Source organism: Corallibacter sp. (genome assembly GCF_048381695.1).
GTDB classification, from domain to species: domain Bacteria; phylum Bacteroidota; class Bacteroidia; order Flavobacteriales; family Flavobacteriaceae; genus Corallibacter; species Corallibacter vietnamensis.
This window is the reverse complement of the sequence record NZ_JBLXHI010000003.1, coordinates 1-230,686: the sequence shown is the minus strand read 5'-3', so window position 1 is coordinate 230,686 and position 230,686 is coordinate 1. Positions and strand designations below refer to the sequence as shown.

Genomic DNA, 230,686 nt, shown 5'->3' with positions numbered 1-230,686 from the left:
TTACAGCTTCATAAGGGTTTTGCTCCATTAAAGGCACATGTTTATAAGCTGCTGCGTGAAATATGATGTCGGGTTTATAAGTGTCAAAAATGTTTTCGCATCTTATATGGTTTCTAACATCAGCTATTATAGGAGTGATTTTTGCTTCTTTATTGTTTTGAGATAATTCCTGCTGTAGATCGTAAAGAGCAGATTCAGCATTATCTATCAATATTAGTTTTTTGTAGTTGAAATTAGTTAGCTTTCTTACTAATTCGCTACCTATAGATCCTGCTGCGCCAGTAACAAGAATTACTTTATCGTTATATTCGTCAAAAAGCACAGGGTTGTCAATGTTTATAGGTTCTCTACCAAGCAAATCTTCAATTCTAACGTCTTTTATTTGTCCAATACTTAAGTCGCCATCAATCCAGTTTTGAACTGCCGGAACAATTTTCACTTTAAGGTTTAAAGCAAAAAACTCACTGGTAATTTGTAGCAGCCTGTTTGAGTCTATGTTTTGTATGGCGATTATAATCTCATCAATGCCGTGTTTGTCTATGAACTCCTTTGTAATATTTTTAGGGCTGTAAACATTTAGAAGGTTTATTTTTTTTCCAATTTTTCGCTCGTTATCATCAATAAAACCAAATACTTCGATGTTGTTTTTTGCATCGTTGTTTAACGCATCATATGTAATAGTTCCTGAATCTCCTGCGCCATAGATTAATACGTTGCTTTTTATTTTGACATCAGAAACAATGCTTCTGTACACAGATTTAATAAAAAATTTAGCGCCTATTAGAAAAAAGAAGTTTAATAGTAAGTGTATGTATATGATAGAGCCAGGAATATCAAAAACATTATTGAAATTATATTTTCTACTTAAAAATGTGGTAATTATAAGTATGGTAGCTAGTATGTTTACTCCAATAATGAGGTTGACAACATCTTTAAATCCAGTAAAACGTACAACACCTTTATGCGAACTAACAGAAATAAAGCTTATTACAGCACCTGCCAAAACAAAAGGGATTTGTTTGACAAGCATTGAGAAATCAAAATCTATTTGAAAATTGAAGCGAATTAAATAAGCCAAAAAGAATGTGAATGCTACAATACATAAATCAAAAATTAAGACAAGCCATTTAGATGCATATCTGTGGGAAAACCTTCTTAATATGTCATAAAGTTTATCCAAAATAATCAGCTATTATTTTTATAACTCTGTTGAGTTCGTTTTCAGTTAAATTTGATCCACTAGGTAGGCAAAGTCCTTTATTATATAAATCTTCAGAAACACCGTTTAGGTATTTAGGGTGTGATTTAAAAACAGGTTGTAGATGCATGGGTTTCCATGATGGTCTGGCTTCTATATTGTCTTGATTTAGAAGCAACATAATATCATTTCTTATACTTGATGTTTTAAACACAACACAGGTTAACCATCTGTTTGAAAAAAAACCTTCAGGCTCTTGTAAAAAAGTAATCTCTTTTATGTTGCCTAAATGCTTTTGGTAGTATTCATAGTTGTATCGTCTTGCTTTAATACGTTCATCTATAACTTTCATTTGACCACGACCAATACCAGCTAAAATGTTTGACATTCTATAATTATGTCCTATAACTGTGTGTGAGTATTCAATGCCAGCGTCTTTTGCTTGGGTAGCAAGATAAATAGCTTTGTCTTTAGTGGTTTTGTTTTTAGTGATCAAAGCGCCACCACCAGAAGTTGTTATTATTTTATTACCGTTAAAGGAGATAATACTTAAGTCACCAAAAGTTCCGCATTTTTTATTAAAGTAGGAGCTACCTAATGCTTCTGCGCTATCTTCTACAACAGGAATATTATACTTTATTGATATGTTTTGTATGTCTTCAACTTTGTATGGCATGCCATATAAATTAATTGCAACAATTGCTTTTGGTTTTTTTCCATTTTTAATACAATCGTTTATAGCTTTTTCAAGCATTTCAGGACACATGTTCCAGGTGTCTTTTTCACTATCTATAAAAATGGGTGTAGCGCCTAAATATATTACAGGGTTTACAGATGCTACAAATGTTTTTGTTTGACAAAGAACAATATCTCCCTGTTTTATGTTTAATAGTTTTAATGCTAAATGAATTGCTGCTGTTCCGGAGCTTAATGCGGCTGCGTGAACATTTTCATTGAGGTAATTTTCTATGTCTTTCTCAAATCCGTTTACATTAGGACCTAATGGTGCAATCCAATTAGTATCAAAGGCTTCATTAATGAATTCTTGTTCATGGCCACTCATGTGTGGTGCTGATAACCATATTTTTGAATTCAATTTTGAGGCTTTTTTTGTCATAGTAAATATCTCTGTTTTAATAACATTGGTCAAATAAAAACGATAAAAAACTCTTTTCTACGTTTTGCGATTTTATATAAAATAAAGGTAATGGTTTCATCTTAATTTTTATGCATTTTATCGTGTTGCTTTCTTGTAAACATTTGGTTTGTTTTTGTGAAAACAGTAAAATTATGCAGTTTATATTCTATTTTATTTAATACGTCTAAAATATGATGTGTTCTTGCTTTAAAATTTTATAAAATGCTAATTTAGAGGCGCTGAATATAATTTTAAATAATGGTAAGCAATCCATTTACTTCTGAAACCTTTACCCGTGTTTGGTCTAAACACTTTAATGACTCTGAAAAAGGCTTGTCTTTTAAGTTTATTGAAGGTGTTACTTTTATTAAGCACTCCAAACTTCCTTATTATAAAAATGTTGGTGAAAAGCTAACCAATGGTATTGCTTTTAAAATATCAAATGTAAATGCTAATGACTTTAAAGGAAAAGTGTTTTTAGTTCGTGATATTCCGTCGTATTTAAATGTTGATGATGATATTGAAAAACTGCCAGGATTGCAGTTGAAAAAAATATTTCAATACGAAGGGTATATTACTAGAGTTTCAGATTTTGATTCATTAGATGTGTATTTGAAAGCAATATATAAATCTAATACACGATCTAAATTACGAAGAAATGTAAATAGGTTAGAAGCCTGTTTTGATGTAGAATATATCATGTATTACGGTTGTATTTCAAAAACAGATTTCGATGTTGTTTTTGATAAATTTTATAAGCTTTTTGAGAAACGTTATACTGATAAAAATGAACCTTGCGGGGAGTTAGAGCCTAAACTTTGGGGGTTTTATTCAGAGTTGGTGTATGAAATGATAAATAAAAAACAAGCGTCATTGTTTGTTATTTATTGTGATAAACAACCTGTTGGAATAACGTTTAGTTATCATTTTCCAGATAAGCTGGTTGAGGCCTTAACGGTTTTTGATATTGACTATTATAGGTATAATATAGGTCATACAACTATTTTAAAAATGTTAGAATGGAGCTTTAATAACAATGTTGAGATTTTTGACTACACACAAGGCGATTTTGACTACAAAAAACGATGGAGTAACGATACCTACAAAACACATTATTATCTGTTTTATGATTCTAAATCTATTATTAGTCAGGTTGTTGCGTTAGGTGTTGTTTCTTATTTTAATTTAAAACGTTATTTGCGAGATAAAAATTTCAATAGTACTTATCATAAACTAAAGCATAGACTTTTTAAGTCGTCTGTAATTAAAGAATCTTTTGTAGAGCCTTTTACTGTTGAGATTATAGTTGAAGATGATGTTGAAATTTCTCATTTGAAAGAGATAGATATCTATAGTTCAGGTTTTATGTCGCCGCGTAGAGCTTTGTTTGATTTTTTATATATGAATCCGCAATCTGTAAAAAATCTAAAAATCTTTAAGTCTAATAAAGATGTTGATACATATTTTGTGTTTGGAGATGCCAATGTTTTAAAAATCAGTAAAGATGTCGCATAATCCGTTTACTTCAAAAATATACCAAGACAATTGGTTGAAGCATTTTGTAGGTGGAAAAACATCTAAATCTTTTTCTTTCATAAAGGGGTTAAGTTTTTATAAGCACGCCTATTTACCTTATTATATAAATGTAGGTAAGAATTCTACTAATGGTATTACGTATCAAATAGACGCTGGATTTGAAGATTATAAAGGCAAAACATTTCTTATATATGATGTTCCTGAATATTGTATGCCTGATAATTCTATCAATTTAAAAAAGCTAAAAAACTATAAAGTTAGACAGTACAAAGGTTTTTTAGCAGATTTAAAAGGATATGATAATTTAGAAAGTTATATGCTTGATGCATTTAGCTCAAAAAGTAGAAACAAGCACAGAAGCTCTATAAAAAAACTGGAAGCTTGTTTTGATGTTTCATACCATATCTATGATAAAACAATATCAAAAAAAGATTATGATCAAGTAATACAAGGGTTTAGGGATTTAGTTTTAAAACGTTATGATTCGCTACAGTTAGATACAAACTTGGTAGGAGAGTGGTCATTTTATGAAGAAGTTATTTATCCGATGCTAAAAAATGGGCAGGCATTAATGATAAATGTGTGTGTAGAAGGAAAGCCGGAAGCTATGTCTTTAGTTTTTGTTGAAGGCTCAAAAATTATAGGTGCAATTAAAGCATTTAATCCTGATTTTTATAAATTTAATATTGGTCATATTGAGTTAAGTAAACTAATCGAGTGGTGTTTTGAAAATGGTATAAATACATTAGATTTTTCAAAAGGGGAATATGAATATAAAACAAAATGGACAAACTATGAATACCTGTACCATTGTCATGTAGTTTATGATAGTTCAAGTTTTTCTTCAAGTATTACAGCGTTTTTTTTAGCAAAATATTTTCAACTTAAACAGTACTTACGCGATAAACGATTTAACTATTTTGTAGTTAAAATGAAGTATAAATTCAAAAATTTAAGAGGTTCATCAGGTGTGCCAATATTTAAAATTTCTTCGCTGTCAGAAGCTCTTGATTTTGATTCTTTTCAAGTTGTTGATTTAGAAAATGATTCGCAAATAAATCTCAAGCGAATAGTTTATGATATGCTATACAGAAAACAGGAGTCTATTAAAAATATCGTTATCTATAAGCAAGTATCTAACTCTAAAATATATTATATAATAGGGCGTAAAAGTCAGTTAAAAGTAGAAATTATTTAGCTGGTAATTAAATTAGCTAAATTAGACATTGTTATACTTTGATAATTGTGCGTGCTGTTTAGTTTTTTATAGTGTATAAAAATATCTTCTAAAAGCTTAAAATTCTCTTCTGTATTTTCTCCAAAGTTATGTGGGTGCCACCAAATATGATATAGTTCATTGTTTTGAGCAGCTTTAGAAAGTCCCTTTTTTATCCTGTTTACTCTTATTTTTTCAAGAAATTTTAAACTTTTGCTGTATGGTCTTAAAAATTTACTTGATGGTATATTTACCATTCCAAGGCTGTCTTTTAGGTTTTCAATGTTATAAGTGTTGTACCCTGAAATATTTAAGTAGGCGTCCATAAGCCTAAACGCTTTGTAGAATGGTTTTTCTAACTGGTTGGTGTCATAAGTGTTAAACATCCAATGATTTTCTGTGCCTCTATAGCATGTAATACCATGCTTTTTACATATTTTTAAGTAGTTTTTATTGATCTGGTTTCTAGGAAAAACAATACTTTTTATAGGGATGCTTTTTTTGTTAGCAATACGTATTGTTGCTAATAAATCTTCTTCAAAATCTTGAACTGTTTGTCCAGCTTCGTTGCAATAATAGTGGCTAAATGTGTGAGATCCTATTTCGTGTTGTGGATTGTTTTTAATTGTTTCAATTAATGTTGATGCGTAATGATAAGGATCTGTTTTTTCACAATCACCTATATTTTTTATGTATTCGTAAGGATTGAATTTTGAGTTTTTGTAATTTGGTGTTATATCAGGGCAGGACTCTAGTAGTTCTTCTTTTGTTTCGTTAAATAAAAAACCAACAGTGGCAAAAGTTAAAGCAATATTGTAGCTGTTAGCTAGCTCTATAAGTCTAGGAACTACAGCTCTAACGTTATCTATATTAGAACGGTAGTTGTTTAGTTCGCGGACGTCAAAAACACCCCAAAACAACTCAAAATCAAGCGATATGACTAAATATCCATTTTTTTTCTGCATTACTTCACAATAGCTTCAATAGTTTTTACTATAATTTTAAAGTCATTAAAAATTGACACATCATTTATATATTTTTTATTTAGTATGATTTTTTGAGGCATTATGGTTTCAAGGTACAATTTTTCTGGATTGTCTGTTGTTTTTAAAAGTTCTGCTTCATCTCTAAACTCAATAGATGCGTAATCAGTTATGCCTGGTTTTACAGATAAAATTTCTTTATCAGAGTTTGAGTAATAATCAACATACTTTCTTACTTCAGGTCTCGGACCAACAAAACTCATATTGCCAATAAAAACATTAATTAGTTGCGGGAGCTCGTCAAGCTTGTATTTTCTTAAAAAATAACCAACATTAGTAACTCTAGGATCTTTGTCTCCAACAGTTAAAAGGCCTTTTTTATCAGATCCGACATACATGGTTCTAAATTTAAAAATCTTAAAATCGGTATTGTTTTTACCAACTCTAGATTGTAGGTAAAAAACAGGTCCTTTAGACTCTATTTTAAGAACAAGCGCTATTATGAGTAATAAAGGTAGGAATAAAATTAATCCTATTAAAGAAAAAATAATATCAAACAAACGTTTTATCATAAGTTTTCTTCTACGGCTTTAGCTATGGTATTTACAATGTAATGTAGTTCGTTATCATTGAGTTGTGGGTAAATAGGTAATGATATTTCAGCTTTGTAATTATTGTAAGCAACAGGGTAATTATTGATGTTATAACCCATTTCTTTAAACAGTGTTAATAGAGGTAGTGGCTGAAAATGAACATTCACCGCAACGCCTTCTTTAGATATAGCGTCAATTATTTTGTCTCTTTTTTCTTCAGAGATATCATGGACTCTTAAAGCATATAAATGGCAAGAAGAAAGCTTTTTGTTGTCTTTGTATGGAGGCAAAATAGCCCAAGGTTTATCTTTAAAAAATGATTGATAAAACTCATAAATAGTTCTACGTTTACTTAATACAGAAGAAAAATAATCTGGTAATTGAGCAACGCCAATTGCGGCCAAAACATCAGGCATGTTAATTTTTAAACCAGGATAAATAATATCATAACGCCAACCACCAGCTTTAGATTTTGTAAAAGCATCTTTGGTTTGCCCGTTTAAAGAAAAACAGCGTAAGTAGTTGTACTCGTTGTCATTATTAAATGGAGAAGGCAAGTTCAAGCAAATAGCACCGCCTTCAGCGGTTGTAACATTTTTTACAGCATGAAAAGAAAATACAGCTATATCTGTAACGCTACCTAAAAACTGATTGTTATAAGTGGCACCGATAGAATGCGCTGAATCTGAAATAATTAAAAGTCTTCCTAGTTTCCTTTGATTGTCATTTTGAGCATTAAACAATGCTTTTTTGTTATTTGCTATTTCTAAAATCTCATCATAATCACAAGGCCATCCTGCAATATCAACAGGGATTATTGCTTTTGTGTTTTTTGTAATGGCTTTTTCAATGGCAGGAAGTGCTATGTTAAAATCTGACTCCACATCAACCATAATAGGTGTCGCGCCAATATGCATTACAGCTAGTGCAGTTGCGCTATATGTGTAAGCAGGAATAATAACTTCATCTCCGCTACCAACTCCAAACCACTTTAAAGCTAGCATTAATCCTGAAGTGGCTGAATTTACACAGAGTGTATTGGGTGCTTTTGTGTGTTCTGATACTAAACTTTCAAGGCGTTTTACTTTTGGTCCAGTAGTTATCCATCCAGATTCTAAAGCATCTGTAACTTCCTGTATAACAGTATTGTTTATAAAAGGTGGAGAAAATGGAATTTTCATTTTATATAGATCGATTAATAGCTGCGTTAAAGATAGTTATATATTGTTTAGCAACATTTTGTAAACTAAACTTTTCAACGTGTTTTAAGGCGTTTTTAGCTAATTTATCAGCGAGCTCTTTGTTGGTTGCAATTTTTATCATCATATCAGCAAGCTCTTGAGAGTTTTTTGGTTCAACAAGAAGTCCTTCTTTTTCGTGCCTTGCAAACTCTCTTACACCTGTAACATTTGTTGATACGATAGGTAAACCTACGGCGCCAGCTTCTAATAAAACTCTAGAAAAACCTTCGCGGAAAGTAGGTAGGACAAAGCAATCAGATTGTAGTAATAGTTCAGGTATATCGTGTCTTGGCCCTAAAATATCTACAATGTCTTTGTAGGATTCTAAAATGCTTTTATTTAGTCTTTTAGAGTTTTCTTCTAGAGGACCTACAAGCAGGTATTTAAATTGGTAGCCTTTATCATGACAAATTCGTGCAGCTTCAAGTAAGTTAACAATACCTTTTTCATACACTAATCGTGCTACGCAAATAAATGTATAAGAGTTGTTGTTGCGTTTTGCGATTGATTTATAATGATCAAGTTCTATACCGCTACTGTAAATTAAAGCGTGATTTTCTTTATTTATAAGGTTGTTTTTTAGGTATAAATTTTTGTCATCTTCATTTTGAAAAACAGTTTTTATAACACGATTTTTTACACGTTTATGAAGAATTATATAAACGTTCCTTAAAAGCATACTTTTAAAAGAATTCGACATAAAAATAGTGCCTAAACCTGTGATTGTTCTTGAAATAGGTGTTTTTGTTTTAAGTAATGCTATAGGAACTAAAAACGCGGGTTTCGTATCAAAAGTGTGGATGATATCAAAGTGATTGTTTTTAAAAAAATCTCGTAGCCAGGTTATTGTTTTGTAATCTGCAGAAAAAGAAAAGTGACGTTTTAGGTTATAATGTATATATGTGACATTATCTGGAAATTGTTTAGAACTTGTGCCGACTATGGTGACATCAAAATCTGCAGAGATTAGATATTTTGACAAAGGAATTCTTTTGTCTACATCTTCGCCGCCAACTAAACAAATCTTTTTTTTCATTAATAAATTTTGCACTAAAATAACATAAGTTTTGCGTTTAAGTTACATACTGATAGTAATTTAGTTTGATTATTCAACTGGAATTTATGTTTTTTTAAAATGAAACAGTTTCTATCTAAACTTTATTACAATTCTTCATTTATTCATCATGTGATGCAACCTTTTGCTCATGGTTTTGAGTATATGCGTTATGGTTTTACTCCAGACAGAGTAAAGATAAAACGAGAATTTAAAAAAAACCTAGGTTATAAGTTAAATTTAAGTAAACCAGAAACACTTAATGAAAAAATACAGTGGCTTAAATTGCATGATCGTACAGCGTTGCACACACAATGCGCTGATAAATTTTCTGTAAGAGCTTATGTTTTTGATAAAGTAGGAGATAAATACTTGATACCGTTAGTTTATCAAACCAAAAAAGTAAAAAATATTACTTCTGAAAACATTCCTGATTACCCTGTAATTATTAAAACAAATCACGATAGTTCCGGAGGAATTATAGTTCGTGATAAATCACATGTAAGCTGGGATTTTGTCCAGAAGAAACTCAATAAAAATTTAAGTGTAAACTATTATTATAGATTTAAAGAATGGCAATACAAGCATATTAAAAAACGCATTATAGTTGAAAAATTACTAACTGATAATCAAGGAGCTGTGCCATTTGACTATAAATTCCATTGTTTCCACGGAAAAGTTGTGTTTATTCAAGTAGATATTGATAGATTTACAAGTCACAAGCGCAATATGTATGACAGAAACTGGAAATTACTACCGTTTAATTGGTGTAATTTTGTTGATGGAAAGCCAAAATTAAAAAATGGTAAATTGCTAAAAAAGCCTGAAAATATTGACGAAATGATTACTGTTTCAGAAAAACTTTCAGAACCATTTAAGTATGTTCGTATTGATCTTTATGATTTAGAAGGCGATATTTATTTTGGAGAAGTGACTTTTCATCCGTGTAGCGGCGCAAAAGTGATACATCCAGTTGAATGGGATTACAAATTGGGTGCTATGATTGATTTACAAAAAGAATGATTTTTACACAATGACAAGCCTACTTTCAAAACTTTATTTTGATACGGTTTTGGGACATAAAATGATACAACCATTTGCTAAATGGTATGAATACTTAAGATTTGGATTAATACCTGATAAGGTGAAAATGAAACGAGAATTCGTTAAAAACCTTGGTTATGAACCTGATTTTGAAAACCCAAAAACGCTTAATGAAAAAATTCAATGGTTAAAACTAAATGATAGAACTCCATTGCATACTCAATGTGCTGATAAATATGCTGTAAGAGCCTATGTAAAAGAGCGTATTGGGGAAGAGTATTTGGTTCCATTGGCATTTGAAACTCAAAATGTAAGAGACATTATCCCAGAAAATTTACCAGATTACCCTTTTATAATAAAAACCAATCATGATAGTTCTGGTGGTATTATTGTAAAAGATAAAACTGCGGTCAATTGGATTCAGGTTCAAAATACACTTGATAAAAACAGAACAGTAAATTACTACTACAGGTTCAAAGAATGGCAATATAAGAATATTGAAACACGAGTTATTGTAGAGAAACTATTGCAGGATAGTGATGGCAATATTCCTATGGATTATAAAATGTATTTCTTCAATGGAAAACTAAAATTTACTCAAGTAGATATGGGAAGATTTGATGGAGAGCGTGGAAGAAACTTGTATTCAAAAAAATGGAAACCATTAAAGTTTATCATAAAGCGCCCTAACGGTAAGCCTATACAAAAACCAGAACGATATAAAGATATGGTTAAGCTAGGAGAGAAACTATCAAAACCCTTTTGTTTTGTAAGAGTAGATTTTTATTGCTTTGATGGTAAAATATATTTTGGAGAATTAACATTTCATCCGTCGTCTGGACATTGTAAATTCAATCCGAAAAAATACGATAAAAAACTAGGAAAGAAGCTTAAGCTTCACGTGGCAAAAGTTTAATCTGTATAAATATTGCAGTACCATTTTTGAAAGGTGTAATACGTCCAGACTTTATAGCTATTATCTTCTTTTCCAGATAAATGATTGTTGACTAGTGTTTTTATGAAGTCTATATTAAAAATATCTTGCTTTTCTAAAAACCTTGTTTCTATATAGCTTTCAAGTTCCTTTTTTAGTCCAGCTCGTAGCCAATCGCCAACAGGAACAACAAATCCTTTTTTTGACTTATCTAAAAAGCCTTCAGGAAACTCGTGTTTAAAAGCTTCTTTTAAAATATGTTTTTTGTCCCAGCCTTTTAGTAAATAGCTTTCAGGTAAGCTGTTAGAAAACTCCCAAAGTGTTTTGTTTAAAAAAGGTGCTCTGCACTCTAAAGAGTTAAGCATGCTTGTTCTGTCTACCTTCACAAGCATATCACCTTCAAGACTCATGTGTCTATCAATCTCTCGATAGTCAGTTAGTGAATTGGGTTTTTCAACAAATGTTTTATAGTAACTAAAGGTGTTTGTGTTGATGTATTCAGGCTTTAATAGGTTGTTGGTTTCATTTTCAAAGCCCAAAGAGATAATATTCCAATAGTTGTCACCTTGATAATTTACTGCATTTATAAGTTTTTTCAGCTTAAAACGCATTCCTCTATTATCATCTTTTGTAGCTAGTAGCGATGTTAGAATACCTTTGGTGTTTTTATGTATAAACTCTGGGATAATGCGCGTGTATTTTGTGTTTAGTTTTCCCATGTAGTACTTGTTGTAACCACCAAAAACCTCATCGCCGCCATCTCCAGTTAACGCTACTTTTACAAAGTCTCGGGTTTTTTTAGAAACTAAATACGTTGGTAATGCAGAAGAGTCTGCAAATGGTTCGTCAAAATTTAAAAGTATTTCATCTATATGAGATTTAATATCGTCTTCAGATAAAATAAACTCATGATGATTGCTGTTTATTAATTTTGCAACTAATTTTGATTTATCAGTTTCATTAAACGAGGCTTTTTCAAATCCAATAGAAAAGGTGTCTATTTTATTTGAAACAATTTTAGAAAGTCCTAAACTCACTATAGAAGAATCAACACCTCCTGAAAGGAACGTGCCTAAAGGTACATCACTAACAGAGCGACTTTCTATGCTTTCCATAACCAGACTATTAAGTGTAGATTTAGCTTCGTTAAATGGTAAAGAGCTTTTTTCTTTACTTAATGTGTTGTTTATTTTATGAGTGCTGTAAGTGTGAGTTGCTAAATCAAAATCTATATAATGATTAGCTTCAAGTTTAAAAACAGAATCATAAATAGTAAACGGAGCTGGAATGTAAGTGAGTTTAAAAAACAAGTTTAAACCGTTTTTTGAAATATGAGGTTTGTCAGGAAGGCATTTTATAATTGACTTTAACTCTGAAGCCCAATAAAATTCAGAATTTGTTTGGGTGAAATAAAGTGGTTTCTCTCCAAAAAAATCACGTGCAATAAATACTTTATTTTTGTTTTTATCATGAATGCTAAACGCAAACATACCGTCAAGCAGCTTGAAACTATTTTCGCCTTTTGTCTCGTAAAGTTTTAAGATTACTTCTGTGTCACTTTGGGTTTTAAAAGTGATGCCTTCGGCTTCTAGTTTTTTTCGTAGTTTTTGGTAATTATAAATTTCTCCATTGAAAACAATAGTTATTGTATTGTTTTGATTTGAAATAGGTTGCTTTCCTGTGCTTAAATCAATAATTGAAAGGCGTCTCATAGCCATTCCAATACTATGAGTTTCGGAAATATCTGTATAAAAACCGTCTTCGTCTGGACCACGATGATAAATCATCTGATTCATTTTTGACAATGTATCAGTGAGATTATTGGTGCTGCTTTTTGATATCAATCCGTTTATTCCACACATATTATAAACTGTCAATTAAATTTTTAACATGTATTCCAATATTAGATACATCATAAGTTTTAGCGCGCTCAAAGCTCAATTGGCTGTACATATCTCTAACATCGGCATTCTTCTGAAGATATTTTATTGCTTGCGATAGTCCAACAGCATCATCAACATTTACTAATAATCCGTATTTAGCTTTTACAAACGAACCAGAAAGAATTTTTACTTTTTCGTTATCATTTAGTAACTCTAAAGGTCCAGACATACAATTTGTGCTTATCACTGGCAAGCCAACAGACATAGCTTCGAGTAACACGTTTGGAAATCCTTCAGTTAGTGAGCTTAAAATAAAGCAATGATTATTGATAATATGTGTTTTTATGCCTGTAACGTTACCGTGAAACGTAATGCGTTTTTCAACGTTTAATGTTTTTGATTGGTTTTTTAGACTCTCATCAAGCGGACCATCTCCGTAAATATCTAAATAAAAGTTGCTTGATAATAGACTGATACTTTCTATAATACTTTTTTGGTTTTTTACTTCAATAAGTCTTCCTACTGTTACAACTTTAAAAATATCATCTAAATCTGTATACGGTTTAAGGTTAGGTTTTTTGCTTTCGGTTAAAATGGGATTATAAATTACTGATGTATCTATTTTAACGTTGTAATTGGTAATTAAGTCGTTATTAATATAAATTGAATTTGAAAAAAGCTTATCATTCTTATTGTAAAAATATGGTATTAAAAGCTTTGTAAGAATAGAAGTGGCGCCATGATTGTACATAATAGAAGGGAAGCATCGCTCACTAATAATTGTTTTTATCCTTGGGTTTATCATTTTGGCAATGCCGTTCATAATATTTTGGCGCACTAAAAACGAAACGGACACTTCTATACCTTCTTTTTTAAGCACTCTAGGATATTTAAATAGAAATTTAAAATTATCTAAAAGTCTTAAGAAACGAGAGGTTTTAAAAGTTTCTCCATCTTTAGAAAGGATAATAATTTTAGCATTTTTATTTATAGGAAGTTTAATCTCATTATACAGCAAAATAAGAGTTACATCAAAGTATTTTGTAAGCTCATCAAGCAATAAGCTAACAACTTTTTCTGCACCGCCAAAGCCAATAGCAGAAACAAAAAGGGCTATTTTTCTTTTTTCTTTCATGGCTTTTTGTGTATTAAACTTTTAAACAAAAGTTCATATTCTGTTATTATTTTAGACTTATTGAATCTAGATTTTACTATGTTACTTACAGTTTCTGGTGTAAATGTAAAATCTGTATTTAAAGCATTTAGCTTTTCAACGTAAGCATCTAGGGTATTTGCAATGTAACCATTTTTTCCGTTTTCAATGATTTCATCTAGACCTCCAGGTGCATTAAAAGCCAGAATAGGTGTTCCAACAACGCAACTCTCAATAAGTACATTAGGGAATCCTTCAACATAAGAACCTTGTAAAAACAAATCACTTTCTGCTAGGTAGGTTTCTACGTGCTTTGTGAATGACACATAGTTTACTTTGCTTGTTAGTCCTTTATTTTCAATATCGTTAAAAATAGTTTCTTTCTCTACGCCATTTCCTATAATGGTATATTTAAATGGGAAATCAACTTGAGATAAAGCTTCAAGAATCCTGTCATGCCCTTTTTCTTTACTCAACCTGCCAATGGTTATAAAATGTATAGGTTTTGTAAAATCTCTTGCAATTGGTTTTGTTTGAAATGTATTGGTAATAGGATTATTTATAAGGGTTGTTTTTTCTTTTTTAACACCATAATATGTTGTCATATCGTTTTGCATGTCTTTTGATTGACAAATGATTTTATCAACAAGTTTATAGCCGGTTGTTACCATCCATTTAGGGAAAATAGATTTAGTATATGGATTATGCTTTGCTAGCACAGACAATACATTGGCTTCTCTAGAAACAAATTTAGTGCGTCTAAAAAAGGGAGACATAAATGCTATAAGTGTATTTAGATGCACAATAGAGCTTACAACAATATCAGGTTTGTTTTTTCTGAAATAGTGAAATAAACTAAAGAATGATTTTAAAACACGTGGTTTATTTAAATAAATAACATGAAGATCTTTTGTGTCGTAAACAGTGTCTTTTTCGTAGCCAACAACTAGCAGCGTTGCATTAAATTTTGACCTATCTAGATGAAGCGCAACAAAAGACAAAATACGTTCTGCACCACCAGGAATAAGTGATGGGAGCACAAAAGTTATATTTATTTTTTTCTCCATAATTAAACGATGTTATAGCTTTTATTAGCGTTTAGCCATTGTTTTAAAACCAATAATTTCCAAATTAGCGGGTATCTGTTCCAGTTGCCATTCATGTGTTGCTTTATGCGAATAGAAACTTCCTTGTGATTAATATTTGGAATTTTTTTAAGCTCATCATCATTAAGCTCACTTAAAACATAGTCTTTTAAATCATTTTTAAACCATTCAGAAAAAGGCATTGTAAACCCAGCTTTGGGTCTATCAAAAATATGTTTAGGCACGTGTTTGTAAAGAACATCTTTTAGTATACGCTTTTGATTAGTTCCTTGATACTTAAAATCTGTAGGTAATGATCTAGCAAACTCTACAATGCGGTAATCCATTAAAGGAGCTCGTGCTTCAAGTGAATAGGCCATTGTTGCGCGATCTACTTTGGTGTTTATATCCCAGTTTAGATATGTTTTTAAATCAAAATCTGAAATGCGTTCTAATAAGTTTTTACTATGATGCTCTAGATATTCCTTTTCTGAAATATTTAAAAAATTGTCTTGAGTGTTTAGCCAAGAAAAATCAACATCTGTAGCAGTTGCAACATATAAGTCTTCTAACGATGCGTGTTTGAGTCCGTTGGCAATCATTTTTAATCGGTAATGCGGCATGGCTCCAGCAATACTGGAAGATAATTTTCTAACAGCATTAGGTAGTTTGTATAGTGATGAAACCTGTTTCATCCATTTGTAACGATGATACCCAATAAAACTTTCGTCACCACCATCTCCAGAAAGAGCTACGGTAACTTTTTCTCTTGTGTATTTTGCTAAAAGCATAGATGGTATGGCAGAAGCATCAGCAAACGGTTCATCATAATAAGTGTTGAAGTTTTCAATTAAATCTAAACCTTCACTATAGTTACACTGAATAACATGATGATCTGTGTTTAAATGGTTGGCTACTTGTTGCGCGTATGTACTTTCGTCAAATCCTTTTTCATTAAACTTAACAGAGAATGTCTTTACTTTGCTTGTTGTCGTTTGTGTTGCAAGTGCCGAAATTACTGAAGAATCTATACCGCCAGATAAAAATACACCTACAGGAACATCGGCAAATAATCGAAGGGACACAGCGTCTTTTATCAAGTCGTTTAAAGTCTCTTTAGCATCATTATAGTTTCCGGTAAATTTGCTAGGCTCTTTATTAATATCCCAATACGGCTCTTGTTTTAAGGTCTTGGTTTGTAAATCAAACTCTATAGTATGTCCTGCTTTTAGTTTATTTACTTCATTAAAAATTGAAAACGGATCAGGAATAAATCCCCATGCTAAATAATAACTAATAGATTTGCTAGAAATGGTTAGGTGTTTGTTAAATAACTGAATAGATGATATTTGACTAGCAAACTCAAAATCATGACCATTAAAATAGTAGTAAAATGGTTTTTGGCCCATTCGATCTCTGGCTCCAAAAAGTTTTTGCTTATGCTCATCATATATAACAAACGCAAACATACCGTTAAGTTTGCTTACAAAGCTATTTCCGTATTCTAGATATGCTGCACAAATTACTTCGGTATCGCTCGTTGTTTTAAATTGATAGCCATTTTTAACTAATTCTTTTTTGATACTTTGGAAATTATAAATTTCACCATTAAAAACAATATGAATTTTTTCTTGATATGTAAATGGCTGATTAGACCTTGCATCTAAATCTATTATGGCAAGTCGGTTGTGACCAAAAATCACGTTTTTGTCATTACCAAAATACCCAAAACCTAATTTGTCTGGTCCTCGAAAACTGGTGCGTACAAGCTTTTGTTTTACTTGAATTTCATTATATTTTATGGTTGTTCCGTAAATTCCGCACATACTTAATACGCTAATATTTGAGAAACATCTTCTTTATGTTGGTCACGAACTTTATTATATAGCCATAACGACACAAAAAGGACATCGTATTTATCAAAATAATTATGAGCTACCATAAGATATCCTATGAGTGCCATAGATAAATAGGTAAACTCTTGATTTGTAGAAAATGACTTCAAGCTTCTTACAAATAGGGCTAAATATATTATCACAATTAATAGAAAGGCTAATATACCTGCTTCACCTAAAACCATTAAAAAAGTGTTGTGAACACCATATTCAACACCTGCTAATCCTGAATCACCTCGCATGGCCTTATAGCCAGCTCCAATAACAGCATTATTGAATATAACGTTTGAATACATAGCCCAAGTTTCGTCTCTGGAGCCTTCAGTGATGGTTTGTGTATCTACTTCTTCATTACTACTGAAAATGCTGTTTAATGCAGAAAAGCGTTCTTTATTAAGTTGAAGTGTAGATGCTGTTAAAATCACTATCATAGCTGCGCTACCAACCACAAATGTTTGTATGTTTCTTTTGTCAGCAAAAAGTGATGCTAGATTAATTAGTACTAGCATTAATATAAATGATCTTGATAACGTGAAAATTCCGCAAATAATGAATGCAAATTGAATCACTAATCTCAATTTGTATGAATTAATAATATAGGATACGGCAAAGCCAAACAAGCATATAAATCCAGCTTTATTCGGGTTTATATAAAAACCACTATATCTACCAAATACGTTAGAAAAGAACAAAGCATTTACGGTGATGCTTAAAGCGCCTATAAGCAGAAATATTAATAATTCTTTGTCTGTTGTGTCTTTAGAAACTTGATTAAAACAAATAATAAAAATAAAAAACCTAATAACATCTTTAAAAAACTCATCAGTGATTCCCGAGTAGTTCAGGCCAGCAAAGGAGAAAAAGCAAAGTCCTAATATGATAAACGGAAACGCTGGTTTTGATTTTTTTGAAATGAAAAAATATAATAATGATCCAGCTAATAAAAGCATACTTGTTAGTGCTCCCAATGAGGGACTAATATACTCCAAACTAAATGTAGGTACATTTAGAAGAGCAATAGCTAACAATATGTATTTTATTATTTTCATTGTTAGCTTGTTAGTAAATGTTTTTGCTTATTAGTGTATCCATAAAAAACAAATATCTTGATTACTTGAATAATAGTTGTGCAAAGTGCAATACCAATTAGTCCTAGCCAGTTCATAAAAGCAAAATCTAATATGATATTTAGCAACATAGCTCCAAAAGATACGTAAGCCATAAAAGCGTTTTTGTTGATACTGGTTAAAAACTTCACAAATAAATTTCCGCAAATAGCAAAAGGAACACCTATTAAATAAATCACCTGAATTTTAGAAACAATACTTGTGTCTTCAGATGTAAAGTTATCTCTTTCAAATAACAATGTAACAATTTCGGTAGAGAAGAAGCTGGCTAGTAATACAATTCCTAGAATGCCTAAAAAAGTCCATTTTATTACCCAATATAAAGTTTTGAATGCCTTTTTAGGTTCATCAAGAGTCATTTTTGAAAAATAAGGTAACAGCACATTGCCTAAAGCAAGTATGAGAATTGTTGTAAAAAAAGCTGGAATTTTCATACCATAATTAAGTGCTGCAATAGAACCAACAAGAAGTTGTGCTGCAAAATACTGATCGGTTACAGGGATTAAACCTGTTAAAAAACCAGAAGACACTTTAGCTGGCACTTGTCTAAACATTGTTATGGCATTGGTACTTTTAAAATCCGGTTTTGCGAATTTTAAAATATGCTTTTTTAATGCAACCAAAGCAAGAAACACTAACTGTATTGTGCTTCCTATTAGCATGCCTATCGCTAGTACAGCTTCTCCAAAAACATCTTTGTAAAAAACAATGCAAATAATCATTACAACCGATGTGATTATTGGGTAAATAGAAGAATAGGCAAACTCATCATATACATTGAGTAAGCCACTTACTAGAGATGTTAATCCCCAAAGTAGGATGCATGGTAATAAATAATAAAACTGAAGTTTAATTAAACGATAATAGTTGTCAGTATGCCCAGAATAGAAAAGCTCTAAAAAAACATCAGTAAACAAGTAAGCAATAAGCATAAATACCACCGATGTGATTAAGGTTATGGTAAAACTTGTTGATTGAAAAGCAGCAATATTACTACTGTTAGCCTTTTTTTCAGCAATATAATTAGGAATAAAAACAGATTTAAAAGCGCTTAAAAACACCTGATTAACAAATCCAGGAATTAAAAGTGCTATAAAAAAGGTATCTAAAATTTCAGATAAGCCAAATTCCCCAGCAATAACAACTTCTTTGTAAAAACCAAAAACTTTAACAATAACAGATACAACACCAACGATTATAATGTTTGTTGCTGTTGAGTTGTTTTTTATTCTATTGAATAGGTTTTTTATGTATTCAGTAATTTTCAAATGTTGTTATGTGTTTTTAAATAAACTTTTAAATGGCCATCCTAATAAAAAAAGTGTTTTAAGTCGTTTAGAATCTATAGCTTTCCAATAGTCGGTAAAATTAAAATCTAAAAAATGAGCAGCTCTCAATAAGGTAAAAACGCGTTTTAAAAATAATTTCGGGTACTTACCTATATAATCTTTATAAAACCAATTCATAATACTTAACGAGTAAATAGCCATTCCGTATGCGTCTTTTTCATGGTTTTGAATAGAAATAGCATTTTCACTATCTAAATAGTATATGCGTAAAACATCATTAATGTATTTTGTTTCAAAACCTTGTTTAGCAATTAGTTCCCAGATAATCCCTTCTGGAATGTATCCTTTTGAGAATATATCATCATTAACACAAATACGTTTTAAAACACTTGTTTTAGTAAAACCCCATTTTTCGGTAGCTTCAAGATGTTCTAATTGTTTTATAAAAGTATTGCTGTAATATGGTTGTGTTTTAAATGGTTTGCCAACCAGATTTCCATTTTGATCCTTACATAAACAAGTAACGCCACTAATTTTTTCTTTTTTGTTTTCAGGAATGCTTTTGTAAGCATTGTAAAATGTTTCTAAAGCGTCAGGTGTGCATGCGTCGTCAGAATCAAAAGGAAGTATAAACTGACCTCTTGCTTCTTGTATGGCTTGAATAAAACAAGCCATTTTATGACGGTTTTTTGTGTTGTTTATATAATTTACTGGAAAGTCAGCTGTTTTAATAAGATCAGACGCTACTTGATGTGAATTGTCTTTAGAACCATCATTAATCATAACAAGCTCAAAGTTTTTAAAAGTTTGAGCTTTTAATGAGTCAAAAACTCGATGCAGAGTTTCTGCGCGATTATAAATAGGAGTGAAGATCGTGAAAACATAGTCGTAATCTGTTTCTTCTTTATTGGTGTATGTTGGTAATAGTGCTTTTAGTGACATATTATTTAGGTAATAAAGAAGTTATTAGTTTTTTCCACTCATTGGTTATATAATCTACTTCAAAACTCGAAGTACTTTTTCTTGCTTTCTCACCAATATCAAAGCGTTTTTCTGGGTTTTCTATAAGTAATTTTAATATATCTTCTAAAGCATTATCATCATCAACAGGAATTAAAAAACCATTTACATTGTTTTCAATTAATTCTGATGGTCCTGAAGGACAATCTGCAGAAATACAAGGTAAACCAAAAGCCATAGCTTCAGTAAGTGCATTAGGAAATCCTTCATATCTAGAAGGAAAAGCAAAAATACTAGCTTTATTGTAATGGTCGAAAACGTTATTTATGTTTCCTAGCAACGTAACGCTGTTCTGTAAATTTAGTTCGGTAATTAATGCTTTATATTTTTTTTCATTTTTACCAGATCCTATTAGTTGAAGTTTCCAATCTTTTGGCTGTATTTTATGAAAAGCTTTAATAAGAGCTTCTTGATTTTTTTGATTTGTTAATCGACCAACATTTAAAATGATTTTTTCTTTTTTAACTGAAGAGTCTCTCTTTTTTAAAAGTTCTGGCGCTAACGGATTTCTAATGATTGTAATTTTTTCAGGTTTAAGAAAACTTTCAAAATATACTTTTATATCATGAGTTTGAACCACTAGTTTATTTGAAAGCGGATAAATAAATCGTCTTACTTTACACCAAAAATTATTAAGACTACTATATTCAGGATGAATACGTTCGCTAACAATGCATGGAATATTTAATAGCTTTGAGCTAATTATAGTGTAGATATTTGTAGTAGACATAAACCCAATAGCAATATCAATTTTATGTGTTTTTAGGAGTTTTAAAATTGTATATATAAATCCAAAAAGATTTTTAACAGACAGAAAAATACTAGCATTACCACTATAAGAATTTTTACAAGAAACAACGTTTACAGAGTCGTTTAAAGAGTAAAAGGGCTTGCACTTGTAGAGCGTAATTATAGTAATATCAAATTGCTCTGAAAGGCTATTTGCTAGGGTTGATACAACACGTTCAGCTCCTCCAGAGGTTAAGCTTGAAATAATGAATGCAACTTTTTTTCTTTCCAAATTTTAGAAATTATCTTAATGTAATGATGATTAAACAGTTGTCTTAAACAATAGCAATTTATATTTAGTCTAAAAGTATATATTTTCCCATGACAACTATAATTAATTAGATTAAGTTACTAAATACCGTTATGAAGTGCATTTATAAAACTTGTAGGTATTTACTTAAACATTTTATAATGTTTGTAAGTTGTTGATAACGTGTTTATTATTTTTTTGTGATACATGAAATCCAAAACGTAAATTTGCAACGTATATAGATAGCTTTCCTTTTTTCAATTACAAGTTCTCTCACAAAGATTTTATCGATTAAAAGTATAAAAAATACTACAAATTACATTTTTTGTAGGTAAATTTTCGCAAAAACAATGCATTTCATCGAAAAGTATTATTCAGAATAATCAAATAAATGTTTGATTCAATAGTTTAGCATTGATTAATAGCAATTTAACCCAAATATGAACGATATATGTAATGGTAAATTTCTTGAAAAAAGAAATTTGATGAAAATTCTATTTTATATAACTATTGTATTTTACATTAATGCAAACGGACAAAATTATCCGCCACAAGAGCAAATTTCTGATGTAAATTATCAAGACTACAATCCGCCAAGTGGTGATTTTCCAGAATACCTTGAGCCATTTACTGAATCTCTTTCAGGTAGTACAGTAACACGAATAAGTGATAGAAACGAATTTGGCGTTTCTGGTCAACGATTACGTCATAATTACAGTAAAGATCAAACCTGGAATAGTGATGGTACTCTTATAAAGTTAGCTGGTTATCCTTCAGCAATCTTAGATGGAGAAACTTTTGACTTTCTTTATTGGAGTGACATACCTAGTTATGGTCGTTGGAGTAACACACAGCCTAATATTATTTATGGAACTTCAGGTAGAAGTTTTGTAAGTCATAATGTTAATACAAATCAGCGTACAACACTGCGTACTTTTAATGAATATAATAGTATTGATTTTGGTTATGGTGAAGGTAACCAAGATAAATATGATAGATACGTAGGATTAATTGGAAAACGTGGTGGGTCAGATATCACATTAATAGTTTATGATATACAAAATGATGTTATCACAGGAACGAAAGATATTGATAATGCTGGTGATTTAGATTGGTTTTCGGTATCACAATTAGGTGGTTTTGCAGTTGCGCAATGGCATGCTAACGGACTTGGAGATAAACAGGGTATTAAATCTTACAATATTAATCTTGAAAATGAAATTGATGTTTATGCCACAACACAACATGGTGATTTGGGTGTAGATGCGTTTGGTAATGAGGTTATTGTTGAGTATGGAAATGAACCTGAATGGGATGAAGACCATAGTTTATATATGGCGCGATTAGATGGAGGTGGTTCTACATTACTTTTTCCTTATATCAATGGTAGAGGAATTTGGGGAGGACATATATCAACAAGAAATTTAGATAGACCAGGTTGGGCTTATATAAGTGAGCAATGTTGTCCTAATAATCCAGTAGCGCCAGCTGAAATGTTTGCTATTAAGTTAGATGGTTCTGGAACAATAGAGCGCTATGGAAAGCACAATTCTGAACCATCAACTTATTTACATGAAACTCAAAATGTACCTAATAGAAATGGAACAAAAATATTGTTTGCTAGTAACTGGTTTAACGATTCTGTGTCAAATCAAGATGCACCGCCTGCTTTTGTTTTAGAGTATCCTCAAAATGCTATTGGTTTAAGTGTAAATGCCGGAGATGATGTTGTTATTTGTCAAGGTGAAAGCATTACATTAACAGCTACAGGCGCAGGAGGAACCATGTATTCTTGGAGTAATGGAAGTAGTTCTCAAAGCATTAATGTGTCTCCAAATGAGAGTACAACATATACAGTTACATTAAGTAGTTCTTCAGGAGCTCAAGTAACAGATGATATAACAGTTACTGTAAATCCATTGCCAAATGCTAACGCTGGAGATGATGTAACAATAAACGAGGGTGAGAGCGTTCAGCTTACAGCTTCTGGTGGTGATATGTATGAATGGAGTACAGGAGAAACAACGCAAAGTATAGAAGTTTCTCCTAATGAGACTACGTCATATTCTGTGTTAGTTACAAGAAATGATTGTTCTAGTTCAGATGCTGTAACTGTTACAGTTGATCAAAATGTAATTCCAGTTGTAGCTAATGCTGGAGAAGATACAGCTATATGTCAAGGTGAGTCAGTTGTTTTATTGGCATCAGGAGGAAATTCTTATGTATGGAGTACAGGAGAAACTTCGCAGAGTATTTCTGTAAACCCTAACAGCACTACAACTTATACAGTGACAGTTTCTAATGGAGAAACTTCAGATTCAGATGATGTAACGGTTACTGTAAATCCGTTACCAAATGCAAATGCAGGAGACAATGTAACTATATATTCAGGGGAATCAACAACGTTGACTGCTTCTGGAGGAAATACTTATGAATGGAGTACTGGAGCAACAACTCAAAGTATTGAGGTTAGTCCAGAAAGTACAACATCATATACAGTTATTGTTTATCAAAATGATTGCTCGAGTTCTGATGAAGTTACTGTTTTTGTTGAAGATTCTGTTGTTGTTAATGCAGATGCCGGTGATGATATTGCTATTTGTCAAGGTGATATGGTAACTCTTACAGCTTCAGGTGGTGAGACTTATTTGTGGAGCACAGGAGAAACAACACAAAGTATTGATGTTTATCCTAGTAGCACATCAACTTATTCGGTTACAGCTTATATTGGAGAATCATCTGATACAGATGATGTTTTGGTGACTGTAAATCCATTACCTGTTGCAACTATTAGTGATGATATAACTATTGAAGAAGGGCAAAGTGTTACGCTTTCTGTATCTGGAGGTAATAATTATTCTTGGAATACAGGAAGTACAAATCAATCTATCACTGTGAGTCCTTCTCAAACAACGATATATAGTGCAACTGTTTATTTAAACGGTTGTTATGATACTGAAACTGTTACAGTAACTGTCGTTCCATTAGTTAATGCGGATGCAGGTGAAGATGTAGAAATATGTTCTGAAGTAGAAACAGGTGAATCTTCTGCTACGCTTGTGGCTACTGGAGGTTTATATTATGAGTGGAGCACAGGAGAAACAACACAAAGTATCGTGGTTAGCCCAAGTGTTACAACAGAGTATCAAGTTGTAGTTTCTAACGGATTTTCACAAGAAATGGATGCTGTAAATGTTCTTGTAACAGACTGTTTGTCAGTTGAAGAAAATGAAGCTCAAGTAGTAGGACTATTTGTTTATCCAAACCCGGCAAGTGATATGATAAATATTAAACTATCTGGTGTTGTTTTAACTCAAACTACATTTAGTATTTATGATTTAGTGGGTAGACAAGTATTATCAGGAGGAATAGGAAATACAACTAATAATGCAACAGAACAAATAAAGACACTCAATGTTTCTAGTTTACCAAGAGGCGTTTATTTGATGAATATAAACTTTAATGGTCGTACTGAAACAAAACGAATTATTCTGAACTAATTAAACTGTTTAATTAAAGAAGAAAGTCAGCTATTCAAATTTAGAATAACTGACTTTTTTTATTCCCAAGTTATTTTTTGAATTGTAACAATGCTATCACAGTTTTCAACTGTTATAGACACATTTTGATTTTCAATATCCTTTTCAATAGCATATAAACCGCAAGGTTCATGTCTAGTATCACTATTAGAAAAATTCACATCACCTTTCTTTAATATGGTGTGTAAAGTTGTAGAGTCTATTTTTTTATTAAGGATATCTTGTTGAACGATTTTGCTGTAAACAAAACGTTTAGAGTTTATGTTTTTAATTACACGAGCTTCAGGACCATAATCGCATGATACATCTTTGCCATTAAGAAAGAAGGCTAAAATAACCAAGCCTATTGAAAAACCTCCAAGATAAAAACCTATACGGTGTATTAATTTCATGAATTAGAAAATAAGTAAATTGATATCACTATGCTTTAAATCGAACCATTCACCAACAGATTTATTGGTTAAAATTCCGTGATAAAAATACAACCCATTTTTTAAACCTTTGTCAAAACGTAGAGAATTTTCTAATCCACCATCATCAGCAATTTTTAATAAATAAGGCGTAAATATATTACTTATTGATATAGAGGCAGATCTAGAGTATCTAGCAGGTATATTAGGTACGCAATAATGTGTAACGCCATGCTTTATAAATGTAGGATGCTTGTGAGTTGTTACTTCACTTGTTTCAAAGCAACCTCCCATATCAATACTTACATCTATAACAACTGCACCTTTTTTCATGTTGCTCACCATACTGTCGCTTACTAAAATAGGAGCTCTGTTTTTGCCTCGAACAGCACCAATTGCAACATCACAGCGCTTTAATGCTTTTGATAAATTTTTAGGTTGTAATGTTGACGTAAAGATTGTACGTCCTAAATTGGTTTGTATACAACGCAATTTTGTTATAGAGTTATCAAAAACTTTGACATTAGCACCAAGCCCAATAGCACTTCTGGCTGCAAATTCTCCAACGGTACCAGCTCCTAAAATAACAACTTCAACAGGAGGTACACCACTAATATTTCCAAACATTAATCCGTTACCGTTATTTACGTTACTTAACAACTCTGAAGCAATTAGAACAGAGGCAGTCCCTGCTATTTCACTTAATGATCTAACAGCTGGATATGTACCATCTTCGTCTCTAATAAACTCAAAAGCCAGTGCTGTAATACGTTTTGCAGCAAGTGTTTCAAAGTATTTCTTACTTTGAGTTTTAAGTTGCAATGCCGAAATAAGAATGGTTTGCGGATTAATAAGTTGAATTTGATCTAGAGTAGGAGGTTCTACCTTTAAAATCATGGGACAAGCATAAACTTTTGCAGTATCTTTTGTTATTTCAGCTCCAGCTTCACTATAATCTTTATCGCTAAAATTAGCGCCCTTTCCTGCTTCAGATTCCATAAGTACGCGATGCCCGTTACCTACTAATGCCGAAACGGCATCGGGAGTTAGGCAAACTCGCTTTTCTTGAAAAGCAGTTTCTTTAGGAATTCCTATAAATAATGAACTTTTATGTTTTAAAATTTCAAGTGTTTCCTCTTGTGGAATAAGCTGTTGCTTGGTGAAAGGAGATAAAGGTTTAGACATTTTTTTGACTGGTTAATTCAATGAGTCAAATTACGAATAAATTTTTGAATGATTTGTAAACCTTTTTAAAAATACTGTTTGATTTTTCCCCATAATGACGTGGGTTTAATTTTGAACTCATCCTCAAGCTCTTCCATAGACTTATCAACTGTGTTTAATCTATCAAACATACGAGCTCTTAATAGGTATATTGAAGGTATAACTATAGCCATAATAGGTAATAAGTGCATTAATTGAAATTGATCAACATATGATAAATCATCATTAAAAATGCTAATCATTTGATAGAGGTACATTGCAATTGGAACCAATAAGACATGATACCACCAGTGACGACAAGTGAAAAACCAGATAAATAATAAAAATAGAGGTATTGCTTTTCCTGTGACTAGCCACATCACAGTATTCGCATCATTGTATCCTTTACTATTATATGTAAATAAAAAAGTGCTCCAAACTTTAGAAGAAGGAACACTTTCATATAAGTAAAATAAATATGGGGTAATTGCTATCAATGTAGCGAAAATACTCCCATATAAGATGCTTTTTTTATCCGTTCGTTGGAACTCGGATTTTAGACTTCTCGATTTGTGTTGTTTGTTGTCCATCTAGGTCAATTAGGTTTGTTGCTTGAGCTGTGAAGAACATACCACCAAAAATTGCTATTGCAATTACATACTTTTTAGTTTTCATAATTATAAGGGATTAATTAATTTATACCCCAAAAGTATATGAGAAGTATGTATGTTAAAAGACCGAAATGTTAAAAAAATGTTAAAACAAGCTGTTTTCGGTTTTTTAGTTACGGTTTTTCCGTAATCAGGTGTTCTTTTTTATAATTAGCTCTTAATTAATTGTTTATTAATGGTTCAATCTAATGTTTCTATAATTATTTTTAGAAGCTGATATACTTATTTTTTCAGAATCATCAGGAATTATACTCTCTATAATTTCAGGCCATTCTATAATAACCCAGCTTCCGGAATATAAATATTCTTCTATTCCAAAATTATATGCTTCTTCAAGACTTTCAACACGGTACAAATCAAAATGATAAATTTTATCATTTTTTAAAATATACTCATTTACAATAGAATAGGTCGGGCTTTGTACTTCGTCTTCACAACCTAGTTGTTTAGCTAGCGATCTAATTAGCGTTGTTTTTCCAACACCCATTTCTCCATAAAGCAAAATAACCTTGCTTTTAAAATTAGCTAATAATGCTTGAGCTATAGCTTCTATATCTTGAAGATTGTAATCTCTTTGCATTTTGTTCATTAATATCATGCAATTATAATGATTTATATTTAAAATTACTAACTAAAAATGTATTTCATCGGATTTATTTGCATTACACGGAATTATTTGGGACTCAATACTATAAAAGGAATAATCATCTCTTCTAGAGATACGCCTCCATGCTGATATGTGTTTCTGTAATAACTAACATAGTGATTGTAGTTATTTGGGTAAGCAAAAAACAAATCGTTTTTAGCAAAAATGAATGAACTACTCATGGTCAATGCTGGTAAATGAATACTTTTTGGATTTTTAGCAACTAAAACATCTTTGTCTTCATATGTTAAGCTTCTACCTGTTTTATAACGCAGGTTTAGACTTGTGTCTTTATCTCCTATAACTTTTGAAGGATTCTTTACATTAATGGTTCCGTGGTCTGTAGTAAGAATGAGTTTAAAGCCAAGTTGTTGTGCTTGCTGTATCATTTCTAAAAGTGGCGAGTTTTTAAACCAACTTAAAGTGAGAGATCGATAAGCTTTGTCGTTTGATGCTAACTCTTTTACAACATCCATTTCTGTTTTGGAGTGTGAGAGCATATCTACAAAGTTGTAAACAACTACGGTAAGATCGTTTTCTTTTAGCCCTTTAAAACTATCTACGAGTTTTTTTCCGTTTTTTAAGTTTGTTACTTTGTAGTATTCATGTTTTAAATGTGATAAACCTAAACGTTTCATTTGTGCTTCAAGAAACTCTGCTTCATGCAAATTTTTACCACCTTCATCAGTGTCATTTTTCCACAAGTCTGGATGCATTTGCTCCATATCGCTTGGCATTAAACCAGAGAAAATAGCGTTTCTAGCGTATTGTGTAGCAGTTGGTAAAATGCTGAAAAAAGGTTCTTCAAGGTCTTTTTTATAATAGTTATTTACAATGGGTTCAAAAGCTTTCCATTGATCATAACGTAAATTATCAATAACTACTAAAAGTGTTGGCTGCTCTTTACTTAATTCAGGAACAATTTTATCCTTAAAAAGCGTATGTGACATTATTGGAGCTGTTGTATGAGGCTCAAACCAAGTAGGGTAGTTTTTATCTATAAATTTACCAAACTGGGTGTTTGCTTCGGTTTTTTGAGATTCTAAAATTTCAAACATTCCAGAGTCTTCTATGTCTTCTAATTGCATTTCCCAATAAATAAGTTTTTGGTATAATGAAGCCCACTCTTCAAAAGAATTTACCATAGATAAATCCATAGCTATTTTTCTAAATTCTTGTTGATAATTTGAGGTTGTTTTTTCTGATACTAAACGCGAATTGTCTAAATTCTTTTTTAAACTTAAAAGAATTTGATTCGGATTTACAGGCTTTATAAGGTAATCGGCTATTTTATTACCGATAGCTTCCTCCATAATATATTCTTCTTCACTTTTGGTAATCATTACAACAGGAAGTGTGTCTCGCTTTGCTTTTATTTCATTAAGTGTTTCTAAACCTGTAAGCCCAGGCATGTTTTCATCAAGAAACACAATATCAAACGTTTTCTCATCAAGAGCTTCAATAGCTTCAGTACCGCTTTTGCAGGTTGTTACTTGATAATTTTTTTTCTCTAGAAAGAGTATATGGGGTTTTAATAAATCAATTTCATCATCAACCCAAAGAATATTTATATTGTTCATGTATATTTGTTTATAATTAATGTAATATAATTAAGCTTGCAGACAAAAAACAAACTTAAAATATTTAACGACCCAATTTACGGATTTATTACCATTCCTAATTCGTTAATTTTTGATTTAATAGAGCACAAATACTTTCAGCGTTTAAGGCGGATTTCTCAAATGGGAATGTCTTATTTAGTTTATCCAGGAGCTCATCACACTAGATTTCATCATGCTATAGGTTGTATGCATCTTATGCAAAAGGCAGTTCAAGTACTTCGTTTTAAAGGTGTTGATGTGTCTTCTGAAGAAGAAAACGCTTTATATGTTGCTATTCTTTTACATGATATAGGGCATGGACCTTTTTCTCATGCTATGGAACACAGTATTGTAAATGGTGTTTCACATGAGGAAATTTCAATGCTTTTTATGGAGGCTTTGAATAAAGAATTTAACGGAAGTTTAACGCTTGCTATCAATATATTTAAAGGTGAATATCACAGACCTTTTTTATGTTCGTTGATTTCTAGTCAGTTTGACATGGATCGAGCAGATTATTTAAAACGCGATAGTTTTTATACAGGAGTAGCAGAAGGAAACATTAACAGTGAGCGTTTAATAACTATGCTAAATGTTGTAAATGATGAGCTGGTTGTTGAAGAAAAAGGTATTTATAGTGTAGAAAAGTTTTTGCTTGCTAGGCGCTTAATGTACTGGCAAGTATACTTGCATAAAACAAGTTTGGTTGCAGAACAGTTACTTACAAGAGTCCTGCAAAGAGCTAAAGAATTAACCAGTCAAGGATATACATTAGAAGCTAGTAAATCGCTTCAGTTCTTTTTAGAAAACGATATTTCTATTTCAAATTTTGATGAGTCTGTTTTAAAAACATTTTCTATGCTTGATGATTATGATATTGTATCCGCAATGAAATCTTGGCAAACTCATGAAGATTTTGTGCTTCGCAATTTATGTGATATGATAATTAATAGGCAGCTTTTAAAAATTAAAATCAAAAACAAACCTATTAAAGAAAAGCTGAAGGAAAAACATCTAGAAAAGTTAATAAACACCTATGGTATAACCAGTGGAGAAGCTAAATATTTTGTTTTTACAGGTTCTATATTTAACCAAGCTTATCAGTTAGAATCAAAGCAAATAAATATGTTGCACAAATCTGGAAAAATAGAAAATATAGTTAAGGCTTCAGATCAGCTAAATTTAAAAGCGCTATCAAAACCTGTGCTTAAATATTTTATATGTTATCCAAAAGTTAAAATGTGATACATTTTTTCTATTTTTGCCATTAATGAATTTTACAGCAAAACAAATAGCAGGAATTTTAGAAGGCGACATTGTTGGTGATCCAGATGTTGAAGTTTCTAAACTATCTAAAATAGAGGAAGGTACAAAAGGATCTTTAACCTTTTTAGCCAATCCAAAATATACATCTTACATTTATACAACTGAAGCTTCTATTACAATCGTTAATAAGAGTTTTATACCAGACAATACTTTAAATAATACAACATTAATTAAAGTAGAAGATGCCTATAAATCTTTTTCAAAACTGTTAGAGTATTACAACCAAGTAAAGCTTAACAAAGTTGGTATAGATAACGTAACTTCCATATCAGATTCAGCAACATTAGGAGAAAATATTTATGTAGGTGCTTTCACTTACATTGGAGACAATGTTGTTATAGGAAATAATGTTAAAATATTTCCAAATACATATATAGGTGATAATGTAGTAATAGGAGATAATACCATTGTTTTTTCTGGAGCAAAAATTTATTCAGAATGTACTATTGGTAATTACTGTGTTATTAATTCAGGTGCTATTATAGGGGCTGACGGTTTTGGTTTTGCACCTAATGAGAGTGGAGAATATAGTAAAGTGCCTCAAATAGGTAATGTTATTATTGAAGACTATGTTGATATTGGAGCAGCCACAACAATAGACAGAGCTACATTGGGTTCAACTATTATAAGAAAGGGTGTTAAGCTTGACAACCAAATACAAATAGCTCACAATGTTGAGATAGGTAAAAACACCGTTATTGCTGCTCAAACAGGAATTGCAGGATCTACCAAAATAGGTGAAAATTGCCAAATTGGAGGTCAAGTAGGTATTGTAGGGCACTTAACCATAGGTAATAATGTAAAAATACAAGCACAATCAGGAATAGGTAGAAATATAAAAGATAATGAAGTGCTTCAAGGTTCACCAGCATTAAGTTATGGTGATTACAACAAATCTTATGTGTATTTCAAAAACTTACCTAAGATTGTGAAAAATTTAAATGATTTAGAAAAAAAAGTAAATGGGAATAATTAGTACGGATACAAAACAAAAAACCATAAAAAGCGAAATATCGTTAAATGGTGTTGGTTTACATACAGGTAACGAAGTAACACTTACATTCAAGCCTGCTCCTGAAAACTTTGGTTTTGCTTTTAGACGAGTAGATCTAGAAGGTAATCCAGTAATAGAAGCAGACGCTACATATGTTACTAATACACAAAGAGGTACATGTTTAGAAAAAAATGGAGTAACCATTCAAACATGCGAGCATGTTTTAGCAGCATTAGTAGGTTTAGATATAGATAATGCCATATTAGAACTAGATGCTTCAGAGCCTCCAATTATGGATGGCTCATCTAAATTTTTTGTTGAAGCTCTTGAAAAAGCAGGTATCGTAGAGCAAGATGCTTTTAGGGAAGTTTACGAAGTTACTGATGTTATCTCATATACAGATGAAGAAACAGGTAGCGAAATTTTAGTAATGCCTTCAAAAGAGTACCAAATCACTACTATGGTAGATTTTGGTACAAAAGTATTAGGAACTCAAAATGCAACGCTTAATCATATTCTTGATTTTAAATCAGAAATATCTGATTCTAGAACATTTAGTTTTCTACATGAAATAGAAACTTTACTAGAACACGGACTAATAAAAGGAGGAGATTTAAATAATGCCATTGTATACGTAGACAAAGAACTGTCTCAAGAAACAATGGAAAAACTTAAAATCGCTTTTAATAAAGAAGAAATTACTGTTAAGCCTAATGGAATTTTAGATAACTTAACACTGCATCACCCAAACGAAGCAGCAAGGCACAAGCTTCTAGATGTTATAGGAGATTTAGCTTTAATTAGAACACCTTTAAAAGGAAAAATTATAGCTAATAAACCAGGACATTTTGTAAATACACAATTTGCAAAAAAGATGTCTAAATTAATTAAGAACGAACGCCGAAATAATGTGCCTATCGTAGATTTGAACAAAGAGCCTTTAATGGATGTAAATCAAATCATGAACATGTTACCACACAGGCAGCCTTTTTTATTAATTGATAAAATTTTTGAACTTACTGATACAGGTGTAATAGGTATGAAAAATGTCACTATGAATGAGCCATTTTTCGCAGGTCATTTTCCTGGAGCTCCAGTAATGCCGGGTGTTTTAATTGTTGAAGCTATGGCTCAAACAGGAGGAATACTTGTGTTAAGTACAGTTCCAGATCCTGAAAACTACCTAACATTTTTTATGAAGATAGATAATGTCAAGTTCAAACAAAAAGTAGTGCCAGGTGACACTTTAATTTTTAAGTGTGATTTAATCACACCAATACGTCGTGGTATATGTCACATGCAAGGATATGCCTATGCAAATGGTAAACTTTGTGCTGAAGCAGAGCTTATGGCTCAAATTTCAAAAGTAAAATAACAATAATAAAATGAGTCAAGCTATTGTTTAACTTGAATTATACATCAAGAACAACATCTAGCTTATGCATTTTTACTGATATCTTAAAAAAAAATAAAATGAATCAACCATTAGCATACGTTCACCCAGGAGCAAAAATTGCAAAAAATGTAGTTATTGATCCTTTTACAACAATACACAACAATGTGGTTATAGGAGAAGGAACTTGGATAGGGAGTAACGTAACCATTATGGAAGGTGCTAGAATAGGCAAAAACTGTAATATATTTCCAGGAGCTGTTATTTCTGCAGTACCTCAAGATTTAAAATATAATGACGAAGACACACTTACTATTATAGGAGACAATGTTACTATAAGAGAATGTGTTACAATAAACAGAGGAACTACAGACAAAATGAAAACCGTTATTGGAAATAACTGTTTAATTATGGCATATTGCCATATTGCTCATGATTGTATTGTAGGTAATAATTGTATTTTTTCAAACAATAGTACATTAGCAGGTCATATTACAGTAGGAGATTACGTTGTTTTAGCAGGTATGACAGCTGTTCATCAATTTTGCTCAATAGGAAACCATGCGTTTGTAACAGGTGGATCATTAGTAAGAAAAGACGTCCCTCCATTTGTAAAAGCAGCTAGAGAGCCGCTTTCTTATGTAGGTATAAATTCTGTAGGTTTAAGACGTAGAGGATTTTCAACAGAAAAAATAAGAGAAATACAAGATATTTTCAGAATATTATATCAAAAGAATTATAATAATACTCAAGCTGCTGAAATTATAGAAGCAGAAATGGAAGCAACTCCTGAAAGAGATGAGATTCTTCAATTTATCAAAGATTCTCAAAGAGGTATTATGAAAGGATATTTTAAATCAAACTAACATTATGGCAAATACATCAGATATTAGAAACGGATTGTGTATCAGATTCAATCACGACATTTATAAAATTATAGAGTTTTTACACGTAAAACCAGGAAAAGGTCCTGCCTTTGTAAGAACAAAATTAAAGAGTGTTACTACCGGGAAAGTTGTAGATAACACATTCTCTGCAGGTCATAAAATAGAAGACGTTCGTGTTGAAACTCATAAATTTCAATACTTATACAATGATGGAGAGTTTTATCATTTTATGAACGAAGCAGATTACACACAAATACGTTTATCAGAAGCAGCATTAGATCGTCCTGATTTAATGAAAGAAGGAGAAGTTGTAACAATTCTTATTAATACAGAAGATAATATGCCGCTTTCAGTTGAAATGCCTGCAAGTGTAATACTTGAAGTAACACATACTGAACCAGGAGTAAAAGGAAATACAGCTACTAATGCAACAAAACCAGCCACTGTAGAAACTGGAGCAGAAGTAAATGTACCTCTTTTTATTAATGAAGGTGATAAAATAAAAATAGAAACCGAAAAAGGAACTTACAAAGAGCGTATTAAAGAATAATTCTAGTGAAGTTTCCAAAACCAAATACATTATCTCAAATAGCAAATTTAATACAATGTAAATTTGTTGGAGATTCTGATTTTCAGGTTCTAGGCATGAATGAAATTCATGTTGTTGAACCAGGTGATATTGTTTTTGTTGACCACCCTAAATATTATGACAAAGCTTTAGAATCAGCTGCTACAATAATATTAATCAACAAAGAAGTTTCTTGTCCTGAAGGAAAAGCATTATTAATAAGTGATGATCCTTTTAGAGATTTTAATAAGCTTACGCAGTATTTTAAGCCTTTCAAGCCTTCATCAGTTACAATTTCTGAAACAGCTTCACTAGGAAAAAATACCATAATACAACCTAATACTTTTATTGGTAATAATGTTATTATAGGTGATAATTGTGTTATCCATTCAAATGTAAGTATATATGATGACACGGTTATAGGTGATAATGTGACTATACATGCAGGTACAGTAATAGGAGCTAATGCTTTTTATTATAAAAATAGACCAAGCGGATATGATCAATTACTTTCTGGAGGAAGAGTTGTTATAAAAGATAATGTAGATATAGGAGCTTTATGTTCAATTGATAAAGGAGTAACAGGAGATACTATAATAGGTCGTGGTTCAAAGTTAGATAACCACATTCAAGTTGGTCATGATACAGTCATAGGTGAAAAATGCTTAATTGCATCTCACGTTGGTATTGCTGGTTGTTGTGTTATTGAAGATGAAGTAACCATTTGGGGGCAAGTAGGTACAACTAGTGGAATACGCATAGGTAAAAAGGCCATTGTTTTAGGGCAAACCGGTGTAACCAAATCTATAAAAGGTAATACCACATATTTTGGTACACCTGTAGAAGAAGCTAGAGTAAAACTAAAAGAGTTAGCTTCAATAAAGCGAATACCTGAAATTATCAAAAAACTGAAAAACTTATAAAAAATGAATTCTAAAAGCGTTGTTCAAAACTATTATAATTCTAACATAGAAGAAATTACAGGTAATTTGAACACGTTTTTTCATGAAGATTGTTGCTTACACTGGAATAGTAGTAAAGGTTTTTTAGTGTTAGGGTTTAAAGAGCTAGAAACGTTTTTTAATGACTTATCAAGTTCATATAAGCAAATAAGAACAGAAATAAGTCACTTACTTCAAGAAGATAATTTTGTAACAACACGTTACACAACCTATGGTAACACTATAGAGAACGAAGATGAAGAAATTGCCTTAGCTCATTACATGAGTATATGGGAAGTAAAAGAAGGAAAACTTTATAAAGGATACGAGATAAGTCAACTTGCAGATGACTATGCTTTAAAAATAAACTCTTTTGCAGAAATAAAAATCTAAAAACACTTTATAAATAGCTGTCAAAAATGTACTTTTGACATGTTTAATAAAACAATAAAAATTAATAACAAAAAATGAGCGTTTTAGTTAATAAAGATTCAAAAATAATTGTTCAAGGATTTACAGGAAGTGAAGGTACATTTCACGCAAGTCAAATGATTGAATACGGAACCAACGTTGTTGGTGGTGTTACTCCAGGAAAAGGAGGACAAACACATTTAGACAAACCAGTTTTTAATACAGTACAAGATGCTGTTGACCAAGTTGGAGCTGATACAACTATTATTTTTGTACCACCAGCATTTGCTGCTGATGCCATTATGGAAGCAGCTAATGCAGGAATTAAAGTAATTATTACAATTACAGAAGGTATTCCTGTTGCTGATATGATTAAAGCTGCTGATTACATTAAAGATAAAGATTGTCGTTTAATTGGGCCAAACTGTCCAGGAGTTATAACGCCAGGTGAAGCTAAAGTTGGTATTATGCCAGGTTTTGTATTCAAGCAAGGTAAAGTAGGTATCGTTTCAAAATCAGGTACTTTAACTTACGAAGCTGCTGACCAAGTAGTAAAACAAGGTCTTGGAATTACAACTGCTATTGGTATTGGTGGAGACCCTATTATAGGAACAACAACTAAAGAAGCTGTTGAATTACTAATTAACGATCCAGAAACTGAAGCTGTTGTTATGATTGGTGAAATAGGAGGTCAGTTAGAAGCTGATGCTGCTAAATGGTACAAAGAAAGCGGAAGTAAAAAACCAGTTGTAGGATTTATTGCTGGTGAAACAGCACCTGCTGGACGTACAATGGGACATGCTGGAGCCATAGTAGGTGGTAGCGATGATACAGCTCAAGCCAAAAAAGCTATCATGAGAGACTGCGGAATTCACGTAGTAGATTCTCCTGCTGAAATTGGTAAGAAAGTAGCTGAAGTTATTGGCTAATAATCTTAAAATATAGACTGAAACAAATTCAGTGTAACTGTTAAAAACCTTACAAAATCTTGTAAGGTTTTTTTATTTGATGCAACTTGTATTTATTATCTTTGGTTTATCATATCAATAGATATAAAAAACATTTGAACTAATCGTATTTTTTATAAAATGAAATTATTACAAGGAAAAACCGCTATAATAACAGGAGCAAGTCGTGGTATAGGAAAAGGTATTGCAGAAGTTTTTGCACAACAAGGTGCAAACATTGCTTTTACTTATAGCTCTTCAGTTGAAGCTGCTAATGCATTAGAAAAAGAATTAAATGATTTAGGTGTAAAAGCTAAAGGGTATCAGAGCAATGCCGCTGATTTTGCTCAAGCTCAAGAATTAGCTGATGCCGTAGTACAAGAGTTTGGTAGTATAGATGTTTTAATAAACAATGCAGGAATTACTAAAGACAACCTTTTAATGCGTATTAGTGAAGAGGATTTTGATAAAGTTATAGAAGTAAACTTAAAATCTGTTTTTAATATGACCAAAGCTGTTCAACGTACTATGCTTAAACAGCGTCAAGGCTCAATCATTAATATGAGTTCTGTTGTAGGTGTCAAAGGAAATGCTGGACAGACTAATTATGCAGCTTCAAAAGCAGGTATTATAGGTTTTTCAAAATCTGTAGCATTAGAATTAGGCTCAAGAAATATAAGAAGCAACGTGATTGCACCTGGTTTTATTGAAACCGAAATGACAGCAAAGCTAGATGAAAATACTGTAAAAGGTTGGAGAGATGCTATTCCTTTAAAGCGTGGTGGTACTCCTGAAGATATCGCAAATGTATGCGTGTTTTTAGCAAGTGATATGAGTGCTTACGTTACAGGACAAACTATTAATGTTGACGGAGGAATGCTAACGTAATTTATGGCAACAACCGTTTTAATATATATCATATTATCTGGAATCATAGCGCTATCATTAGCGCTATTTCAGTATTATAAAAAACGGAAATCAAAGCCTTATCCTGTTTTAATTTTATTAAGGTTTATTACTGTTTTTTCAATTCTATTATTAATTATTAATCCTAAAGTTGAAAAAACTAATATATTTAATCAAAAACCTAACTTGGTTTTAGCGGTTGATAATTCTTCTTCAATGCGCTATTTAAACCAGAGTGAAAAATTATCGCAGTTTGTAAGTGAATTAAAAGCAAATAAGGAGCTTACTGATAAGTTTCAAGTAGATGTTTTTTCATTTGGAAAAGAACTAAATGCTATAGATTCTTTTAGTTTTAATGAAAAACAAACCAATATAGATAAGGTTTTTACAGGTTTATCTCAAGTATATAAACATACAGTAGCTCCAGTTGTATTACTAACAGATGGTAACCAAACCTATGGTGCTGATTATACGTTTTCAGCAAATAAATTAAAACAACCTATTTATCCTGTAATTTTAGGAGATACTACAAAGTATGCTGATCTAAAAATTCAGCAGCTTAATGTGAATAAATACGCCTATTTAAAAAATAAGTTTCCAGTTGAGACTATTTTGGTGTACAATGGAGAAAAAGCAATCACAGCAGATTTTAAAATAACTAGCGGAACTGCTACAATCGTAAAGGAGACTATTCATTTATCAAAAGATAACAACTCTAAAGTTGTATCACATAATTTACCAGCAAATCAAGTAGGCGTATTTTCTTACCAAGCCTCAATCTCGGTATTAGAAAATGAAAAAAACACCACTAACAATGTCAAAAATTTTGCAATAGAAGTTATAGATGAAAAAACAAAAGTAGCTTTAATTAGTGATTTTTCTCATCCAGATATTGGTGTTTTAAAACGAAGCATAGAACGTAACGAGCAACGTGAAGTTATAATTTTAAAACCTGATTATTTTGAAAATCAAATAAATGATTTTCAATTACTTATATTGTATCAACCTAATAATAAGTTTAAGTCTGTTTTTGAGTTGATTAATAGTGAAAATTTAAGCTCATTTATAGTCACTGGACCAAAAACTGATTGGAATTTTTTAAATAGTGTCAGCAATAACTATAAGCATGATATTACAACACAAACTGAAAACTATCAAGGTGTATCTAATGTAAATTATAGTGCGTTTGTTTTACCAGATTTAGATTTTGAGTCGTTTCCACCGTTACTTTCTACTTTTGGTGACGTAACATTCTCAACGCCTTATCAAACAATATTGTATAAAAAATTAGGAAACATCACAACAGAGAAGCCTTTGATGGTTACTTTAGATGTTAACAATAGGCGAGAAGCTGTGCTTTTGGGAGAAAATATTTGGAAATGGCGCTCTCAAAGTTACTTGAATACAAAATCATTTCAAGAGTTTGATAATTTAATAGGAAAACTAGTACTTTATTTAGCGTCAAAAAAACGTAGAGATAGATTGAATCTTGATTATGAGTCGTTTTACGAAGGCAGTAATCAAGTTATCATTAAAGCACAGTATTTCAATAAAAATTACGAATTTGATACCAGAGAAACATTAAATATTTCTGTAAAAAACAAACTTACAGAAGCTGTTACAACGTTTCCACTTATCTTAAAAAATAATAATTATCAAGCAGATTTAAGTAATTTACCATCTGGAGACTATAACTTTACGGTAAAAGCCACAAACGAGAATATATCAAAATCAGGAAGTTTTAAGATTATAAACTATGATATAGAAAAGCAATTTGTAAACGCAAATGTAACAAACCTACAAGCTTTAGCTACTAATAGTCAAGGAAAAGCTTTTTTTACAGATAATACAGATGCTTTAATAACAGATTTATTATCAGACTCAAGATATACAACCATTCAAAAGAGTAATAAAAGTACAGTACCACTGATAGATTGGATTTACTTGTTAGGTCTAATATTATTAAGCTTAACCCAAGAATGGTTCATAAGAAAATATAACGGATTAACTTAAATAAAAACTATGGAAAGATTACCAAAAATAGGATTGCCTATAATTATAGGTTTAGTCATACTAGTAATAGCAATTTCAAAATCAGCAGTAACCATTGGTTCTGGTGAAGCAGGTGTGCTTTATAAAACATTTGGAGGTGGTGTTGTTACTGATGAACCACCATTAGGAGAAGGCTTTCATATTGTTGCTCCTTGGAATAAAGTGCATGTATATGAAGTAAGACGTCAAGAGATTTTTGAAAAAATGAAGGTTTTATCTTCAAACGGATTAGATATTCAATTAGATGCTTCAGCTTGGTATAAACCAGATGTAAAGGATTTAGGTAAATTACACCAAGAAATTGGTGATGATTATTTACAACGTATTATTTTACCTACCATTCGTTCTGCAGCAAGAAGTGTTGTAGGACGCTATACACCAGAGCAATTATATTCTTCTAAAAGAGATGCGATACAGAAAGAAATTTTTGAGGAGACAAAAAAAATCGTTGATGATCAATATATTGTTTTAGATGAAATTTTAGTGCGTGATGTGACATTGCCTCCAACTATTAAGCAAGCTATTGAGCGTAAATTAAAACAAGAACAAGAGTCTTTAGAGTATGAGTTTAGATTAGTAACAGCTCAAAAAGAAGCTGAACGCCAACGAATAGAAGCTCAAGGTAAAGCTGATGCAAACAAGATTTTAAGTGCATCACTTACCGACAAAATACTTCAAGACAAAGGAATTGAAGCTACTGTAAAGCTTTCAGAATCAAGTAATAGCAAAGTAATTGTAATTGGTTCTGGAGACAGCGGAATGCCAATTATTTTGGGCAATCAATAATGATTAAATAAAAATTAACAAAGCAATATTTGGATTTTAAAAAATAATTTTAAAATCTTTGTACTCACAAAACAAAAACATGACATTTATTCAATTACATCATAATCATTTTCATACTTGCACTCAAGCGAGCTGAAAATGTATTGAATAAATCTAAATATATTTTAAACCCGTTTGAGTAAATCAAGCGGGTTTCTTTTTTTTAATTAAAAACACTCCATAAGGTTTACTCAAGCACAAACAAAAGCTTCCCGCTTTCTCGGGATACAGTATGAGTAAATTAAAAATAGCGGTTCAAAAATCAGGAAGACTTCACGAGGATTCAATGAAAATCCTAAAAGATGTAGGTATTTCAATAGATAATGGTAAAGATCAACTCAAAGCTTCAGCCAGGAATTTCCCTTTAGAAGTTTTTTATTTACGTAATGGAGATATTCCGCAATACTTGCGTGATGGTGTTGTAGATGCAGCAATAATTGGTGAAAATGTGCTTATTGAAAAAGGACAAGATATAGCTATTATTGAAAAGCTAGGTTTCTCAACTTGTAAAGTATCAGTTGCTGTTCCTAAATCTTTTAAATACGAAAGCATTAGCAACTTACAAGGAAAGCGCATTGCTACATCTTACCCTAATACAGTTAATCAATTTTTAAAGTCAAATAAGGTAGAAGCCAATCTTCATATCATAAACGGCTCTGTTGAAATAGCTCCTAATATCGGACTTGCCGATGCTATTGTAGATATTGTTTCTAGTGGTAGCACGCTTTTTAAGAACAACTTAAAAGAAGTTGAAGTCATTTTAAAATCTGAAGCTGTTTTGGCTGCTTCACCATTAATTTCTGAAGAAAATCAAGCTATTCTAGACAGATTACAATTTCGATTTCAATCGGTTTTAAAAGGGAGACAATCAAAGTATGTGTTACTAAATGCGCCTGATGAAAAACTTAATGATATAATAAAAATATTACCAGGTATGAAAAGCCCAACGGTTTTACCTTTAGCAGAAAAGGGCTGGAGCTCGATACACTCGGTAATTAATAAAAATGAATTTTGGGAGATTATAGATGAGCTTAAGGCTAACGGAGCTCAAGGAATTCTTGTTTGTCCAATTGATAATATGGTAATTTAATATGAAAACACTTATAAACCCTAAAAGAGAAAATTGGTCAGACATATTACAAAGACCAGCTCAAACAGTTGAAAACATTGAAAATACTGTAAATCAAATTTTTATTGATGTTAAGCGAAATGGTGACAAAGCTATATCAAAATATACAGCGCTATTTGATGGTGTTAAGCTAACTAATAGTGTGGTTACTACAGATGAAATTAATGCAGCTGGCAGTCAAATTTCAAACGAACTAAAGTTAGCTATTTCAACTGCAAAACAGAATATTGAAAGCTTTCACGCTGCTCAAAAAACAAGAAAAATTCAAATAGAAACAACACCAGGTGTTAGTTGTTGGCAAGAAAAACGCCCAATTCAAAAAGTTGGTTTGTACATTCCAGGCGGAACAGCTCCTTTGTTTTCAACCGTATTAATGCTTGCTGTTCCTGCTCAAATTGCAGGTTGTAAAGACATTGTTTTATGTTCGCCGCCAAATAAAGAAGGTCAGATTGCTAACGAAATATTATATGCCGCACAACTTTGTGGAGTCACAAAAATTATAAAGGTTGGTGGTATTCAAGCCATAGCAGGTTTAACCTTTGGGACAGAAACCATTCCTAAAGTATATAAAATTTTCGGTCCTGGAAATCAGTTTGTAACCGTTGCAAAGCAGCTAGCAACCAAATTTGATGTCGCTATTGATATGCCTGCCGGACCAAGCGAACTTTTAGTTTTTGCGGATGACTCTGCCAATGCAAGTTATGTAGCTTCTGATTTATTAAGCCAAGCAGAGCATGGTACAGATAGCCAAGTTGTTTTAGTTTCTACATCAAAAATGCTTATTACAAATGTTGAAACCGAAATAGAAAAACAAATACGTGAATTACCAAGACTAGACATAGCCAAGCAAGCCATTGCTAACTCTAAATTAATTTATGTTGAGTCAGATGCTGTTGCTCTTGATTTAATTAATGATTATGCTCCTGAACATTTTATTATTTGTTCTAAAAACGAAACATATATTATTGATGGTATTCAAAATGCAGGTTCTGTTTTTATAGGGAATTACACACCAGAAAGCGCGGGCGATTATGCTTCAGGAACCAATCACACATTACCTACAAACGGCTTTAGTAAAGCCTATTCTGGTGTCAATTTAGATAGTTTTACAAAGAGTATTACTTTTCAAAAAATAACCTCTGAAGGCTTAAAAAACATAGGAAATACTATTGAACTTATGGCTGAAGCAGAAGGGCTTCAGGCACACAAAAATGCTGTATCAATTAGATTAAAAGATTTGAAATAATATGAATGCACTTTTTGATATAAACAAGTTGGTAAGATCTAATATTAAAACCATTAAGCCATATGCTTCAGCTAGAGATGAATACAAAGATTTACGTTCTGATATGATGTTTCTAGATGCCAATGAAAACCCATTTGAAAATGGTGTAAATAGATATCCAGATCCGCAACAAACAACTTTAAAACAGCGTTTGGCAGACATAAAGAAAATACCACAGTCGCAAATTCTGTTAGGTAATGGAAGCGATGAAGTGTTAGATTTAACTTTTAGAGCATTTTGTGAACCCAATTGTGATAAAATTATCACATTGCCACCAACGTACGGAATGTATAGTGTTTTAGCAGATATTAATGCTGTTGAAAATATAGAAGTGCCTCTAAACACACTTGATTTTCAACCAAAAGTTGATGACGTTTTACGAGCGTCAAATGAGCAAACCAAACTATTGTTTTTATGTTCTCCTAACAATCCGACTGCTAATAGTTTTGAATCTTCTAAAATTGAAAAACTAATAAGTAATTTCAAAGGCATTGTTGTAATTGATGAAGCATATATTGATTTTTCAAAAAATGAAAGTTGGTTGAATAGAATAAATGAATTCCCAAATTTAATAGTAACACAAACACTCTCAAAAGCTTACGGTTTAGCTGGGATTAGGCTAGGCGTTTGCTATGCTTCAGTTGAGATTATTTCGGTTTTAAATAAAATTAAGCCACCTTATAATGTTAATGAACTAACACAAGAGTGCGCTTTAAAACACCTCAATAATTTAAAAACTGTTAATGAACAAGTTCAAACGTTATTAGAATCAAGAGTGCGAATAATAGAAGCATTAAAATCGATTAGTTTTATTGATAAAATCTATCCATCTGATGCTAATTTCATCTTAATCAAGGTAGATAATGCAACAACGCGTTATAATCAATTAATAAAAACAGGAATTGTTGTTCGTAACAGAACAAATCAATTAGGATGTGAAAACTGCTTACGAATTACAGTTGGCACAAAAGAAGAAAACAACAAGCTTATACAAGCACTAAAATACATAGCATGAGCAAAAAAGTATTATTTATAGACCGCGATGGCACACTTATAAAAGAACCTGCTGATGAGCAAATAGATGCATTTAGCAAACTTATTTTTTACCCTAAAGTGTTTCAGTTTTTAAGCAAAATCGCCAAAGAGTTAGATTATGAAATCGTCATGATTACAAATCAAGATGGTTTAGGAACTGCTGTTTTTCCTGAAGAAACTTTTTGGCCTGTTCATAATTTCATCATTGAAACATTTAAAAACGAAGGCATAACGTTTGATGAACAGCTTATTGATAAAACGTTTGCTAAAGATAATGCGCCTACAAGAAAGCCAAATACAGGTTTGCTGACCAAGTATTTCTCTAAAGATTATGATTTAGAAAACTCTTTTGTTATAGGTGATCGCTTAACTGATGTAGAATTAGCGAAAAATTTAGGAGCAAAAGGCATTTACATAAATGATAATACGTTTTTAGGAACAGATGAAGTTACTATAAATCAAAACGATTTAAATAGTTTCATTGCGTTAGAAACTAACGATTGGGAAAAAATATACACATTCTTAAAAGCCGAAGATAGAACAGCGAGCATAGAAAGAAACACTAATGAAACTCAAATAAAAATTGCTCTTAATCTAGATGGTACTGGGAATAGCAAAATAAAGACAGGTATTGCATTTTTTGACCATATGCTTGATCAAATAGCACGTCATGGTCAACTTGATTTAGATATTCATGTAAAAGGCGATTTAGAAGTTGATGAACACCACACTATAGAAGACACAGCCATAGCTTTAGGCGAAGTTTTTAATAAGGCATTAGCAAATAAATTAGGGATAGAACGCTACGGGTTTTGCTTACCAATGGATGACTGCTATGCTCAAGCGGCTATTGACTTTGGAGGAAGAAATTGGCTTGTTTGGGAAGCTGATTTTAAGCGCGAAATGATAGGGAAGATGCCTACAGAAATGTTCTATCACTTTTTTAAATCATTTACTGATGGCGCCAAATGCAACTTAAACATTAAAGCAGAAGGAACCAATGAGCATCACAAAATTGAAGCGATATTCAAGGCTTTTGCAAAAGCAATTAAAATGGCTATAAAACGCGATGTTGAGAAAATGATTTTACCATCAACAAAAGGAATGCTTTAAAAACAATTTTTATGAAAGTAGTAATAATAGATTATGGCGCAGGAAACATAAAGAGTGTTCAGTTTGCTTTCAAACGAATTGGTTTAGATGCTGTGTTATCAAAAGATTCAGAAGCTATACAGCAAGCAGATAAGGTTGTTTTTCCTGGAGTTGGTGAAGCTAGCAGTGCTATGAAAAAATTAAAAGAATCTCAACTTGATTTGATAATTCCCAAGTTAAAACAACCTGTATTAGGTATTTGTTTGGGAATGCAACTTATGTGTCATGAAACAGAAGAGGGTAACACCAAAGGTTTAGGGATTTTTGATGTTTCTGTAAAAAAGTTTTCAAATCAATTTAAAGTTCCTCAAATGGGTTGGAATACAATTTACAATATGAAAACAAATTTATTTCATAATATAAAGAACCAAGAATATATGTACCTTGTTCATAGTTATTATGCTCCAAAAAGCGAGATGACTATAGCAACCACTAATTATGGTTTTGAGTACGCAACGGCATTACAAAAAGATAATTTTTATGGAGTACAATTTCACCCAGAAAAATCATCACATGCAGGCGAACAAATTTTAAAAAACTTTTTAGACTTGTAATTATGAGAATTATACCCGCAATAGATATTATAGGTGGAAAATGTGTGCGCTTAACAAAAGGTGATTACAACACAAAAAAAATATATAATGAAAACCCTGTAGAAGTTGCCAAACAGTTTGAAGGTGCTGGCATTGAATATTTACATTTGGTAGATTTAGATGGAGCAAAAGCAAAGCATATAGTAAATTATAGAGTGCTAGAGCAAATAGCGTCTAAAACTAGTTTAAAAATTGATTTTGGAGGAGGCTTAAAGTCTAATGAAGATTTGCATATAGCTTTTAATTCTGGTGCAAGACAAATTACAGGAGGAAGCATTGCTGTTAATGATGTTGAAACTTTTCAGGGTTGGCTAGATAAATACGGTGGCTCTAAAATTATTTTAGGAGCTGACTGCGAGGATAGAAAAATAGCCATCAGTGGTTGGCAAGTAAGTAGTAATATAGAGGTTGTATCGTTTATAAAGAATAACCAAAAAAAAGGGGTTCGCTATGTTGTTTGTACAGATATAGCTAAAGACGGTATGCTAGAAGGACCAGCTTTTGATTTGTATAAAGAAATTATTCAAAGTTGTTCTAGTAGCGATGTGCAATCAATAAAACTCATAGCTTCTGGAGGCGTAACATCTATAGATGATATAAATAAACTTGAGGATTTAGGTTGTGAAGCAGTTATTATTGGTAAAGCACTTTATGAAGGCCGAATAAACTTAAAAGATTTAGAAAAATAATAAGTAGAAGTATATGTTAACCAAACGTATTATTCCATGTTTAGATATAAAAAACGGACGCACAGTAAAAGGTGTAAATTTTGTTAATTTACGCGATGCTGGAGATCCAGTGGTTTTGGCAAAACAATATGCTCTTAATGGTGCTGATGAATTGGTCTTTTTAGACATATCTGCTACGCAAGAAGCCAGAAAAACTACAAGAGATATGGTTTTAAAAATAGCAGAACAAGTCAATATACCATTTACAGTTGGTGGTGGCATTTCTTCAGTAGAAGATGTTGATATATTGCTTAAAAATGGTGCAGATAAAATATCAGTAAATTCTTCAGCAATAAAACGTCCGGAGTTAATAAACGAATTGGCAAATAAATTCGGAAGCCAATGTGTTGTCGTGGCTATTGATGCAAAGCAAATTGATGGTACATGGAAAGTGCATTTAGCAGGAGGAACTATTCCTACAAATCTCGATTTATTTGTTTGGGCAAAAGAAGTAGAACAACGAGGAGCAGGAGAGATTTTATTTACCTCAATGGATCATGATGGCACAAAAAACGGATTTGCTAATGAAGCGCTTTCAGCGTTGTCACAAGAATTATGCATTCCAATAATTGCTTCTGGTGGCGCAGGCTCTAAACAGCACTTTATAGATGCGTTTAAAAAAGGTAAGGCAGACGCTGCTTTAGCCGCTAGTGTATTTCATTTTGGAGATATTCCAATTATAGATTTAAAGCAAGAATTAAAAAACAATAATATAGAAGTTAGATTGTAATGACTATTAATTTTGATAAAAACAAAGACGGACTTGTTCCAGCCATTATACAAGATGTTGAAACAAAAACAGTATTAATGTTAGGCTACATGAATGATGAAGCCTATAAAAAAACACTAAAAACTGGATTGGTAACATTTTATAGCAGAACAAAACAACGATTATGGACAAAAGGAGAAGAAAGTGGTAATGTGTTACAATTAGAAAACATTAAAATAGATTGTGATAATGACACCTTGTTGGTTCAAGTAAAACCATCTGGACCAACATGTCATACAGGAAGCGATACCTGTTGGAATGAAGAAAACACATCATCATTTGGTTTTATTTCAAAGTTAGAAGCAACTATAAAAGACCGAAAGGAAAATTTTAAACCTAATGAATCTTATGTAGCTTCATTATTTGAAAAAGGTATTAATAAAATTGCTCAAAAAGTAGGAGAGGAAGCCGTAGAAGTTGTTATTGAAGCAAAAGACAATAATGATGCATTGTTTTTAAACGAAAGCGCAGACTTGCTATTTCACTATTTGATTTTGCTACAAGCAAAAGGCTTTTCTTTATCAGATGTGGTAAAAGAGTTAAAAAAAAGGCATTAGATTTCTAATGCCTTTTTTATTTTTTAATAACACTACTTAAGAAATCCAATTTTTATAAATAGATTTATTTGTATACCAAATTAAAAACACAGCTATAATCAATATCATAATTGGCATAATAGCGCCACCAGGACCATAAACCTCTATAGCTTTGCTAATAAAAAGATTGTAAACCATTTGCACAATAATACCTACAAAAGATAGAAAAAAGAGATTTTTAGCCCATTTTTTTCTTAAAATTAAAAATAAACAACCTAGAGTTCCAGCAAATACGCCAACAGCAAATGCAGCTGTTGCCCAAGCAGGAACGTTAGTGTATAAAGCTTGTTCTGCTTCAGGCAAAACAGCTAAATCCTCTTCTGTCATATAAGCTTGTCCTATGTAAGCTAATACACCCATAATATTCCAAATAAAGGCTAGAATACTTATAATCCAAAAAGAAATTGGGGGCTTGTTTGTTGAGATTTCTTTCATAATAATTAAAATGTTTGTTAGTTAACTACATACAATTTATGAAAAATTTGCCACATCTATTATTTTAAATTAATTTTCAACTCTTAAAAAAACACCCCTTTTTTTGAATACTAAAAAATACTTTTACGTTATAACCATACAATATTTAGGCTATCGTTTTCATGGTTGGCAAAAACAACCAAATTTAAAAACGGTTCATTTAATGCTTGATAAAACTCTAAATTACATTCTTGAAGGAAGGCGCTTTAAAACATTAGGCTCTGGTAGGACAGATGCCATGGTTTCTGCTCAAGAAGCAGCTTTTGAACTATTTTTATTTGATGAACCTATTGATGATTTCACAGCGTTTTTAAAATTGTTTAATTACAATTTACCTCAAGACATTCGCGCGTTATCAATTAAAGAAGTTGATAGTTCTTTCAATATTATTCAACATTCAAAAGTAAAAGAATACTTGTATTTGTTTACCCATGCACAAAAGCAGCATCCATTTTGTGCGCCTATTATGACAACCATACTAGATGAGTTAAATATAGACTTAATGATGCAAGGTGCTAAACTATTTGAAGGCACACATAACTTCAAACCATACTGCTTTAGAGCTACTGATAACGGTATTTATACAAGAGAAGTACTTACTTGTGAAATTGTAGAAAACACAATATTTAAGGCAAATTTTTTTCCAGAAAAGTCTTATATACTACGTGTAAAAGGACAAGGATTTATGAGAAATCAAATTCGCTTAATGATGGGTGTATTAATAAAACTTGGTAAAGGTGAAGTCTCATTAAACTATATTGAAAATAGCCTTAAAGCAGACAGTAAAGAGGTTATGGATTATATAGCACCAGCATCAGGATTGATGCTAAATAGTATTACTTTTAAACAACCTTAATTGTTAAATGCCTTAACAATTAGCCTGTTCACTTAACATAATTTATGTTAATCAATTCTTAATTCCGTTAAAGCTTGTTAAATCGCTTGACAAATGTCATCTAGACCATAAGTTATACTCGTAAATAAGTTAAACCAATAAAAATTTAATTATGAGTTATTTGAATATGAAAGATGAGAAATTATTACCGGTTGTAGTAGCACTAAATAAGCTATTAGCAGATTACCATATTTACTACCAAAAATTACGAAGCAATCATTGGAATGTATTAGGTAAAAACTTTTTTGATTTGCACATTAAATTTGAAGAGTTGTACACCGACGCACAAGTTAAAATAGATGAAATTGCAGAACGTATTTTAACCTTAAGATATCATCCTATGAGTACATTAAGTGATTATCTTCAAACATCTTCAATTACTGAAAAGGATAACCTTAAAACAGATGTTGATATGGTTAATGAAACTTTAAATGACCACAAAATCTTATTAGAACAAATGAATAAGGTTATAGAAGTTTCAGATAGCATATCAGATGAAGGAACTATAGATCTTATAGGTGCTTACATTCGAGAATTAGAAAAAGCAAGCTGGATGTTGAATGCTTGGACGAAAAGTACAAACGGATCATTAAAACGATCTACCCAAGAAATTTAATTCACACATTCAGAACAAACATAAAACCTCTAATAATTAGAGTGGGTTATAATATCACATTAACCTTTTTACCAATTTAAAAAACTTGAAACTATGTTACGTTGGACAATCACATTTATCATTATTGCATTAATAGCTGGGATTTTAGGATTCGGTGGTATAGCCGGAGCTTCAGCTGGAATAGCAAAAATATGTTTTTACATATTTATAGTACTTTTTGTAATCTCTCTATTAAGAGGATTAATGAAAAAAAGTTAAAAAATCACAAACCACAATTATTAAATATTAACCATTAAAAATTACATTATGAAACGTATTATATTAACATTCGCATTATTATTTACAATAACCACAGTATTTACAAGCTGTAGAGACGAAAAAACAACAAAAGAAAAAGTAGAAGATACATTTGAAGAAGCAGGTGATGAAATTGAAGATGCTGCTGAAGACACCAAAGACGCTGTAAAAGACGCATCTGAAGATGTTAAAGATGCAGCAAAAGAGGCTAAAGAAAATGTAGAAGACAAGCTTGATGGTGACGAATAGTTTTAAGCTATTATTACTATTAAAAACTTGTTTAATCACAAAAAATAACAACAATGAAAACCCTATTATATATAACAGCTTTTATGTTCATGGTATCAGTCCATGCTCAAGAAAAGCCCAAGAATGTTTCTGAAGAAACAAACATAAAAACCGTAAAAATTAATGACGGTAAAAAAATTACCGAGAAAAAAGTAAAGCTTACTACTAGAGAAGAACAACAAGTAGAGCTTGCTGAAGAAGATAAAAATAAAGTAAACCAAACCATGGTTGACTCTCCTTCAAAAGTAACAAAAACACTAGAGGTTGATAACGATGGCGATGCATATTATGACTCAAAGTTTGAAACAGCACACTATGAGTTTAATGACAAGGTTTATAACTTTAAAAAGAATTCAGAAGGCTTTTTAGTGTCTACTAAATCTAAATCAGATATGTCACCGTTAGGTAATATTATAAAGTCTAGTAAGGAAAATCATTATTTCTTTAAAACTAATGATTATTCAGGTATTGGTTACTTTACAGACAGTGGTAATTTTACGATAGAGTATTATGACACAAATACTAATAAATTAGTCAAACAAGATTTTATTTTAATAAAAAAATAATAATCAAAAAGCAATAGTAAAAAGTCCCGTTTATCGCGGGACTTTTTTGTATTTTTAAAATCGCAAAAACAACAGCATTAATGAGTTTATTGATACCTAAAGAGGCTTTCACTTTTTTTAAAGCATTACAAGAAAATAATAACAGAGATTGGTTTAACGAGCATAAATCAGAATATAAAACCATAGAGAAAAGCGTTAAAGTTTTTTATAATGAACTCCTAGAACAAATGAAAGTTCATGATGATATTGATAAACTAAAAATGTTTAGAATATACAGAGATGTACGTTTTTCTAAAAACAAGCTGCCTTATAAAACACATTTTGGAGGTTCGTTTCACAGACGAAAACCAGAGTTGCGAGGTGGTTATTATTTACATATTGCGCCAGAAAACAAATCATTTATTGCAACAGGTTTTTGGGAACCTAATAAAGATGACCTTTTAAGAATTAGAAAAGAATTAGAAATGGATTCTTCAGAAATGCGTACCATTCTAAACAATAAAACCTTAAAAAACACTTGGGGAGATTTAGTAGGTGACGAACTAAAAACAGCACCTAGAAATTTTGACAAAAATCACCCAGATATAGATCTAATAAAAAAGAAGCAATACATCTTTACAAAAACATTTACAGATAAGGAGGTACTTGCATCAACGTTTATAAATGAGGTAGATGATGCCTTTAAAGCAATTCGTCCATACTTTGATTATATGAGCGATGTGCTTACTACAAACCTAAACGGCGAGTCTATTATATAGCCTTTAAAACCTCGGGTTTTTGTAGTACTTGTATGTTGTCAAACAAGCGCTCTTTTACAATATTCATCATACGCTTATTTAGTGCTGATGAGTTCGTTATATAAAAGGCATATTCTTCAACAGTAAATTGACCAATAACCATTCCTTTTAATGAATTTCTAAACTTCATATCCTTATGAATGGCATTGTCTATATAATCCATCTGTTTTTCAATAGATAAATCATAAAAAACATTTTTATGCTTATTTACGTAGTTTCTAAATACAGCAACAAATAGGTCGTTTTGTAGTTTAATTACTGGTCGTAAAGTCGCATTTTGAAAACGTTCGTCGTTACTCATAGAGTCAAAAAAAAGAGCAGAAGTAATTTCTGGTCGACATTTTAATAGGTCTAAAGATCTGTTCATGTCAAAAAGTTTTCTTTAAATTTAAAAATTATGTATCCTCATAATGAGTGCCTTAAAATTTGATGTTAACATGGTTATCAACAAATAGAAATTATGTATTAAAGCATTGAACCAAACTATGTATTTCTACATAAAAAATGATACTTATAAACTATCTTTGAGAAAAATAGCTACACAATGAAATTTGGAAGTGTAAACAACCCACAAGATATAGACTTTACGTTGCCTCAAGATCATATTGATACAGCTAGAGTTTTAAATAATGTAAAAGATGATAACGTACCAGAAATTTATGTAGGTTGCGCCAAATGGAATAGGGCAGATTTAAAAGGATTTTATCCTCGTGGCACTAAAGATGAGTTAGCATATTATTCCAGACAGTTTAATGCCATTGAGCTTAATGCTACATTCTACAGAATTTTTCCAGCAGAACAATTTGCTACTTGGTATGAGAAAACACCTAATGACTTTAAGTTTTTCCCAAAATTAAATCAAGAAATAAGTCACTGGAAACGACTAAATGAGGTGCAAGCAGTTGTAGAAAATTACTTGTATAATGCTTCAAATTTGCATGAAAAGTTAGGAACCATATTTTTACAAATGCATAACAATTTTGCGCCTAAAGATTTTGACAGAGTTGTTCATTTTGTTGAAAACTGGCCAAAAGAAGTGCCTCTTGCAATAGAGTTTAGGCATACCAATTGGTATAATGACGATGTAGTTTCAAATCAGTTATACGATTTATTAGAAAAAAACAACATATCCAATGTCATCGTTGATACAGCAGGAAGACGTGATTTAATGCACATGCGACTTACTAATGCAACCGCATTTGTTAGATATGTAGGAGCAAATCACGAAAGCGACTACACAAGACTTGAGGATTGGGTAAAAAGACTTAATTCATGGCAAGAGCAAGGTATTAAAGAGATAGATTTCTTTATTCATCAAAACATAGAAAAAGAATCCCCTTTATTATCAGCTTATTTTATAAAACAATTGAATAGCACATTAGGATGTAACCTTAAAATTCCTAATGATAATCAACAACAAACTTTATTATAACATATGAGATTTCACACAAGAAAATGGGTAAAACCAGAAGATTTAAACCCTAATGAAACATTATTTGGAGGACAATTACTTGCCTGGATAGATGAAGAGGCGGCATTATATACTATTATACAACTAGAAAACTCTAAAGTTGTTACCAAATATATTTCTGAAATTAATTTTATGAGCTCTGCAAAGCAAGGTGATATTATTGAACTTGGTATTGAGGTAGTAAAATTTGGTAAAACATCTTTAACATTAAAGTGTGAAGCGCGTAACAAAATGACTAGAGAAACTATTCTTACCGTAGACAATATTATTATGGTAAATCTAGGTAATGATGGAAAACCAGCTGCTCATGGTAAAACAGAAGTAGAGTTTGTTAAAGATAGATTGTAGAATTAACAATCGTTAACATCTACAGCTGTAAGCTATTTCGTATATTATAGTAAATGCCTTATAAAACCAAATAAGGCTATTATTAATAATTATTAAACTATCAACTATGAGAAATAAGCTTATGCTGTTTATTGTTGCCGTTGCGTTAGTTGCATGCGGATCAACAAAAACTCAAACTACAAATTTGTCCAAGCGTATCATGAAAGGGTACTGGGCACTTAACACGATTACTTACAGCCAATCAGGCGAATTCAATGTAACACTCTTTAACGATGCCACTGCAGATTGCTTTAAAGGAAGTACCTGGCGTTTTATTCCTAATAATAATACAGGAATTTACACTTTATCAGGGTTAGATTGTGATGCTACAGAAAAACACTTTGTATCTACATTTGACAAAATAGACAAAGATTCTGGCTTGTATGATTTTCTTTTAAAGCCAACAAATGAGAAGCATAAGTCTGAAACTAATAACGGTTTTAGAGTTAGCTTAACACACCTTGATGATACTACAATGCAATGGCAACAAACGGTTTCTTTAGAAGGAAAACCATTTACAATTTATATGAACTTTACTAAAATTAACGAATAATGACAACTTACATTAAGAAAATAACAGGAATAACATTAGCTATGTTACTTACTATAAGTATTAGTAGCTGTGAAGCAACAAAAAATGCAAATAACAAACAAAAAGGCGCTGTAATTGGTGCTGCTGGTGGAGCCATTCTAGGTGCTATCATTGGAAACAATGTTGGTAAAGGTGGCAACGGAGAATTAGGAGCTGCTATTGGTGGTGTTATTGGTGGTGGAGCCGGAGTCCTTATTGGTAATAGAATGGATAAACAAGCGCAACGTATAGAAAACGAACTACCAGGAGCTCAAGTAGAACGTATAGACAATGGTATTGTCGTTACTTTTGATGAGAATAGTGGCGTTTTCTTTGATACAAATAAGTATAATATCAACGCGCAATCTCAAGCTACATTAGATAAATTATCTAATGTATTAGCTGATTACCCTGATACTAATGTGCTTGTTGTAGGTCATACAGATAGTACTGGAGATGATGCTTATAATATGACGTTATCAAAAAACAGAGCTTATGCTGTAACTAATTATTTTACAGGAAGAGGATTAAGCGCTTCTAGATTTACAACACACTGGTTTGGTGAAGAAAAACCAATTGCTGATAACACTACAGCTGATGGTAGATCTAAAAATAGACGTGTAAACCTAGCTATTTTACCAAATGACAAAATGATTAAAGATGCTCAAAATGAAGCAGGAAATTAATCAATAAAAATATCCCTCACAAAAAAAGCAGTTCATTATTTTGAACTGCTTTTTTTATGCTTTAAACTTAAAATCGTATTCAAATATTTCTAAATCAAAATACGGAATAGCAGCAAGCATATGATCAAAAATATCAGAGATTATATACTCATAATTTTCCCATCGTTTATCACTACTAAAGGCATAAATCTCAAGCGGAATACCTTCAGGAGATGGCGCTAATTGCCTAGTCATAATTGTCATATCTTTATTGATAGCAGAATGGTTCTCTATATATGCTTGTATATATTTTCTAAAAACACCTAAATTCGTTAGGTTTCTACCATTTATCAATACAGATTTATCAATGTTATGCGAGCTGTTAAACGATTCTATATCACTTTGTCGCTTATTTACATAATCGGTGATCAATTGAATATCTTTCAGTTTTTCAATATCATCAGATGTAAGATACTTTACTGAAGTTGCTCTTATGATAAGTGCGCGTTTTATACGTCTTCCTCCAGAATCACTCATACCGCGCCAGTTTTTAAATGCATCAGATATAAGAGCATAAGTAGGAATGTTAGTAATAGTTTTATCAAAATTCTGAACCTGAACTGTAGATAGATTTATTTCTATAACATCACCATCGGCACCATATTTTTCCATAGTAATCCAATCACCAATACGAATGGTATCATTTACTGCCACTTGAATACTCGCAACAAAACCAAGTATCGTATCTTTAAAAATAAGTAATAGTATGGCAGAAGCAGCACCAAGTGTTGTAAAAAACTTAATAATAGATATATCGGTGATGACAACAAAACTTACTGCTACACCAATAATCCATACAAAAAGCATTACAACTTGTATGTAGCTATCAATAGGCTTGTCCTTTAGTCTTGGTATGGTTTTAAAATAAGATTCAAACGTTTTTAAAACACTTCTTAAAATCCAGATAAATAGTACAACACCGTAAATTTTAATAAGCTTTTCTATAGGTGCTTCAAAACTCGGAAAATCATAAAACACTATAGGAAATAACTTTAAAGTAATAACTAGTGGTACTAGGTGTGCTATATTTCTAGGAGCTTTATGAGTTATTAATAAATCATCAAAATTGGTTTTAGACTTTCCTGCAAAATTGCTAAATGCCTGAAGTAAAATTTTTCGGGTTATAAAATCTGAAAGAAATATAAAAAACACCAATATGCTCAATAAAACCAGCATATTGAGATATGTAGCTGAACTTTCAGAAAAGTCTAATGAAATAAAATAATCGTAAAAGTAATGTCTTAAATTTTCAAACATTTATACGGTAGTTTTTAAATATTTTTTTTCAATGTAAAACGTTCCAAACGGAATTATTGAAGCTAGTAAAACAATACCAGTAGTTGAGTTTTTCCATTGTAATTTTCTAGCTATAAATAGCGCCAGAATAACATAGGCTATAAATAAAATACCGTGAGGCATTCCTAGCATTTTTACATATTGTGGATCGCCACTTAAATACTTTATAGGAGTTGCTATCGCTAGCAAAATATACGAAACTCCTTCTAAAAATGCGATAATTCTAAATACGTTTATAAGTTTTGTCATAGTTGTTGTTTTACTTTGCAAAGGTACTGCTCATTTCATAAAAACATCCTAGATTTAACAACTTTTTTAGACGATATCATTGTAGGAAATAGCCCGTTTTTGGGTTGTTTTTAAGTAAGTTAACGAAAAAAAACACGTACTATCGAATATAATCTTTCTGTGGTTAGATATACTATACATTTATCTACGAATTTGTTATTAATCTATATTATACAATGAAATTTGTTCTGTCCCAGCAGGTTATTAAAGTTCAAAATGTACTAGCATTATTCGTGTTTTGTATGCTATACACGCATGCTTTCTCTCAATCTACAGCAATTGCTGACTCTAACTTTGAGCAAGCACTTGTTTATATGAATATTGATACCAATGGTATGACAGGTGATATTTTGAATTGTGATGCCGAAAACGTTTTGTCTTTAAACTTATACAATAAAGATATTAGTGATTTAACGGGTATTGAAGCTTTTGTAGATTTAAAAACCCTTAATGCAGATTATAACAACCTTACTAACATTAATTTAAGCCAAAATCGTGATTTAGAATATATTGATGTTGATAATAATGCATTAACAACTATTGATGTATCAAGTAATTTAGATTTACATGAGCTACATGTTAGTTCAAACTACTTATCAAGTATTGATGTTAGTCATAACAGTGAGCTTAAAAGTCTTACATGTAGTATAAACAACATAAGCACCATAGATGTATCACATAATTCTGAACTTGAAGTTTTATGGTGCTACTCAAACAATTTAAACACATTAACGGTTTCTAACAACGCTTCATTATCATCATTGATTTGTGGTCAGAATAATTTAAGCGTACTTAACATAACCAATAACTCAAACTTAAAAACCATCTCTTGTGCTTCAACAGGGATATCAGAATTAAATATTGTAAACAATCCAGAGCTAGAATATTTAGATTGTAGTAATAATAGCATTAGTAATTTAAATTTAAACACTAACACACAACTTAAAAGAGTATTAGCTAGTAATAACAACTTGACTGCTATTGATGTATCTAATTTAGAAGATCTTTTTCTTTTTTATATCGCTAATAATAATTTAGAGCATATAGATCTCTCTAATAATACAGATTTAAGATACTTTAATGCCGAAAACAACAACCTTCAAGAGGTAGACATTCGTAATAATAATGGAAATCGCATAAGAGAGTTCAACACAACTCAAAACCCAAGCTTAACGTGTTTAATGGTAAACGATGCTTCTCAAAGCTACTTAAACACTTGGGAAATAGATGCACATACTAGCTTTGTTAATAATGAAAATGAATGTCAGCTATTAAGTACTGATAGTGTTTCACAATTAGATACTTTAAGTGTATATCCTAATCCTGCATCAGAATTTCTTTACGTAACCTTAAATACTAATAATGAGTCTAGTCTTGAGTTATTTACAATAAGTGGTCAGCGTATTAAAAAGCAAACACTACACGCAGGGAAAAACCAAATAGATATTTCACAAATCAATGCTGGAATTTACCTTACAAAAATTGTATCTAATGGTTTTTCACATAGCTCTAAACTTATAATTAAGTAAGTAAAAGCGTTTACTGCTTAACTATTTTCTTAACAATTACACCAGCGTTATTAGCACTATATAGTTTAGCGAAATAAACACCGGTTGATAATGTAGGTAGCTGCATTGTTGCGGTTTTATGTGTTGTATTAGTGATGTATTCTTGATAAACTTGCTTGCCATCAATACCATATAACTCAAATGTAAAAGCCGTATCAAAATCGTGTTTCACATGCAATTCATTATTAAAAGGTACAGGATATAAAGTAACAGAGTCTTCATAAGCGACATTTTCGGTACTTAATAAACCATCATAAAACGTTTCAGCATAATTAAAAGCTTGAATTCCTACATCTTTTCCTATAATTCTACCACGGATATCATCAATAGGAGGGTGGATACCACCCCAAATTCTAGATAAACTGCATTGATCTGATGCATCTCTGTAGGTAGCCCATTCTAATGAGAATGTTTCTGATGGACCTTCCTCAAAAACTAAAAACTCATTTTGTGGTGCTTCAAAAGTTCCCATACCTCCAGGAAAAAACGGATCTCCTGTTAATAAGGTTAATACTTCAGCTGCTGCTCTAGAAAATGTAGAGTGTCCAGAAACATAACCTGCAAAGGGTGGTGTTACAAATGTTGGGCGTTGATAAGGCCACCAATGCGAACCTAATATCCAATCAACACCAGCCACATCTGTATCTGGGTCACTTATATAGTCTGGTCCTTTCCAAGCATAAATCTTAATTTTACCAACGTTTTCATTATTGGTGCCAGCAAGCGGATCTCCAGCTTCTATCAGTGCTATTCTATTTGGTATTAATGGTAATCCATGAGGATCATAACTTGGTAATGACATATCACTACTTTGTCCTTTTCCAGCCATGTATCTTATAGCAGAAATCGGTCTTATGTAATCATAATATCCTTTTACACCCCAAGTAGCTACAGCCGAATCATGCATGGCGCCTCCTAAAGCTAAATAGCATTTCACATCCCATTCTAAATCACTTAAAATAGGACCTTCGCCTTTAAAACGCTTTTCTAACATTGGGTGATCACTTACATAATTCATAATTGTAAACCAATGTCCTGGTGGTGTTTCAGAATCTGGTCCATCAGCCCAAAACTCTGCTAAAACACGCGCATAATCTGCACGTTTTATTATTTGTGGTTCATAAGGTAATCCTGTTGTTGGATTTGTATCATATCCTGTACCTGGATCGCCACCTTCCATAAAATCATAAAACGTAGTATAATCTTCATAGGAGGTCGGAAAATCTTCAAAAGCAACATTACCAATGCTATTAGGAGAGGCATCTATAGTAGTTGGATCATTAGGGTCTAAATGTGATGACCATGATGCTACCAGTGCAAATGTCCATTTATAAGGATCATCAAAACCATTTTCATTAGAGTTTTGAATATGTGGCGGAGCAGTTGGGTCATGATAAATATAGCAATCAAAACCACTATTAGCATTCAGTACTTGCAAATCAGCATCTGTAAAACTAAACGGCGTTACTTCACCCCATTCAGGACTTAAAAAGCCTGGCGTATTCAAAGGGTATACGTTACCACTTTGGTCTATATAAACATCAAAAGCTAGTGGTTGCCATCTATTTGGGTTAATATCATTGGTATCGGTATAAATATCTAATATTAAAGGGGCATTCACTGGCGAATAGTGTTGATTACTATAGCCATTGGCTTCATTTGAGCCGTCTTGTAAACCAAACGCAATCATCTCATTAGCTAAATAGTTACCAAGTGCTGCGTAAGAACCTGAACTATAATCTAATGATGTAAATGACGCATCATAGCCATACGAACTAAACAAATCATTAAAAGCTTGTAATGTTTGTCCTGCTCCAGGTGAGTTTGCAAATCTGTGATTTAATAATCTAAACATTGCATAACTCATCATTTCGTGTCTTGCTGATGCTACATCAGACGGACTTTCTATACCAGTAAAGTTACAATGGTATGAACCAAAATCTTTTCCTAAAAATACCGTTTCTGCTTGACCGTCAAACAAAGCCCAAGAGTCATACATTATTACGGATGTATGAAACAAGTTTCTAGCATGTACTGTTGGTCTAGCAAAATCTACGCGTATAGCGCTCAATAAAGCCTCATTCCAATCTCTGGCTACAGAGTGTTGAGAAAATGTTGGGAGTAATGAAAAGATTGTAAGAATAATAGTTAGTGTAGTTTTTTTCATAATGATGATAGTTAGGTTGTTAAATGTAATAAAAACATTGAATAGTAACTATTAAATTTTAACGAAACATTAAAACATCATTCGTTATTTATACAAACCATAATATAAGGTAGGTTAGCATGAATTGTTAGATTACCTTTTTTACTTTCAAAATATTCTATTTTACATAATATTAATTATAGTACAATTATTATAATATTAGAATATGCGTATATCTGTGTTATTTTAGATTAATATCAGATATAATGTCTTTAGAGATATATTAGCATCTATATTATGTAAAAGCAAACTGTGAAAGCTATAATTTCCATAAGGATAACAATCAACGTTTTATGAAGATGTGTTTTGTAATAACAAGTCATCAATAGTTTAAATTGCTATTCATGTTATGTGATAAATTATATATTCTCAAATTTTCCATATTCTGGATAATCCATTAGGTTTTTTTAAATACGCGATTCTCACGGATTACAAAAAGCACATATTAAATACATATCCATAGAATCAAAATATGTACTTTATAAAAAAAGCTGCACATTGTACGCGCAGCTTTTTATTTAGAATATTTGTTTATCGTTTTAAAGCATTAGTTTTTTATGATTTTCTCATAATACTGTTTGCCATTATTTAAAGTTACATTTCTTAAAGCGTTTTTTTGTTGTGCCATAATGCTCACAATTTTGTGTTGATTTTGTATAAAAATTGCTGTATTTGACCCGAACTCACCCGACTTGACCCGACTTTGACCCGAAGTTAACCCGAAGTAAACCCGAAGGAAACCCGAACTAGACCCGAACTAGCTATGGCGAAATTTGCTGATATTCAGGAGGTGGTATTGGCGATGGAGTGATTTTTATGAATTTAATAATTGGTATTCAGGTAGTTAGGATAATTGTTTTGATTTTTTGTGTGTTTTTTGAAAATTTAATAAAAAATGGCTTAAAAACGGCTTTGTTTTTGTAAAATATTCATTTTCAGTTGTTTGTGTGTTAAAAAATATTTTATATGTTTGGATTGACGAACAAACGTTTTGAGCGATTCGCGAGGCTTGATATGGCTGTTTGTTAATATCGATATTTAGAATTTCTCCTTTAGTACTTTTTAATAGCCAATTAATTAGCGTGGTTATAGATCCCAAATCTATACCCTATTATTAACCAAACTTGGTGGTATGATTTATTGCCTATATCATTGAGTTACAAATTATATTATTATGGCAAGAAATAATTCATTTATAAAACTGGATGGAACCCTTGATGGGTTGACGTTTTATAGAAAAAACGGAGAAAGCTTGGTGAAAACCCAAAGTAGAATAAGTAAGAATAGAATCATGAAGGATCCTTCGTTTAAGCGAACGCGAGAAAACATGATAGAGTTTGCAGGCGCGAGTAAAGCTGGAAAGGCTTTTAGGGATGGTTTTGCAAGTATGGTAAAGCTTATGGGCGATACTTATATAAGTGCGCGATTGAGCGGTGTTATGAAACTGATAAACAGTATTGGTGAAGGTAAGCGTGGTGAGCGTGATATTGATATTGTTGCGGAGCATGCGATGTTGCGTGGTTTTGAGTTTAACAAAAATTTGCCATTGAAAAGCATTTTTTATGCGCCTTACCCTATGCCTGAGATTGACGAATCTCGCCGTATTGTGACTTGGACTGTTACAGATTTTGATACGGATGCTTTTGTAAGTGCGCCAGAGAATGCCACGCATTTTAAATTGGTACTTGCTGCGGGCTATGTGAGCAATTATCTTTTTAATAAAAACACTAGAGAGTTTGATCCTGAAAATGAGCTTGTAAATGGTACAGGTGGTCAGGATTATAGTGATGCGATACCGCTAGGTGGTATGGTGGGTTCTGATATAAGCTTGGAGGTTGATATGACCGCTATTGCTAGTGTACCTGCTACTTCTGCCCTATTTGCTGGTATTGGCATTTTGTTTTTCCAGGAGATAAATGGTGAGTTTTATGAGTTTGCGCAAGGCAATACGATGAAGGTAGCTGTTTCTGGATAGACATTTTTTTTCAACTGACGTTTAAGTTGATAAGACTTGGTAATGAAAACCCACTCTGTATTATTGGAGTGGGTTTTTTGGGTTTAAAGTTTTATAATAAACTTTATGCTTAACCGTCTTGCTTCAGAAACCCTTTTCTTTTTAGATATTTATTATAAATATTCCCTAATTTATCTAGTGATTTCTGTTTTGATAGCCATTCTAACGGTTGTGATTGTTCTTCTTCAGGAATCAAAGGGTAAACCTTAATTGCAACCGATCTTGAAAGACCTTTAGAAATGAGTAGTAATACAACAGCATTATACGTTCCAAGTTCTAACATAGTAGGTATTGAAAGGCTTAATTTATATTTTTCCTTTTCTTCTTCATTAAAAAAAGTTTCTAAAATATCAGCTAATAGTTTAAGGTACTTTACTAAAACAAAACTAATTATAGATGAGTAAACCTTAATTACTTCGTTGATTTTTTTATTAATATCTTCTTTATTGTTTTTATTAATTAATTTTCTAATGTTAGCATAAAAGTTTATTTCTTGGTTTATTAATTCTTTCATGCTTTTATTATCAAGCCATTGCACTGCATAATATACCATATGAGGTACCGTTCTTGAAATATTATGCTTAAAGTAAGCTTCTGCATTAAAATCAAAAATTTCATCCAATTTGAACAATATATTCTCTAATTGTCCAAAAAAATTGTTTTCATAATGAGATTTTTTTCGCCTTTCAATCTTTCCCCATCTACGATTAAAATTCTTGTTGTCATGAAAAACCCACTTATTTACTCCTTTCTTCTTTATTTTTACATATAATTCATTTTGTAATTCAGGATCAATACTTGGATTTAATCTTAAAAGATTTGGTGGTATCTTTAACTTATCTAACCTTTCTGATAAAGAATCTAAAATTGCATAAATATTTTCTTCTTTTAAGTTCTTCTTTTTTAAATAGTTTTCCAGAACCTCTTCTCCCTGCAAATATTTGTGCTTTAAAAAACAAGTAGCATAATCTAGGTTTCTAGCACTATCATCCAAAGGCTGCTTTATTGCATTAATAATTTCATCAATAGGATGATTTAAAAGTTTATTTATCGCAGGAACAATTTCCATTTCTGGATTATCAGTGAACTGTTCTTCTGCCCAATTATCTTCCTCATTTTCTAAACATAAAACGGTTCCAATCAATGAATCTTTTATTCTTCCTGCTCTACCAACAATATTACCTAATTCGAAGGGATTTAACTTAATATTATCTTTTTTTGCGTGAGCAATAAAAACTTTTTCAGCAGGCAAGTTTATTCCTTCCATCAAAGTTGATGTGCAAACAATATTATCTAGTTTACCATTTGCAAATAAATATTCTAGCTCGCCTCTAATTATTTCTGGTAACTTTCCATGATGAAATGCTGTTTTGGTATTTAAACCATCAATTAAAAAGTATTCAGGATGAACTTCTTCTTTTATTAAATCTATCAAATCATTTATATCTTCATCATTATTTACTTTATCAACACCTAACTCCTTGACTATAGCTTTCGATAAATCAGTTGAAAATCCTTCGGCCCAATCAGGTCGAGGAAAATAAATGATATTCTTACTTTTCTGACCAAAAAGCATTACAATTTTAATCAGTGTCTTTTTCTTGTTTGAAATAAGTTTCTTAAAATTAAAATCTACATCAATGGCTATTTCATTAATCTGCATTCCTTGAAAAAATAGCTTTACAATTATCTTCTTATTTTTATTTCTATCTGGACGAAGACATGCTTTTAATTGGAATACTGGCGAAAATATGGTTTGTAAATTTTCACTTTCTTCACTAAAGATTAGTTTAAATAGAATATGGGGTTTATCAAGGAAAGGTCCAGCAATTATTTTTCGAGATTGAGGCCATTGATTTTCAATTTCATTTAACAGAAATTCAAATAAAAATCCTCTACTATCTTCATTTTCTATATTTTGAACTTCATCAATAAAAATTAGGTCAGGAAATATTGGGTTATTATACGATTCTTGAATTAGTTTTAGAGTTCTCTCGGGTGTAAGTATATATAATTCTTTAGGTCGAAATTGAGGTATTTCATTGTCCTCATTCTCTATATATGCAGTATTAATTGAGACATCATCTCCCAACACGTTTTTAAAATCTTCAGAGACTTGTGCTATTAGAGCTCTAGTAGGGACGATATATACAGCGAAAAAACTTTCTGCTTTTGTAAAAGTCTCTAAAATATAATTTTGAATAATAAATGATTTTCCAGCAGAAGTTGGTGCAGAAATAGCAAGATTCTCATTACTATTTATTAAAGAATTCCATAGTTTTTTTTGATAATCAGATCCTATTATAGATTTACCTCCTATTACATTAATTTCATTGATTGATAGTTTAGCTCCAATTTCATAATCTAAAGCTGTACCAAATCTTTCATTGAATTGTAAGAAATTAGATTCATTAACAGTTTGGAAATTAATCAATTTCGTGAAAAATTTGGAGGAGATTAAGTTACCTGACCGCGAAAGTATAATGAAGGCTACTTTGTTGTAATCTATATTATCATACTCTAAAAATAATAAAATACCAAAAACTGAAGCAATATATTTATCATTTTCAACACTACTTGTCGCTATTATTGTTGCTAACCATATTGCATGTTCAATTTCTTCTTCATCTATTTTCTCTTTGTTTCTTTGTAAATTAACCTCCGAATAAAAACGGTTAGTAATTAAAGAACTTAATACTTTAACAAAGATTGGATGTTCTTTAGCTGAATTTATAGTTTTATTGGACATACAACCTTTTATGCTTTAGTTTCATGAAAAATATCATAACATAATTTTCTAAAGTCATTTACATTTTTAACAGGCATCATAAAAAACTCTATAGTAACATCTGTTATATTTGGTAAGTTTTTGGTAATATATTTGACTCTTTTCTTTTTTAGTGAAGCCAAGAAAGTATTTATTTCTTTTTCAATATTTGGTAGTTTTTCAGATAACATTTCACTAATCTTACTTTCTTTATACATTAAAAAAGCAGGGTAACACAACTCATATTCATTAAATTCAGGTTGTTTTGTTCTAAAACTTTTATAAATTAAATCTAAAGCTCCTTTGTCTAAATCATCTAAATCTCTACTCAAATGTTTTTTAGCTACAGCTAATTCTCTTTCTATTGCTATTGGAGTATTTATATATCTTGATAATGACTCAAGAGCATCCTTAACACATTTGTTAAAATCATTCCTCATCTTTGATTCTCCAATAAGTAAAGTTGCTTTATTATTTATATTACCAATAAAAATCCCGTCAGAGCCTTTTACTTGATCATTATCATTATATGTTTGGCTAACTTTGTGAACGACTAACGGAGCTTCTAGAATTGCCTCTACAAAAAGATATAAAATTAGTTCACCATAACTACCATCCGTTATTGGGTTAATATCTCCGAAATAGCTCAAGGCCTTTTCTTGTGGATTATCACCATCTTCTTTAATTTCTTTAATCTCTATATCTTCAAACACATAACTTTCTACTTGCTCATATAAGTATCTAATAAAGCCTTCATAATCTGGTTCATCTTTATTAAATTTTAGGCTATAAAATTTAACGTTTAGTTCATTAACCTTTTTCTCTTCTAAAAGATTAAACCATATCTTAAATTTAGTTGAATCTACTTTAAGAAGTTTCAACCAATCAATTTCATTAAGTTTTTTTGTCATACTATTTTTTAATTAGGATACAATTAATTTTGATAGCTATTAAAAAATAAGTTTATAATAGGGAGAGTTTAAATATAGTGTTTAATAAAAAAGAAAATTTCAAATAAATATCTAGTTCTCAACAAAGTTATTTACATTTCTATTTTATAGTGTATATAACAAATCTCAATCCTCTTCATTATTATCCGGTTTATTGTTTGAGGTGTTGAAGATGTTGTACCCAAGCCCAACGCCAAACCAGGGTTTGCCTTGGTAAATCCAGTTTTCGCCTACTTTACCGGCAAGGCGATCCCAACCTGTAATGAGTGCTATTTGAAATTTGTCATACTCCCCTATTATGCCCATAAAGGGTGTTAGTGATGATGCGTTTGTTTTTGTGGTAATGACGCCATTGCGTACGGTGTTTTCGTCTATGCTTACGGAGCTTAAGTTGAGACCTGCCGAGGGAATGAGAAAGCCTTTTCCTGATTTGTCTAGACGTATGCGTAGCCCTATGGATAGGCCTATGTTGATATCGCCTGTAAAATCTGACGGACGTAGTTTGTTGCCATTGCTATCTTTTTTACTGCCTGCAGGCCTGATTTTGATAGGCACGGTGATGGCTCCTGTTACGAAGCCAAATTTTGGGTTGTCTTGAACGTACTTTTTTGTGAAGTCTTCAAAGTCTTGTTTTGTGATGTGGTAAAAGTTTATGGTTTCTTGTGAGACTTGTTGTGTGTTGCCTTTTCTATCAAGCATTGCTACTGTGTTTACGGTTGCATAAACGGTTTGGTTGTTTGGGTTATTGTCGTTTTCCCATTTGAGGAACTTAATGACATAGCCTGTATTGTCTGGTTGGTCTACAACAAAGCGCCACCCTTTTTGTGCAATTATGGTTGTACTGCTTGGAGCTGGTGGATTTGTATTGAAATTGTATTGCTTAAGACTCATAGTGCGTGTTAGGTAATACACTGCATCATTGTTGTTTTGTGCAAAAGCCCCTATGTAAAGCGATGCGATTGCGTATAGTATAAACTTTTTCATTGTGATTGGTTTTTAGTAGGTTTATTTGATAGGTAAAAATTAGGTGGTTTTATTTTGTGATGCCATACCTAATGTTGGGTAGTTTTTGGATTGCAGGGTTATGTAGGAGTTACCAATGTTAAACTTTGGTTAATATTGGTATGTAGAGGTTCATGCTAATAGTATTACTATTATTTTTGCGTGGAATATATTTGATTATGGAAAATTTACTTTTAAATATAAAAATAGATGTCCCTGCTGGTTGTTATTTAAAGCATCCAGAATCGTCAGCATTGGGTAAAAAAATATTAACCCACAGTATTATTCTTATAAATGAGATAGGGTTTGAAAACTTTAATTTCAAAAAGTTAGGCGCGCTAATACACTCAAACGAGAGCTCTATATACCGCTACTTTGAAAGCAAACACAAGCTTCTTATTTACCTAACATCTTGGTATTGGGGCTGGCTAGAATACCAAATGGTTATAGAGACTCACAGCCTAAATAATGACGAAGACAGGCTTAAAAAAGCCATAGATGTACTTACAAGAGAAACCAAAGAGGTAAATATATATACCCATATAAACAAGATACTATTGACTAATATTGTTATAAACGAAAACTCTAAATCTTTCTTAACCAAAGATGTAGACACTGCCAATAAAGAAGGTGTTTTTATGCCCTACAAGCGGGTTATAAAACGATTTTCTAGCATGATAGCCGCCTACTGCCCTACTTACGAATATCCGTTAAGTTTGGCTAGTACCGTAGTACAAGGCGCTTTGCACCAACAGTTTGTAAAGGCACATTTTAAAACCATTACAAACTTTGACAAAACCCACACACCTTCACAATTTTTTACTGATATTATTATAAAAACCCTACAACATGGCAAATAACTCCTTAACACCTTGGCAACGCTTTCTTGGTTTGCTAGAGCTAGAGAAAAAAGACATTTTTCAAATAGCGTATTATGCCATTTTTGAAGGTCTTGTAGCCTTATCATTACCCTTGGGTATACAGATTATTATCAATTTGTTGCAAGGCGCACAAGTATCAGCATCATGGGTGGTACTTATTATTTTAGTAACTACAGGTGTGGCGTTTTCTGGTATTTTAAAGTTGATGCAATTGCGTATTATTGAAACCATACAGCAACGTATCTTTACAAGAGCCTCGCTAGAGTTAAGCTTTAGGTTTCCTAAAATAAAAATGAATGAATTAAGAAACTATTACTTACCAGAACTTGCTAATAGGTTTTTTGATACCATTACCATACAAAAGGAATTATCTAAAATATTGATAGATGTACCATCGGCCCTATTACAAATCGTTTTTGCGTTGGTATTGCTATCATTTTACCATCCGTTTTTTATTGTGTTTGGTATGCTGCTTATTCTGTTGGTGTATATTGTTTTTAAATATACCGCACGAAAAGGCCTAGAAACCAGCCTAGAAGAATCTAAATATAAGTACAAGGTTGCCCATTGGCTACAGGAAATATCTAGAGCTGTAACAAGTTTTAAGCTTTCAGGAAGTACCAGTCTGGCCTTGCAAAAAAGTGATGATCTGGTAGAAGATTATTTAAAATCGCGCGAAAGTCACTTTAGAATTCTGGTATTACAATTTATACAAATGATAGGTTTTAAGGTACTTGTAACGGCAGGTTTACTGCTTATAGGAGGTGTTTTGGTACTAGATCAGCGTATGAATATTGGGCAGTTTGTTGCCGCAGAGATCATTATTATATTAGTAATAAACTCGGTAGAAAAGCTTATTTTAGGATTAGGCTCGTTTTATGATGTACTAACCAGTATAGAGAAATTAGGACAAGTAACCGATAAGCCTATAGAGTCGCAAACAGGAGAAGTTGTGCATAATGGTAGCCCATTGCGCATTATGCTAAAGAACGTTAACTACGAAGTAAAAGAGCGCAACACACCGATACTAAAAGATATAAACCTAACCATAGAACCACAAGATAAGATACTTGTAAAAGGAGAAAGTGGCGCCGGAAAGTCTAGTTTACTACACCTAATAACAGGCGTTATACTGCCTACATCAGGCTATATTTATGTAAACGATTTATCTATTGAGAGTTTGCATGTTAACAAATTTAGAGCGCAGTTGGGTTTGTCATTATCAACCGAAACGCCTTTTGAAGGTACCATACGAGAGAATGTCACCTTTGGAAATAAAGACATAAGTGATGATGCTATATATGAGGTATTTAAGCACATAGGACTTTCAGAGTTTTTGCAACAACAACCTAAAGGCTTAAATACCATATTAAAACCAGAAGGAAAGCAAATGGCTTATACCATTGCCAAGAAAATAATATTGGCTCGTGCTATAGTTAAGAAACCAAAGGTGTTGATACTTGAAGATCCGTTAGATCAGTTTAAGAAAAACGAATCAGAACAAATCATTGATTTCTTAATAGATAAAAAGCATACTTGGAGTCTGGTTGTTGTGAGTAATAATGATTACTGGGACTTGAAATGCAACAAACACATCATATTAAACAAAGGAGAAATAGTACACTAAAACATCGTTTATGCTAAACATATCAAAAAATAGTGTTTCACAATATGTTGATTTAAGTACGTTTAAATCAGGTAAAGATATTTTTAATAAAGAATACCATAAGCGGTTTAAAAGTTTTTTATTGGTGTTTTCGGTTATTATGATCATCATATTATTTTTACCATGGACACAAAATATAACAAGCTCTGGTAGCGTAACGACGCTAAAACCTAACCAGCGACCACAAACCTTACAGTCTCAAATACCAGGACGTATTGAGCAGTGGTTTGTACAAGAAGGCGATTTTGTAAAAGAAGGTGATACCATTTTACGTATTTCTGAAGTAAAAAGTGAGTACTTTGATGCAGAACTAGCCCAACGAACCAATGTACAGCTAGATGCAAAATCATCATCAGTAAGTGCCTATAAGAATAAAATACAAGCCTTAAACAACCAAATAAGCGCGTTGCATAATGAGCGTACCCTAAAGCTAGAACAAGCAAAAAACAAGCTGAAACAGGCGCACCTAAAAGTAAAAACCGATAGTATAGACCTTGAAGCCCTAAAAATAAAGGCTGACATAGCCAATACCCAATACAACAGAACGGTAGACTTACAAACCGAAGGCTTGAAAGCTGTAAAAGATGTAGAAGACTCTAGAAACAAATTGCAAGAAGCTAATGCCAAGCTTGTATCGGCAGAAAATAAGTTTTTGGTAGCCAAAAACGAGGTTATAAATAGTGAATTGGCCATATCTACCCTACAAGCTACGTATGCCGATAAGATTTCGAAAGCACAAAGTGATCTATACGCAACACAGTCTAACGCCTTTGATACCGAAGTACAAGTATCTAAACTAGAAACCGATTTGGCTAACTATACCAAGCGTAACAGCTTACTATATGTTACAGCGCCACAAGATGGTTTTATAAATAAAGCAATAAAGTCTGGTATAGGAGAAACCTTTAAAGAAGGTGAGCAATTGGTAAGCATTATGCCCTCAAACTATGAGTTGGCCGTAGAGATGTTTGTAAGACCTATAGACTTACCATTGATACATAAAGGAGAAGACGTGCGAGTACAGTTTGACGGATGGCCAGCTATTGTATTTAGCGGATGGCCAAATGTTTCATACGGAACCTATGCAGCAAAAGTAGTTGCCATAGAAAACTTTATAAGCCCTAACGGTATGTATCGTGTATTGCTAACACCCAATGAAGAAGACGCAAAATGGCCAGACGCTATACGCGTAGGATCAGGTGCAAAAACCATTGCTTTACTAGATAATGTCCCTATATGGTTTGAGATATGGAGGCAAATAAACAGCTTCCCTCCTAACTTTTATCAACCAAAAGTAGAACCAACAAAAAAGTAACAACCGCACACAGGCATCATTTTATGAAACAAGCATTTAGCTATATATTACTATTTTTCTTTATAAGTGGTTTTTCACAAGATATAACCAATACCATATCTCTAGAAGAGTATTTGGGTTATGTAAAAAAATATCACCCTATAGTCAAGCAAACGCACTTAATAACAAGCGAAGGCGAAGCAAAACTATTGAAGTCTCGTGGTGCTTTTGACCCAAAAGTAGATGTTGATTACAGTAGAAAAAAGTTTGATGATAGTAAATACTACAACAAGCTAAATACAGCCTTTAAGATACCAACATGGTATGGCGTTGAGCTAAAAGCCACCTATGAAAACAATGATGGCAAATACTTAAATCCAGAACTAAACACTCCTGACGATGGTTTGTATAGCGCAGGCGTATCAGTATCATTAGCCAAAGGGTTGTTTATGAACGAGCGCATGGCTACTTTAAAACAAGCAAAACTGTTTACACAACAAGCCCAAGCCAAGCAACAGTTGGTTGTAAATGACGTTATTTATAATGCGTTATCCTCTTACTTTAATTGGTTAAAAAACTATCAATCTCTAAAAACCTATGAAGCGTTTACCGAAAATGCTGAAACCAGACTAGAGATTGTAAAGAAAAGTTACTTTGCAGGCGACAAACCCGCTATAGATACGCTTGAGGCAGGTATTAATTTGAAAAACAGATTGGTAGATTTAGAAAAAGCTAAAATAGGTTATATAAAATCTAAACTAGAGTTATCAAATTATTTATGGATAGAAAACAATATTCCGTTAGAGCTTGAAGATGCTGTTATACCAGATTTGAATACCATATATGTTGTAGATCAGGTTTTAAATAGTTCGATTTTAAATGTAGATGCCATAGATATAACGAATCACCCTAAAATAAGAGAATTACAAGTAAAAAGAGATATACTGACTATTGATAAGAAATTGAAAACAAACAATTTACTACCAACAATAGATTTGCAATATAATTTTTTAACAACAGGTTTTGATCCTTTGAGTTCTTTAAACACAGCCAACTATAAAAGTGGCTTGCAGGTTAACTTTCCGTTGTTTTTAAGAAAAGAACGTGGGGATTTGAAATTGGCAAAAATAAAGCTACAAGATGTCACTTTAGATTTAGTAGCCACAGAGGTTTCGTTGAAAAATAAAATACAATCAAACATACAAGAAATAACCTCTTACACCAATCAGCATACCATATTATTAGACCTTGTAGAAGACTCAAAAAAGCTTGTACAGGGCGAAGACAGAAAGTTTGAAATAGGTGAAGGTTCTCTGTTTTTGGTAAACTACCGAGAAGTTAAGCTGATAGAAAGTCAGCTAAAACGTATAGATGCTGAATATCAATTACTGAATAGCAAGACAAGTTTGTTAAGAACCATAAGCAGTCTATACTAACAGGGTTTAAGTAGCCCAACCACCATATTATATATTAAAACAAAGTACCAAAGCTTGATTGTGATAATCAAGCTTTTTTTATGTACCCTTAACTTTCATAACACACAAGAAACTTTATCTTAACGGTAAAGCCTTTAAATTAACCCAGTCATAATATTATGTTTCTAGTAGATTAATACTGCAAGGTTACTTTCACGTTTTAATCTTAACTAAACATTATGTACAAAAAATTTACACTTTTAAGTGCCCTATTTTTAACCTACCTAATAAGCTACTCTCAAGTATCGCTTCAGATTACAGAAATCTGGCCAGGCAATGGTGAAGGCGATAATTTGACTGCCGATTGGTTTGAAATAACCAACACAGGTACCGTAGCTTGGACACCAACTATGGGAGATTTATATTTTGATGATGAATCTCAAGATCCGTTAGATGCTGCATTAATAAGCGGTATCACAAGTATACAACCCGGAGAAGCCGTTATAGCTATTGATGACAATGATACTGCCGAGTTTGTTGCTGTTTGGGGAAGTTATTACAACTTAACTAATGTACAAATAGGCACATATAGTGGCGCTGGATTAGGCGGTGGCGGTGATGCTGTAACACTATTTATGAGTATAGGTGCACCAACAGATGCTAGTAGTATCGTAGATGTAGAAGCCTATCCAGATACCGATGCTAACCCAGGACAATCTTATGATGTAACCAATGCTGCATTTAGCGTTATTGGTTCTATGCCATTTCAGCCTGTTGCAACTGCTGTAAACGACATGAATGAATCGGCTGTAGGATCTCCAGGAAATCAAGGTCCTTTAGCGCCTTCAACATTAACTATTACTGTTGATGTTACTAATTTGACATCTTACCTAAACTTGCCAGAAGATAATGCAGGTTATGTAAGTGGTGTTGTGAATGACCCAACAGATCCAGCAAGTACTATAGGAATTCCTTTTCAAGTATCAGATGTAGAAACACCGTTAGCAGATTTAGTAGTAACTGCAACTAGTAGCGATGAAGCTATAGTACCTAATACAAACCTTGTTTTGACAGGAACTGATGGTGATAGAACACTAACAATAACACCTATTGCTACAGGTTTTACAACAATTTCTGTTGTTGTAGAAGATGCTGATATGAATACAGCAAGCTATACTATTAATTATGCAGCATCAGATGCTTCAGTAACACCAAGTACTAGTTGGTTTCATACAGGAGCTTCAGATGGTTCAACCGGAATCGCTATAGAAGACAACTATATCTGGATTGGAGATGATGAAGATCAAACATTACGTTTATATAACGGAGAACATTCAGGATTACCAATTAAAGAATTAGATTTTAATGGCGCTTTAGGTAGTACTGAAGAAGCCGATTTAGAAGGTTCATTTAGAGTAGGAAATGCAATTTATTGGATAGGTTCAACATCAGAAACCGATAGATCTGTGATATTTTCAACACTAATATCAGGTTCAGGAGCCGCTTCTACCCTTACCTACAATTATAAATACACAAGCTTATACGCTGACTTAATTGCTTGGGATACAAACAACGTACACGGTTTAGGTGCCAACTATTTTGGGTTAAGCACCGCTATAGAAATAGAAGCATTAGCACTAGCACCAAATAGTTCAACAACAGCATATTTAGGATTGCGTAGTACTACATCTCAAAATAAAGCTATAGTCATACCAGTAACAAACTTTACAAGCTTACCAGGTATGGCGTCAGGATCAGCAAATTTTGATACACCTATACTTATCGATTTAAAAGGACGTAGCTTACGTAGTATGGAATGTAATGATAATGGATGTATATTAATAGGCGGTCCATTTGGTACACAAACGGATTTTAAGCTTTATACATGGACTGGAGATGCCGCAGATACACCAGAGCTTCGTGCAGCTGATTTAACAGCACTAAATACATATGGTTCTTTTGAAGGTTTAGTAGCTTTACCAAACTCGACTTTTATGGGATCAGATGGCGATACATATACCGTAAAGCTTCTTGTAGATTTAGGAGCAACTGTAATTTATAATGACGGTACAGAAAATAAAGACCACCGTGCAACGTGGAAAAAATTTAGAAGTGATCTAGTTACTTTAGGAGCTGTTACAGAACCGCTTATAAAAACTCCAGTAATTAATGAATTTGTTGTTGACCATTCAGGAGCAGATACCGCAGAATTTATAGAAATATATGGCGATCCTTATACAGACTATTCAGCTTACACCCTAGTAGAAATAGAAGGAGACAACAGTTCTCCAGGCTTGATTGATGACGGCGTATTTACTTTAGGAACAACCGATGAAAACGGATTTTGGACTACACCATTTCAATCTAACGTTATAGAAAATGGTACTATGACATTATTATTAGTAGAAGGTTACTCAGGCATTGTAGGTGATGATATAGATACGAATGATGATGGTGTTATTGATATGCCATATTGGACCAATATAGTAGATGGTATAGCAAGTTCAGATGGTGATGAAAACGATCTTGTTTATGCATTAGATTTAACTCCAGATTTTGATGGTAGTAGCTTTCAAGTAGGTGGTGCATCACGTATCCCAAACGGATTAGATACAGATAGCACTTCTGACTGGGTAAGAAATGACTATGATGGTGAAGGACTTTCTGGTTTTGGGTTTACAGGAACACCAGAAGAAGGCGAAGCTATCAACACTCCAAATGCTTATAATACATTAGTAGGTCCGACACTGAACATTACAGAAATATGGCCAGGAAATGGCGATGGAGATAACTTAACAGCAGACTGGTTTGAGATTACAAATAATGGTCCGATAGCTTGGACACCTGCATCAGGTGGTTTATACTTTGACGATGATTCTCAAGACCCTGCATCGGCTGTACTAATAAGTGGTATTAGTTCTATAGCACCAGGAGAATCTGTTGTAGCTATTGATGCAGCAGACACCGCTAATTTTATTGCTGTTTGGGGTGGCGTTTATAATCTTACAGATGTAGAAATAGGAACTTATGCTGGTGCTGGTTTATCTGGCGGAGGCGATATGGTAACGCTTTGGATAGGAGATCCATTAACTGTTGGAACTATTGTAGATGCTGAAGCATATCCTGATACAGCTTCATATCCAGGACAATCATATGATGTTGAAAAAGGTGGTTTTAGTGTTGTAGATGAAGCGCCATATATGCCAGCAGCAACAGCAGGTAATGATATGGGAGAATCTGCTGTAGGATCACCAGGAAATCAAGGTCCGTTATTAAGCGTAGTAGAATTCAACACTGGTATAAACACCTTAAAAGCTTACCCAATTCCTTTTGATGATGTATTATACATACAGGTTGATTTACAAACTACAAAAACCACAACGATTCAAATAGTTGATATATTAGGCTCTGTAGTTTATAATAATCAAATAGTTTTATCAGGCGAGAAAACAGTGATAAAAAACCTGTCTAACTTATCATCAGGAGTTTATGTATTACAAATACCTGAATTGAAAATAACTAAAAAGCTTGTTAAAAAGTAATCTATTACTTCCCCTTTTTTATAAAAAGCCAGTAACTTAATAATTACTGGCTTTTTAATTTTTTAACCTATATAAATTTCTAAATAGTTATTAAATAATAAATAATTTATTTAACTTAATAAGCTGAATATAAAGACACAACACCAGTGATTTTATGACAAAGCAACTACTCAATATTTATGGAAAACTATTATTTGTAGATGTTGTTTTTTACTTACTCTTTGTTATTTCTGTTTTGATGAGTGCTCTTTTAGAAAAAGCGCATTTATCATATATTATACCTCCTATAATAATTGTTATAGGTATAAAGCACCTAGTAATTTGTAAAAAACATTCTTCAAAAGTTAATAAAACATTTTTGATGGCTTTACTAATCATATTGGTATCTGATATGATGTCTTTTAATTGTTATACAGAATGCTATTTGGGTATTTTGATTTGTATTACTTTGTATTTTATACTTAACATAATTATTGTAAAACCTTATTTGTCTAAATGGCAAACTAAAAAGTTGTTTACAGTTTCGGTGTTCTTAAGTTTTTTATTCTTTGGATATTTAGTTTACGCCGTACTTGATTTGCTTATAGATTTTATACCAGAAGGGCAATTGATTTTCACATTAACAACCACATTAAGTCTTTTAATTTACACCCTTATTTTTGCACTTATTTACATAAATGATCAGTATGATAGTGCTGTGGTGCTATTGATATCTGGCGTTCTTAACTTTTTTCAAGCTGTCCTCTCTCCTATTAATGAGTTTTTTCATTTTACAACTACATTCACCATTTTAATTATCATTTGTCATATACTATCATTATATCTTTTTATGACGTTTATTAGTCATACAGATCCTATAAAAGATAGAAGTAAATCCACCAAATATGTCTAATACAAAAGCGCCACATTATTTTTGTGACGCTTTATATAGAAAATCACCTATGTATTACATGCTTTAATGAGCATGCTCTGCTTCAGATTTATTTTTTTCAGCTAATAAATAGTATGCGTTGTTTGTAGCAAATAATGTATTAGGCGCTATAGGTTCTAAAAAATTGATAGCAATCCAACCGTTGTTGGTTGTTCCTGTTATAACAGGTATTTGGTTAAAATGCCACGATTCACCTTCTTGCGTTGCTTCAAATACATAAAATGAATCCCCTTCTTTTACTAAAGCGCTTTCAGGTAAAGCCCATTGTTTTTTTGCTGATGTTTCTATTTGTCCTTGAATATACATTCCTGGAATTAAGTTTCCTGATTTATTTTCAATTTCAGCATGCACATGAACAGCTTTAGGGCCATCTTCAAATGTTTTTCCTATAGAATAAATAGTGGCTTTAATATCTTTATCAGGTTGTGTTTGAATTTGAAAACGAACCGTTTGTCCTTTCTTTACCAAGGCCACATCTTTTTCAAAAACCATTAAATCTGCATGCACATGATGTGTATCTACAATTTCAAAAAGCTCTGTTTGGGGATCAACAAACTGTCCTGTTTTTACTTCTACTTTTTGAACATATCCGTCAATCGGGCTTTTTAACGCTACTTTTTGATAGATAGTTCCTTTTTGAATGCCTTTCGCACTTAAATTAAGTAGCTGTAATTGAGATTCTAAACCTGCTGCTAATGTTTTAGCACTTGTGTACTTTGCTTCTGCTTCTTGAAAACTCATTCCAGAGGCAACGCCTTCATTGTAAAGTTTTTTCTGTCTTAAATAGTCTTTTTCTAAAAATACCATATCATTATAAGCGCTTAAATATTGCGTTTGTATATTTATAATATCCGGATGAGATAAATAAGCAAGCACTTGGTTTTTACTAACCTTATCGCCCTCAATAACATTTATAGAAGCCACATTAGCACCTATGGTTGCTGTAACCGTTGCTTCATTTTGTGGTGGTACTTCAAGTTGTCCGTTTGCTTCAACATAACCACTCATTGTTTTTTCTGAAAGAGTATCTATAGTCATTTGTAAGGCATCAAATTGCTGTTTGGTAAGTTCAACACCTTCTGCATGGTCATCGTCATGAGTTTCACTTGTTGTTTCTTTATTCTCTTGAACGTTTGTGGTTTGCTTACAAGAAACTATGCTAGATACGATAAGCAATGTGATGAATAAAATTTTATAATGTTTCATATGATTATTTTTTAAAATATTGAAGTTTGAATGTATAGATCATGTATTGCGTAAAAGCTTGTTGAGCTTCAACTTCACTTTGCAGTGTGTCTTCCATTATTTGGGTAAATCCAGTATAATTTAAAGCACCTTCTTTGTAGGCAAGCAAAGCTCCTTTTCGTTGTTCTTTGGTATACGGCAAGACACTTGTTTTATAGAATTCCCAAGAGTTTTTCCAAGTTGTGTATGCACGTTTTGTTTGCTGATACAATGCTTGTAACTCACGCTGTTTATATTGGGTTTTTATTTCGGCTATTTCCTTATTAACCCTTGCCGATTTTATTTTGGCTTTTTGAGTTCCTGATAACAAAGGAATAGATATTCCTGCTTGGTAACTGTAAAAACCACTATTACCATTTACTTGTTGTAAACCACCTTGTAAGTTAAACTTTGGTAAATAGTTAGCTTTGGCAACCTTATAATTTTCAAGCGCTTCCGCCTGTTGTGACTCGGCTAATACATATTCCGGATGCGCAAGCATATTGGTGTTTTCTAAATCTATCATAGGAATATCTATAGTAGATGCCGATGTAAATAAGTTGTCAGAACCAGAGCTTATCCAAAGATTAAACTTTTGAAGGTTTATAAGATAATCTGATTCATATTGTTGCTTCTTATTAGCTATTTGTAATGCTTGATTATTTGCCGCTAAATATTCTAGTCTTGAGATAGCCTCGACATCATAATTGAGTTTTACAGCAGTTTTAAAATGCGAATAAATACTATCAAGCTCTGTATATAAATTATACATTCTTTTAGAACTGAATACATTTACCCAAGCTTCTTTTACTTCTTTTTCTACTTGTAATTGCGAAAGTGAATACTTGTTTTCGGCGAGTTGTATACGCTTGCTTTGTAATTTTCTTTTGGGTGCTATTCCAAAAATATCAATATTAGATTGACCAAATCCTATAGTTGTATAAACGGCATTATTCTCATTTATCTCTTCGCCACTAGTAAAAATACTTGTTGCGCCTAAATCTACAACCGTGCTTTTTAATGCCTGTTGCTTTTTAACCTCTAATTGTTTTTGTTTTAATAATGGATAATTTTGGTTTGCTAACGCTACCGCTTCATCAATAGATAATTCCTGTAAAGGTTCTTGATTTGTTTGAGCAAAAACAGTGGTTACAGGCATGGCACAAAAAGCTATCAAAACAAGTAATGCGTTAGCTTTTTTAGGTAATTTAAAAGAAAACGCTTTTGTTTCTGACCAATGATATAAAATAGGTAATACAAATAAAGTGAGTAATGTGGCTGTTAATAGTCCACCAATAACCACTGTAGCTAATGGACGTTGAACTTCAGCACCCGCACTAGTGGAAATTGCCATAGGTAAAAACCCTAAAATATCTGTAAATGCAGTAAGCATGATAGGCCTTATACGTCTTTTCGTTCCTTGTATGATTCTATCATTTAAACTTGTAACACCTTCAGCTTTGAGTTCATTTAAGCCGCTAATCATTACAAGACCATTTAGTACAGCAACACCAAATAGCACTATAAAACCAACACCAGCAGAAATACTAAACGGCATATCTCTAAACCATAAAGCTATAATACCACCAATAGTAGCCATAGGAATAGCCACATAAATGATAATAGTTTGAGACACTGATTTTAAAGCAAAATAAATGAGTATAAAGATTAACACTAATGCTAGAGGCACAACTACTTTTAAGCGTTCGCTAGCTCTTTCAAGGTTTTCAAAAGCACCACCATATTTTAAAAAGTAACCCGCAGGAAGTTTTAAATTTTCATTTAAAATCTCTTGAATGTCAGTAACAACAGATTTAACGTCTCTATCTCGAATATTAATCCCTACATAAGTACGTCTGTTGGTATTATCGCGACTTATTTGCATTGGCCCAGGTTGGTAGCTTATATCAGCAACTTCACGAAGCGGAATTTGTACACCAGACGGAATATTAATAAGTAACGATTTTACATCATTTATATCATTTCTATGTGTAGCCTCTAACCTTACTACAATATCAAATCGTTTTTCACCTTCAAATATTACACCTGCTTTACCTCCTGCAAATGCTGCCTGAACAGTATGGTTTAAATCATTTATTTTTAGTCCATATTGCGCTAATTTATTTCGGTTGTAGTTTATAACAATTTGTGGTTGACCAACAGTAGCTTCTACTTTCATATCAGCAACACCATCAACATTTGCTATAAGTTTGCCTATTTCTTCAGCTTTTGCAGCAAGCATGTTTAAATCATCACCAAATAGCTTTATTGCTACATCTTCACGAACACCTGTAAGTAATTCATTAAGGCGCATTTCTATAGGCTGTGTGAATTCAAAATTTACACCAGGAACAATACGTAAATCAGATTTTATTTTTTCAATTAATGCTTCTTTTGTACTTGCTGAAGTCCATTCTGAAATAGGTTTTAAAATAACAAAAATGTCGGCAATATCCATTGGCATAGGATCGGTTGGTACATCAGCAACTCCTATTCTACTAATGATCGTTTCAACTTCTGGGAAATTAGCTTTTACAATTCGTTCAATTTTTGTTGTGGTTTCTATAGTTTCTGTTAGCGAACTTCCTGGCTTTAAAATGGCATGAAACGCAATATCACCTTCATCTAACTGTGGAATAAACTCACCACCCATTTTAGAGAAAACAAAAACTGATGTTGCAAAAAGCGCTAGAGCAACGATGACAACATATTTACCTTTTTTTAAGGTTTTAATTAATATGCCTTCATAAGCGTTTTCAACACGATTTACTATACGATCACCAAAAGATAGTTTTTGTGTTTTTGGCGCCCTTAAAAACACCGTACATATCATAGGAACATAAGTAACACAAAGTATCATAGCGCCAATCATGGCGAAAATGAACGTTAAAGCCATAGGCTGAAACATTTTGCCTTCAACACCTTCTAAAGCTAATATTGGTATAAAAACTATCAGAATAATAAGCTGACCAAAAAAAAGCAGCATTCATCATTTTTTTTGAAGCTGAAGCTGTTAGTTTATCTCTCGTTTTATTAGTGAGCTTCTTTTCTTTAAGTATTTGTGTTGAGATTAGAAAAACCGTGCTTTCTACAATAATTACAGCACCATCTACTATAATACCAAAGTCTATAGCACCAAGGCTCATTAAGTTAGCCCAAACGCCAAAAACATTCATAAGAATAAACGCAAAAAGTAAGGATAGCGGTATGGTAGATGCAACTATAAGTCCGCCTCGCCAATTTCCTAAAAGTAATACCAGCACAAAAATAACAATGAGACCTCCTTCTAATAAATTAGATGTTACCGTTCCTGTTGTTTTATCAATCAAGAAGCTTCTGTCTAAAAATGGTTTGATGGTAACACCTTTGGGTAATGACTTTTGTATTTCTGAAATACGAGTTTTGACTTCGTTAATAACACGATCTGAATTAGCTCCTTTCAGCATTAAAACCATACCACCAACAGCTTCTCCTTTTCCGTCTTTTGTTAAGGCTCCATATCTTACGGCTTGTCCTATTTTTACTTGAGCAATATCTTTTATTCTAATAGGAATATTGTTGATGTTTTTTATAACAATGTTATTAATATCGTCAGTGGTTTTTGCCAAGCCATCACCTCTTATAAAATTAGCTTGATGATTTTTTTCTATATAAGCACCACCCGTATTTTCATTGTTATTTTCAATTGCTTTAAAAACTTCAGCAATGGTGACATTCATAGCTTGTAACCTGTTAGGCTTTATTGCTATTTCAAATTGCTTAATACTTCCGCCAAAGGCATTAACTTCAACAACACCAGGTACCATAGCCATTTGCCTACGTACAATCCAATCTTGTATTGTGCGTAGTTTTGTGGCATTGTATGTATCTCTGTAAGCATCATCAACTTCTAAAGTATATTGATAAATCTCGCCAAGTCCTGTAGAAATTGGCCCCATGGTTGGTTTTCCAAAACCTTCCGGGATTTGCTCTTGTATTTCTGATAACTTTTCAGAAACTAATTGTCTTGGTAAGTAAGCGCCAATATCATCTTTAAAAACTATTGTTACAACGGATAAGCCAAAACGAGAAATAGAACGAATTTCTAATACATCTGGTAGGTTGCTCATAGCTAATTCTACTGGGTATGTAACAAATTTTTCTATTTCTTCAGTTCCTAAATTTGGAGCTTGTGTAATAACCTGAACTTGGTTATTTGTTATATCTGGAACAGCATCAATAGGAACTTCTTTCATGCTCCATATTCCTGCTATTAAAATGGCTAGTGTAAACAAGCCAATAATAAATTTATTATTGATTGAAAAATCAATGATTTTATTAATCATAAGTAAATGGGTTTAAAAAATAAACATATAAGAAATACCCTTTTAAAATCTTAAAAGGGACATGTTGCGATATACATTGCGTATATAGCGAAAACGTAAATTAAACCCGTGGTGGCTGTAAAATAGAAACTTTGAAGTCTTTTTCAACACCTTTGTGATGTATTAATAGGTGTCTTGGAATATTGTTTGTTATTAAAACGTAACTCGTTTTAGCAGTATTTGTTACGTGTATATGGCAGCAGTGACATTGACAAAAAGGAGAACACATATCCGAAACATCATTGTGTTCATGGTCTAAATCAGCATGTTGAGATATTTCTGTTTTTATATCATCAACAAGCACACTGTCTTCGCATGGTGCAAAGTTAAGTGCTAGTATATAAGTAGATAATATAAAGGCTAATATTCTCATTAGTACAAATATAACGCTTTTTAGGTTTCGTATCTACATATGTTAGGCTGTAGATGTTAAAATTATATTAATGTTACTATTACAAAATCCATAACCTTGTTAGAGACCGTACATATAACAAACCCAAAACTTAACAACAATTATGAAAAAAACAGTAATTGCCTTACTAACCGTAGTATCAATCACATCATGTGTTTCTAAAAAGAAATATGTTGCTTTACAGCAAGAAAATGGTGAAATAAAAAGTGAACTTACCAAAACACGTGTTGCCAAAGAAGATTTAGAGGCAAAATTTGATGAAATTCAATCACGAATAGATACCTACAATTCTAAAATAAACTCGCTTACAGAAGAGAATAATGCTAAAATAGTAACTGTTGGAGATGATATTGTAATCTCTAATGATGTTAGAGAATCAATGAATGCTACATTAAAACATGTAGATCCTAATGAGTTACAAATGGCTAAAAGCTTAAAAGATTCGATGAATTTAGCTGTTGCTCATAACTTACGTAAATCTATCAATACAACAGATTTAAATGAAGATGAAGATATCGCGATTAATATTGACGAAACAGTAGTAATGATTTCTATCTCTGACAAAATGTTATTTAACACAGCTAGTTACCGTGTAAGCAACAAGGCTAATGATATTTTACAAAAATTAGCTGATGTCATAAACTCTGAACCTAGTATAGAAGTTATGGTAGAAGGTCATACTGACTCTAGAAGTATTCACAATACAAAAGTATCAGATAACTGGGATTTAAGCGTACTTCGTGCTACATCTGTAGTTAGAAAACTACAAGATGATTATAACGTAGCTCCAGAAAAATTAATTGCATCTGGTAGAAGTTTTTATCAACCTATCGCTGAAAATGATACTAAAGAAAATAGAGCTAAAAACAGAAGAACAAGAATTGTAATTCTCCCTAATATTAATAAGTTTTTTGCCTTAATGGCATCAAATGAGTAAGCTGTATCAAAATAATGATACTTTAAAAAGACTGCTTTTGGGCAGTCTTTTTTTTATGTGTTACTTTGTTATGTATGACGCAAAAAAGTTCTAAAATACAGCAACAATATCAAGGCTATTTACAAACACCATTACTTTGGGATGAAAACCCTTTATTTGAGTTGTATCAATTAATACTACCAGAAATACCTACAACAATATTTTGTAGAAACTTACCTGAAAATTTACGATTGGGAAAACGTGTTGAACATTTTGTCTTTAATGAATTATCACAATATAATTCTATAAAGTTACTTACTGAAAACATACAAATACAAGATGATAATAGAACTATAGGAGAATTAGATTTACTTGCTTTAAATCATGAAAATCCAATACATGTAGAGATTGTATATAAATTTTACATTTATGACGATACTGTAGGAAATTCTTATTTAGAACACTGGATTGGCCCGAATAGAAAAGATAGTTTGGTTGAGAAATTAACCAAATTACGCGATAAACAGTTACCGTTATTATACAGAAAAGAAACTCGAACAGCATTAAATCATTTACAATTACATGTAAATAATACAAAACAGTACGTGTATTTTAAAGCACAACTTTTTTTGCCTTTAGGAACACAAGAAGTAACAGAAACACTTATAAATAAAGATTGTATTGTTGGTTATTATATAAAAACCAAACAGTTAGAACAATTTCATCATTGTAAATTTTACATTCTAAATAAAGCAGATTGGTTAATAAAACCACATACAAATGTAAGTTGGATGTCTTATTCAGCGTGTTTTACCTTGTTGCAAGCAGCACAAAATAATCAACTATCAGAATGTTGCTGGATAAAACACCCTAATGGCGTTATTGATAAATGTTTTGTTGTTTGGTGGTAATTTTAACTTTAAACCTATTCAGCAGGTCTGCCATGAATTACTTCAAAAACTTCATCAAAATTATTACGCAAATACGCACGTAATTTTTTACGATAGTCTTCTTTTAGCCACTCAACAAAATTAAAAGTACTTTTACTGATGCATTTTGTATAGCGTTGAATACGATAATCTATATCATCGCCTAATTTTTTAGAAAGATCTAGTGCATCATAAACATCTTCACTGTTTTCTATACATATTTTTGCATGATGCTCTATAGAACGCTCTAAAACTACTTTTGAAGACTCACCACTTCTTACGGCATCAATGTAAGTTTTCTTTACATCAAAGTAGACATTTTCAGAATTTGAAAATTCCTCTCGTAAATCAGCAGGCATTTCATATTTAAAAGTCTCTTCTATTTCATCATCTGATAAAATACCATCTAAATAAAAATTAGGAGATCTAAAAATACGATGCCAATCTAAAACAGCTCCCCAAGGGCCAAAACGGTGAAAGTTATTTCCTAAATCAATTACAGTAAAAGAATCTTTGTCTTTAAGAATACGCGAACCACGTCCTATCATTTGGTAGTAAAGCGTTAGAGATTTTGTAGCTCTGTTTAGTATGATAGACTCAACAGTTGGCTCATCAAATCCTGTGGTTAAAATACTTACAGATGTTAAAATAGCATCTGGTGTTTCTTTAAACCATTTTAAGATGGCTTTACGTTCTTTTTTAGTGTTTGTATTATCAAGATGCGCAACAGGATATCCTGCAGCTCTAAAAGTATCATACACATGCAAAGATGTATTAATACCATTATTGAAAATTAATGTTTTCTTTCCTTTAGAGCGCTCTTCATAAGCTTGAACTAACTTTGAAAGCATGTCGTTATTGGTATATAAATCTTCTGAAGATTTTACCGTATAATCACCATTTGCTCCAACAACTAATGACGTTAATCCTACATTGTATGAATAGATTTCAGCTTTTGCTAAAAACTTATTGTTGATTAACGATTCTATACTCTCACCTACTATAAGCTCATCATAATTGTCTTTCATAGGCAATTTGATATTCGAACTTAATGGTGTTGCAGTTACACCAAGTATAAAAGCGTTTTCAAAAAACTTAAAAAGCTTGGTGAATGAGTTGTAATGCGCCTCATCTATAATTACTAAACCAATATCAGAAATATCTAGTTTATCTTCATTAAGACGATTGTTTAGAGTCTCAACCATAGCAACAAAACAGCTGTATTGCGCTTGATCATCAAGGTTTGCTTTACTGTTAACAACCTTGTTTTCAACACCAAACTCGGTAAGCATACTAGAGGTTTGACGACATAATTCTATACGATGCGTCATTACCAATACCTTTTTTTTATGAAGCTTTAAGTATTGGCGTACAATTTCAGAGAAAATAACGGTTTTACCACCTCCTGTTGGTAATTGATATAATAAATGGTAATCTTCAGGAGCCTCCTCAAAACTTTTAAAAATTTTATTAATAGCGCCCTTTTGATAGCTATATAACTCCTTACCTACTTTCCTGTCTTCTAATTCTAATAATGAAATTGTACTACTCATAATTTTTTTGCGATGTGCAAAAATAAGATGTTTCTTGAGTTTTTAAAGACTATTTTTAAATAAATTGAATTGTTTTTTTTTAACAATGGTCGTTTAAAACTTAATTTTGAAACTTTAACAACATCTATTATTTTATAGTGCTATTTCAAACGATATCATTAAAGCATATGTCGTTAATAACTCCTTGTAAATACATCGCCTTGTTTTTAGTAAAAATGTTATTTTGCAAGCCAAAATCAAATTAAATAAGTGAAAGTCTGTATTGCCGAAAAACCAAGTGTAGCAAGAGAAATTGCTCAAGTATTAGGTGCCAAAACCAAACGTGATGGCTACTTTGAAGGTAATGGCTATGCAGTAACTTACACGTTTGGTCATTTATGCACACTAAAAGAACCAAACGATTATAAACCCTATTGGAAAAGTTGGGATTTAAACAACTTACCCATGTTACCAGACAAGTTTGAAACCAAAGTATCAAACGATTCTGGTATTAAAAAACAATTTAAAATTGTAAAATCCTTATTTGATAAAGCAGACGTTGTAATAAATTGCGGTGATGCCGGTCAAGAAGGAGAATTAATTCAACGTTGGGTTTTAGATCAAGCCAATTACAAAGGCGAAGTCAAACGGTTATGGATATCGTCTCTTACCACAGAAGCCATAAAAGAAGGTTTTGAAAAACTAGAAGCTAGTACAAAATACGATAACTTATACTATGCTGGGTTTTCTAGAGCAATTGGCGATTGGCTTTTAGGAATGAACGCTACACGTTTATACACCGTAAAATATGGTGGTTATAAGCAGGTTTTGTCTATTGGTCGTGTGCAAACACCAACGCTAGCCATGGTTGTTAACCGTTGGAAAGAGATAGAAAACTTTAAACCACAACCCTATTGGGAACTACAAACGCTTTATCGTGATACATTATTTAGCTACGAAGAAGGACGTTTTCTTAAAATGGAAGACGGCGAAAAATTAGCTAATATTGTTAAAGAACACGATTTTGAAATTGTAAGCATTACTAAAAAGAAAGGAAATGAATTTGCACCTAAACTGTTTGATTTAACAGGTCTGCAGGTGTATTGCAATACAAAATTTGGCTTTTCAGCAGATGAAACTTTAAAAATAGTTCAAAAGTTATATGAAATGAAAGTGGTAACCTATCCGCGTGTAGATACCACATTTCTTCCAAATGATATTTATCCTAAAGTACCAGGGATTTTGAAAAACTTGACTAATTACAGTCAATTAATTCAGCCGCTTTTAGGTCAAAAAATTAAAAAATCTAAAAAGGTTTTCGATGATTCTAAAGTAACCGATCACCATGCAATAATTCCAACAGGTGTTCAAACCAATTTGCAGTACAATCAGCAACAAGTTTACGATATTATTACCAAACGTTTTATAGCGGTGTTTTATCCAGAATGTAAAGTGTCTAACACGACTGTAATTGGGAAAGCTGAAACTGTAAATTTTAAAACTACAGGAAAAGAAATTCTTGAAAAAGGTTGGCGTGTTGTTTTTGAAACAAATGACAAACCAACCAAAGAAACCGGTATTTTACCCACGTTTGAAAAAGGAGAAAAAGGACCACATGAGCCTACTTTTTTAGAGAAAGAAACCAAGCCACCAAAACAATATACTGAAGCATCATTATTACGTGCAATGGAAACCGCAGGTAAACAAGTAGATGATGACGAGTTACGTGATTTAATGAAAGAAAATGGTATTGGACGACCTTCAACTAGAGCCAATATTATTGAAACCTTATTTAGGCGCAAATACATAAAACGTAACAAAAAGCAAGTGTTGCCAACAGTTACCGGTATTCAATTGATTGATTTAATTCAAAATGAATTATTAAAATCTGCAGAACTAACAGGACTTTGGGAAAAACAACTTAAAGACATTGAAAAAGGCGAATATAGTGCTGTAGCTTTCATTAATAACATGAAAAAAATGGTAGACCAATTGGTTTATGAGGTACGTACAGAAAAGGTTCAAGCTAAATTAAGTTATACCAACAACAAAGCAGGTAACACAGCAAAAGCCAAAACTAAAACTTCAAAAAAAGGTATTGTAGGTAAAACATGTCCAAAATGTAAAAAAGGACAATTATTAAAAGGTAAATCGGCTTACGGTTGCACATTATATGGAAAAGATTGTGATTTTGTTTTACCTTTCGAATATGCTTCAAAAAAAATATCAGAAAATCAATACAAACGCTTATTAGATAAAGGCTCTACTGTAAACCTAAAAGGGTTTAAAGTTAATGAGGCTTCTATTGAAGGCTTACTTCGTTTTGATGATAACTTTAAACTAAAGTTGGAACCTAAAAAAACAATTCCAGCAAAGCAAAAATCGGACACTTCTGATGAGAATAGCTGCCCTAAATGTAAAAAAGGTACCATAATAAAAGGAAAAACGGCTTATGGTTGTAGTGCCTATAAAGATGGTTGCGATTTCAGGTTTAGCTACGACGATATAAGAAAAAAAGCCAACGGACAAGAACTAACTAAAGCATTGGTTTTAAAAATACTTCAAGACTATGCCTCTTCATAAGCATTATAAAATATATAAGCCTTATGGGTATTTAAGTCAGTTTGTAAACAACCAAAACAAGCGAAAAAACAAGAAGTTACTAGGTGAATTATATGATTTTCCAGATGGCATTATGGCCATAGGAAGACTAGACGAGCCTTCTGAAGGACTACTTTTACTTACTACTGATGGCAAAATAAGTGATTACATTAGGAGCTCAAAAGTAGAAAAAGAGTATTATGTTATGGTTGATGGATTAATTACTAATGACGCTATAACCAAGTTAGGACTTGGTGTAGAAATTAGTGTTAACGGTAAACCTTACAAAACAAAACCTTGTCCTGTTGAAAAATTAGAAAACCACCCTAATGTACCAGAGCGTTTTGTTAGAGACGAACGTCATGGACCAACATCATGGATTAAAATTGTTTTGAGAGAAGGTAAATTTAGGCAGGTTAGAAAAATGACAGCTGCCGCAGGATTTCCCACCTTACGCCTTGTTCGTGTTAGAATTGGAGATTTTATATTAGGCTCAATGAAGTCCGGTGACGTTATTGAGATAAAATTTTAGAATGTTATTTATTCTTTAACAACGATTAAAGTAGCCTTTACTCCTGTTAATAGATTCCATCGTCCAGAAGCGATTACTTTTCCTTCTTCATCTAAAATCTGTAACTCTGCAGTATTCGGACTTGATTCGCCCTCGTTTAAAGCTAAAAAATCGATTTTATTAAAACCAGGAACTAAATCTAATTTAAAACCGCTAAAACCTGGTTTTAACAACTCACTTGGTCTTACAACATCATCATTAACAAATACGCGAACACGATCACCATCAAAAGCACCAAAGTCACGATAAACCACATTTACTTTTGAAGCCTTTGTTTTATAATCACCAAGATATTGATCTACTTCACTGCCATAAAGTTTGTAGCCACCTTCTTCTTCAACACCTTCTAAATGCTTGGTTACTTTCTTTTCATACAATTCTCCTGGGTTGCCAAAGTCTTCACCAAACATAGAAAAGCCTTCGCTTTCAGTATTGAGAGGTTTACGTTTAGGAACTGAAAGTCCATTGAAGTCGTCTTTTTTAGGTGTGTTTGTCTTTATTGAAAACGAATTATTAGTATTTACATCTTCACTTTGTATTGCTGGGATTGAAGTTGATTCTTGTCCATTATCAATTTGAGCAGTTACTGATATGGCACTTAAAATGGTAAATATTAATAATAATTGTTTCATAGAATGAATTATGTTCTTATGAGGTTTGACAAAAATCGTACCTAAAAATTTAATCACCAATTTTTTATTAAAATTTTAATGGACTCACCTACTTTAAAAGATTATTGTGTTTCTTTTGAAATGTTAAAATATGTTAAATATGTATTATGTTATGCATAGTACTGTAACAAATATAAAAATTGATCGTCTATTAGGTATAACATCAATCATTAAAAATCAAAATTATGAGAACTTTAAACAACAATCAATTATCAAGTACTTTACAAACAACTAAAAGTCATACTTGGAACAGCAAACGTCGTTATCGTTAATTATTAAAAAAAAAAAAATCAATCAATCAAAAAACACACATCATGAAAGCCGTTATTAAATTATCTAGAGATTCATTTGGAAAACTAAAACAAGTCAAGTTTAATAAACTATTGACGCCTAATAGCGATTCTCAAGAAGTGTTATGGACAGGAATAAAACGATACGCACATTAGAATTTATTTGAATTAGTCATTCATAAAAGCCAACATATGTTGGCTTTTTTTATTCATTAATAATTTTTAAAGTATCAACTGGAACCTGGTATTGAATAAACACTTTTTTGCGACCCCAATTTTTTGCTGCTTTTACATCTAGTCCCATATAAATATCTATGCGTTTTTTCCAGCGCCAATGCATTTTATCTTTCACTTGATAGATATCATCAAAGCCTTCAATACAAACACTTGTGTTATGATGAAGCCCAAGCGCTAATAAATCTCTAGAAACAGCAATGTATTTCATTCCAGGAATCAAACTATCACCAAAAGCTGTGATATGCGGATTTGTATTGGTTTGATTTGTTAAAGAATTATATGCCGTAGCTGTAACTTCAAGCGTTTTCCACTCATGAGTTTTTTTAATATCAACATCATCATGAGTGGTTACTTTTTTACAAGCATTAAGCATAATTAGGATAATAGCTAAAAAACAAATTTGTTGCTTCTTCATAGTAACTGAAAAATACAACAAATTTCTTTTAGTAGTTCAATAGTTCTTGTAAAGCTGATTCAAACTTACTTTTAGCTAAATATTGCTCTTCTAATTGGTTTATAAACGGAATAGGTGTCTCCATACTAGCAACACGCTTTACAGGCGCATCAAGATGTTCAAAACAATGCTCCATAATTAAAGCTGAAATATCTGATGCTATTCCACCAAACATAGAGTCTTCTTGTAATATTATAGCCCTACCTGTCTTTTTTACAGAGTTGTAAATAGCATCTGTATCAAGTGGTTGTAAGGATCTTAAATCAATAAGATCTGCTTGAATATTCGGGTTGTTTTCTAATGTTTCTAAAGCCCAATGCACTCCTGCTCCATAAGTGATAATAGTGACATCAGTACCTTCTTTTAGAAGCGCTGCCTCACCTAACGGAATACTATAATAGTTTGTTGGCACTTTTTGACGAATGCTTCTGTATAATGCTTTATGCTCAAAAAACAATACCGGATTAGGATCATTAATTGCTGTAATAAGTAAACCTTTTGCATCTTTAGGAAATGCAGGATAAACAACTTTTAATCCTGGTGTTTTTGTAAACCAAGCTTCATTAGTTTGAGAATGAAATGGTCCAGCAGCAACACCAGCACCACAAGGCATTCTTACAACAACATCTGCATTTTGACTCCAACGATAATGAGATTTTGCTAAATAATTCACTATAGGATTAAATCCAGAGCTAACAAAATCTGCAAATTGCATTTCTACAACACTTTTTAATCCAGCAATAGACAAGCCCATTCCGGCTTCAACAATCGCTGACTCACAAATAGGTGTATTACGCACACGATCTTTACCAAACTGCTCAACAAATCCTTCAGTGATTTTAAAAACGCCACCATATTCGGCAATATCTTGTCCCATGATAACTAAATCATCATGCTGTTCCATAGATTGTTTTAAACCTTCAGAAATAGCATCTATAAAACGAAGTTCTTGTGTGTTTTTTAATTCATCAAAATGCTGATAATCAAAATCTTTATAAACATCAATTAATTCGTTTGTTTCAATAGGGTGTATTTTCTCTTCACCATTTGCTGCATCAAGAGCAGCATCTATTTCAGCCTTTATTTCCGCATGAAAAGCTTCATCTTGCTCGTCTGTTAAAAGGCTTTCAGATTTTAAATAACTTCTGTAGTTTTCAATAGGATCTTTGGCTGCCCATTCATCCATTAATTCTTGAGGAACATATTTTGTACCACTAGCCTCTTCATGACCACGCATTCTAAACGTTTTAAACTCTAATAAAACAGGACGTGGATTCTTTCTGATACTTTCTGCTAGCGCATTAACCTTACTAAAAACCTCTATAATATTATTTCCATCTATGATATGAGATTCCATACCATAACCTAATCCTCGGTCTGCTATGTTTTTACAATAGTATTGCTCATTCGTAGGTGTTGATAAGCCATACCCATTATTCTCTACACAAAACATAACTGGTAACTGCCACACAGAAGCAACATTAAGTGCTTCGTGAAAATCACCTTCACTAGTTCCGCCTTCTCCAGTAAACACAGCAGTAACCTGGTTTTTATTTTTTAGCTTACTAGCTAAAGCAATACCATCAGCTACGCCTAATTGTGGACCAAGATGTGAAATCATGCCTACAATATTGTATTCTTGTGTACCAAAATGAAATGATCTATCTCTTCCTTTTGTAAAGCCACTTGCTTTTCCTTGCCATTGACAAAACAATCTAAAAAGCGGAATTTCTCTAGTAGTAAATACACCTAAATTACGATGCATAGGTAAAATATATTCACTTGATTGAAGTGCCATTGTAACACCAACAGATATAGCCTCTTGGCCAATTCCTGAAAACCATTTAGAAATTTTTCCTTGACGTAATAAAATGAGCATCTTCTCCTCTATTAGTCTTGGTTTTAGCATGTTTTTATATAGTTGACGCATTGTGGTTTCGTCTTGGTCTTTTATTTTATAGTCCATAGGGTTTGTTATAGCTACAGTTGTGCTCATAAATATAGTTTGTCAAATATATTAAAATGTCATTTAGAATTAAGAGAAGTTATACGTTAAAATTGTAATCAAAACTTTATAATGTTTTCGTACATTTGTAATACATACAATTTAAATTACATACAAAATGACAAGTATTCCAAGCGTTAATTTAAACGATTTCACATCAGGAGATCCAGTAAGAAAACAGAAGTTTGTAGATGAAATAGGTAAAGCCTATGAAGAAATTGGATTTGTTGCTTTAAAAGGACATTTTCTAGACGACACATTAGTTGATAATTTATATACAGAAGTAAAAAACTTTTTTTCTTTACCTGTTGAAACAAAACAGAAATATGAAATTCCAGGAATTGGAGGACAACGTGGTTATATTTCCTTTGGAAAAGAAAGTGCTAAAGGAAAAAAAGAAGGCGATTTAAAAGAGTTTTGGCATTTTGGTCAATATGTAGATGATAATCCAAAATTAGAAGCTGAATATCCTGCAAATGTTGAAGTTGAAGAACTTCCAAAATTTAATGAAATAGGTAAAGAAACATATAAAATGCTTGAAAAAACAGCTAAATATGTTTTAAGAGCACTCGCATTGCATTTAGGATTAGAGGAAACATATTTTGATAACTACATTCATAACGGAAACTCAATTTTAAGACCTATTCATTATCCACCTATTCAAGAAGAGCCTAAAGAAGCTGTTCGTGCTGCTGCTCATGGTGATATTAATTTAATCACACTATTAATGGGAGCTCAAGGTCGTGGTCTTCAAGTTCAAAATCATAAAGGCGAATGGATTGATGCTATTGCAGAGCCAGATGAATTAATGATAAATGTTGGTGATATGCTATCAAGACATACAAACAATAAATTAAAATCTACTATTCACCGCGTTATAAACCCACCTCGCGAACTTTGGGGAACATCTAGATATTCTATTCCATTTTTTATGCACCCAGTAAGTGACATGAAATTAGATGTATTAGAAAACTGTATAGATGCCGAAAACCCAAAAAAGTATGATGATATAACTGCTGGAGAGTTTTTACACGAGCGTCTTGTTGAGTTAGGATTAATTAAAAAGTAAGTACGCTTACAATTATGGATTTACAAGACCAGTTAAAAAACTTATTTCCAGATCATAAAACAGAAGAACCATCATTAGATACTGAATCAAATTCAGAAGAAGACCTATGGTTGCAAGATGATCCTATTATTTGTAAATACGAAAAGCGAAAAGGTAAGCCTATTACTATTTTAGAAGGTTACACAGGCGCTACCGAGGACTTTAAAAAATTAGCCAAAGGCCTAAAAAAAAGTTTAAGCGTTGGTGGTAGTTTTAAAGATGATAAAATCATTATCCAAGGAGATTATAGAGATAAAATTATGGCAATCCTTAAAGAAAAAGGATTTCAAGTAAAACGTGTAGGCGGATAATGAGTTTACAAACTTTACACATTACAAACGGAAATAGTCTAACAGATTATTTAAATGAAATTAATATTGTAGGAGAAATTTTAACATGGCAAGAAATGCTTTGTGAAGGACCTACTATTTCAAATATAGATTCTGAAGAATTTATTTTAAAACGTAAAGCTTTTTTAAGCACGTTTTATGATATAGAGATGAACGTTCAAGAATTCAATGAAGAAATTAACATTCTTAATAATATCAATAATTATAAAGAAGTTGTTCTTTGGTTTGAATATGATTTGTTTTGCCATATAAATATGATTGCTGTCATAAGCTTACTAAAGCAGAAAAAATGTCAAGTTCCTATTTATTTAGTTTGTAGTGGTAGAATTGAAGGCGAAAAAAACCTAAAAGGTTTAAGTGAACTTACCACAGGGCAACTACTCTATCATTATAAAAATAAAGTATTGCTTAATAATGATGATATTGAACTAGCAACAACTCTTTGGGATACCTATTGTGGTAAAGATCATAATTTATTAAAACCCTATATTACAAAAAAATCCTCTTTTCAGTATTTAAGTAACTGTCTTAAAGCCCATATTACTAGGTTTCCAAATTTAGATAATGGCTTAAGTGTTTTAGAAGAAAACATTTTATCAATAGTAAAAGACAACCCTATAAGATCTAAACATCACTTATTAGGCTATATCTTAAACTATCAAGGATATTACGGGTTTGGAGACACACAAATAAATAGACTTATTGATAAGCTATCTATTTTCTTTTCAGAAGCTGACGAACAATTAAGTTTGAATAGAAAAGGCCACGAAGCCCTTTATAAAAAACATAATTTTGCTGCTGAAATTGACAACAACCTACCTTTTGGAGGCGTAAATAGATTAGATTTTCAATACAGTAAAAAAGAAAACAAACTTATAAAAACACAGATAAATGCCAATTAAAGATTCAGAACTAATTTTAAATCCTGATGGAAGTATTTATCATCTTAATTTAAGACCAGAACATTTAGCAGACACAGTTATTACTGTTGGTGATCCAGATAGAGTTTCTAGTGTTACACAACACTTTGATAGTATAGAATTTCAAACTCAAAAGCGTGAATTTCATACACAAACAGGAATTTATAAAGGAAAACGAATTACAGTAATATCAACTGGTATAGGCACTGATAATATTGATATCGTTTTCAACGAACTAGATGCGTTGGCTAATATAAATTTTGAAACACGCGAAGTAAAAGACACTTTAAAAAGTCTAAATATTATTCGAATAGGAACTTCTGGCTCTATTCAGGAAAGTATTCCTGTTGATGCTTTTTTGATTAGTGAATATGCTGCTGGTTTTGATAGCTTACTGCATTTTTATGATAGCGAGCATGTACAACACAATGAAATAGCTAACGCTTTGATAGAGCAAACTAACTGGTTTGCTTCAAAATCTAAACCTTATATTGTAACGTGTAATGAACATCTTTTAAAACAATTTAGCTCAAGCAAAACTGTTACTGGTTTTACAGCTACAAATGTTGGCTTTTATGGACCTCAAGGTCGTATTTTAAGATTAGCTATACAAGATGACGCTATGAATGATAAACTTGCTAATTTTAATTATAACGGTATTTCTATAACTAATTTAGAAATGGAAACCGCTGGAATATATGGATTGTCACGCTTACTAGGTCACAAAGCACTGTCTATGAATGCCATAATAGCTAATAGAGCGACTGGAGAATTTAGTAACGATCCCAAAGCCACTGTAAACAATTTAATTACTTACACGCTTAACAAACTGATAGAAGAATAACCATGAAGACAATAAAAATAGGCGGAGTTCCTGAACACTTTAATTTAGCTTGGTATTTAACCCTAAAAAATGGTGAGTATAAAAAAGAAGGCATAAACCTTCGCTGGAACGACTACTTTGGTGGTACAGGAGATATGTGTAAAGCGTTACGTAATAAAGATATTGATTTAGCCGTAATACTCACCGAAGGAATTGTAAAAGATATTGTAGATGGAAACCCTAGTAGTATAATTCAAACATTTGTTCAAACACCTTTAATTTGGGGAATTCATGTAGCAAATACTTCTCAATATCAAACTATTGAAAGCTTACAAGGAAGTAACGCTGCAATAAGTCGTTACGGATCTGGTTCTCACCTTATGGCTTACATCAATGCACAAAATAACGGCTGGAATTTAGATACTGATTTAAACTTTAAAGTAGTAAAAAATATTGATGGCGCTGTTGAAGCATTAACCAATAATGAAGCTGATTATTTTATGTGGGAGAAATTCATGACAAAGCCCATCGTTGATGATGGTATTTTTAGACGTATAGGTAATTGCCCAACTCCTTGGCCATGTTTTGTAATAGCTGTTAGAGATGAGTTTTTAGAAGAAAACAAAGAGGCTGTTAAAACAATTTTGAATATTATTAATAGTACTACATCTAGATTTAAAGAAATACCAGATATAGACGTAGATATCGCAAAACGTTATAATTTAAAAATTGATGATGTTAAAGAATGGCTTTCGTTAACTGAATGGTCTCAAGAGGTGATCGATGAAAAAACTATAAATAATGTTCAAGAACAATTATTTGCGCTTAATATAATATCAGAAAAAATCGCTTATAACGATTTAGTTGTCAAGCTGTAAGTTATTGTATTAAATTCAACTTTTCTTACCTAAAAAGGATATTTATTATAAAAAATTCAGTTTTAAGACATAAAAACGTTATATTTGATAAAGTAATAATAATTTAAAATTTATTATTTATGCTATTAACTATCACTATCACTTTAGCAACTCTTGTTGCATTAAATTTTTTTCTTCTTGTATTTAGCTGTAATAAAACGAAAAAACCCACCAAAAAAGTTGATGATCAATATTTAAAAATTGTACACAAACCTACCAAACAAGCGGCTTCTTCCCAGCTTGCTCCAACAGGAAGTTAGTTTTACTAAAATGCTTATTTCCAAACCAAAATCCTCTATTAGCACTTAATGGTGATGGATGCCCTGAATTTAAAACATGATGTTTTTCAGTATTAATTAGCTTAATCTTCTTTTTTGCAAATCCACCCCAAAGTAAAAAAATCACATCCTTTTTTTCATTACTAATTATTTTTATTACTTCATCTGTAAATTGTTCCCAACCTTTACGCTGATGACTTCCCGCTTCATGTGCACGAACAGTTAAAGTTGCATTAAGCAGTAATACTCCTTGATTAGCCCATCTTGTTAAATTACCGCTTTTAGGGTAAGGAATCTTTAAATCTTGCTCAATCTCTTTAAAAATATTCACAAGTGATGGCGGATGAGCTATCCCATCATTAACAGAAAAACATAGTCCGTGAGCTTGACCAACACCATGATAAGGGTCTTGCCCAATAATTACTACTTTTGTATCCTGAAAGGAACAGTGTGCAAATGCATTAAATATTTCATCACCTGGAGGAAAACATTCATGGTGTTTATATTCAGATTTCACAAAAGAAACCAAATCTTCAAAATAAGGCTTATTAAATTCTTTTTGTAAATAAGGTTTCCAGCTTTCATCAATAGCAACGTTCATACGAATCATATTTATTATTGAAGCGAAAATAGTAGTATCTTTATTCTTATTAAAATTTAGCACTTGAAAAAAATTAAATTCCCAACAGCCCAAACAATTCTTCTTATCATAGCAGCTTTTGTTGCACTCTTAACGTGGGTTGTTCCTGCTGGCAAATACGACTCATTGGTTTATAATAATGAGAGTAATAATTTTACTCGTACAAAGCAAGATGGCACAGTAACCTTACCTGCAACTCAAAAAACATTAGATGATCTATCTATAACCATACCTCTTGAAAAATTTACAAATGGTGATATCTGGAAACCAATTTCTATTCCTAACACATATAAAAACGTAAATGCTCAACCTCAAAATATTATTGATTTTTTTAAATCACCTATAAAAGGTGTTATTGAAGCCGCTGATATTATTTTTCTTGTTTTGATTATAGGCGGACTCATAGGTATCATGAATATTACAGGAGCTTTTGATGCTGGCATAACGTGGTTAGCCAAAACCCTAGAGGGCTATGAATATATATTGATTATTCTAGTAACAACTTTAGTAGCGTTAGGCGGTACAACTTTTGGTCTTGCCGAAGAAACCATAGCCTTCTACCCTATTTTAATTCCTATGTTTTTAGCAGCTAAATATGATGCAATGGTACCACTAGCAGCCATTTATATAGGTTCTTCAATAGGTACTATGTGCTCTACAGTAAACCCTTTTAGTACAATTATTGCCTCTGACGCAGCTGGTATTACATGGACAACTGGATTAACTGGTCGTATAATTATGCTTGCTCTAGGTATTACTATTTGTATTATTTATATTTTAAGATATGCAAGTCGAGTAAAAAAGGATCCCACAAAGTCTATTATCTATGACCAAAAGGAACAAATTGAAGCTATGTTTGCTACATCTGTTTCTGCAAAAACATTAAAACTAACAACTAGATTACGAATTATACTTATAATCTTTTCTTTATGTTTTATTGTAATGATTTATGGTGTATCACAGCTAGAATGGTGGTTTCTTGAAATGACAACTGTTTTTCTTGTTGGAGCTATATTGATAGGTTTTATAGGAAAAATTAAAGAAACAGTATTTGTAGAAACCTTTGTAAAAGGTGCTAGTGATTTACTTGGTGTTGCATTAATCATTGGTATAGCGAGAGGTGTTTCTGTGCTTATGAATGATGGACTAATTAGCGACACGATGTTATACTATGCAAGCACAATTACTGACGGAATGAATAAAGGTGTTTTTGCTAATGCTTTGCTATTTATTTATGGTGGACTTTCTTTCTTTATACCAAGCTCTTCTGGTATGGCAGTGCTTACAATGCCTATTATGTCACCTCTAGCAGATACTGTTGGAATTGGCAGAGAAATCATTGTAAATTGCTATCAATACGGAATGGGTTTATTTGCTTTCATAAACCCTACTGGATTAATTTTAGCATCACTAGCTGTAGTAAAAGTAGGTTATGATAAATGGTTAAAGTTTGTTATTCCTTTAGTTATTATTTTAATTTTATTTACCGTTTTCATGACAACACTATCAGTGTTTTAGTTACAAACAAATCAATATAACAATAATCTTACCTTATTGTTACCAAATATTAAATATTTGTATATCAATATGTTGAAAATGTAAAAAATCATATTTATACTTTCATTTTTAAAATTAATGTATATATTTGCCTTATATTATTATAAAAAATCGTCCCAATGATTTTAACTATTACACTTATACTTATCAGCTTAATTGTCATTAATTTCCTTTTACTATTTTTTAGTTCTAACACAATAAACAAAAAAAATAGAACTAACGTACCTCCTATTATCATCAGGCAAAAAGAGGTTACAACTAACTTTAATTAATTATTCTTATTTAAGAATTCAATTATCATTTGATTAACAATTTCTGCTTGATCTATAGAAAGAAAATGTCCGGCTTGTGAGATAACTTCTCCTTCAGCATCTTTTATAGACTCTTTTGCTATATCTATACTTTTAGGGTTATTTATCATATCATCATCACCTACTAAAACTAATACAGGCATATCTAATGCAGATAACTCTTTTTTAGAATAAGGCATCATGCTTGCTACAAACTTGTTATTTTCATCCACTTGAGTGCCTAGATAATATTGCTTTAAATACTTTTCATCTATATTATCAACGTTTTTAGACATCGTATTTAAAACTTGATGCATACGTTTTTCATCTGAAGATAAAGCATAAACAATATTTTTAATTAAATCTTGACTAGGCGGTATCCACATAAAAGTTTGCGCAGGACTTAACAATGCCATTTTCTTAACTTTAATTTTTTTCTTTAAGGCAATATTTGTAGCAATCCAACCTCCACGAGAAGCACCTATTAAATAAACTTCTTTAAGTTTCAGTTTCTCAAAAATTTCATGATACCAATTAATTAAATCATCAATAGACTCTGGTTCATTGGTCATTTTAGATTTTCCAGGTTCAATGAGTAAATCAATTGCATAAATTCTATAATCTTCTGAAATCGCATTTACATTAGGATACCAACTAGTAGAGCTAGCATCCATACCATGTAATAATACAGCAGGTTCGCCTCCGCTAGGTCCACTAACTATTACATGAGCTGTTCCATAAGTTGTAGGAACATAAATTTCATCAACATCTGTATCCCATAAGCTTAATGCGTCATCATATGCCTTAAAATAAGCTGCATTCTTTGGTGATGGGTTTTTTATATATTCAGGTTCTGTATAGTATGCTTCTGGAATATTGCTACAATTACAAAGTAATAACAGCATAAATAGTATAATCACATATCTAAAAATTGTCATGTAGTAGGGTAAATTTATATAACTCAAAACTACTATTTTAAAATGTAATTATTTGTGAAGACTTTCATAAATATATGCGGATTAAAAGTTAATACGTAAATTTGACTTTTATTAAGAAAAGCTCAAGATACGTCCTGCTTTTTAGGACACTCTTTTATGATACACATTCACGAAAAAACACTTCAAGATTTAGAATTCTCTACAGTTTTAGAACAAGTAGGAGAACATTGTATTACTTCTTTAGGTCATGAACAAGCTTTGAAAATCACTCCCTTTAAAAAAAAGGAAGATGTCGTTAACTCATTAGCTTTTACCAATGAATATTTAGCGTCATTTTACAATGACAACCGTATTCCCAACCATGGATTTGATACCATTTCTAAAGAATTAAAACTTTTAAAAATTGAGAATACATATCTCGAAGTTCATAGTTTAAAAAAAATCGCTTCATTATCAATCACATCAAATGACATTATAATATTTCTTAAAAAATTTAAGGAGTATTACCCAAGTCTGTTTGATTATGCTTCTGAAATTGAAGTGACTAAAGAAATCATTGAAGCCATAAACGCTATTATAGATCGTTTTGGAGATATAAAAGACAACGCATCTACCTTACTTTATGAATTACGACAACAAATAAATAAACTTAAAAGTAGAATAAATCAAAGTTTTGCTAGCGCTTTAAACACCTATTCTAGTTTAGATTATCTAGATGACATTAGAGAATCTGTAGTAGATAACAAACGTGTGCTTGCTGTAAAAGCCATGTACAGACGAAAAGTAAAAGGCGCTATTATGGGCGGCAGTAAAACAGGTAGCATTGTTTACATAGAGCCAGAAACAACCCTACAACATACCAGAGAACTTAATAATTTAGAGTACGAAGAGAAAGAAGAAGTTATAAGAATCTTAAAAACACTTACAGATTTTATAAGACCATTTTTGCCTTTATTAGAGCAATATCAAGACTTCTTAACACAAATGGACGTCATTGCGGCTAAAGCTAAATACGCACAATCACTAAATGCTATTTTACCAGAAATTACTGAAGAGCGCTTTATGTTTTTACGCGATGCTTACCACCCTTTACTCTATTTAAATAATCAAAAAACCAAAACCAAAACATTTCCTCAAACCATAGAGCTAGAGCAAGATAATCGTATAATTGTTATCTCGGGCCCAAATGCAGGAGGTAAAAGTATTACACTTAAAACGGTTGGTTTACTTCAAGTTATGCTACAATCAGGCTTACTTGTTCCTGTTCATGAACGCAGTAAAATGTATTTATTTGACAGAATAATTTCTGATATAGGCGACAACCAATCTATTGAAAATCACTTAAGTACATATAGCTATCGTCTTAAACAGATGAATTATTTCTTAAAAAAGTGTAATAAAAACACACTATTTTTAATTGATGAGTTTGGTACTGGTAGTGATCCTGAATTAGGAGGTGCATTGGCAGAAACATTTTTAGAAGAGTTTTATCATCGTGAGGCTTTTGGAATTATAACAACCCACTACTCTAACCTTAAAATATTAGCCAACGAATTACCGCATATGATTAATGCTAATATGATGTTTGATGAAAAAACATTAGAGCCATTATTCAAACTTGCACTAGGACAAGCAGGAAGTTCATTTACTTTTGAAGTTGCACAAAAAAATGGTATTCCATACAGTTTAATAAATAGAGCAAAAAAGAAAATAGAACGAAGCAAAATACGTTTTGATAGAACTATTGCTAAACTTCAAAAAGAACGTTCAAAACTTGAAAAAACGGAACAGTCTCTTAAAGTTAACGAACGAAAAAAACAAACAGAAGCAGATAAGTTAGAAGAAATAAACACTAAAATTCAAAAAAAACTAGAAGACTACCAAGAGCTTTATGATAGCAATCAGCGTTTAATTTACATTGGCCAAAAGGTAAATGATCTTTCTGAAAAATACTTTAACAATAAACGCAAACGTGAACTAATGGATGAGTTATTTAAACTTGTTCAAATAGAAAACTCTAAACGAAAAAAGCTAACAACTAAACAGAAAAAAGTAGTCAAAGCCAAGGAAAACAAAGTAAAACAAGAAGCCGAGAAAAAAGTCGCTGTTATAAGAAAAGAGAAAAAAGCAGCCAAAGCTGAAGCTGCAAAACAACCACCAAAACCTAAACCTATATTAAAAGTTGGTGACCGCGTTAGACTAGAAGATGGTCGTGCCGTTGGTAGCATTGATAAAATTGAAAAAAACAAAGCTGTAGTAAACTATGGCATGTTTACTACAAATGTTGATTTAAATCAGCTAGAACTAGTTGAGGCCATAAAAAAGTAAAGTCAGTTTATTTTATATAAACTGACTTTAAAACAATTATTGTAGGGATTTAAAAAATTAATTCTTTAAAGATGCCATATCAATTACAAAGCGATATTTTACATCAGAACTTGTAACACGCTCATAAGCTTTATTAATATCCTGCATATTAATAAGTTCTATATCTGAAACAATGTTGTGTTCTCCACAGAAATCTAACATTTCTTGAGTTTCTTTAATACCTCCTATTAAAGAACCAGCAACACGTTTACGTCCCATAACCAATCCTCCACCATGAAATGGTTTCATAGGTTCTATAGCACCAACAAGTACCATAGTAGCATCTATTTTCAGCAAAGCTAAATACGGATCCATCTCATGACCAACAGGTATTGTGTTTAATATAAAGTCAAAAGAACCTTTATGCTTTTGCATATCTGAAGCATCTTTTGAAATCAGTATTTCATCTGCCCCAAGTGCTTTTGCATCTTTTCCTTTTTCTGGAGATGTTGTTATCATGACTACATGAGCTCCAAGAGCGTGAGCAAATTTTACTCCCATATGCCCTAATCCTCCAAGACCTATAACACCAACTTTATCACCTTTTTTTACATTCCAATGACGTAATGGTGACCACGTTGTAATACCCGCACATAATAATGGTGCTGCGGCAGCTGCGTCAATATTTTCAGGAACTCGTAATACGAATTGTTTGTCAACTACAACGGTTGTTGAATAACCACCGTAAGTTTGTTGATTTTCTATATGTTTATCCGGACTATTATAAGTAAAAGTAGCTCCGTTTTCACAAAACTGTTCTAAATCTGCTTGACAAGAAGCACATGTATGACAAGAATCTACCATACATCCTACACCTACTAAATCTCCTACTTTAAAATTGGTAACATTGTCCCCTATTTCAGTCACACGACCAATAATTTCATGACCAGGCACTACAGGATATGTTGATCCTTTCCAATCATTTCTTGCTGTATGTATGTCACTGTGACATACACCGCAGTATGTTATATCTATTTTTACATCTTCTAGACCAACATTACGACGTGTAATATCAAGTGGTTTTAAGTCATCTGTTGGAGATGTTGTTCCGTATGCTTTTACTGTTGTCATATTTTTAATTGTTTAAGCTAATTTTTAATTGAATATTGGTGTTTAAAAGTTTAGAGATTGGACAAACTTCTTTCGCTTTGCGAGCTATTTGTTGAAATTTTTCACAATCAATGTTTGGCACATCGCCTTCTAAATCTAATACAATTTGCGTAATGCTGCCATCTTCAAATGTTACATCTGCATTAACATTTAAAGAATTTGCAGTAAATCCATCTTCATTAAGAAGAAAACTCAATTGCATTGCAAAACAGCCTGCATGTGCTGCCCCAATAAGTTCTTCTGGGTTTGTTCCTTGTTTATCCTCAAATCTAGTATGAAATGAATAAGGTGTCTCTTTTAATACATTACTTGCTGTACTTAAATGTCCTGTTCCTTCTTTTCCACTTCCTTTCCATTGAGCTTGAGCTTTTCTTGTAAATTTCATAATTATGAGTTATTAGTTTATTAAGCGTGTTCTTTTGTTGCTTTTGGATAATCTGTATAGCCTTTTTCTCCTGTTGTATAAAACGTATCACTATCCCATTCTGATAAATCTAAATTGTTTTCAAAACGTTCAACCAAATCAGGGTTTGAGATAAATGGTTTACCATAAGCAACCAAATCTGCTTCACCATTTTCAATCACTTTATTTCCTGTTTCTTGAGTAAAGTTAGCATTTATAATAAGCGTTCCGTTGTACAATGGTCTAAAATGCTTTGCTATTTCTGTTACTGCAAAAGGAACTTCTGAAACGTCATTAAACGGTTCTGATAAGTGAACATAAGCTAGATTATAGTTATTTAGTTTTTTGATAATATACTCAAATGTTGGTATAGTTTCTTCATCTATAGTCATTCCAAAAATATTATGTAATGAAGGATTAAACCTTACACCTATTTTTGCTTCAGGAATAACTTGTTTTACGGCATCTAACACTTCAAAGAAAAATCGCGCTCTATTTTCTATGCTCCCACCGTATTTATCTGTACGAACGTTTGATGTTGCATTAAAAAATTGATGAAACAAATATCCGTTTGATGAGTGTATTTCAATACCATCAAATCCTGCCTCTAAAGCATTTTTTGAAGCTTGCACAAAATCTGCTATAGTTTTATCTATATTAGTTTGAGTCATAGCTTTTGGTGTTACCGTATCTTTAAAACCATTAGGTGTATACGCCTGTGAATTAGGATTTAATGCTGAAGGAGCTAACGGTAATTCTCCATTATGAAAATCAGGATGTGACATACGACCAACATGCCATAACTGTATAAATATTTTTCCATTTTTATCGTGTACACGCTGAGTTACTTTTTTCCATCCTTCAATTTGCTCTTGAGAATAAATACCAGGCGTATTTACATAACCTACAGCTTCTGTAGATACTTGTGAGCCTTCAGAAATTATTAAACCTGCTGTTGCGCGTTGTTCATAATACAAGCCATGCAAATCATCTGTTGGTATGTTGCCGTCATTGTTGGCTCTGCTTCGAGTCATTGGAGCCATAACTACTCTATTGTTTAAATTTAAATTTGGAGTATTATATGTTGTTAATAAAGGTTGTTTTTTCATTGTTATTATATTTTATAGTAATTCAAATATAACAACGCTTTTAACTAATAAAATTGACCTATGTCAATTAAGAAATAATTAACCTTTCAATTTTCTTCTAATTCTACTTAAACTTTCAGCCGAAACACCAAGGTAATTAGCTATATGATAATTAGGCACTCTATCTTCTATATTTGGGTAGGCATTACAAAATTCTAAATATCTGGTTTTTGTATCATTTTGTAAGGCTGACAAAATACGTTTGCGCTGCGCTATGAAGGCATTGGTTGTTAAGAGCCTAAAATACCTTTCGTATATGGGAGCTTCTTGAAATAGTTTATTTAAATCATCATAAGTAATAGAAAACAATTTTGAAGACTCTATGGTTTCTATAAATAAGTTTGATGGTTTATGATTAAAAAAGGCGTCAAAATCACCAACCCACCAATTTTCTATTGCAAACTGAACAGTATGCTTATGCCCTTTACTATCTAAATAATACGCTATTAAACATCCTTTTATTACAAAATACTCATGCATTACATGTGTGCCTGGCTGCAATAAATATGTGTGTTTAGATACGCACACCTCATTTAGTTTGTCTGTCAGCGCTTGTATATCAGCGTTTGAGGCTTCAACGTAATTTTTTACGTGAGATATAATAGATTCATACATATAAATACAAAGATGCTAAAATAATAGATGACTTCAAATGAGAATATGCGTTTCATTCAAGTTAATATCTCGCAACAATCTTGTATTTTTGTACCATGTTAGAAAAGTTTCCAAAAAACAAACAATTGGTATTGTTTGATGGTGTTTGCAACCTTTGCAACACTTCTATTCAATACATCATAAAGCGTGACAGTAAAAACTTATTTATGTTTACTGCGTTACAAAGTGATTTTGGAAAACACATTATTTCTCATTTTGACATTGACACTACTAAAATAGATTCTATTATTTTATATCATCCTGAAAAAGGAATAAGCTATAAATCTACTGCAGCTTTAAAGATTGCTGCAAAGCTTGGTTTTCCTTTAAACTTAATGGTTGTTTTTCTATTAGTCCCTGCATTTATTCGTAATTGGGTGTACGATTTTATTGCTAAAAACAGATACAAATGGTATGGAAAAAAAGAAGCTTGTATGATTCCTTCTCCTGAATTAAAAAATAAATTTATAGATTAAAATAAAAAAGGTCTTAAATATATTAAGACCTTTTTTAACTAATAACTAACCTAAAAATTAACAAAATCTAATTTAATAACTAAACCAAATTAGTAGCACATTTATTTTGTTAGTCAAATCTATAAAAGCTATTTTTTGTTGACTTATAAACTCGATAAGTTGCTGAATTATTTGTTTAAAAAAGTTTTAGAGCAAAAATCTTCTATAAAACGCATGACTTTTTGATTAGCAAGCTTTTATTGTTTTTCAATTCGCTCAACAATCAACCCTGTTTACTCAAAAAATAACATCTCACACTCAATATATATTGCTAAAGCGCTGATAACAAGCTAATTTTAATCAACAGTAAAGCCCTAATACAGGAATGTTACTTGGGCCATGCTTCTGTTAGCATGGAATAACCAATTCTTATTATTTGTATGTCTACCCTTATAATAAGTTCTAGTATCTTATACTATTAGACATAAAACTGTATTATGGCTTTTATTTTAGGCTATTTAAAATGAAGTCTAGATTTTTATTTGCTTCCTCATTGCTTAAATAAGCATCAGTAAAATATTTTGATGTATTGGCTAAACCTAACTTTTGAAGCTTGTAAATAGTATCCATATATTCTAAAGACACTTTTCCTGTTAGTAACACATCTAAATCTTTATCTGCTTTTGCGTGATTGTATACTTTAATTAAGCCTGATAGGTAAAGATGGTCTTTTGTAAAACCACCACCACGATGTACGCGCTGTGTTATAGAAAATGCTTTGTTTTTATTAAGCTTGTATTGATTATGTAGTAAATCAAACGTATCCGGAAAAGTGTAACCTTTAATTAGGCTATCAACAGCAATAACCCTGTAAGACAACTCTTTTAGTCTTGTTATTGTTAAGCAACCTGATTTATATTCTGAAAAAACAGCTAAACCTTCTTGAGTTTCTACATTGTTTGGTAATCCGTTTGAAAATATTTTTAATGGCTGATTTAGACTGTTGAATGTAGTCACAAGATGCACACCTATTTCATGATTTGCTAATACTTTAAGTTGATTTTTACTAAACTTATGATTCTTTCTCAATACCAATGTCTGCACATTATTTAAAACCATTGCAGCAGCTGATATATTTGTTGAGAGTTTTATTTTATAATTAAAATCGTAACGTTTAGAAAAATCATGAAAATACGCTTTAGCATCTTCTGCATTGTACATTGGAAGTAAATCTTCATCAAAATCACCATCATCAAAACGTAAAATAAATTTAGCATTTTCAATGTCTTTTTCAGTTGGTGTTCCAAAGCTTTTTAAGCTATTATAATAAAATTTTCTACCCTGATTTATGGTTTCAATACACTCAATAAGCCCGGAGTATTCATAAATTATATCTTCATATAATTGTCTAATATCATCATCCTCAATGCGCTCTAACCTTTGAGAATAAAATAACCGATGTAGTTTATACCCATTGAACTTTATTTTTGGGTATTTAAAATTAGGATCGTAGTTATATTTTGAAGCGAAAAATTGCTTTTTTTCCATTTCAATGTTCAACGGATTGATATAATTAAGCAATTCTATCTTTTTAACCAACCTATTTAGGTTAGCATCAATATCAAATAAATCTTGATGAGTCGCAATTAGTTTTTCTGAAATCATTTACTTGAATGTATTGTAAAATTCTATAGCATGTTTAGGCAAGTATACTTTAAGCTGTGTTTCAACTGCTGACACTACTTCTGGATAAATAATTTGATTATATTCATCACAATAAACTTTAGCTATTTCAGTTGCCAAAACTAATGTGTTTTTAAATGATTTGGTAATAAATTTTAGAAAATATCCGTTACCTTGAAATGTATCATTAATTTTTGAAGTTTGCTTGATATTATGTGGTATTTTAATATTTGAAAGATATTTTCTCCAAGCTTCAATACAATCTCCAAAACGTTCATTATCTATATTACTTGTACCTAAATTCCACGTAGGAACCTCTCTGTCCCAGCGCTGCCAGTTATAACTATGCATATCATAAACTACACAAACACCAAACTTTTCTTCTAGTTTACTTATTAACGCGTGAACAACTTTATAAAAATTCTCATGTTTTTTTAAGCTTTTAGATTTCATAGCGACTGGTAATGGCTGATGCCATAATTGTTTTCCCCAAGCAGTTTCAAATACAGCCTCTTCAGGATTTCTATTAAGGTCATACTCAAACCTAGAGTCACAACCTGCTAACACTATAGGATGAGATTGTACCATATTTTTTGTCTCTGGATCTTCTTCATACCAGCGTTCGTATTCTGAATGAATACAATTGTTCCAAAGTTCTTTTCTAAATTGATGACCATTGTGTATTGCGGCACAAGCATAAGGTACATACTCATCAATTTTTAATGTAAATGAATAATCATCAGCTACTGCGTGAAATGTTTTTTCATTTTCAATATGTTCTAAAATTTCTTTAAGAGAAAGTTTTTGCATTGGTTTATTCATTAATTAAGCTACCCCATTCAGTCCATGACCCATCATATACAGATATGTTTTCATATCCTGAAATTTCAGCTCCTAACGCTAAAATACATGCTGTAATTCCAGAGCCACAACTAAAAATAATCGCATTATCAGCACTAACTATATCTGTAAAAATGGCTTTCAACTCTGTAGATGTTTTTAAACATCCGTTTGCTAGTAAACTTGTATAAGGTAAATTTATAGAATCAGGAATATTACCACTACGAAGTCCTTGTCGTGGTTCTGGCTCTTGTCCTTTAAATCTACTTTCAGATCTAGCATCTATAATAACATGAGATTTACTTTTGACTGTTTCAACTATATCATCAAAAAACCTCATGTATTTTGGATTATAGCATGCTTTGAAATTACCCAAAACTATTTTTTCTGTAGCTTTTTTAGGTTCAACTTTAAAACCTGCATACTTCCAAGCGGGAAATCCACCGTCTAGAACTGCCACATTTTTATGACCAAAAGCCTTAAACATCCACCAAACTCGTGCACTAGAATAAATACCTTTTTCATCATAAATAACAAGACAACTATCTTTATTAATTCCTAATTTTTGAGCTTCTGTTGTAAATTGTTTTTCAGAAGGAAATGTATTAGGAAATTCTCCAAAAGCATCACTGAATTTATGCTTTAAGTCAAAAAACCTAGCATGTGGTATTTGGGTTGATGTGGTGTCAAAATCATTGTTACTAACTGCTTTTTGAATAGTCGCATTTAGAATAATGAGATTACTAGCCTCAAGATGCTCTTGAAGCCATACTACAGAAACTATAGAGCTTGGCACTTGAATTTCCATAAAAAAAGAAGTTTGTTTGGTTAAGCGTCAGCTACTGTTTTACGAAGTCTAGCACGTCTATCAAAAGCTTGAAGTTTATCTAAAACTTTACTTTCAATAAAGTCAATAACTTTTACTTCGATTTTGGTTTTTGGCTTATATACTTTATTGATATAGGTAATACCTCCAGGAGACATTACATTAACTTCAACAAGCTTACCTCCAATTACATCAATACCAACAAAATAGAGTCCGTCACTAACAAGTTTAGGTCCTATCTGTTTGCAAAGTGCTTTTTCGGCTTTTGTTAACGTATGTCGCTGAACACTTCCGCCGGCTGTAACATTAGATCGGTGATCGTCTGTGCCTGGAACTCGCTTCATAGCGCCTACAGGTTCGCCATTTAACATTAAAATCCTTACATCACCTTCATCTGCTCCTTCTATGTAATCTTGTAAAATAACGTAGTTTGATGTACCATCAGGGTTTGTTATATAAAAATCTAACAACGAGTTAATGTTGCGCATTGCTGATTTTTCTATTAGAATAACACCAGAACCACCAAAACCATTTAATGGTTTTATAATCATTTTATCAGATTTTGACTCTTTAATTTGCTTAACTAAATAGTTTTTATTTTTTGATACGTGCGTATTAGGAATAATATTACTGTGTGCGTCACCAAATGCAGCTGTATAAAGCTTATTATTAGCTTCTCGCATTCCTTCTAATGAATTGATGATAAAGACATCATTTTTTACAGAATCTAAAAAATTGAGCATTAAAGGATCTAATGGTGGATTTGCTCTAAAAAACAACGCGTCAAAGCCTGCTAGTGGTAACATCTCTTCACGTAATGTTACTTTTTTATAAAATGCTTTTAATGAACTGGGAACTTTATCCATTCTACTAATTACGTTACAAAACGCGTTAGTAACACTATTCCTAATGGTTAGGTTTGCTGGAGTACACATAGCAACTCCATGCCCACGTTTTACACACTCTTTTATAAGTGCTAAACTGGTGTCATTTTCAGGATCGATATTATCCCAAGGATACATTAAAAAGCAAATATTCATGAAAAGATTCTTTTTAGTGGTTAAACTTTATAATTTAAATATAAAATTTTATTTATCCTTATTGTAATTATCGTTCCAGTTTTTTGCTTTTGGCTCTCCTAATTTTCCAACAGATTTTGCCACAAGCATTGAAACAGCAGCATCTCCAGTAACGTTTACTGTAGTTCTACACATATCTAAAGGTCTATCTATTGCAAAAATTAAAGCTAAACCTGCTTCAGGAATTCCTGCTTGAGCTAATACAATAACTAACATTACCATACCTGCTCCAGGAACAGCAGCACTACCAATAGATGCTAATGTTGCTGTAGCAATGATACCTAATTGTACGCCAAAACTTAAATCCATACCAAAAGCTTGAGCAATAAAAACTGCGGCTACGGCTTGATATAAGCTTGTACCATCCATATTTATAGTAGCTCCAATAGGAAGAACAAAGCTTGTTACTTCTTCTTCTACACCTAAATGCTCTTCTACGCGCTCCATAGTCACAGGAAGCGTCGCTGCACTACTACTTGTAGAAAACGCTAATAATTGGGCAGGAGAAATACCATTTAAAAAGAACTTTGGTGTTTTTTTGGTTACAGCATAAACAATTAATGTATAAACAGCCAACATTAAAGCTAAGCCAAGTACAACACAGAAAGCGTACCAACCCAAAGCCTTGAATAAATCGGCACTTGGAGACTCTACTATTAATGCTGCCAATAATGCAAAAACACCATAAGGCGCTGCAAGCATTATGATATCTATAAGCTTTAAAATCACTTCGTTAAAGCCATCAAAAAAGGCTTTTACAGGTTTTGCTTTTTCTTGCGGAATTAAAATAAGACCAATACCAAAGAAAATAGCAAAGAATATTACTTGAAGCATATTGCCATTATCACTTGCGGCATTAAATATATTGCTTGGCACTAAATCTTCTAATGCTTGTAATGGCCCTGATTCCTTTTGTTTTTCAGCAGCTGCAATTTTAGAGTCGGCGTCACCTTTATAGCTTTCTACCAATTCGGTTCTTGTTTCTTCTGAAATTGATTTTCCTGGTTTTACAATATTTACAACCGCCAATCCTATTGATACAGCAATAATGGTGGTTAGTATGTAAATACCTATGGTTCTTCCTCCCATTTTAGAGAGTTTTGAAATATCTTTTAAATCTGATACGCCTTTTATTAAAGACGCTAATATTAATGGAACTGCAATTAACTTTAGTAAATTAATAAATATGGTTCCAAAGGGTTTAATCCAGTTGGTAACAAAGGTGCTTCCCCACTCAAAATTTGCCATAATGAGTGCAAAAACAACTCCTAATATCATACCTATTATAATTTGCCAATGTAATGCGAGTTTCTTCATAATTTGTTTTTATTTTTTTAGCCCTGATTGAGGCGATATCCTTTTGTTTGCAAAAGATAAAGCCGAAAGCAGGAAATAGCTTCTAATTATACATTTTATTTAGTAGGTAATAATCTGCTAATACTAATGCTGCCATAGCTTCTACAATGGGTATGGCTCTTGGTACAACACAAGGATCATGACGTCCTTTACCTTGCATTTCAACAATATTTCCGGCTCTATCTAATGCATCTTGTTTTTGAATTACTGTAGCAACAGGTTTAAAGGCTACTCTAAAATAAATATCCATTCCGTTGCTTATACCACCTTGTATACCTCCAGAAAGGTTGGTTTTTGTAGTTCCTTCTGGATTGAATAAATCGTTGTGTTCTGAACCTTTCATTTTTGCACCACAAAATCCGCTTCCGTATTCGAATCCTTTTACGGCATTAATTGATAGCATGGCTTTTCCTAAATCGGCATGAAGCTTATCAAAAACAGGTTCACCTAATCCCACAGGTACATTTTGCAATACACAGGTTATTGTGCCACCTATGGTATCACCTTCTTTCCTAATGGTTTTAATACGCTGAATCATTTTTTCAGCCACTTCAGGATCAGGACAACGAACAATATTACTTTCAGTTTTACTAAAATCTAATGCTTGATATGGCTTTTCAAGAAATATATCTCCCACAGAAGATGTATAGGCATTGATACTTACTGATGCTAATAATTGCTTGGCAATAGCACCTGCAACAACTCTACAAGCTGTTTCACGAGCAGAACTACGACCGCCGCCACGGTAATCTCTTATACCATATTTTTTATCATACGTATAATCTGCATGACTTGGACGATAAACATCTTTAATATGTGAGTAGTCTTTTGACTTTTGATTGGTATTTCTAATATTAAAACCAATAGGTGTTCCTGTTGTTTTCCCTTCAAAAATACCTGATAAAAACTCTACAGTATCGGGTTCTTTTCGTTGGGTTACAATCTCTGATTGCCCAGGTTTTCTTCTATCTAGTTCGTTTTGAATGGCATCAAAATCCAGTTCTAATCCAGGAGGACACCCATCAATAACACCACCAATTGCAGCACCATGAGATTCTCCAAATGTGGTTAGTTTAAATAATTTTCCGAAGGAATTTCCTGCCATGTAATAAGCTTTATCCGTTTGTATTTTGTTATAGTTTTGCTAAAGTAATTGTATTATTAGAGAAACAAAAATGGAATTTGGTTGTAAATAAACAATTTACAAAAAACCTAGATAACAATTTCATAACAATATACTCATACTTAATTAATTATGCGTTAATGATTATGTAACTTATAAATAGGTTATTTGTAAAAGTAAACTTATTTTCCCTTTGGATTTAAAACGTAAAGTAGAAATAGCCGTAATATCTGATGTTCACCTAGGCACATACGGTTGTCATGCCAAACAATTACTCACGTATTTAAACAGTATTCAGCCCAAAAAACTTATCTTAAATGGAGATATTGTTGATATTTGGCAATTTAGTAAACGATATTTCCCTAAACCACACTTAAAGGTTATAAAGAAAATAATGGATATGGCTGCTGATGGTGTTGAAGTTATATACATCACAGGAAATCACGACGAAATGCTTCGTAAATTTAGCGATATGACTATTGGCAATATTTCTATTGTTGATAAAAAAGTATTAGATCTTGATGGTAAAAAAGCTTGGTTTTTTCATGGTGATGTTTTTGACGTTTCTATACAAAATGCCAAATGGCTAGCAAAATTAGGAGGCTACGGTTATGATTTGCTAATTTTACTTAATAGAGCTACCAACTGGTGCTTAGAAAAATTAGGCAAAGAAAAATACTCGTTATCTAAACGAATAAAAAACAGTGTAAAAGGCGCAATAAAATACATTAGTGATTTTGAAGAAGTAGCATCAGATTTAGCTATTGAAAATGGTTACGACTATGTTATTTGCGGACATATTCATCAGCCTAAAATACTTATTAAAGAAAATAAGTTTGGTAAAACCATGTACTTAAACTCTGGCGATTGGGTTGAAAACTTCACTGCATTAGAATATCAATTTAAACGCTGGAAAATTTACAACTACAATAAGGATAAGCTTTCGCCTTTTTTTGCTGATGAAGACATAAAAGAAATGGAAATTAAGGACTTAATAGCCGCAATTACTATTGTTGAACCAGAAAAAAAGAAGAAAAAGAAGTTAAATTAATGCTTCTTTTAGAATTGTTATAGGATGCTTTGCCTCTCTTTGAGTTCCATCCTTAATTTGATGTCTGCAACTAGTTCCGTTTGCTGCAATAATAACATCTGTACTTGCTTTTCTTATAGCAGGAAACAATGTTTGCTCACCTACTTGCATACTTACTTGATAATGCTCTTTTTCATAACCAAAACTACCTGCCATACCACAACAACCACTTGGTATAATAGTAACACTATAGTTTTTAGGAAGATTTAAAACTGAAAAACTTGATAATTGATTAGCAAGCGCTTTTTGATGACAATGCCCATGAAATTTAATAGTACGTTTATTGGTTGTAAATTGGTTTGATGTTATATTTCCTTGTTCTATTTCATTTTGTAAAAACTCTTCTATTAAAAACGTGTTATCAGCTATTTTTTGAGCAGCTTTTTTATCGTCGGCTAGTTTTAAATATTCATCTTTGAAAGTTAAAATAGCTGATGGTTCAATACCTATTAAAGGGCTGTTTTCTGAAACGATATTTTTAAAAATAGAAACATTACTATTTGCTAGTTTTTTAGCTTGTTTTAAAAACCCTTTAGATAAAAATGCTCGTCCCGACTCTTCATGTTTTACAATACGAATCTTATAATTTAAGGCTTGTAACAACAAGATAGCATCCTTACCAATTTGAGTGTCTAAATGGTTTGTAAACTCATCAATAAAAAGCACAAGTTCTTTTATTTTTTCATTTTCAAACTTTTGATTTACAATGTTTAAAAATATTTTATTTAAACTTTTAGTTGATATTAATGGCAACTGTCTTTCTTTAGCTATACCTAATGAACTTTTCAGTATTCTGGAAGAAATTGTATTAGAAAAAACAAAATTTGTTAACCTAGGAATCTTACTTCCATAATGATTGAGCACATTATTATAAGCAAATAATTTTGTTCTAAAACTGGTACCATGTTCCTTTTGATATTGATATTGAAATTCAGCTTTTAAAGCCGCGACATTTACACTACTTGGACATTCGCTAGCGCAGGCTTTACAACTTAAACACAAATCAAAAACATCTTTTAATTCTTTGTGATTAAATTTATTTTTCTTTTCTGATGTTGTTAAAAACTCTCGTAAAGCATTTGCTCTTGCTCTGGTAGTATCTTTTTCATTTTTGGTGGCTCTATAGCTAGGACACATAGCTCCTCCAAACTCTGGTAATTTCCGGCAATCACCAGAACCGTTACATTTTTCGGCTTCCCTTAAAATTCCTTGAGATGCTGAAAAATCTAAAATTGTTTCAATATCAGGCTCAACTCTATCTGCTTCATATCGCAAATTTTTATCCATTGGCAAAGTTTCAACTATTTTCCCAGGATTAAAGATACTTTTAGAATCAAAGACTAGTTTAATACGTTTTAGTAACTCATAATTAGTATTACCTAGCATTAATGGAATAAATTCAGAACGAACAATACCATCTCCATGTTCACCGCTCATAGATCCACCATATTTTTTTACTAAATGAGCTACATCTGTGGTTATTTTTCTAAACAATACAACATCTTGTTGCTTTTTAAGGTTCAGAATTGGTCTCAAGTGCAACTCGCCTGCTCCTGCATGCGCATAGTAAACAGCTTCTTGACCGTGACGTTTCATCAGGTTGGTAAACTCGTTTATGTATTGTGATAAATCAGCTAATGCTACTGCAGTATCTTCAATACAAGCAGCAGTCTTTTTATCTCCAATTATATTACCAAGCAATCCTAATCCTGCTTTTCGTAATTCTATAGCTTTGTTTATATCAGCACCATAAAGCAATGGATTAGCATAACTTAACTTTGTTAGCTCTATAGCTTTCAATAACTGTTTAGCCTTTTTATCTACTTCATCAAAAGAATCCCCTTTTACTTCACACATTAATATTGCTTCTGGTTCTCCTTCAACAAACTGCCTGTTTTCTTGTTGTGTTTTATTGTGTTTAGTAAGATTTAAGATGGTTTTATCCATCATTTCGCAAGTATGCAAATTGTATTGCATAGCGGTTTCAACCATATTTAAGCAATCTTCAATAGACTTAAAATGACTAGCAATCATAATACTTTCACTAGGCGGCAGCACATCTAATTGCAATGTTATTTCTGTAGTAAAAGCCAATGTTCCTTCACTTCCAGCTAGAAGTTTACACATATTAAAAGGCTCTGATGCATTAGAAAATACTGCGCTTTTTATTAATTCATCAACTGCATATCCTGTGTTTCGTCTGTGAATTTCTGATTTTGGAAAGTTTGATATTATATTTTGTTGCGTATCCGCATCAGACAATTCATTATAAAGAGTTTTATAAATAGCGCCTTCTAAAGAGTTCTCATTGACTTTTTCTAAAAACTCATCTTTAGATAAGCTTTTGAAGATAGCCTCACTTCCATCACTCAAAATTGTTTTTAGATGCAATACTTTATCTCGAGTTACACCATATTGAATAGATGTTGTTCCTGATGAATTATTACCTACCATACCTCCAATCATACAACGGTTTGATGTTGACGTGTTTGGTCCAAAAAATAAACCAAAAGGTTTTAAAAACGTGTTAAGCTCGTCTCTTACCACTCCAGGTTGAACAGTTACCGTTTTTAATGTTTCATCAAGACTTAAAATTTTTGTAAAATACCTAGAGACATCTACAACGATACCACTACCAACACATTGCCCTGCAAGTGATGTTCCTGCTGTTCTTGGTATTAGAGACGTATTATGAGTACTTGCAAACAATACTAATTTCTTTATATCATCTACTGTTTTTGGAAAAGCAACAGCAAGTGGTAAAATTCGATATACCGAAGCATCTGTTGCGTATAATATTTTCATTAAGTCATCAACATGCAGTTCTCCAGTAAGTTGTGTTTTTAATGTCGCTAAATGTTTGTAGATACTCATAATTCTATATAAAGACTTGCTCATAAAACTAATAAGAAATTCAATATAAATACTTGTTTAGCGTTATTTTTATAAGGTAACCTTTAAAGAAATTTTAACGTCTATTTATCACGATATACCGTATATTAAAACAAAAAACAAAAACATTATTTTATGAAAAACATTTTTTTAGTAGCAGCTGCGCTTTTAGGTTTTGTTACATTCTCAAGTGCTCAAAACATTTCTGATAATGCCATAGGATTACGATTAGGTGATAGTGATGGATTTGGCGCTGAAATATCCTACCAACGTGCTATTTTTGATAGCAATCGCCTTGAAGTAGATTTTGGCTGGCGAGATGGTAAAAACTTTGATGGTATAAAATTAATTGGGTTATACCAGTGGGTTTGGAATATTGAAGGTGGATTCAATTGGTATGCAGGAGCTGGTGCTGGATTTGCTGCATTAAAACATGACAGAACCAGATATTATGGTCCTTTTTTAACGGTTGTGGAAGAAAATAAAGATGCTTTTCTTATTGCAGCTGGTAATGTAGGAATTGAATATAATTTTGATTTTCCTCTTCAATTATCTTTAGACTTAAGACCTGAACTTGGTTTTGGTGATGACGATTTAGATAATAATGATCTTGATTTTGATATCGGATTAGGAGTACGATACAAATTTTAATTAATAAAAAAACCACCTTAAAATAAGGTGGTTTTTTTTTATTAAAGCTTATAACTATACTTCATTAAGCATACATTTAGATAATGTTTGCTTATAAATAGCTTCGTATTTAGGTACAATTTCATGTATATCAAATTTTCTTGCTTGCGCTTTAGCCTGACTTTTAAAAGCATTAAGGGTATCAACATTTGATAATATAGAAATAGCATTTTTACTCATATCATCAACATCTCCAACAGGACTTAAGTAACCAGAAACACCATGAACATTAACCTCTGGAATTCCTCCAGAATTACTAGATATTACCGGAACTCCAGAGGACATAGCCTCTAAAGCTGCTAAACCAAAACTTTCGGTTTCTGATGGTAATACAAATAAATCAGAAAAACATAGAATACGATCGATTTCATTACTGTTTCCAAAGAAAACTACTTTATTCTCTATACCAAGTTCTTTACACAAAGCTTCAGCACCTTCTTTTTCTGGGCCTTCTCCAACCATCATTAATTTTGCTGGTAATTCTTTTTGAATGTTATAGAAAATCTTAATAACATCTTTTATACGTTTTACAGGTCTAAAATTACTTATGTGAGTAATAATACGCTCATCATCTCCAGCCATCATAGCTCTCTGGCAATCTGTAAAACTATTTTTTTGCTTACTTAAATCAATAAAATTTGTTACTACGTGAACATCATTTTTAATATCAAATAAGCGCAATGTATCCTGTTTTAAACTTTCAGATACTGATGTTACTGCATCAGATTTATTTATACTAAATGTTACTGCTGGTTTATAAAAAGGGTGACTTCCTACTAGAGTAATATCTGTTCCGTGAAGCGTGGTTACAATAGGCACATAAATACCTTCTTCTTGCAACATTTTTTTTGCCATATAAGCAGCATAAGCATGCGGAATTGCATAATGTACGTGTAAAATTTCAATATTATGAAGTTTTACCATATCTACTAACTTGCTAGATAACGCTAACTCATATGGTTGATAATGAAATAATGGATATTCAGGAACTGTAACTTCGTGAAAGTGTACATTACTTCCTAATAACTCTAAACGAACTGGTTGTTTGTAAGTTATAAAATGAACATCGTGACCTCGCTTTGATAGTTCTATACCTAATTCTGTAGCTACTACGCCACTTCCTCCAAATGTTGGATAACAAACAATTCCTATTTTCATTATTCTTCTATAGCTTCGTAAATTAAACGTTGTATTTCGGTTCTGATGTTTTCTCTCAATAAAACATTTTTACCAGCATGCGGATATGTTCTATTCGCCATAAATATATATACTATTTCTGTTTCTGGATCTGCCCAAGCATAAGTTCCTGTAAACCCAGAGTGTCCAAAACTCATCATAGATACGCAGCCACATGTTGGGCCAACATCACCTAATTGAGGCTTATCAAAGCCAACTCCTCTTCTATTGTCATCACCACAATAATAGCATGTATTAAAAAGATCTAAAGTTTCTGGTTTAAAATAACGCTTACCTCCATAAAATCCTTTTTGTAAATACATCTGCATGATTTTAGCTACATCATTAGCATTACTAAATATTCCTGCATGGCCACCAACACCACCTTGCATTGCTGCTCCCATATCATGAACATAACCATGTACTTCTTGGTATCTATAATAATCATCAATCTCTGTTGGTACAATATTTTTTCCGCTAAACAAATTATTAGGGTTATACGTGGTATAATTTGCTCCTAACGATTGATAAAAATGATCTTGAACCAATTCATCAAGTGGTTTGTCGTAATGTTTCTCTATAAATTTCTTTAAAATATAATATGGTAAATCACTGTAGCGATAACGTAGTCTATCTAATAAATCAGTTTCTTTAATGATGTCTTGAATAGAATCTTTGTAATCATTTCTCATATAAAGTTCTTTTGCTACTTTGATTGAAAAATGCTGACTTGGTTCTTTTTGATAGTATTTAGGGTCTGGTTGTTTAGTTACAGAATCTAAAGTTGCATAATAAAACGGGATCCAAGGTTTTAAACGAGCGTAATGTGATAACATTTGCTTTAACGTTATATCTGCTTTGTTTGAATCTTTATATTCAGGCAATAACTCTGATAATTTTGAGTTTAACGAAATAACGCCCTGTTCTTCTAGCTCCATTACAAGCGGTAGTGTTGCAAGTATTTTTGTTAATGAAGCTACATCATAAATATCATTGAATTTTACAGGTTCAGATTTACTTTGATATGTGTGTTTTCCAAAATTTTTATTGTAAATAACCTGTCCTTTTCTTGCTACAAGTAACTGAATACCAGGTGTCATTTGCTCGCTTACAGCATGATTAGCTACAGAATCAAGTTTTTTTAATTTTTCACTGCTCATTCCTACTCTTTCAGGAATACTATAACCAAGCCTAGATAAACTAGAAAAAGTAATACCATCACCTTCTTTAAAAAATTCACCACTACTTACAGGTAGAACGCCTTTGGCTTCAATAGCACCAAAAATAAGTTGTGCCGATTTTTGTTGCGCTATTTTACTATTTTGATAGCTCATTATTATGCTTTCAAAATTTTCTATTGTTTTTAAATCTGAAAGCGCATAAGGTTTTACAAACGCATCTAAAATAACGGTATTAGTTCTTGCTATTTCATAAAGCCAAACCAGCTCTTTATCTGAAAACTTATAAGCCTTCCAAGGACTTTCATTAGAACGATGGAATCCTACGATTACAGTGTTATAAGCCTTAAGCTTATTTAATAATTCATCAAGATTATTTGCAGAAACTTCGTGTACTTTAGCATATTTTTGAAGCTCTTTAAAAAAATGTGTTCCTGAATCGTCTCCTAGTTTTACGTAAGCAATTTTTTTAGTTTCTAAATGCTGTAACGGAATGATATCAGACTTGTTTTTTAAAACTGTAATGGCATTCTCAATCAACTCTTCATATAAAGCATCGTCAATAGGTCTATTTAAATCACTAATAATATTTTTAGAGTCTATTGGTTTATAATCATTAAGTCCTACTTTATATTTAGCTTGTAATATTTTCTTTACTGAATGTGAAAGTCGTTCTTCTGTAATAATTTTATTGTTATAAGCTGAAACAAACCTTGCAATTGCTTTCTCTGGATTTTCAGACATAAGCATCACGTCATTACCTGCTAAAAATGCCATTAAATCTATTTCACCGCCTTTAGGCATTGTATGTGTTGTATTACCATCTACGCCTTTAGCCACATAATCTGCGGCGCCTTTCATGGTTAATGCATCAGTAAAAATAAGTCCGTTAAAACCTAATCTGTCCTTTAGTATATCTGTAACTATGTGTTTTGATAATGATGAAGGAAATCCTGCTCTAGATTCTAAACTTGGTACATTTAAATGAGCAACCATAACACTAGACAAGCCTTCTTTTATGAGTTTTCTATATGGATACAACTCTACAGAGTCAATACGCTTTTCATCAAAAGATACTGTTGGCAAGGTTTTATGTGAATCACTTTCAGTATCTCCATGTCCTGGAAAGTGTTTAGCATTTGCTAACACTCCTGCACTTTGCATACCTTTCATAAATGCTAAAGCTTTTCTTGTAACATTATCTCTATCTTCTCCAAAAGAACGATTTCCTATAATAGGATTTTTAGGATTAGTATTTATATCTACAACTGGCGCAAAGTTAAAATGAACGCCCAAGCGCTTACAGTGCTCTCCTATTTGATATCCTGTTTTTTCTACAAGTTTTTCATCTTTAATAGCACCAAGAGTCATATTCCAAGGAAATGCATATGTAGAATCTAAACGCATGCTTAATCCCCATTCAGCATCCATGCCAACAAGTAATGGCACTTTTGACACCGCTTGTAATTCATTATTAAACCTAGCTTGTTTTAGCGGATTACCTTTAGAGAAAATAATACCTCCAATTCCGTAATTACTTACTAATTGGCTAATCATGTTCTCGTGTTTTAACCCTTTATTAGAAAAAGCCTGAACCATGAAAAGTTGGCCAATTTTTTCTTCTAGCGACATACTTGTATAAACACTATCAACCCATTTTTGTTGTTTGATAGCATCTTTTGCCAATAAAGGATTTGAAACGGTTTGAGAGAAACCTGTATATGAAGTGAAAATAAAAGTTACTAGAAAAAAAATATAGCGCATAAAAAACAAGGCTTTAACCATTAATTACTTTACATAATTAAAAACTATGCCAAAATACTATAATTAAAAGTAAGATTATGATACTTTAAGATAGTTTTATAAAGAAGATAATAACAAAATTAGCTTAAAAACCTGCTATGCCAACTGTCTTTTGCAGGCACTTCCCAGTGTTCATTAAACTCTGCTATATTGGCAACAAGATTATTGAACACAATTGTGTTTTTTGAAACAGCTTTATCTTTAGCCATTTTTCTGAAATCGGATAAAGTTTTGTAAGCTACAAATTCACCTTGCTTATAAGATACATTCATTTTATCCATCAAATCTACATTATAGTCTTTCTCTAATTGTTGAATAAAATGCACAGATGCATCAATAGAACAACCTGTTGCTGATTGAGTTTCTTGATTAAGACCTATTACAATAAAACGTTTGTATTTTATTGTATATCCTGCTTGTAAATCACTTCCGTGAGCTGTCCAGTTTGCTAAAAATATACGAAGTTTGTCTTCTAGTTCTTCTAGTTCATTGTCACTAAATGAGCGATTAGCTTGATATATCCAAACGCGTGACTCTTCTGGTAATGTATTAAATTCTACTAACATTATTTCTTTTGATTCTTTTTCTTTGATACACTTATAAGTCCTGTAAAAATTCCCATGCTTAAAAAATAGAACAAGAACTGTTTCCAATTAAAATAACTTTCATCATTATATTGAAATAAAGCCATAATAGTTGCAAAAATCAAACCTTGAGTTACTCCAGATATTACTGCTACTACTATTCTATTGTTTGATTTCACGATACTTATTCTGTACTATGAGTATTTTTAGAATTTTACAAAACGATAAAATAAGTGCTTAAGATTTATTTCGTCTTTTCTTTTCTTTTTTTACACGGCGATAAGCCATAAAACCGTTGAAGGCTCCAAATAAGATAAAATGCAATATGAATTTCCAAACAAGAAATGGTCTTCCCATAAAATAGTCAAAGGCAAGCATTAATAATGCAAAGATTAATCCTGAAACTAGTCCTAATTTTATGTAGGTTTTGTTTTTACTTATAAAACTCATATATATTACAAATCTTGTGTGTTAGCTATAAGTTCGGCAATGTCTAAAACCTCTATAGCATCTTCTTTTTCTTTTGCTTTTACGCCATCAGTCATCATTGTGTTGCAAAACGGGCATGCTGTTATAATGACTTTTGGATTCGTTTCTAAAGCATCTTCGGTTCTTAAAACATTTACGTCTTTATCACCTTTTTCTGGTTCTTTAAACATTTGAGCTCCACCAGCACCACAGCATAAAGATCTACGCTGATTTCGTTTCATTTCTTTAAAATTAACGCCTAAAGTGTCTATTAAATCTCTAGGAGCTTCAAAAACTTCATTTGCACGACCTAAATAACATGGGTCATGAAATGTTACATTTTTTCCTTTAAACTCTGATTCTTTAACTTTAATTTTTCCTTCAGAAATTAATTGCTTTAGGAACTGCGTATGATGATACACCTCATAATTGCCTCCTAATCCAGGATACTCATTTTTTAGTGTATTATAATCATGAGGATCTGTGGTGATTATTTTTTTTATTTCGTACATATTCATGACTTCAATATTTGTCATGGCTTGCATTTGAAATAAAAATTCGTTTCCTGCACGTTTAGCGGCATCGCCAGAATCTGACTCTTCTGTTCCTAAAACAGCAAAATCAACATTGGCTTTGTTTAACAATTTCACAAACGCTTTGGTGATTTTTTTTGCCCTATCATCAAAAGCTCCAGCAGAGCCAACCCAAAATAAATATTCTGGTTGTCTTCCTTCTGCCATCATTTCTTCCATAGTTGGCACTTTAAGTTGCTCGCTCATATGTTATATTATTAAAAATTACTTGCTTAAAACAAGTTTTTATTATTTATTTTATTAATCATGATGACCATCATCAAACACTTCAATTTTCACTTGTTTTTCTACAAGGTCTGTGAATTTTCCTTTGTATCTGGTTGCTTTTACTAAATGATTATCAATCCAGTGGTAATTTCCACCTCTTGGTTTTCCCATTAATAAGCTGTGATACTTAAAACCGTGTTTTTTTAACCATGTTTCAGTTACTTCACGATGATCTTCTGTACGAGAGGTGAAAAAACAAATCATGTGACCTTTGTCATACCATTTATTGCAAGTAGCTAATGCATCAGGGTAAGGCGCACAAGTTGCCATACGTTCTGGCTCTTCGTTAGGAACATCTTCTGTAATAGTGCCATCAATATCAATAAGATAATTTTTTACTCCCTTTGGCAGTATTGGACTTACTTTTTCTCCAGCTTCTACTTTTTCGTGTAATAATTTGTCTGCTTCTTCTCGTTTCATCTATATTTTTTGGCTTAATTAAAATATGTATCTGGTTGTTTTAATTATCTTCTTCGTTTATTGCTGCAAAATCCTTTTTTGAAACCCTAATATAAGTTGCTATACGCTTTATACCATTTTGCAACCTATTGTAAGCTTCATATTTTTCTAAATCAGATCTTCTTATTGCTTCTTTTGCTATGGCTTCATTTTGAGTTTTTGAACAATAATCACAAAACACCTTTTTAAGAGTGATTTCTGTTGCTATATTATTTTTATACAAAATTTCAGTATACACTTTTATTTGTAATGAATCTTTAGCGTATCCTTGAGAATTAGCAACATTCATCAAACAAAAGTTAAATAACAGAAATATATAAAACCGTTTCATGTCTACATTATTCGTCTTTCCAGTTTAGTCTATCCATTTGGTTGTAAGGCCAAGGTGCACCATTATTTTCAATATTTGTCATCATGTTATTTAGTTCTACTGGCGCTGCACTTTGCTCCATTACTAAATAGCGTCTCATATCAACAATAATTGATAGCGGATCTATACTTACAGGACAAGCTTCTACACAGGCATTACAACTAGTACAAGCCCATAATTCTTCTCTTGTTATATAATCGTCAAGAAGTTGTTTTCCGTCGTCTTTAAAAGTGCCATTATTAGCATCAATATTTTTTCCAACTTCTTCTAACCTATCTCTCGTATCCATCATAATTTTACGAGGCGATAATTTTTTACCTGTAAGGTTTGCAGGACATTCACTAGTACAACGACCACATTCTGTACATGTGTAAGCATTTAATAGTTGTACCCAATTTAAATCTTGCACATCACTTGCTCCAAATTTTGCAGGAACTTCATCTTCTGCGCCTTCAGCTGGTGCAGCAAATGGGTTTGCATTTGGATCCATCATCATTTTTACTTCGTTTGTAACAGCTTCTAAATTATCAAACTGTCCTTTTGGTTTTACACGTCCATAAAATGTATTAGGAAATGCTAGTAAAATATGTAAATGTTTGGAGAAATATAGATAGTTTAAGAATACCAAAATTCCTAATATGTGAAGCCACCAAGCACTTCTTTCTATAACATGTAAGCTTGCTTCAGATAAACCACTAAATAAAGGAGCGATAAATTGACTAATCACATTTCCTGACTGCATATCTTGAAAATGTACATCTGTAGCATTCATGACTAAAAACAACGTCATCAAAACCATTTCAAAGTATAAAATGATATTTCCGTCATTTTTTGGCCAACTTGTCATTTCTGCCTTCCAGAATCTTTTTAGTTTAATAACGTTACGTCTAATCCAAAAAACTACAACAGAAACAAATACTAAAGCTGCTAAAACCTCAAATGACCCGATTAAAAAACCATAAAGACTTCCCATACTGGATAATGCTCTATGTGTTCCAAACAAACCATCTATAATAATTTCTAAAACTTCAATATTTATGATAACAAAACCTACATAAACAATTACGTGAAGAATACCTGCTACAGGACGTTTTACCATTTTGCTTTGTCCTAAAGCTATCATTGTCATGTTTTTCCAACGTTGCTCTTTATTATCGCTTACATCAACATCTTTACCAAGTTTAATGTTACGGACTAGCTTTTTCACATTCATGGCAAAATAGCCTATTCCTGCAATAAGCGCTATAGCAAATAAAATATTAGGTATGTAATTCATTGATTGTTGGTTTATTGGCGTTCATTTTCTGGCTTTACGTAATCTTCTTTGTTTTTGCCTCCAAAGACAGACACGTTAATGTAGCGTTTAGGATTTAGTTTTACGTCTTGCAAAAGCTCTTTTAATTGCATAGAAGCAACTTCTAAATTATCATATAACTTTTCGTCTTTTAATAGTTTACCTAAAGAACCTTCTCCTTGATCTAATCCTGCTAAAATACCATTTAAATTATTAAGGGTTGTATCTAAATTAGCTACTGTTTTAGAGACTTCTACGTTTTTTAAATCACTTGACAGTACAGCTAAATCTTTACTAATTGTATTAAAGTTGGTAATAACAGCTGTTAAGCTCTCATCATTTTTAGAAATCAATTGATTAAGAGAAAGAGACAATGTTTTAAACGACGCAATGGTTCCGTTTAGTTCTTTAATAGCATGTTTTAAACCTGCTTTAGTATCGTCTTCTACAAGATCATTAATATTGATTAATAAAGAGTCAGCCGATTTTAATGTAGAGTCTAAACCTGTGCTTAAGCCTGAAAAATTACTTGTCAAACTCTTTATAAGACCTTCTTCTACTTCAGATTCTAATACGGCACCATCTTTTGCATATTGCTCATCTTGCGCAGGAATAATGGCCATACCATTACCTCCCATAAGTCCTAATTCATAAAGTCTTATTTTACTATTTTTAGAGAACTTAAGTTTATTATCAACTGTAAACGCTACTCGTGTTTTACCACTCTCAAAATCATATTTTATTTCTTTGATTTTCCCTACGTTATTCCCTTTTATGGTTACAGGAGATGATGTTGTTAAAGCATTATAATCAAATTCTGTATAAAATGTATTTGACGCATCAAGTACGTTTTGACCTTTTAAATAATTGATTCCGAAATAAAGGAAAATAATTCCTAAAATGACTAATATAGCGGTTTTAACTTCTTTAGATATATTCAAAGTAAATACGTTTGGTTTATAACAAAATTAGAAATAATTTTATAAAGAATGACTCTAATTTGTAGTTGTTTTTAAGGCTTCTGTTAATGATATTTTATTTCCATTTTTAAAAGCAACTATAAAACAAGAATTATAGCCTTTACTTTTAGCGCCATCTTGAAGTTGCTTTATTCTGGTGTAATCTGAAGTATTGCCGTAATAATACTTATATAAAGCTCCTTCTTGATCTCTGGAAATATCATCCAATCCGTTGAAATTATATGATTTTGTTGCCAGCTTTTTTGAGCTAGCAGCAATTTGAACTTTAAAAACAATGTCTTTATAAACTTGAGCTGGCTCCTCTTTTACTACTTTGCTTGATGCTATTGAAGAAATATCATCAACATTTTGGTAAATAGCATTTTTATAGTCTAAAACTGCCTTTTCTATAGAATTTGATATTTCAGTTTGTCCTTTTTTAGAGTTCAAGTATGCACCTTCGCTTTTATTTGTGACAAAGCCTGTTTCTATTAAAACACTTGGCATAATAGTTTGATGTAACACTATAAATCCAGCTTGCTTAACACCTCTATTTTTGCGCTTTAGCTTTTGAGTGAAATTATTTTGAACAAAACTTGCTAGTAATATACTCTGATCTAAATATTCTTCTTGCATCAAGGTTAAACCAATAAAAGAATCTGGAGAGTTAGGATCAAAACCTTGGTAATTTTGTTCATAATCATCTTCTAGATAAATTACTTCGTTTTCAGATTTTGCTACATTAAAATTTGTTTCGTTTCTATGAATTCCTAATACATAGGTTTCAGAACCATATGCTTGAGATGTATGTGCATTACAATGTACAGAAACAAACAAATCAGCTTTAGCTTCATTAGCTATTTTGCCTCTTTTAAATAAATCTACAAACACATCGGTTTTTCGTGTGTAAACAACTTTAATATTGGGATTTTTTTCTAATGCTTTACCTACTTGTAAAACAATATTTAAAGCAATATCTTTCTCTTTATAACCATATTTAGAATGCTTTCCTGGATCTTTACCGCCATGACCTGCATCTAAAACAACGATAAACTTATCAGAGTTTTTTTGAGCAAACAACTGATTTACAGAAGATACTGTTAATAAAAATATAAAGGATACGAAAAATATTATTGGGTTCGTTTTCATAGATATAATAACAACTTTTGATTCGATTTATTTTAATTTTCAAATTTTCTTGAATATTAAATTAATCACAAAAAATATATGTAATTTTGGCAATTCAAAAACCGAGCCATACTTTTACAAAAATACATTTAAAAGCGTTGCGAACAAACATCTTTCACATACTTTTCACCTTAAGTTTTACAGTGTTTATCAACACTTTTAGCTTCGCTCAAGATCTCCCTAAACCGAGTACTGAAGTAAAGCCTACAAAAACTGAAGACACTTTAGATATAAACTTAAAAGACTTTGAAAAGCCTGTTATTTCTGAAAAAGGACAAGATTCTACACTACAAGATTCTGTAAAACCTAAAAAAGAACTTTTAGAAGGTATTGTTTCGTATAAAGCAAAAGACTACACTTCTTTTAACAGGAAAGAGCAAAAACTATACTTATATAATAATGCTGAAGTTTACTATCAAGATATGGAACTTAAAGCCGGTATTATTGTTATAGACTACAATAAAAATGAGGTTTATGCAGGTCGTATTAAAGATTCTTTAGGTGAGTATTCACAACATCCTACCTTTAAACAAGGTGATAATCTTGTGGAACCAGATTCAATCAGATTTAATTTTGATACAGAAAGAGCCTTAATATTTAATTCAAAATCGCAACAAGGCGATATAAATATATATGCTCCAATAACAAAGAAAGAAAATGATTCAGTTATTTTCTTATACAAAGGACGCTTTACCACTTCTAAAAATATTGAAAACCCGGAATATTATTTTCAAGCAAATAAAATTAAGCTAGTACCAAAAAAGAAAATTGTTGTTGGAGCTACCAACATGGTTATTGCTGATGTACCAACACCTATTGGACTACCTTTTGGTTTTTTCCCATTAACAGACAAACAAACATCTGGGGTAATAATTCCTAGTTTTGGAGAAGAAAATAGTAGAGGTTATTTTTTACAAAATGGTGGTTATTATTTTGCTATTAATGACTATGTAAACCTTGCTGTATTAGGAGATTATTACACCAATGGTAGCTACGGATTGCGATTTGAAAGTAATTATGCCAATAGATATAGGTATAATGGTAATGTTGGTTTTAGATACGAAAACATAATTCGTAACGAGCGTGGTTTTCCAAACTATTCTAAAAGTACCATATATAATATAAGATGGTCACATAGTCAAGACGCAAAAGCAAACCCAAATTCAAGATTTTCAGCCTCTGTAAACCTAGGTAGTAGCAACTATTACCAAGCATCTATAAACCAAGTAAACGCACCAAGTTTTTTAAATAACTCGCTATCATCTTCGGTTTCTTATTCTAGAACATTTCAAGGTGAGCCTCAAGTAAACTTAAGTGTTGCTGCAACACATTCACAAAACACAAATACCGAAGACATAAACATGACCTTGCCAACAATACAGGCAAGTGTTTCAAGAATATTCCCTTTTGAACCAAAATCTGGTATAAAAAAAGGAATTATTCAAAACATAAACTTTCAATACAATATTAGAGCTGAAAACAGAATTCTTACAACAGATTCTTTATTCTTTAAAAAAGAAATGTGGGATGATGCTGAAAATGGTATAAAACACAGTATTCCGCTATCTACAAACTTTAAAATACTAAAATATTTAAGCCTAACAGCTGGTACTAGCTATGATGAAGTTTGGACTTTTGAAACTGTAAACAAATATTATGATCCTGAAATTGAAGACATTGTTACAGAACCTGTAAGAGGCTTTGACTCTTATCGTACTTATAATTTTAGTTCTAGTTTAGGAACAACACTTTACGGGATGTTCAACTTTGAAAAAGAAGGTCAAGACAAAAAAATAAAAGCCATCAGGCACGTAATGAGACCGTCTGTAAGCTATGCTATAAATCCTGCTTTTGACAATTTTTACGAAACATATGAGTATATAGATGCTGATGGACAAACCACTTATGATGAATATACGCGTTTTGAAGGCGGACTTTATGGCGCGCCATCAAAAAACTTTTCAAGCTCATTAGGTTTTTCAGTATCAAATAATATTGAAGCTAAAGTTAGAGATCGAGATTCTACAGCAACCGAAGCAAAGAAGATTAAAATTTTAGATAACTTAAACTTTTCTACAAGTTACGATTTAGCTAAAGACACACTTAAGTGGAGTCCTGTTAGAATTTCCGGAAGCACACAGCTTTTTAAAAACCAAATGACAATAAACTTTGGAGCCACTTTAAATCCTTACGCTTTAGATAACAACAACAGAATTATAAACACTTGGAACATAGATAATGGTGGAAGTCTTTTTAGACTAACAAACGCCAATATTAACTTTAGTTATGCTTTATCAAGTGACACTTTTGATAAAAGTAAAAACGATAAAAGCACCCAAGAAAACTTAAGAAGTGGTGGTCGTGCTGATGACTTATTTGGTCGCGCTCAAGATTATGCCGATCAGACTTATTATGACGATGAAGAAGATGAAGAAGATGAAAAGCCAAGTGAATTATACAACTATAAAATACCTTGGAGTATTCGTTTTGCATATGCTGTAAACTATATGAACACGGCAAGGCAAGATGAGATATCATCACATTCATTGATGTTTTCTGGTGATATTGAATTATCTCCAAGATGGTCTGTTGGAGCATCATCAGGATATGATTTTAAAAACAACGGATTTACCTATACACAATTACGTTTTGAACGTGATTTATTAAGCTGGCGAATGAATTTTAGCTGGGTACCTTTTAGCTCAAGAAGCTCTTGGTATTTCTTTATAGGTATAAAATCTAGTGTCTTAAAAGACATTAAATACGATAAACGTAGAAGACCAGATCAACAACTATAACATCTTCATAAAATGAAAACTATCATTAATACGACTCAAGCTCCTGCTCCAATTGGTCCTTATAACCAAGCCGTTTTAGTAAACAACACACTTTATACCTCTGGGCAAATTGCTTTGCATCCTGAAACCGGCGAGCTTGTTTTAGATGATATAAAAACAGAAACAAAACAAGTTATGGAAAACATGAAAGCTGTTTTGAAAGCTGCTGACATGACTTTTGAAAACGTTATAAAGACATCCATTTTTATAAGTGATATGAATAACTTTTCTCTTATAAATGAGGTGTATGGTTCTTACTTTAATGAAGAAACGGCTCCTGCAAGAGAAACCGTTGAAGTTGCTAATTTACCAAAATTTGTTAACGTTGAAATAAGTATGATTGCTGTGAAATAAGCACACTCTACTACTCTATTCTATTCCTAACAAGCTTTTCTGAAATAATTTAAATATACGTGTATATTCATCTGTCCAGCTGCTAGGCTCTACAAAACCATGGCGCTCTACTGGATAAATTGCCATTTCCCAGTTTTCTTTTCCTAATTCTATCAAACGTTGAGATAATCTTACCATATCTTGAAAGTGTACGTTATCATCAATCATACCGTGTAAAATAAGTAAATCACCTTTTAATCCGTCAGCAAAGTAAATTGGAGAACTTCTTTTATATGCAATACTATCAGTTACTGGTGTATTAAGAATTCTTGCTGTATAACCATGATTATATGCCGCCCAATCACCTACTGATCTAATTGCTGCTCCAGCCTTAAAAGTATCAGCTGCATTAAACATTCCCATTAGAGTAATAAACCCACCATAAGAACCGCCATAAATACCTACTTTATTTTTATCTATTCCTAAATTAGAAATTAAATACTCGGCGCCATCAACTTGATCAGACAAATCCTTTCCTCCCATATGACGGTATATACCTGTTCGCCAATCACGACCATAACCAGCGCTAGCTCGATAATCTATATCTAAAACAGTATAACCATTATCAACTAAAAGATTATGAAACATGTACTCACGATAATAAGAACTCCACCACTTGTGAGCATTTTGTAGATAACCTGCTCCATGAACAAATATAACTGCTGCGTTATTTTTTACTGAAGATTTTGGCTGATATAAACGTGCATGTACTTGAGCTCCATCATCAGCTTTAAAGGTAATAACTTCTGGAGCTCTCCACGCATAAGTATTAAATGCTTTTGTGGTTGATTGTGTAACTTGCTTTAGTGTTGTTTCTCCTTTAGCATACACCGGATTTTGTTTCACATAGAGTTCTGTTGGCTTATTTGAAAAAGAATATAATATTGCCATTTGTTTTTCATCTGGAGATAACACAACATCATTACGCCCTACATTTTCTGTCAACTGTTCATGTTTTCCTCCTTTAATAGGCATAGTATAAAATTGCCTATCACCAGGATGATTCTTATTTGCAGTAAAATACCATCTAGTTTTATCGTTTGATATTTTTGGGTTATATATTTCAAACTTTCCAGATGTAAGTGCTTTAGTTTTCAGGGTTGATACATTTGTAGTATATAGATGTGCATATCCAGATTTTTCAGACATAAACCAGATATTTTCATTATCAGGCATCCAACCAAGTGATAAATTACTAAACCAACCTATACCAGGACCTGCAATCCAAGCTTCATCATGCTGATGGTCAACATTTTTTATTGTTCCATTATCTAGATTTAATAACGCAATCCACCTATCCTTATAGTCATTTGAAGTAATATTAATTATAGCTTTACTTCCTGTAGTATTCCAATAAGGTTTTGAAATATATTCTATCCTATTTTCATTAACATAGGTTTTATCTGGATAATCTTTAGTGTATTCTGGAATGTAATCTAATCCTTCAAGATTATCTAATAACACAGGATATGTTTTTCTATTTTTTATATCATAAATATGCATTTCGTAAATACTTTGCTCGTCACCTACTTTAGAACGTGTATTTTCGTCTTCAGTATAACCAGACTCGGTTACATAATGAGGCATAATCGTTCTCTTATTTTTGGCATACTTTACAGTAAGATAGGTCACATAATTTCCGTCAGGACTCATTTGTTGGTTTCTAATAGAGCGTCCTTTTGTGTCAATTTCTAATGGTTTTTTAACTTCATATCGTTTTAATAAGCTATCACGCATATCTGCTTTTGCTTTTCGCTCTTGAAGCACTGTAAACATTGCTAGTTGATCTTCTTTTAACCATGCATCTTTTTCTGTATCTTTTGCTTCTCCTTTTATTTTTTTAAAATTTGTTACCTGCTTTATCTCTCCGGTCTTTAATGTCCAAGTAAACAAATTTCCATTTTTCACATATGCAATTTGAGTATCATTTAAAGTGAAATGCGGATTTGATTCTCTTTCTAGTGTTTGAGTGATTCTTGTCGTTGAATTGGTTTTAACATCTGTAATATATATGTCACCGTATTTTGAATAAACTTTTTTTGTTCTGGATGCATTAAAAACTGCATAGCTAGCTGGCAAATTATATTCTGTTTCAAAATCAACTTTTGATACTTTATCAGTCTTAAGATTGTATACATATAGTGAATCACTAAAAGCATTATCAGGGTTCCAATCAAAATACACATTATTATTATCATACCATTCAGGATTAGAAGGTAAATGACCTATAAAATCATTGCCCTTCATAATGGTTTCTATTTGTAAGGTAGATGTGTTTGTGTTTTGAGAAACAGCCACAGCAGTAAATAAAGATATCAGAGTTAAAAAAAAGTGGTTTTTCATCTTGAATGTATAATCAGATTTATGAGTTAACGAAGTTAATCTTAATTTCTATGGAATTCAAACGAGAATTATTTTTAAGAGCAATCACCTATGAACAATTGTTAATAAAAGAGTACGTTATATAAAACTTTGCTTTCAACTATTTTAATATATCTCGTATTTTTGATGGTAACCAAATTTCTTTTAGAATATGCGCATTGAACAAGACATTAAGTTAGGATTTAAAGATGTAATGATAAGACCTAAACGCTCTACATTAAAAAGCAGGTCTCAAGTAAGTCTTGAGCGCTCCTTTACTTTTTTGAATAGTACAGCGACATGGACTGGAGTACCTATAATGGCAGCTAATATGGATACTGTTGGAACTTTTGAAATGGCTTTAGCATTATCTAAACAGAAATTATTTACAGCCATTCATAAACATTATACAAATAATGAATGGCAGGCTTTTTTATCTCAAGCACCAAAAGGAATTGAAGATTTTATTGCAGTGAGTACAGGTACAGGCACTAAAGATTCTGAAAAACTTGCTGCTATATTTACCAATAATCCACAACTTAAGTTTATTTGTATTGATGTAGCCAATGGTTACTCTGAACATTTTGTGAGTTTTGTAAAGCAAACGCGAAAGCAATATCCTGACAAAGTTATCATTGCTGGAAATGTAGTAACAGGTGAAATGGTTGAAGAATTATTATTAGCTGGTGCCGATATTATTAAAGTAGGTATTGGCCCTGGAAGTGTTTGTACTACCAGAGTAAAAACAGGTGTTGGCTACCCACAACTATCTGCTATTATTGAATGTGCTGATGCCGCTCATGGGCTTGGTGGACAAATTATAAGTGATGGTGGCTGTACAACTCCTGGTGATGTTGCTAAAGCTTTTGGTGCTGGCGCAGACTTTGTTATGCTCGGTGGTATGTTATCTGGTCATTCTGAAAGTGGCGGCGAACTTGTTACAAAAAACGGAAAACAATACAAGCAATTTTATGGCATGAGCTCTTCTACTGCTATGGAAAAACATGTTGGTGGCGTAGCTGAATATAGAGCAAGTGAAGGTAAAACTGTTGAAGTTCCATATAAAGGAGCTGTTGCGAATACACTACAAGACATACTAGGCGGTATAAGAAGCACTTGTACTTATGTAGGAGCTGAACGCTTAAAAGAGCTTACAAAACGTACAACTTTTATACGAGTTGCTGAACAAGAAAATCAGGTTTACAGCTAATTTTTTTGGGCTACTTTAGGAAGTTCAATTAAACTGTCATAATCTATTTGAGAAATTTTTTCTCCTGTTTTCCAATCAATTAGACCCCATTTGTTATTCTTCTTGGCTGCAAGGTAGTTTTTGTTATCAACATTTACTTTTCGTAAATCATCATAAATACAAGGTATTGTTTCTTTTGCAGCCTCAAAATAGCTCCATGTAGACAAGTAAACACCTACTTTATTATTTTTATAGACTTTGGTATAACTAGCATTCCAACCAAAAAAATCTATTTTATCGTAGTTATACGGAATTAACTCTTTAAAGGCTCCATTTCCTAAATCTTGAAACATTCCCCACTTTTTAGAAACTGTATTTCTTGCTAAAAAAACACCATCACCATTTGTATTATCAATAACAATAGTATCGGCTTTTAAGCCCATAATTCTATTATAATTTTCATCATCAGTATTTATGCTACAAGTTTGCAAATCTTGTAGGTATGCATATGTACTTTCTGGTATAATGTTGCTTGTATTCCAACTACTTATTTGTAAATGAAGTGTACTTAAATTTTTTAAAGACTTTACTTGTTCTGGAAACTTATCTATTGGTGCATAGATTTTTAAAGTTTCTAATTTTGAAAGTTTTGAAAAATCAACTTTTTCAATGTCTTGAACAAAACCTTCACAATCAGTAATACTTAAATGTTTTAATTTATTATCATCATTGAGTGTATTTATAAATAGTACACCTTTTTCTTTAGACAAGGCACTCTTTAACGATAGTGATTCTAAATTTTTAAGCTTTGATAAATTCAAATATTGATTATTAAAATCGCTATCAAGTAATTCTAAATGCTTGATAGTTTTAAGTTTTGAAATGCGTTTTAACGAAGCTTTGTTTATAATACTGTTATGTATTTTTAATACCTGAATACTCCTAAAATCATTAAACAGTTTCGCATTGACTGAATAAGTGAAACCTTCTTGATTGGTTAATTTTAAATTTTTTAAGCTTATCAGATTTCTAAAAAACTCATAATCGGCTTTTAATAGGTTTTGGTACAGTTTAAGTTCTAAACTATTAATTGTGTTAAAGTCAAATAGTTTCTTCGGAATGTATCCGTATTTTCCTCGATATTCTAATTTTAAAGTATCAGCCTTAATTTTTTTAGTGCATTTAGGAAAAAATGAAGCTATATTTTCTGGAACATGATTATAAAAAACAGAACTATAACTTATGGATTCAAGTTGTAAGCCACATAAATTATTAAGATTGGTATTGTGGGTGTTTTCATCAAAAAACTCTAGTGATAACTTTAACCGTTTTAGATTTTTATACTGCTTAAAATTGATTTTAGAAATATCCTGAATAGTTCCAGATATATGAAGATTTTCTACTTGTTCGGGTGCTTCATTTAAATCATAATAATGATCATATTCACTGTCTTTTTGTGAAAAAGCAAATGAAAAAAACATTAAAAATAATATCATCACATAGTACCTCATAAAGCTTTTTATATTTAAGCTTAAAATTAATTATCTGAACTAGCATTATAAATACCTAATAATGGGTATATATCATTATAAAAATACGGCATTTGTAACTGTATAGAAATACTCAATATGAGTATATTACAATAAAAAAGCACTCAATATTGAGTGCTTTACTTTTTAACAAATCTAGTTTTTAATAACTTTAAATGTTTGTTTTGATTTTGTGGACGCATTAATAATCTCTATCATAAAAATACCTTTATTAAGGTGCTGCACATTAATACTATTACGACTCTTTGATAAGTTACCAGAGCCTAAAAACTGACCTGTAATATTATATAAGTTATATGTTGAACTTGTATTAAGACCTTTTATAAAGAGCTTCTCTTTTACAGGGTTTGGATATATTACTAATCCGTTATCTATATTAGTATCATTTACTGATAGAGTTGAGCAATCTTCACTAAAGACAGTGTGACTATCAATAAGAGTCCAATTTGCTGTTGAATAATCTTCATCATCAACTTGAACACAAGTTAAAGAAGGATTGTTAGTCGTATTTATTCCTTGAATTATCGTGTTATTACCATTTCTTAAGTTTAAGCTAGACATGTTATTAGAACTGCAACTAAAAATTCTTAATGATGTATTCATGCTTAAATCTAAACTTGTTATATTATTTGCAAAACAAGTTAAATGCTCTAACGATGTTAAAGTGCTTGTGTTTAAACTTGATAAACTATTATTAGAACAATTTAATTGTACCAATGACGTGTTGTTAGATAAATCAAGAGCTGTTAGGTTGTTATAGTGGCATTGTAAATTCTCCAATGCAACAAAATCTTCAATTCCGGTTAAATCAGAAATATTTCTTGCTGCTATTAAAAGATTTGTAACACCACTAATATTATGTGTTAACACATAGTCATCTAAAACATCGTCATATCCTAAATCTATTAAACGTTGCTCAAAATTATCATCAGGAACATACGTTTGTGGGAAAGTTGCAGCTGTCAATTTAGTATATTCGTGAGGAAGACTTCCATTTACTCCTGTAAAATTTGTTTTAATAATATAAGTGTCATTAGTTGAATCATACTCAAACATTACTCCTAAATTATTTGTACCGCCTTGCTCTGTCATTGCGTAAATTTTATTATTTGGAGCTAGTAATAAATTACTTATTTCATGACTTCCTTCGCTAATAGTAACTGCAGAGAGGTTATCTAAATCTAAATCATACTTGAATATATAAGTGCGATATGGACCAGAACTGCTGCTGACTGAAACATATATCTTACCATTTGTAGCTTGAATAAGCCCGCCTTTAAGATTAGCACTACCTGCAAATTGTTCTTTAGAAATAAATGTATCTGTAGTTAAATCATATTCCAAAAGGTGCCCGCCTCTATAATCCCCATAACTAGAATCATAATACCTAGAAGTTACTACATAAAATTTACCGTTATCGGCTTCTATTAAACTCCCTTGAGGCAGTCTAGCACTAGAAAAGAAGTCTCTTTTCTTTGTATAAACTTCTGTGGTTGTATCAAACTCAAAAAGAACACCAGTATTATTTAATCCACCTCTTAATGTAACCCCATACAATTTGCCATTTGATGCTTTTAATAATTTGCCTCTTGGGTTACTACCATTAGTTGTTCCATCAAAATCAAGTTTTTTAACTAATGTGTTGTTGTTAGTATCAAACTCAAAAAGAACACCGTAATTATTAGAACCACCATCATAAGTCATACCATACAACTTACCGTTGTCAGCCAAAGTTAAACCACCATATGGTGTTGATCCAGTTGTTGCATTATCAAAGTTAACTCTTACCGTATATGTATTTGTTTGTAGATTATATTCAAACAAAACACCGTTACCATTTGAACCACCAGCAGTACACATTCCATAAAATTTACCATTACTTGTGTAAACTAAATCTCCTGTTGGAAATGCCCCATCTGTATTTTGAAACGAATAAATAACCTCATGATTATTACCATTTTCATCTGTTTTAAAAATAGTCCCAAAGTCATTATCTCCACCTGACCTAGTCATTCCCCAAAGCTCAGTTACCTGACTATAAGTACTATTTACAACAAATAGTGTTAGAATAAAAAGTAATAGTTTTCTCATAATTAAATATTAATTGATTAAGGCTTATCTAAATTCTTAATAAATATTTTCCTACAAAATTAACACTAGTCCTTTTTTTGTAAAATACTCAAATTGAGTATTTTTGATAATAAAAACAGCTTTATGCTACTGGGAGTTATTTAATTGATATAAAAAAAGCACTCATTTTGAGTGCTTTTTTTATAAGTATATTGTTTTTTACTTTAAATTACTAAAGCTTTGATGTATGATATTTTACAAGTCCTTCAATAGGTCTTCTTACAATATTCCCAACTTTAAATCCAAATTCTTCAGCGACTTCATGTATTTCACTTTCAGAAAAGAAAGCTATAGATCCTGCAAAATGAACTGGATTGGTTTTAATTTCTTCTTTAAACTGCATAACCATATTGGTTATAAAAACTCTCAACCCTTTTTTTATTAGGTTTTTAGCGTATTCAGAATCTTTATTTAAAATCATAAATTCTGCAAACGTAGCTAAATATGCATTAGGGTTAGGTTGTTTATATAGGTTATATTTTATGTAATCTGCTTCTAAATTGTATTTTCCTGCAAAAGAAACCTTAAGGGCTTCTGGCATTTGATTAAAGTAATAATCGCGGATGAGTTGTTTTCCGTAATAATTACCAGAGGCATCATCCATAATGGTATAACCTAAAGAGTCTACACGTTGATGCAATTGCTCTCCATCAAAATAACTACAGTTAGACCCTGTTCCTAAAATACATACAACTGCGGCTTCGTTATCAGAATTAATGGTTGCTCTTACTGCCGCCAATGTATCTTCATTAACTTCAACAACTGCATTGACAAATACAGATTCTAAAACTTCCTTTAATAATAATCTTGGTTTTTCAGTACCACAACCAGCACCATAGAAAAAAACATGAGTTACCTCATCTCTATGAGGTTTCAATTCTTTTATTCCTTTAATGATTTTATTAAGCTTTTTGGTTTTTAAAATCGCAGGATTTAATCCTTTTGATCTTATTTTTTCTAAAAGTTGCTTTCCATTATTATCAACAGAAATCCAATCACATTTTGTTGAGCCACTATCTACAATTAATATCATATCTAATTTTATAAAAAAACCGTAGCCTATAATAAACTAATTATAAACTACGGTATTAATATTTAATTTAAAGTAAGTTTACAATTATAGACTATACACGTGCTGTGCTAAATCTACTAATTTGTTTGAGTATCCAAACTCATTATCATACCAAGAAACTACTTTAAAGAATTTTGAATTTAACTCGATAGCTGCTTCAGCATCAAAAATACTTGTTCTTGCATCACTAACAAAGTCTTGAGAAACTACTAATTCATCAGTATATCCTAGAACTCCGTTCATAGCATCTTCAGAAGCTGCTTTAAATGCTTTTTTAATTTCTTCTAATGAAGTTTCTTTTTCGGTTCTGAACGTTAAATCTACAACTGATACGTCAGCTGTTGGAACACGAAATGCCATTCCTGTTAATTTTCCGTTTAATTTAGGAATTACTTTACCTACAGCTTTTGCTGCTCCTGTTGATGCTGGAATAATGTTTAACAATGCGCTTCTTCCACCTCTGTAGTCTTTTCTAGAAGGACCATCTACAGTTAATTGAGTTGCTGTTGTTGCGTGAACAGTTGTCATTAAACCTTCTTCTATACCAAAATTATCATCGATAACTTTTGCTAAAGGAGCTAAACAGTTAGTTGTACAAGATGCATTTGACACAATATTATCTGATGCTTTAACGTCTTGGTGATTCACACCCATAACAAACATAGGTGCATCTTTACTTGGTGCAGAAATAACTACTTTTTTCGCTCCTGCATCTAAATGATATTGTGCTGTATCTAATGTTGTAAATATACCTGTACATTCTGCTACTACATCTACACCTGCTTCATCCCACTTTAGGTTTTTTGGGTCTCTTTCTGCAGTAACTCTTACTGTTTTACCATTTACTACTAAGTGGCCATCTTTAACCTCTATTGTTCCATCAAATTTTCCATGTACAGAGTCATACTCTAATAAATATGCTAAATGCTCTACATCTAACAAATCATTTATTGCTACCACATCTACATCTGGTCTATTTACTGTAGCTCTAAATACTATTCTTCCTATTCTTCCGAATCCGTTAATTCCTAATTTTAATGTTGACATATTCTATTTTTAAGTTATGTGGTCATGATATCTGACACACGAAGTAATTCTAAATTTATTTTTGATTGTCCTTTTATAGCTTGATCTAATGGTGTTAATGCCATTTTATCATTAAGTAAGCCTACCATAAAATTGCTTTTTCCTTCTAACAGGCTTTCTACTGCTTTTACTCCCATTCTACTTGCTAAAACGCGATCAAAGCATGATGGAGATCCGCCACGTTGCATATGCCCTAATACTGATACACGTGTTTCATATTCGGCCATATTTTCATCTACATAGTCTTTTAGCTCAAAAACATTTTTACCTATTTTATCGCCTTCTGCAACTACAACGATACTTGATGATTTTCCTGATTGTTTACTGCGTCTTAAAGACTCTAAAAGTCTGTCTAATCCTAAATCTTCTTCTGGGATTAAAATTTCTTCAGCACCAGCTCCAACACCTACGTTTAATGCTATGTGACCAACATCTCGTCCCATTACTTCTACAAAAAATAATCTGTTGTGAGAACTTGCTGTATCTCTAATTTTATCAATTACTTCAACAACAGTATTAAGCGCCGTATCATAACCTAGCGTATGAGAAGTACCATAAATATCATTATCAATAGTTCCTGGTATACCCATTACAGGAAAGTTGTATTCGCTATTAAAAATCATAGCTCCTGTAAATGTACCATCTCCGCCTATGGTTACTAAAGCGTCTATGTTGGCTTCTTTAAGTTTATCGTAAGCTTTTTTGCGTCCTTCTGGGGTTCTAAATTCGTTAGATCTTGCTGATTTTAAAATGGTACCTCCTTTATTTATAATGCCTTTTACACTACGAGCATCCATTTCTTTAAAGTCGCCTTCAATCATGCCTTGGTAACCTCTATATATACCAACACATTCTATTTGATGATAGGCACAAGTTCTTACCACAGATCGTATGGCAGCATTCATTCCTGGTGAGTCACCACCAGAGGTCATAACACCTATTTTTTTTATTGTTTTTGACATGTATTTCTAGTTTGAGTAGTAAAACTAATAAAGAAATTATATAAACATAGTGCTATTTCATATAATTTAACAATCAAACAAAAACTCAATCGTTTTCGTTAATAACTAATTAGTTTTAGCAATAATAATGAAGTGTTTTAAGTTAAAATCTGAATGAAATTTTAATCTTTATTTTCTTTTTTGAAACCGATATATGAAGGTAGTTTTTCTTCTTCTTCAGCTTCTTCTTTTTGCTTTTCTTCTTCTACTTTAGCTTTACCTTTAAATATAATTTGAAGTAATTCTTTAAATGTATCAAAATCTACATTGTAAGAAATACCTAACCCTTGAGTGTAGCCTATTTCTTCTCCAAAATTTCTAATACTATTTTCTCTATTAAATACTTTTGCGGTAAGTGTTCCTTCTTCATTTAATAAAAAGTCTATTTGTACATCACCAGCAATTACGGTTTCGCTAACTCCACCAACGGGAACTCCTACTTTACCGTTTATTAATACACGATCTGTAATATTTGTTTGTAAAGTTACACCCAGTCTATCATCAGTTTGATATTCTGGTGTGTTTGCTCCTGCTTCGTAATTAAGACCTATATTAACTTTATTATTACCATCAGATAAAATTCCGTTTACAATACCGTTAAGTCGCTCTGTTATGGTTCCTGTAAAGTTCACATTTGATTTGTTAGAGAATGAACCGGTAGCTAATAAAAATAAGGCTTGATTATCTCTATCTTCTTTAGATTCTAATCTATAAGCTAATTCTGATTTTACTGTAGAGCTTAAGTTAGGAAAACTAAAATCGAAATTGATATCTGGTTTCTCTAACTGACCTGTTAGATTGGTTTCTAAATGAACAGGTATGCTTCTGTTTATTGGATTATCTAATAATGGAGATGGATTTGCATTGGTTTTATAAATAGCTTTTAAATCTATGTTGGCCTTTAATGGATCTCCATTCCAAGCTATAGATCCTCCAGGTTCAACTGTGAATTCTTTTTGCACTAAACCTCCATATAAAAAGTTGTATACACCTTCTACTACTGAAAAATCTCCGTAAATTTTAAATTTACCGTTTGTGTTTATATCTAATAGAATTCCTCCAATACCACGACCACGTATAGTACTTCCTGATGTTTTATCAATAACAATCTCTATTTCGGCATCTTTGGTTATATCTAAATCAAAATCTAGTTCTAAACCTGATACATCTTTTATTCGTATTGCTTCTCCTTTTTGTTTGGCTAGTTTTTCTTCAGGTGTTAAGAAGTGAATAAATGAATTGTCACCAAAAGATTCGGAGTCATTTAGCGGAATTACAAATACTGTATTAGGTTTTGTTTGTGCTATTACATCTATAACCAATTGTTCTGTAGGCCCTTTTAAGCTAGCATAACCATCAATAAAAGCAGTACCATAATATGGAAGATCTTCATTTTCTTCTGTATCTAAAACAAGCATATTATTTGCTCTTATACCTAAATCTAAATTCCAATTAGAAAAGTTAATATGGCTAATTGAACCGTCTATCCAACCTTTTGTATTATACTTGGTATCTGTAATATCAATATTATTGAAAATAAAACTTTGATTTTCTAAAGTTACCGATGAGGCTTGAGCAAAATCAAAATCTACGTTTAAAAAAGGAACAGTTAGCCCGGAGTTATTTAAAGTTAGTTCACCATTTATATCTGGCTTACTTAAATCACCGCCTAGATTTGCGGTTCCTGTAACAAATCCTCTAATATTACTTAATATACCATCTAGGAAAGGATTTAGAGGTTTCAGATTAAAATCTTTAAAATTTAAAGCGACATCTATAGATGACGTTGCTCCAGATACATTTATATTTCCTAATGCTCTAAAAGATTCTGATACATCATCTTTAATTTTGGCATTAACTTTATAATTTGTTAAATCCTCATTACCTGTTATTTGGGCGTCAAATGAGCCTAACAGTAAATCATTAACCTCTAAATCATCTATAGTAATTGTTGAGTTTGGTAAGTAACTACCTTTTTCTTGTAAGATATCTAGCTTACCGTTTACATTTCCTTTTAGCTTTAGGCTATCTATTTCTGGTGTTATTTTAGCTAAATCTACATCTTTAAAATCAAGCTTTATGTCTTTATATGTTGAATCTCTTAAAACACCAGACAGCTTGATTTGTTCTTGGTTATGACTCATCATAAACGAGTCTATTTTAATGGAATTAAACTTGTTATCAAATACAATTTTGTTGTACTTGTTTCTGTTTTCGTTTATAATCCATTTATTGTTTTTAAATGTCGCATCAGATTTTTTAAACCCTATTACTGATTTATTTTCCTCATTTATAGTATGGTAAAAACTTAAGTTATAAACATCTCTGTTTTTTGCTCCTCCTTGAAATTCTGACCTAACAAAAAGTGTATCATTTAGCGTTACATTAATCAAGTTGAATTTAGATATATTGTAATATTTGGTGTTTATACTATCTATTTCTGCATAGGTGTTAAATAATGGGTTTTTATTATCTACTTGAACAGCTATAGATTCAGCAAAATAATCAAAGAGTTTTATTTTTGGAGATCTAAATACTAGGTCAAAAGCTTTTTCATTGCTTTCTACATGACCTCTAATATAAGTGTTTGTTCCTAATTCAATATCAGGAACAAATACTTCAACTATTTTATTATAAATTTTAAAATTGAAATCTATATACTGATTTTCGGCTACTTCATGAGGTTTATAGTTTGTATAAATACTGCCTATGGCGTTTTCAAAAAGTTTGGCGATGTCTTCAAATAGGAATTCACCACTTAATTGACCTTCAATAATATCAGGAGAGTTAACATCTATATATCTTACATTATTTTTTATAGATGATGTAATTTCAAAATCATCAAACTCGTATTTATCGTATTCATTCTCGTAATATGTTTTATTAAATTGAATAGAACCAATCGCATCATTTAGAGATGTTCCTGTCATTTTCATATCAACAACACCTTTAAAAACAGATAAGCTATCGTTTTTAACAAAATTAAGCGCTTTTAAATTGGCATAATCTACTTCAGCTACAAAGTCGAATTTATTTACCTCTTTTGAGACATCAGCCAATCCATTAAATTTTAGTTTAAGATTTTTATCATTAGATCGTAATCTACCATTATATACATTTTCCTTTAATGTTCCGGATACTTCTATATTTTGATAAACATAATTATTGTAATCTAAACTAAAGATATCTCCTAATAGTTTAGTATTTACATTGGCTTTGGTAAAACCTTTTCCATCTACATCTAGGTTAAGAGATACTTGTTTTAATGTTGGGTCTTCAAGAAACTGCCCCATATCAAAATCAGTAAGTATTACATTACCTACATAAGAAGCATTGTCAATATCATCAATAGAATTCATAACAAGATTAGAATCTATAAACCCTAAATCAGTATCTATTTCTATATCAGCCTTTATGGTTTTTGGTGATATTTCTGATTGCCCAACTATAGTGAAATTTCCAAGCCTTTCAAAAGACGAAGGAATGGTTTCTCCCAACACATTTGGCAATAACGCTTTAAGATCTCTATAATTTGATGATAGGTTTGAGAAATACCCATTCATATGAAAGTTATCATCTTGGGCATTAAAAAGGTTTTTAAAAGTAATATCGCCATATACGCTACTTCTAGAACTTGTATTAAGACGCAAGTCATCAAGTTTCATATTGTTAAGTGTTCCTGAAACTTTTGTGCTAAATGCAGCTCGCTGGTTTACTCCAAACTCATTGTAAAAAGTATTTAATTCATTTAGAGCAATATCTGCTTTTGTAAATGTAGCGTCTATATTTACTTTGTCTGTAAAGTCTTTTAAGTCTTCACGGTTAAACAAAAACTTAACTTCTCCTTGTAGGGTTGAGTTTTTTGTTTCAATATCTAAATCTTCAAGAAATATATGTTCTGGTGTATATGCAAAATTTGTTACCAAATTTTTCATTTCAAGTCCACGACTATCAAAAAATGCTAAATTATTTACACGCATACTTACATCACTGCCGTTTATGAGAAATGTAGTTGCATTAATATCTATAGCATTAAATTCTAAAATATTAGGGTTTTCAATATTTTCATCTATCAACCTAAAAGTTCCGTCTGTAATTGTAACATCACTAGAAGATAGCAAAAAGTTGCTTTTTTCTTTACTAGGTGTTTCTTCATCAAATCTAGCTACAAAAACATCTAAATTAGTTTCTGAAGCTCCTTTGTATTTCTTTAAATTAAATATAAGGCCTTCTAAATCTATATCACCAAAAGCTAATTTACTATTATATAGATTTTTAAAGTTAATTATAGATGTGTTTAGTTCTAAAACACTAATCAATGTATCTTGCTTGTAATCTCTAATTAGTATTTCTTTTAACTCAACATCGCCATTAAACTGCAATCCTACTCTACCAATGTTTATATTTGTTTTATAATCGCGGTTTATTAAATCTGTTGCATAAGCACCTAGCTTTGTTTGAACTGCGGGTATAGAAAACACCAACACCAATATGATGAAAAGAAGTAGTAAAATTAATACTAGCTTTGATACTATTTTTAAAAATTTTCTGATACGTTTTTAAAGTTATAACTTTGAAGCCAAAATTAACAATTATTGTGCCTAATTTTTATTAATGAGTTCACAAAATATTTATATTCTCGGAATTGAGTCTTCTTGCGACGACACAGCAGCATCTGTTATGCATAATGGCAAGATTTTAAGTAACGTTATTGCAAGCCAAAAAATACATCAAGAATATGGCGGCGTTGTTCCTGAACTTGCCTCTAGAGCGCATCAGCAAAACATTGTTCCTGTTGTGGCACAAGCACTTAAAAAAGCTAATATTGACAAGTCTCAATTAAACGCCATAGCTTTTACGCGAGGTCCAGGACTTATGGGTTCTTTGCTTGTAGGTACATCTTTTGCTAAATCATTAGCTTTTGGTCTAGACATTCCGTTAATAGATGTGAACCATATGCAAGCTCATATTTTAGCTCATTTTATAGATGAAGAAGGCTTTAACAAACCTCCTTTCCCTTTTTTAGCAATGACTATTTCTGGTGGACACACTCAAATAGTTAAAGTTTCTAGTTACTTTGACATGAAAGTTATTGGTGAAACTATAGATGATGCTGTAGGTGAAGCTTATGACAAAAGCGGAAAAATTTTAGGTTTAGGATATCCTGCTGGACCAGAAATAGACAAACGTGCAAAACTTGGAAACCCAAAAGCTTTTAAGTTTACAAAACCTAAAGTAGACGGACTAAACTTTAGCTTTTCTGGCTTAAAAACCGCTATCTTATATTTTATACAAAAAGAAAAAAAAGCCAATCCTAATTTCATTGATGAAAATATTAATGACATTTGCGCTTCAATACAATACACCATTATTGGTATTTTAATAGATAAACTTAAGCTTGCAAGTAAAGAAACAGGTATAAAGCACATTGCTATTGGCGGTGGCGTATCTGCCAATTCTGGAATTAGACAAGCTTTAAAAAATGGAGAAAGCAAATTTGGATGGAAAACTTATGTACCTAAATTTGAATTCACTACAGATAACGCTGCTATGATTGCTATTGTAGGATACCTAAAATATCTTGAAGGGAATTTCTCTGAACAAAACATAACAGCTTCAGCAAGATTAAAAATCTAACTAATATTGTTAAAATTTCTGTTGATAACCTTTATTAATTAAAGGATATCTACACTATAATTTTGTTTTTTTGTATTCTAACCACTAAAAAAAGACCTAAATGAGACTATTTATTCTATTTTTTGTTCTATCTACATCATTCATTCAATCTCAAAATGCGTCTAAAGAGTTAGATGCCATTACAGATGCAAGTCAAGCTGAAACTTACATTTCTGAAAAAGGAAGCAAAAAAAATAAACTTATTACATTTAACGAAGCTAAACACAAAACCAGATTAGCTCAAGAGCTTTTAAAAAAACGTGTTGGAGGAAAAACTAACGTAGAAACAGATTTTGAACATGTACACTATAAAGTGGTTGAAAAATATAATGTATCTCACTATAGAGTAAGCTATATATTACTAAATGGAAAAGGCAAAACTCAAGATGAAATTAATGATATAAGAGATCAAATCATTGGTAAGTATAAAAAGAAGCTGTTTTCTTTTGCTCAACTAGCCGAGCAATATTCTATAAGTCGTAATGCAACACGCGGTGGTGATACTGGTTGGTTTACTGAAGGTAGACTTTCTGCTACTTTAGAGAACGCTATAATTAATGACACACACGCGCTAAACGATATCTTTAAAATTGATGACGTAGAGAAAGATTCGTATTACATTGTACTGAAAACCCACGAACCCGAAAACATTAAAGAAATTAAAGTCTTAAAAGTCGTAGAGCCTAAATAATATGCAACTTTTTTACAACGCTAATATATCTGATAACGATACACAGTTTTCTTTTGATAAAGACGAAAGCAGACACATTGTAAAAGTTTTAAGAAAAACTATTGATGACACGCTTCACATTACCAATGGTAAAGGTTGGCTGTTTACTGCAAAAATCACTGTGGCTGATATAAAAAACTGTGTTGTTTCAATAACTGGAAAAACACAACAACCAAAGCCTAAATACAATTTACATATAGCTGTTGCTCCTACAAAAATGAATGATCGCTATGAGTGGTTTTTAGAAAAAGCTACTGAAATTGGCATTCAAGAAATAACTCCCATAATATGTGATCATAGCGAACGTAAAATAATTAAACCAGAACGTTTTCAAAAGATATTGCAATCGGCTATGAAGCAATCATTGCAAAGCTATTTACCAATACTTCATGACGCCATACCATTTACAGAATTTATTCAACAAAACTTTAATGGTCAACAGTTTATAGCTCATTGTGAAGAGTTAGATAAAAAATCTCTTAAAAAGGAATTGCAATCCGAAAAAGACGTTATTATCTTAATAGGACCTGAAGGCGATTTTAGTGTTAAAGAAATTGAAATTGCATTACAAAACAATTTTATTCCTGTAACTTTGGGAGAAACCAGATTACGTACAGAGACAGCCGCTATAGTAGCTTGTCATTCGGTAGCTTACACAAATGAATAACACACAAACTTATATAACAGCATTATTCCTATGCCTGCTAACAATAGGAATGCAAGCTCAAGAGGTTGCCGTATTAAAATATAAAGGTGGTGGCGATTGGTATGGTAACCCTACATCATTACCTAATTTGGTTAAATTTTGTAATGAAAATATCAATACAAAAATTAATGAAAAAACTGAAACTGTAGAAACTGGCAGTCCAGATATTTTTCAATATGCTTTTATTCACATGACAGGTCATGGAAATGTGTTTTTTAATGACGAAGATGCTGAAAACTTAAGAAACTACTTAATCTCTGGAGGTTTTTTACATATTGATGACAATTACGGAATTAAACCATACATTACTAGAGAGTTAAAAAAAGTTTTTCCTGAAAAAGCATTTATAGAACTCCCTGCAAATCATCCTATTTTTAATAGCGCTTTTAATTTTCCGAAAGGATTACCTAAAATTCATGAACACGATGGCACAAGACCTCAAGCTTTTGGTATTTTTCACGAAAGCAGACTTGTGGTCTTATTTACTTTTGAAAGCGATTTAGGAGATGGTTGGGAAGATGAAATTGTACATAACGATCCGCCAGAAGTTCGTGAAAAAGCTTTAAAAATGGGTGCAAACATCATTAAATATGTATTTGAAAACTAATCGCTATAAATGCAACTAAACCACTACAATACTAATTTTAAAAAGCGCACATTCCCAATAACGTTAGTTTGTGACAATATTACTAACGCACCAAACATTGGTAGCTTATTTAGAATTGCTGATGCCTTTGGTGTTGAAAAAGTTATTTTTTGTGGAGGCCATATTCCCTTTGGCAGAAAAATGACAAAAACATCAAGAGCTACAGAAAAAGTAGTTCCTTATGAGATTCACGAATCTGCTATTTCGGTAATTTCTGAATTAAAAAACAACGACTATCAAATAATTTCTTTAGAAATAACAGATAAAAGCACACCTGTAGATAGCTTTAAGTTTTCAACTGAAAAACCCATTGCTTTGGTTATAGGCGATGAAAATTTTGGCGTTTCAGAAACTATACTACAAGAATCTCATAATACAATTCATATTACAATGTTTGGTCAAAATAGTAGCATGAATGCTGTACAAGCCACAAATATTGCACTTTACGAAATAACAAAACAATCTCTATGATACAAATTCATATATTTACCTTATGAATTCAAAAATAATCGCAAACGGAATTTTAAGAGCACTAGCAGTTGTTGTAGGCATTTGTCTTGTAGCATTTTTTTTATATAAAATTCAATCGGTACTTGTATATATTGTCATTGCTGCTATAACTTCATTAATTGGTAGACCAATTGTACAGTTTTTAAGAAACAAACTTAAATTCAAAAACATTATAGCCGTTATAGTGACTATGGTATTACTCATAGGCTTTTTAGTTGGGTTATTTGTATTGTTTATTCCCCTAATTACTGAGCAAAGCCATAATCTAGAACTACTAGACATTAAAGAGCTACAAGGCAATGTTGAAGATTTATATCTGGAAGCAACTAGCTATTTTGGTATTAACCATGTAGATGTTGAACAGTCTCTTAAAGAGTCTGATTTACTTTCTAAATTAGATTACGCGTTGATTCCTAATTTAATAAACTCCATATTAAGTGGGTTTGGAAATTTTAGTATCGGATTATTCTCTGTATTGTTTATTTCGTTTTTCTTTTTGAAAGACAGCCAGCTATTTGAAGGAAGCATCATGAGTTTTATACCTGAAGATAAAGAAACTAGACTTCAAAAATCATTTAATAAAATTAAAGATTTACTTTCTCGTTATTTCGTTGGACTTATATTTCAGATATCAATATTGTTTGTTATTTATACCATAGGGCTACTAATAATTGGTGTTGAAAATGCTGTTGTTATTGCATTTTTATGTGCTTTAGTAAACTTAATACCTTATGTAGGGCCTTTAATTGGTGGTGCATTAATGATTATTCTTACCATGACAAGTAACCTTGGTAGCGATTTTAGTGATGTCATACTTCCTAAAACCATGTATGTATTAATTATCATTTGTATTGGTCAACTTATAGATAATTTCATTAGTCAGCCTGTAATTTTCTCAAAAAGCGTTAAGTCGCATCCATTAGAAATCTTCTTGATAATTATCATTGCTGGACTACTATTTGGTATTGTAGGTATGATAGTTGCTGTTCCTGCTTACACAGCTATAAAAGTAATTTTGAAAGAGTTTCTATCTGATTACAAAGTAGTAAAAAAACTAACTAAAGGATTATAGTACAACTTTGAATAAAGACATATTAAAATCTAAAAATCAAGAGTTTATTGAGAATAATTTAAACTCTGACACCGTAAGTTTACTCTTAAAAAAGCATCCTGAATTAGATATTGATATTAAAACTTTAATTGAGCAAATTGAAGCAAAAAAAAAGTGTGAAACCAAACTTCCTACTTGGTACAACACGCCAAAAATTTATTACCCTAATAAACTTAATATTGAGCAAACATCATCTGAAATTACAGCACTTTATAAATCTAAATTAGTAACCGGAAATACAATTATAGATTTAACAGGTGGTTTTGGTGTTGATTGTTACTTCTTTTCTAAACATTTTAAAAAAGTAACACACTGCGAAATAAATGACTCTTTATCTCAAATTGTTGCACACAACTTAAAACAACTAGGCACTGAAAATATACAAACAGAAGCCGTTGATGGCTTAAAATACCTCAATGAAAACACAAATACATATGATTGTATTTACATAGACCCTTCTAGGAGACATGACAGTAAAGGAAAAGTGTTTTTATTATCAGATTGTCTTCCTAATGTGCCCGAACATCTTGATTTACTTTTTAGTAAGTCCAATAGTATTCTAATTAAAACATCACCTCTATTAGACATTTCTATTGGACTCAATGAATTAAAATGGGTGAAAACTATTCATGTTGTTGCTGTAAATAATGAAGTAAAAGAATTGCTTTGGCTACTCGAAAAAGGCAATGAAAATCCTATCGAAGTAAAAACAATAAACTTAACAAAAACATCAGAGTATTATTTCAATTTTGAACTTGAAACAGAAAAAACTATTAACCCAAAGTTTAGTTTACCACTATCCTATCTTTATGAACCCAATGCTGCAATACTAAAGTCAGGAGCTTTTAAATCAGTAGCGAGTAAACTAAATGTTTTTAAGCTTCATCAGCATTCGCATCTATATACATCACAAGCTTATATTGATTTTCCGGGAAGATGTTTTAAAATAAAAGAAATACTACCTTATAACAAGCGTGTACTAAAAAAGGAAGCTCCGAAACAAGCTAATGTAACAACAAGAAATTTTCCTGAAACGGTACAACAAATAAGAAAAAAACTAAACATTAAAGACGGCGGAAAAACATACCTTTTTTTCACTACCAATTTAGAAGAAGAGCGAATTGTTATTATTTGTGAGAAAGAGTGACACCATCAAGAAATATATTTATATCTAAAGGCATTAATTAAACAGATACCTATCTTTGCAAAAAAAAACTTTTATTCTATGCTTAAAGCTGTTTTATTTGATATGGATGGTGTTATTGTAGACACCGAACCTTTACACCATAAAGCATACCACGGTATGTTTAACGAATTAAATATAGATGTATCAGACACTCACTACGAATCCTTTACTGGACAGTCTACAATAAATGTGTGCAGAAGTTTATGTGATCATTTTAATTTAAAAAACGAACCTCAAGAGCTTGTACAAATAAAACGCAATATTTTTAAAGATTTGTTTAAAAATGATCCAGATCTAAAGCTAATTAATGGTGTTTTAGATCTTATTAAAAACTATCATGATAATGATGTAAACCTTGTTTTAGCATCATCAGCATCAATGTTTACCATTGAAAGCGTTTTTGAACGTTTTAATTTAAACCCGTTTTTTACCAATAAATTTAGTGGCGCTGATTTAAAAGCTTCAAAACCACATCCTGAAATATTCAATAAAGCCCATGCCGCTACCAATGTTGATAAAAAACATTGTATCGTTATAGAAGACTCTACAAACGGAATAAAAGCAGCTAATGCCGCTGGTATTTATTGTATAGGATATAATAGTATAAATTCCAAAAATCAAGATTACTCTTTAGCAAACACTATAATTTCTGATTTTAAAGATATTCATTATCATAAAGCTAAAACCCTATTAACAACTGACTTTTAATAGATTAAAAATGCAATAAGTACTTATTATAAATTTTTACGTAAAAAATTGGAAAAATAGTTGCGTTCTTTGGTTTGAAAACTTACATTTGCATCCGCATTTAAAGAACGTTCTTTACAAAATGTATTGGAGAGGTGCCAGAGTGGTAATGGAGCAGATTGCTAATCTGTCAACGCGTAAGTGTTGCCGGGGTTCGAATCCCCGTCTCTCCGCAGAGTTTAAAAAACCAATTACCGGTGGTTTTTTATAAAAATGTCTATTTGATATTTTTATCTCAACTCGGGGTGTAGCGTAGCCCGGTTATCGCGCCGCGTTTGGGACGCGGAGGTCGCAGGTTCGAATCCTGCCACCCCGACTTTTTTATTCAGGTTTAATCCTTGAATGGTCGCGTAGCTCAGCTGGATAGAGCATCTGCCTTCTAAGCAGACGGTCACAGGTTCGAATCCTGTCGCGATCACATAAAGCCTTACTAATTTTTAGTAAGGCTTTTTCTTATATTAACCACTGTAATAATTCACTTCAAAAAAAACTATCTCAATTTGACAAAATAGTATAACTACACTACTCTATTTTTAATTAATTTTAGAAAAAAATAACATATGACTTTTTCTAAAATAAGCATTATCATACTTCTTTTTTTCACCATTACTCCTATTCTATCACAAAATGATATTAATAGAATTCTAGTAAAAGAAAACACGTTTATAAAAGATAATGGTGAAACTATTATTTTCAGAGGCTTAAACACCAGTGATCCTGATAAACTAGAAAACGACGGACTATGGAATAAATCTTATTTTGAAGAAATTAAATCTTGGGGAGCAAACTTGGTTAGATTTCCTGTGCATCCAACCGCATGGAATAAACGTGGTAAAAAAGCATATTTAGAACTTCTAGATAAAGGTATTACTTGGGCTAAAGAACTAAACATGTATGTTATAATTGACTGGCATAGTATTGGTAATTTAAGAACTGAAATGTATCAAGATGATATGTATGATACATCAAAAAAAGAAACATTTAATTTCTGGAGAATTATAGCAAAACGATACGGAAACAATCCTACTGTAGCATTTTACGAGTTATTTAATGAACCAACTACTTATAATGGCGAACTAGGCTCTATAACTTGGGAGTATTGGAGTGATTTAAATATTGAAATGATAAAAATAATCCGTGCAAATGGCGGTGAAGGCATTCCTCTTGTTGCTGGTTTTAATTGGGCTTATGATTTAACACCTGTAAAAGAAAAACCATTAAATATAGAAGGCATTGCTTATGTAAGCCATCCTTACCCTCAAAAACGAGAAAAACCTTGGGAGTCACAATGGACAAAAGATTGGGGCTTTGTAAAAAAAACATACCCTGTGATTTTAACTGAAATTGGTTTTTGTGGCCCTGAAGACCCTGGAGCGCATTCTCCTGTTATAAGCGATGAATCTTATGGTGATGCAATTACCAATTATTGTGATGAAAATGGCATCTCTTATTTAATATGGGTTTTTGACAAAGAATGGGCACCTAGGTTATATACAGACGATAAATATACGCCGTCAAGACATGGTAAATACTTCAAGAAAAAACTACAAAGTTACAAGTACTAATTTGATTACTTTCGTCTTGTAGAATTTCTTTCAACAATGTTTGTTTTAACTACGGTATTTGTTGTTTCTGTTGAAGTTTCACTTTCTAAACGATTTATAAGCGAAGAAACCGCTTGTTTACCAATATTTTCAGCATGTTGACTTACGACTGTTAATGATGGTATTGCGTGTTCAGAAATAAGGCCATTGGTAAACCCTATAACCGAAATATCTTTTGGAATATCATATCCATTCATTCTTGCTACATTCATAGCTAAAACAGCAGAGTACTCGTCTGCTGCTAATATAGCATCAATCTTTTCATTTTTAAAAACTGGTAATAGCTCTTTTTCTATTTCATTATAATGTTGAGGTGTTAATATTTTCACCTCTCTATCAGATTTTTGCATTGCTGAAACATAACCTTGTTCTCTTAATTGTCCTACGCTTATATTTGATATTACATTTAAAAACACAACATTTTCACACCCTATTTCTAACAAAAAATTTGTTGCTTTAAAAGCGCCATCAAAATCATCTACAGTAACTTTATCACAGGTAATCTCATCTATTACCCTGTCAAACATAACCATAGGTACGTTATATTTTAATGTTTTCTGAAAATGTGAATAGTCTTTAATTTTTTGTGTTTCTTCTGCTACAGATAATATGATTCCATCAACACTACCATTTATAAATGTATCTATGCTTTCAACCTCTTTTTGATGGCTTTCATTTGATAGGCAAATTACAATTTTATAACCCAACCTAGTAGCTTCCATCTCTATGCCATACAACACCTTACTGAAAAACTCCAATAAAATTGCAGGTATAATAACCCCAATTATTTTAGTTGATTTAGATTTTAAACTTCTTGCAATGTTATTAGGAACATAATTATAAGACTCTGCAATTTCTTTGATTTTTACACGGGTTTTCTCTCCTATTTCAGGGCTATCATTTAATGCTTTAGAGACCGTTGAAATTGAAACTCCTGCAAGATTAGCTAAATCTTTTAAGGTTATTTTAGATTGCATAAGTATTACATTTTTTAAGACTTTTGCAATTTAATCATTAATACATCATGAACACCGATAGTTGCTTTTAATTTTTTTGATGTATTTCCCAATGAAGTGTTATTAAATAAATCGTTTATTTTATAAACATTATGCTTAACATCTAGTATTCTATTATTAATATCATCACCTATCATGTGCTTATTCCAATCAAAATTAAGGTTTATAGGTTCATTATTCATATTAACAAAAACCATTGCCCAAGATTCATTATCTAGAGGTTTTACCCATATTTCAATATTGTTTTCGTTTAAAAATCTAAATCCTTGAATACCTAAAGGGTCTTGATTTACAGCTATAACATTTTTGTTTGAAATGGTCTTCAATGTTTCTTTTGAAATAGTTCTTAAGTCATTTCCTAAAATTAAAGGAGAAGCTAGCATACTCCACATAGCAAAGTGTGATCTATCTTCTGCATCTGTCATGCCATTACCTACTTCCATCATATCAAAATCATTCCAATGTCCCGGACCAGCTGCTTTACGAATGTTTTTTCGTAAGTTTATTATTTTCCAAACACCAAAAGATGCCCATGATCCGTGTCCTAACTCACAATCCCAACAGTTTACAATATCACCAGTAACTCTCCATGAATGACCAACATCTTTTGCCCATTTCCATGGCTCATTATCTCCCCATTCGCAAATACTAAAAACAATTGGTCTTCCTGCTGATTTTATTGCGTCTCTCATAGTTATATAAGCTCCTTCAGCATTTAACTTATCTGTATCACACCAATCATATTTTAAATAATCTACATCCCAAGAAGCGTAAAGTATAGCGTCTTGATACTCATGACCTCTACTTCCTGGATAGCCAGCACATGTGGTTGCACCTGCACAGTTATAGAGTCCAAATTTAAGACCTTTAGAATGAATATAATCTGCTAACGCTTTCATTCCACTAGGAAATTTGTCTGGATGCGCCATTAAGTTTCCATTCTTATCACGCTCTTTTGCCATCCAGCCATCGTCTAAAACAATATATTCGTAACCAGCATCTTTAAGACCAAGTTCTACAAATTGATCTGCTATATCCTTTACCAATTGCTCGTCTATATCTGTTGCAAAAGTGTTCCAACTATTCCATCCTAATGGTGGTGTTTCAGCTAAATTTTCAAACTTTTGAGAATAACAAATACTACCTATGATATAAATTAAAAAAAGTATTTTTTTCATTATAAATTATTTATTAAAAAAGAACCCTTATGAAGATCATAAAGGCTCTTTTAAATTACTGATTCAAATTAATTATAAAATTTTATTCTTCTAGTACATAACCAAAATTATCAAAGTGATATACACCACCATTTCCTGTATATTCTTGGAATGATATATTCTGAACAAATGTTGCATTTTGCAACTCTTCCCATGTAAACTCTTGTTGTACCCACTCGGTAGTTACATCAAAGTTTGGAGCCGTAGCATCATCCCAGTTTCCATTAAAGACAAACTTTAATTTACCTGGTTCATCAGCTCTTACACTAAAGCGAATACCTGAATATCCTTCTAATTGATCATTCCAAGACCAGTTTCCTTGTATGTTATCCCATCCTGTCATATCTTTTTTAAAGTAAGTTAGTCCTTGAGCGGCATCTCCATTAGTTATGTATTCTTGATTATTCCATGACTCAATATCCCAGCCATCATACCATATATCATCATAAATTGCTGTTCCTATTGCATATTGAGAAACACTATTACCTGAAATAGTTTCTACGCTAATGTATTCTCTATCAGACCCTGAAGGCAAAACAATTTGAAACTCATTTATAGAAAGGTTTAATACTTCAACCTCTACATCTCCAACTGTTACAACTGGATCTATAAAAAATGAGCCATATATTGTTATTGTTTCACCATCAGCCGCATTAACAGGGTTAAAACTTTTTAACCTTGGTGCTGGTGGAGCAACTATAAAAGGATAGGTTGCTGTACCGTTTGCTGTAACAACTTTTAATTCGTTTGTAGTATCTAAATACGGTGTGTCTTCATCTATTTGAACAATAATCACCTTATCTGTTACTAATGTTGCATTAAAATATGTATCTACTTCATTAAAAAACACTTTTTGAGTAGATGCAAACCCCAAACCTCGTATTACATACATATTGTTAGCAAACCCTACATCTGTTTGCTCATTTCCTACAGCCGTACTAACACTATTTATTACTGGAGGTTGTCCTTCTAAATCATTATCATCATCGCTATCACATGAAAAAAAAGCAACTAGTGATAATATCATGACTAGTATTAAGCCATTGCGTTTAAATTTTAAATTTTTCATATTCATTTTTTTTATTAATAATAAGGTACTGGAGGTTCTAACAATAATGGATTTTTTGCAACATCACCGTCTGGATAAGGCATATAAAAATCACTTTCTGAAGGTGTGTAATATGCTGCCGTAACACTATCTCCTCTGTTTTGATTACTTAAAATGTTTATAGCTTGACTTCTTGGTATTCTACCTAAATCAAACCAATAGTCTCCCTCAAAAGCTAACTCTCTTCTTCTTTCTAATAAAATATCATCAAAAGTTATAGAAGAATAATCTTGACCTTGAGAAAAACCTGCTCTTCTTCGGATTTTATTAAATGATTCTAATGCTGCTTGATCTGATGTCACTCCTGCTCCTCCCATTATAGCTTCTGCATGAATTAACAATAACTCGGCATACCTCATTATATAAGTGTTATTTCCCATCATGCCCCAAGCATCAACCGGACCAGTTATATCTCCATTTAATCTACCTACAACATACTTTTTTATACCAGCACCAGCTCCTTGTGGATTGATATCATCAGGAACAATAAGGCTTGAACCATCTCCTGTAAGAATGTTAGGGTATTCATCACCAGGAAGCATAAAGGTTTCTTTTCTTCTTAAATCTTGTGCCTCATAAATATCTAAAATATCTTGAGAGGGCGCAAAAACACCTCCATATGTTGCATTTGTAACATTTGAAGTATATCCAAATTGTGTGTTACAGTTACTACCTGTACCATAAGTACCACTTGCTTTCCACTGTAAAGCAAAAATAGATTCTTCATTATTATTGTTTGCATATAGAAATAAATCTCCAAATGTTTTAGAAGGTAATTCTTCACCACCATACAACTTAAACTCACCTGAATTAATAACTTCTTCAGCATATAGTTTTGCATTTGGGTAGTCTTGAAGGTACAAATATACTTTAGCTAGCATTGCCTTTGCAGACCCTTTTGAAACATGCCCATTGTTTGCATAATTAGCTCCTCTTACTTTTTCTACAAGTCTTGAAATGGCATTTTGATAATCTGACACAATAAAAGTGTAAATATCTTCTACATAATTTGTGTTTATTTGTGGGCTATCTACATGATCTAAATTATTCTCAATAATAGGAACTGGCCCCCAAAGTCTTACTAAATAAAAATAAGATGTAGCTCTAATAAAATAAGCTTCTCCTATTGCGTTTTGAACAACATCTGGACTAACACCAGAACCAACTCTTTCTTCTAAAAAGTTTATTAATGTGTTAGCTTGTGCTATATTAGACCATAATGATTTCCATGCATTAAACAGTTCAGGGTCTGTGCTATTTAAAGAAAAGTTTACCATACCATTTACATCAGAAGAATAAGTAAACATATTTCCTGAACCAACTTCTGTTATTGCAAAGAAAGCTTTGTTATGAAAGTTAAACCATGTTCTAGTATATAATGCTTTTGTTGCTGATTGAACTTGAGCATCTGTACTATAAAAGTTATCTAGCGCTAGTGTATCTTCTGAAGGTCTATCAAGAAAATCATCTTGACATGCTGAAACAAACATCAACAAAAAGATAACACTTAATACGTTATAAGTTTTAATAATATTTTTCATTTTCTTTTTTTTAAAATTCTACATTTAAACCTAAAGAGATTGTTCTACTTGATGGATACCTACCATTATCTATTCCTGATAATAAAATGTTTTGGTTAGTACTACCTACTTCTGGATCATAACCTGAATAATCTGTAAACGTAAATAGGTTTTGACCACTAGCATAAATTCTTAATTTACTAATGTTAATTCTAGAGATTAAATCATTAGGTAAATTATATCCTAATGTAACATTTTGAATCCTTAAATAAGAGCCATCCTCAATATACCTATCAGAAATAAATGTATTTGTATTCTCACCTGAAACTGGTCTAGGATAAGAAGCTGTTGGATTATTTGGTGACCAAAAATCTATAGCCTCAGCAAGTTGGTTTTGATATAATAATGAGTTTGTAGTTCCGCTACGCTTGGTTAAATTAAGAATATCATTTCCGTATGATCCTTGTACAAAAATTGATAAATCAATATTTTTATATTTAAATGTGTTAGAAAAACCATAAGTAAAATCTGGATGTGGATTTCCTATGAAAGTTCTATCACCTTCATCTACTACACCATCTCCATTTACATCTACATATCGAACATCTCCCAAATAAGTTTCTCCTGGTGCTTGACCAACACCTTGCTCAAATTGTTGTGGAGCATTGTTCAATTCATCTAAATCTCTAAATAATCCGTTACTAATATAACCGTAAAACATCCCTACAGGCTGCCCTATTAGAGTATTTGTTACAACCATGTTATTATACCCATTTGTATTTATATCTTGAGTTAACACTAAACCACTAGGTATTGACGTAACTTCGTTTTTATAGCGTGAGAAATTAAGCGTTGAGTTCCAAGAAAAGTCTTTTCCTTTTGAGTATTTGTAATTTAAAGAAATATCATAACCAGTGTTTTTCATACTACCTAGGTTTTTGTATGGAGATTCAACACCTCCTTCATAACCAAAACCTCCTGTTATATAATCAGGCAATGGTACTTGAAATAAGAAATCTTTAGATAGCTTGTCGAAATAATCAAAATTTACTGATAAACTAGAATTAAACAACGTAAATTCTATACCGTAATTTTTTTGCACTAAAGACTCCCAAGTTAGATCTGGATTTGGAATATTAGATACTAAAAACCCTGTACCTAATCCACCATCAAAAGCAGCTAAATTTGAACTATATCTCCCATTAGGTATTTGCTGATTTCCTGTTTCTCCATATCCAAAACGCAATTTAATGTTGTCTATGTATTTTTTTGTTCCTTCCATGAAGGCTTCATTAGATAATTTCCAAGAAACACCTATTGATGGGAAGTATCCCCATTGTTTTCCTTCTACAGCTGGGTCAAATTTTGAAGAGCCATCAGCTCTGTAAGAAGCTGACAAGCTATATCTGTTATCAAAATCATAAATAGCACGACCAAAGAATGATAACAACGCCTGACTACCTTGGTAATCTGTAACTGTAGATTGATCTGCATCTGCAACGCTTATAGTTTGGATTGAGTTTGATAAAAACCCAGTTGCATAGGCAATAATACCTTCCCAATGTGTATCGTTAATTTCGTTTCCTAATAAAACAGTAACATGGTGCTTACCAAAAGTTTTATCATATGTTAATAGGTTTTTAAAGTTTGTTGAATACCAATTTTGTCTACGTTTATTTAAGTCTGCTGAGACATTTTCATTTTCTCCCCACTTATACTGTGGTGTGAACTCGTTATTTTCTGAAAACTCTGTATTAGCACCAATTTCCATTCTATATTTTAAACCATCAACTATTTTTGCTTCAGCAAATATGTTTCCATAAAAGTTTTTTCTTATTAAATCATTTGTTTTACTTAAAGCCAAAGCTACTGGGTTATAATAATTTACAGCTTGATCAGCTGGAGGACCTGCAAAACCACCATCTGGGTTTCTAACAGGTATATCTGGCGCTTGTAACAATGTATTTGAAATTACACCATTATAATTAGAATTTACAATAACATCTTCATTAGTAATACTTCCACTTAAATTAGCTCCTGTCTTTAACCAAGGTTTAACTTGGGCGTCAATATTTAACCTTGCAGAATACCTTTTAAATCCAGAACCTAAAACGGTCCCTTTCTGGTCAGTGTAACCTCCTGATAAATAATAACTAATTCCTTCCTTACCACCTGAAAATGCTAATTGATGCTTTTGTATTAGAGCTGATCTGAAAATTTCATCTTGCCAATCTGTTCCCTCTCCTAAAATACTAGGTTGCGCAAATTCTGGTCTAGGTTCTAATCCGTATTGATCTGCTAAAGCATTCTGAAGTATAGCATATTGGCGTAAATTCATAGTCTCTAACCTTTTAGGAATTTCTTGAAACCCTGTATAAACCTCATAACTTAATTTACCAATACCTTTCTTACCTGATTTTGTTGTTATGATAATTACTCCGTTTGCTCCTCTAGATCCGTAAATAGCTGTTGCTGCTGCATCTTTTAAAACATCAACAGACTCTATATCATTAGGGTTTATCATAGATAGTGGGCTTACAGTATTATTTCCTTGAGAAGAGAAATCTGTCCCAACAATTGGTCTACCACTAGTAGCTCTATTAGTTGCATCTCCTGAAACAGGAATACCATCAATAATGTACAATGGCTCATTGGTTCCTGAAATTGATGTTACACCACGAATCCTAACAGATGCTGCACTACCTGGCTTCCCTGAACTATTTGTAATGGTAACACCTGCTACTTTCCCTTGTAGCATTTGATCTACAGAGACCTGTTTTAAATCTTCTAAATCTTCTGATTTTACTGAGGCAACTGAACTATTTACATCACTTCTTTTTTGAGTTCCGTAACCTATAACTACGATTTCATCTAGGCTTTCTAAATTTTCTTTTAATGTAATAGTTAAAACTTCTTGGTCTCCAACTACAACATCTTGAGTTTTGTAACCTAAAAAACTAAAGGTTATTGTTGCATTATCGCCTACTGTTAAATTAAAATTGCCATCAAAGTCAGAAACAACTCCATTACTTGTTCCTTTTTCTAATACACTTACTCCTGGCAATGGCATACCAGTTTCATCAGACACTACTCCATTTATATTGTTTTGAGAAAAGGCAAAACATCCTAAAAAGAATAAGAACAGTAATGCATAACTACGTTTCCTAAAACAAAATGGTTTAATATTATTTTTTTGCATGTTTTTTGTGTTAGTCTTGTTAAGATTGATAATAATTTATTTTAAACCACTATATTTATAAATAACACAATTAATAGAGTGGTTTTTTGTCAAAATCAAAATTAAATATAATGTTAAGTTCATGTTAATATTATTTTGTCATTTACTAATAAAATTTTTTATAATTCGATAACATTTTATTAACATTTAACACAAAAAGGGTTGTATACAAGTGTTATAATTAAAAATAATTCTTTTAAAAACGAACAAATATGTTAAAATAGTACAAGGTAATTACAGGATACGTTTTATTCCAGAAAACTCACTCTTATACTGACTTGGTGTACAGTTTTTCATTTTTTTAAAAACCCTATTAAAATTAGCTATATTATTAAAACCGCAATTAAAAGCTATTTCAGATATACTACGATCTTTCTCTAACAACCACATAGAAGCATACCCTATTCTAACGTCATTAACATATTCAACAAATGTTTTTCCTGTTCTTTTTTTCATAAATCTATTAAAAGAAACATTGCTCATATTCACCAATTCAGATATTTCAGAAAGCGTTATTTTACTACTAAAATTCTCTTGAACATACTCATACACCGTTTTAATTTTATCACTGTTTTCAAAATTTTCCCTATTGACAGTATAAGAAGATAAAAGCCTTTGATTTCTTGAATTTGCTAGGTCATATAAAATAGATACTATCTCCAAAAAATAATCCATACCATCTGTTCTAGAGAGTTTTAGTATTCTAGATTTAACATCAGAGGCTGCTTTTTCAGAAAACAGAATACCGTGAATAGATCTATCAAACATATCCTTAATAGGCTTCATTATTCTTCTAGATAAAAATTCATCATTAAACAAATATTGATGAAACTGAATCGTAATCTCATGAATATCTCCTCCTTCACAGTTATGTGTTAACCAGCCATGATGCAAATTAGGCCCAACCAACACCAACTCTAAATCATTAATCTCTTCAATGTTATCACCTACAACACGCTTAACACCTTTTCCATTACTAATAAAATTCAACTCATACTCTGGATGAAAATGTATAGGAAAATCAAAATCATCTTTAACTCTATCAAAAACCAAAAAGCTATCCTCTGGTGATAATGGTGTTATTTCCCTGTGTACTTTTTTTAATATATCCATAATTATTCTGTAAAAATCCTTTAATTATTTGATAAAATAATATCATCAATATGTAAACTGTATTATTATTTTTGAATATTAATTAATTGTTAAGCGGTAAAATTATAAATTATATAATATTTTTCTAAAAAATTATCAAATAAATACTTTATGGCCATATTTTTAAGTATAAAACATCTGTATAGTGCTTCAAAACTATATATGATACTTTTTTTACTTTTTTTAAACTTTTCTTGTACTAGTTTCTATAATGAAACATATAAAAAACCAGATTTAGTAGATGAAAATCCATCTATGAACCTAAAAAAAGTGCACAAAAAACTATTCTATTCCACAAAAAAAGGAGTTGCTATTGGGCACCAAGATGCTACATCATATGGTGTAGGCTGGAAGTATGATGAGAATAAAAAAACAATCACAAGCGATGCAGAACAAGTTTCAGGTAGTTTACCTGCTGTTTATGGTTTTGATATAGGACATATTGAACTAAATAACAAATACAACCTAGACAGTGTTTCTTTTGACTCAATGAGAAATTTAATTATAAAAGCACATAATCAAGGTGGTCTTATTACTATAAGTTGGCATCTAGATAACCCTGTAACAGCTGGAAATTCTTGGGATAAAACTCCTGCTGTATCTAAAATTTTAAAAGATAAAAAATATAAGGTTAAGTACGAGTTATGGATTGAAAGAGTAGCTGATTTTTTTAAGTCTTTAAAAGTTAACAATGAATTGGTTCCTATAATATTTAGGCCTTTTCATGAAATGAATGGTTCTTGGTTTTGGTGGGGCGAAGGTAATTGTAGCGCTACCGATTATAAAACCCTTTGGCAGGAAACCGTGAAACTACTTCGAGATAAACATAATTTACACAACCTACTTTATGTATATTCTCCTAATAAGCTAAATCCAGAAGACGACTATATGAAGTACTATCCTGGTGATGAATATGTTGATATATTAGGTATTGACATTTATGATTTTAATGATTCTGAAGCCTTCGCAAAATCTGTGGTAAATGACCTAAACATTGTAAAGTCTATTGCAAACAAAAAAAATAAATTATTTGCATTTACTGAAACAGGACTCGAAGGAGTAAAAACCCAAAATTGGTTTACTAAAATAGTATATCCTAATATTGAAAACACGGGAGCATCTTGGATTTTATTTTGGCGTAATGCAAACAAAAAGCATCATTACCTACCTTATAAAGAGCATCATAACGCTTCAGATTTCAAAGCATTTAAGGAAAAACCAAAAACATTATTTTTAGAAGACTTAAGTAATTAATATGAAATTATTACACACTGTAGACATTATTATAATCCTACTATATTTAGCCACAATTGTTTTTATAGGGCTTTATTTAAGAAAAAGGGCTCAACAAAGTAAAGACGACTACTTATTAGGAGGAAAATCAATCCCATGGTATATGCTAGGACTATCAAATGCGTCTGGCATGTTTGATATATCCGGAACAATATGGCTCGTAACACTTATGTTCGTTTACGGCATAAAAAGCGCATGGATACCCTGGCTTTGGCCTGTGTTTAACCAAATATTCCTCATGGTATATTTATCAAAATGGTTAAGACGTTCTAATGCAACAACAGGCGCTGAATGGATAGGAACTCGTTTTGGTTTTAAAAAAGGTGCAAAATTATCACATATCATAGTTGTAATTTTTGCACTTATAATGTGTCTTGGGTATTTAGCTTACGGATTCATAGGATTAGGAAAATTTATAGAAATATTTATTCCTTGGGAATTGGTAAGCAACTATGTACCTTTTCATGTTTCAGCTGAATATGTTCCTCACTTTTACGGAACAGTATTTACACTATTTGCCGTATTCTACTCTCTATTAGGAGGTATGTCCGGAATTGTTTGGGCAGATGTAGTGCAATTTGCTATTATGACAATTGCTGCATTGGTTATAGGTTATTTAGGCTTTGTTGCTGTAGGCGAAAACACATTAAATGTTCCTAACGGTTGGAAAAATCCATTTTTTGGTTGGAAACTTAATCTTGACTGGAGCAACATAATACCTGAAGTAAATCAAAAAATAAAAGAAGACGGCTTTGGACTCTTCACTATATTTTTTATGATGATGGTATTTAAAGGAGTTCTTGTAAGCGTAGCTGGTCCTGCCCCAACCTATGATATGCAAAAAATACTTTCAACAAAATCACCTGCTGAGGCTTCAAAAATGAGTGGTTTTGTATCTGTTATACTGATGCCTATTCGCTATTTAATGATTGCTGGTTTTGCAGCGCTAGCACTTATATATTATGAAAAACTAAATCTAGTAAATGCAACTGGTAATATTGATTTTGAATTAATCCTACCTACTGCTATCATGCAATTTGCACCAGTAGGTCTACTGGGACTTCTACTAGCTGGGCTTATTGCAGCTTTTATGTCAACGTTTGCTGGCACGCTTAATGCAGCTCAAGCCTACTTGGTTAATGATATTTACTTAAAATACGCAAAGCCTGATGCATCAGCTAAAGATATTAAAAGAATGAACTACGCTACTGGTATCATAGTTGTTATCATTAGTATAATATTAGGCTTCTTTGCGAAAGATGTAAATTCAGTGCTGCAATGGATTGTTTCTGTGCTTTACGGTAGCTATGTTGGTGCAAACATTTTAAAATGGCACTGGTGGAGATTCAATGGCGAAGGATTTTTCTGGGGAATGGCGTCTGGTTTACTTTCTGCTGCTATAATTCCTGAATTATTTCCTGACGTTTTAGGGCTATACCTATTCCCTATTTTACTTGTAATTTCAATTTTAGGCTCTATAATAGGTACCTATACAGCACCACCAACAGATGAAGCTGTTTTAAAAACATTTTATAAAAATGTACGTCCTTGGGGATTTTGGAAACCTATTCATGAGAAGCTAACTGCTGAAAACCCAGATTTCAAAAAAAATAAAGATTTTGGAAGAGATATGCTAAATGTTATTCTGGGCATCATTGCCCAAACTACATTAGTTATTCTACCAATGTATATCATATTCAGACAACAAACACCTATATATATATCAGTAGCTATTTTAATTGTATGCTCTATACTATTAAAAAAATTCTGGTGGAATAAACTTGACGAAAAACTTAATTAACTATGATGAGAAAAGATTTAAATATCAAGAATTATAAATTTGAAACAATTTTTGAAAATTATAAAGCCCTAATCAGCCGTAAAAACGAAGCTTTATTCAGCTCTAACGGAATATATAATCGTTATAAATATCCTATTGTAACAGCAGATCACGTTCCTGTACATTGGCGCTATGATCTTAATGTAGAAACAAACCCTAATGCATTAGAGCGAATTGGGTTTAACGCTACTTTTAATGCTGGTGCAATAAAATGGAATGATAAATATATATTATGCGTACGTGTAGAAGGTAATGATAGAAAATCATTTTTTGCTATTGCTGAAAGTCCTAACGGAATTGACAATTTTGAATTTTGGGACAAACCTTGTATCATACCTCAAATAGAAGGAAATCCGGATACAAATGTGTATGATATGCGTCTGACACAACATGAAGATGGATGGATTTATGGAATATTTTGTACAGAACGTAAAGATCCTGAAGCACCAGCTGGCGATACAAGTTCAGCTATTGCAAATGCAGGGATATTAAGAACTAAAGATTTAATAAACTGGGAAAGATTACCTGATTTAATTTCAAACACAGGACAACAACGTAATGTTGTTATGCACCCAGAGTTTATAAATGGAAAATATGCTGTTTACACAAGACCTCAAGATGGCTTTATAAGCGTTGGTAGTGGCGGCGGAATTGGGCTTGGATATATAACAGATATGTCAAAACCAGTTGTAGAAAACGAAACAATTATAAACAACAAACATTACCATACCGTATACGAATTAAAAAATGGTCTTGGACCAGCTCCAATAAAAACCGAAAAAGGTTGGCTACACATAGCACATGGTGTAAGAAATACAGCCGCAGGACTTCGATATACTCTATACATGTTCATGACAGATCTAAACGATATAACTAAAGTTATACACCAACCTGCAGGGCATTTTATGGGTCCTGTTGAAGAAGAACGTATTGGAGATGTGTCTAATGTGCTATTTACAAGTGGTTGGATTGAAGATGAAGACGGTTCTGTTTACATATATTATGGTTCATCTGATACAAGAATGCATGTAGCAACTTCTACCATTGAAAAACTTGTAGACTATGTAGTAAACTCGCCAGAAGACACATATACATCTGCTGGATCTGTAGATACCGTACTAAAACTAATTGATAAAAATAAAGATGCTTTTTAATGCTTATAGATTATAAAACATTAAAATCAGAATTAAATAATGAGCTCTATAATATCTTAAATTACTGGATTGAGAATACTTTAGATTTAAAATACGGCGGTTTTGTTGGTAGAATTGATCATTATAATAATATAATTCCAGAAGCTTCAAAAGGCATAATACTTAACACTAGAATTCTATGGTCCTTTTCAGCTGCATCAAATCATTTAAAAACCAACGAATACCAAAATATTTGCGATAGAGCCTATGACTATTTAAAAAAACACTTTAATGACCCTATAAATGAAGGTCTTTATTGGGAATTAGATTTTAAAGGAAATACTACAAATAGTCGTAAACAAATATATGCTCAAGCTTTTGGCATTTATGCACTTTCAGAATACTATATGTTTTCTAAAAATGAAGATGCCAAAAATTGGGCAACAAAGCTTTTTAAACTCATAGAGAAACATGCAAAGGACACTAAAAAACTCGGTTATTTAGAAGCCTTTAATAAAGATTGGTCTCCTATTAAAGATATGAGATTAAGTGAAAAAGATATGAATGCTTCAAAAACAATGAACACACACCTTCATATACTTGAAGCATACACGTCTTTGGCAAAAATTTATGACAATGACGACCTTAAAGAATCACTTACAGTATTAACCTCTTTATTCTTAAATACTTTTTTGAATAAAGAAAATCACTATGAATTATTTTTTGATGATGATTGGAACTTATTGAGTCATTCTGTTTCCTATGGTCATGATATTGAAGCTGCTTGGCTTGTTATAGAAGCTGCTAAACAAATAAACAACAACGAGTTACTAAAAAAAGCAAACAAAGTTGCCATTGATGTAGCAAACACCTTTTTAGCTGAAGGCATAGATACCGAAGGAGCTGTAATTAATGAAAAAAATATTTCCACCAATCATAAAGACACAGATAGGCATTGGTGGCCTCAAGTTGAAGCATTAGTTGGTTTAAAATATGCTTATGAACTAACAAATGACAATAAATACATTAATGCCTCTCAAAAAATCTGGCAATTCACTAAAAACAACTTACTAGATTCAAAAAATGGAGAGTGGTTTTTTAGAGTTGATAAACTTGGAAACATTTATAAAAACGAAGACAAAGTAAGTATGTGGAAAGCTCCTTATCATACATCGCGTGCCTGCATAATGCTTAATAACTAACAACGTATGAAAAAGATTTTTATAATCATTATAGCCACTGCTATATCAGCAATAGGATGTTCGTCTGACACTCCTAAAAACACTCAATTTACACCAAGCGGTAGTAATGATGACACTAATGATTCTTTTATTTTAAACCCCAATGACACACAAAATTATATGGTTAATCCAAATGCAACTCAAGAAACAGTTGCACTGTTTTATAATTTAAAAACACTGTCTAAAGATAAATTTATCATTGGTCAACAAGATGCTTTTAATAGTTTTTACAACAACAATCAAGGTGATTCTGATATAAAAAAAATCACAGGTCATGACCCAGGATTATTAGGTTCTGACTTTATGTTCATAACAGATGATAATAACGACGAAACAGCTTCAAATTGGTTTTACCAGCAAGAACAAAAAATTATAAGTGATGCCATTGAAGCTTACAATAAAGGTTTAGTGAATGCTTTTTCGTGGCATTTTAGAGAACCTTATGAAGGAAACTCTTTCTATGTTAGTGAAATGACAGATTTTCAAATAAACAATGCTTTTCAGAGTATATTACCAGGTGGTACAAATCATGAATACTACAAACAAAAGCTTGATAAAGTTGCACAAATAACAAATAACCTCATTGGTGACGATGGTAAAAAAATCCCAATCATATTTAGACCTTTTCACGAGTTTGACGGACACTGGTTTTGGTGGGGAAAGCCATATTGTACAGCAAATCAATATAAACAACTGTGGCAATTCACTGTTACTTATTTAAAAGACACTAAAAATGTAGACAATATGTTATTTGCTTTCTCTCCAGATAATCAGTTTAGTACTGCTAGTGAATACCTAGAACGCTACCCTGGAGATAATTATGTTGATATTTTAGGTATGGACAACTATGGAGATTTTAATAATCAAGGGGAAATAGGTGTTACAAATGCTAATAATAAACTCCAAATTATTTCTAACCTTGCTAAAGAGAAGGTAAAAATTGCTGCACTTACAGAAACAGGTTACGCTGTAACTCCAGGACAAAATAGCCCTATACAAAACCTATATTCAAACAACATTTATAACGCAATAACAAACAATAATAATGAAATTGCATTTATGATGTTTTGGAATAACACAGAAAATAGCTACTACACTCCTATTCCTGGTATGTCAGACGCTACAGACTTTATTCAGTTTACAGAAAAAACAAAATCAGTATTAGAAAACAACATGCCTAACATGTATCAATTACCTTAATTTACTATGAAAAAAAACACTCTTATAATTTTACTACTTTCTATTATGTTTTCTTGTAAAGATAAAAAGCAAGAAACAATAAGTAGTGAGCAAGAAACACCTAGCATAAACAAAGTAGATCTTATATCTATTAAAGATTCAAAATTTTATAAAGGAGATGAACCATATTACTTTATTGGTGCAAACTACTGGTATGGCCCACTAATTGGTGCTAAAAATATTGGTGATAGAGAACGTTTAATTAAAGAATTAGATCTCATGAAATCTGTTGGAATAGACAACTTACGTATTCTGGCAGGTGCTGAAGGTGATGGCGGAGACTCGAGAGTACATCCTGCATTACAACCAGAACAAGGTGTTTACAATGAGGATTTATTAGATGGTTTAGATTTCCTTTTAGCTGAAATGCGAAAACGAAATATGTATGCCGTACTTTACATGAACAACAACTGGATTTGGTCTGGTGGAATGTCTGAATATTTAAAATGGAATGGTTATGGAGACGTGCCAAACCCGTTTTTAGAACAATACACTTGGGACGAATACATGAATTACACAAAACAATTTCATAGCTGTAAACCATGTAAAGAAGCATATTATAAGCATGTCACCTTTTTAATGACCAGAACAAACCCTTATACTGGTTTAAAATATACAGATGATAATACAATCATGTCTTGGCAAGTTGCTAATGAACCTCGTGTATTAATGACACCAGATCACGAAACAGCTTTTGCTGAATGGCTAAACGAAACTGTTGCTTTAATAAAAAAACTAGACCCTATTCATTTAGTGTCAACTGGAACAGAAGGAAAACATGGTTTTTTACAAAATATGGATATGTTTGAAAGACTACATACTAATAAAAACATAGATTATTTAGCTATGCACATGTGGCCAAAAAACTGGGGTTGGTATGATATTAATAACGAAAAAGAATCTACTCAAGTTTCTATCAAGAACGCAAACACATATATGAATGAGCACATTTTAATAGCAGAAAAAATAAACAAACCTATTGTTATGTCAGAGTTCGGGTTTCCAAGAGAAAAAGAAAGCTTATCACTTGATGCTTCTATTGAAAACAGAGACACCTTTTACAAAGCTATTTTTAACAGAATTATTGATAGTAAAAAATCACAAGGCGTACTTGCTGGTTTAAATTTTTGGGGATTTGCTGGTTTTGCAAAAACAAACCCAGATAACGGAAAGTGGCAACATGGTGATGATTTTACAGCTGATCCACCGCAAGAACCTCAAGGATTGAATTCTGTTTTTGCGTCAGATACTTCTACTTTAAATCTTATAAAAGAGGCTAATCAAACCTTGTTAGATTAAAAACTATTAGTAAATTAAATTCATAAAAAAATCCCTGAAGTATGTTCAGGGATTTTTTTTTGATATAAAAGCTATACTACTCTAATGTGAAATCTGCTTCTAAAACAGTATCTGAACTACCGCCTAAAAACACTTTAAAATCTCCAGGCTCAATAACATATTTACCGTCATTATTATAAAAGCCTAACGCTTCCTTATTCAAAACAAAATTTACTGTTTTTGATACTCCTGGTTGCAACGTAACCATTTCAAAAGCTTTTAATTCTTTAACAGGCCTAGTAATACTGCCTACTAAATCTCTAATATATAATTGAACCACTTCTTTTCCTTCAACTTTTCCTGTATTGGTTACAGTCACTGATACTTGTACATCATCATTTACAGAGAAAGTGCTTGCATTCAGTTTCAAGTCAGAATATTCAAAACTTGTGTAACTTAAACCATGCCCAAAAGGGTACAATGGAGTTTTATCAACATCAACATAATGAGACCAAAATACATTATCATCTTTATCTACAGGACGACCAGTATTCTTATAATTATAATAAATAGGAACTTGCCCTACATTTCTAGGGAATGTCATTGGTAATTTTCCGCTTGGATTATAATCGCCATATAACACTTCAGCTACCGCATTTCCTGTTTCAGTTCCTAATTGCCACGCTTCAACAATTGCAGGAATATGTTCATCTGCCCAACTTATAGCTAATGGCCTACCATTATTTAATACTAAAACAATATTAGGGTTAACCTTATAAACTGCCTCTAGCAACTCTTGCTGCACTCCCGGTAATTGTAAATTTGTTCTACTTCTACCTTCACCTGTTTGAAAACCATATTCACCTAAAACCATAACTACAACATCTGATGATTTTGCAGCATTAATAGCTTCTTCTAATCCTGATGTATCTGTTGTATTAAGCTTTACTTCATGCAAAAATGTTGTTGTCTCTAAAGCAACATCTGGACCTTTTACATAGTTTAGCGAATTGCCTGTATATTTTTGCATTCCTTCTAAAACAGATACAGCTGTTTCATCATCTGAAGCTATTCTCCAACTACCTAGCGGACTTGATTTATCTGACGCTAAAGCTCCTATTAAAGCTATTTTTTGACCTTCTTTTTTTAGAGGTAATAAATTATTTTTATTTTTTAGTAAAACGATAGACTTCTTGGCCATATCTAAAACTGCTTCTCGATGTTTTTTACTTCCTATTACTTCTTTTTCTCTTGTTTCGTCGCAATATTTATATGGATCATCAAACAAGCCTAATTCAAATTTAACTTTTAAAATACGGCTAACAGCATCATCTAGAATAGCTTCTTCTACAACACCATCTTTTACTAATTGAGCCAATTCTTCTACATACACATTGCCTTCCATATCCATGTCTGACCCTGCAATGGCTGCTATTTTTGCTGCTTCACGCTTGTCTTTTGCATGTCCCCAAGAAATCATTTCGTTTATAGAAGCCCAATCAGAAACTACAAAGCCATTAAATCCCCATTCTCCTTTTAAAATATCACGTTGTAAATAAGAACTTCCAGTAACCGGAACTCCATTTAATTCGTTAAAAGAATTCATAAAAGTTCTAACACCTGCTTCAGCAGCTGCTTTAAAAGGTGGCAACACAATATTATGCAGTGTAGATGTACCAATATCTACAGTATTATATTCTTTACCTGCTTCAGCAAAACCATAAGCTGCAAAATGTTTAGCACAAGCTGCTATTGTATTTACCGCAGAAAGATCATCTCCTTGAAATCCTTTTACTCGAGCTTGTGCAATAAGACTTCCTAAAAATGGGTCTTCTCCTGCTCCTTCCATAACTCGTCCCCAACGCGCATCTCTTCCTATATCAACCATTGGGCCAAATGTCCAGTTTATACCTGATGCTGAAGCCTCTGCTGCTGCTACACTAGCAGATTTTTCTATCGCTTTTAAATCCCAACTAGCTGCTTCAGCTAGAGGTATTGGGCTCAAGGTTTTGTAACCATGTATAACGTCAAAACCAATTATTAACGGAATTCCTAAACGCGTTTCTTCTACTGCTATTTTTTGTACTGCTCTTACCTCTTTTGCACCTCTTACTGTTAGCATTGAACCAACCCAACCATTACGTAAATGTTCATATTTTTTTTCGGCACTTCCACCTTCTGGTGCAGGTCCAGTAACATCCCAAAAACCATTATATTGATTCATTTGACCAACTTTCTCCTCTATGGTCATAAGTTTTAAAAGTGAATCTACTTTTTTATCTATTTCAGTATTCATATGTCTTGTTGTCTGTTTTTGTTTATTAGAATCGCACCCTGTAAAAATGATACACAAGGATAGGACAAACATTTGTATTACACATTGTTTCATATTTAAATAGTCTTATTAATATTCTTCTGTAGTAAATACAGACATTGGTATGTTAGCTTTATTAAAAATGTTAGATTGAGCCGTGTTTTTCCATGCATATCTGATGTATTTTGGACTAGAGACTTTACTTGAAAATATTTCTACGTAATCGTCCTTAATTTTGAATTTAGCAGGATAATAAACCTTATCAGAACCCGCTATTTCAAAAAGAGATGTTTTACTTTTTGAATATAATCCTGAATTATTTTCAAGATATAATTGAGCTTTATTTTTTATAAATTTCACCTTTAAGTAAAGTGGTCCATTCACTAAATCTGTTATTGTTTTATAATGCTTTTTCAGTGCTATATTTGCTAATCGCTCTCCAACTGTTTTCTTGTTAGGTGGATGAATTTCATCAATTGTTGAAACATCATCAATAACAACCATATCTACATTTTTTACTAGGTTAAGAACATTACGTTGAGAATCGCGAACTTGCGCGCCACCAAAATGGTTTTCTCCGTATTTCCAAGGCGCTATTTGAACAAAATAAAAAGGAAAATTATCTTGCCATAAAGCACGCCAAGATTGAATTAAAGCCGACAAGGAACGGTCATAAACACTTGAGCCTACATTTGCCTCACCTTGATACCATAATACGCCTGCCAAATTATAGCCTACAAAAGGATGTATCATTGCATTATATGCTTTTCCAGGTTTAATTGGTCCCCATTCTTGAACTTCATGCTTACTTGCCGCTTCATTTAAGATAGCATCCTCAAGTATAATATTTTCAGGCGTCCAAATTTCTATTGGTGTTCCACCCCAAGCCGAAACAATTAACCCTACAGGTAAATTTTGCATGTTATCTTGAAGCTTTTTTGAAAAATAGTATGCTACAGCACTATTATACACCATGCTTTCAGGAGTACATATTTCCCACTTTCCAATAAGGTGTTCTTGGGGATATTTTGATGAAGATTTCTCAACTCTAAAAAACCTAATATTTGGATGATTTGCATTTGCTACTTCTTGCTCTTGATTATCAATACCCCAAGAAGCTGACATCTCCATATTAGACTGCCCTGAACATAACCAAACCTCACCAATCAAAACATCATTAATAATAATTTCGTTATATCCCTTAACTGTTATTGTATAAGATGTTCCTGATTTTGGAGTTTTTACTAACACTTCCCATTTCGCTTGGCTATTTGCTGTTACTTTAAAAACTTTATCTGTCCAAGAAGGCATAACTGCAACCTCTTCATTAGGTGTCGCCCATCCCCAAAACTTAACATTTTCATTTTGCTGTAATACCATATGATCTGAAAATATGGCTGGCAATGTCACATTCGCATTGGTGTTTAAAGCTATTAAACCTAGTATATATAAAAAATATTTCTTCATAATTGACTAAAAAAATTCAACTTATTTTAATTGATTAATTAGCAATTTGTTATTGACATAATAATTATGAAAGAACCTTTTAGGTAAAGCACAAATTGCTAATCAGTAGAATGCTTTAATTATTTTTTAAAAGCTTATTGAAAAATGGCTTTAGTTTTTCTGCCATTTCTTTGTGCTCATCGACACTTGGGTGATAGTTACAACCATTAGGATAAACTTTATCAAACTGAAAAATTTCAATGTCCTTTTCTGCATTGATTTTAAAATAACTTTTTACTTTATTTAAACATTTAACCAAAGTGTCATTTCCTTCTCCTTGAATCATAGGACTGTTAAGAATTGCTATTTTAGTGTTTGGATAACGCTTATAGATAGTTTTTACAAATTCTATATAGTTGCTAGTATATTTTTCAGAATTGAATGGTAATCGCTCTTTTACGCCATCTCCTTGAGACATATCATTAGTTCCTAAACAAATACTTACAACATCTGGTTGAAAATTTATATTATATGGTTTAGAATCATCCTCATTTAATGATAAATTATCATATACTTGGGGCATAATAGGTTGCTCAATATTTTCATCATTCCAATTACGATACATACCTATTCCTGAAACTGAACTTAAAACAAAATTCGCGTTTAACAATCTTGAAAGCCTTGGTCCATATGCTAAATAAGCATTGTGTTGATCTATATATTCGCCTTGATTACAGTCTATACCGCTATTATCTGATAATGCTCCACAGGTTATAGAATCCCCTATAAATTCAATAGAATACGTATTAGAATTTGTCACAGAAGCTATATCAAATGCTTCCACACCATAAAATAAGACTTCGCCGCTAGCTGCTTCAGTAGCTTTATATATTTCAATTGTATTATTTTCGTTTTCAGGAAGTTTTAAGTTTATTTTATTAATACTATCTCCTGTAATAGTATATCGTTTTTGATATTTACCGTTTATAACTAATGCTACATAATTTCTTGGTTTAAATTCTGATTGCAATAGTAAGTTTACAGAATTACCTTTTACTTTAAAAACAACAGAGGAAGCAGAACCTATTAAAGAAACAGCATTACTGTTTATGAAGACTCTACCTGAATAATTAAAACTAGGATTATTGGGATTAAACAATAAAAGTTCTTTATCTTTTTTGCAAGACATAATCATGACTAATGTAAGACAGTAAAGAGATAATTTTAAATATTTAGTTATCATACAATATATTTTTCACTAATTTACTATTTAATTAATATGTGAAATACTTTGGTTAGTAAATTGGTAAAAAAGTTGCTTAAAATGATAAAATAATATCTATTCTGGGTATTCTATTCTTAAGTGATAAATGTTAGCTAGTTTTCTCTTTAATACTTTTTTGATAGATTGAATTTCTTTAAACGTAATATTGGCATTTAAAAACTGTTCTTCTGCCATTTGTTTATTGATTATATTTTCTACAAAATCATCAATTTTTGAAGAGGTTGGTTCTCTTAAGCTTTTTGAAGCTGCTTCTACACTATCACACATCATAAGAATTGCGGTTTCTTTACTAAAAGGCTTTGGACCAGGATATGAAAAAACCGATTTATCTACTTGAGAGTCTAAACTCGTTTCCTTTTCTTTCATATAAAAATAGTAAACAACACTTGTTCCATGGTGAGTTCTTATAAAATCTATTACACGGTCTGGTAGGTTATTCTTTTTTGCTATTTCTATTCCATTTATAACATGATCTATAATAATAGAAGCACTTTCTCTAGATGACAGCTCGTCATGAGGGCTTATACCTGTTGGTTGGTTTTCTGTAAAATACGTAGGGTTTTTCATTTTCCCGATATCATGATATAAAGCACCTACTCTAGCAAGCATAGCATTTGCTCCTATCTCGTTTGCAGCAGCTTCAGCTAAATTTGCTACATTTAATGAATGATGAAAAGTTCCTGGAGCTTTATTAGAAAGCTCTTTAAGTAATTTAGAATTTGTATCTGACAACTCAAGAAGCGATACATCTGAAACTAATCCAAATAATTTTTCATAAGCATATATAAGTGGTTGTACAAAAAGTGTAGCTAAACCGCATAGTACAAAGAGCCCAAATGTTTCCCACTTAAGTGACTCTATACTTCCTTCATGTATTACAAAAAATGCAAAATAAGCGATAATGTAAATAAGCGTTATTTGACCTACTGATATAAATAAATTAGCGCGCTTATATAATTCTGAAATTGTTAAAATAGTTACAATACCTGCAATGATTTGCAAAAACATATACTCATAGCTATTAGACACAATAGATCCTAACAGTAAAACCGTAACAACATGAGTAAATAAACCTAATCTAGCGTCAAAAAAAGCTTTTAACACAAGCGGTAGTATACAAATTGGTACAACATAAATATATTTAGAATTGTAATTTACAACCAAAGTTGTAATAAGCACCATTAAGAAAATATTGAAAAATATAAAGGTTACTTTGGTATTGTTTTCAAAAACATCAAGCCTATATTTTCTTAAGAATAAAAGCAACATTAACAATGCTAATGCAACCAAAACAGTATAAGCAAATACTATTAAATAATAATTGGTATCTGTCCAGACTTGAGACTCATACTCCAACTCTAAAGAACGTAATTTCTGATATTTATCACCTTCTACCACTTCTCCTTTAGAAATAATAAGTGTCTCTTTTTCTACACTTCCTCTGGTATAAGAAATTTTGTTAAGTTCCTCTTGTAATACCTTCTCAGTAAAAGCTTTATCATACGTTAAATTAGGTTCTACAATATCAAAAAACAAAGAAGTAAATTGTGTTTTATAGCGATTTAATCCATTGCTTTTTAAATCATCCTCTATAAAACTAGTCAACTCACTTTGACTTATTAGATTTGAGTACGTTGTTTTTTTATACTCTACACGATTATTTAATAGAACGACCTTTTGTGAGTTAGAAAAATTATGGTCTTGATTCAAAAAACCATAATTATACAAATCATTTAAAATTTGCTTACCTGTTTTATACAAAACATTATCGGGTAATTTAGATAACGAATCATTAAAAATTGTTTTAAACTCTTGGTCGTATAACTTATATACTTGATTTTTTACTGCAACATCAACATTAAAATAAAGGGTACTATTATCTGTGATAAGTTTTTTTTCTGATGTAATTTCAGCATCCGTCTTTTTTATGGCAAAATTGAAAGGAGCATATAAATTCTCTGATTGCCAAGGCTTTCCTTTTTCGAAATTATATTTAAACTTACCGCTTTTAGGAAATAGATAAACAATTAAAAATGTAGTACCTATAAAAAGAAGCAGTTTGTATACTAATGAGTGATTTCTATATAGTAAATTAATAAAGTCTTTCATGAAGTGGTTTAATATCTCAAATGTAATAAAAATATAACCTTTTTCAATCGCTTATAATAGAGTAATCATTCTCTGTTCTATAAAAAAATCATTATTTTTGCGAGAATTAAAAAAAGAAAAATCAAAATGAATAAAGACGTCGTTATTGTTTCTGCTGCTAGAACTCCAATTGGAAGTTTTTTAGGATCATTATCAACAATACCTGCTCCTAAATTAGGAGCTATTGCTATAAAAGGTGCATTAGATAAAATAAATTTAAAGCCAGAAATGGTTCAAGAAGTTTTAATGGGTAATGTTGTTCAAGCTGGAACAGGACAAGCTCCTGCAAGACAAGCGGCTATTTATGCTGGTATTCCTAATACTGTTCCTTGTACTACAATAAACAAAGTATGTGCTTCTGGAATGAAAGCTGTTATGCAAGCTGCTCAAGCAATTGCTTTGGGTGATGCAGATGTTGTTGTTGCTGGTGGTATGGAAAACATGAGTTTAATTCCACATTACTTTCACGCACGTTCTGCAACTAAATTTGGACCTGCAACCATGATAGATGGTATGCAAAAAGACGGTTTAGTAGATGCTTACAATCAAAACGCTATGGGTGTTTGTGCTGATGCTTGTGCAACTGAATATGAATTCTCTAGAGAAGACCAGGATGCATTTGCTATTCAATCATACAATAGATCTGCTGCTGCTTGGGAAGCAGGAAAGTTTGACAACGAAGTAGTTCCTGTTGAAGTACCTCAACGCCGTGGTGATGCTATTATAATAAATAAAGATGAAGAATTTTCTAATGTAAAAATGGATAAAATTCCTGCTTTAAGACCTGCTTTCACTAAAGATGGTACTGTTACAGCAGCAAACGCTTCTACAATAAATGATGGTGCTGGAGCTATGGTTTTAATGAGCAAAGAAAAAGCAGAAGAATTAGGACTAAAACCACTTGCTACAATAAAAAGTTATGCTGATGCTGCTCACGAACCAGAATGGTTTACAACTGCTCCAGCAAAAGCGCTTCCAAAAGCTTTAGATAAAGCGAACATATCAATAGATGATGTTGATTACTTCGAGTTTAACGAAGCCTTCTCTGTTGTAGGATTAGCAAACATGAAAATTTTAGGTTTAAGCGATAAAAACGTAAATGTTAACGGTGGTGCCGTTTCTTTAGGACATCCACTAGGTTGTTCTGGTGTAAGAATATTAATCACCCTATTAAATGTTTTAGAACAAAACGATGCAAAAATTGGTGCTGCAGCTATTTGTAATGGCGGCGGCGGTGCTTCTGCAGTTGTTATAGAAAGAAACTAAACCAGAAACTAAATGCAATACGGAATTTGTAATTTAAGCATTGTTCCTTTAAGGTTTGAACCATCTGATAAAAGTGAACTTGTTTCACAAGTACTCTATGGTGATTACTTTAAAGTGCTTGAACAACGTAAAAATTGGAGTAGAATTCGTCTTGCATTTGATAACTACGAAGGTTGGATAGATAATAAGCAGTATTTTGAAATACTTGAAGATCAATACAACTCACTAAATAGTGAAATACCAAAAGTTTCTACCGATTTAGTTGAGTTCATTCAAGATGTTAACCAACAGCTTTACCCTATTCCTTTAGGTGCTTGTCTTAACGGTTTATCGCTATTAAACCACACATATGATGGCAATATCACTTCTAGTAAAAAAGAAAAAGAGTCTTTAATAAATACCGCCTTTATGTATTTAAACACACCATATCTTTGGGGCGGAAAGACACCTTTTGGTATTGACTGTTCAGGTTTTACTCAAATGGTTTATAAATTAAATGGCTATAAATTATTACGAGATGCCTCACAGCAAGCTACTCAAGGTGAAGCTTTAAGTTTTATTGAAGAAAGCGACCCTGGTGATTTAGCCTTTTTTGATAATGCTGAAGGAGATATTGTACATGTTGGAATTATCATGAAAGATAATTTTATTATCCATGCACATGGAAAAGTACGTATTGATAGATTAGATCATTCTGGTATATATAATGCCGAATTAAGAAAACACACTCATAAACTACGAGTCATTAAAAAGATTATATAAAAAACACCGCTAAAATTTAGCGGTGTTTTTTTGATTAAAAGGAAATAGAGAAATTCTAGTTTCCTTCTAATGTTTCTAATTTAGCTTTTAAAGCTTTAAATTTTGCAGTATTATCTATAGCACTGTATATATTCATTAACGTTTTAGTTACTTGAACATCATCAGGGTTAATTTTTAATACAGCTTCTAAATAAGGAATAGCAGATTTGTATACGTTCATTCTTTCTTCCTTAAGCTCATCATAACGCTTATTATCAGCAGCTGAACTACCTAAACCATTCATTTCTTCAATGATATCTTTCTCTTCATCAAGAATTAATGCTGCAATATTTGTTTGAGCATTAACATAAGTAGGATCCATTTCTATTACTTTATTGTAATATTCTTTTGCCTTTTCGTTATTTCCTGATTCTGCAGAAAGAACTCCTAAATTATAAAATAAGTCAATGTTGTTAGGATCTAACTCGATAGCTTCTTCTATTAAAGATTTGTAAGCATCTGTATTACCCATTTTATATTGAAGGTTAGCTTCTGTTAATATCAAATTAACATCACTTGGCTCATTGGCTCTAGCCTTTTTTATAGCAGCGATAGCTTCATCATTTTTGTCTAAATTAACATAAATAAGTGCAATGTTTTTGGTTATTTCAGCTAATTTAGATTCTGTCATACGATCAACAGGTTTGATATAGTCGTCTCCTTTTACTAAAATATCTCTTGTTGCTTTATCAAAAACTTCTTCTTCTCCTGTTTCTACATTTGTTGCGTAATATTGCTTTTCTTGACCTGTATATCCTAAATCACTTAATTTTAAATAATGACTTAAAGCAGAATCATAGTCTTGCCCACTTACAGCACTAACAGCAGCATAATATAAATATGTTGTGTCTGATGGTACAACTCTATAAAGTTGCTCAAATTTATCTGTAGCTAGTGAAAAATTGTTGCTTTTGTATGCTTCATTTGCTTTGGTTAAAAAATCATTTTCCATCGCAGTTTTAAGTTCTGACAATTCAGATGCATAATCAGCTGAAACACTTTCTAAACTTGTTAAAGCCTCATTTATATCTGACTGGCTTCCGGTTCCGTTTGCATAAAGCGCTTTTGCATTAAGGAAGTTATATTTATCTTTTAATTTGTCATCCATAGAAGACATTAAAGACTTTGCTTGACCTAAAGCTGTTTTAGCTTCTGCATAGTTTGCATTTTTTATAGCTTTTTCAGCTGTTTTCAATTCCTTTTTTTGAGCAAAAGAAAACGTAGTTACCGATAGGGATAAAGCAACTATTAGTGTATTTTTCATTTTTCTGTTTTTTTATTAATTATCGTTATTATTTTGATCTTCTTGAGTATTATCAAGATTTGTACCATTTTCTATGGTTTCATTAGATTCTAATGCTTCAGCATCAATAGGCTCATCTTCGTCTTTCATTACTTTTGCTACTGCTGCTATAGAATCTTTTCCTTTTAAGTTTATAAGTTTTACTCCTTGTGTAGCACGTCCCATAACTCGAAGGTTGTTAACTGCCATTCTAATTGCAATTCCAGATTTATTAATGATCATTAAATCATCTTCATCAGTTACAGATTTAATTGCTACTAAATGACCTGTTTTTTCTGTAATAGAAATTGTTTTAACTCCTTTTCCTCCTCGGTTTGTAATTCTGTAAACAGCTTCTCCATCTTCAGGATCGTCAATAAAAGTACGCTTACCGTAACCATTTTCAGATACAACAAGTACAGATTCTTCTTGAGGATTTTCAATAGCGATCATACCAATTACTTCATCTTGATCGTTTGCTAGTGTAATCCCTCTTACTCCTGAAGCATTTCTTCCCATTGGCCTTGTTTTAGCCTCTTCAAATCTAATGGCTTTACCAGACTTAAGTGCTAACATTACTTGACTATTACCAGTGGTTAGTTTTGCTTCTAATAGCTCATCTTCCTCTTTTATAGTAATTGCGTTAATACCGTTAGTTCTTGGTCTTGAATATTGCTCAAGTGCTGTTTTCTTTACTTGACCATTTTTTGTAGCCATAATAACGTAATGACTGTTTATGTAGTCTTCATCTTTTAGGTCTTGAGTACAAATAAAAGCCATAACTTTATCGTCTTGCTCTATATTTATAAGGTTTTGAATAGCGCGTCCTTTTGATGTCTTGCTTCCTTCTGGAATTTCATAAACACGCATCCAGAAACATTTACCTTTTTGAGTAAAGAACAACATGTATTGATGGTTTGTACCTACAAATAAGTTCTCTAGGAAATCTTCGTTTCTTGTTGTTGATGCTTTTTGACCAACGCCTCCTCTATTTTGTATTTTGTATTCTGTTAAAGATGTTCTTTTTATGTATCCGGCATGAGATATTGTAATAACTACTTGCTCATCAGGAATCATATCTTCAATACTTAAATCTCCTCCAGCATACTCTATTATAGAACGACGCTCATCTCCGTATTTATCTTTAACAACAAGAAGCTCATCTTTAATGATATTCATACGACGCTCTTTTTTGTCTAGAATATCTTTTAAGTCTTCAATAGTTTTCATCAATTCCTCGTATTCAGAACGTAGCTTATCTTGTTCTAAACCTGTTAATTGACGTAGACGCATCTCTACAATAGCCTTGGCTTGTATTTCAGATAGCTTAAAACGTTCTATTAACTTTTCTCGAGCCTCATCAGCATTAGAAGATGCACGAATTAAAGCTATAACTTCATCAATATTATCTGAAGCTATTATTAATCCTTCTAATATGTGCGCACGCTCTTCTGCCTTACGTAATTCATATTTGGTACGACGCACTACAACATCATGTCTATGTTCTACAAAATGATGAATAAGTTCTTTAAGGTTCAGTAATTGTGGTCTTCCGTTTACTAATGCAATATTATTTACACTAAAAGACGATTGTAATGCCGTGTATTTAAACAGTTTATTTAAAACTATATTAGGTATTGCGTCTCTTTTTAATACGTAAACAATACGCATTCCATTTCTGTCAGACTCGTCTCTAATTGTAGAGATACCTTCAAGTTTTTTGTCATTTACAAGGTCGGCTGTTTTTTTAATCATATCAGCCTTATTTACTTGATAAGGAATTTCTGTTACGATTATACATTCTCTACCTTGAACCTCTTCAATAACTGCCTTACCTCTCATTACAATACGTCCGCGACCTGTTTTAAAGGCTTCACGAACTCCATCATAACCATAAATAGTTCCTCCTGTAGGAAAATCTGGCGCTTTAATGTAAGTTATTAACTCATCTATCTCTATATCGTTATTATCAATATAAGCTACTGTACCATCAACAACTTCACTTAAGTTATGTGGCGGCATATTTGTAGCCATACCTACAGCAATACCAGAAGCACCATTTACTAATAGCCCAGGTATTCTGGTAGGAAGAACTGTTGGTTCTTGTAATGTATCGTCAAAATTTAATTTATGATCTACAGTTTCTTTATCGATATCTGCAAGCATGTCTTCAGATATTTTTCGCATACGCGCTTCAGTATAACGCATTGCTGCTGGGCTATCGCCATCTATAGATCCAAAGTTTCCTTGTCCATCAACAAGCATATAACGTAAACTCCACTCTTGAGCCATACGTACCATTGTATCATAAACAGATGAATCACCGTGTGGATGATATTTACCTAAAACTTCTCCAACAATTCTAGCTGACTTCTTATGTGCTGTGTTTGACCTAACTCCTAATTCATGCATACCAAAAAGCACGCGTCTATGAACAGGCTTCAAACCATCTCTTACATCTGGTAACGCACGTGACACAATGACTGACATTGAATAATCAATGTAAGCCGATTTCATTTCATCTTCAATATTAATTGGAATGAGTTTTTCTCCTTCTACCATATATTAAATTAATTAGTTTTTTTCAAAATTTCAAATCGAGCTAATATAACCAATTAAGTAGTAATGATAGGTGTTTGTTCTATCTTTTTTATTTTTTTTATTAACAATTTCCAGTACTATTTTAGTTAATAAGTAAGCTGTTAATTTTTTTGATTTTGTTAAGTTTTTTTTGTCTATTAGCAAGACACATATAATTTAAGGTATAGTTTTTGCCTTTAGTAATATGTTTTTATTACATTTAATGCAGAAAGGATATAATTTATGGATGATAATTTTTCACCTAGAGTAAAAGACGTAATCGCTTTTAGTAAAGAAGAAGCACTGCGCCTTGGACATGATTTTATAGGTACAGAACATTTAATGCTAGGGCTTTTAAGAGACGGTAATGGTAAAGCTATCAATATACTTAATGCTCTAGAAATAGATTTAAACCACTTAAGGCGTAAAGTAGAAATATTAAGCCCTGCAAACCCAAATGTTGCAGTGGTTTCTAATGAAAAAACAAACTTGCACCTAACAAGGCAAGCTGAACGCGCTTTAAAAACAACATTTCTTGAAGCCAAGCTATTTCAAAGCACTTCAATAAATACAGCACATTTATTGTTATGTATTTTAAGAAATGAAAATGACCCAACTACAAAGCTTCTTAATAAGTTAAAAGTTGATTACGATAACGTTAAAGAACAATTCAAGTTTATGATAACAAATGACGACGAATACATAGAACCAAAAAACCAAGCATTTGATGATGATGCGTCAGCTGGTGAAGACACACCAAAAGACAATCCGTTTAATGCGCCTTCAGGAAAAGCTAATAAAAAATCTAAAACACCTGTTTTAGATAATTTTGGTCGAGATTTAACCGCTATGGCCGAAGAAGGAAAATTAGACCCTGTTGTAGGACGAGAAAAGGAAATAGAACGTGTTTCTCAAATTTTAAGTAGAAGAAAGAAAAACAACCCATTACTTATTGGTGAACCTGGCGTAGGAAAATCTGCGATTGCTGAAGGTTTAGCAAACAGAATTGTGAAACGAAAAGTATCTAGAATATTATTTAACAAACGTGTAGTAACACTAGATTTAGCCAGCCTAGTTGCAGGCACAAAATATCGTGGACAGTTTGAAGAACGCATGAAAGCTGTTATGAATGAATTAGAAAAAAATGATGATATCATTCTTTTTATAGATGAAATTCACACAATTGTTGGTGCTGGTGGCGCAACTGGAAGTTTAGATGCTTCAAATATGTTTAAACCTGCTTTAGCTCGTGGTGAAATTCAATGTGTTGGTGCCACTACTCTAGATGAATACAGACAGTATATAGAAAAAGATGGAGCTCTTGAAAGACGTTTTCAAAAAGTTATTGTAGAACCTACTAGTGTTGAAGAAACTATCATGATTCTTAACAACATAAAAGGCAAGTATGAAGAGCATCACAATGTTGATTACACAGATGAGGCTATTGAAGCGTGTGTTAAGCTAACTAACAGGTATATGTCTGATAGATTTTTACCTGATAAAGCTATAGATGCACTTGACGAAGCCGGATCTAGAGTTCACATTAAAAACATTGATGTTCCTCAACAAATTTTAGATTTAGAAAAACAACTTGAAGACGTAAAAGAATCTAAATCTTCTGTTGTTAAAAAACAAAAATATGAAGAAGCAGCAAAGTTAAGAGATGATGAAAAACGCATAGAAAAAGAACTTGCTATTGCTCAAGAAAAATGGGAAGAAGAAACAAAATTACACCGCGAAGTTGTTACTGAAGACAACGTTGCTGATGTAATATCTATGATGACTGGAATCCCTGTAAATAGAATAGCACAAACTGAAAGCAACAAACTTGCTCAATTACCAGAACTTATAAAAGGAAAAGTAATTGGTCAAGATGAAGCCGTTGCTAAAGTTGTAAAAGCCATTCAGAGAAACAGAGCTGGACTTAAAGATCCAAATAAACCAATTGGTTCATTTATATTTTTAGGGCAAACAGGAGTTGGTAAAACACAATTAGCTAAAGTTCTTTCTAAACAACTATTTGATAGTGAAGATTCACTTATTAGAATAGATATGAGTGAATACATGGAGAAATTTGCCATCTCAAGACTAGTTGGTGCTCCTCCAGGATACGTTGGTTATGAAGAAGGTGGTCAACTTACAGAAAAAGTAAGACGTAAACCTTACGCTGTAATATTACTTGATGAAATAGAAAAAGCACATCCAGATGTATTTAACATGTTACTTCAAGTATTAGATGATGGCTATTTAACAGACAGTTTAGGTAGAAAAATTGATTTTAGAAATACAATTATTATAATGACATCAAATATTGGCGCTCGTAAGCTTAAAGATTTTGGAACCGGAGTTGGATTCGGAACATCGTCACAAAAAGCGCAAGAAGATGCCAATGCTAGAAGCGTTATAGAAAACGCACTTAAAAAAGCGTTTGCTCCAGAATTCTTAAACAGAATTGATGATGTTGTTGTGTTTAACGCTCTAGAACGAGAAGATATTAATAAAATCATTGATATTGAACTTGAAAAACTATTTGAAAGAATCAAGTTACTAGGATACGATTTAAAACTATCTAAAAGAGCTAAAGATTTTATTGCCGATAAAGGTTTTGACAAACAATATGGAGCAAGACCATTAAAACGTGCAATACAAAAGTATATTGAAGACACACTAGCTGAAGAAATAGTTAACTCTAAAATTGATGAAGGTGATAAAATCTCTATGACTTTAGATGAAAAAACTCAAGAGCTTAAAGTTACTATAGAGAAGCCTAAAGACACTGCAGAGTCCTAATAGTTAGTTTTTTAAAGAATTTAAAAAAACTCCATTTTTATAAATGGAGTTTTTATTTTTTTTTTAATTTAGAGTATGGAGAAAAAATTAAAGTACACTTTTGGAGAATTTACCATATACAGCAATTACATGGTGGCTGTTATGAGAGAAGGCGTAACAATATCAAATGAAAAGTATGACGCCATTATTGATATAACTAAAAAATATTATGGCGATAGCAAACCCTTTGTATATATAACACACCGAAATAACTCCTACGCTATAAACCCTAAAGTTTATCTTGAAACATCAAAAATTGATAATTTATTAGGATTCGCTGTTGTAACCGGCGAAAAAATTATGATAGACAATTCAGATATTGAAAAACTTTTTCTTCAAAAGCCATTTGAAATATTTTCAACACTAGAAGATGCTTATAAATGGGCAAATAAATTGTGTGAAAATAAATCAGATGAATCTTTAACTTAAAAATTCATCCACATCTACTGCCAATTGCTCTACAAACAAAATACTTTTATCAATATCTTTATAAAGTTCTCTATCATCAGCCACAAAAGCAACTTGCTCTCTATAAGATTTTAGAAAAGACTCTATAAATTCAGAAGATTTTAAAGGCGCTCTGAATGATAATGCTTGAGAAGCATTAAAAAGTTCTATAGATAAAATACGCTTTACATTATTAACCAATCTAAATGCTTGCGTAGCTGCATTTGCACCCATACTAACATGATCTTCTTGACCATTACTAGACACAATACTATCAATACTTGCTGGTGATGCTAATTGTTTGTTTGCACTTACTATACTAGCAGCTGTATATTGTGGAATCATAAACCCAGAGTTTAAACCTGGATTATCTACTAAAAAGGCTGGTAACTCACGTAAACCTGATACTAATTGAAAAATTCTGCGCTCTGAAATATTTCCTAATTCAGCCATTGCTATTTTTAAATAATCTAAAGCCAAGGCTAAAGGTTGCCCATGAAAATTACCTCCAGAAATAATCTCATCATCATTAACAAAAATATTAGGGTTGTCAGTCACCGAGTTTATTTCTGTAATAAATGTTTTTTCTACGTAAGCTAATGTATCTTTACTCGCACCATGCACTTGAGGTATACATCTAAACGAGTACGGATCTTGTACATGTTTTTTAGATTGACTAATAAGTTCGCTACTATCTAAAAACTCTCTAACGCGTTCAGCTGTTTTAAGTTGCCCTTTATGAGGTCTTACCAAATGCACTAACTCATTAAAAGGCTCTATCCTACCATCAAAAGCATCTAATGAAATACTTCCTATTAAATCTGCTAAATATGATAATTTATAAGACTCTAATAGCAAGTCTATACCATACGCACTCATAAATTGTGTTCCGTTTAGTAACGCTAAACCTTCTTTAGATTTTAATACTATGGGTTCCCAGTCAAATTTCTCTAAAACTGTTTCTGCATCATGAAGTTTTCCCTTATAATATACTTCGCCTTTTCCTAATAATGGTAATGCTAAATGTGCTAATGGTGCTAAATCTCCAGAAGCTCCTAAAGAACCTTGCGTATAAACAACTGGCAAAATATCATTGTTATAAAAATCTACCAAACGCTTTATTGTAGCTACTTGCACACCACTATGACCATAATGTAGCGATTGTATTTTAAGTAAAAGCATTAATTTAACAACATGCTTTGGTACACGCTCTCCAACACCACATGCATGAGACATAACTAAATTCTCTTGAAGTTTAGTTAAATTTTCATTTGTAATTTTCACATTATACAATGATCCAAAACCTGTATTTATCCCATAAATTGGTTTGTCTTGATTTTTTAATTTTTCATCAAGATAACTTCTACACTTTTGAACTTTATCAATAACTTCATCAGAAAGCGCTAATTGTTTCTGTTCATAAGTGATTTCGTATACGGTTTTTAAATCTAAAGTTTCAGATGATATATAATGAATTTGGCTCATGTCTTTTTTAAATATTTGACTTCAAAATTCTGCATTCGTATCTAATTATGCAAGTAAATATTAATAATTAAACGAAATACTAACATTATAATATAATTCTCATTATTTTTGGTAAAACATAAATTACTTATCATGAAAAAACTAGCGATTCTCGCATTAGCAATATCTGTATTTGCATGTAATGAAAAAGAGGAAAAACCTAAAGATTATGTAACACTCTCAGGAACAATCACTAATAAAAATAGCGACTCTGTTTTTGTAAAGAAAAAAGATTTTATCAAAGTACTAAAAGTTGCTGAAGATGGGACATTTAAAGATACTTTAAAAGTTACTGAACCAGGCGTTTTTTCAATTGGAGATGGTACAGAAGTAACATCAATTTTCCTAAAAAATGGTTATGATTTAAACATGACTATTGACACAAAAATGTTTGATGAAACTGTGAAATATACTGGAGAAGGATCTGAAACAAGTAATTTTTTAGCAGCTCATAGTTTGAAACAAGAAACTTATTTTTCTACTGAAGCTTATAAGGATTTAGATAGCCTTGCTTATAACAAGGAATTTGACAAAGTTGAAAACGAACTTAAGGCTTTTTATGACAATGCAACAAACATTGATTCAACTGTTGTGGCTGATGCCAAAGAACGTCTTCCTAAAATAATGAAGTATTACAGGTTTGCTATTAAACAGCAATTAGAAACTGAAAAAGTAATGGCTGAAACCTTATACAAAGGTGCAGACTCTCCAGAGTTTAAAGACTATGAGAATTATGCAGGTGGCACAACTTCTTTAAATGACTTAAAAGGAAAATACACTTATATTGATGTTTGGGCTACATGGTGCGGACCTTGTAAAGCTGAAATTCCTTCACTTAAAAAAATTGAAGCCGCTTATCATGGTAAAAACATTCAGTTTGTTAGTATCTCAATAGATGATGATAGAACTCATGGAAACTCTTGGGATAAAGCTAAAGAAGATTGGAAAGCAATGGTAGCCGATAAAGAATTAGGAGGCATCCAATTATTTGCTCCAAAAGGATGGAAATCAAAGTTTATTACAGATTACTACATTATGGGTATTCCTAGATTTATACTTATAGATCCTGACGGAAAAATTGTTTCTGCTGATGCTCCAAGACCATCAAGCAGTGATCTTACAGATTTATTTAGCGAGCTAAATATTTAAAATAGATTAACTCTTAAAAAAAGCCACTTATTAGTAAAGTGGCTTTTTTTATATTCTTAACTTTAGTTATGACTCCTCTTGCTCTGCTTCTGCTTCACTAACTTGAGGTTGTTCTGGTTGTTTAAATAAGTCTATATAAGCTTCTGCTACAGCATCAATAACATTGCTAGCTATCATACTTTGATACCCAAAATCTTCTAAAATTATATCAGCAGCTTTACCGTGTAAATACACCCCAAAAACAGAAGCGCTTAAAGGCTCATATCCTTGAGTTATTAATCCTGTAATAATACCCGTTAGCACATCGCCTGTTCCTGCTGTAGCTAAACCTGGGTTTCCTGTTGTATTGACATAATATTTATCTTGAAAAACAGTAATTGTATTTGCGCCTTTTACAACAACAATAACTTGATGCTTTTTTGAGAAGGCTTTTGTTTTATTTAATTTATCAAAATCATCTTTCCATTCACCAATTAAACGTTCTAGCTCTTTTGGATGTGGTGTTAACACTGTATTTTTTGGTAATAAGGCTAGTAATTCAGGTTTCTTTGATAATAGATTTAAACCATCAGCATCAACAACCAAAGGCGCTTTATTTTCCTTTAAAAAACTCTCAAAAGCTAATAATGTTTCGTCTTGTGTACCAATTCCTATTCCAATTCCTATGGCAGATGGCGTAATATCAAATGAAATATTAGAGATGAAATTTTCGTTTTCATCAGTAATCACCATAGCTTCTGGTAATGCTACTTGCAATGGCACATAACCACATTTTGGCACATAAGCAGACACCAAACCTACACCAGAAACCAAAGCTGCTTTACTTGACAATGTTACTGAACCTATCTTTCCGTAACTACCACCAACTATAAGTGCATGTCCAAAACTACCTTTATGTGAAAAACGCTTACGCGGCTTATATATTGGTAAAACTTCTTGCTTACCTATAAGCTCTGCTTCTGTATTAAGTTTGTAAATATACTCTAAATCTATACCTATATCTAAAACCTCCCATTGTACCGAATATTTTGAAGTTTCAGGTAAAAAGAAAATAAGTTTTGGCGACTGAAAACTTAAGGTATATCCAGCCCAAACAACATCATTTTCATTTTCTGGAACACTATCAGTTTGTAAACCTGAAGGAATATCTATGGCTAAAGTAAATGCTTTTGATGCTCTAAAATGTTGAAATAATTTCTTTACCCAATCTGCTATTGGCCTGTTTAAACCAATACCAAAAACAGCATCAACAATAATAGCTTCTGGAGTGATTGTAGGAAAATCTTCTTCACAAGCCATAAGTGTTGGCCACTCTTTGGTTACCTGTTTTATTCTATCATAATTTATCAAAAAGTCTTTAGAACGCTTATCACTATAGTTTACAACATATGTATGAACATTATATCCATGATTAACTAAATGTCTTGCCAAAACCAATCCATCGCCTCCATTGTTACCTATACCACAAAACACATGAATTGGTACTTGAGCGCCTTGCATACGCATATGCATCCAATTAAAAATTTGTGTTCCAGCACGCTCCATTAATTCTGTTGAAGATATGTTTTGACGTTGTGCTGTTAATTTATCGCCTTCGTAAATCTGTTCTTTTGAGAGTATTTTCATTATTTATTAAAAATTCTATATGTTTTTTGTTAATTCTGTAAAAAGAATTAATTAGTTTTTTTATTAGGGTAAAAATAATACATTTGAATATGTATATGAGCACGAAGTTAACAAATAACAACTTAAAAATGGCAACCAATATTATTGGTGGCTTTTATTTTTGTGCCATTATTTCAACTACAATTATTACAACCCGTTTGGGTTGTTATTAATATATTCTCTTCGGTCGTAAAAAAGTGTATCTCAAACACTTTACTCAATCACAATTATCTCACAATTAAGCCATTATAAAATGCGTGTATTAAAATTTGGAGGAACCTCTGTTGGTTCTGTTGAAAACATAAATAAAGTAATCAAAATTCTTGAGGATTATGAAAAATCTGCTCAAGTAAGCTGCGTGGTTTCTGCTGTTGGTGGTGTTACAGACAAACTACTGAAAGCAGGCGAATTAGCTCAACAAAAAAATGAATTATATATAGATGAATACAACACAATTCAATCTACTCATTTAAATATTTTATCAAGCTTAATCCCTAATTATTCCAACGAAGTCATTACTAAATTAAATGACAAATTAAGTAGCTTAAAAAGTTTGCTTGATGGTATTTATTTAATTAATGAATTATCACCAAAAACATCTGATAAGTTGGTTAGTTTTGGTGAGTTACTCTCTTCTTTTATCATTACAGAAACAATGAAATCTAGAGGTCTTGATGCTGTTAGAAAAAACAGCCAAGATGTAATTGTAACTAATTCAAATTTTACAAAAGCTGAAGTTAATTACAGCCTAACTTATAAAAACATTCAAGATTACTTTAAAACAGCAAAACAGCGAATAACAATTTTACCTGGTTTTGTATCAAAGTCTGAAACTGGAGAAATAACTACTTTAGGTCGTGGTGGCTCTGATTTCACTGCTGCTTTACTAGCCGCAGCATTACAAACTGATAGTTTAGAAATTTGGACTGATGTTAGTGGTATGTTTACAGCAAACCCAAAAATGGTAAAACAAGCCTACCCTATTGAAAAACTATCGTATCAAGAAGCTATGGAATTATCTCACTTTGGTGCTAAAGTGTTATATCCGCCAACAGTACAACCTGTATTAGATAAAAATATCCCTATCGTCATAAAAAACACGATGTCTCCTGAAGCTAGTGGTACATTTATAGCAAAGGCTTATACAAGTAACGGACTTTCAGTAAGAGGCATAAGTAACATTAATCATATTGCTCTACTTACTCTTGAAGGTAGTGGCATGGTAGGTATTCCTGGATTTTCAAAACGTTTATTTGAAACACTTGCCATTCACAAAATAAATGTTGTATTCATTACTCAAGCATCATCAGAACACTCAATCTGTTTTGGTGTTAATGAAAATGAATCAGAATTAGCTAAAAAAGTTATAGATAACGCTTTTGAATACGAGATATCGCTGCACAAAATAAACCCTATTTATGTTGAAAAAGACTTGTCAATTATAGCGCTTATAGGTGATAACATGAAAAACCATCAAGGTATAAGCGGAAAAATGTTTAGCACGTTAGGCAAAAATAACATTAATGTTAGAGCCATTGCACAAGGAGCTTCAGAAAAAAACATTTCAGCAGTCATAGCAGAAAAAGACATAAAAAAAGCTTTAAACACGCTACATGAAGCATTTTTTGAAGTAAAAACAAAACAACTTAATGTTTTTATTACTGGTGTTGGTAATGTTGGAGAACGATTGGTAGAACAAGTAAAACAACAAAAAAAATACCTTAAAGACACTTTAAAAATAAATTTAAGAATTGTAGGCTTGTCTAACTCAAGAAAAATGATTTTTAATTATGATGGCATTCCTTTAAAATCTTGGAAAGAACTCTTAAATCAAGGAGAAACTGCAAGTTTAGAAGGCTTTCTAGACAAAGCAAAACAACTAAACTTAAGAAACAGCATATTTGTTGATATTACCGCAAATGAAGATGTATCTAACCTTTATGCTTCATACCTACAAGAAAGCATTGCTGTTGTTGCGTGCAACAAAATAGCCTGCTCTAGCGCATTTAATAATTACAGTAATTTAAAATACTTATCCAGAAAATACAATGCTCCGTTTCTTTTTGAAACAAATGTTGGCGCAGGTTTGCCAGTGATAGACACATTAAATAATTTAATTGCTTCAGGAGATAAAGTTACATCTATTCAGGCGGTATTATCTGGCAGTTTAAATTTTGTTTTCAATAACTTTAATGACACAAACAAATTTCACGATGTGGTTAAACAAGCGCAATCTGAAGGTTACACAGAACCAGACCCAAGAATTGACTTAAGTGGCGTTGATGTTGCTAGAAAAATATTAATATTAGCTAGAGAAAGTGGTTTAAAAATGGATTTAGAAGACATTGAAAACCATTCTTTTTTAACCTCAAAAAACCTTTCAAGTGATTCTGTTGATGATTTTTATGACACATTAATTGCTGACGAAGCTCACTTTCAAAAGCTCTACGCATCTGCAAAGGCTAATAATTCTCAATTAAAGTATGTAGCCGAACTAAATAACGGAAAAGCTAAAGTTGGTTTAAAAGAAATTCCTCAAGGTCATCCATTTTACAATCTTGAAGGAAAAGATAACATTGTTATGTTTTACACACACAGATATGTAGATCAACCTATGATAATAAAAGGCGCTGGTGCTGGTGCTGATGTTACCGCTTCTGGTCTATTTGCTGATATTATAAGAATAGGAAATGACTAATATGGAAACTATAAAAATATTTTCACCTGCTACAGTTGCGAATGTTGCCTGTGGTTTTGATGTTCTAGGGTTTTGTCTTGATAACGTTGGAGATGAAATGATCATAAAAAAAACAACAGAAAAAGGCATAAAAATCACTAAAATAGAAGGTTATGATTTACCTTATGCTACATCTAAAAATGTTGCCGGCGTTGCTGCATTAGCATTAATTGAACACGCAAAGCCTAATTGCGGATTTGAAATTGAAATTTATAAAAACATAAAACCAGGAAGTGGTATTGGTAGTAGTTCTGCAAGTGCCTCTGGAGTTGTTTTTGGTATAAATGAACTACTAGAAAAGCCCTATAATAAGACACAATTGACAAAGTTTGCTATGAAAGGTGAAGCTTTAGCAAGTGGTAATGAACATGCTGATAACATAGCTCCTGGAATATTTGGTGGTTTTACATTGGTAAAAAGTTTAGAGCCTTTAGAAATTTTAGAACTACCAACACCTAAAAATTTATATGCAACAATAATACATCCTCAAATTGAAGTTAAAACATCTGAAGCCCGTGCTATTTTACCTAATGAAATTCCGCTTAAAAGCGGTATAACGCAATGGGCAAATGTTGGTAGTCTCGTACATGCATTACATACATCAAACTATGAATTATTAGGAAAGTCTCTTACAGATGTTGTGATAGAACCTTACAGAAAACAACTTATTCCTTATTTTGATGACGTAAAAAAAGAAGCCATTGCAAACGGAGCTTTAGGATGTGGCATTTCTGGTTCTGGACCCTCTATTTTCATTTTAAGCAACGGTAGTAATGCAGCTCAAAAAATTGCTAATGCCATAGATTTGGTTTACTCTAAAACCAATATAAATTTCAATATACATATATCAAAAATCAACACACAAGGAATAAAAATTTTATAAATGAATTACTACTCAATAAACAAACAGGCACCTAACACATCTTTTAAAGATGCTGTTATAAGAGGAATAGCTCCAGATAAAGGGTTGTATTTTCCAGAAACTATAACGCCATTACCTAAATCTTTTTTTGATAACATAGATGAGCTTTCATATAATGATATTGCTTTTGAAGCTATAAAACAATTTGTTTCACCTGATATTCCGGAAAACGTATTAAAAGATATTATTAAAGAAACTCTTTCGTTTGATTTTCCTATTGAAAAACTAAACAAAAATATATCAACATTAGAGTTATTTCATGGGCCAACAATGGCTTTTAAAGATGTTGGCGCGCGTTTTATGGCTCGTTGTTTAGGGTATTTTAATAAAGATAACACCAACCAAGTTACTGTTCTAGTTGCCACATCAGGTGATACTGGTGGAGCCGTTGCAAATGGGTTTTTGGGTGTAAAAGGTGTTAATGTTATTATTCTATATCCTAGTGGAAAAGTAAGCGATATTCAAGAAAAACAATTAACCACGCTTAAAAAAAATATTACAGCACTTGAAGTAAATGGCACTTTTGATGACTGCCAAGATATGGTTAAGCAAGCTTTTTTAGATGAATCACTTACAAGCAACATGCAACTCACATCTGCAAACTCTATAAATGTAGCGCGTTGGTTACCACAAATGTTCTATTTCTTTTTTGCTTATAAACAACTACATAAGGAACATAAAGACATTGTCTTTTCTGTACCAAGTGGAAATTTCGGAAATATTTGTGCTGGCATGATGGCGCAGCAATTAGGATTACCTATCGCCCATTTTATAGCTTCAAACAATGCAAATAATGTAGTCTCTGATTATTTAAAAACGAAAAAGTTTTCTCCAAAACCATCAGTACAAACTATAAGCAATGCTATGGATGTTGGCAATCCAAGTAATTTTGTACGCATACAAGAACTATATAAAAACAATTTTGAAACCCTAAAAGAAAACCTTTCTGGGTATAGCTTTAATGATAAACAAACAAAGGAAGCTCTTAAATATATTTACAACAATTACAGCTATGTTGCAGACCCTCATGGAGCTGTTGGTTATTTAGGCTGTAAAGCTTATTTAAAAAACAATCCTAATACACATTGTGTGTTTTTAGAAACTGCACATCCTACTAAATTTTTAGATATTGTTGAAGATACCATAAAAGAAAACATCGATTTACCTGAACAAATTTTAAAAGTCATGGATAAAAAGAAAAAAGCTATCAAAATAGATAACTATGAGGATTTAAAATCGGTTCTTTTAGGCTAGTTTTGTCATATGACATCTATTATTAAAGCAACATTAAACGATGCTGAACAATTATCTGTTTTAGCTTCTAAAACCTTTTTAGAATCTCACGGACATAGCGCACCACAAAGAGATATAGATAATTATATATCTTTAAAACTAAACCCTGAAGTTTTTAAAGAAGAACTAAATGATAGCAACAATATATTTTACTTGTTACATTTTAAAAACCAAGTGGTTGGTTACTCTAAAATAACTCTTAATGTCGCTACAAAAAATATTCCTTTTAATAATGTCACAAAGTTAGAGCGTTTATATTTACTTGAATCTTATCAAGATTTAAAACTAGGCTTGATGCTTTTCAATTTTAATATTGAAATATCTAAAAAGCATAATCAATCTGGTATATGGCTTTATACATGGGTTAAAAACAAGAAAGCTATCAAGTTTTATGAAAAAGCAGGATTTAAGATCATAGGACATTATGATTTTAAAATATCAGAATCACATTCTAACCCTAACCATCAAATGCTTTTGACATACTAATCTAATTGTTAACTATAACTCACAAAAAAAGCCTTACAAATATGTAAGGCTTTCTTTTTTATTATTTAAAATTTTATTCCTTTATAATTTTCTTGATTACCATGCCTTTTTCAGTTTGTATTTGAAGCATATAAATACCATTTGCATAGTTGCTTAAGTCTATAACATCATTTACAGGATGTTTATCTAAAGTCAATAATAGTCTTCCGTTTATATCTAATAACCTTAAAGATTTTAATGATACGTTAGAATTATTTTTAAGGAAAATATTATTCTCTGTAGGATTAGGATATACTAAAATATTCTTCTCCAGGTTATTAAAATAATCAACACTTAAAGTATTATCATTTACTGTTAGATTAAAAGAACATGTGCTAGTGTTTCCATTATCATCTGTTGCTAAAAAGCTAATTTCATGAACACCATCAGAAAGCATTGTTCCTGCAATTGGTGTTTGAGTTACAGAACTCAAAGTACAGTTGTCTGAAGCTGTTATTGATCCTAAACCATAATAATCTGGCAAGCTATAATCACCATCACTTTCAACAGAAAAATTTGACAAACACGAGATTGATGGATCACTTGTGTCTGTGACATATACAATCGCATCACATGTTTGAATATTACCAGCAGAGTCTTTTCTATTAAGCGTTACTGTATGTGAACCTACGTCAGTACAATCAAAATCACCATCAAAAGGCACTGCCGCATTATAAATAATATTTCCGTTAAACATATAAGGATTTGATGATACACCAGCAAAAGGATAAGCACTATAAACACCTTCATACACTTCTATATTTGAATCATTAATCCATAAGCTACCTGTAGTATTACCTGTTTCATAAAGAATTCTAGAATCATCTGTTGTAGTTATATAAAAAGATGCTGTTTCTCCTTGATCCAAAGCAATACCTAGAGATAAATTTAATGGAACCACATCAAAATCAGCCACAGACAAAGTTGCACTACCAACTAATGTCCAATCTGACGAGTTAAATTGAGAGCCTGACCACGATCCAGATTTATAATATACCTCATACTCTGCCACTCCAGAAACTAAAGCCGTATTATATGCTTTTATGTCAAATGAATTGATTGTAATAGGATTCACTCCAGTAACACTAAACATATAACCAGGACCATAAACATTTGGCGCATCAGCTATATTTAGAGAAGTATCAGCAAAACCTTTAGTTAAGTATTCTGAACTTAAACCACAACCTCCAATAGTTGATCCATCATCTATTAAAGCTGTAGTCATTGTAGCTACTCCAGAATTATCTAACGAAATAGTTTGTGTTTGACATACCGCTGTAAAAGGTATATTATCAGATATTGTTACTGTTGTTGTACAAGAACTTGAAAATCCATTAGGATCTGTTGCCGTTAATATAACTTGCTTCTCTCCTAAATCAGAACACGAAAATGTTGATTGACTTAAACTAAAAGTTATAGCATCGCCATTAGGATCAGTAGAACCATCATCAATATCATCAGATGAAATACTTACATTTCCGCCACTATCTAGTGATGCAGAATAAGTATTACATGAAACATTAGGCTGAAATAAGTACGCTCTTGTATTACCTGGCGTTTCTTTACCCATATAATATCGTATTCTAGCTTCTGCTTCTGGAGAAAAATTATCTACACAAGAAAAAGGCTGGTTGTATGACATTATTTGTGTTTCATCAGCAGCATAAAAATCACCATTAGCATCTGTTCCTGAAGTATAATCACAAGTTCCTCCATTTACATCGCCATAAGTGTTAAAACCATCTGCAGGAGTATCACATAGTAAATCACCTGCTGTACTACAATTACTACCATCTACAAGTTCTTCTCCATTTGCTGTTTCAAAAGTATGTAACAAACCAAAATAATGTCCCATTTCATGAGCAACTGTAGCCCCATTTTCAAAAGGACTGTTATTAACAACAACAAAATAATCATTAGGTAAATTCCAAGGAAATCTCGCATATCCACCAATACCACCACCACTTGCTCCATAAGCTGTAGTTACAAAATAAGCATTAACTACATTTGGCACATTATTTAACTGAAGTGTAGAATCTCCCTCTGCATAACCAGAACCAGGGTCTCCATTTGTCCCCAAAACCATTAGATCTGTATTATCTATATAGTTTATTGGTAAAATATCAATTGTAATTCCGTAAGGTAAATATTTATCACGTGCAGCTTCTATATTAGCCATAACTGTCGCAGCATCGGCACCACCTGTACCAGCATGTGTTCTTACTATATGTGGTTTAAATGGAATCGTTACTAATCCTGTTGGACTAACATCTGCTCTATTCATTGTTTGTAGTTCCTGTAGTAGCATTAAAGATTCTTGAGGCGTAATACTTTCATTGCCACAAGGTTGTTGAGCATTTACATTAAATACAATTGCTACAAACAGTAGCAAGCAGAATTTCTTTTTCAATTTAGGGCGTAAAGTTAAAATCATAAAGTTGTTGGTTAAAAAAGCAAATATACATTTAAAACTTTACAAATCAGACAAATAAAAACATAATCATTTGATTTTATGTGTTTTATGGTTTTTATCTCAACAATTGAAACAACACATATAACACAGATAAAATATCTGTTTTTCAGATTACAAAAACAGATAATATTCAATACATTTGCGCTACAATATAGAAACAACAACACATGAAAAACACAGCACTAACAACTACACATGAAGCTTTGGGAGCAAAAATGGTTCCTTTTGCTGGATACAATATGCCTGTACAATACGAAGGCGTTAACATAGAACATGAAACAGTTCGTAATGCCGTTGGCGTATTTGATGTATCTCATATGGGTGAGTTTTTAATTGAAGGACCAAACGCTTTAGAATTAATTCAGAAAATTAGCAGTAATGATGCTTCTAAATTAACCATAGGAAAAGCACAATACAGCTGCTTACCTAATGATGATGGCGGTATTGTTGATGATTTAATTATATATCGCATAAAAGAAGAAACTTATTTATTAGTTGTAAATGCTAGCAACATTGAAAAAGATTGGAACTGGATACAATCTAAAAATGATGTTGGTGCTGATATGCGAGATTTGAGTGAAGACTATTCCCTACTAGCTATTCAAGGCCCTAAAGCTATTGAAGCTATGCAGTCACTATCTAGCCACGATTTATCAGAAATAAAGTTTTACAACTTTGTTGTTGGAGATTTTGCTGGCATAGAACATGCAATCATATCTGCAACAGGTTATACTGGTAGTGGTGGATTTGAAATTTATTGCAAAAACAGCGAAGTAAAGCAAGTATGGGATAAAGTTATGGAAGCTGGGGCTGACTATGGCATAAAACCAATTGGTTTAGCTGCTCGTGATACTTTACGTCTTGAAATGGGTTATTGCCTTTACGGAAATGATATTGATGACACAACATCACCTATTGAAGCTGGTTTAGGTTGGATTACAAAATTTTCTAAAGCATTTACAAACTCTGAAGCTTTAGAAACTGAAAAACAACAAGGACCTAAACGAAAGCTTATTGCTTTTACATTAGATGAAAGAGGAATTCCTCGTCAAGGATATGACATTGTTGATGAACAAGGTGAAAAAATAGGTGTAGTAACTTCTGGAACTATGTCTCCTTCTTTAGGAAAAGGTATTGGTTTAGGTTATGTGCCAACAGCTTTAGCTGGTGTTGACAGTAAAATACACATTCAAATTAGAAAAAATGCAGTTCCTGCAACTGTAGTAAAATTACCATTTTACAAAGGCTAATATCATATATGATTGAATACCAAAATATTTTAGACAGCATAAACCAATCGGTTATTAAGGAACAAAACAAAGGCACTATAGCAAGTTATATTCCTGAACTAACAAATGTTGATATAAATAATTTTGGTATTCATTTACAATTAGTTTCTGGAGAACAATTTTCGGTTGGCAATTCTCATCAACTTTTCTCCATACAAAGTATCTCTAAAGTTTTATCACTAGCTTTAGCAATGTCACAAGTTGGCACAGCTATCTGGGACAGACTAGATGTAGAACCATCTGGCAACCCTTTTAATCATTTATCTCTTTTAGAATTAGAAGAAGGTATTCCTAGAAATCCGTTTATAAATTCTGGCGCAATTGTTATTGCTGATATTTTAGTTTCAAATTTAGAAAATCCTAAAACAGATTTTTTAAACTATGTACGAGATATCACAGGAGACAACAGCATTGACTATAACTATAAGGTAGCACAATCTGAAAAAGAAACAGGATTCAATAATTATGCAGCTGCAAATCTTTTAAAGTCATTTAATAACTTGAACAATGATGTAGAAGACGTTTTAGATTTTTACTTCCATCAATGTGCATTAGAAATGACATGTCAACAATTATCTAAAGCTTTTTTTCTATTTGCTAACAAAGGAAATTGTTTAGCCAATAAAGCTAGACTAACTAAAAGTCAAGCAAAAAGAATTAATGCTATCATGCTTACTTGTGGCTTTTATGACGAAGCTGGAGAGTTTGCCTTTGAAGTTGGACTACCTGGTAAAAGTGGTGTTGGTGGTGGCATTGTTGCTTTATTACCAAACCAATTTGTGATTTCTGTTTGGTCTCCTGGACTTAATGAACGTGGTAACTCAAAACTAGGCATGCAAGCTCTAGAACAATTTACAACACTAGCCAATCAGTCTATTTTTTAACACGTTTCTTTTTTAAAACTTTAAATGAAGAAAGAAAAAAGTAAACATACTATTTTAATTCTTGGTGCAAGTGGTTTTTTAGGAAATGCGCTTTATAAAGAGCTATGTCCTTATTTCAGAACATTTGGTACTTATCGTATTCCTAAACGAGAGTTTGAGAAAAACCAACATTTTTTTCAGTATGATGTTGAAGAAGATGATGTCTATGAAATTCTACAAGCCGTAAAACCTACCATTATTATTTCTGCATTACGTGGTGATTTTTCAGCACAAGTTATCGCACATGCTCATATAGTAGAATATATAAAAACCTACAAAAGCAAGCTCATATTTTTATCTTCTGCCAATGTGTTTGATGCTTATAGCAAATATCCAAGCTATGAAAATGACAAAACATTAAGTAATAGTATTTACGGACATTTTAAAATTAAAATTGAGAATGCACTTTTGCGCTTACCCAAAAAACACGTGGCAATAATAAGATTACCTATGGTATTTGGCGCTCAATCACCAAGAATACAAGAAATAAAATACTTTTTTAAAGAGAAAGAACCTATAGAAGTATTTCCTAATCTAATTATGAATGTTTCTACAGATTCTAAAATCACGCAACAAATACACTATATCATTAATAGAAATAAATCTGGCATATTTCATTTAGGAAGCAACGACCTTGTACATCATGATGATTTTATAAAAGATATTATTATCGCATTGCAAATAAAAACTCCTTTATTAAAACAGGTTTTCACTACAAATGATGACAGATATTTAGCTGTTTTGCCCAAAGAAAACTTACTTCCCAAACATTTACAATTTACCAGTAAAGATGTTTTATCAGAATTAGAAGTTTAATTTAAGCGTCATAACATGATAAATGATTAAATTTATCAGAAACCTAAAACCATTTTTTTATGAATAAACTTTCAAAAGAAGATATCGACAAAAAATTATTACGTTTTCCTGATTGGGAATACTATGAAGACGCTATTCACGTTGAATTTGAATTTGACAATTTTAAAGATTGCTTTAGCGCCATGAGCAGAATTGCTTTTGAATGTGAAGCACAAAATCATCATCCAAACTGGACAAACGTTTACAATGTATTAACCATTTCTCTATCTACCCACAGTGCTAACGGCGTAACCGAAAAAGATTTTAAACTAGCTGAAGCTATAGAGATGATTGTAGAAGTTCAAGAATAGTAGGAAATAGTTTTTATTTTTATTACTTTTCAAATCTATACCTTTAACTATAAATGACTTATTACTTAAGGCTACTAACCTTTTTTTTAGTTTGCAGCAACATTAAAGCGCAAACTACAGATTTATTTTGTGAACAAATACAAGCTATAAATGATATTGCAAAAAAGGCACACTATCAACCAAAACCTTTAGATGATGATTTTGCGTCAGGTGTTTTTAATTTATTTCTTTTAAAATTAGATGAAAGACAACGTCTTTTTACTGAAACTGATATAGCACTATTTAGTAAGGACTCCACGCTTATAGATGATTATATTAAGAATGAAAACTGTGACTTTATAAACAAATATATAACTACGTTAGAGTCACGAATATCGCTTTCAAAATCTATTATTGAAAACCTTTCTAACACTGCGTTAGACTATTCTGGAAAAGACACCTTATATTTTGATTTTGAACGGCCCATCTCCTACTTCAAAAACGAAAAAGAACAAGTTAAGTACTGGAACAAACGTATTCGTTATGAAATTCTATCAAACATTATAGAAGAAGATACAACTTTAGCCAATGCTAAATCTCATTTTAAATCATTAGAGAAAACACTTAAACCTAAAATTATACAGCAACAAATCTGTATTCTAGATGAATTACTCAATCAAAGTAAAGGTATTGACGGTTTTGTAAAAGAATCATTTTTAAATGCTTTTCTAAACTATCAAGACCCTAATTCATCATTTTTTAATGTATCAGAAAAAGCGCGCTTTGAAAACTCATTATCTAATGATGAAATGTCTTTTGGCATTTATACTGCAAAAAATAAAAACGGCGATATTATAATTACTTATATCAAACCAGGAAGTGCTGCTTTTAAAAACGGAGGCTTTGAGGAAAACGATGTTATAAAATCTTTAAAATCTAAAAATAAAGAGCTAGAAACATTTTGCATCTCTAATAATGAAATTATAGATTTTATTAATGACACAAACAATGCAACGATTACCTTTAGAATAAGAAAGAAAAACGGAACTATTAAAAACATTCAACTTACAAAAATGAAGTCTCAAGTTGAATCAAACACCATAACAGGTTACGTTATAAATAATACAATAGCAAAACTTGGCTATATAAAAATCCCTAGTTTTTATACAGATTTAGAATCTCCAAATGGTTTGGGAGTTGCAAATGATGTTGCTAAAGAGCTTTACAAGCTTCAAAAAGAAGGTATTCAAGGCTTAATAATTGATTTAAGGTTTAACTCTGGTGGCTCAATGAAAGAAGCAACTGATCTTTCTGGGATGTTTATAAATCGTGGACCGCTAGCCATTCAAAAATATAATAGCAACCAGACTTTCACCATAAAAGACGCTAATCGCGGCTCATTATTTAATAAACCATTACTCGTTTTAATTAATAGTTATAGTGCTTCTGCTTCAGAGTTTTTTAGTGCTGCTATGCAGGATTATAATAGAGCTATACTTGTTGGCTCTCCTAGTTTTGGTAAAGCAACCGCACAAATTATTTTACCACTTAATGACACTGAAACATTAGGATATGCAAAAGTAACTATAGAAAAATTTTACAGAGCTACTGGTAAAAGTCATCAATTACAAGGTGTTATTCCCGATGTCGTATTACCTTCTATTTATGATGATTTTAATCATGGAGAAAGTCATAAATCCTATGCTTTATCAAACGACTCTATAACTCCAATACTAAAGCTTTACCCTTTAAAACCTTTACCTATAAAACAAATTAATACTCAGAGTAAAGAAAGACGACAACAAAAAAACAGTTTTGAATCTGTAAAAGACTTGAACAAAACCTTATTAAAGAACGTAGTAAACAAAAAAACACAATTTTCTTTAACTTTAGAAAACCTTTTTAATGACTACAAAACATACAAAAGCACTTGGGATGCCTTTGATAATTTAAGTCTTAAAAATGACACTATTCCGTTTCAAAATACAGCATCAACAAATGAAATAATAAGCTATAATTCTGACGAGAAAAAGCAAAATCAGTCTATTTTAAACAACTTATCAAAAGATATATATATCAACGAAGCACAAAACATCTTAATAGATATTATAAACCTAACCAACAACAATTAACATGACAAAAATTATTAAATCGTGTATTTACATGTTCCTAATTACATGTACAGCAACCATCTATTCTCAAAGTTTCTCTAATGCTAATGAGTATTTAGATTTTGTAGGTGGTGAGCAACAAGAAATCACTAAAAACATGTGGAAATACACCAAAGCATTAGCACATAGTAAAAGTGACAGAAGTATAAACAACAAAAGAAAAAGCTTAATAAAAACTGTTGAAAATGCTATTTCAAAAATAGAAAAAGCCAACAGCTATGATGGAGACGAATACAAAAACCAGGTTTTAAACCACTTGCGTCTTAATGAAAGTCTTTTAAAACAAGATTACGCCAAAATAGTAGACATGAAAGAAGTTGCAAACCAATCGTATGATTTAATGGAAGCTTACATGATTGCTCAAGAAATGGCCGATAAAAAAATGCAAGAATCTCAAGTAGAATACGAAAAAAACTTTTATGCTTTTGCCGCCAAGCACAATATAAATATTATAGAAAACGAAACAGATTTAGGGAAGAAAATGCAAATCTCTAACAAGGTTTTTAAGCACTATAACAAGATGTACTTGGTCTATTTTAAGGTTTACATAAACGAAGTTTACCTGATGGAAGCATTAAAGAAAAACGACGTGAGTGCTATACAACAAAATGCTAACGCTTTAAGCCAAAGTGCAAATGAAGGTTTAGAAATACTTAAATCTATTGAAACTTACAACAATGACAGCTCTATCATAGAAGCCACAAAAAAAACCTTTGACTTTTTCATAGAAGAATCAGAAAATAACATTCCTAAAATGGTAGATTTTTTAATACTGAATGAAGACTTTACCACTATAAAAAACACATTAGAAAAAACCCCAGAAAGAAAACGCACCAAAGAACAGATAGATACTTACAACAAAAAAGTAAAAGAACTAAACAAAGGTGTTAAAGACTATAACAAAATAAACCAAGATTTAAACACAAAAAGACAAAACGTAATTAATAGTCTAAATGCAACAAATGACAATTTTTTAGCTAAACATATTCCAAACGACTAGCTTATTTTTTTAAATTTGTCAAAACTTAAAAATAATTAATGTAACATATGGGAAGAGCTTTTGAATTTCGCAAAGCAAGAAAAATGAAACGTTGGTCAGCCATGAGTAAGGCCTTTACGAGAATAGGTAAAGACATTGTAATGGCAGTAAAAGAAGGCGGTCCTGATCCTGATAGTAACTCCAGACTACGTGCGGTAATACAAAACGCCAAGTCAGTAAATATGCCTAAAGACAATATTGAGCGCGCCATAAAACGTGCGTCTGATAAAAGTCAAGGCGACTATAAAGAGGTTATTTTTGAAGGTTATGCACCACACGGTATTGCGATTTTAGTTGAAACTGCTACAGACAACAACACTAGAACAGTAGCAAACGTAAGAAGCTATTTTAATAAGTGTGATGGTAGTTTAGGAACATCTGGTTCTGTTGTTTTTATGTTTGACCATACATGTAACTTTAAAGTAAAAGGAGAAAATTTAGATTTAGAAGAACTTGAGCTTGAGTTAATAGATTTTGGTGTTGAAGAAATTTTTGAAGACACAGATGAAGATGCTGATGGAAATGAAATAAACAGCGTAATGATTTATGCACCTTTTGAAAGTTTTGGTAAAATTCAAGCCTATCTAGAAGAAAATAATATTGATATATTATCTTCTGGTTTTGAACGTATTCCTCAAGTTACCAAAAAGCTAAATGAAGAACAAGTTGCTGATGTTGAAAAACTATTAGAAAAACTTGAAGAAGATGATGATGTACAAAATGTATATCACACTATGGAAGAAAGCACTGATGAATAATCATGATTTACAATCTATAAAAAAGGCGACCAAATGGTCGCCTTTTTATTTCAAATAAAATATTTATAATATACTACTCGGTATATAAATAAACTGATGAAGCTGCTGCTAATTGGTTATTTAAAATTGGTGTTATATTACCACCTGTACCAATATTGTTGTAAGCAAGAATTCTTCCGCCACCATTACCAGCTTCTGCTATAAAAACAGTACCAGTAGATGCTTGATAAGCTACATCAACAGGGTTTCCTAACATTGTAGAAGATCCTGAAACACGCACTTGTTCTGAAGCAGATAAAGTACCTCCGTCACTAGTTGCATTAAACTTTGATGTAAAAGCAGTGATTACCTGAAAACCTCCATCATCATCAGTGTTTCCTGCATCACCTATGTCTGTAAGTATCATAGTATCTGATGAAGCATCATAGGTAATTCCATGTGTTCTTACAATGCCTTCAATAGTTATTCTTTTTGAAGCAGATAAACTAACATCGGCATCGTTTGTTAGGAAATTAGTATACACAGCTAAATCTCCTGTAGTATCAACAACGGCATATAAATCATTTCCTTTAAAAGTTATACCCCAAAGTTTAATATCTGTTGTAATGGTATTTCTTAAAGTAAATGATGTACCTGATTTTTCATAAATGTAAAGTCTTCCATCAGCAGTAAGCGGATTTCCGTCTGCATCAGCATTATCTGCTACTACATAAAAGTTTCCATTTACAGCCACTTCTCTTGGGCTTTCCATGTCAGCACTTCCTGAAACATCAATATCAATAGATATTCCTGAATCATTAAGGGAAATGTCTAAAAAACCTTCTAGTCCTAAATTAGAACGAGATGCTTGCACTGCCATATCTGTAGAACTATCATAGTAAATTCCATCTGCAGCTAATGATGTTGTAAGTAACGATTTTGAAGATACATTATCTAAATCTGTTACATTATAAATCATAATATTACCATTAGAATTGTTTGATGTATACAATTCTGAATTACTTGGTTCTTCTCCAGTAGGAACAACTATAGGTGTTGCATCGTCATCGTCACTACATGAAAAAAATACTAGTGATACCGATAAAGCTAATGTGAAAAATTTAATTGATTTTAATCGTTTCATAAATTGTAGGTTTTTTTTGTTATATGAATATTTACGAAACAACGAGCCTCGCGGTTTTATCTTTGTAACTTTTTAACATTTTTTTAGTAAAATTGACATTAATAATTTTGATTACATAAACATAATTGAAACTAATTGTTTTTTTACTATCTTCATCAGTAACAATATATAGTTTCATTCGTCTTAAAAGAAAAAGCGTATTTATGTATCTTAAAAAAATATTATTCTGTCTATTTATTTCCTTTTTAATCTTTTCTCACAGTAGCTTTTCTCAAAATGTAAAAGGAAAAATCATAAACAACACAAACAATACACCAATACCTTATGCCACTATACAAATAGGCGAACATTATGGTGTTATATCTAACGAAGAAGGTAGCTTTACTATAGATACTGATGGATATAAGCCTTTAGATTCTGTACACATATCATGTTTAGGGTATGAAAAACTAGGGTTAGTTCTTGAAGATTTTTCATCTAAAGACTACTATTTAAGCGAACAAGTAAACGAACTTAATGAAGTATACCTTACAAACAGAGCACTAACTATAGATTCCATTTTATATTACGTAAATAAAAATTTAACCAAGAACTACAAAAAAGAACTAGTAAACTACACGCTTTTCAGTAGAAAAACAGATTATATAAAAGGAAAAGATGTAAATTTTGAAATTGATAAATCTTCAAATTTTAATAAAAAACAGTTAGCGGCTTTCAATAAAGATTTTGACGCACTAGAATCTGCATTACTAAATAACAAATCAAAACAATACACTGATTTTGTTGGAGAATTTAATATCCTAAACAATGAAGAAGCCAAACTAAATGTAGAAAAAGCATTGAGATTACTGGATGAAAAAAACAACCAATCTCTTGAGAGTCTAGCTAATAGAGGGCAAGAAATTGTTTCTAAACATTTAGACAAAAACAAGGTTTATACATTAAAATCCGGGCTTTTTAAACTGTCTGATTCTGTAACGCTAAATGGTGGAAATAATAAAATGGAAGACACATTAAACTCTATTGGTTTAATTAAAAAAATCACTTTTGATATACTGAAACGTAATAGTTTTAACGAGAATTCAACATTAGATTTCATAACTGAAAACAAAAAATATGACTATGAACTTGAAGATATAACGTTTATAGGAACAGAAATGGTATATGTTATAGGTTTTAAGCCAAGAAGAAGTTCTGTTGATTACGAAGGAAAAATATATGTCTCAAACGAAAGCTTTGCTATTTTAAAAGCTGATTACCATTTTTACAAAGGACGTGTTGGCGAAAAGGTTAACCTTAAACTTCTATTAGGAATTAAATATGTAGAGCAAAACAGAAAAGGTTCTGTAATTTTTAAGAAAGGACAAGACAATTACTACTACCCTAACTATATCACCGAACAAGTAGATAGATATTTTTATATAAGCAGACCTTTTAAATTTATAGAAAACGATAATACTAAAAATAAAGTCGCTTTTGATTTTATGGTTGAAGGTACTTTTAAAGAAAAAACTGAACTCCTTATATTATCTCAAAAACCTATTACTACAGCTCAATATAATGCTACGGTAGAAAAAGAAAAAATAGAATACTTAACACCTAAACGCTATGATGAAAGCATCTGGGAAGATTATAATGTTTTAGCGCCACTTGAAGACATGAAGAATTTTAAAGTTGATTAATTAACCAATCGTTTTTCAACAATAAAAAAGCTACTGATTTTTTACAGTAGCTTTAAAATATTAGTAAATGTTTCTTTTTAGGGACAATAGTTTACTTTATGTTTCATTTACCAACCTACCCTAAACATTCAAAATATGTGCCAAAATTTTAGGAGTACTTGGCTACTTTTCCTTCAACACCTTCAAAAAAGTGTTTCATAAATTTAAAATCGGCTTCTTTATTATCTGTTGGATAAAATGGTTCTGATATATTGTTTTGTTTGTTTTTAAAATCTAACGTAAACATGATAATAGGAACATTGGCTGTTTTGGCTATGTAGTAAAAACCTGTTTTCCATTCATCTACTTTCTTTCTTGTTCCTTCAGGAGCTAAAGCTAGTCTAAACTCTTCTTTTGAATTAAAAATGCGAGCGATCGCTTCAACGTTGTTTTCTTTACTTTTTCTATTAATAGGTGCGCCACCTATACGTTTTAAGTACCAGCCTAATGGCCCAACAAATAGTTCTTTTTTTGCTATAAAATTAGATTTTATACCCACTACTTGACGCAGCAAAACGCCAATATAAAAATCATGCCAGCTAGTATGTGGAACAGCTATAAGAACAGCTTTTTTCACGACATCTTTTGAAAAGTTTTTATTACCAACTACTTTCCAGCCTAATATTTTAAAATAAATAAACTTCGAGAGTTTACGCATATTACATTTTCTGGTAAAGTGATTTTAACTTCTCTCTTGTAATTGTTTTTTTCCAGTTTTTCCCTACTGCATTTTCCCAAAGAGGTTCAAGACTTAAAGCAACATCAATCATTATATCAAACTCTTCATCAGATAAGTTTGCACAAATTCCTTGTGGTAATTGAATATCGTGTTTTTCTTTCATTTGCTTAAAAAGAGCAACACCATCTGGATAATATTCTTCTAAATGATCAAAAACAATACAGTTACCAATACCGTGTTTTGTTCCTAATAGATAGCCTAATCCGTAACTCATAGCATGAGCCACACCTACTTGAGAGTAAGCGATACTCATACCTCCATGCCAACTAGCCATCATAAGTTTATCTTGAGACTCTTCTTTAGACAGCGTATCACTTAAAAATATTTCTTTACACAACTCATATGCTTTTTCTCCGTATGATTTACTAAAAGCATTTAAATAAGTTCCGTTAAGAGACTCTATACAATGTACATAACAATCCATACCTGTGTAAAACCATTGATCTTTAGGAACATTGGCTGTGAGTTCAGGGTCTAAAATAACTTGATCAAATGGTGTGTAATCACTATTAATCCCTAATTTTCTTTCAGGACCAGTTAAAATAGTAGTTCTAGAAACTTCTGCTCCTGTTCCTGAAATTGTAGGAACGCCTAAATGATAAATTGCGGGTTTTTTTACTAAATCCCAACCTTGGTAATCTTCAGATTTACCCTCGTTTGTAAGCATAATAGAAACAGCTTTGGCAATATCTAAAAGACAGCCACCTCCTATTCCTATAATACCTGAAGGCATTTCTTTTTGGGTAAGTATAATATCTTCTACCAATGCATCTATTTGTGATGTTTTTGGTTCTTGATCTGAAGACACATAAATTACCTTATCGTTGTATGATAACGGAATACGTGATGTTAACCAAGCATTTCCTTTAAAAACTTCATCAACATAAAATATAAATGGTGCTTTAGTATTTAATCTTTTAGGCTCTAAAATATCTCCTAATTGATTAAAACTGCCTCGTCCAAACATAATTTTGGACACCATTGGAAAATTCTTGTAATTCATTGATTTATTTCTAATTCAAAAATATCGTTTTCTACTTAATTATTTCGGGCAACTCTAACAAGCTTTTGATTGTATGATATTGCCTAGTTTTATACACATTTTCATGTACCTGCTCGTGTTGCCAAGTAATATGAAACGGTATATGAATAGCCTTGGCTTTTATATTTAATAAAGGTAACACATCTGACTTTAATGAGTTACCTATCATTAAAAATTCTGAAGGCTTTATATCTAAATGATTTAAAAGCTTTGAGTAATTAGCTTCTTGCTTATCACTTAAAACTTCAATATGATGAAAATAGTCTAACAACCCAGACTTTTCTAATTTTCTTTCTTGGTCTAACAAATCTCCTTTTGTTACTACTATTAATCTAAAGGATTTTGACAACTTTTTTAATACAGTCTCAACACCTTCAAGCAGTTCAACTGGTTTATTTATCATACTTTTTCCAATATCTAAAATCTCTTTTATTGCATCATTTGATATTGTATGGTTTGATAAATCTAAAGCCATTTCAACCATAGATAAAACAAATCCCTTTATTCCGTATCCATAAGTTGGTAAGTTTTTCATCACCATTTTAAATAGCTCTTGATCTATTTTATTTGGTGTTTCAAAACGGCTTAACAGCTTTGTAAAAGCTTCTTCTGCTTCTCTAAAATAGGTTTCATTAACCCATAATGTATCATCAGCATCAAAACCTATAACCTTTATGTTAGAATAGTCTATTTCCAAAGTTTTTTTGCTCTTTCTAAATCTTCAGGCGTGTCTATTTCTACACCTTGAACATTTGTTTCAACCATTTTTATTTTCTTACTATATTCTAAATAGCGTATACATTCTATTTTTTCTGATGCTTCTAATGATAGCATTGGCAATCTATAAAAGTCTAATAAAGCGTTTTTTCTGAAAGCATAAACACCTTTATGTTTAAAGTACTTTACGTTTACCTCTTTATCTCTAGGATAAGGAATTGGACTTCTTGAAAAATATAATGCAAAGTTGTTTTTATCTGTAATTACCTTTACGGTATTTGGATTTTTTATTTCATCATCATCTGTAATATGCACCATCAACGAAGCTAAATCCACTTCTTTTTCTGGGTCTTCTTTAAAAACCTGTATAAGCTTTTTTAGAGACGCTACTTCTGTAAAAGGTTCGTCACCTTGCACATTAACAACAATATCTATATCCATAAACTCTACAGCTTCTGCTATTCTATCACTACCACAATCGTGCTGCTTAATACTCATTATAGCTTTACCTCCATTGTTGACTATTTCATTAAAAATAATATCACTATCAGTAACAACAAAAACATCATCAAATAAGTTTGTTTTTACTGTTGCTTCATAGGTTCTTAATATTACCGATTTTCCTTCAAGGTCTTGCATAAGTTTACCTGGAAATCGAGATGCACTATATCGTGCAGGTATCATGGATATAATTTTCATAAAAAATGATATAAATTATCGTTTCAAAAATAAGGTTTTAAATGCTCTTTTATATGATGTATTTGTTTTTTTTCTTTTTATTCTTCAATGAAAAATTCATCTTTAAAACCAATAAGATACAATTTTTCTTTTGCTCTTGTAACTGCTGTATATAGCCATCTTAAATAATCTTTAGTAATACCATCTGGTAAGTATGGTTGCTCTACAAAAACAGTGTTCCATTGACCTCCTTGAGATTTATGACATGTTATTGCATATGAAAATTTTACTTGTAATGCATTGAAATATTTGTTGTTCTTTACTTTCAGAAATTTCTTGTAATTACTACTTTCATTTGCATAATCCTTCATGACTTCTTGATAAAGTCTATTAGAATCCTCGTAAGGTAACGATGGTGTTTCGGCTTTTATGGTATCTAGTAATAAAACGGTTTCAAAAGGTCTCATTTTAGGATAGTCTACCATTTTTACTTTAACTTCTGCAAAACGAAAGCCATATAACTCGATAATATTAAATATTTCAAGAATCTCAATTATATCTCCATTAGCTATAAAACCAGCTTCTGTTGTTGGTTTTATCCAGAAGTAATTGTTTTTTACAACCATTAAATAATCACCAGCTGTTAACTCGTGCTCATTGAATAAAATTCTACTACGAATTTGTTCATTATAAAGGTTGGCTCGTTTATTACTTCTTACTATTATCGCAGTTTCTTCATTTCCTAAATTACTGTAAGCATCATTAATTGCTTCCATAATTTCGTGTCCGTCTATTAGTCTTACAATATCTGTAAAGCCTTTTAGGTTAAATTTAAAAGAATCAAATAATTCATCAGACAAAGCTTCTCGTAGTTGTGTTGCGTTTACTAAAATGCCTGAATCTTGCTCTTGTCTTACCACTTGGTCTAGTTCCATTTTAGCTACATCTTTATTATAATTAAGTGATAATGTGCGTTCGCTTAAGGCTGGACTTAAATCTAGTTTTACAGGTGGCAATTGCGCTGTATCACCAATAAGTAATAATTTACAACGATGACCGGAATATACATACTGCATTAAATCATCAAGCAACGAGCCGTTTTCAAACAATTTAGATTCACCTGGTGTATCTGGTATCATAGATGCTTCATCAACAATAAATATTGTGTCTTTATGCTTATTAGGTTGCAAAACAAACTTAACTCCGCCGTTCTTCTCTTTTCTTGGAAAATATATTTTCTTATGAATTGTAAAAGCCTCTTTACCAGAATAATTAGAGATGACTTTTGCAGCTCTTCCTGTAGGCGCCATTAATACGGCACTTTTTTTAGCTTTCCATAGATTTGTTACAATAGTTCCTATGATTGTTGTCTTTCCTGTTCCTGCATATCCTTTTAAAACATATAAAGCTTTTGGATCTGTGCTAAAAATAAATTCAGATAATTGTAAAAGCACAATATCTTGTTTTTGTGTTGGAGAAAACGGAAAACGCTGTTTTATAAGGGTGTAAAATTCTGATGGAGTCATTAAGGGTATTGAAATATTATATTTTCTCAAATATAGGAATGATTTTTACTCATATAAGCTTTTACGATTAAAAAAAAATTGTAGATTTGCGTATAACCATATTTAATTTTAATTAAAAAACTATGTTAAATATTATTCTTGCAGTAGTTGCTGTAATAGTCGTGACAATTGGTCTAGTTTGGCTTGTTGATAAATTTGTACCTTCAAAACTTAAACCTGTTTTAATTTTAGCCCTTTGGGTTTTAATAGGGTTTTTAGGGTATCAAACTTTTATGTCTGTTTACAAGCCTATTCAATTTAATAAAATTAAAGAAAAACGCTATGCTGCTGTAATAGAACGCTTAATTGATATAAGAGATGCACAATTAGCTCATAGAGAAGTAACAGGTGTATTTGCTCCAAATTTTGAAAATTTAGTAAAATTTATTGATACAGCACAATACACAATTACACAACGTAGAGACTCTACTGTAATAGATGAAGAGTTAACAAAACGTTACGGTGGTGTAGAAACTACTAAAGAAATTACAATAATTGATACTTTAGGACATGTATCTGTAAAAGATTCTTTATTTAAAACGTCTACGCGCTACAAAACAATGATGAATATTCCTGGTTTTGAAGGTAAAAAGTTTGAAATGCAAGCTGGAACTTTAGATCAAGATGATGTTAAAATCCCTGTATTTGAAGCTAGCGTTAAAAAAGCTGTACTTTTAGAAGATCAAGATCAAGATTTAGTAGCTCAAGAAAATGAAGTTGTTTCTGTAGACGGTGTTAACGGAGATGCTATTATTGTTGGATCTATGACCGAAGTAAAAACCAATGGAAATTGGCCTAAAACTTATGGAGATAGCGAATAAGCCAAAACATACATTAACTAACCTAGATTTGTCCATTCAAATAAGTTTGAATGGACTTTCTTTTTGTGTATTACACAAACCTACCAACACAATTACCTTTTTAAAGCATATTGACACAGACAAAAAAGTAACTCCTTTCAAAATATTAGATTTACTTAAACACGCTTTTGTCTCTGAAACCATGCTACAAAACACTTTTAATAATGTCACTGTTGTACACGTTAACGAGCTATCTACTTTTGTACCTAAAGAGTTATTTAACGAAGAACTGCTAGCTGACTACTTAAAGTTTAATGCTAAAATATTAAAGTCTGATTATATAACTTTTGACACACTATCAAACAACAACAGTGTAAACGTTTATGTGCCCTTTGTAAATATAAACAACTACTTGTATGAGCGTTTTGGTGAATTTTCATATAAACACGTTTCAACAGTTTTAGTAGAAAAACTTCTTGAAGCACCTACAGAAAAACAACCTAAATTATATATACACGTAAGTAAATTTCACTACGAAATTGTAATCATTAAAAATGGTCAACTCTTATTTTACAATACCTTTGAATATAATACACAAGAAGATTTTATATATTACATTCTTTTTACAATAGAGCAATTAAACCTAAATCCAGAATCAGTTGAAACTATATTATTAGGAAATATTGTAAAAGATGACACCTATTACAATATTCTATATAAGTATATCAGACATGTAAGCTTTGGTAGCAAACAACACTTGTATAGCTTTAAAGAGCAGCCAGATTTAGATTATTCAGACTTTACTTTAATACACAGTTTATAATGCGCATTATTTCAGGAGAATACAAAGGCAGAAAAATTACAGCACCAAAAAAACTTCCTGTAAGGCCAACAACAGATATGGCCAAAGAAGCCTTATTTAATATTATAAACAATCAGTATTATTTTGATAGCATATCAGTATTAGATCTTTTTTCTGGAACCGGAAACATAAGTTACGAGTTTGCATCAAGAGGCACACAACAAATTACATGTGTAGACCAAGATTATGGCTGTATAAAGTTCATCAACGAAACCGCTAGAAGCTTTAACATGCCATTACAAACAATAAAGAGTGATGTTTTTAAATTTTTAGAAAAAACAACACAAAAAGCAACTATTATCTTTGCTGATCCGCCTTATGATTTTTCATTAGAACTGTTTGCTAAAATACCAGAACTAGTTTTTAATAATGATTTACTGGAAGCACAAGGTACTTTAATTGTAGAACATTCAAAACACACAGACTTATCATCATTAAAGAACTATAGCTACTCAAAAAGTTATGGCGGTAACATGTTTAGCTTCTTTGAAATGGAAGAAAACACAGCATAAGAAGAATAAAAAAGCAGATCTATAAGCCGAATTCTGTCCGAGAGTGTTTACCATTCTCGGCCTTATCATTTATCTGAATGTACTGTTGCCAGCACACTTTAGCTGCCTACCCTCCAACAATCGCACGTGCAGCACTCAAACGTTGGTATACATGACATTGCACCATATAGAGTTTACCTGATTTCACTACAGCATTACCTGTACATACTTTCTGTTGCACTTTTCCTAGCCTCACGACTGGTGGCTGTTAACCACTATATTTGCACTATGGTGTTCGGACTTTCCTCCATTCGCTAAAAAGCGAACAGCGATAAGGCGATCTGCTTGTCGGCAAAAGTACGTAAATTGTTAATAAATACTATTAAATTATGACGTATGAATTCTAATTTATGATTGGAATTTTTAACTTTGTTACATCAACAATTTTCAATGGAACATTTCGTAGTATCTGCAAGAAAATACAGACCTCAAACATTTAAAGATGTTGTGGGACAACAAGCTATTACTAATACGCTACTAAATGCTATTGAAAACAATCATCTAGCTCAAGCATTACTTTTTTGCGGACCTCGTGGTGTTGGAAAAACTACATGTGCCCGTATTTTAGCTAAAATGATAAACAGCGATGGTAGTGAAAATGAAAATGAAGATTTTGCTTTTAACATTTTTGAGCTTGATGCCGCTTCAAACAATTCAGTTGATGATATTAGAAATTTAACTGATCAAGTTAGAATTCCGCCACAAGTAGGTAAATACAAAGTATATATTATTGATGAGGTTCATATGCTCTCTCAAGCAGCTTTTAATGCATTCTTAAAAACCCTTGAAGAGCCACCAAAACACTGTATTTTTATTTTAGCAACAACTGAAAAGCATAAAATAATTCCTACTATTTTATCTCGTTGTCAGATATTTGATTTTAAGCGTATCACTATAAAAGACGCTAAAGAATACCTAAAATATATTGCTGAAGAACAAGGTATCACTGCCGAAGATGATGCACTCCATATTATAGCTCAAAAAGCTGATGGTGCCATGCGTGATGCACTTTCTATATTTGATCGTGTAGTAAGTTTTTCTGGAAAAAATCTAACCAGACAAGCCGTAACCGAAAACTTAAATGTTTTAGATTACGAAACATATTTTACAAGCACTGATTTTATTCTAGAAAACAAAATCCCTGAACTATTAATTCAGTTTAATGAAATACTTGCAAACGGTTTTGACGGACATCATTATATAGCTGGTTTAGCCTCTCACTTTAGAGACTTATTAGTTTGCCAAAATCAAGAAACCATTCAACTTCTTGACGTTGGTGATGACACTAAAGAAAAATATCTTTTACAGTCAAAAAAAGCTTCACAAGCATTTTTACTTCAAGGAATAGAGCTTGCAAATGATTGTGACTTAAAGTATAAAACCAGCAAAAATCAACGACTACTCGTTGAATTATGCCTTATGCAACTTGCCTCTATCACTTTTGATGGAGAAAAAAAAAATAGCAAAAACTACATAATTCCGGCTAGTTACTTTAAAAAGAAAGGTATTACGCCTATTCCTGTAACAGTACCAAAAGAAAGAGAAAACACTAATTCAACTGCTATAAGTACATCTCAAACACAAAAAAAGCAAGATGTAACAAAACCTGAAGATAAACCTAAAACAAGTTTAACTTCTGCATTAAAAAATCGTACTTCGGGATTATCATTAAAAAGTATAAAGGCGAAAAAGGCTCATCAAATAAAACAAATGGATGTTGTTATTGATGAAGAAGATTTGCCTACAGATGATTTTTCTGAAGATCAGCTTATAAAAGCTTGGTCAACCTTTGTAAAATCAATAGAAAAAAGAGGGCAATACAACCTTGCTTCTATTCTATCTATTGACACCCCAAAAGTACAAGGCACAACAATTCATTTAGAATTTCCTAATGCTACCAACAAAGTTGAAGTAGAACGACAGCAACATGATTTACTTATGTTTATAAGAAAAGAATTGAATAATTATGATATTCACTTAAGCATTACAGTAAATGAAACATTAGAAAAGAAATACGCCTATACAACTATGGAAAAATTTGAAAAGCTAAAAGAAAAAAATCCATTGATTGATACCTTACGTAAAACTTTTGATTTAGATTTATAATGATGAAATCACTCTTATCAATATCATTTTTAATGCTTATGGTTCTTTTTGCAAGCTGCGATGGCAGAGACCGTATGCGTAAAACATCAAAGGAAGTACTACAAGAAAGTAAGTTGCTTGATTCTTTTTCTGAAAACACAACCTATTTTCCAGAATCATACTCTGAAACTGTTACCGATACCATTTTAAGCAACGGAACCAAAGTAAGCATAAAAGCATACACTGATATGCAAAACAGTGTTTTAAACGCATTCAAATCTGATACTATAAATTTCAAGCATTATTACAGAGATTTTATAGCAGATGTTTCTATTACCACTAATAACAAGAAAACCTTAAATTATACTATAGATAAATCGTTTTTAAAAAAACACGATACGTTATCTAAAGTTGACAATACTTTTTATAAGAACGCCATCATAACATCTATCTCACTTGCACAATACGATTCCTTATCTACTAATAAAACCACATTGATTATTAGTTTATGCAAGCCAGAGACTGATAATTGCTCAACATACAGGATGCTTGTTGATCAAAATGGCGAACTAGAATTAAAACCTCAAGATTTATAAGTAATTTTTTCAAACCATGCTAGGACTAAAACTACCAACAGATCCACGTTGGGTAAATATTGTAGAGAAAAATATAGAAGATATTTTAACTGATCATGCTTATTGTGAGCAAAAAGCCGCAAGTACAGCCATATCACTTATGGTTAGCTTCCCAGAATATACTGATTTAGTTAAAGAAATGATTGCGCTGGTTAAAGAAGAAATCAGTCATTTTAAAATGGTACATGATAAAATTTTAGAACGTGGTTGGGTTTTAGGACGAGATAGAAAAGATGATTATGTAAACGCCTTATTAAAATTCTTTCCAAAAGGAGGTAGCAGAACAACACAGATGGTACACAGGTTACTTTATGCTGCATTAATTGAGGCCAGAAGTTGTGAACGTTTTAGATTATTATCAGAAGAATTACAAGACAAAGAACTTGCTGAATTTTACCGAAAACTTATGGTAAGTGAAGCCAATCATTATACAATGTTTTTAGGCTTTGCTAGACAATATGGTGACCGAAAAGAGGTTGATGAAAAATGGCAGCAATTACTTGATTTTGAAGCAGAAATAATGAAAGATTTAAGTAAGAAAGAGACAATTCATGGCTAGTAAATTGAGCCAAATAAAAAAACTCCGATACTATTTCAGTATCGGAGTTTTTTTATAGAGTAATTTATAATCTTGGTGTTAGATTTTTATACCTATACCAAATTGAATGTTTGTATTTATAGCTTCTCCCATTGGGTTGTTATCATCTAAAATATTACTTAAACCGTAAGAATATCTAGCATCGATAAAAATTTCATCAGTAATCATAAACTCTAAACCTCCAATTCCTGAAAAGCCAAAGTTTTTATAACCATCATTAAACTCATGAATTTTTACTCCAACCATTGGTCCTGCTCCAATAGATAATCTATCACCTATTTTAAATTTTACTAATATTGGTGCTTGAATATAATCAACACGTAAATCTCTATCTTTTGCTCCTTCAGCAGAATATTGAATTTCTGGTGCTAAAGCTATAGATGATGATAAATCGTACTCTGCAAAGAACCCAATTGCGAAACCGTTTCTATGCTTGTTTTCAAAAGTAGCATCAGGATCAAAATCTAAATTTGAAACGTTTAAGCCCGCTCTAACTCCGTAACTTTGTGAAAACGAATAGCTTGTTGTTATTACAAGTGCTAAAAAAAGTAATATTTTTTTCATAATTATAGTTTAATGTAGATTTAATTATTTGGTTATAATTAGCTAATATAAATTAATTTAATAAATATAATATAATAAAAGGACAAACTGCGTATTTTTTACTGTGTATTACTTGACACTGTATCATAATAAATACTCTTAATAATACCATCTGCCAATCCTATTTTGGGAACAAATATATCTTTAGCTCCACTCCATTTCATTGCTGAAAGGTAAATTCTGGTTGCTGGTATTATTACATCTGCTCTATCTTGATTTAAATCTAACTCTGTAATACGCTCTTCATAAGAGTAAGATTGAAGCATGTTATAATAGGACGTTAAATAAAAGTAGGTTAATGGTTTTCCTAGTGATTTACCTGAAATTTTAAATATTTTATTGATATTTCCACCAGATCCTAAAACATCTATTTTTTCGTATTGTTTGGTGTTTTCTTTTATCCAAACTTCTAATTCATCCCAAGTTTCCTTTTTTACAATATCGTTAAGTAATCTTACTGTACCTATTTTAAAAGATCTTGAAGTAATTGTATTTCCGTTATGAATTACTGTAAACTCGGTACTTCCGCCTCCTACATCAACATAAAGATATGTTTTGTTTTTGTCTATATAGGTATTTAAATCTGTTGCTGCTATTATTGCCGCTTCTTCTTCGCCGCCTATAATATCTATTTTAATATCTGTTTCGTTTAAAACTAGCTCTGATAATTTATTTCCGTTACTAGCTTCTCGCATTGCTGATGTAGCACATGCTTTATATTTTTCTACATTATGAGATTTCATAAGTAGTTTAAAAGCCTGCATGGTATCTAGCATGCGCTGTTGATTGTGTTTTGATATTTTTTGTTTTAAAAACACATCAGCTCCAAGACGAATAGGTACTCTTACTAATGAACTTTTTTTAAATCTTACGGGTTTTCCTTTTTCTTCAATGATGTTTGCTATGAGCAATCTTACGGCATTAGATCCTATATCAATAGCTGCATATTTCTTTATTGAAAGCATATAAATTAATTGTTTAGCTTTTTTAAGTAATAGTCATATATAGCAAATTGTGCTCTAATATTACTTTTTTGTTTTGGCTTATATTGATTGGTTTGCGAATCATTTAGCACTCTGGCTTTTACAGTATCACTCCAACAAATATCAAAAATATCAATAAGCTCTTGTTTTATATTTTCGTCATAAATAGGACAACTTACTTCTACTCTATTGTCAATGTTTCTTGTCATCCAATCTGCTGATGATATATAAACTTTTGGATTGTTATCGTTTCCAAATATATAAAGTCTTGTGTGCTCTAAAAACTTATCGACAATACTTATAACTTCTATATTCTCACTCATACCTGGAATACCAGGAATTAAACAGCAAATTCCTCTTACTATCATTTGTACTTTAACGCCGGCTCTGCTTGCTTCGTACAGTTTATCTACCATTTTAAAGCTTGAGATACTATTCATTTTTAAACGAATATAACCTTCTTTTCCAGCTTTTACATTTTCTATCTCTTTGTTTATGAGTTTAAATAAAGATGATTGTGTGTAATGAGGTGATGTTATGATGTGTTTGTAACGATATATCTTGTAGTTTGTTTCAAAGAAATTAAACACTTTATTTACATCTTTTAATATTTTTTGGTTTGATGTAAATAATGTAAAATCTGTATAAATTTTTGCTGTTGATTCGTTAAAGTTTCCGGTGCTTATAAAACCGTATCGTTTTAATTTATCATCTTCTTCACGTTCTATAACGCACATCTTACTGTGCACTTTTAGACCTTGAACTCCAAATATTAGGTTTACACCTTCGTTTTCCATTTGTTCAGCATAATCAATATTTGCTTGTTCGTCAAAACGGGCTTGAATTTCTATAGAAACCGTTACTTTTTTACCATTTTTAGCCGCATTAATTAATGAACTTGCTACGTGAGATATTTGTGCCAACCTGTAAATGGTGATTTTTATTGTTTTTACAGATGGGTCTAAAGCAGCTTCTCTTAAAAACTTAACAACGTAAGAAAAGGTATGATACGGCGTGTGTATCATATAATCTTTATCTGCTATGGTTTTAAATATACTTTCTTCTAGACTTAAACCTTTTACTTCTAAAGCTTGAATTTTACTATACAGTAAATCTGTACGTCCAAGACTTGGGAAATCCATGTAATCACGTCTGTTATGATAACGACCTCCTGGAATTATACTATCTGTTGAGTCTATCCCCATTTTGTCCATCAAAAACAAAAGTGTTTCCTTGTCTATCGTTTTATCATAAACAAAACGAACAGGCTCTCCTATTTGTCTGTGTTTTACACTATCAGAAATTTTTTCTATAAAACTTTTACTTAAATCACTTTCTAAATCCAACTCACCATCTCGAGTTATCTTTATCATATGCGCATTTATATTGGTATAGTTAAAAATGCTGAATATGTCATTTAAGCAATAGCGAAGTAAATCGTCTAGCATCATGATGTAGCTTTTGCCATCTTTTTCTGGCAGCTCTACAAAACGATCCATAGATTTTGATATTTCTATTAATGCGTATTGAGCTTCTTTTTTATTTAAACTCATTTTTACAGCTAAATAAGCCGCACTATCTTTAAGATTAGGAAGCTCAACTAAATCATTAAGGATGATAGTTACTAAAGCTGGACTAACTTTCTGAATGAAGTAATTTTTAATAAACTTATGGTGTGCATCATCTACCTGTGATTCATTAATAATAAAAATACCTTCACTTTCTAGCTTCTTGTGTATTTTACTTAATACTTTTAAGCTATGACTTTGTTGCTTTATAACTATTTGAGTAATAATATCTAATAGTTCGCTAGCTTTTAGAACTCCTAATTCGCTTTTTCCTCCTTTTCCTGCCTCTACAATACGCTTTACAGTAGCATAACGAACCTTAAAAAACTCATCTAAATTATTAGAGAAAATTCCTAAAAAACGTAGTCTTTCAATTAATGGAACCGATTCATCTTCGGCTTCCTGCAGTACACGAGCATTAAATTGTAACCAACTAACTTCTCTATTAATATATCTGTTGCTTTTATCAACTTTATTCATTAAAATAAATTTTATACAAATATATCCTATTAAACAATATGTGTATGATTAAGTTTACTTTAAATCTCTTGGAAACAAAACATAGTCTGTAATACCTTTACTTAAATCTTGCCAATGATTTGTATTGAAGTTTATAACTACCAATCCGCTAGTTGGTACATTATCAATATGTTTATCGCCGTATGTATTAACAAATGATGTTAATGCATGGTTATGGCCAAATAGCATTAATGTGTTTATCTCATCACTACAAGATTTTATTACGTTGAGTAATAATTCTCCAGAAAAATCATATAAATCATGCAGTAACTGAAATTTATTTTCAGGAAAATTCAGAGCTTCTTTAAAAATTCTTGCGGTGTATTTAGCACGAAAGGCATCACTAGAAATGATAACATCAGGTTTATAGTTTAAATTTTTAAACGTATTTGAGACTAATTTTGCATCATTTATACCGCGATCTAATAAGGGTCTTTCATGATCAATTACATTTTCTTTCCATGAAGACTTTGCATGCCTTACAAGTATTAACTTTTTCATAATGTTTCGATTAAATACCATTTTTATCGATAAAATGTTGTTTATTATCGGTTATTAACTTACTTTGCACTCAAATTTTAAAAACCATGTAACACAAAGCAAGTAAGTAATGAGATAAAAATAGTTTATTTTTTGTTTAAAACTCAATAAGATAGGTCGTTTAATTATAATAAATAACCGATTAAATGATGAGCATTCTCATTTAATCGAATTTATTTGTGATTTAACATTTTTTTTTGATTGAGTTGTTTTATCGCTATTTATTTGCTATGTAAGCTATTAATCAAAATGAATCCCAAGTCACAAATTTTTCTTAATCCATTATGCATTGATTTTCAATGCACTTCCCTCAACAAAAGAACATAATGTAAAGAATTATGAAGGTATTTTTAATACCGTGACCTAACACAAATATAATGTGTCATAATAATTAAAGTTTACGAAAAAGTATTAATAAAGTTATAAATTTTTTTAATAAAAATAATTATGAAACTTAAAGTTGGCCCTACATTTTCAAATGTTTTATTTTATTGTGCCTTCATGCTATTATTTACAGGGTATAGCTTTGCACAACAAAACCCAATATACAGATTAACTGATGGTAATGCGCAAGTACAAGGCCGTTCTGCACAAGTGATCGCTAATTATCCTGAAGATTTATTATTTAATTTAGAATCATCAATTTACATAAAAAATAATGCGGTTTTAAACACGTATGGTAATACGGCTCCTAAAGTTCTAAAGGTTAAAGATTCTCAATCTCTTAACTTTTTATATACCTATAATGAGCTTTATAATGAAGTAGAAATGATTACAATAAACTTAAAATCCTTGAGTGATTTATCATCGCCTTTTGATGTTGACTCTATTCGTGGTTTTAGCCATCTTAAATACATTTACTTAAAATGCGAGTTTCCTATAAGTGAAAGTCAAATTCGTGCATTTATTCAAAATGCAGATACAGAAATAAGTATTTTCTATAAAAACATAAACCGTTCATAAGAGGTATTAGCTTAATTAAAAGTTATAAAAATGAAAAAATTATACGCTTCAAAAAATAAAACCTATAAATATCAAATACAGTTATTTTTAGCAGTTTTTGCTTTATTATCTGCATCTTTTTATAGTTATAGTCAGGTTAGAGTTGACTTTGATCCTAGAGCTTCAATATACTCGCCAAACAAAACCATTTACAATGTAAAAGGTGATTTTACCATGATGGGAAACACAAACCTTACATTAGTAAATTATGGTAATAACACCAATAATGGTGGTAATGACATGAGATATGTTGATGTTGATAATGACCCATATACATTAAACTCATCATCTGCTACATTACAATTTTCAACTGAAAACGGTGCTATACCTGAATGTTCAAACATTGTTTATGCTGGATTATACTGGAGTGGTAGAGCAGGTTCAAGCAATACTTTTACAGTCTCAAAAAACATCAATACTGGAAATACAACAACACAACAAGTTACTACAGATTATACAGTTTATAGTGCGTATAGTATACCTAATACAAACTACACATTAAATGTTACAAACCAAGGCAGTGGTCAATACAGGTTTAGATTTTCATCTTCTGGAGCTGGAGATACAGTTGATTTTATTTATAGAACTTCTGGTTGGAATGAAACAGTTCATGTTTCAGTAAATAATGGCCCAGAGCAAGCTATTTCTACATCTTATATTGATGATAACAATGCCTATCTTAATTCTGATTATCAAATATTTTCAGACTCAAATTATACATTATCTGTAGACAGACTACGTCTACAAGGATATGACAGAGCTTATGTAGACGTTACATATAACGAAACTATACCTGAAACAATTTTAGTTACAAAAAATTATGATAAGCGTAAAATATCTATAAAAGGTCCAAACGCAACAAGCTATACAGAGCTTACAGCTGCTAACAACGAAATTTATTACCCAAATGGCGTAGATGATAATATGTATTCTGCTTATACTGAAATTACAGATTATGTAAGAGCTAATGGTATTGGAGAGTACTTTCTTGCTGATATGGCATTAAGAGAAGGAGACCCTGATGGAACTGGTTACTATGGTGGTTGGGGAATGGTTGTTGTTTATGAAAACACGAAAATGAAATGGAGAGATGTAACCGTATTTGACGGACATGCTTACGTGGTTTCTTCTAACAACAATTCTTATATCATTGATGTTGACGGATTTAATTCAACACAAAGCGGTGATGTAAACGTAAAATTAGGAATGATGGCTGGTGAAGGTGATGTAGGCTTTACAGGAGATACATTTCAAATTGAGAATAGAAATTCAGGAAACTATACATCATTAAGTCATGCTGGAAATTCAACGGGTAACTTTTTTAATTCATCTGTTTCAACTGGTGGAAACCCTAGAAATCCACCACTACAAAACAATACGGGAATAGATATTAGTATGTTTACCATTAATAATACAGGTAATGCTATTATTAATAATAACCAAACATCTACATCTTTTAGGTATTTTACAGACGGAGATACCTACTCTATCTACAATGTAACATTTTCTGTAGATGCATACATTCCAGAATCTGAAGGTGTTTTAGCGACTACAACAATTAATGGAAACCCTGTAGGATCTCAACAATTAGTTGTAGAGCCTGGAGACGAAATAGAATATGGTGTACAAATTAAAAATAAAGGAACAGAAGCTATAGAAGATTCAAGACTTGTTATTCCTATTCCTTTTACTTCAAATTATGTATTATCTAGTATTACTTTTAATGAGTATCATAGTTTATTTGCCGCTAATCCACCATATTTTGATCCTAATGAAGGTGCAACTGGTGCTATTGTATGGGATATAGATTATTTACCACTAAATAGTGCTGATTTAGAAATGGTACTTGCTGATATTTCTTTCAAATTGAAAGCTACAGAAGATTGTTCAATTTTAGTCAACAATAACTGTACACCAAAAATTGTGATTTTAGGTGGTTATATATCTGGTACAGGTGTTATTTCTGGAATAGACTACTCTCTACCACTTATACAAGGGTATCAGCAAAACGGTGTATGCCAAGGAGAACCTAATACAGAACCTATAGAAATTAACATTGATTCTGAACAATACATTTTAGATAATTGTACAGGCGTTTCAATAGAAAGAGAATTTTTCTACTGTAGCTTTGACGGAAATTCAATTCCTGTTTCTCAAGTAGAAGCACACTTTCCTCCAGGATCATTATTTTATGATTCTTACCCTATTACGCCATCAACAACACAATACACATCTTCAAACCCGTTTCCTGCGACTTTGGGAGTATCTACATATTACGCAATTCCTCCTGGAAATTCTACATGTAATTATATATTTACTATTGAAGTTAATGATATTGAAACAACACCTACCACTAGTAATGTGGCATATTGCTTAAACGAAACAGCAAGCCCACTAACCGCTACAACTACAGATACAGATTACATACTATTATATTACACAGATAATGATCCTAATACTGTTGGTCAATCGTCAATAACTCCTTCTACAAATACAGCTGGAACTTTTACATATTATGTTTCTGAAGGCCCAAGTAATACTTGTCACGGAAACCGTGTACCACTGACTGTAAATGTTTATGATCCAATTTCAATTACTTTAGAAGAGCAAATAAATGAATCTTGTGAAAATAATAATTCAGGTGCTATTGACATAAGTGTTACAGGTGGTTCTGGTAATTATACCTTTGATTGGGATAATAACGGAGCAGAAGATCCTGATTCTGATACAGAAGACTTAACGGGTCTTGCTGCTGGAACTTATACGATAACTGTTAGTGATGCTAATTCTAATTGCTCTGCAACAGAAAGCTTTACTATTACAATTGAAGATAACACAGCTCCAGTAATTACAGTTCCTGAAGATATAACTGTTGAAGGTTGCTCTACTGCTGATATTCTTAATGGTAACTTAACAGCTCTACCATATAGTGAAACTGCTGTGGTAATTACAATACAACAATTCACTAGTGAAAACGGAACTTATACTGAAGATAGTGTTGCGCAAATAACCTATCAAGATGAAGCTTCTCAATCCTGCCCTATTGTTGTTAAAAGAAGTTTTAAAATAACTGATAATTGTGGACTATCAGATAGTGGTATTCAAAATATAACAATTCAAAATCCTAGTTTTTCAATCACAGAACCTAATGGAAGTTCATCTGTAGCCTGTATTGATAATGCTACTGAAACTTTTACAATGCCAACTATTACGGATAATTGTGGAAACACGCTTACACCGTCAACTGCAGTAGTTACAGATAATCCAGACCCAATAACTTGCAATGGAACTAGAACATACACATATACATATACTGACTGTACAAATACTCAACAAACATGGTCGTTTGTTTACACTATTGAAGTAGAAGACTTTACTGCTCCTGCTCCAACTTCTGATACTGTGGCTTGTTACGATAATATCGTTTTACCTACATTACCTACAGTAACTGATAACTGTGGTAATACTTTAACGCCTTCTGCTGTAGTTGAATCTACTTCTCCTGATTGT

Annotated in this window: 190 protein-coding genes, 3 tRNA genes, 1 other RNA gene and 1 pseudogene (1 of these 195 cut by a window edge); 103 read left to right on the top strand and 92 right to left on the bottom strand. The window is 31.8% G+C overall.

The window, feature by feature from the left end; genetic code table 11:
• Positions 1-1,180, bottom strand: the 5' portion of a protein-coding gene (locus ACN5J3_RS07255; protein WP_418511299.1) for a polysaccharide biosynthesis protein. It extends 728 nt beyond the left edge of the window; only the first 1,180 of its 1,908 coding nucleotides appear in the window; it begins with the start codon at positions 1,178-1,180; the stop codon falls past the left edge of the window.
• Positions 1,173-2,315 carry a DegT/DnrJ/EryC1/StrS family aminotransferase gene (locus ACN5J3_RS07250; RefSeq protein ID WP_418511298.1) on the bottom strand — a complete coding sequence of 381 codons (1,143 nt, stop codon included), beginning with the start codon at positions 2,313-2,315 and terminating at the stop codon, positions 1,173-1,175. The genes ACN5J3_RS07255 and ACN5J3_RS07250 overlap by 8 nt, the downstream gene beginning before the upstream one ends.
• A 279-nt stretch (positions 2,316-2,594) precedes the next feature.
• On the opposite strand from ACN5J3_RS07250, the gene ACN5J3_RS07245 reads away from it, so the two are divergent.
• Together ACN5J3_RS07245 and ACN5J3_RS07240 are read left to right on the top strand one after the other, a co-directional pair.
• Positions 2,595-3,851 carry a GNAT family N-acetyltransferase gene (locus ACN5J3_RS07245; protein WP_418511297.1) on the top strand — a complete coding sequence of 419 codons (1,257 nt, stop codon included), beginning with the start codon at positions 2,595-2,597 and terminating at the stop codon, positions 3,849-3,851.
• Positions 3,841-5,070, top strand: a complete 1,230-nt coding sequence (locus ACN5J3_RS07240) for a GNAT family N-acetyltransferase (protein ID WP_418511296.1) — start codon at positions 3,841-3,843, stop codon at positions 5,068-5,070. The genes ACN5J3_RS07245 and ACN5J3_RS07240 overlap by 11 nt, the downstream gene beginning before the upstream one ends.
• On the opposite strand, the gene ACN5J3_RS07235 is transcribed toward ACN5J3_RS07240, so the two are convergent.
• The 4 genes from ACN5J3_RS07235 to ACN5J3_RS07220 are packed head-to-tail and all read right to left on the bottom strand — an operon-like array spanning position 5,067 to position 8,941.
• The gene (locus ACN5J3_RS07235) at positions 5,067-6,053 is read right to left on the bottom strand and encodes a polysaccharide deacetylase family protein (RefSeq protein ID WP_418511295.1); all 987 of its coding nucleotides are present in this window, start codon (positions 6,051-6,053) and stop codon (positions 5,067-5,069) included. The two genes, ACN5J3_RS07240 and ACN5J3_RS07235, sit on opposite strands and share 4 nt — an antisense overlap.
• A complete protein-coding gene (locus ACN5J3_RS07230) occupies positions 6,053-6,643 on the bottom strand; it encodes a sugar transferase (protein ID WP_418511294.1) in 591 nt (196 codons plus the stop codon). Before ACN5J3_RS07230 ends, ACN5J3_RS07235 begins: the two co-directional genes overlap by 1 nt.
• On the bottom strand, positions 6,640-7,845 hold the full coding sequence (locus ACN5J3_RS07225; RefSeq protein ID WP_418511293.1) for a DegT/DnrJ/EryC1/StrS family aminotransferase: 1,206 nt from the start codon (positions 7,843-7,845) through the stop codon (positions 6,640-6,642). The genes ACN5J3_RS07230 and ACN5J3_RS07225 overlap by 4 nt, the downstream gene beginning before the upstream one ends.
• Before the next feature lies 1 nt (position 7,846).
• The gene (locus ACN5J3_RS07220; protein ID WP_418511292.1) at positions 7,847-8,941 is read right to left on the bottom strand and encodes a glycosyltransferase family 4 protein; all 1,095 of its coding nucleotides are present in this window, start codon (positions 8,939-8,941) and stop codon (positions 7,847-7,849) included.
• A gap of 99 nt (positions 8,942-9,040) precedes the next feature.
• On the opposite strand from ACN5J3_RS07220, the gene ACN5J3_RS07215 reads away from it, so the two are divergent.
• Positions 9,041-9,982 (top strand): ATP-grasp fold amidoligase family protein, encoded by a 942-nt coding sequence (locus ACN5J3_RS07215; RefSeq protein WP_418511291.1) that lies wholly within the window; start codon positions 9,041-9,043, stop codon positions 9,980-9,982.
• 10 nt (positions 9,983-9,992) lie between these two features.
• Complete coding sequence (locus tag ACN5J3_RS07210; protein ID WP_418509947.1) at positions 9,993-10,919, top strand: ATP-grasp fold amidoligase family protein; 927 nt, start codon at positions 9,993-9,995, stop codon at positions 10,917-10,919.
• Here ACN5J3_RS07210 and asnB (ACN5J3_RS07205) read toward each other — a convergent pair.
• From asnB (ACN5J3_RS07205) to ACN5J3_RS07170, 8 genes are read right to left on the bottom strand one after another with little or no spacing between them, the layout of a single operon-like run.
• Positions 10,916-12,799: an asparagine synthase (glutamine-hydrolyzing) gene (gene asnB / locus ACN5J3_RS07205; protein WP_418511290.1), complete on the bottom strand. Its 1,884-nt coding sequence runs from the start codon at positions 12,797-12,799 to the stop codon at positions 10,916-10,918. The genes ACN5J3_RS07210 and asnB (ACN5J3_RS07205) overlap by 4 nt on opposite strands.
• Before the next feature lies 1 nt (position 12,800).
• Complete coding sequence (locus ACN5J3_RS07200) at positions 12,801-13,955, bottom strand: glycosyltransferase (protein ID WP_418511289.1); 1,155 nt, start codon at positions 13,953-13,955, stop codon at positions 12,801-12,803.
• Positions 13,952-15,040, bottom strand: a complete 1,089-nt coding sequence (locus ACN5J3_RS07195; RefSeq protein WP_418511288.1) for a glycosyltransferase — start codon at positions 15,038-15,040, stop codon at positions 13,952-13,954. Before ACN5J3_RS07195 ends, ACN5J3_RS07200 begins: the two co-directional genes overlap by 4 nt.
• Positions 15,041-15,042: 2 nt before the next feature.
• Positions 15,043-16,884, bottom strand: coding sequence for an asparagine synthase (glutamine-hydrolyzing) (gene asnB, locus ACN5J3_RS07190; RefSeq protein ID WP_418511287.1), 1,842 nt, complete (start codon positions 16,882-16,884; stop codon positions 15,043-15,045).
• Positions 16,885-16,886: 2 nt separating this feature from the next.
• The gene (locus ACN5J3_RS07185) at positions 16,887-18,002 is read right to left on the bottom strand and encodes an O-antigen ligase family protein (RefSeq protein ID WP_418511286.1); all 1,116 of its coding nucleotides are present in this window, start codon (positions 18,000-18,002) and stop codon (positions 16,887-16,889) included.
• A 2-nt stretch (positions 18,003-18,004) separates the two neighbouring features.
• Positions 18,005-19,348 (bottom strand): murein biosynthesis integral membrane protein MurJ, encoded by a 1,344-nt coding sequence (gene murJ, locus ACN5J3_RS07180; protein ID WP_418511285.1) that lies wholly within the window; start codon positions 19,346-19,348, stop codon positions 18,005-18,007.
• A gap of 6 nt (positions 19,349-19,354) precedes the next feature.
• Entirely contained in the window at positions 19,355-20,311 is a 957-nt protein-coding gene (locus ACN5J3_RS07175; RefSeq protein WP_418511284.1) for a glycosyltransferase family 2 protein, read from the bottom strand.
• A 1-nt stretch (position 20,312) separates the two neighbouring features.
• Positions 20,313-21,410 (bottom strand): glycosyltransferase family 4 protein, encoded by a 1,098-nt coding sequence (locus ACN5J3_RS07170; RefSeq protein ID WP_418511283.1) that lies wholly within the window; start codon positions 21,408-21,410, stop codon positions 20,313-20,315.
• Between the two features lie 503 nt (positions 21,411-21,913).
• Here ACN5J3_RS07170 and ACN5J3_RS07165 point away from each other — a divergent pair.
• A complete protein-coding gene (locus tag ACN5J3_RS07165) occupies positions 21,914-24,928 on the top strand; it encodes a T9SS type A sorting domain-containing protein (protein WP_418511282.1) in 3,015 nt (1,004 codons plus the stop codon).
• Between the two features lie 59 nt (positions 24,929-24,987).
• On the opposite strand, the gene ACN5J3_RS07160 is transcribed toward ACN5J3_RS07165, so the two are convergent.
• From ACN5J3_RS07160 to ACN5J3_RS07135, 6 genes are all read right to left on the bottom strand, one after another.
• A complete protein-coding gene (locus tag ACN5J3_RS07160) occupies positions 24,988-25,359 on the bottom strand; it encodes a hypothetical protein (protein ID WP_417290899.1) in 372 nt (123 codons plus the stop codon).
• Positions 25,360-25,362: 3 nt separating this feature from the next.
• Complete coding sequence (locus tag ACN5J3_RS07155) at positions 25,363-26,562, bottom strand: alanine dehydrogenase (RefSeq protein ID WP_417290900.1); 1,200 nt, start codon at positions 26,560-26,562, stop codon at positions 25,363-25,365.
• A gap of 65 nt (positions 26,563-26,627) precedes the next feature.
• Positions 26,628-26,843 carry a hypothetical protein gene (locus tag ACN5J3_RS07150; protein ID WP_417290901.1) on the bottom strand — a complete coding sequence of 72 codons (216 nt, stop codon included), beginning with the start codon at positions 26,841-26,843 and terminating at the stop codon, positions 26,628-26,630.
• Between the two features lie 268 nt (positions 26,844-27,111).
• Positions 27,112-27,255: a hypothetical protein gene (locus ACN5J3_RS07145; RefSeq protein ID WP_418511281.1), complete on the bottom strand. Its 144-nt coding sequence runs from the start codon at positions 27,253-27,255 to the stop codon at positions 27,112-27,114.
• Positions 27,256-27,423: 168 nt separating this feature from the next.
• Complete coding sequence (gene tsaE, locus ACN5J3_RS07140; protein ID WP_417290902.1) at positions 27,424-27,831, bottom strand: tRNA (adenosine(37)-N6)-threonylcarbamoyltransferase complex ATPase subunit type 1 TsaE; 408 nt, start codon at positions 27,829-27,831, stop codon at positions 27,424-27,426.
• Between the two features lie 92 nt (positions 27,832-27,923).
• A complete protein-coding gene (locus ACN5J3_RS07135; protein ID WP_417290903.1) occupies positions 27,924-29,477 on the bottom strand; it encodes a PglZ domain-containing protein in 1,554 nt (517 codons plus the stop codon).
• A 36-nt stretch (positions 29,478-29,513) separates the two neighbouring features.
• Here ACN5J3_RS07135 and ACN5J3_RS07130 point away from each other — a divergent pair, with 36 nt between their 5' ends.
• The 19 genes from ACN5J3_RS07130 to hisIE all read left to right on the top strand — a co-directional run bounded on the left by ACN5J3_RS07130 (position 29,514) and on the right by hisIE (position 47,996).
• On the top strand, positions 29,514-30,743 hold the full coding sequence (locus ACN5J3_RS07130) for an HD domain-containing protein (RefSeq protein WP_418511280.1): 1,230 nt from the start codon (positions 29,514-29,516) through the stop codon (positions 30,741-30,743).
• A 25-nt stretch (positions 30,744-30,768) separates the two neighbouring features.
• Positions 30,769-31,800: a UDP-3-O-(3-hydroxymyristoyl)glucosamine N-acyltransferase gene (gene lpxD, locus ACN5J3_RS07125; RefSeq protein WP_344730410.1), complete on the top strand. Its 1,032-nt coding sequence runs from the start codon at positions 30,769-30,771 to the stop codon at positions 31,798-31,800.
• Positions 31,787-33,193 carry a bifunctional UDP-3-O-[3-hydroxymyristoyl] N-acetylglucosamine deacetylase/3-hydroxyacyl-ACP dehydratase gene (locus tag ACN5J3_RS07120; RefSeq protein ID WP_418511279.1) on the top strand — a complete coding sequence of 469 codons (1,407 nt, stop codon included), beginning with the start codon at positions 31,787-31,789 and terminating at the stop codon, positions 33,191-33,193. The genes lpxD and ACN5J3_RS07120 overlap by 14 nt, the downstream gene beginning before the upstream one ends.
• Before the next feature lie 98 nt (positions 33,194-33,291).
• A complete protein-coding gene (gene lpxA, locus ACN5J3_RS07115) occupies positions 33,292-34,077 on the top strand; it encodes an acyl-ACP--UDP-N-acetylglucosamine O-acyltransferase (protein ID WP_344730415.1) in 786 nt (261 codons plus the stop codon).
• Positions 34,078-34,081: 4 nt separating this feature from the next.
• A complete protein-coding gene (efp, locus tag ACN5J3_RS07110) occupies positions 34,082-34,648 on the top strand; it encodes an elongation factor P (protein ID WP_344730417.1) in 567 nt (188 codons plus the stop codon).
• Positions 34,649-34,653: 5 nt separating this feature from the next.
• Positions 34,654-35,589 (top strand): UDP-3-O-(3-hydroxymyristoyl)glucosamine N-acyltransferase, encoded by a 936-nt coding sequence (locus ACN5J3_RS07105; RefSeq protein WP_418511278.1) that lies wholly within the window; start codon positions 34,654-34,656, stop codon positions 35,587-35,589.
• Between the two features lie 3 nt (positions 35,590-35,592).
• Positions 35,593-36,000 carry a nuclear transport factor 2 family protein gene (locus ACN5J3_RS07100; RefSeq protein ID WP_418509932.1) on the top strand — a complete coding sequence of 136 codons (408 nt, stop codon included), beginning with the start codon at positions 35,593-35,595 and terminating at the stop codon, positions 35,998-36,000.
• Positions 36,001-36,074: 74 nt separating this feature from the next.
• Positions 36,075-36,947, top strand: coding sequence for a succinate--CoA ligase subunit alpha (sucD, locus tag ACN5J3_RS07095; protein WP_344730423.1), 873 nt, complete (start codon positions 36,075-36,077; stop codon positions 36,945-36,947).
• 159 nt (positions 36,948-37,106) lie between these two features.
• A complete protein-coding gene (gene fabG / locus ACN5J3_RS07090) occupies positions 37,107-37,853 on the top strand; it encodes a 3-oxoacyl-[acyl-carrier-protein] reductase (protein WP_344730425.1) in 747 nt (248 codons plus the stop codon).
• 3 nt (positions 37,854-37,856) lie between these two features.
• A complete protein-coding gene (locus tag ACN5J3_RS07085) occupies positions 37,857-39,884 on the top strand; it encodes a VWA domain-containing protein (protein ID WP_418511277.1) in 2,028 nt (675 codons plus the stop codon).
• 9 nt (positions 39,885-39,893) lie between these two features.
• Entirely contained in the window at positions 39,894-40,709 is an 816-nt protein-coding gene (locus ACN5J3_RS07080) for a prohibitin family protein (RefSeq protein WP_344730429.1), read from the top strand.
• Positions 40,710-40,980: 271 nt separating this feature from the next.
• A complete protein-coding gene (gene hisG, locus ACN5J3_RS07075) occupies positions 40,981-41,838 on the top strand; it encodes an ATP phosphoribosyltransferase (protein WP_418511276.1) in 858 nt (285 codons plus the stop codon).
• 1 nt (position 41,839) lies between these two features.
• On the top strand, positions 41,840-43,123 hold the full coding sequence (hisD, locus tag ACN5J3_RS07070; protein WP_418511275.1) for a histidinol dehydrogenase: 1,284 nt from the start codon (positions 41,840-41,842) through the stop codon (positions 43,121-43,123).
• Position 43,124: 1 nt separating this feature from the next.
• On the top strand, positions 43,125-44,177 hold the full coding sequence (gene hisC, locus ACN5J3_RS07065) for a histidinol-phosphate transaminase (RefSeq protein ID WP_418511274.1): 1,053 nt from the start codon (positions 43,125-43,127) through the stop codon (positions 44,175-44,177).
• Positions 44,174-45,310 (top strand): bifunctional histidinol-phosphatase/imidazoleglycerol-phosphate dehydratase HisB, encoded by a 1,137-nt coding sequence (gene hisB / locus ACN5J3_RS07060; protein ID WP_418511273.1) that lies wholly within the window; start codon positions 44,174-44,176, stop codon positions 45,308-45,310. Before hisC ends, hisB begins: the two co-directional genes overlap by 4 nt.
• An 11-nt stretch (positions 45,311-45,321) precedes the next feature.
• Positions 45,322-45,903: an imidazole glycerol phosphate synthase subunit HisH gene (gene hisH / locus ACN5J3_RS07055; protein WP_418511272.1), complete on the top strand. Its 582-nt coding sequence runs from the start codon at positions 45,322-45,324 to the stop codon at positions 45,901-45,903.
• Positions 45,904-45,905: 2 nt separating this feature from the next.
• Entirely contained in the window at positions 45,906-46,631 is a 726-nt protein-coding gene (hisA, locus tag ACN5J3_RS07050) for a 1-(5-phosphoribosyl)-5-[(5-phosphoribosylamino)methylideneamino]imidazole-4-carboxamide isomerase (RefSeq protein ID WP_418511271.1), read from the top strand.
• Positions 46,632-46,644: 13 nt separating this feature from the next.
• The gene (gene hisF, locus ACN5J3_RS07045) at positions 46,645-47,400 is read left to right on the top strand and encodes an imidazole glycerol phosphate synthase subunit HisF (RefSeq protein WP_418511270.1); all 756 of its coding nucleotides are present in this window, start codon (positions 46,645-46,647) and stop codon (positions 47,398-47,400) included.
• Positions 47,400-47,996, top strand: coding sequence for a bifunctional phosphoribosyl-AMP cyclohydrolase/phosphoribosyl-ATP diphosphatase HisIE (gene hisIE / locus ACN5J3_RS07040; protein WP_418511269.1), 597 nt, complete (start codon positions 47,400-47,402; stop codon positions 47,994-47,996). The genes hisF and hisIE overlap by 1 nt, the downstream gene beginning before the upstream one ends.
• Positions 47,997-48,032: 36 nt before the next feature.
• Here hisIE and ACN5J3_RS07035 read toward each other — a convergent pair whose 3' ends face one another.
• A complete protein-coding gene (locus ACN5J3_RS07035; RefSeq protein WP_417290919.1) occupies positions 48,033-48,470 on the bottom strand; it encodes a hypothetical protein in 438 nt (145 codons plus the stop codon).
• A 103-nt stretch (positions 48,471-48,573) separates the two neighbouring features.
• Between ACN5J3_RS07035 and ACN5J3_RS07030 the strand changes: the two genes are divergently transcribed.
• From ACN5J3_RS07030 to ACN5J3_RS07005, 6 genes are all read left to right on the top strand, one after another.
• Positions 48,574-49,365 carry a tRNA pseudouridine synthase A gene (locus ACN5J3_RS07030; protein ID WP_418511268.1) on the top strand — a complete coding sequence of 264 codons (792 nt, stop codon included), beginning with the start codon at positions 48,574-48,576 and terminating at the stop codon, positions 49,363-49,365.
• Between the two features lie 151 nt (positions 49,366-49,516).
• Entirely contained in the window at positions 49,517-50,020 is a 504-nt protein-coding gene (locus ACN5J3_RS07025; RefSeq protein WP_417290921.1) for a Dps family protein, read from the top strand.
• Between the two features lie 93 nt (positions 50,021-50,113).
• Complete coding sequence (locus ACN5J3_RS07020; RefSeq protein ID WP_418509922.1) at positions 50,114-50,278, top strand: DUF1328 domain-containing protein; 165 nt, start codon at positions 50,114-50,116, stop codon at positions 50,276-50,278.
• Between the two features lie 48 nt (positions 50,279-50,326).
• Positions 50,327-50,566 carry a hypothetical protein gene (locus tag ACN5J3_RS07015; RefSeq protein WP_417290922.1) on the top strand — a complete coding sequence of 80 codons (240 nt, stop codon included), beginning with the start codon at positions 50,327-50,329 and terminating at the stop codon, positions 50,564-50,566.
• Between the two features lie 53 nt (positions 50,567-50,619).
• The gene (locus ACN5J3_RS07010; protein WP_418511267.1) at positions 50,620-51,171 is read left to right on the top strand and encodes a hypothetical protein; all 552 of its coding nucleotides are present in this window, start codon (positions 50,620-50,622) and stop codon (positions 51,169-51,171) included.
• A gap of 80 nt (positions 51,172-51,251) precedes the next feature.
• Entirely contained in the window at positions 51,252-51,929 is a 678-nt protein-coding gene (locus tag ACN5J3_RS07005; protein ID WP_418511266.1) for a DUF2461 domain-containing protein, read from the top strand.
• Here the strand turns inward: ACN5J3_RS07005 and ACN5J3_RS07000 are convergent.
• Positions 51,922-52,335 (bottom strand): glyoxalase, encoded by a 414-nt coding sequence (locus ACN5J3_RS07000; protein ID WP_418511265.1) that lies wholly within the window; start codon positions 52,333-52,335, stop codon positions 51,922-51,924. The genes ACN5J3_RS07005 and ACN5J3_RS07000 overlap by 8 nt on opposite strands.
• A gap of 177 nt (positions 52,336-52,512) precedes the next feature.
• Here ACN5J3_RS07000 and ACN5J3_RS06995 point away from each other — a divergent pair, with 177 nt between their 5' ends.
• The 4 genes from ACN5J3_RS06995 (at position 52,513) to ACN5J3_RS06980 (ending at position 55,083) form a co-directional block, all read left to right on the top strand.
• Positions 52,513-53,400 carry a DUF72 domain-containing protein gene (locus ACN5J3_RS06995; protein ID WP_418511264.1) on the top strand — a complete coding sequence of 296 codons (888 nt, stop codon included), beginning with the start codon at positions 52,513-52,515 and terminating at the stop codon, positions 53,398-53,400.
• A gap of 3 nt (positions 53,401-53,403) precedes the next feature.
• Positions 53,404-53,787, top strand: a complete 384-nt coding sequence (locus tag ACN5J3_RS06990) for an acyl-CoA thioesterase (protein ID WP_344730465.1) — start codon at positions 53,404-53,406, stop codon at positions 53,785-53,787.
• A gap of 106 nt (positions 53,788-53,893) precedes the next feature.
• Positions 53,894-54,379 carry a lipocalin gene (locus tag ACN5J3_RS06985; RefSeq protein ID WP_418511263.1) on the top strand — a complete coding sequence of 162 codons (486 nt, stop codon included), beginning with the start codon at positions 53,894-53,896 and terminating at the stop codon, positions 54,377-54,379.
• The gene (locus ACN5J3_RS06980) at positions 54,379-55,083 is read left to right on the top strand and encodes an OmpA family protein (RefSeq protein ID WP_418511262.1); all 705 of its coding nucleotides are present in this window, start codon (positions 54,379-54,381) and stop codon (positions 55,081-55,083) included. Before ACN5J3_RS06985 ends, ACN5J3_RS06980 begins: the two co-directional genes overlap by 1 nt.
• A 54-nt stretch (positions 55,084-55,137) precedes the next feature.
• Here ACN5J3_RS06980 and ACN5J3_RS06975 read toward each other — a convergent pair whose 3' ends face one another.
• Both ACN5J3_RS06975 and ACN5J3_RS06970 read right to left on the bottom strand, forming a co-directional pair.
• Positions 55,138-56,379, bottom strand: coding sequence for a mechanosensitive ion channel family protein (locus tag ACN5J3_RS06975; RefSeq protein ID WP_418511260.1), 1,242 nt, complete (start codon positions 56,377-56,379; stop codon positions 55,138-55,140).
• Positions 56,380-56,667, bottom strand: coding sequence for a DUF3817 domain-containing protein (locus ACN5J3_RS06970; RefSeq protein ID WP_418511259.1), 288 nt, complete (start codon positions 56,665-56,667; stop codon positions 56,380-56,382).
• Between the two features lie 215 nt (positions 56,668-56,882).
• Between ACN5J3_RS06970 and ACN5J3_RS06965 the strand changes: the two genes are divergently transcribed.
• Positions 56,883-58,235: a T9SS type A sorting domain-containing protein gene (locus ACN5J3_RS06965; RefSeq protein ID WP_418511258.1), complete on the top strand. Its 1,353-nt coding sequence runs from the start codon at positions 56,883-56,885 to the stop codon at positions 58,233-58,235.
• Between the two features lie 10 nt (positions 58,236-58,245).
• On the opposite strand, the gene ACN5J3_RS06960 is transcribed toward ACN5J3_RS06965, so the two are convergent.
• Positions 58,246-60,441 carry a T9SS type A sorting domain-containing protein gene (locus ACN5J3_RS06960; protein ID WP_418511257.1) on the bottom strand — a complete coding sequence of 732 codons (2,196 nt, stop codon included), beginning with the start codon at positions 60,439-60,441 and terminating at the stop codon, positions 58,246-58,248.
• A 1,213-nt stretch (positions 60,442-61,654) separates the two neighbouring features.
• Between ACN5J3_RS06960 and ACN5J3_RS06955 the strand changes: the two genes are divergently transcribed.
• The gene (locus tag ACN5J3_RS06955) at positions 61,655-62,455 is read left to right on the top strand and encodes a hypothetical protein (protein WP_418511256.1); all 801 of its coding nucleotides are present in this window, start codon (positions 61,655-61,657) and stop codon (positions 62,453-62,455) included.
• A 109-nt stretch (positions 62,456-62,564) separates the two neighbouring features.
• Here the strand turns inward: ACN5J3_RS06955 and ACN5J3_RS06950 are convergent, their stop codons facing one another.
• From ACN5J3_RS06950 to ACN5J3_RS06940, 3 genes are all read right to left on the bottom strand, one after another.
• A complete protein-coding gene (locus tag ACN5J3_RS06950; protein ID WP_418511255.1) occupies positions 62,565-65,243 on the bottom strand; it encodes a DEAD/DEAH box helicase in 2,679 nt (892 codons plus the stop codon).
• Between the two features lie 8 nt (positions 65,244-65,251).
• Positions 65,252-66,172: a DUF1837 domain-containing protein gene (locus ACN5J3_RS06945; RefSeq protein WP_418511254.1), complete on the bottom strand. Its 921-nt coding sequence runs from the start codon at positions 66,170-66,172 to the stop codon at positions 65,252-65,254.
• A gap of 165 nt (positions 66,173-66,337) precedes the next feature.
• Positions 66,338-67,195 carry a hypothetical protein gene (locus ACN5J3_RS06940; protein WP_418511252.1) on the bottom strand — a complete coding sequence of 286 codons (858 nt, stop codon included), beginning with the start codon at positions 67,193-67,195 and terminating at the stop codon, positions 66,338-66,340.
• A gap of 197 nt (positions 67,196-67,392) precedes the next feature.
• Between ACN5J3_RS06940 and ACN5J3_RS06935 the strand changes: the two genes are divergently transcribed.
• From ACN5J3_RS06935 to ACN5J3_RS06910, 6 genes are all read left to right on the top strand, one after another.
• A complete protein-coding gene (locus tag ACN5J3_RS06935; protein WP_418511251.1) occupies positions 67,393-68,073 on the top strand; it encodes a TetR/AcrR family transcriptional regulator in 681 nt (226 codons plus the stop codon).
• Entirely contained in the window at positions 68,063-69,721 is a 1,659-nt protein-coding gene (locus ACN5J3_RS06930) for a peptidase domain-containing ABC transporter (RefSeq protein WP_418511250.1), read from the top strand. The genes ACN5J3_RS06935 and ACN5J3_RS06930 overlap by 11 nt, the downstream gene beginning before the upstream one ends.
• A 10-nt stretch (positions 69,722-69,731) precedes the next feature.
• Positions 69,732-71,075 carry an HlyD family secretion protein gene (locus tag ACN5J3_RS06925; RefSeq protein ID WP_418511248.1) on the top strand — a complete coding sequence of 448 codons (1,344 nt, stop codon included), beginning with the start codon at positions 69,732-69,734 and terminating at the stop codon, positions 71,073-71,075.
• A gap of 23 nt (positions 71,076-71,098) precedes the next feature.
• The gene (locus tag ACN5J3_RS06920) at positions 71,099-72,490 is read left to right on the top strand and encodes a TolC family protein (protein ID WP_418511247.1); all 1,392 of its coding nucleotides are present in this window, start codon (positions 71,099-71,101) and stop codon (positions 72,488-72,490) included.
• A 218-nt stretch (positions 72,491-72,708) separates the two neighbouring features.
• Positions 72,709-76,011 carry a T9SS type A sorting domain-containing protein gene (locus ACN5J3_RS06915; RefSeq protein ID WP_418511246.1) on the top strand — a complete coding sequence of 1,101 codons (3,303 nt, stop codon included), beginning with the start codon at positions 72,709-72,711 and terminating at the stop codon, positions 76,009-76,011.
• A 154-nt stretch (positions 76,012-76,165) separates the two neighbouring features.
• The gene (locus tag ACN5J3_RS06910) at positions 76,166-76,903 is read left to right on the top strand and encodes a hypothetical protein (RefSeq protein WP_418511245.1); all 738 of its coding nucleotides are present in this window, start codon (positions 76,166-76,168) and stop codon (positions 76,901-76,903) included.
• A gap of 63 nt (positions 76,904-76,966) precedes the next feature.
• Here ACN5J3_RS06910 and ACN5J3_RS06905 read toward each other — a convergent pair whose 3' ends face one another.
• The 3 genes and pseudogenes from ACN5J3_RS06905 to ACN5J3_RS06895 all read right to left on the bottom strand — a co-directional run bounded on the left by ACN5J3_RS06905 (position 76,967) and on the right by ACN5J3_RS06895 (position 82,903).
• On the bottom strand, positions 76,967-78,148 hold the full coding sequence (locus ACN5J3_RS06905; RefSeq protein WP_418511244.1) for an efflux RND transporter periplasmic adaptor subunit: 1,182 nt from the start codon (positions 78,146-78,148) through the stop codon (positions 76,967-76,969).
• Between the two features lie 4 nt (positions 78,149-78,152).
• Positions 78,153-82,491: pseudogene (locus ACN5J3_RS06900) on the bottom strand (CusA/CzcA family heavy metal efflux RND transporter).
• 100 nt (positions 82,492-82,591) lie between these two features.
• Entirely contained in the window at positions 82,592-82,903 is a 312-nt protein-coding gene (locus ACN5J3_RS06895) for a DUF6660 family protein (protein ID WP_418511242.1), read from the bottom strand.
• A 142-nt stretch (positions 82,904-83,045) separates the two neighbouring features.
• Between ACN5J3_RS06895 and ACN5J3_RS06890 the strand changes: the two genes are divergently transcribed.
• A complete protein-coding gene (locus ACN5J3_RS06890; RefSeq protein WP_418509898.1) occupies positions 83,046-83,879 on the top strand; it encodes an OmpA/MotB family protein in 834 nt (277 codons plus the stop codon).
• Positions 83,880-83,953: 74 nt separating this feature from the next.
• Complete coding sequence (locus ACN5J3_RS06885) at positions 83,954-84,769, top strand: DUF1853 family protein (protein WP_418511241.1); 816 nt, start codon at positions 83,954-83,956, stop codon at positions 84,767-84,769.
• Between the two features lie 14 nt (positions 84,770-84,783).
• Here ACN5J3_RS06885 and ACN5J3_RS06880 read toward each other — a convergent pair whose 3' ends face one another.
• A complete protein-coding gene (locus ACN5J3_RS06880) occupies positions 84,784-86,340 on the bottom strand; it encodes a DEAD/DEAH box helicase (RefSeq protein ID WP_417290958.1) in 1,557 nt (518 codons plus the stop codon).
• Between the two features lie 249 nt (positions 86,341-86,589).
• Here ACN5J3_RS06880 and ACN5J3_RS06875 point away from each other — a divergent pair, with 249 nt between their 5' ends.
• Complete coding sequence (locus ACN5J3_RS06875) at positions 86,590-88,902, top strand: DNA topoisomerase 3 (RefSeq protein ID WP_418511240.1); 2,313 nt, start codon at positions 86,590-86,592, stop codon at positions 88,900-88,902.
• Positions 88,889-89,452 (top strand): pseudouridine synthase, encoded by a 564-nt coding sequence (locus ACN5J3_RS06870; RefSeq protein ID WP_417290960.1) that lies wholly within the window; start codon positions 88,889-88,891, stop codon positions 89,450-89,452. Before ACN5J3_RS06875 ends, ACN5J3_RS06870 begins: the two co-directional genes overlap by 14 nt.
• Before the next feature lie 8 nt (positions 89,453-89,460).
• Here ACN5J3_RS06870 and ACN5J3_RS06865 read toward each other — a convergent pair whose 3' ends face one another.
• Positions 89,461-90,123 (bottom strand): hypothetical protein, encoded by a 663-nt coding sequence (locus ACN5J3_RS06865; protein WP_418511238.1) that lies wholly within the window; start codon positions 90,121-90,123, stop codon positions 89,461-89,463.
• A 353-nt stretch (positions 90,124-90,476) separates the two neighbouring features.
• Between ACN5J3_RS06865 and ACN5J3_RS06860 the strand changes: the two genes are divergently transcribed.
• A complete protein-coding gene (locus ACN5J3_RS06860) occupies positions 90,477-90,608 on the top strand; it encodes a hypothetical protein (RefSeq protein ID WP_344730524.1) in 132 nt (43 codons plus the stop codon).
• 49 nt (positions 90,609-90,657) lie between these two features.
• Here ACN5J3_RS06860 and ACN5J3_RS06855 read toward each other — a convergent pair whose 3' ends face one another.
• Positions 90,658-91,104 carry a 3D domain-containing protein gene (locus ACN5J3_RS06855; protein ID WP_418511237.1) on the bottom strand — a complete coding sequence of 149 codons (447 nt, stop codon included), beginning with the start codon at positions 91,102-91,104 and terminating at the stop codon, positions 90,658-90,660.
• Positions 91,105-91,132: 28 nt separating this feature from the next.
• The gene (locus ACN5J3_RS06850) at positions 91,133-93,109 is read right to left on the bottom strand and encodes an alpha-ketoacid dehydrogenase subunit alpha/beta (RefSeq protein WP_418511312.1); all 1,977 of its coding nucleotides are present in this window, start codon (positions 93,107-93,109) and stop codon (positions 91,133-91,135) included.
• Between the two features lie 157 nt (positions 93,110-93,266).
• Here ACN5J3_RS06850 and ACN5J3_RS06845 point away from each other — a divergent pair, with 157 nt between their 5' ends.
• The 5 genes from ACN5J3_RS06845 to ACN5J3_RS06825 are packed head-to-tail and all read left to right on the top strand — an operon-like array spanning position 93,267 to position 97,227.
• Positions 93,267-94,217 carry an isopenicillin N synthase family dioxygenase gene (locus ACN5J3_RS06845; RefSeq protein WP_418511236.1) on the top strand — a complete coding sequence of 317 codons (951 nt, stop codon included), beginning with the start codon at positions 93,267-93,269 and terminating at the stop codon, positions 94,215-94,217.
• 14 nt (positions 94,218-94,231) lie between these two features.
• Positions 94,232-94,567: a translation initiation factor gene (locus ACN5J3_RS06840; protein ID WP_418511235.1), complete on the top strand. Its 336-nt coding sequence runs from the start codon at positions 94,232-94,234 to the stop codon at positions 94,565-94,567.
• Positions 94,567-95,508: a DUF1835 domain-containing protein gene (locus ACN5J3_RS06835; RefSeq protein WP_418509890.1), complete on the top strand. Its 942-nt coding sequence runs from the start codon at positions 94,567-94,569 to the stop codon at positions 95,506-95,508. Before ACN5J3_RS06840 ends, ACN5J3_RS06835 begins: the two co-directional genes overlap by 1 nt.
• Positions 95,498-96,370 carry a nucleoside phosphorylase gene (locus tag ACN5J3_RS06830; RefSeq protein ID WP_418511234.1) on the top strand — a complete coding sequence of 291 codons (873 nt, stop codon included), beginning with the start codon at positions 95,498-95,500 and terminating at the stop codon, positions 96,368-96,370. Before ACN5J3_RS06835 ends, ACN5J3_RS06830 begins: the two co-directional genes overlap by 11 nt.
• Before the next feature lie 2 nt (positions 96,371-96,372).
• Positions 96,373-97,227, top strand: a complete 855-nt coding sequence (locus tag ACN5J3_RS06825; RefSeq protein WP_418511233.1) for a substrate-binding domain-containing protein — start codon at positions 96,373-96,375, stop codon at positions 97,225-97,227.
• A gap of 252 nt (positions 97,228-97,479) precedes the next feature.
• On the opposite strand, the gene ACN5J3_RS06820 is transcribed toward ACN5J3_RS06825, so the two are convergent.
• Positions 97,480-98,145 carry a uracil-DNA glycosylase gene (locus ACN5J3_RS06820; RefSeq protein ID WP_418511232.1) on the bottom strand — a complete coding sequence of 222 codons (666 nt, stop codon included), beginning with the start codon at positions 98,143-98,145 and terminating at the stop codon, positions 97,480-97,482.
• A 63-nt stretch (positions 98,146-98,208) separates the two neighbouring features.
• On the opposite strand from ACN5J3_RS06820, the gene ACN5J3_RS06815 reads away from it, so the two are divergent.
• Positions 98,209-99,702: a YfcC family protein gene (locus tag ACN5J3_RS06815; protein WP_418511231.1), complete on the top strand. Its 1,494-nt coding sequence runs from the start codon at positions 98,209-98,211 to the stop codon at positions 99,700-99,702.
• Between the two features lie 307 nt (positions 99,703-100,009).
• Here the strand turns inward: ACN5J3_RS06815 and ACN5J3_RS06810 are convergent, their stop codons facing one another.
• The gene (locus ACN5J3_RS06810) at positions 100,010-100,969 is read right to left on the bottom strand and encodes an alpha/beta fold hydrolase (protein ID WP_418511230.1); all 960 of its coding nucleotides are present in this window, start codon (positions 100,967-100,969) and stop codon (positions 100,010-100,012) included.
• A 156-nt stretch (positions 100,970-101,125) separates the two neighbouring features.
• Between ACN5J3_RS06810 and ACN5J3_RS06805 the strand changes: the two genes are divergently transcribed.
• Positions 101,126-103,297, top strand: a complete 2,172-nt coding sequence (locus tag ACN5J3_RS06805; protein ID WP_418511229.1) for an endonuclease MutS2 — start codon at positions 101,126-101,128, stop codon at positions 103,295-103,297.
• Positions 103,298-103,354: 57 nt separating this feature from the next.
• Here ACN5J3_RS06805 and ACN5J3_RS06800 read toward each other — a convergent pair whose 3' ends face one another.
• The 4 genes from ACN5J3_RS06800 to ACN5J3_RS06785 form a co-directional block, all read right to left on the bottom strand.
• Entirely contained in the window at positions 103,355-104,407 is a 1,053-nt protein-coding gene (locus tag ACN5J3_RS06800) for an NAD(P)-dependent alcohol dehydrogenase (RefSeq protein WP_344730546.1), read from the bottom strand.
• Positions 104,408-104,411: 4 nt separating this feature from the next.
• Complete coding sequence (locus tag ACN5J3_RS06795; protein ID WP_417290972.1) at positions 104,412-104,831, bottom strand: OsmC family protein; 420 nt, start codon at positions 104,829-104,831, stop codon at positions 104,412-104,414.
• Positions 104,832-104,851: 20 nt separating this feature from the next.
• Positions 104,852-105,958 carry an alkene reductase gene (locus tag ACN5J3_RS06790; protein WP_418511228.1) on the bottom strand — a complete coding sequence of 369 codons (1,107 nt, stop codon included), beginning with the start codon at positions 105,956-105,958 and terminating at the stop codon, positions 104,852-104,854.
• A gap of 78 nt (positions 105,959-106,036) precedes the next feature.
• Entirely contained in the window at positions 106,037-106,612 is a 576-nt protein-coding gene (locus ACN5J3_RS06785) for a Crp/Fnr family transcriptional regulator (protein ID WP_418509882.1), read from the bottom strand.
• A 95-nt stretch (positions 106,613-106,707) separates the two neighbouring features.
• Here ACN5J3_RS06785 and ACN5J3_RS06780 point away from each other — a divergent pair, with 95 nt between their 5' ends.
• Positions 106,708-107,127 (top strand): thiol-disulfide oxidoreductase DCC family protein, encoded by a 420-nt coding sequence (locus ACN5J3_RS06780; RefSeq protein ID WP_418511227.1) that lies wholly within the window; start codon positions 106,708-106,710, stop codon positions 107,125-107,127.
• A gap of 483 nt (positions 107,128-107,610) precedes the next feature.
• On the opposite strand, the gene ACN5J3_RS06775 is transcribed toward ACN5J3_RS06780, so the two are convergent.
• The 6 genes from ACN5J3_RS06775 to aroC all read right to left on the bottom strand — a co-directional run bounded on the left by ACN5J3_RS06775 (position 107,611) and on the right by aroC (position 113,995).
• Positions 107,611-108,771, bottom strand: coding sequence for a flavohemoglobin expression-modulating QEGLA motif protein (locus ACN5J3_RS06775; RefSeq protein ID WP_418511226.1), 1,161 nt, complete (start codon positions 108,769-108,771; stop codon positions 107,611-107,613).
• Positions 108,772-109,599, bottom strand: a complete 828-nt coding sequence (locus ACN5J3_RS06770) for an N-formylglutamate amidohydrolase (RefSeq protein WP_418511225.1) — start codon at positions 109,597-109,599, stop codon at positions 108,772-108,774.
• Positions 109,600-109,603: 4 nt separating this feature from the next.
• Positions 109,604-110,437, bottom strand: coding sequence for a sulfurtransferase (locus ACN5J3_RS06765; protein WP_418511224.1), 834 nt, complete (start codon positions 110,435-110,437; stop codon positions 109,604-109,606).
• Positions 110,438-110,457: 20 nt separating this feature from the next.
• Positions 110,458-111,495, bottom strand: coding sequence for a glutathione synthase (gene gshB / locus ACN5J3_RS06760; RefSeq protein WP_418511223.1), 1,038 nt, complete (start codon positions 111,493-111,495; stop codon positions 110,458-110,460).
• A gap of 48 nt (positions 111,496-111,543) precedes the next feature.
• Entirely contained in the window at positions 111,544-112,851 is a 1,308-nt protein-coding gene (locus ACN5J3_RS06755) for a dicarboxylate/amino acid:cation symporter (protein WP_418511221.1), read from the bottom strand.
• Positions 112,852-112,933: 82 nt separating this feature from the next.
• Positions 112,934-113,995 (bottom strand): chorismate synthase, encoded by a 1,062-nt coding sequence (aroC, locus tag ACN5J3_RS06750; protein WP_418511220.1) that lies wholly within the window; start codon positions 113,993-113,995, stop codon positions 112,934-112,936.
• A 211-nt stretch (positions 113,996-114,206) separates the two neighbouring features.
• Here aroC and ACN5J3_RS06745 point away from each other — a divergent pair, with 211 nt between their 5' ends.
• Positions 114,207-115,064 (top strand): UDP-2,3-diacylglucosamine diphosphatase, encoded by an 858-nt coding sequence (locus tag ACN5J3_RS06745; RefSeq protein WP_344730568.1) that lies wholly within the window; start codon positions 114,207-114,209, stop codon positions 115,062-115,064.
• Here the strand turns inward: ACN5J3_RS06745 and ACN5J3_RS06740 are convergent.
• A complete protein-coding gene (locus ACN5J3_RS06740; RefSeq protein WP_418511219.1) occupies positions 115,056-117,977 on the bottom strand; it encodes an FAD-binding and (Fe-S)-binding domain-containing protein in 2,922 nt (973 codons plus the stop codon). The genes ACN5J3_RS06745 and ACN5J3_RS06740 overlap by 9 nt on opposite strands.
• Before the next feature lie 153 nt (positions 117,978-118,130).
• On the opposite strand from ACN5J3_RS06740, the gene ACN5J3_RS06735 reads away from it, so the two are divergent.
• Positions 118,131-118,646: a hypothetical protein gene (locus ACN5J3_RS06735; RefSeq protein ID WP_418511218.1), complete on the top strand. Its 516-nt coding sequence runs from the start codon at positions 118,131-118,133 to the stop codon at positions 118,644-118,646.
• A gap of 54 nt (positions 118,647-118,700) precedes the next feature.
• Here the strand turns inward: ACN5J3_RS06735 and bshA are convergent, their stop codons facing one another.
• The 11 genes from bshA to ACN5J3_RS06680 all read right to left on the bottom strand — a co-directional run bounded on the left by bshA (position 118,701) and on the right by ACN5J3_RS06680 (position 128,985).
• Complete coding sequence (bshA, locus tag ACN5J3_RS06730; RefSeq protein WP_418511217.1) at positions 118,701-119,843, bottom strand: N-acetyl-alpha-D-glucosaminyl L-malate synthase BshA; 1,143 nt, start codon at positions 119,841-119,843, stop codon at positions 118,701-118,703.
• On the bottom strand, positions 119,843-122,803 hold the full coding sequence (locus ACN5J3_RS06725; RefSeq protein WP_418511216.1) for a glycoside hydrolase family 3 N-terminal domain-containing protein: 2,961 nt from the start codon (positions 122,801-122,803) through the stop codon (positions 119,843-119,845). The genes bshA and ACN5J3_RS06725 overlap by 1 nt, the downstream gene beginning before the upstream one ends.
• A 119-nt stretch (positions 122,804-122,922) precedes the next feature.
• A complete protein-coding gene (locus tag ACN5J3_RS06720) occupies positions 122,923-123,408 on the bottom strand; it encodes an ABC transporter ATPase (RefSeq protein WP_418511215.1) in 486 nt (161 codons plus the stop codon).
• On the bottom strand, positions 123,408-123,605 hold the full coding sequence (locus ACN5J3_RS06715; RefSeq protein ID WP_417290986.1) for a hypothetical protein: 198 nt from the start codon (positions 123,603-123,605) through the stop codon (positions 123,408-123,410). Before ACN5J3_RS06715 ends, ACN5J3_RS06720 begins: the two co-directional genes overlap by 1 nt.
• A 58-nt stretch (positions 123,606-123,663) precedes the next feature.
• The gene (locus ACN5J3_RS06710; RefSeq protein WP_344730583.1) at positions 123,664-123,876 is read right to left on the bottom strand and encodes a hypothetical protein; all 213 of its coding nucleotides are present in this window, start codon (positions 123,874-123,876) and stop codon (positions 123,664-123,666) included.
• Between the two features lie 5 nt (positions 123,877-123,881).
• On the bottom strand, positions 123,882-124,673 hold the full coding sequence (locus tag ACN5J3_RS06705) for a (Fe-S)-binding protein (protein ID WP_344730585.1): 792 nt from the start codon (positions 124,671-124,673) through the stop codon (positions 123,882-123,884).
• A 54-nt stretch (positions 124,674-124,727) separates the two neighbouring features.
• Positions 124,728-125,174, bottom strand: coding sequence for a phosphoheptose isomerase (locus tag ACN5J3_RS06700; protein WP_417290987.1), 447 nt, complete (start codon positions 125,172-125,174; stop codon positions 124,728-124,730).
• Between the two features lie 40 nt (positions 125,175-125,214).
• Complete coding sequence (locus tag ACN5J3_RS06695; protein ID WP_417290988.1) at positions 125,215-125,502, bottom strand: hypothetical protein; 288 nt, start codon at positions 125,500-125,502, stop codon at positions 125,215-125,217.
• A gap of 49 nt (positions 125,503-125,551) precedes the next feature.
• On the bottom strand, positions 125,552-126,859 hold the full coding sequence (locus ACN5J3_RS06690) for a 4Fe-4S dicluster domain-containing protein (protein WP_418511213.1): 1,308 nt from the start codon (positions 126,857-126,859) through the stop codon (positions 125,552-125,554).
• An 11-nt stretch (positions 126,860-126,870) separates the two neighbouring features.
• Positions 126,871-127,818, bottom strand: a complete 948-nt coding sequence (locus tag ACN5J3_RS06685; RefSeq protein ID WP_417290990.1) for an MlaD family protein — start codon at positions 127,816-127,818, stop codon at positions 126,871-126,873.
• Positions 127,819-127,872: 54 nt separating this feature from the next.
• Positions 127,873-128,985, bottom strand: coding sequence for an N-acetylmuramoyl-L-alanine amidase family protein (locus ACN5J3_RS06680; RefSeq protein WP_417290991.1), 1,113 nt, complete (start codon positions 128,983-128,985; stop codon positions 127,873-127,875).
• Between the two features lie 86 nt (positions 128,986-129,071).
• Between ACN5J3_RS06680 and ACN5J3_RS06675 the strand changes: the two genes are divergently transcribed.
• Together ACN5J3_RS06675 and ACN5J3_RS06670 are read left to right on the top strand one after the other, a co-directional pair.
• Positions 129,072-131,822, top strand: coding sequence for a putative LPS assembly protein LptD (locus tag ACN5J3_RS06675; RefSeq protein WP_418511212.1), 2,751 nt, complete (start codon positions 129,072-129,074; stop codon positions 131,820-131,822).
• 12 nt (positions 131,823-131,834) lie between these two features.
• The gene (locus ACN5J3_RS06670) at positions 131,835-132,215 is read left to right on the top strand and encodes a RidA family protein (RefSeq protein ID WP_417290993.1); all 381 of its coding nucleotides are present in this window, start codon (positions 131,835-131,837) and stop codon (positions 132,213-132,215) included.
• A gap of 15 nt (positions 132,216-132,230) precedes the next feature.
• Here the strand turns inward: ACN5J3_RS06670 and ACN5J3_RS06665 are convergent, their stop codons facing one another.
• Positions 132,231-134,597 carry a prolyl oligopeptidase family serine peptidase gene (locus ACN5J3_RS06665; protein WP_418511211.1) on the bottom strand — a complete coding sequence of 789 codons (2,367 nt, stop codon included), beginning with the start codon at positions 134,595-134,597 and terminating at the stop codon, positions 132,231-132,233.
• 190 nt (positions 134,598-134,787) lie between these two features.
• Here ACN5J3_RS06665 and ACN5J3_RS06660 point away from each other — a divergent pair, with 190 nt between their 5' ends.
• Positions 134,788-135,825, top strand: coding sequence for a GMP reductase (locus ACN5J3_RS06660; RefSeq protein ID WP_418511210.1), 1,038 nt, complete (start codon positions 134,788-134,790; stop codon positions 135,823-135,825).
• On the opposite strand, the gene ACN5J3_RS06655 is transcribed toward ACN5J3_RS06660, so the two are convergent.
• The 6 genes from ACN5J3_RS06655 to ACN5J3_RS06630 form a co-directional block, all read right to left on the bottom strand.
• Positions 135,822-137,315 carry a hypothetical protein gene (locus ACN5J3_RS06655; RefSeq protein WP_418511209.1) on the bottom strand — a complete coding sequence of 498 codons (1,494 nt, stop codon included), beginning with the start codon at positions 137,313-137,315 and terminating at the stop codon, positions 135,822-135,824. The genes ACN5J3_RS06660 and ACN5J3_RS06655 overlap by 4 nt on opposite strands.
• A gap of 174 nt (positions 137,316-137,489) precedes the next feature.
• Positions 137,490-139,445 carry a choice-of-anchor tandem repeat GloVer-containing protein gene (locus ACN5J3_RS06650; RefSeq protein ID WP_418511208.1) on the bottom strand — a complete coding sequence of 652 codons (1,956 nt, stop codon included), beginning with the start codon at positions 139,443-139,445 and terminating at the stop codon, positions 137,490-137,492.
• Between the two features lie 211 nt (positions 139,446-139,656).
• Positions 139,657-140,517: an N-acetylglucosamine kinase gene (locus ACN5J3_RS06645; RefSeq protein WP_417290998.1), complete on the bottom strand. Its 861-nt coding sequence runs from the start codon at positions 140,515-140,517 to the stop codon at positions 139,657-139,659.
• A gap of 84 nt (positions 140,518-140,601) precedes the next feature.
• Entirely contained in the window at positions 140,602-141,603 is a 1,002-nt protein-coding gene (gene gap / locus ACN5J3_RS06640) for a type I glyceraldehyde-3-phosphate dehydrogenase (protein ID WP_418511207.1), read from the bottom strand.
• A 14-nt stretch (positions 141,604-141,617) separates the two neighbouring features.
• Entirely contained in the window at positions 141,618-142,604 is a 987-nt protein-coding gene (pfkA, locus tag ACN5J3_RS06635; protein ID WP_417291000.1) for a 6-phosphofructokinase, read from the bottom strand.
• Between the two features lie 161 nt (positions 142,605-142,765).
• Positions 142,766-147,124, bottom strand: coding sequence for a translocation/assembly module TamB domain-containing protein (locus tag ACN5J3_RS06630; RefSeq protein ID WP_418511206.1), 4,359 nt, complete (start codon positions 147,122-147,124; stop codon positions 142,766-142,768).
• A gap of 133 nt (positions 147,125-147,257) precedes the next feature.
• Between ACN5J3_RS06630 and tsaD the strand changes: the two genes are divergently transcribed.
• The 12 genes from tsaD (at position 147,258) to ACN5J3_RS06570 (ending at position 155,520) form a co-directional block, all read left to right on the top strand.
• Entirely contained in the window at positions 147,258-148,280 is a 1,023-nt protein-coding gene (gene tsaD, locus ACN5J3_RS06625; RefSeq protein ID WP_418511205.1) for a tRNA (adenosine(37)-N6)-threonylcarbamoyltransferase complex transferase subunit TsaD, read from the top strand.
• A 100-nt stretch (positions 148,281-148,380) separates the two neighbouring features.
• Positions 148,381-149,010, top strand: a complete 630-nt coding sequence (locus ACN5J3_RS06620) for a peptidylprolyl isomerase (protein WP_417291003.1) — start codon at positions 148,381-148,383, stop codon at positions 149,008-149,010.
• 1 nt (position 149,011) lies between these two features.
• Positions 149,012-149,716, top strand: coding sequence for a 16S rRNA (uracil(1498)-N(3))-methyltransferase (locus ACN5J3_RS06615; protein WP_418511203.1), 705 nt, complete (start codon positions 149,012-149,014; stop codon positions 149,714-149,716).
• 49 nt (positions 149,717-149,765) lie between these two features.
• Complete coding sequence (locus tag ACN5J3_RS06610; protein ID WP_418511311.1) at positions 149,766-150,362, top strand: DUF4159 domain-containing protein; 597 nt, start codon at positions 149,766-149,768, stop codon at positions 150,360-150,362.
• Positions 150,363-150,371: 9 nt separating this feature from the next.
• Entirely contained in the window at positions 150,372-150,872 is a 501-nt protein-coding gene (locus tag ACN5J3_RS06605; RefSeq protein WP_418511202.1) for a TrmH family RNA methyltransferase, read from the top strand.
• Between the two features lie 22 nt (positions 150,873-150,894).
• Positions 150,895-151,983, top strand: a complete 1,089-nt coding sequence (locus ACN5J3_RS06600) for an AI-2E family transporter (RefSeq protein WP_417291006.1) — start codon at positions 150,895-150,897, stop codon at positions 151,981-151,983.
• Between the two features lie 7 nt (positions 151,984-151,990).
• Positions 151,991-153,169, top strand: coding sequence for a class I SAM-dependent methyltransferase (locus ACN5J3_RS06595; protein ID WP_418511201.1), 1,179 nt, complete (start codon positions 151,991-151,993; stop codon positions 153,167-153,169).
• Between the two features lie 78 nt (positions 153,170-153,247).
• A complete protein-coding gene (locus ACN5J3_RS06590) occupies positions 153,248-153,916 on the top strand; it encodes an HAD family hydrolase (protein WP_418511200.1) in 669 nt (222 codons plus the stop codon).
• Between the two features lie 128 nt (positions 153,917-154,044).
• Positions 154,045-154,128, top strand: a tRNA-Ser gene (locus ACN5J3_RS06585).
• Positions 154,129-154,196: 68 nt separating this feature from the next.
• Positions 154,197-154,271: transfer RNA gene (locus tag ACN5J3_RS06580), tRNA-Pro, on the top strand.
• Between the two features lie 28 nt (positions 154,272-154,299).
• A tRNA-Arg gene (locus tag ACN5J3_RS06575) sits at positions 154,300-154,373 on the top strand.
• A gap of 142 nt (positions 154,374-154,515) precedes the next feature.
• Positions 154,516-155,520 (top strand): glycoside hydrolase family 5 protein, encoded by a 1,005-nt coding sequence (locus tag ACN5J3_RS06570; protein WP_418511199.1) that lies wholly within the window; start codon positions 154,516-154,518, stop codon positions 155,518-155,520.
• A 5-nt stretch (positions 155,521-155,525) separates the two neighbouring features.
• Here ACN5J3_RS06570 and ACN5J3_RS06565 read toward each other — a convergent pair whose 3' ends face one another.
• From ACN5J3_RS06565 to ACN5J3_RS06540, 6 genes are all read right to left on the bottom strand, one after another.
• Positions 155,526-156,536, bottom strand: a complete 1,011-nt coding sequence (locus ACN5J3_RS06565) for a LacI family DNA-binding transcriptional regulator (RefSeq protein WP_418509850.1) — start codon at positions 156,534-156,536, stop codon at positions 155,526-155,528.
• A gap of 14 nt (positions 156,537-156,550) precedes the next feature.
• The gene (locus tag ACN5J3_RS06560; protein ID WP_418511198.1) at positions 156,551-157,753 is read right to left on the bottom strand and encodes a glycoside hydrolase family 27 protein; all 1,203 of its coding nucleotides are present in this window, start codon (positions 157,751-157,753) and stop codon (positions 156,551-156,553) included.
• 82 nt (positions 157,754-157,835) lie between these two features.
• Positions 157,836-158,861, bottom strand: coding sequence for an IPT/TIG domain-containing protein (locus ACN5J3_RS06555; RefSeq protein WP_418511197.1), 1,026 nt, complete (start codon positions 158,859-158,861; stop codon positions 157,836-157,838).
• Positions 158,862-158,875: 14 nt separating this feature from the next.
• Positions 158,876-160,441, bottom strand: coding sequence for a RagB/SusD family nutrient uptake outer membrane protein (locus ACN5J3_RS06550; protein WP_417291013.1), 1,566 nt, complete (start codon positions 160,439-160,441; stop codon positions 158,876-158,878).
• A gap of 10 nt (positions 160,442-160,451) precedes the next feature.
• On the bottom strand, positions 160,452-163,619 hold the full coding sequence (locus tag ACN5J3_RS06545) for a SusC/RagA family TonB-linked outer membrane protein (RefSeq protein WP_418511195.1): 3,168 nt from the start codon (positions 163,617-163,619) through the stop codon (positions 160,452-160,454).
• Between the two features lie 273 nt (positions 163,620-163,892).
• On the bottom strand, positions 163,893-164,771 hold the full coding sequence (locus ACN5J3_RS06540; protein ID WP_418509846.1) for a helix-turn-helix domain-containing protein: 879 nt from the start codon (positions 164,769-164,771) through the stop codon (positions 163,893-163,895).
• 201 nt (positions 164,772-164,972) lie between these two features.
• On the opposite strand from ACN5J3_RS06540, the gene ACN5J3_RS06535 reads away from it, so the two are divergent.
• Genes ACN5J3_RS06535 through ACN5J3_RS06510 form a run of 6 tightly spaced genes read left to right on the top strand, consistent with a single transcriptional unit; the run spans position 164,973 to position 172,855 of the window.
• Entirely contained in the window at positions 164,973-166,064 is a 1,092-nt protein-coding gene (locus ACN5J3_RS06535; RefSeq protein WP_418511194.1) for a glycoside hydrolase family 26 protein, read from the top strand.
• 1 nt (position 166,065) lies between these two features.
• Positions 166,066-167,904, top strand: a complete 1,839-nt coding sequence (locus ACN5J3_RS06530) for a sodium:solute symporter family protein (RefSeq protein ID WP_418511193.1) — start codon at positions 166,066-166,068, stop codon at positions 167,902-167,904.
• A 2-nt stretch (positions 167,905-167,906) separates the two neighbouring features.
• On the top strand, positions 167,907-169,097 hold the full coding sequence (locus ACN5J3_RS06525; protein WP_417291018.1) for a glycosidase: 1,191 nt from the start codon (positions 167,907-167,909) through the stop codon (positions 169,095-169,097).
• Positions 169,097-170,278 (top strand): AGE family epimerase/isomerase, encoded by a 1,182-nt coding sequence (locus tag ACN5J3_RS06520; RefSeq protein WP_418511192.1) that lies wholly within the window; start codon positions 169,097-169,099, stop codon positions 170,276-170,278. The genes ACN5J3_RS06525 and ACN5J3_RS06520 overlap by 1 nt, the downstream gene beginning before the upstream one ends.
• Positions 170,279-170,284: 6 nt before the next feature.
• The gene (locus ACN5J3_RS06515; protein WP_418511191.1) at positions 170,285-171,517 is read left to right on the top strand and encodes a glycoside hydrolase family 26 protein; all 1,233 of its coding nucleotides are present in this window, start codon (positions 170,285-170,287) and stop codon (positions 171,515-171,517) included.
• A 6-nt stretch (positions 171,518-171,523) separates the two neighbouring features.
• Positions 171,524-172,855 (top strand): glycoside hydrolase 5 family protein, encoded by a 1,332-nt coding sequence (locus ACN5J3_RS06510; RefSeq protein WP_418511190.1) that lies wholly within the window; start codon positions 171,524-171,526, stop codon positions 172,853-172,855.
• Between the two features lie 76 nt (positions 172,856-172,931).
• Here ACN5J3_RS06510 and bglX read toward each other — a convergent pair whose 3' ends face one another.
• From bglX to ACN5J3_RS06490, 4 genes are all read right to left on the bottom strand, one after another.
• Positions 172,932-175,130 carry a beta-glucosidase BglX gene (gene bglX, locus ACN5J3_RS06505; protein ID WP_418511189.1) on the bottom strand — a complete coding sequence of 733 codons (2,199 nt, stop codon included), beginning with the start codon at positions 175,128-175,130 and terminating at the stop codon, positions 172,932-172,934.
• 108 nt (positions 175,131-175,238) lie between these two features.
• The gene (locus ACN5J3_RS06500) at positions 175,239-176,615 is read right to left on the bottom strand and encodes a sialate O-acetylesterase (RefSeq protein WP_418511188.1); all 1,377 of its coding nucleotides are present in this window, start codon (positions 176,613-176,615) and stop codon (positions 175,239-175,241) included.
• A gap of 115 nt (positions 176,616-176,730) precedes the next feature.
• A complete protein-coding gene (locus tag ACN5J3_RS06495; protein WP_418511187.1) occupies positions 176,731-177,783 on the bottom strand; it encodes a GDSL-type esterase/lipase family protein in 1,053 nt (350 codons plus the stop codon).
• 150 nt (positions 177,784-177,933) lie between these two features.
• Complete coding sequence (locus ACN5J3_RS06490) at positions 177,934-179,988, bottom strand: HD family phosphohydrolase (RefSeq protein WP_418511186.1); 2,055 nt, start codon at positions 179,986-179,988, stop codon at positions 177,934-177,936.
• A gap of 126 nt (positions 179,989-180,114) precedes the next feature.
• On the opposite strand from ACN5J3_RS06490, the gene ACN5J3_RS06485 reads away from it, so the two are divergent.
• Both ACN5J3_RS06485 and ACN5J3_RS06480 read left to right on the top strand, forming a co-directional pair.
• Positions 180,115-181,293 carry an acetyl-CoA C-acyltransferase gene (locus ACN5J3_RS06485; protein ID WP_418511185.1) on the top strand — a complete coding sequence of 393 codons (1,179 nt, stop codon included), beginning with the start codon at positions 180,115-180,117 and terminating at the stop codon, positions 181,291-181,293.
• A gap of 12 nt (positions 181,294-181,305) precedes the next feature.
• A complete protein-coding gene (locus tag ACN5J3_RS06480; RefSeq protein WP_418511183.1) occupies positions 181,306-182,055 on the top strand; it encodes an NlpC/P60 family protein in 750 nt (249 codons plus the stop codon).
• Between the two features lie 55 nt (positions 182,056-182,110).
• Here ACN5J3_RS06480 and ACN5J3_RS06475 read toward each other — a convergent pair whose 3' ends face one another.
• Positions 182,111-183,358, bottom strand: a complete 1,248-nt coding sequence (locus tag ACN5J3_RS06475; RefSeq protein WP_418511181.1) for a tetratricopeptide repeat protein — start codon at positions 183,356-183,358, stop codon at positions 182,111-182,113.
• Between the two features lie 15 nt (positions 183,359-183,373).
• Positions 183,374-185,938, bottom strand: a complete 2,565-nt coding sequence (gene gyrA, locus ACN5J3_RS06470) for a DNA gyrase subunit A (RefSeq protein WP_418509833.1) — start codon at positions 185,936-185,938, stop codon at positions 183,374-183,376.
• A 261-nt stretch (positions 185,939-186,199) separates the two neighbouring features.
• Between gyrA and ACN5J3_RS06465 the strand changes: the two genes are divergently transcribed.
• Positions 186,200-188,746: an ATP-dependent Clp protease ATP-binding subunit gene (locus ACN5J3_RS06465; RefSeq protein WP_418511180.1), complete on the top strand. Its 2,547-nt coding sequence runs from the start codon at positions 186,200-186,202 to the stop codon at positions 188,744-188,746.
• A gap of 75 nt (positions 188,747-188,821) precedes the next feature.
• Positions 188,822-189,214, top strand: a complete 393-nt coding sequence (locus tag ACN5J3_RS06460; protein ID WP_417291031.1) for a hypothetical protein — start codon at positions 188,822-188,824, stop codon at positions 189,212-189,214.
• Here ACN5J3_RS06460 and hutH read toward each other — a convergent pair.
• Positions 189,206-190,717, bottom strand: coding sequence for a histidine ammonia-lyase (hutH, locus tag ACN5J3_RS06455; RefSeq protein WP_418511179.1), 1,512 nt, complete (start codon positions 190,715-190,717; stop codon positions 189,206-189,208). The two genes, ACN5J3_RS06460 and hutH, sit on opposite strands and share 9 nt — an antisense overlap.
• Before the next feature lie 132 nt (positions 190,718-190,849).
• Here hutH and ACN5J3_RS06450 point away from each other — a divergent pair, with 132 nt between their 5' ends.
• Positions 190,850-191,905 carry a redoxin family protein gene (locus ACN5J3_RS06450; RefSeq protein ID WP_418511178.1) on the top strand — a complete coding sequence of 352 codons (1,056 nt, stop codon included), beginning with the start codon at positions 190,850-190,852 and terminating at the stop codon, positions 191,903-191,905.
• A gap of 66 nt (positions 191,906-191,971) precedes the next feature.
• Here the strand turns inward: ACN5J3_RS06450 and ACN5J3_RS06445 are convergent, their stop codons facing one another.
• Positions 191,972-193,531, bottom strand: coding sequence for an NAD(P)H-hydrate dehydratase (locus ACN5J3_RS06445; protein ID WP_418511177.1), 1,560 nt, complete (start codon positions 193,529-193,531; stop codon positions 191,972-191,974).
• A 292-nt stretch (positions 193,532-193,823) separates the two neighbouring features.
• Between ACN5J3_RS06445 and thrA the strand changes: the two genes are divergently transcribed.
• Genes thrA through ACN5J3_RS06425 form a run of 4 tightly spaced genes read left to right on the top strand, consistent with a single transcriptional unit; the run spans position 193,824 to position 199,008 of the window.
• The gene (gene thrA / locus ACN5J3_RS06440) at positions 193,824-196,268 is read left to right on the top strand and encodes a bifunctional aspartate kinase/homoserine dehydrogenase I (protein WP_418511175.1); all 2,445 of its coding nucleotides are present in this window, start codon (positions 193,824-193,826) and stop codon (positions 196,266-196,268) included.
• Between the two features lies 1 nt (position 196,269).
• Positions 196,270-197,190 carry a homoserine kinase gene (locus ACN5J3_RS06435; RefSeq protein ID WP_418511174.1) on the top strand — a complete coding sequence of 307 codons (921 nt, stop codon included), beginning with the start codon at positions 196,270-196,272 and terminating at the stop codon, positions 197,188-197,190.
• Positions 197,191-198,483 carry a threonine synthase gene (thrC, locus tag ACN5J3_RS06430; RefSeq protein WP_418511173.1) on the top strand — a complete coding sequence of 431 codons (1,293 nt, stop codon included), beginning with the start codon at positions 197,191-197,193 and terminating at the stop codon, positions 198,481-198,483. It begins immediately after the preceding gene.
• A gap of 9 nt (positions 198,484-198,492) precedes the next feature.
• Complete coding sequence (locus ACN5J3_RS06425; RefSeq protein WP_418511172.1) at positions 198,493-199,008, top strand: GNAT family N-acetyltransferase; 516 nt, start codon at positions 198,493-198,495, stop codon at positions 199,006-199,008.
• Positions 199,009-199,081: 73 nt separating this feature from the next.
• Here ACN5J3_RS06425 and ACN5J3_RS06420 read toward each other — a convergent pair whose 3' ends face one another.
• A complete protein-coding gene (locus ACN5J3_RS06420) occupies positions 199,082-201,481 on the bottom strand; it encodes a T9SS type A sorting domain-containing protein (protein WP_418511171.1) in 2,400 nt (799 codons plus the stop codon).
• Positions 201,482-201,687: 206 nt separating this feature from the next.
• On the opposite strand from ACN5J3_RS06420, the gene gcvT reads away from it, so the two are divergent.
• Genes gcvT through ACN5J3_RS06385 form a run of 7 tightly spaced genes read left to right on the top strand, consistent with a single transcriptional unit; the run spans position 201,688 to position 208,845 of the window.
• Positions 201,688-202,770, top strand: coding sequence for a glycine cleavage system aminomethyltransferase GcvT (gene gcvT / locus ACN5J3_RS06415; protein WP_418511170.1), 1,083 nt, complete (start codon positions 201,688-201,690; stop codon positions 202,768-202,770).
• Between the two features lie 8 nt (positions 202,771-202,778).
• A complete protein-coding gene (locus ACN5J3_RS06410; RefSeq protein ID WP_417291040.1) occupies positions 202,779-203,693 on the top strand; it encodes a glutaminase in 915 nt (304 codons plus the stop codon).
• A 24-nt stretch (positions 203,694-203,717) separates the two neighbouring features.
• Positions 203,718-204,548: a sugar nucleotide-binding protein gene (locus tag ACN5J3_RS06405; RefSeq protein WP_418511169.1), complete on the top strand. Its 831-nt coding sequence runs from the start codon at positions 203,718-203,720 to the stop codon at positions 204,546-204,548.
• 59 nt (positions 204,549-204,607) lie between these two features.
• On the top strand, positions 204,608-204,898 hold the full coding sequence (locus tag ACN5J3_RS06400; protein ID WP_344730665.1) for a 4a-hydroxytetrahydrobiopterin dehydratase: 291 nt from the start codon (positions 204,608-204,610) through the stop codon (positions 204,896-204,898).
• 53 nt (positions 204,899-204,951) lie between these two features.
• On the top strand, positions 204,952-207,009 hold the full coding sequence (locus ACN5J3_RS06395) for a carboxy terminal-processing peptidase (RefSeq protein WP_418511168.1): 2,058 nt from the start codon (positions 204,952-204,954) through the stop codon (positions 207,007-207,009).
• Position 207,010: 1 nt separating this feature from the next.
• A complete protein-coding gene (locus tag ACN5J3_RS06390; RefSeq protein WP_418511167.1) occupies positions 207,011-208,048 on the top strand; it encodes a hypothetical protein in 1,038 nt (345 codons plus the stop codon).
• 47 nt (positions 208,049-208,095) lie between these two features.
• Positions 208,096-208,845 (top strand): YebC/PmpR family DNA-binding transcriptional regulator, encoded by a 750-nt coding sequence (locus tag ACN5J3_RS06385; protein ID WP_344730671.1) that lies wholly within the window; start codon positions 208,096-208,098, stop codon positions 208,843-208,845.
• Between the two features lie 73 nt (positions 208,846-208,918).
• Here the strand turns inward: ACN5J3_RS06385 and ACN5J3_RS06380 are convergent, their stop codons facing one another.
• Positions 208,919-209,968 (bottom strand): hypothetical protein, encoded by a 1,050-nt coding sequence (locus ACN5J3_RS06380; RefSeq protein WP_418511166.1) that lies wholly within the window; start codon positions 209,966-209,968, stop codon positions 208,919-208,921.
• Between the two features lie 203 nt (positions 209,969-210,171).
• Here ACN5J3_RS06380 and ACN5J3_RS06375 point away from each other — a divergent pair, with 203 nt between their 5' ends.
• On the top strand, positions 210,172-211,650 hold the full coding sequence (locus ACN5J3_RS06375) for a carboxypeptidase-like regulatory domain-containing protein (protein ID WP_418511165.1): 1,479 nt from the start codon (positions 210,172-210,174) through the stop codon (positions 211,648-211,650).
• A 148-nt stretch (positions 211,651-211,798) separates the two neighbouring features.
• On the opposite strand, the gene ACN5J3_RS06370 is transcribed toward ACN5J3_RS06375, so the two are convergent.
• The 5 genes from ACN5J3_RS06370 to ACN5J3_RS06350 all read right to left on the bottom strand — a co-directional run bounded on the left by ACN5J3_RS06370 (position 211,799) and on the right by ACN5J3_RS06350 (position 216,391).
• Positions 211,799-212,347: a 1-acyl-sn-glycerol-3-phosphate acyltransferase gene (locus tag ACN5J3_RS06370; RefSeq protein ID WP_344730678.1), complete on the bottom strand. Its 549-nt coding sequence runs from the start codon at positions 212,345-212,347 to the stop codon at positions 211,799-211,801.
• Between the two features lies 1 nt (position 212,348).
• Entirely contained in the window at positions 212,349-213,431 is a 1,083-nt protein-coding gene (locus tag ACN5J3_RS06365; protein WP_417291048.1) for an iron-containing alcohol dehydrogenase family protein, read from the bottom strand.
• A gap of 31 nt (positions 213,432-213,462) precedes the next feature.
• On the bottom strand, positions 213,463-214,167 hold the full coding sequence (locus ACN5J3_RS06360) for an HAD family hydrolase (protein WP_418509819.1): 705 nt from the start codon (positions 214,165-214,167) through the stop codon (positions 213,463-213,465).
• The gene (kdsB, locus tag ACN5J3_RS06355) at positions 214,158-214,886 is read right to left on the bottom strand and encodes a 3-deoxy-manno-octulosonate cytidylyltransferase (protein WP_418511164.1); all 729 of its coding nucleotides are present in this window, start codon (positions 214,884-214,886) and stop codon (positions 214,158-214,160) included. The genes ACN5J3_RS06360 and kdsB overlap by 10 nt, the downstream gene beginning before the upstream one ends.
• Before the next feature lie 77 nt (positions 214,887-214,963).
• Positions 214,964-216,391, bottom strand: coding sequence for an ATP-dependent DNA helicase (locus tag ACN5J3_RS06350; RefSeq protein ID WP_418511163.1), 1,428 nt, complete (start codon positions 216,389-216,391; stop codon positions 214,964-214,966).
• Between the two features lie 122 nt (positions 216,392-216,513).
• Here ACN5J3_RS06350 and ACN5J3_RS06345 point away from each other — a divergent pair, with 122 nt between their 5' ends.
• Genes ACN5J3_RS06345 through ACN5J3_RS06335 form a run of 3 tightly spaced genes read left to right on the top strand, consistent with a single transcriptional unit; the run spans position 216,514 to position 218,604 of the window.
• On the top strand, positions 216,514-217,251 hold the full coding sequence (locus ACN5J3_RS06345; RefSeq protein ID WP_417291052.1) for a hypothetical protein: 738 nt from the start codon (positions 216,514-216,516) through the stop codon (positions 217,249-217,251).
• Complete coding sequence (locus ACN5J3_RS06340) at positions 217,235-218,053, top strand: DUF3822 family protein (RefSeq protein WP_418509816.1); 819 nt, start codon at positions 217,235-217,237, stop codon at positions 218,051-218,053. The genes ACN5J3_RS06345 and ACN5J3_RS06340 overlap by 17 nt, the downstream gene beginning before the upstream one ends.
• Positions 218,053-218,604, top strand: coding sequence for an RsmD family RNA methyltransferase (locus ACN5J3_RS06335; protein WP_418511162.1), 552 nt, complete (start codon positions 218,053-218,055; stop codon positions 218,602-218,604). The genes ACN5J3_RS06340 and ACN5J3_RS06335 overlap by 1 nt, the downstream gene beginning before the upstream one ends.
• Before the next feature lie 6 nt (positions 218,605-218,610).
• Here ACN5J3_RS06335 and rnpB read toward each other — a convergent pair.
• Positions 218,611-218,931, bottom strand: an RNA gene (rnpB, locus tag ACN5J3_RS06330) — RNase P RNA component class A.
• 102 nt (positions 218,932-219,033) lie between these two features.
• On the opposite strand from rnpB, the gene dnaX reads away from it, so the two are divergent.
• From dnaX to ACN5J3_RS06315, 3 genes are read left to right on the top strand one after another with little or no spacing between them, the layout of a single operon-like run.
• Entirely contained in the window at positions 219,034-220,749 is a 1,716-nt protein-coding gene (dnaX, locus tag ACN5J3_RS06325) for a DNA polymerase III subunit gamma/tau (protein WP_418511161.1), read from the top strand.
• Complete coding sequence (locus tag ACN5J3_RS06320; RefSeq protein ID WP_418511160.1) at positions 220,749-221,324, top strand: hypothetical protein; 576 nt, start codon at positions 220,749-220,751, stop codon at positions 221,322-221,324. Before dnaX ends, ACN5J3_RS06320 begins: the two co-directional genes overlap by 1 nt.
• Before the next feature lie 16 nt (positions 221,325-221,340).
• Positions 221,341-221,922 (top strand): tRNA-(ms[2]io[6]A)-hydroxylase, encoded by a 582-nt coding sequence (locus ACN5J3_RS06315; RefSeq protein WP_417291057.1) that lies wholly within the window; start codon positions 221,341-221,343, stop codon positions 221,920-221,922.
• Positions 221,923-222,000: 78 nt separating this feature from the next.
• Here the strand turns inward: ACN5J3_RS06315 and ACN5J3_RS06310 are convergent, their stop codons facing one another.
• The 4 genes from ACN5J3_RS06310 to ACN5J3_RS06295 all read right to left on the bottom strand — a co-directional run bounded on the left by ACN5J3_RS06310 (position 222,001) and on the right by ACN5J3_RS06295 (position 226,135).
• A complete protein-coding gene (locus tag ACN5J3_RS06310) occupies positions 222,001-222,525 on the bottom strand; it encodes a porin family protein (RefSeq protein WP_417291058.1) in 525 nt (174 codons plus the stop codon).
• Between the two features lie 98 nt (positions 222,526-222,623).
• Positions 222,624-223,529, bottom strand: coding sequence for an exopolyphosphatase (locus ACN5J3_RS06305; RefSeq protein WP_344730700.1), 906 nt, complete (start codon positions 223,527-223,529; stop codon positions 222,624-222,626).
• A 5-nt stretch (positions 223,530-223,534) separates the two neighbouring features.
• Positions 223,535-225,595: a polyphosphate kinase 1 gene (ppk1, locus tag ACN5J3_RS06300; protein WP_418511159.1), complete on the bottom strand. Its 2,061-nt coding sequence runs from the start codon at positions 225,593-225,595 to the stop codon at positions 223,535-223,537.
• Positions 225,596-225,649: 54 nt separating this feature from the next.
• Positions 225,650-226,135 (bottom strand): SixA phosphatase family protein, encoded by a 486-nt coding sequence (locus tag ACN5J3_RS06295; protein WP_418511158.1) that lies wholly within the window; start codon positions 226,133-226,135, stop codon positions 225,650-225,652.
• A 486-nt stretch (positions 226,136-226,621) separates the two neighbouring features.
• Between ACN5J3_RS06295 and ACN5J3_RS06290 the strand changes: the two genes are divergently transcribed.
• Both ACN5J3_RS06290 and ACN5J3_RS06285 read left to right on the top strand, forming a co-directional pair.
• Positions 226,622-227,137: a hypothetical protein gene (locus ACN5J3_RS06290; RefSeq protein ID WP_418511157.1), complete on the top strand. Its 516-nt coding sequence runs from the start codon at positions 226,622-226,624 to the stop codon at positions 227,135-227,137.
• 30 nt (positions 227,138-227,167) lie between these two features.
• Positions 227,168-230,686, top strand: a 3,519-nt coding sequence (locus tag ACN5J3_RS06285; RefSeq protein ID WP_418511156.1) for a hypothetical protein, incomplete at its 3' end; no start/stop codon positions are given.

Coding starts and splice junctions, on each gene's coding strand:
- ACN5J3_RS06550 (WP_417291013.1), bottom strand. CDS start 160,441: ATGAAAAATATTATTAAAACTTATAACGTATTAAGTGTTATCTTTTTG.
- ACN5J3_RS06790 (WP_418511228.1), bottom strand. CDS start 105,958: ATGAAAAAACAACCTTTATTAACAACATATAATACTCCAAATTTAAAT.
- ACN5J3_RS06555 (WP_418511197.1), bottom strand. CDS start 158,861: ATGAAAAATTTAAAATTTAAACGCAATGGCTTAATACTAGTCATGATA.
- ACN5J3_RS06535 (WP_418511194.1), top strand. CDS start 164,973: ATGATACTTTTTTTACTTTTTTTAAACTTTTCTTGTACTAGTTTCTAT.
- ACN5J3_RS06950 (WP_418511255.1), bottom strand. CDS start 65,243: ATGTCCAATAAAACTATAAATTCAGCTAAAGAACATCCAATCTTTGTT.
- ACN5J3_RS06370 (WP_344730678.1), bottom strand. CDS start 212,347: ATGCGTAAACTCTCGAAGTTTATTTATTTTAAAATATTAGGCTGGAAA.
- ACN5J3_RS06845 (WP_418511236.1), top strand. CDS start 93,267: ATGACAAGTATTCCAAGCGTTAATTTAAACGATTTCACATCAGGAGAT.
- ACN5J3_RS06395 (WP_418511168.1), top strand. CDS start 204,952: ATGACTTATTACTTAAGGCTACTAACCTTTTTTTTAGTTTGCAGCAAC.
- ACN5J3_RS06570 (WP_418511199.1), top strand. CDS start 154,516: ATGACTTTTTCTAAAATAAGCATTATCATACTTCTTTTTTTCACCATT.
- gap (WP_418511207.1), bottom strand. CDS start 141,603: ATGTCAACATTAAAATTAGGAATTAACGGATTCGGAAGAATAGGAAGA.
- ACN5J3_RS07185 (WP_418511286.1), bottom strand. CDS start 18,002: ATGAAAATAATAAAATACATATTGTTAGCTATTGCTCTTCTAAATGTA.
- ACN5J3_RS06620 (WP_417291003.1), top strand. CDS start 148,381: ATGAGACTATTTATTCTATTTTTTGTTCTATCTACATCATTCATTCAA.
- ACN5J3_RS07015 (WP_417290922.1), top strand. CDS start 50,327: ATGAAACGTATTATATTAACATTCGCATTATTATTTACAATAACCACA.
- ACN5J3_RS06775 (WP_418511226.1), bottom strand. CDS start 108,771: ATGATTTCAGAAAAACTAATTGCGACTCATCAAGATTTATTTGATATT.
- ACN5J3_RS06975 (WP_418511260.1), bottom strand. CDS start 56,379: ATGTTTGAAAATTTAAGACATTACTTTTACGATTATTTTATTTCATTA.
- ACN5J3_RS06335 (WP_418511162.1), top strand. CDS start 218,053: ATGCGCATTATTTCAGGAGAATACAAAGGCAGAAAAATTACAGCACCA.
- ACN5J3_RS06400 (WP_344730665.1), top strand. CDS start 204,608: ATGAATAAACTTTCAAAAGAAGATATCGACAAAAAATTATTACGTTTT.
- hisF (WP_418511270.1), top strand. CDS start 46,645: ATGTTAACCAAACGTATTATTCCATGTTTAGATATAAAAAACGGACGC.
- ACN5J3_RS06805 (WP_418511229.1), top strand. CDS start 101,126: ATGATACACATTCACGAAAAAACACTTCAAGATTTAGAATTCTCTACA.
- aroC (WP_418511220.1), bottom strand. CDS start 113,995: ATGGCAGGAAATTCCTTCGGAAAATTATTTAAACTAACCACATTTGGA.
- ACN5J3_RS06495 (WP_418511187.1), bottom strand. CDS start 177,783: ATGTCTTGCAAAAAAGATAAAGAACTTTTATTGTTTAATCCCAATAAT.
- tsaE (WP_417290902.1), bottom strand. CDS start 27,831: ATGCAAAGAGATTACAATCTTCAAGATATAGAAGCTATAGCTCAAGCA.
- ACN5J3_RS06530 (WP_418511193.1), top strand. CDS start 166,066: ATGAAATTATTACACACTGTAGACATTATTATAATCCTACTATATTTA.
- ACN5J3_RS06755 (WP_418511221.1), bottom strand. CDS start 112,851: ATGAAGAAACTCGCATTACATTGGCAAATTATAATAGGTATGATATTA.
- lpxD (WP_344730410.1), top strand. CDS start 30,769: ATGAATTTTACAGCAAAACAAATAGCAGGAATTTTAGAAGGCGACATT.
- ACN5J3_RS06820 (WP_418511232.1), bottom strand. CDS start 98,145: ATGAACGTTGCTATTGATGAAAGCTGGAAACCTTATTTACAAAAAGAA.
- ACN5J3_RS07200 (WP_418511289.1), bottom strand. CDS start 13,955: ATGAAAGAAAAAAGAAAAATAGCCCTTTTTGTTTCTGCTATTGGCTTT.
- ACN5J3_RS06460 (WP_417291031.1), top strand. CDS start 188,822: ATGGAGAAAAAATTAAAGTACACTTTTGGAGAATTTACCATATACAGC.
- ACN5J3_RS06475 (WP_418511181.1), bottom strand. CDS start 183,358: ATGAAAAATACACTAATAGTTGCTTTATCCCTATCGGTAACTACGTTT.
- ACN5J3_RS06315 (WP_417291057.1), top strand. CDS start 221,341: ATGCTAGGACTAAAACTACCAACAGATCCACGTTGGGTAAATATTGTA.
- ACN5J3_RS06660 (WP_418511210.1), top strand. CDS start 134,788: ATGCGCATTGAACAAGACATTAAGTTAGGATTTAAAGATGTAATGATA.
- ACN5J3_RS06860 (WP_344730524.1), top strand. CDS start 90,477: ATGAAAGCCGTTATTAAATTATCTAGAGATTCATTTGGAAAACTAAAA.
- ACN5J3_RS07215 (WP_418511291.1), top strand. CDS start 9,041: ATGAAACAGTTTCTATCTAAACTTTATTACAATTCTTCATTTATTCAT.
- efp (WP_344730417.1), top strand. CDS start 34,082: ATGGCAAATACATCAGATATTAGAAACGGATTGTGTATCAGATTCAAT.
- ACN5J3_RS06720 (WP_418511215.1), bottom strand. CDS start 123,408: ATGTTAGTAGAATTTAATACATTACCAGAAGAGTCACGCGTTTGGATA.
- ACN5J3_RS06350 (WP_418511163.1), bottom strand. CDS start 216,391: ATGACTCCATCAGAATTTTACACCCTTATAAAACAGCGTTTTCCGTTT.
- ACN5J3_RS06990 (WP_344730465.1), top strand. CDS start 53,404: ATGAGATTTCACACAAGAAAATGGGTAAAACCAGAAGATTTAAACCCT.
- ACN5J3_RS06810 (WP_418511230.1), bottom strand. CDS start 100,969: ATGACAATTTTTAGATATGTGATTATACTATTTATGCTGTTATTACTT.
- hutH (WP_418511179.1), bottom strand. CDS start 190,717: ATGAGCCAAATTCATTATATATCATCTGAAACTTTAGATTTAAAAACC.
- ACN5J3_RS06725 (WP_418511216.1), bottom strand. CDS start 122,803: ATGCGCTATATTTTTTTTCTAGTAACTTTTATTTTCACTTCATATACA.
- ACN5J3_RS06910 (WP_418511245.1), top strand. CDS start 76,166: ATGACAAAGCAACTACTCAATATTTATGGAAAACTATTATTTGTAGAT.
- ACN5J3_RS06560 (WP_418511198.1), bottom strand. CDS start 157,753: ATGAAAAAAATACTTTTTTTAATTTATATCATAGGTAGTATTTGTTAT.
- ACN5J3_RS06705 (WP_344730585.1), bottom strand. CDS start 124,673: ATGAGCGAGCAACTTAAAGTGCCAACTATGGAAGAAATGATGGCAGAA.
- hisG (WP_418511276.1), top strand. CDS start 40,981: ATGAGTAAATTAAAAATAGCGGTTCAAAAATCAGGAAGACTTCACGAG.
- ACN5J3_RS06825 (WP_418511233.1), top strand. CDS start 96,373: ATGAAGACAATAAAAATAGGCGGAGTTCCTGAACACTTTAATTTAGCT.
- ACN5J3_RS07245 (WP_418511297.1), top strand. CDS start 2,595: ATGGTAAGCAATCCATTTACTTCTGAAACCTTTACCCGTGTTTGGTCT.
- ACN5J3_RS07225 (WP_418511293.1), bottom strand. CDS start 7,845: ATGAAAATTCCATTTTCTCCACCTTTTATAAACAATACTGTTATACAG.
- ACN5J3_RS07080 (WP_344730429.1), top strand. CDS start 39,894: ATGGAAAGATTACCAAAAATAGGATTGCCTATAATTATAGGTTTAGTC.
- ACN5J3_RS06935 (WP_418511251.1), top strand. CDS start 67,393: ATGGAAAATTTACTTTTAAATATAAAAATAGATGTCCCTGCTGGTTGT.
- ACN5J3_RS06795 (WP_417290972.1), bottom strand. CDS start 104,831: ATGAAATTTACAAGAAAAGCTCAAGCTCAATGGAAAGGAAGTGGAAAA.
- ACN5J3_RS06480 (WP_418511183.1), top strand. CDS start 181,306: ATGCAATACGGAATTTGTAATTTAAGCATTGTTCCTTTAAGGTTTGAA.
- ACN5J3_RS06940 (WP_418511252.1), bottom strand. CDS start 67,195: ATGAAAAAGTTTATACTATACGCAATCGCATCGCTTTACATAGGGGCT.
- ACN5J3_RS06835 (WP_418509890.1), top strand. CDS start 94,567: ATGAGTTTACAAACTTTACACATTACAAACGGAAATAGTCTAACAGAT.
- ACN5J3_RS06605 (WP_418511202.1), top strand. CDS start 150,372: ATGCAACTAAACCACTACAATACTAATTTTAAAAAGCGCACATTCCCA.
- bshA (WP_418511217.1), bottom strand. CDS start 119,843: ATGAAAATAGGAATTGTTTGTTATCCAACATTTGGAGGAAGTGGCGTA.
- ACN5J3_RS06345 (WP_417291052.1), top strand. CDS start 216,514: ATGTTAAATATTATTCTTGCAGTAGTTGCTGTAATAGTCGTGACAATT.
- ACN5J3_RS06850 (WP_418511312.1), bottom strand. CDS start 93,109: ATGGACTATAAAATAAAAGACCAAGACGAAACCACAATGCGTCAACTA.
- ACN5J3_RS06890 (WP_418509898.1), top strand. CDS start 83,046: ATGAAAAAAACAGTAATTGCCTTACTAACCGTAGTATCAATCACATCA.
- ACN5J3_RS07250 (WP_418511298.1), bottom strand. CDS start 2,315: ATGACAAAAAAAGCCTCAAAATTGAATTCAAAAATATGGTTATCAGCA.
- hisB (WP_418511273.1), top strand. CDS start 44,174: ATGAGCAAAAAAGTATTATTTATAGACCGCGATGGCACACTTATAAAA.
- ACN5J3_RS07155 (WP_417290900.1), bottom strand. CDS start 26,562: ATGTCTAAACCTTTATCTCCTTTCACCAAGCAACAGCTTATTCCACAA.
- ACN5J3_RS06785 (WP_418509882.1), bottom strand. CDS start 106,612: ATGTATGAATCTATTATATCTCACGTAAAAAATTACGTTGAAGCCTCA.
- ACN5J3_RS06405 (WP_418511169.1), top strand. CDS start 203,718: ATGAAGAAAGAAAAAAGTAAACATACTATTTTAATTCTTGGTGCAAGT.
- ACN5J3_RS06915 (WP_418511246.1), top strand. CDS start 72,709: ATGTACAAAAAATTTACACTTTTAAGTGCCCTATTTTTAACCTACCTA.
- ACN5J3_RS06695 (WP_417290988.1), bottom strand. CDS start 125,502: ATGAATGTTGCTAATTCTCAAGGATACGCTAAAGATTCATTACAAATA.
- ACN5J3_RS06735 (WP_418511218.1), top strand. CDS start 118,131: ATGAAAAACATTTTTTTAGTAGCAGCTGCGCTTTTAGGTTTTGTTACA.
- ACN5J3_RS06380 (WP_418511166.1), bottom strand. CDS start 209,968: ATGAAACGATTAAAATCAATTAAATTTTTCACATTAGCTTTATCGGTA.
- ACN5J3_RS06445 (WP_418511177.1), bottom strand. CDS start 193,531: ATGAAAATACTCTCAAAAGAACAGATTTACGAAGGCGATAAATTAACA.
- ACN5J3_RS06320 (WP_418511160.1), top strand. CDS start 220,749: ATGATGAAATCACTCTTATCAATATCATTTTTAATGCTTATGGTTCTT.
- ACN5J3_RS07210 (WP_418509947.1), top strand. CDS start 9,993: ATGACAAGCCTACTTTCAAAACTTTATTTTGATACGGTTTTGGGACAT.
- ACN5J3_RS06985 (WP_418511263.1), top strand. CDS start 53,894: ATGAGAAATAAGCTTATGCTGTTTATTGTTGCCGTTGCGTTAGTTGCA.
- ACN5J3_RS07165 (WP_418511282.1), top strand. CDS start 21,914: ATGAAAATTCTATTTTATATAACTATTGTATTTTACATTAATGCAAAC.
- ACN5J3_RS06525 (WP_417291018.1), top strand. CDS start 167,907: ATGATGAGAAAAGATTTAAATATCAAGAATTATAAATTTGAAACAATT.
- ACN5J3_RS06435 (WP_418511174.1), top strand. CDS start 196,270: ATGGAAACTATAAAAATATTTTCACCTGCTACAGTTGCGAATGTTGCC.
- hisC (WP_418511274.1), top strand. CDS start 43,125: ATGAATGCACTTTTTGATATAAACAAGTTGGTAAGATCTAATATTAAA.
- ACN5J3_RS06590 (WP_418511200.1), top strand. CDS start 153,248: ATGCTTAAAGCTGTTTTATTTGATATGGATGGTGTTATTGTAGACACC.
- ACN5J3_RS07235 (WP_418511295.1), bottom strand. CDS start 6,053: ATGCAGAAAAAAAATGGATATTTAGTCATATCGCTTGATTTTGAGTTG.
- asnB (WP_418511290.1), bottom strand. CDS start 12,799: ATGTGTGGAATAAACGGATTGATATCAAAAAGCAGCACCAATAATCTC.
- ACN5J3_RS07240 (WP_418511296.1), top strand. CDS start 3,841: ATGTCGCATAATCCGTTTACTTCAAAAATATACCAAGACAATTGGTTG.
- ACN5J3_RS06880 (WP_417290958.1), bottom strand. CDS start 86,340: ATGAGTAGTACAATTTCATTATTAGAATTAGAAGACAGGAAAGTAGGT.
- ACN5J3_RS07160 (WP_417290899.1), bottom strand. CDS start 25,359: ATGAAATTAATACACCGTATAGGTTTTTATCTTGGAGGTTTTTCAATA.
- ACN5J3_RS07195 (WP_418511288.1), bottom strand. CDS start 15,040: ATGGAGAAAAAAATAAATATAACTTTTGTGCTCCCATCACTTATTCCT.
- gcvT (WP_418511170.1), top strand. CDS start 201,688: ATGAAAAACACAGCACTAACAACTACACATGAAGCTTTGGGAGCAAAA.
- tsaD (WP_418511205.1), top strand. CDS start 147,258: ATGAGTTCACAAAATATTTATATTCTCGGAATTGAGTCTTCTTGCGAC.
- ACN5J3_RS06485 (WP_418511185.1), top strand. CDS start 180,115: ATGAATAAAGACGTCGTTATTGTTTCTGCTGCTAGAACTCCAATTGGA.
- hisH (WP_418511272.1), top strand. CDS start 45,322: ATGAAAGTAGTAATAATAGATTATGGCGCAGGAAACATAAAGAGTGTT.
- ACN5J3_RS06710 (WP_344730583.1), bottom strand. CDS start 123,876: ATGAGTTTTATAAGTAAAAACAAAACCTACATAAAATTAGGACTAGTT.
- ACN5J3_RS06310 (WP_417291058.1), bottom strand. CDS start 222,525: ATGAAAAAAATATTACTTTTTTTAGCACTTGTAATAACAACAAGCTAT.
- ACN5J3_RS06645 (WP_417290998.1), bottom strand. CDS start 140,517: ATGATATTAATTGTAGATAGTGGCTCAACAAAATGTGATTGGATTTCT.
- ACN5J3_RS07035 (WP_417290919.1), bottom strand. CDS start 48,470: ATGAAAGAAATCTCAACAAACAAGCCCCCAATTTCTTTTTGGATTATA.
- ACN5J3_RS06305 (WP_344730700.1), bottom strand. CDS start 223,529: ATGCTTTCAATAAAGAAATATGCAGCTATTGATATAGGATCTAATGCC.
- ACN5J3_RS06450 (WP_418511178.1), top strand. CDS start 190,850: ATGAAAAAACTAGCGATTCTCGCATTAGCAATATCTGTATTTGCATGT.
- ACN5J3_RS06490 (WP_418511186.1), bottom strand. CDS start 179,988: ATGAAAGACTTTATTAATTTACTATATAGAAATCACTCATTAGTATAC.
- kdsB (WP_418511164.1), bottom strand. CDS start 214,886: ATGAAAATTATATCCATGATACCTGCACGATATAGTGCATCTCGATTT.
- ACN5J3_RS06295 (WP_418511158.1), bottom strand. CDS start 226,135: ATGAAAAAGTTAATACTTGTAAGGCATGCAAAGTCTTCATGGAAAGAA.
- ACN5J3_RS06545 (WP_418511195.1), bottom strand. CDS start 163,619: ATGCAAAAAAATAATATTAAACCATTTTGTTTTAGGAAACGTAGTTAT.
- ACN5J3_RS06920 (WP_418511247.1), top strand. CDS start 71,099: ATGAAACAAGCATTTAGCTATATATTACTATTTTTCTTTATAAGTGGT.
- hisD (WP_418511275.1), top strand. CDS start 41,840: ATGAAAACACTTATAAACCCTAAAAGAGAAAATTGGTCAGACATATTA.
- ACN5J3_RS06425 (WP_418511172.1), top strand. CDS start 198,493: ATGACATCTATTATTAAAGCAACATTAAACGATGCTGAACAATTATCT.
- thrA (WP_418511175.1), top strand. CDS start 193,824: ATGCGTGTATTAAAATTTGGAGGAACCTCTGTTGGTTCTGTTGAAAAC.
- ACN5J3_RS07085 (WP_418511277.1), top strand. CDS start 37,857: ATGGCAACAACCGTTTTAATATATATCATATTATCTGGAATCATAGCG.
- ACN5J3_RS07005 (WP_418511266.1), top strand. CDS start 51,252: ATGAGTTTATTGATACCTAAAGAGGCTTTCACTTTTTTTAAAGCATTA.
- ACN5J3_RS06780 (WP_418511227.1), top strand. CDS start 106,708: ATGTTAGAAAAGTTTCCAAAAAACAAACAATTGGTATTGTTTGATGGT.
- ACN5J3_RS06670 (WP_417290993.1), top strand. CDS start 131,835: ATGAAAACTATCATTAATACGACTCAAGCTCCTGCTCCAATTGGTCCT.
- ACN5J3_RS06290 (WP_418511157.1), top strand. CDS start 226,622: ATGAAACTTAAAGTTGGCCCTACATTTTCAAATGTTTTATTTTATTGT.
- sucD (WP_344730423.1), top strand. CDS start 36,075: ATGAGCGTTTTAGTTAATAAAGATTCAAAAATAATTGTTCAAGGATTT.
- ACN5J3_RS06510 (WP_418511190.1), top strand. CDS start 171,524: ATGAAAAAAAACACTCTTATAATTTTACTACTTTCTATTATGTTTTCT.
- ACN5J3_RS07025 (WP_417290921.1), top strand. CDS start 49,517: ATGAGTTATTTGAATATGAAAGATGAGAAATTATTACCGGTTGTAGTA.
- ACN5J3_RS06980 (WP_418511262.1), top strand. CDS start 54,379: ATGACAACTTACATTAAGAAAATAACAGGAATAACATTAGCTATGTTA.
- ACN5J3_RS06665 (WP_418511211.1), bottom strand. CDS start 134,597: ATGAAAAACCACTTTTTTTTAACTCTGATATCTTTATTTACTGCTGTG.
- ACN5J3_RS06615 (WP_418511203.1), top strand. CDS start 149,012: ATGCAACTTTTTTACAACGCTAATATATCTGATAACGATACACAGTTT.
- ACN5J3_RS06420 (WP_418511171.1), bottom strand. CDS start 201,481: ATGATTTTAACTTTACGCCCTAAATTGAAAAAGAAATTCTGCTTGCTA.
- ACN5J3_RS06905 (WP_418511244.1), bottom strand. CDS start 78,148: ATGAAACATTATAAAATTTTATTCATCACATTGCTTATCGTATCTAGC.
- ACN5J3_RS07010 (WP_418511267.1), top strand. CDS start 50,620: ATGAAAACCCTATTATATATAACAGCTTTTATGTTCATGGTATCAGTC.
- fabG (WP_344730425.1), top strand. CDS start 37,107: ATGAAATTATTACAAGGAAAAACCGCTATAATAACAGGAGCAAGTCGT.
- ACN5J3_RS07000 (WP_418511265.1), bottom strand. CDS start 52,335: ATGAACAGATCTTTAGACCTATTAAAATGTCGACCAGAAATTACTTCT.
- lpxA (WP_344730415.1), top strand. CDS start 33,292: ATGAATCAACCATTAGCATACGTTCACCCAGGAGCAAAAATTGCAAAA.
- hisIE (WP_418511269.1), top strand. CDS start 47,400: ATGACTATTAATTTTGATAAAAACAAAGACGGACTTGTTCCAGCCATT.
- ACN5J3_RS06390 (WP_418511167.1), top strand. CDS start 207,011: ATGACAAAAATTATTAAATCGTGTATTTACATGTTCCTAATTACATGT.
- asnB (WP_418511287.1), bottom strand. CDS start 16,884: ATGTGCGGAATTTACGGAACAACCATAAAATATAATGAAATTCAAGTA.
- bglX (WP_418511189.1), bottom strand. CDS start 175,130: ATGAATACTGAAATAGATAAAAAAGTAGATTCACTTTTAAAACTTATG.
- ACN5J3_RS06655 (WP_418511209.1), bottom strand. CDS start 137,315: ATGAGGTACTATGTGATGATATTATTTTTAATGTTTTTTTCATTTGCT.
- ACN5J3_RS07230 (WP_418511294.1), bottom strand. CDS start 6,643: ATGATAAAACGTTTGTTTGATATTATTTTTTCTTTAATAGGATTAATT.
- ACN5J3_RS06515 (WP_418511191.1), top strand. CDS start 170,285: ATGAAAAAGATTTTTATAATCATTATAGCCACTGCTATATCAGCAATA.
- ACN5J3_RS06865 (WP_418511238.1), bottom strand. CDS start 90,123: ATGAAACAATTATTATTAATATTTACCATTTTAAGTGCCATATCAGTA.
- ACN5J3_RS06965 (WP_418511258.1), top strand. CDS start 56,883: ATGAAATTTGTTCTGTCCCAGCAGGTTATTAAAGTTCAAAATGTACTA.
- ACN5J3_RS06465 (WP_418511180.1), top strand. CDS start 186,200: ATGGATGATAATTTTTCACCTAGAGTAAAAGACGTAATCGCTTTTAGT.
- ACN5J3_RS07220 (WP_418511292.1), bottom strand. CDS start 8,941: ATGAAAAAAAAGATTTGTTTAGTTGGCGGCGAAGATGTAGACAAAAGA.
- ACN5J3_RS06925 (WP_418511248.1), top strand. CDS start 69,732: ATGCTAAACATATCAAAAAATAGTGTTTCACAATATGTTGATTTAAGT.
- ACN5J3_RS06375 (WP_418511165.1), top strand. CDS start 210,172: ATGTATCTTAAAAAAATATTATTCTGTCTATTTATTTCCTTTTTAATC.
- ACN5J3_RS07175 (WP_418511284.1), bottom strand. CDS start 20,311: ATGTCACTAAAAGCACTATTACCAACATACACCAATAAAGAAGAAACA.
- ACN5J3_RS06520 (WP_418511192.1), top strand. CDS start 169,097: ATGCTTATAGATTATAAAACATTAAAATCAGAATTAAATAATGAGCTC.
- ACN5J3_RS06385 (WP_344730671.1), top strand. CDS start 208,096: ATGGGAAGAGCTTTTGAATTTCGCAAAGCAAGAAAAATGAAACGTTGG.
- hisA (WP_418511271.1), top strand. CDS start 45,906: ATGAGAATTATACCCGCAATAGATATTATAGGTGGAAAATGTGTGCGC.
- ACN5J3_RS06895 (WP_418511242.1), bottom strand. CDS start 82,903: ATGAGAATATTAGCCTTTATATTATCTACTTATATACTAGCACTTAAC.
- ACN5J3_RS07100 (WP_418509932.1), top strand. CDS start 35,593: ATGAATTCTAAAAGCGTTGTTCAAAACTATTATAATTCTAACATAGAA.
- ACN5J3_RS06600 (WP_417291006.1), top strand. CDS start 150,895: ATGAATTCAAAAATAATCGCAAACGGAATTTTAAGAGCACTAGCAGTT.
- ACN5J3_RS06840 (WP_418511235.1), top strand. CDS start 94,232: ATGGATTTACAAGACCAGTTAAAAAACTTATTTCCAGATCATAAAACA.
- ACN5J3_RS06700 (WP_417290987.1), bottom strand. CDS start 125,174: ATGAAACGAGAAGAAGCAGACAAATTATTACACGAAAAAGTAGAAGCT.
- ACN5J3_RS06995 (WP_418511264.1), top strand. CDS start 52,513: ATGAAATTTGGAAGTGTAAACAACCCACAAGATATAGACTTTACGTTG.
- ACN5J3_RS06500 (WP_418511188.1), bottom strand. CDS start 176,615: ATGAAGAAATATTTTTTATATATACTAGGTTTAATAGCTTTAAACACC.
- ACN5J3_RS07150 (WP_417290901.1), bottom strand. CDS start 26,843: ATGATTAGCATTTTTAATGATGATTTATCATATGTTGATCAATTTCAA.
- gshB (WP_418511223.1), bottom strand. CDS start 111,495: ATGAATATTTGCTTTTTAATGTATCCTTGGGATAATATCGATCCTGAA.
- ACN5J3_RS06960 (WP_418511257.1), bottom strand. CDS start 60,441: ATGAAAAAAACTACACTAACTATTATTCTTACAATCTTTTCATTACTC.
- ACN5J3_RS06945 (WP_418511254.1), bottom strand. CDS start 66,172: ATGACAAAAAAACTTAATGAAATTGATTGGTTGAAACTTCTTAAAGTA.
- gyrA (WP_418509833.1), bottom strand. CDS start 185,938: ATGGTAGAAGGAGAAAAACTCATTCCAATTAATATTGAAGATGAAATG.
- ACN5J3_RS07020 (WP_418509922.1), top strand. CDS start 50,114: ATGTTACGTTGGACAATCACATTTATCATTATTGCATTAATAGCTGGG.
- ACN5J3_RS06410 (WP_417291040.1), top strand. CDS start 202,779: ATGATTGAATACCAAAATATTTTAGACAGCATAAACCAATCGGTTATT.
- ACN5J3_RS06565 (WP_418509850.1), bottom strand. CDS start 156,536: ATGCAATCTAAAATAACCTTAAAAGATTTAGCTAATCTTGCAGGAGTT.
- thrC (WP_418511173.1), top strand. CDS start 197,191: ATGAATTACTACTCAATAAACAAACAGGCACCTAACACATCTTTTAAA.
- ACN5J3_RS06930 (WP_418511250.1), top strand. CDS start 68,063: ATGGCAAATAACTCCTTAACACCTTGGCAACGCTTTCTTGGTTTGCTA.
- ACN5J3_RS07135 (WP_417290903.1), bottom strand. CDS start 29,477: ATGAACAATATAAATATTCTTTGGGTTGATGATGAAATTGATTTATTA.
- ACN5J3_RS06800 (WP_344730546.1), bottom strand. CDS start 104,407: ATGACAACAGTAAAAGCATACGGAACAACATCTCCAACAGATGACTTA.
- ACN5J3_RS06680 (WP_417290991.1), bottom strand. CDS start 128,985: ATGAAAACGAACCCAATAATATTTTTCGTATCCTTTATATTTTTATTA.
- ACN5J3_RS06870 (WP_417290960.1), top strand. CDS start 88,889: ATGCCTCTTCATAAGCATTATAAAATATATAAGCCTTATGGGTATTTA.
- ACN5J3_RS06855 (WP_418511237.1), bottom strand. CDS start 91,104: ATGAAGAAGCAACAAATTTGTTTTTTAGCTATTATCCTAATTATGCTT.
- ACN5J3_RS07120 (WP_418511279.1), top strand. CDS start 31,787: ATGGGAATAATTAGTACGGATACAAAACAAAAAACCATAAAAAGCGAA.
- ACN5J3_RS06970 (WP_418511259.1), bottom strand. CDS start 56,667: ATGACAAAACTTATAAACGTATTTAGAATTATCGCATTTTTAGAAGGA.
- ACN5J3_RS06610 (WP_418511311.1), top strand. CDS start 149,766: ATGCAAGCTCAAGAGGTTGCCGTATTAAAATATAAAGGTGGTGGCGAT.
- ACN5J3_RS07145 (WP_418511281.1), bottom strand. CDS start 27,255: ATGAAAACTAAAAAGTATGTAATTGCAATAGCAATTTTTGGTGGTATG.
- ACN5J3_RS06885 (WP_418511241.1), top strand. CDS start 83,954: ATGACGCAAAAAAGTTCTAAAATACAGCAACAATATCAAGGCTATTTA.
- ACN5J3_RS06340 (WP_418509816.1), top strand. CDS start 217,235: ATGGAGATAGCGAATAAGCCAAAACATACATTAACTAACCTAGATTTG.
- ACN5J3_RS06740 (WP_418511219.1), bottom strand. CDS start 117,977: ATGAGTATCTACAAACATTTAGCGACATTAAAAACACAACTTACTGGA.
- ACN5J3_RS06540 (WP_418509846.1), bottom strand. CDS start 164,771: ATGGATATATTAAAAAAAGTACACAGGGAAATAACACCATTATCACCA.
- ACN5J3_RS06690 (WP_418511213.1), bottom strand. CDS start 126,859: ATGAATTACATACCTAATATTTTATTTGCTATAGCGCTTATTGCAGGA.
- ACN5J3_RS06830 (WP_418511234.1), top strand. CDS start 95,498: ATGCCAATTAAAGATTCAGAACTAATTTTAAATCCTGATGGAAGTATT.
- dnaX (WP_418511161.1), top strand. CDS start 219,034: ATGGAACATTTCGTAGTATCTGCAAGAAAATACAGACCTCAAACATTT.
- pfkA (WP_417291000.1), bottom strand. CDS start 142,604: ATGTCAAAAACAATAAAAAAAATAGGTGTTATGACCTCTGGTGGTGAC.
- ACN5J3_RS06770 (WP_418511225.1), bottom strand. CDS start 109,599: ATGCAAAAACTTTCTCTTAAAGAAATTTTAGAACATATTGAAAATGAA.
- ACN5J3_RS06955 (WP_418511256.1), top strand. CDS start 61,655: ATGGCAAGAAATAATTCATTTATAAAACTGGATGGAACCCTTGATGGG.
- ACN5J3_RS06365 (WP_417291048.1), bottom strand. CDS start 213,431: ATGAATTACAAGAATTTTCCAATGGTGTCCAAAATTATGTTTGGACGA.
- ppk1 (WP_418511159.1), bottom strand. CDS start 225,595: ATGAATAAAGTTGATAAAAGCAACAGATATATTAATAGAGAAGTTAGT.
- ACN5J3_RS06765 (WP_418511224.1), bottom strand. CDS start 110,437: ATGGAAATTCAAGTGCCAAGCTCTATAGTTTCTGTAGTATGGCTTCAA.
- ACN5J3_RS06650 (WP_418511208.1), bottom strand. CDS start 139,445: ATGAGAAAACTATTACTTTTTATTCTAACACTATTTGTTGTAAATAGT.